Source organism: Amycolatopsis sp. WAC 01416 (assembly GCF_003947485.1).
Classification (GTDB): Bacteria; Actinomycetota; Actinomycetes; order Mycobacteriales; family Pseudonocardiaceae; genus Amycolatopsis.
On the sequence record NZ_QHHX01000003.1, the window covers coordinates 226,484 to 456,674 of the forward strand.

The following is a 230,191-nucleotide window of genomic DNA, read 5'->3' on the forward strand; positions in this document are numbered from 1 at the left end:
GTATCGCCGTGCGTGCCCAGCACGTCACCGGCGGCGGTCACCACGGCCGTGGCGGCGTTGTCCACCGGCCACTGTTCGATCTCGCGCACGCTGTCCATGCCCAACACCTTACAACGTCTTGGAATACGAATTTTCGCAGACTGATAGCTACGTCAACCGCGGCAGTGCCCGTCCTTAGAAGCGCTTTCCGTATTGGATGGATGGCTAATTCGCTGTGCGCTCGTGGCGAATGTGCGTCTACTGCGAAGCGTTTACCCGTTTGGTGGATACTTCACGGAGTCATGATCGATATGGTCTAGACCGCAGGGGAGGTTAAGCGGGGACTATTTCGGCACGGGGCTCGCGGTATTGTCGTCGAATATCCTTGGTCGATGTGGCATGGTGTCAATTCGAAATAATCATTCGAAACTCTCCGGTGCTCCGGAGCTGCTTCGATTCAGGTCATGACCGGTTGGCTCGGGCCTTGTCCTGCTTCTGGAAACCTGCACCATCATGGGTTGATGATTCTGGAAAGGTGCGCCGAATGTTGAATTCGCAGCATGTGAACTTCCTGGATGGTATCGAGGAAGAGCTGAGCTCGCCGAAGTTCGGCGGGTCCTCTGGTCGATCCTTGCGTGAGGCGAGTCGGCTGGGCGTTGTCGCGACCACTCTTCTCGCGGGTGCTTCTTTGCTGGCAATGTTGCCGGGAACGGCATCTGCTGAATCGAGGGAAGCGATCTCGCCGGTCACGGTGATGGCGTGTTCCACGCCGGATCCGATCCCGCAGTTCCAGTCGAAGTGGTGCAATTTTATGAACTATGTGTTCAATTATCTGTACAACTACTCGCCTAACGGAATCGTGCGTTGTTACGTCTTCGATGTGACCATTTATCACATTCCTTGTGGAGGAACGGCTCGTCCTGGAAATACGGAAGCATGTGCTTAGTCGTTATCGGCTGATCAGAATTTCACGGTCCTTGTAGAGTCGTCGGCGGTGTCGCCATGTGTGGCGCCGCCGGCGAAGCCGTTTGGAGTACGGGTGACAAGCAATACCTTGCCGGTGGTGGTCGTTGTGCTGGCCCGGGACGAACAGCGATGTATCGCGCGCTGCCTGAACAGTGTCGTCGGCCGAGGGTTCGATCGGGTCATCGTGGCGGACACCGGTTCCGTTGATCATACGCCTCGCATCGTGGAGGAATACAAGAGTTCCGGGGTGGAGCTCATGCGGGTGCCGTGGACTGATTCTTTCGCCGAAGCTAGAAATTCGGCCGTCGATGCGGCCGGAAGTGGATGGATTGTATTCCTTGATGCCGACGAGTGGCTGGTCCCGGACGCTCCGGATCGACTTCTCGGCATTTTGCGGACCCCGCCGGTCGTTGGCGACCTGTCTCGCACCGCGTTCGCGCCGATAATATATGATGTCGTCCGTGATTCCTGGGTAGATCAAGTTCCGAGGATCTTTCTGGCGGACGGTGGGATTCGCTTTCGCGGGGCTGTTCACGAGTATCTGGCGGTCGGCGACAGGCGCGACGAGTCGATCGAACTAGTCAGTACCAAGGTGGAATTCCGGCATGACGGCTACAGCCGGGAAGTGATTCACGCCAAGCGGAAGACGGAGAGAAATCTGTCGTTGCTCAGATCGGCGATCGCGGCCGAGCCACAGGATCCCAGGTGGGTGTACTTCACTGTTCGGGACGCTCTCCCGTTCCTGTCGCCGGACGAGCTCATGCGACACTGTGAGACCCTGCGCAGGATGGCGAGCCAGGAAGTACGCACTGGTGATCACGTCCTGCCCTCTGAGTACCTTCGCCGCGCACTTGCCTTCGCCTGCCAAAGCCTGACCGTCCGGGGGGAATGGCGAGTGGTCGAGCGGTACTGTGCGGAGATCGACGAGCTCGATAGTTGTTCCAGTCCGGACGCGCAATATTTTCGGGCAATGATCGAGGGGCTCGGCGAGGTTGTTACTGATCGAACCCTGAAAGAGACGATCTCGGTTCGCAAGAACGAAGCACTTCTCGGGAAGAGCACTCTTTGCCCGGCAGGCAGGCACCTGGATGCCGCGATCGCGGCACTGGTCGAACGTCGATTCGGCCTCGAAAGAGCCGAGGAATACCGAGCGATGTGCCTGACCTGGGACGACATGATCTTCGATCAATCCAAGCTGCGTGTGCAGCCGGCACTTTGAAATGCCGTCGTCGCGTCGAACGTGCAACAGCTCTCCTCTGTTGAACGGCAAGAGGAAAGCTGTTGCACGTTTCGAGCGCCAGGAGATCAGGCGTCGAGGTCGGTCGCCACCAGCTCGGCGATGGCGTCGACGGCCGCCTCGGCCCCCTCACCCTCGGCACTGATGATGACCTCGTCGCCGAAACCGGCGGCGAGGGTCATCAGGTTCAGCACGCTGCCGGCCGCGACCGGGTCGCCACCCGCCTTGGCGATGGACACCGCGACGGGCTGCGCCGCGGCCGCCTTGGCGACCGTCGCCGCGGGCCTGGCGTGCAGGCCCACCTTGCTGGCCACGGTGACGCGTTTCTCCGGCATGTTCTTTCCCTTTCGTGCCTTTGGTCCTACTGAGCTGAAACTACTTTGCGGGCTTCGCCGCGGTGGCCTCGAGGTCGGCCTCGATCGAGTCGTCCTCGCGGCCCGGGGTCCGCAGGTTCCACTTCTTGATCACGAAGCGGAAGATCACGTAGTAGATGACCGCGTAGGCGAGACCGATCGGGATGAGCAGCCAGACGTTGCTGCTCGCCGCCGGTGCCGTGCTGTTGAGCGCGAAGTCGATCGCCCCAGCGGAGAACGAGAACCCGAGGTGGATGTCGAGCGCGTTCACCAATGCCAGCGACGTACCGGTCAGGACCGCGTGGATCAGGTACAGCGGCCATGCGACGAACATGAACGAGAACTCGATCGGCTCGGTGACACCGGTCAGGAATGAGGTCAGCGCACCGGCGATCATCACACCGCCGACGATCTTCTTCTGGCTGGGCTTCGCGGTCTGCCAGATCGCCAGCGCCGCGGCGGGGATGGCGAACATGAAGATCGGGAAGAACCCGGTCATGAAGGCGCCCGCGTTGGGGTCCTGGACCTTGAAGAAGTTGGGGATGTCGCCACCGTCGAAGATGAACCACACCGGCACGTTCAGCAACTGGTGCAGACCGACCGGGATCAGAAGACGGTTGAGCACACCGTAGATCCCGCCACCGACCACGGGTGCCGCGGTGACCGCCTCACCTGCCGCCTGGATGGCATCGTTGACCCAGTGGAAGACCAGGCCCAGCGGCACCGCCAGGATCATCAGCACGACGGCGGTGATGATCGGAACGAACCGGCGGCCGCCGAAGAAGGCCAGGTACGGCGGCAGCTTCACACGATAGAACTTTTGCCACAGCAGCGCGGTGACCAGACCGACGATCACGCCGGCGAGCACGCTGTAGGGCCACTTGAGCGGGTTGAGCATCAAGCCTGCAGGCGCCTCGGGATCCCAACCGGGAAGCTCCTTGAAAGGGGCGAAGACCTGGAGGACGCTTGTGAACACGAAGAAGCCGACCACGGCGGCCAGCCCGGTCGCGCCGTCGCTCTTGCGAGCGAAGCCGACGGCGATACCCACCGCGAACAGCAGCGGCAACCAGTTGAACAGGGAACCGCCCGCCGCGCCGAGTACGGCCGCGACCTTGTCCCAACCGAGACCGTCCTTGCCGAGCAGGTCGTCCTGGCCGAGCCGCAGGAGCAGACCGGCGGCGGGCAGAGCGGCGATGGGGAGCATGAGGCTGCGGCCGAAGCGTTGAAGCCCGGCCAGTCCCTTGCCCTTGCCCTTCGCCCCCTCCGCGGTGGTGGAGCTCATCGGGTACCTCCGTAGTGAGGATGATGACCGGAATCCGGGGTGTTCCGGTCCAGCTGCATGGTGACCTGGTAGTGATCGCCCCGGTACCAGGAAGTCATGTCTTCGATCGGTTCCCCGTTGACACTGGAGACCCGGCGGAAGACAAGAAGCGGACTGCCGGCGCGCATGCCGAGCAGGCGTGCCGTTTCGCGGTCCGCGGATTCGGCCCAGACCGTCTGCCACGCGTGATCCGGGCGCAGGTCGTACGACTGGGCGAGTTGGACGTACAACGATCGGGTGAGATCGAGGTCGAGCAGGCCGGGCATCCGGCCCGCGTGATACCAGCCGCGTTCGACCGCCAGCGGCACCCCGTCGGCACGGCGGAGCCGGACGATGCGGTGTGCCGGAGTTCCGGCGGCCAGGCCGAGCGCGTGCGCCGAGGGGGCGGGCGGGACCTCGGTGGAGGTCTTGACGACCTCCGTGGTCGGGGTCATCCCGCGACGGCGCATGTCCTCGGTGAAGGACATCAGGTAGAGCTGCAGTTCCATCCGCCTCGCGGCGGTGAACGTCCCCTTGCCGCGCACCCGCGACAAGAGCCCTTCTTCGACCAGCTTGCCGATCGCCGAGCGGACCGTGAGCCTCGACACCTGGTAGGTCTCGGCGAGGTCACGTTCCGAGGGGATCGGTGAGCCGGGGGGTAGCTCACGCTCCACCGTGCGGCGCAGAATCTCCCGCAGCTGGGCGTGCTTGGGCGTCGGTCCGTTGATCACACGGTCGGACGGCGGCAGCTGCGCCGAAGCGCTCATGACGGTCACCGTCCTTTCGGGCCGGTCGGTCGGGGAACCTGTACTCGCATCTGGTCCGGAAGATTGGTACGTTCCGGTCTAGACCAATGATCCGATGGGGCAGGATGCTCCGTCGCACGAGCGGGTGTCAACCACCGTTACGCGTTCGTGGCCAGGGATCACGTGCGAGTCGGCGAACGGCGTAGTACAGCTGGTTCGCATGTGGGAAACCGACAGGGAACAGGGAGACCGCGATGGCGGATGACAGGGCGGAAAAGATCCTCGCGGGGCTCGGCGGTGCCGAGAACATCATCGAGGTCGAGGGGTGCATCACCCGGCTCCGCTGTGAGCTCGAAGACATGAGCCTGCTCGACGAAGCGGCGCTGAAGGCCGCTGGTGCGATGGGCGTCGTGCGCATGGGGGCCGGTGTCCAGGTGATCGTGGGCCCCGAGGCCGACAACATCGCCAGCGACATCGAGGATCTGCTGTGAGTCTCGAAATCCTCAGCCCGGTGAGCGGTAAGACGACCGCCATGACCGAAGTGCCCGATCCGGTCTTCGCGCAGGCGATGGTCGGCCCCGGCATCGCGGTCCTGCCCTCGGGCGGACGCCAGGATGCGGTTGCCCCGGTGGACGGCACTGTCGTGACCCTGCACCCGCACGCGTTCGTGGTGGCCACCGAAGACGGCCGCGGCGTGCTGGTCCACCTGGGGATCGACACGGTGAAGCAGAAGGGCGAGGGGTTCACCCTCCACGTCGTCAAGGGTGAGGCCGTCCGCGCCGGGCAGCCGGTGGTCGGGTGGGACCCCGACGCGGTCAAGGCCGCGGGCTACTCGCCGATCGTGCCGGTGGTGGCGCTGGACGCGAAGGCCGAAGTCCTTTCCGGACTGCTCACCGGCGGCGACGTCGAGGCGGGCGACCCGATTTTCACCTGGGACAGCTGAAGCATCGGATCAAAGGGTCCCTTTAGGACGGAATTTCCGTCCTAAAGGGACCCTTTTCGTGTTCGTCAGGCCGTGACGACCTGGCCGTTCATGACCTTGACCGCGATCGAGGGCAGCGGCTGGTCCGCCGGTCCCTTTTTGACCGCGCCGGTCGCGGCGTCGAAGATCGAGTTGTGGCAGGGACATTTGAGGTCGGCGCCCTCGGGGACGACCGCGCAGCCCTGATGCGTGCAGATCGCGCTGAACGCGGCCGCCGTGCCTTCGGCGGTCCTGGTGACGATGACGTCCTTGCCGTCGGCGGTCTTGGCGGCCTTCGCCTTGCCGACCTCGATGTCGGAGAGCGCGGTCAGGGTCTCGCCCGGTGCCGCGGCGGGCGGTGCGGCGGCCGAACCGGACGGCGGGGTTTCGCTTCCGCAGGCCGTGAGAGCCACGGCGCCGACGGCCGCGCCTGCGACGGCGGCCCCGGTGGTCAGGACGGTGCGGCGGGAGTGGAGTTCGGCAGTCATGCCCCTACACACGGTCCAAGCGGCCATCCGGTTCAATTTCGGTGCCCATCGGGTGCGGAATTGAACCGGGAGGCCCGATTTTCCGTGTTCACAGGCATAGGGGAACCGAACACGCGGAAAAGGGATACGGACATGATCCGGTGGTTGTTGCGGGCGGTCGTGGCGGCGGGCCTGCTCGGCTCGGCATGGGTGCATTACGTCGTATGGCAGGACTGGGCGTCGGAAACGGACGTGGTCGGCCCGCTCTTCCTGGTGAACGTCGTGGCGGGCGTGGTCATCGCGGTCGCCGTCCTGGTGTGGCACCACTGGTTGCCGGCGCTCGCGGCGATCGGCTTCGGCCTGGCCACGCTGGGTGCGTACGTACTCTCCCTGACCACAGGGTTCTTCGGCGTCTCGGAGCGCTTCACCACCCAGGCCGAGCTCTGGGGCCTGATCACCGAAGTGGTGTGCGTGGTCTTCGCCCTCCCGCTGCTCCTCAACCGCGAGAGCACGGATCGGTGAAGGAATTCGCGGAGGACCGGCTCATGCGGGCTCTGCACGACGAGCACGCGGCGGCGCTCTGGTCCTACGCACTGCACCTCACCAGCGGCGACCGGGTCCGCGCGGAGGACGTCGTCCAGGAGACGTTGCTGCGGGCCTGGCGCAACGCCAAGGTGCTCGACCAGACGGAGGGATCGGCGCGCGGCTGGCTGTTCACCGTCGCGAGGCGGATCGCCATCGACGACTGGCGTGCTTCCGAGGCGCATCCGGAGGTGGTGACCGGTCAACCGCCCGAAACGGCGGTCACGGACGGCACCGAACGGGCCGTCCAGGGCTGGCTGGTCGCCGAAGCCCTCGGCGAGCTCTCGCCGAGACACCGGGACGTCCTCGTCCTGTGTTATTTCCAGGGCTACTCCGTCGCCGACGCTGCGAAGCGGCTGGGTGTGGCCGAAGGGACCATCAAGTCGCGGACGCATTACGCGCTGCGGGCGCTGCGGCTGATATTGGAGGAAAGAGGGGTGACTCAATGACCGACCCCTTCGCCACCTACGACGCGGCCTACGTGCTCGGGGCGTTGTCCCCGGAAGACCGGTTCGCCTACGAGAAGCACCTTCGCGTCTGTGACCGGTGCGCCGCGTCCGTACGCGACCTGGCCGGAATCCCCGGCCTGCTCGCCCAGGCGGGCGCCCCCGCGCTGCTGGAAGACGAACCGGCACCCTCGCCGGAACTGCTGCCGACCGTGCTCAAACGGGTCCGCCGGGGAAGGCGGATCCAACGGGCCGTCACCACCACCGCGGCCGGGCTGGCCGTCGCCGCCAGTGCCGCGCTCGTGGTCGTCCTGACCGGGCCGGTCGCGACGGCGGGGAACCCGATGACCCCGCTCGGCGACTACCCGGTGACCGCCGAGGTCGCCATGTCCGCCACGGACACCGGCACGAAGGTCGACATGACGTGCAGCTACGGCGGCAACCGCACCGGCGACTACATCCTGGTCGCCGTCGGCGCCGACGGCGGCACCAGCGAACTCGCGTCCTGGCGCGCGATGCCCAAGGACACCGCGCACATCGTGGTCGGCACCGCGATGCGCACCCACGACATCAAGGCACTGGAGATCCGCACGCCCTCGGGTCTCCCGCTGCTGCGGATGAACCCCTGATCCCGGTGTCATGACAGGCCTTCGGTGCCGGAGGCGATGCGGATTGCGCTTCGCTCCGAAAACTTTCGGGACCTGTCGGCACCTCTGTCCCCAAGTACGTGAAGGCCCCCTTCATTGCGCCTAGGTACAGGAAGGGGTCCTTCATGTACCTAGGCGAACGGCCACACCGCGCCCCGCCTGCCGAAAGTGCGTGAAAGTCCCTGTCACGAAAAGAAATCCTTGCCTCACCGAGCGCTACGGGCGCACTCTTGATCTTGTGTTCACGCCGATCGCCTTCGCCGCGGCGGGCGCCGGATCGGCGCTCGTCACCCGCTCCTGCCTGCGCCGAGCCGGAGCACCGGTGACGGCTTGGGCGGCGGCCGTCGCGGCGGTGGCGCTCGCCGTCGCCGGGCTGCGGCATCAAGCGGGCGCCTGGCCGGCATGGTGGCTGGCGGTCCCGGCCGTGCTGACCGTCTTCGCGGTCCCGCTGGCGCTCGCCGACCTGAAGTACCGCCGCCTGCCCGACATCCTGACCCTGCCCGCGTACCCGGCGCTGGCCGCCGCGCTCGCGGTCGCCGCGCACGGGGGAGGGGCGGCCATCGCATGGCGGGCCGTGCTGGGCGCGCTGGTCTTCGGCGGGGCGCACGCGCTCGTCCACGCGCTGTCGCCGCGCTCGCTCGGCGCCGGTGACGTGAAGCTCGCCGGGAGTCTCGGCGCGGTCCTCGCCGCGACGGGCTGGCCGTCGGTCGTGCTCGGCGCCGTCGCCGCCGCGCTACTGAGCGTGGCGCTCGCGGTGGGCGGGCCCCGGCATCCCACGGTGCCGCACGGGCCCGGTCTCCTGGTCGCGGCGTGGGCGCTCGCCGTCTTCGCCGGACCCGGTCCGGGATAGCCCGGCCTGTACCGGGACGGAGAGGAGGTTGTGACAGGATCTGTCAGGTGTTGCGCTGGATAACCGCAGGGGAATCGCACGGACCCGCCCTCGCCGCCATCCTGGAAGGGATGCCCGCCGGGGTCGAGGTCACCACCGCCGAAGTGGGCGAGCAGCTCGCGCGACGGCGGCTCGGCTTCGGCCGCAGCCCCCGGATGGGCTTCGAGACCGACCACATCGAGTTCACCGGCGGCGTCCGGCACGGGCTTACCCAGGGTGGCCCCGTCGCGGTCCAGATCGAGAACGCCGAGTGGCCCAAGTGGGAGAAGGTCATGTCGGCCGATCCCGTGCCCGCCGAGGAACTGGAAGGCCTGGCGCGCAACGAGCCGCTGACCCGTCCCCGGCCCGGCCACGCGGATCTGCCCGGCATGCAGAAGTACGGCTTCCCCGAGGCCCGTCCGGTGCTGGAGCGCGCGAGCGCCCGCGAGACGGCGTCCCGCACGGCGCTCGGCACGGTGGCCCGCGCGTACCTCAAGCAGCTGCTGGGGGTCGAGATCCTCAGCCACGTCGTCTCCATCGGCGGCGCCTCGGCGCCCGAGGGCGCGCTGCCGGTGCCGTCGGACCTGCCGTCCATCGACGAGAGCCCGGTCCGGGCCTTCGGCAAGGAGGGGACCGACGCGATGGTCGCCGAGGTCGACGCCGTGCGGAAGGCGGGTGACACCGTCGGCGGCGTGATCGAGGTGATCGCCTACGGCCTGCCGCCGGGCCTCGGGTCGCACGTCCACTGGGACCGCAGGCTCGACGCCCGCCTCGCCGGCGCGCTCATGGGTGTCCAGGCGATGAAGGGCGTGGAGGTCGGCGACGGCTTCACCACGGCCAAGCGCTGGGGCAGCCAGGCCCACGACGAGATCGACCGCGGCACCGGTCCGGTCGGGGTGACCCGACGGTCCAACCGCGCGGGCGGGCTCGAAGGCGGCATCACCAACGGCGAGCCGCTGCGCGTGCGCGTCGCCATGAAGCCGATTTCGACCGTCCCCAAAGCACTGTCCACTGTGGATGTCACCACCGGCGAACCCGCGGTGGCCATCCACCAGCGTTCCGACGTCTGCGCGGTACCCCGCGCCGGGGTCGTGCTGGAGTCGGTGGTCGCGCTGGTGCTCGCGGACGCCGCGCTGGAGAAGTTCGGCGGAGACTCGCTGATCGAGGGCAAGCGCAACGCCGAGGCCTACCTGAAGGCGCTCGAGGAGCGCTGGTGACTCCTCGCGCGGTGATCATCGGGCCGCCGGGCTCTGGCAAGAGCACCGTCGGTCCGGCGCTCGCCGCCCGGCTCGGCCTCGCCTTCCGCGACACCGACGACGACATCGTCGCGAGCGCGGGCAAGCCCATCACCGACATCTTCACCGAGGAAGGCGAGCCCGCCTTCCGCGCGCTGGAGGAGGAGATGGTCGCGAAGGCGCTGGCCGAACACGACGGTGTCCTCTCCCTGGGCGGGGGAGCGCCGATCACCCCGGGCACGCGCGAGCGGCTCGCCAGGCACACGGTGGTCTTCCTCAACGTCGGGATGGCCGCCGGCGTCCAGCGCGCCGGGCTCTCGACCGCGCGTCCGCTGTTGGCCGGGGTGAACCCCCGCGCCACCTACAAGTCGCTCCTCGACGCGCGCCTGCCGGTGTACCGCGAGGTCGCCACGATCGAAATCGACACCGACCGTCTGACCGCCGACGAGGTCGTCGAGGCCGCCGTCATCGGGCTGCACGAGATCAGCAAGGAACGAGCATGAAGCGCACCACCACCACGACCGGCGTCCTCCTCGCCGTCGTGGCCCTGACCCTGACGGCGTGCGGCGAGGAGAAGCAGCCCGCCGGCGCGGACGTCGTCCAGACCGGCGCGGCCAGTACCGGGGCACCCGCGTCCGCCGCTCCGGCGGAGGACGTCGCCGCCGACGTCAAGGTCACCAAATGCGACAGCAACAGCTACACCCCGAAGATCACCATCGAGGTCACCAACAGCACGGGCGAGGACACGCGTTACGCCGTCACCATCGCGATCAAGGACGCCGACGGCAAGGCCTCCGGTGAAGCGTTGTTCGCGAAGAACCGGATGTCGCCCGGCCAGAAGGTGACCGAGGAGATCCCGGGGGACACCCCGGTCAAGGGAAAGATCACCTGCGAGGTCGCGAGGGCAAAGCGGCTTCCGCCGAAGTGAGGGGAACGATGACCGAGCCGGTCCGCATCACCGTCAACACCGTCAAGCCGTACGACGTCGTCATCGGCCGTGGCCTGCTCGGCGAGCTCACCGAGCAGCTCGCCGACGCCTCCAAGGTCGCGCTGATCCACCCGCCGACGCTGACGACGACCGCGGAGGCCATCCGCGACGAACTGGCCGAGGCCGGGATCGACGCGCACCGGGTCGAGATCCCCGACGCCGAGGACGGCAAGGCACTCACCGTCGCCAGCTTCTGCTGGGAGGTCCTCGGCCGTATGGGCTTCGACCGCCAGGGCGTGGTCGTCGGGCTCGGCGGCGGCGCCGTGACCGACTTGGCCGGGTTCGTCGCCGCGACCTGGATGCGCGGCGTCCGCCTGGTCAACGTGCCCACCACGCTGCTGGGCATGGTCGACGCCTCCCTCGGCGGCAAGACCGGCATCAACACGGAGGCCGGCAAGAACCTGGTCGGCGTCTTCCACGAGCCGAGCGCGGTCTTCGTCGACCTCGCGACGCTGGAAACGTTGCCTCCCAACGAACTCGTCGCAGGAATGGCCGAGGTGGTCAAGGCCGGGTTCATCGCCGACCCGCGCATCGTCGAACTCGTCGAACAGGATCCCGCCGCCGCGCTGGACACCACCGGCGAGGTCCTCGGTGAACTGGTCCGCCGCTCGATCCAGGTCAAGGCCGACGTCGTCGCCGCGGATCTGCGCGAGTCGAATCTGCGCGAGATCCTCAACTACGGCCACACCCTCGCCCACGCCATCGAACGCCGCGAGAGGTACCGGTGGCGCCACGGTGCGGCGGTCAGCGTCGGCCTCGTGTTCGCCGCCGAACTCGCGCGGCTCACGGGCCGTCTCGACGACGCCACCGCGGAGCGGCACACGTCGGTCCTCAAGATGCTGGGCCTGCCGACCACGTACGACCCGGACGCGCTTCCGCAGTTGCTGGAGACGATGAAGGGCGACAAGAAGACCCGCTCCGGCGTGCTCCGCTTCGTCGTCCTCGACGGCCTCGCCAAACCCGGCAGGCTGGAAGGCCCGGACCCGTCGCTGCTCGCCGCCGCGTACTCGGTGGTGGCGGGCGAAGCCCCCAAAGCGGGCGGGAGCGTGCTGCTGTGAAGGTGCTCGTCCTCAACGGCCCCAACCTCGGCAGGCTCGGCCTGCGCGAACCCGGTATCTACGGTTCGGCCACGCACGCGGATCTGGTCTCCACCTGCGTCGAAGCAGGCAAGGAGCTGGGGATCGACGTCGAGGTCCGGCAGACCGACCACGAGGGCGAGATGGTCGGCTGGCTGCACGAAGCCGCCGACGCCGGCTGGCCGGTGGTGCTCAACGCGGCCGCGTGGACGCATTACTCGATCGCGGTCCGCGACGCCGCGGCCCAGCTCAAGGCGCCGCTGATCGAGCTGCACATCTCCAACGTGCACAAACGCGAGCAGTTCCGGCACCACAGCGTGCTGTCGGACATCGCCACCGCGGTCATCGCCGGGCTCGGGGTCGACGGGTACCCGCTGGCCCTGCGCTGGATGGCCGCGAACGCGACGTGAACAACCCTCCCAGGATCGAGACCGCGCGGCTCCGGCTGCGCGCGTTGACGGAGGCGGACACCGAAGCGATCGTCGCGCTCTTCGCCGACCCGGCGATGAGCGCGCATTTCGCGGACCGGCTGACCGAGCCGGACCTGGTCCGCGAAATGGTCGGCAGGCGGCTGGCGTACCGCGGCCCGGCCGGGATGGGGCACTGGGCGATCGAACGCGACGGCGAGGTGATCGGCCTCGCGCATCTGCGGCCGTCGCAGGAGCTGCCCGGCGACGTACCGGAGGTCGGCTACTACCTGGCGCGTGCGCACGGCGGGCAGGGCCTGGCCACCGAAGCCGCGAAGGCCCTGCTGGACCACGGACTTGTCGGGCTCGGCCTGTCTTCGGTGTGGGCGCTGGTCGGTGAGTCCAATGTGGCCAGTCAGAATCTGGTGAAGCGCTTGGGTTTTCTCGACGTCGGCGGCGGCGACCACTACGGCAGTGGGCCGCATCGCGTCTTCGTCGCACTGCCCTCGGACCACGGCCGCGTGCACCACATCGAACTGTGGGTCCCCGATCTCGCCCGCGCCGAGGAGAGCTGGGGCTGGCTGCTCGGCGAACTCGGCTGGCGGGAATTCCAGCGCTGGCCCGCCGGGGTCAGCTGGAAACACGGCGCGACCTATCTCGTCGTCGAGCGCTCTCCGGCGCTCAGCGGCGAAAAGCACGAGCGCACCGCGCCGGGCTTGAACCATCTCGCCCTGCACGTCGAGTCCCGCGAACGGGTGAACGAACTGGCTTCGAAGGCGCTCGAACACGGCTGGTCGCCGATGTTCGCGGACAAGTTCCCGAATGCGGGCGGTGATCACCACTACGCCGCCTACCTCGAAAACGCCGATGGCTTCGAAGTGGAATTGGTCGCCCTACCGGGTACTGACGTCACCCGGCCGGGTTAAGCCTCGCTACACTCGGCCATCATGCGCCTTTTTCGTGGGGGTCGGCGACCCGCCCGTGCCGTGGTGGCTGTCCTCGCGGCAGGCGCGGTCCTCGTGGCGTGCAGTGCCGAGCTTGCCCAGCCGCAGGCCGACGGCAAGGGCGGCGGGATCGGCGGAGCCCAGCTGCCCGAGGAAAAGCCGCGGCCGATGGACGTCGAACTCGCGACGAGCGACCCCAGGGCCAGCGGCGGTGTGGTGGCCGCGGGCGATCAGGACGCGGTCTACAACTACGGCCCGACGGTGATGCGCGACGGCGGCAAGCTCCGGATGTGGTGGTGCAGCCAGTACGGCAGCGCGCAGCCGCCCGGTGACGACATCCTCTACGCGCAGTCGCCCTCGCTCGACGGTCCCTTCACCGGCCCGTCCGGTGGCGGCCCGGCGGCGGTGTTCTCCGGCGCGCCCGGAGGTTTCGACGGTATGCACACCTGCGATCCGTCGGTGATCAAGGTCGGCTCGGTCTACTACATGTACTACACCGGCGCGGCGGGCGATCACGCGCTCGGCAACTCGATCGGGCTCGCGACCAGCCCCGACGGCCTCAACTGGACCCGTGCCGCGGGCGGGCAGCCGATCATCGGGCCTTCGCACGACGTCCATCGCGCCAACGTCTACGGCGCCGGCCAGCCCTCGGCGGTGTACCTCGACGGCTGGTTCTACGTGCTGTTCACCGACACCACGGCGAAGGGCGCCGGGTGGAACGGCGCCGGGCAGTTCCTGCTCCGCGCCAAGGACGCGGCGTTCACCCGAGGCGTGGAGACGCTGGGGGAGCAGGGCTTCATCCCCAAACCGAGCACGATCTCGCCGCGCACCCGCTCACTGGTCGACGGGTTCAGCACGGATCTGATGTGGGTCGGCGCGCTAGACGCCTTCGTGATCGCGCACGAGACCGAAACCGGCACCACGCTCACCTTCTGGACCAGGGACTTCTCCGCGCAGCCGTATCGGACGGCGATCATTCCCGGCGCGTGGAAGGAAGGCCCCGGCCTGGTCCGGCGGCCCGACGGGCACGCGCCGCTCTCCTCGGGTGACGTCTGCGACCGGGTCCCGTTCGACGTCGTCCGGGCCACGATCGTCGGCGGCGCGGGGGCGCCGACCGACCTCAAACATTTCGGCCTGGACGTCCGCGGTTCGCGGGCCTGCGACGGCGACGCCCGCGTCCGGACCTCGTTCGAAGGCGTCGCGATGCCGTCACCGCAGCGGACCATCGATCTGGTGGCCGACGGCACCCTGGTGCGAGTCGACCGGCGTTCCGTGGCGGCGACCCTCGCGAGCGAGATCCTGGACCAGCGGCTCAAGGTCGTCGACAAGTTCCCGCAGGCGGCGCGGCTGAGCGCCGGGGCGAGGATGGTGCGCGCCCCCGGACGCGGGTTCGGCGTGGTGCTCGACGGCAAGCTGTTCGCGGTGCCGGACGCCGGGACGGCGGCGTTGAACGACTCGGCCGTCGAGCAGATCAGCGATCAGGCCTGGGACGGTTTCCCCGCCGGTTTCCCGCTCGCGGGCTGATCTTCGTCGTCTCCGGTCCTGGTGATGCGGCCGCCGACGAACAGGCCGGGCACGGCCGGGATGAGCACCAGCAGGGCCGAGAAGGCGGCGCCGCCGGTGAGCGCGCCGCCGAGCTCCGATACGCCGGTCTGATCGACGAACACCGCGCGGCCGATCACGTACAGCACCCCCGAGACCGGTCCGGCGATCAACGCCGCGATGAACCAGTTCCTGCCGCGTTCGGGTTTGCCCCGCCAGGCGTCCACGGCGCTCCAGCCCGCCGCCGCGCCGACCAGGACGGCGAGAGCGAGGGACGTGGCGAGGGTCTTGTCGGTGGGGTTGAAGACCTCGTACTTGGCCAGCACGGTGACGGCCGCGCCGTGCAGCAGCGCCATCACGAGTCCACGAGTCAGCCACGGTGCCATTGGGTGAGTTTAACTCGCCAGTAGCGATGGTCACGTCCGCGCGGTCCTGGATCCTCGGCGGAAGGTCCGTGAGGGCCTCCTTCTCTACTTTGAAGGTAGGGAAGGAGGCCCTCACGGACTTACGGCAGTGCCACACAGGACGCATCCGTCACTGGAGTCACATCCGTCCCGCCCGCCCCACCATATGCGCGTGAAGGACCCCTTGAGGGACCCAGAGTCCCTCAAGGAGGCCTTCACGGACCACCGGGCACCACAAGCGGCGCATGCGGGCGAAATGAGCGGTCGGCCCCCTAAACTCAAGGCGTGCGTGAATACTTCTCTCGCCGCCGCGCGGCGCTGCGTTCCCTGCTGGCCGATTCCGGGGTGGACGCGCTGCTGGTCACGGACCTGCTCAACATCAGGTACCTGACCGGCTTCACCGGGTCCAACGCCGCTCTCCTCGTCCACGGGGGCGGTGACGACAAGACGATCTTCTGCACCGACGGCCGCTACACGGTCCAGTCGGCGACGGAGGTGCCCGATCTCGAACGGGTGCTGGACCGTGCGAGCGCGGCGAAGCTGGCCGACCTCGCGGCAGGGAAGAAGCTCGGCAAGACCGGGTTCGAGAGCCAGCACGTCAGTGTCGAGCAGCACGAAGATCTCAAGGTCCGCTTCGACCGCGTCGAGCTGGTCCGGACGCCCGGGCTCGTCGAGCAGCTGCGGCTGGTCAAGGACGAGCAGGAGATCGAGGCGCTGCGCCAGGCGTGCGCCGCGGCCGACAGGGCGCTGGAGGAGCTGGTGTCCGCCGGCGGGCTCCGGCCGGGCCGGACCGAGCTGGACGTCGCCCGCGACCTCGAGAATCGCATGCTCGGTCACGGGTCGACGGGGCCGTCGTTCGACACGATCGTCGCGGCGGGCGCCAACTCCGCGATCCCGCATCACCGGCCGACCTCGGCCGTGCTCGCGAACGGTGGCTTCGTCAAGATCGACTTCGGTGCCACGGTCGACGGTTACCACTCCGACATGACCCGCACGTTCGTCCTCGGCAAGCCGGCGGCGTGGCAGGAGGAGATCTACGAGCTGGTCCAGCGCGCGCAGGCGGCGGGTTGCGACGCCGTCCTGCCCGGCGCCGAAGTGTCCGAAGTGGACAAAGCGGCGCGCGGAGTGATCGTCGACGCGGGGCGCGGCGACGAGTTCGGCCACGGTCTCGGCCACGGGGTCGGACTGCAGGTGCACGAGGCGCCCAGCCTGGCCGCCACCGGCGTCGGTACACTGTCCGCCGGTATGGCCGTCACCGTCGAACCTGGTGTGTATCTGCCCGGACGCGGAGGCGTGCGCATCGAGGACACGCTGGTCGTGCGGGAAGGTACGCCCGAACTCCTCACGCTGAGCACCAAGGAACTCGTGGTCGTCTGACGGCGGCCCGGAAGATCGACACAGGAGACTGCACACTCGTGGCCACCACCAACGACCTGAAGAACGGGCTCGTCCTCAACCTCGACGGCCAGCTCTGGACCGTCACCGCGTTCCAGCACGTCAAGCCGGGCAAGGGCGGTGCGTTCGTCCGCACGACACTCAAGCACGTGCTGACCGGCAAGGTCGTCGACAAGACCTTCAACGCGGGGACGAAGGTCGATACAGCCACCGTCGACCGTCGCAACATGACGTACCTGTACAAGGACGGCACGGACTTCGTGTTCATGGACGCGGAGACCTACGACCAGATCACCGTGCTGGCCGAGACCGTCGGCGACAACGCGAACTACCTGCTCGAGAACTTCGAGGTCCAGGTCGCGGTGCACGAGGGTGTCCCGCTGTACATCGAGCTGCCGACCTCGGTCGAGCTGATCGTCCAGCACACCGACCCCGGCCTGCAGGGCGACCGCTCCACCGGTGGCACCAAGCCGGCCACCCTGGAGACCGGCGCCGAGATCCAGGTGCCGCTGTTCCTCACCACCGGCGAGAAGATCAAGGTCGACACCCGTGACGGCCGCTACCTGGGCCGCGTCTCCAACTGATGGCCGGTTCAGACAAATCCGGCAAGTCGCCGAACCGTGGTGGGCCGATCAGCCGCCGCCAGGCACGCAAGCGTGCCGTCGAAGTGCTGTACGAAGCCGCCCAGCGCGGCGCCGACGCGGTGACGTTGCTGGCGGACAGGGTCGGTTCGGTCGAGGTCGATCCGATCGGGGACTACACGATCTCGCTGGTCGAGGGCGTGACCGGACGCAAGACGCAGATCGACGAGCTGCTTTCGGAGCACGCTCAGGGCTGGACGCTGGACCGGATGCCGCCGGTGGATCTCGCGGTGCTGCGGGTCGGCGTCTACGAGCTGCTGTGGGCGACGGACGTGCCGGACCCGGTCGCCATCGACGAGGCCGTCGGGCTGGCGAAGGAGCTGTCGACCGACGACTCGCCGCGTTTCGTGAACGGCGTGCTCGGCCGCATCGGCACCATCGCCGACCGCCTGCGCGCGGTTCTCTAGAAGACGTACTGCGACGGGCCGTGTCCTCTTCCGAGGGCACGGCCCGTTCTCGTGCTCGGTGGTGCCGGTTGGCGTTTCCGGTCCCCCCGGACCGAAAACGTCGCCATCTCTAGTCCTCTTTGGACGGTCGAGCCTCTGGCGGCAGCACACCCCAGTCGATCAGCTGCTCGGTGAGCTCGCCCGGCGTCATGTCGTAGATGATCGCCAGCGAACGCAGGTCTTCGGTGCGGATGGAGAGCACCTTGCCGTTGTAGTCGCCGCGCTGGCTCTGGATGGTGGCGGCGTAGCGGGCGAGCGGCCCGACCTTCTCCGCCGGGAGCTGCTGGAGACGCTCCAGGTTGATGACGATCTTCGTGGCGGGTTCGGCGCCCGACGGCACCCGGCCCTCCGGCAGCAGCTCGACCACCGGCACGCCGTAGAAATCGGCCAGTTCGGCGAGCTTCTGCACGGTGACGGCGCGGTCTCCGCGCTCGTACGAACCGACGACGACGGCCTTCCAGCGGCCTCCGGACTTCTGCTCGACCCCGTGCAGGGACAGGCCCTGCTGCTGGCGGATCCCGCGGAGCTTGGCCCCGAGCGCCTTGGCGTAATCGCCCATCTGGTGGTTCTCCGTTTCCTCACCCCCAACCGGTCGAGGGTGACCGATCCAGGGGACTCCTAGAGTCGAATACTCAGAGTAATGGTTACGCATAGTTGTCACCAGGTCAAGCGGGTGCTTTCGAGAGGCCTTCGTCACCTGGGGCGCGCCACCCGTAAGACTGAGGGCTCCTTCCTGCTAGTGTCGGTTCGATTTCCTCGCCAAGCAGGAAGTCGACGTCCTTTAAGGACCCGTCCAGAGAGGCGGGGAAGGAGGTCCGCCTTGTCGTCACGTCCGCGTGGCGCGGCGGAACCGGCGGGAGAGCGTGAGCTGCTCTCGTCCGGCGATGTCGCGCGCACGATCGCCCGAATGGCCCACCAGGTCATCGAGAAGACCGCTCTCGGTGCCGGTGGCTCGACTCCGCCCGTGTTGCTGGGCATCCCCACCCGGGGTACTCCGCTCGCCCTGCGGCTCGCGGACAAGATCGCCGAGTTCTCCGGCATCCGTCCGCCGACCGGCGCGCTGGACATCACGCTCTACCGTGATGATCTCCGCCGCCGCCCGCCCCGCGCGCTCGAACATTCGCAGCTGCCGCCGACCGGTATCGACGACGCGGTGGTGATCCTGGTCGACGACGTGCTGTTCTCCGGCCGCACCATCCGCGCCGCCCTCGACGCCCTGCGCGACCACGGCCGCCCGCGCGCGGTCCAGCTGGCCGTGCTGGTCGACCGCGGCCACCGCGAACTGCCGATCCGCGCCGACTACGTGGGCAAGAACGTGCCCACCTCGCGCGCCGAGGGGATCGAGGTCCTGCTGTCCGAAGTGGACGGACGGGACACGGTTCTGCTCCGGTCGTTGAATGAGAGCGCTTCACCAGAAGGAGATCGATCGTGAAGCACCTGCTCGCCACCGACGGGCTCGACCCGGCGCTCGCGACAGCCGTGCTGGACACCGCCGAAGAGCTCAAGCACACCCTGCTGGGCCGCGAGGTCCGCAAACTGCCGACGTTGCGCGGCCGCACCGTGATCACGTTGTTCTACGAGAACTCGACCCGCACCCGCGTCTCGTTCGAGATCGCGGGGAAGTGGATGAGCGCCGACGTGATCAACGTCTCCGCGTCCAGTTCCTCGGTCAACAAGGGCGAATCGCTGCGGGACACCGCGCTGACGCTGGCCGCGGCCGGCGCCGACTGCGTGATCATCCGGCACCCCGCCTCCGGGGCGGCTCAGCGGCTTTCGGGCTGGCTCGCCGAAGCCGGGACGGCGGTCGTCAACGCGGGCGACGGGACGCACGAGCATCCGACGCAGGCCCTGCTCGACGCGGCGACGCTGCGAGAGCGGCTCGGCTCACTCGAAGGCCGCCGGATCGCGATCGTCGGTGACGTCCTGCACAGCCGGGTCGCGCGGTCGAACATCCACCTTCTGTCGGCGCTGGGCGCGGAAGTGGTCCTCGTCGCGCCGCCGACCCTGCTGCCGGCCGGGGTGGAAAGCCTGCCGGTCACCGTGTCGCACGAACTCGACGCCGAACTGCCCGCGGTCGACGCGGTCATGATGCTGCGAGTCCAGGCGGAACGCATGCACGGGGGCTTTTTCCCTTCGGCGCGCGAGTACTCGATCGCCTACGGCCTCAACGAACGACGGATGAAGCTGCTGCCAGAGCACGCCGTCGTCCTGCACCCGGGCCCGATGCTGCGCGGGATGGAGATCGCCTCGGCGGTCGCCGACTCCCCGGCCTCGGCCATCACCGAACAGGTCCGCAACGGCGTCCACGTGCGCATGGCGGTCCTCTACCACCTGCTCGCCAGCGAAGGAGCCACCGCGTGACCATCGTCCTGATCAAGGGCGCCCGACCCTACGGCGAGGGCGACCCGGTCGACGTGCTCGTCGAGGACGGGGTCATCACCGACATCGGTTCGATCGACACCCCGGACAACGCCGAAGTCATCGAGGCGGGCGGCCAGGTGCTGCTCCCCGGTTTCGTCGATCTGCACACCCACCTGCGCGAACCCGGCCGCGAGGACACCGAGACCATCGCGACCGGTTCGGCCGCGGCCGCGCTCGGCGGCTATACCGCCGTGTTCGCAATGGCCAACACCGATCCGGTGGCCGACAACGCGGTGATCGTCGACCACGTGTGGCGGCGCGGCCAAGAGGCCGGGCTGGTCGACGTGCACCCGGTCGGCGCGGTCACCGTGGGCCTCAAGGGCGAGAAACTCGCCGAACTGGGCACGATGGCGAAGTCCGAAGCCCAGGTGAAGGTCTTCTCCGACGACGGTCTCTGCGTCGCGGACCCGCTGCTCATGCGCCGCGCGCTGGAGTATTCGACGGCGCTCGGCGTGGTCATCGCCCAGCACGCCGAGGAGCCGCGGCTGACCGTCGGCGCCCAGGCGCACGAAGGCGAGCAGGCCGCGCGCCTGGGTTACACGGGCTGGCCCGCTTCGGCGGAGGAGTCGATCGTGGCCCGCGACTGCCTGCTGGCGGAGCACGCGAACGCGCGGCTGCACGTCTGCCACGTGTCCACCTCGGGCACGGCCGACATCCTGAAGTGGGCCAAGGAGCGCGGTACCAAGGTCTCGGCCGAGGTCACCCCGCACCACCTGCTGCTGACCGACGAGCGGCTCGCGACCTACGACCCGGTCAACAAGGTCAACCCGCCGCTGCGCACCGAATCCGACGCCGTGAAGCTGCGCGCCGCGCTGGCCGAGGGCGTCATCGACTGCGTCGCCACCGACCACGCGCCGCACGCCGTCCAGGACAAGGACTGCGAGTGGAACTCGGCCCGGCCCGGCATGCTCGGCCTCCAGACCGCGTTGTCGATCGTGGTCGAGACCATGGTCCGCACCGGCCTGCTGGACTGGCGGGGCGTCGCGCGGGTGATGAGCGAGCGGCCCGCCGAGATCGGCAACCTGACCGACCACGGCCGTCCGATCGAGGTCGGCGAACCGGCCAACCTGACGCTGGTGGACCCGGAAACCGAATGGACCGTACGGGGCGTCGAGTTCGCGAGCATCGCGGCGAACACCCCGTACGAAGGAATGCGGCTCCCCGGCGTGGTGACGGCGACGTTGCTGCGCGGGCGGATCACCGCGCGGGAAGGGAAGATCGCGCAATGAGCGACCGGATTCTGCTGACCCTGGCGGTCTTCGCCTTCTTCCTGTTCTGCGTCTTCCTGATGTGGCGCGGCTGGCGGCGCAAGTCCCGCGCGCAGAGCGTCCAGGTGCCGCCGTTCGCCGAGATCCCCGCCGAGCCCGGTGAGGCCTCGCTCGAGTCGACCGGCGTCTACATCAGCACCACGACGGCGGGGCACTGGCAGGAGCGCGTGGTCACCCGCGGCGCCGGCCTGCGCACCGGCGCGGTCTGGCGGCTGCACGAAGACGGCATCGCCATCGAACGCGGCGGCGCCCCGGACTTCTGGATCCCGCGCGCGTCCGTCACCGGCGTCCGCAAGGACAAGGGAATGGCCGGGAAGGTGATGGGCATCGACGGGCTGCTCGTCATCACCTGGCTGGCAGGCGACGTCGAACTGGACACCGGATTCCGCGGCGACGACGTCGACGACTATCCACAGTGGATCGAAGCTTTGCAAGACACTCGCAACGACATCAAGGGAGGTGCCTGATGAGCACCACGAACGGCATTAGGACCCCCGCGGCACTGGTCCTCGAAGACGGCCGCGTGTTCCGCGGCTCCGCGTACGGAGCACGCGGACGCAGCTTGGGCGAGGCGGTGTTCTGCACCGGCATGACCGGCTACCAGGAGACGCTGACCGACCCGTCCTACCACCGGCAGATCGTGGTCCAGACCGCGCCGCAGATCGGCAACACCGGCTGGAACGACGAGGACGACGAGTCCGCCCGCATCTGGGTTTCGGGCTACGTCGTCCGCGACCCGGCGCGCACCCCGTCCAACTGGCGCTCCAAGCGCACGCTGGACGAAGAACTGGAGCGCCAGGGCGTCGTCGGGATCTCCGAAGTGGACACCCGCACGCTGACCCGGCACCTGCGCGAGCAGGGCGCCATGCGGTCCGGCGTGTTCTCCGGTGACGCGCTGGGCACCGACGAGGAAATGCTCGCCGAGGTGAAGGCCGGCCCGCAGATGAAGGGCGCCGACCTCGCCGGCGAGGTCTCCACGAAGCAGCCGTACGTGGTCAAGGCGCAGGGGGAGACCCGGTTCCGCGTCGCCGCGCTGGACCTGGGCATCAAGTCCAACACCCCGCGCATGATGGCCGCGCGCGGTATCGAGGTGCACGTGCTGCCCTCGTCGTCCACTGTGGACGAACTGCTCGCCGTCGAGGCGGACGGCGTGTTCCTGTCCAACGGACCGGGTGACCCGGCGACCACCGCGCACGCGACCGAGCTGACGAAGTCCGTGCTACAGCGGGAAATCCCGCTGTTCGGCATCTGCTTCGGCAACCAGATCCTCGGCCGCGCGCTGGGGCTGGGCACCTACAAGATGCGCTACGGCCACCGCGGGATCAACATCCCGGTGATCGACGTGGCCACCAAACGGGTCGCGATCACCGCGCAGAACCACGGTTTCGCCCTCGAAGGCGAGCCGGGGCAGCGCTTCGAGACGCCGTTCGGCGCCGCCCAGATCTCGCACTACTGCCCGAACGACGACACCGTCGAAGGTGTCCGCGCGTTCGACGTCCCCGCGTTCTCGGTGCAGTACCACCCCGAGGCCGCCGCCGGCCCGCACGACGCGGCCCCCTTGTTCGATGAGTTCGTGAGCTTGATGGAGAAGAGCGCGGGGCGGGGAAATGGCTGACCAGGTGACCGGCCACGACGGCGCGCACCGGCCGAAGGCCTCGCGAACGTGGAGGCGGGCCGCCTTCGGCGCGGACTGCAACGGAATTCAAGAACTCACGGCCCGGCTACGCGTTCGTCGACCGCGCGCCATGATCAACACGGAGAAGGCCAAGTAATGCCGAAGAGGACAGACATCCAGCACGTGCTGGTGATCGGCTCCGGGCCGATCGTGATCGGCCAGGCGGCGGAGTTCGACTACTCCGGCACCCAGGCCTGCCGCGTTCTCCGCGAAGAGGGACTGCGCGTCTCGCTGGTGAACTCGAACCCGGCGACCATCATGACCGACCCCGAGTTCGCCGACGCCACCTACATCGAGCCGGTCACCCCGGAGTTCGTCGAGAAGGTCATCGCCGTGGAGCGCCCCGACGCGATCCTCGCGACCCTCGGCGGGCAGACCGCGCTCAACTGCGCTGTCGCCCTGCACGAGCGCGGCGTCCTGGAGAAGTACGGCGTCGAGCTGATCGGCGCCGACATCGACGCCATCCAGCGCGGCGAGGACCGGCAGAAGTTCAAGGACATCGTCCGCACGATCGGCGCCGACGTGCCGCGTTCGCGGGTCTGCCACGACATGGACGAGGTCCGCGCGACCGTCGCCGAAGTCGGCCTCCCGGTGGTCATCCGGCCGTCGTTCACCATGGGCGGGCTCGGCTCGGGCATGGCGCACACCGACGCGGAGCTGGAACGCCTCGCCACCACCGGCCTCTCCGAGTCGCCGGTCACCGAGGTGCTGATCGAGGAGAGCGTCCTCGGCTGGAAGGAGTTCGAACTCGAGCTCATGCGCGACCGGCACGACAACGTGGTGGTCGTCTGCTCGATCGAGAACATCGACGCGATGGGCGTGCACACCGGCGACTCGGTCACCGTCGCGCCCGCGATGACCCTGACCGACCGCGAGTACCAGCACATGCGCGACGTCGGCATCGCCGTACTGCGCGAGGTCGGCGTCGACACCGGCGGCTGCAACATCCAGTTCGCGATCAACCCGGCCGACGGCCGCATGGTCGTCATCGAGATGAACCCGCGGGTGTCGCGGTCGAGCGCGCTGGCGTCGAAGGCGACCGGCTTCCCGATCGCCAAGATCGCCGCGAAGCTCGCCATCGGCTACACCCTCGACGAGATCCGCAACGACATCACCGGCGAGACCCCGGCGGCCTTCGAGCCGACGCTGGACTACGTCGTGGTGAAGGTGCCGCGGTTCGCCTTCGAGAAGTTCCCCGGCGCGGACCCCACGCTGACCACGACGATGAAGAGCGTCGGCGAAGCGATGTCGTTCGGCCGCAGCTTCCCCGAGGCGCTCGGCAAGGCACTGCGGTCCATCGACACCAAGGCCACCGGCTTCTGGACCCGCCCCGACCCCGAAGGCGCGACCAAGGAGTCCATCCTGGACGCCCTGCGTACGCCGCACGACGGGCGGATCTACGAGGTCGAGCGGGCGCTGCGCTTCGGTGCCACGGTCGAGGAGATCCACGAGGCCTCGGGTATCGACCCGTGGTTCATCGACCAGATCGCCCTCATCGGCGAGGTCGGCTCGGAGGTCCGCGACGCCCTGGTGCTGGACGAGCCGCTGCTGCGGCGCGCCAAGCGCACCGGTCTTTCGGACCGTCAGATCGCCGCGCTGCGGCCGGAACTGGCCGGTGAGGACGGCGTCCGCGCGCTGCGCCGCCGTCTCGGCGTGCGTCCGGTGTACAAGACCGTCGACACCTGCGCGGCCGAATTCGCGGCCAAGACGCCGTACCACTACTCGGCCTACGAGACCGATCCCGCGGCGCAGTCGGAGATCACCGCGCAGACCGGCAAGCCGAAGGTGCTGATCCTCGGCTCCGGGCCGAACCGCATCGGGCAGGGCATCGAGTTCGACTACTCGTGCGTGCACGCCGCGATCGCCTTGCGCGAGGCCGGTTTCGAGGCTGTCATGGTCAACTGCAATCCCGAGACCGTCTCCACCGACTACGACACCTCGGACCGGCTGTACTTCGAGCCGCTGTCGTTCGAGGACGTCCTCGAAGTGGTCAACGCCGAGCAGGAGTCGGGCACCGTCGCCGGTGTCATCGTGCAGCTGGGCGGCCAGACCCCGCTCTCGCTGGCGAAGCGCCTCGCCGACGCCGGTGTCCCGGTGATCGGCACCTCCCCGGACGCGATCCACCTCGCCGAGGACCGCGGCGCGTTCGGCGAGGTCCTCACCGACGCCGGGCTCCCCGCGCCGAAGTACGGCACGGCGACCTCGTTCGAGGGCGCGAAGCGGATCGCCGACAAGATCGGCTACCCGGTCCTGGTCCGGCCGTCCTACGTGCTCGGCGGACGCGGTATGGAGATCGTGTACGACGAGGAATCCCTCGCCGGTTACATCCACCGCGCCACCGAGGTCACCCCCGAGCACCCGGTGCTGGTGGACCGTTTCCTCGACGACGCCATCGAGATCGACGTCGACGCGCTCTTCGACGGCGACGAGCTGTTCCTCGGCGGCGTCATGGAGCACATCGAAGAGGCCGGGATCCACTCCGGCGACTCGTCGTGCGCGCTCCCGCCGATCACGCTGGGCCGGACCGACATCGAGACGGTGCGCCGCTCGACCGAGGCCATCGCGCGCGGCGTCGGCGTCCGCGGGCTGCTGAACGTCCAGTACGCGCTCAAGGACGACGTCCTGTACGTCCTGGAGGCCAACCCGCGCGCCTCGCGGACGGTGCCGTTCGTGTCGAAGGCGACCGCGGTGCCGCTCGCGAAGGCCGCGGCGCTGATCATGACCGGCTCGTCGATCAAGGAGCTGCGCGAGTCCGGTGTCCTCCCCACCGAGGGTGACGGCGGCCACATGCCCGCCGATTCGCCGGTCGCGGTCAAGGAGGCGGTCCTGCCGTTCCACCGCTTCCGCACCCCCGAAGGCCACGGCGTCGACTCGCTTCTCGGCCCGGAGATGAAGTCCACCGGCGAGGTCATGGGCGTCGACGTCTCCTTCGGCAAGGCGTTCGCCAAGTCGCAGGCCGGCGCCTACGGTTCGCTGCCGACGTCGGGCAAGGTCTTCGTCTCGGTCGCCAACCGCGACAAGCGTTCGCTGGTGTTCCCGGTGAAGCGGCTTGCGGACCTCGGCTTCGAGATCCTCGCCACGTCGGGAACCGCGGAAGTGTTGCGGCGCAACGGAATCGCCTGCACCGTCGTGCGCAAGCACTACGAGGGTTCGGCCGAAGGGGAGCAGAACGTCGTGGACGTCATCCTCAGCGGCGAGGTGCAGATGGTGATCAACACCCCGTACGGCAACAGCGGTCCCCGCATCGACGGCTACGAGATCCGCACCGCCGCGGTGTCGCGGGACATCCCCTGCATCACCACGGTGCAGGGCGCCGCGGCGGCCGTGCACGGGATAGAGGCCGTCATCAAGGGCGACATCGGCGTCCGGTCGCTGCAGAGCCTCCAGGCGGCGCTGAAGGCCAAGGCATGAGCGAACGGTTCGGGGCGAGGCTGGCGCGGGCGGTCGCCGAGAAGGGACCGCTCTGCGCCGGGATCGACCCCCATCCCGGGTTGCTCCAGGCGTGGGGTCTCCCGGCGGACGCGGGCGGTCTGGAGAAGTTCGCCCTCACGGCCGCTGAGACGATCGCGCCCGAGGTCGCGGTGATCAAGCCCCAGTCGGCCTTTTTCGAGGCCTACGGGCCTCCTGGGGTCGCCGTTCTGGCCAAGACGATGAAGGTGTGCCGGGAGGCGGGCGCGCTCGTCCTGCTGGACGTCAAACGCGGCGACATCGGTTCGACGATGGCGGCGTACACGGCGGCGTTCCTACCCGCCGGCGCGGATCTCGAGGCGGACGCCATCACCGTGTCGCCGTACCTCGGTTTCGGTTCGCTGGCCCCCGCGCTCGACGTTGCGCGGACGCAAGGCAAGGGGCTGTTCGTTCTCGCGCGCACCTCCAACCCGGAGGCGCAGGGATTGCAGAACGCCTTGCTGCCCAACGGAAAGACCGTCGCGCAGGACATCGTCGACACGGCGGCCGCGTACAACGCGGGCGTCGGGCCCTTGGGTGACATCGGTGTCGTCGTCGGCGCCACCATCACGCCGGGAGAGCTCGATCTGAGCAAGCTGAACGGTCCGGTCCTGGCGCCCGGTTTCGGGGCGCAGGGGGCCACTCCGGCCGATTTGCGGGCCCTTTTCGGGCCGGGACTGCCGGGTGTGCTCCCCGCGTCGTCCCGTGACGTCCTCAGGCACGGACCCGGCCCCGAAGCGTTGCGTGCGGCCGTTCGGCGGACCCGGGATTCCCTCGGTCCCCTGGAAAAAGGCCAATAGCAGGCCCGGGAATCCGTCATGACCAGCCACCCCCGCATTGTGGGCCGAGGTAACGGGTGGGTACCGTCGCCACACCCACCCAGATTTGAGAACTACCGGAGGAAAACGTGGCACTTCCCCAGCTGACAGAGGAACAGCGCGCTGCGGCGCTGGAGAAGGCCGCCGCCGCCCGCCGCATCCGTGCTGAGCTGAAGGAGCGGCTGAAGCGGGGCGGTACCACTCTGGTCGACGTGTTGAAGCAGGCCGAGGAGAACGAAGTCCTCGGCAAGATGAAGGTCTCGGCTCTGCTCGAGGCTCTTCCGGGCGTCGGCAAGGTCCGTGCCCAGCAGACCATGGAACGACTGGAGATCGCACCCAGCCGTCGTCTTCGCGGCCTCGGCGACCGGCAGCGCAAGGCGCTGCTGGCCGAATTCAGCGGCGAGTGAGCGGCACCGGTCAGGACCACCCGGTGACCCCGGGCGCTGACCGCGGCGGTGAGCCGGTGGCGGGAGTTTCTTCCCGGCACCGGCTCACGGTCGTCTCAGGGCCTTCGGGGGTCGGGAAGTCGAGCGTGGCGAAGGAGCTGCGCAAGCTGGATCCGGAGATCTATTTCAGCGTCTCGGTGACCACCAGGAAGCCGAGGCCGGGTGAGGTCGACGGCGAGCACTACCACTTCATCGACCGGCCCGAATTCGACCGCATGGTCGCCGTCGGCGAACTGCTCGAACACGCCGAGTTCGCGGGCAATTGCTACGGCACCCCGCGCGGGCCCGTCGAGCGGGTCCTGGCCGAAGGCCGCAACGCGATCCTGGAGATCGAACTCCAGGGCGCGCGGCAGGTCCGCAAGGCGATGCCGGAAGCCCGGCTGGTGATGCTGATGCCGCCGTCGTGGGACGAACTGGTCGGCAGGCTGACCGGCCGCGGCACCGAGAACGAGGCCGCGGTGAAGGCCAGGCTTGCCGAGGCGGAACGCGAACTCGCCGCCGCCGGGGAGTTCGACGAGCGCGTCGTCAACGCCGACGTGCGAGACGCCGCCGAGCAGTTGCTAAACTTGATAACCGGCGACAAGTAACCCGAAGATTCGGAGCACCACGAGTGACGACTCAGGCCACGCTGCACGAAGAGCTCGAAGGCATCACCAACCCGCCCATCGACGACCTTCTCGAGAAGGTCAGCTCGAAGTACGCGCTGGTGATCTACTCGGCCAAGCGCGCTCGCCAGATCAACGACTACTACGCCCAGCTGGGCGAGGGCCTGCTGGAGTACGTCGGACCGCTGGTCGAGCCGGGCCCGCGCGAGAAGCCGCTCTCCATCGCCCTGCGCGAGATCCACGGCGGCTTGCTCGAGCACACCGAGGGTGAATAAGCCCCGCGTCGTACTGGGCGTGGGCGGCGGAATCGCCGCCTACAAGGCCTGTGAGGTCCTGCGCGGACTGACCGAATCCGGTCACGACGTCCGCGTGGTCCCCACCGAAGCCGCGCTGAACTTCGTCGGCGCGGCCACTTTCGAGGCACTCTCCGGGAACCCGGTCCACACCGGCGTGTTCACCGAAGTGCCCGAGGTCCAGCACGTCCGCGTCGGCAAGGAAGCCGACCTGGTGATCGTCGTGCCCGCCACGGCGAACCTGCTCGCCAAGGCCGCGCACGGCATCGCGGACGATCTGCTGACGAACACCCTGCTCACCGCCCGGTGCCCGGTCGCCTTCTTCCCGGCAATGCACACCGAGATGTGGGAGCACCCGGCCACCCGCGACAACGTGGCGCTGCTGCGCTCACGCGGCCTGGTCGTCGCCGAACCCGCCGCCGGCAGGCTCACCGGCAAGGACACCGGCGAGGGGCGGCTCGCCGACCCGGCCGAGATCGTCGACCTCGCCCGGCTCCTGCTCGCCGTGCCGAACGCCCTCCCGCGCGACCTCGAAGGCGTGCGCGTGGCGATTTCGGCCGGTGGCACCCGCGAGCCGCTGGACCCGGTCCGGTACCTGGGCAACCGCTCGTCGGGCAAACAGGGTTACGCGCTGGCCCGCGTCGCCGCCCAGCGCGGCGCCGAGGTCACGCTGGTCGCCGCGCACACCGTCGCGCTCCCGGAGCCCGCGGGCGCGAAGGTCGTCCACGTGTCGACCGCCGAGGAGATGCGCCAGGCCATGCACGCCGAGGCCGCCTCCGCCGACGTCCTCGTGATGGCCGCCGCCGTCGCCGACTTCCGGCCGTCGAACCGGGCCGATCACAAGATCAAGAAGTCCGACGACGCACCGGATCCCGTCGTCGAGCTCGCACGCAACGCGGACATCCTGGCCGAGCTCGTGCGCAATCGGACCCCAGGGCAGGTGGTCGTCGGCTTCGCCGCCGAAACCGGGGACGACAAGGGCGGCGTCCTCGACCACGCCAGGGTCAAACTGAAGCGCAAGGGCGCGGACCTGCTGGTGGTGAACGCCGTCGGTGAGGGGAAGGCCTTCGGGACCGAGGACAACTCGGGCTGGCTGCTCGGGGCCGACGGCACCGAAATCCCGATCCCCCTCGGAGCCAAGGCTGAACTGGCGTCCACATTGTGGGATGCTGTTGTGACCTTGATGAAGCGTTGAGAGCCCCCAAAGCGATAGTCAGTAGGCTTGAGTTCAAGCTGAGGGGTGCCTAACTTTCTAGGCATCAGACGTCTAGGTGAGGGAGTGACGGGCACCGTGACCGCGTCCACGAGCAGACTGTTCACATCGGAATCGGTGACTGAAGGTCATCCCGACAAAATTTGCGATGCCATCAGCGACTCGATCCTGGACGGCCTGCTGGCCAAGGACCCGCGCAGCCGCGTGGCGGTCGAAACCCTCATCACCACGGGCCAGGTGCACGTCGCCGGCGAGGTGACCACCGAGGCCTACGCCGACATCCCGACCATCGTCCGCGACGTGATCCTGAAGATCGGCTACGACTCCTCGGCCAAGGGCTTCGACGGCAACTCCTGCGGCGTCAACGTCGCGATCGGCTCCCAGTCGCCGGACATCGCGCAGGGTGTCGACACCGCGTACGAGTCCCGCGTCGAGTCCGACGAGGACGAGATCAACCGCCAGGGCGCCGGAGACCAGGGCCTGATGTTCGGCTACGCCTGCTCGGACACCCCCGAGCTGATGCCGCTGCCGATCGCGCTGGCGCACCGGCTCTCGCAGCGGCTGACCCGGGTCCGCAAGGACGGCGTGCTGCCGTACCTGCGCCCGGACGGCAAGACCCAGGTCACCATCGAATACGCCGGTGACCAGCCGGTGCGGCTCGACACGGTGGTCGTGTCCACCCAGCACGCGGACGGCATCGACCTGGAGCAGATGCTCGGCGTCGACGTCCGCGAGCACGTGGTCGCCCCGGAGATCGCCGAGCTCGGCCTCGACACCTCCAACGTGCGCCTGCTGGTCAACCCGACCGGCCGCTTCGTCATCGGCGGCCCGATGGGCGACGCGGGCCTGACCGGTCGCAAGATCATCGTCGACACCTACGGCGGCATGGCCCGGCACGGTGGCGGCGCGTTCTCCGGCAAGGACCCCTCCAAGGTGGACCGCTCGGCCGCGTACGCGATGCGCTGGGTGGCGAAGAACGTCATCGCCGCCGGGCTTGCTTCGCGCGCCGAGGTCCAGGTCGCCTACGCGATCGGCAAAGCGGCCCCGGTGGGCCTCTTCGTCGAGACCTTCGGCACCGAGACCGTCGACCCGTCGAAGATCCAGGCCGCCATCACGGAGGTCTTCGACCTGCGTCCGGCCGCGATCATCCGCGATCTCGACCTGCTTCGCCCGATCTACGCGCCGACAGCCGCGTACGGCCACTTCGGCCGTCCCGAGCTGGACCTCCCGTGGGAGAGCACGGCGCGGGCCGCGGACCTGAAGTCGGCCGCCGGCGCCTGATCCGTTCCGTGAAGGCCTCCCTGCCTACCTTGAGGGTAGGGAAGGAGGCCTTCACTACGTCCAGGCCTGATGTGTGCGGTACCGGAGGTACATGAAGGGGTCCTTCACGGCACTCCGCAACGAAACGCGCCCCATCGCCCCGGACCAAAGGTGTAAAGACTGAGATGAAGGGGCCTTTCATTGCAAAATTTGCCATGAAAGGCCCCTTCATCTCATGCGGTGACGGGCAGTGGCGACAGAGTCTGGTAGAGATCACCGGGTGAGCAGCAGTCCCGAACCGACCCCGCTGTGGGACCTTCCGGCGCCTCCGAAAGCCGAGCCGGCGCGGAAGGCCAAACCGTCCCGCGCGAAATCCGCCAGCCGCCGCGGCGCGCAGAATCCCGCGCCCGAGAACCCGGTGGCGCGGATCGTCGTGGACATCCCGCTCACGCACCTCGACCGCACCTTCGACTACCGGATCCCCGAGAAGCTGCACGAAGCCGCCGTGCCCGGCTGCCGGGTGCGCGTCCGGTTCGCGGGCCAGCTCGTCGACGGGTACCTCGTCGAGCGCGCCGACACCACGGAGTTCACCGGGAAGCTCGCGTACATCGACAGGGTGACCTCCAGCGAACCGGTGCTGCCTCCGGCTCTGCACACGCTCTGCCGATCCGTCGCGGACCGGTACGGCGGCACGCTCAGCGACGTCCTGCGGCTCGCGATCCCGTCCCGGCACGCGAAAGTCGAGGCCGAGCCGCCCGCCGAGCCCGCGTCGACGCCGGAACCGCCCGAAACCACGGCTTGGGAGCGGTACCAAAACGGCCCCGCTTTCCTGGAGGCCGTCGCGGAACGGCGGCCGGCCAACGCCGTCTGGCAGGCCTTGCCGGGTGAGGATTGGCCGCGCCGCCTCGCCGAAGCGGCCACCGTCGCGGCTGCCGCCGGACGCGGGGTCGTCATGGTCGTTCCCGACCACCGCGACCTCACTCGTCTGCACGACGCGTGCGCCGAACTGATGGGCGCCGATTCCGTGGTCGCGTTGATCGCCGGGCTGGGGCCGGCCGAGCGGTATCGCCGCTGGCTCGCGGTGCTGCGCGGCGCGGTGCGGGTCGTCGTCGGCACGCGCGCGGCGATGTTCGCGCCGGTCGCCGATCCTGGCCTGTTCGTGGTGTGGGACGACGGCGACGACGTCCACCTCGATCAGCACGCGCCGTACCCGCACGTCCGCGACGTGCTGATGGACCGCGCGCACGCCGCGAAGGGATCCATGCTCGTCGCCGGCTTCGCGCGCACCGCGGAGGCGCAGTTCCTGGTGGAATCGGGCTGGGCGCAGCCTCTCGTGGCGGCACGCCCCGAACTGCGGGCCGCGGCGCCGCGGGTCACCCCGGTCGGGGAGGACTTCGACGTCGCCCGGGACGAAGCGGCGAAGGCCGCGCGCCTCCCGTCGGTCGCTTTCGAGGCGGCCCGGCAGTCATTGGCGGGCGGATTCCCTGTCCTCGTGCAGGTTCCGCGTCGCGGATACGTCCCGGGCCTCGCCTGCGGCAACTGCCGGACGTCGGCGCACTGCCGCCGGTGCGCCGGTCCGCTTTCCTTGCCCGGCGGGCTGATCGACGGCGCGCCGAGGCCGCCCGCCTGCCGCTGGTGCGGTGTCCCCGAGACGAACTTCCATTGCGCCGCTTGCGGTTCCGTGCGATTGCGGGCGGTCGTCGTCGGCTCCAAGCGCACCGCGGAGGAACTGGGCCGCGCGTTCACCGGATTCCCCGTGCGGACCTCGGGCGCGTCGGAGGTTTTGGCTTCAGTGCCGGGGAAACCGGCGCTCGTGGTGTGCACGCCGGGAGCCGAGCCGGTCGCGGAAGGCGGCTACGGCGCGGCGTTGCTGCTGGACGGCTGGGCGCTGCTCGGACGGGAGGACCTGCGCGCGGGGGAGGAGACCTTGCGCCGATGGATGGCGGCCGCGGCACTGGTGCGGCCGGGGACCGAAGGCGGCCGGGTGTTCGTCGGCGCGGAAGCGGGTCTCGCGGTCGTGCAGGCGCTGGTGCGGTGGGACCCGGGCTGGCACGCGAGCCAGGAACTGGCAGAACGGCGCGAACTCGGCTTCCCGCCCGCGATGCGGATGGCGAGTGTCGAGGGCACCCCGGACGCGGTCGCCGGACTGCTCGACGATCTCGCCCTGCCGGAGACCGGCGAAGTGCTGGGCCCAGTGCCGCTCGGCGAGGTCGATGAGGACGGCAAGGCCGAACGTGAGCGTGCTCTGGTGCGCGTCGCACGTCCGGACGGAAAGGCGCTCGCCGCCGCGATCCACGCGGCAGCCGCCCGCCGGGACGCGCGCAAGGCCGCCGAGCCCATCCGGATCCAGCTGGACCCCTTGGAGCTCATCTAGCCCCGCAATTCGGCACCTGGTTGCGATCCTTGCGCGTGCAACGATCGCAACCAGGTGCCGAATTGCGGGGGGTCAGAGGGTCGTGCCGGGGGTGGCGAGGACGTCGGCGCGCGCCGAAGCGCCCGGAGCGGGCGTAGCCGCCTTCGCGGCGGAGCCGCCGAGAGCGGCGGTGAGCAGGGTGACGATCTGCGAGGAGATCGCCGCCCGCCGTGCCTCGAAGTCGGCGTCGGTCAGCGCCGAAGGATCGGCGGGCGTGCCTAGGACGGGCGTGTGCAGGTGCCCGCCCGCGATCCCGTCCAGGCCGAGTCCCGTCCGCAGCCGGTTGCTCCGGTACATCGATTCATTCGACAGGTAGTTGCCGCCGCCACCGGAAGCGGCGATCTCGCCGGGCTTCGGCGAGTCCGTCCGGCAGACCGCCGTTCCCGCCCCCGGGTTGCCGCTGTCCGGCCAGACGCAGAACGCCTGGTTGTACAGCACCTGGTACGCCCCGGCGGGCGCGGCGAGCATCTTTTCGTACGGCAGCGTGGTTTCGATGAACTGGACGTCCGGCTGCGGCCAGCCGGCGGCGGGCGGGACCGCGCCGCGGACGGGCTCGTCGAGGTTGTCCGGCGAGCCACCGCGCCAGGCGCCGGCCCAGCGTTCGATGTCGAAGCGGCCGGGGCGGCCCTGGCTGATCGTTATGATCAGCTCCGGGCGGCGGAAGCGGTCCTTGAACGCCTGGCCGTAGGCCGCCTCGACGATGCCGGCGTCGAAGTAGCTCCAGACCACCGGGAACGACACGGCCTGCACCAGGGCGGGCCCGGTCGGCGTCTGGATGACCTTGCCGTCCAGGTGCAGCGCGGCCGCACCCGACGGGTTCGCGATGCGGACGCCCGCGCCGTTGAGGGTGAACGGGTCGAACCCGCTCACCAGCACCCGGCGCAGTTTGGGGCCGGCAGGGAAGCGTGAGTCGTCGAGGCCGCGGGCGCCGACATCGAACGTCTTCAGCAGGTCCGCGCGGGCGGGCGCGGACAGCGGGAAGCGCGGCGTCCACTGGCGCAGCGCCTTGCTCATTTGCAGGCGTGCCCAATAGAGCGGCCGGTCGTCGGCCTTGTCGATGCCGACGAGATCGGGACGGCGGCCCTGCGCGCGGTCGACGGCGGTCCGCCAGAGCCCGTCACCGGCGGTCTCCGCGAGCTTCTCGGCGCGCAAAGCGGTCTTGGTCGTGCAGAGGCGCGTCGTGAAGTCGGAGACGAGCTTGTCGAATCCGGCGAGCCGGACGAGTTCAGGGCCGACCGCCGGGCCACCGGACGGCATGGTCGCGGTGAGCCGCTTCTCCTCGACGGTGATCGCGGCGGAGTCGTCGAAGCAGGCACGCGCGTCTTCGGCTTGGGCGACGCCGAGGACCGCGAGGACGGGGAGGGCGATGAGCAGCGGAAGGAGCACGCCCCATCGCCTGCCGGGAGTCTTCATGGACCGCATTCTTCTCATCGAGGCCGGGCCGCACTACCGACGTTCGCAGGTCTGGCCGGGTCTTGTCCGGGGTGGACAGGCGGGGCAGACTCGCGCCATGGCCGCGCACAGAAGCACTCCGGTACGCATCACCGCAGTCACCGCGATCGCCGCCCTGGTCGGCGCCGCCGCGCCGGGTATCGCGGCGGCCGCCCCACCGACACCCAAGTCTCCGAGCGCCGTCGGCTATCTGGGCGCGGTGTCGAGTATCGACGCGGACGCGACCGCGATCGGCACGAAGATCCTGCGCGAGGGCGGCAACGCCGTCGACGCGGCCGTCGCGACAGCCGCCGCGCTCGGCGTCACCGACCCGTTTTCCGCCGGGTTCGGCGGTGGCGGCTTCTTCGTCTACTACGACGCGCGCACCGGCAAGGTGCACACCCTCGACGGCCGTGAGACCGCGCCGTCGACGGCGAACGAGAACCTCTTCGTCGAGAACGGCAAGGCGATCCCGTTCCCCGAAGCCGTCACCAGCGGTTTGGGGGTCGGCGTGCCCGGCACTCCCGCCACCTGGGACGAAGCCCTGCGCAAGTGGGGGACCAGGTCGCTGGCGAAGGCGGTCAAGCCCGCCGAAGACCTCGCCCGCAAGGGTTTCACCGTCGATCAGACCTTCAACACCCAGATCGCGAACAACGCCGCCCGCTTCTCGGCGTTCCCGTCGACCCGGTCGCTGTACCTGCCAGGCGGGACCCCGCCCGCGGTCGGCACGACGTTCAAGAACCCGGACCTCGCCGGCACGTACGCGCAGCTCGCCGCGAAGGGCACCGACGTGCTCTACCGCGGCCCGATCGGCGCCGACGTCGTCGACACCGTGCGGAAGCCGCCGGTCGACCCCGCGTCGACGCTGAACGTGCGCCCCGGCGACATGACGGCGGCCGACCTCGCCAAGTACCGCGTCGTCGAGCGGAAACCGACCAAGACCCGGTACCGCGGACTCGACGTCTACGGCATGCCCGCGCCGTCTTCTGGCGGGCTGACCGTCGGCGAGGCGCTGAACATCCTCGAGAACACGAAGCTCTCGAAGCTGGAGAAGGCCGACTACCTGCACTACTTCCTGGAGTCGACCCGGTACGCCTTCGCCGACCGTAACCGGTGGATCGGCGACCCCGCCTTCGTCGACGTCCCGGCGAAGGAACTGATCAGCCAGAAGTTCGCCGACAGCCGTGCGTGCCTGATCGACCCCGCGAAGGCCGGGACGAGCCCGGTCGCGCCCGCCGACCCGCGTAAGCCGACGCCGTGTGTCGCGGGGACGAACGCCGCGCCGACGCCGTACGAGGGCGAGAACACCACGCACCTCACGGTCGCCGACAGGTGGGGCAACGTCGTCGCCTACACGCTGACCATCGAGCAGGAGGGCGGGAGCGGCATCGTCGTGCCGGGCCGCGGGTTCCTGCTCAACAACGAACTGACCGACTTCTCCTTCACCCCGGTGACGCCGGGCGTACCCGACCCGAACCTCCCGGGCCCGGCGAAGCGGCCGCGTTCGTCGATGGCGCCGACCATCGTGCTCGACCACGGCAAGCCGTTCCTCGCCGTCGGCTCGCCCGGTGGCGCGTCGATCATCACCACGGTGCTGCAGATTCTCACCGGCCGTATCGACCGCGGTCTGAAGCTCGTCGACGCGATCGCCGAACCGCGCGCTTCGCAGCGGAACTCGGCGGCCGCGCAGGTCGAGCAGGCGTTCCTCGACCAGACCGAGGTGCTCGCGGCGCTGAAGGCCAAGGGGCAGGGCTTCTCGACGGCGCCCGCGGAGATCGGGGCCGCGACCGGTGTCGAGCGGCTGCGGGACGGCCGGTGGCTCGCCGCCGCCGAACCGACCCGGCGGGGTGGCGGCTCGGCGGCCGTCGTGCTGCCCTGGCCACCCAGGTAGGTCGTCGCTCACGTGCGATGAAGGGGCCTTTCATAGCAAAATTTGCTATGAAAGGCCCCTTCATCGCAGCCCTCGGAGCGCACGGGGACAGCGAGCGCGCCCCGGCGGCGGGGCCCTTCTAGACTGAGCGGCGATGTTCGCCCAGTCAGAGGTACCCGTCCCCCCGGCGGAGGTGCGTTGATGCGCCTCGTCTTCGCCGGCACCCCAGAACCAGCCGTCCCGTCGCTGCGGGCGCTTCTCGCGTCCGAACAGCACGAGGTCGTCGCCGTGGTGACCCGTCCGGACGCGCAGGCGGGCCGCGGCCGCCGGGTCGTCCGGTCCCCGATCGGCGCGCTGGCCGACGAGCACGGGATCGAGGTGCTGACCCCGCCGAAGGCGAGCGACCCCGCGTTCCTCGCCCGGCTCGCGGAGATCGCCCCCGACGCGTGCCCGGTGGTCGCGTACGGGGCGCTGCTGCCCCAAGCCGCGCTGGACATCCCGGCGCACGGCTGGGTCAACCTGCACTTCTCGCTGCTGCCAGCGTGGCGCGGCGCCGCGCCGGTCCAGGCCGCGATCCGCGCCGGGGACGAGATCACCGGCGCCTCGACCTTCCGCATCGTCAAGGAGCTCGACGCGGGACCGGTCTACGGCGTGATCACCGAGCAGATCACCGACGGCGACACCGCCGGGGAACTGCTCGCCAGGCTGGCGGAGTCCGGGGCGAAGCTGCTCGTGTCCACGATGGACGGAATCGCCGACGGCACACTGCGCGCGGTCGAGCAGACCGGTGACGGCGTGAGCTACGCGCCCAAGGTGACCGTCGAGGACGCGCGCGTGTCGTTCGCCGACCCGGCCACCGCGGTCGACAGGCAGATCCGCGCGGTCACGCCGGAACCCGGCGCGTGGGCGGAGTTCCGGGGCGAGCGGCTGAAGCTCGGCCCGGTGACGGTCGTCGACGAGCCGGGGCCCCCGCCGGGTGAGCTGGTCGTGGAACGCAAGCGGGTCCTGGTCGGCACGGCGTCGAAGCCGGTGCGGCTGGGCGAAGTGCAGGCGCAGGGGAAGAAGCGGATGGCGGCCACCGATTGGGCGCGCGGTACGAGGATCGAACAAGGAGAGCGCCTGCAGTGAACGAGCGTAGGGAACGCCGGCCGTCGAGGCCGGAGCGAGGCCGCCCGGGCCCGCGTAAAGAGGGGCCCAGCCGCCCGCCGCAGATCGACCCGGCCCGGCAGGTCGCCTTCGACGTCCTGCGCGCGGTCCGTGAAGACGACGCGTACGCGAACCTGGTGCTGCCGCAGCTGCTGCGCAACCGCCGGATCTCCGGTCGTGACGCGGCGCTGGCCACCGAACTGACCTACGGCACCTGCCGCGCGGTCGGCATGCTGGACGCCGTCATCGAGGCCTGCCTCGACCGGCCACTGGCCAAAGTGGACGCCATCGTGCTGGACGGGCTGCGGCTCGGCGCGTACCAGCTGCTGCGCACCCGAATCCCCCAGCACGCCGCCGTCGGGTCCACTGTGGACCTCGTTCGCGCCGAAGTCGGTTCCTGGATCGCGGGTTTCGTGAACGCCGTGCTGCGCTCGGTGTCCGAAAAGGACGAAGAGACCTGGCTGAACGAGCTGGCGCCGGACGAGGCCGTCGACCCGATCGGCGCCTACGCGCTGAGGACGGCACACCCGCGCTGGGTCGCGCGTTCGTTCGCGGAAGCCTTGGGGGACAAGGGTCCTGAGCTGAAGGCCGCCCTCGAGGCCGACGACGACCGTCCCGACGTCCACCTGGTCGCCCGGCCCGGCGAGATCAGCGCCGACGAACTGGCCGCCATCACCGGCGGTGACGTGGCGCCCTACTCGCCCTACGGTGTCCGGTTGCCCGCGGGCTCCGGCGACCCCGGCGACATCGAGCCGATCCGGGAAAAACTGGCCGCGGTGCAGGACGAGGGCAGCCAGCTGTGCGCCGTCGCCGTCACGAAGGTCCCGCTCACCGGCTCGGACGAGCGTTGGCTGGACCTGTGCGCGGGCCCGGGTGGCAAGGCCGCGCTGCTGGGCGCGCTGGCGTCGATCAGCGGCGCGACCGTCGACGCGGTCGAGAAGGCGCCGCACCGCGCGAAGCTGATCGAGAACGCCATCCAGGGCCTGCCGGTGACCATCCACGTCGCCGACGGCCGCGAGTCCGGTCTCGAACCGGGCTATGACCGCGTTCTGGTCGACGCGCCGTGCAGCGGGCTCGGCTCGCTGCGGCGTCGCCCGGAGGCACGCTGGCGCCGTCAGCCCGGTGACATCTCGGACCTGACGAAACTCCAGGGCCAGCTGATCACCGCGGCGCTGGACCTGGTCCGGCCCGGCGGTGTCGTCACCTACGTCGTCTGTTCGCCGCATCTGGCCGAGACCGAAGGCGTCGTGGGGGAGACCGCGCGCCGCGCCGGTGCCCAGATCGTCGACGCGCGGGAGTTCTTCCCGGGTGTCCCGCAGCTCGGCGACGGCCCGTACGTCCAGCTGTGGCCGCATCGCCACGGCACGGACGCGATGTTCTGCGCCGTCCTGCGGAAGCCGGACTCCGCCGGGTGAGCAGGGTCCTCGGCCTGGTCGCGAGCTCGTGCGGCGGACTGGACACCCGGTTCGCCTCGCAGCTCGCGAAACCGGCCGCGGACCGCGGCTGGGAGCTCGTGATCACGCTGACCCCCACCGCGGCCCGCTGGCTGGAAGAGACCGGCGGGCTCGGCGACCTGGAGAACTGCACCGAGCTGCCGGTCCGCAGCACCTCCCGGCTGCCGGGCGAACCCCGGCCGCACCCGGATCCCGCGGTGTTCCTGTTCGCGCCGGCGTCGGCCAACTCCGTGGCGAAACTGGCGCTGGGCATCGCCGACAACCAGGCGCTGACGCTGCTCGGCGACGTCCTCGGCACGCCGGGGATCACGATCGTGCTGGGCTACCAGATCCAGGACACACGGGTGCACCATCCGGCGTGGCGGCGCCATCTCGACACGCTCGCCTCCGCCGGGGTCACTACCGCGAGGCTCAGCCCGGAGGCCTCGTGGACCTCCGTGCTGGACCTGCTGCCGTCGGTTTAGCGGGCGCAGAACCCGGTGTCCAGCGCCTTGGTGAGGTCGTCCTCGACCTTGGGCGGCGCGGGATTCAGGTTCACCACGACGTTCACCCGCCTGCCGTGCGGGACGGCGCCCGACAGGTTCGCGTAGCCGACGATGTTCCCGCCGTGCCCCCAGAACGTGCCGCCGCACGACAGCGGGACGGACGCGATGCCGAGACCGTACCGCGCGCCCGGGAGCCCGACGGGCGCCGGAACGGTGCGCTGCATCTCCGCCAGCTCCGCGCGCTGCAGGACGCGGCCGTCGACGAGCGCGCCGTAGAACCGGTTCAGGTCCGCACCGGTCGAAATGAGCCCGCCGGAGGCCCCGGCGGCCGACGGATCGAATTCGGTGTAGTCGGTGTGACCGCCGGGACCCGGCGCGTAACCCCTGGCGTGCGGGTGCGGCAGGCCTTCGTCGCCTCGTGACGGCAGGGAGGTGTCGCGCAGGCCGAGCGGCTTGGTGATCCTGCTCCGGATTTCGGTGGCGACGGAACGACCGGTGAGCTTCTCGATCAGCATCCCGGCGATGATGTAGTTCGTGTTGGAGTACGACCAGTTCGTACCGGGCGCGAACAGCGGCGGATGCGCGAGGCCGATCGCCACCAGCTCCTCGGGCTCGGCACCACGGTGGCGCCACTCTTCGAGGTCGAGGTCGCGGAGGTAGTTGTAGATCCCGCTGGTGTGCTGGAGCAGCTGCCGCACGGTGATCTTCGTGCCGTCGTTGCCGTTCCCCTTGACGAGCCCGGGCAGATACCGGTCGATCGGCGTGTCCAGCCGGACCTTCCCTTCGGCGACCAGTTGCAGCACCACGACGGCGACGAAGGTCTTCGTGATACTGGCCGCCCGGAACTTCGAACCGTGCGGGAACGGCGTCCCGGTCTCGACGTTCCCGACGCCTTCGCGCTCCGACCACGTGCGCCCGGACGGGCTCGTCACGGTCGCCTGCGCGCCGGGAACGCCGTCCCGCACCAGCGTTTTCAGCGCTCGGTCGACGTCGTGATGGGCTCCGGACACGGCGAGCGCCGGGGTGGCCGTCGTCGCGGCGAGCAGCGCGACCAGGGAACCGGTGGCGATGATCTTCTTGCCTGGCAAGGATTTTCGCATGGACGCCAAGTTAGGGAGGCTTGGGTGCGGTGGCCATGGGGCGTGCCCCCACGTCATACTGAGGTTTGCCCTACTTTCGGGGTACGGGCGACCGCTTTCGGTGCTCCCGATGTGGCATTGGGGTCGCCGAGCGTCCCCAATGCCACATCGGGAGCACCGCGGCCGGACCACGAACCTCACCCGAGCGCCCGACCGCGGCGCGTGTTGCGAAAGCCACTTTCGCAACCTTCAACGTTGCGAAAGTGGCTTTCGCAACACGGCCGGGCGTGGCGCTCGCACACCGAGAGGTCAGCGCAAGCTGTGCCCCGGCGCGACGACGCCGGTCTCGTAGGCGAACACCACCGCCTGGCTGCGGTTCGCCGCGCCCAGTTTCCCGAAGATGTTGCCCACATGGGTCTTGACGGTTTCGAGGCTGATCACCAGCTCGGCCGCTATGTCCACATTGGACATCCCAGTGGCGATGAGCCGCAGCACCTCGGTCTCCCGTTTTGTCAGCGAGGACGGCCGTGGAGCGAGGCCGGACGGCGCCGGGCGCGCGGTGACCATCCGCCGGATCGCGTCGGGGAACAGCAGTGTCTCCCCGGCGGCGACCGTGCGGATGGCGTGCGCGAATTCCTCCTTGCGCGCCCGCTTCAGCAGGAACCCGCTCGCCCCGGCGAGCAGCGCGTCGTAGACGTAATCGTCGTTGTCGAACGTCGTGATCACGAGGACCTTCGGCGGTTCGGCCGTCCCGGCCAGCACCCGCCGGGTCGCCTCGATCCCGTCCACTCCCGGCATGCGCACGTCCATCAGGACCACGTCGGGACGCGTCCGCCGGACCAGGCCGACCACCTCGCCGCCGTCGCCCGCCTCGCCGACCACCGTCAGATCCGGCTGGTTGTCCAGCAGCGAGCGCAATCCGGCGCGCAGCAGCGGTTCGTCGTCGACGATCAGGACGCGCAGTGTCATGAGTGCGACCGTAGCGGGATCGTGGTCACCAGCCGCCACAGCGGTTCCCCGTCGACGGCGGGCCCCGCGACGAGCTCGCCACGCAGCGCTTCGACACGTTCGGTGAGCCCCGGCAGCCCGTTGCCGCCGCGGCTGGAAACGGCCGCGTGCGCCACGAGCGGGTTCACGATCTCGATCCGCAGCGCGTCGGCGAGGACCGCGACCCGCACGGAAACCGGGCCGGGATGGGCGTGCCGCAACGCGTTCGTCAGTCCTTCTTGGACGATCCGGTACGCCTCCCGTGAAAGGGTCGCCGGCAGTTCCGCGGCGGGGCCGGTCAGCTCGTAGTCGATCAGCGCGCCGCCGGATCGGGCGCGTTCGGCCAGCGTCGCGGCCTCGATGAGCCGCCGTTCGGGTTCGCGGGACGACCGGTCCTCCCGCAGCAGGCCGAGTACGTGGTCGAGGTCTTCGAGCGCCGCCCGTGAAGACTCCTCGATGGTGCCCAGTGCCTTCCGCACCAGCTGCGGTTCGGAGTCGACCAGTTCGGCGGCCGCGGCGGCCTGGATGGTCGACGTCGTCAGCGTGTGGCCGATGGAGTCGTGCAGTTCGCGCGCCAGCCTGTTGCGCTGCTCGAAGTGATTCGCCCGGACCTCGGCCGCGGCGACGCGTTCGGCGGCCGAGGGGCCCAGCAGCGCGACCGCGCCGTACTGGAAAAGCCTGGTGAAACCGATCAGGACGTACGCGATGAGGACGAGTGTGACCAGCGCGAGCGGCAGCGTCCACAGCCCGCCGGTGCCGGGTTCGACCGTCACCCGTTCCCCGAAGACCTCGATCGGGCTGCCACCGCCTCCCGTCCACACCGCGGCGAACACGAAGCCGAGCATCAGGAAGGAGCCGAGGCCGAACAGCACCCAGCCGAGCGCGGTGTGCACGAGCAGCCATGCCGCCGAGCGCCAGCGCTCCGGCCAGGCGATCTTCGTATTCGGCAGTGGCTGCGCGATCCGGGTGCCCAGCATCTGGTTCGCGAACCAGATGCCGACGCGCCGCATCGGTCCCGGCAGCCCGGCCAGCGCGACCAGGACACCCATCGAGAGCATCCCGTAGACGAATTTCAGCCGTACGTCGCCGGGGATCAGCACGGCGGGGATGAGCGCGATCGGGAACGGCACCGCCGTCATCACCATGCCGAGCAACCCGAACGGCACGCTCCGATAGCTACCGATCCGCACCAGCGGTTTGAGGGGGTTGACCATGACCGGAACGCTATTCGCCCCGGCCGTGCGCGCACCTCCCACCGGGGTGCCATTTCCCGTCATCCTCAAGACCGGCGGGGCGGTCACAGCCGGTTAGCGGGCGTTAGCGGTGCCCTCCTACACTCGGGCGCGTGGCTCACCGACCTTTGATCGCACCCAGCATCCTCTCCGCGGACTTCGCCGGGCTCGGCGACGAGATCCGCGCCGTCGCGGGGGAGGGGGAAACCCGCGCGGACTGGGTCCACGTCGACGTCATGGACGCGCACTTCGTGCCGAACCTGACCCTGGGACTGCCCGTGGTGAAGTCTCTGCTCAAGGCCACCGACGTGCCGATCGACTGCCACCTGATGATCGAGAATCCCGACAAGTGGGCCATCGGGTACGCCGAGGCGGGCGCGTACAACGTCACCGTGCACGTCGAGGCCGCGCACGACCCGATCGCGCTCGCGAAGAACCTGCGCGCCGCGGGGGCGAAGGCCGGCCTGTCGATCAAGCCGAACACGCCGATCGAGGACCACCTCGACACCCTCAAGCACTACGACACGCTCCTGGTGATGTCGGTCGAGCCCGGTTTCGGCGGCCAGTCGTTCATCGAGGGTGTCCTCGACAAGGTGCGCACGGCGCGGCGCCTGGTCGACACCGGTCACCTCAAGCTCGTCGTCGAGATCGACGGCGGGATCAACGCCGACACCATCGAGCAGGCCGCCGAGGCCGGTGTGGACTGCTTCGTCGCCGGTTCCGCCGTCTACGGCGCCGAAGACCCAGGTAAGGCGGTCGCGGCACTGCGCGAGCAGGCGGCCCGCGCCCGCGGCTGATCCCGCCTCTTGATCCGCCGTCGGGTCAGGAGAAGGAATCGGTCCCGATGGGTGTTGGATGAGGGGAGCACCGTTTCCAGCGACGGTGCGAGCCAGGAGGAGGGCAGCAGGAGTGTTCACCGGCATTGTCGAGGAACTCGGCGAGGTCACCGCGGTCGAGCAGGTCCCGGACGCCGCGCGGTTGACCGTGCGGGGTCCGCTGGTGACCAGCGACGCCGGGCACGGTGACTCCATCGCGGTGAGTGGCGTGTGCCTCACCGTGGTCGCGGTGGCGGGCGGTGAGTTTACCGTCGATGTCGTGCACGAGACCCTGCAGCGCTCCAGCCTCGCGAAGGTACACGTCGGTGACGTGGTCAACCTCGAACGCGCGACGCCGGCGGGCGGCAGGCTCGGCGGGCACATCATGCAGGGCCATGTCGACGGCACCGGCGTCTTCCTCAAACGGGACGAGCAGGGGCTCACCACGTTCGCGCTGCCGAAGAGGCTGTCGCGGTACGTGGTCGAGAAGGGGTCGATCGCGGTCGACGGCGTCTCCCTCACGGTCGCTTCGGTGACCGACGAGGAGTTCTCCGTCGCCCTGATCCCGACCACTCTCGAACTCACCACCCTCGGCCGGAACACCCCGGGCGACCTGGTGAACCTCGAGGTCGACGTGGTCGCCAAGTACGTCGAGAAGCTGGCCATGCCGCATCTGCGCGCGCAGGGGGACAATGGCGGTACGGAGGAGCGGGCGTGAGTGAGACGAGTGCGATTCCGGGGTCGGCGGATCTGACCCCCTGTGGAGGCGGGGTGGCCGTGAACGCCGATGCCATCGAGGCGGCGATCGCCGACATCAAGGCGGGCCGTCCGGTCGTCGTGGTGGACGACGAGGACCGCGAGAACGAAGGCGACCTGATCTTCGCGGCGGAGAAGGCCACGCCGGAACTGATGGCCTTCATGGTGCGCTACACCTCGGGTTACGTCTGCGTGGCGCTGACCGAGGCCGAGGCGGACCGGCTCGACCTGCCGCCGATGTACCACACGAACCAGGACCAGCGCGGCACCGCGTACAGCGTCACGGTCGACGCCGCCGAGGGCATCACCACCGGCATCTCCGCGGCCGACCGGTCGCATACCGTCCGGCTGCTCGCCGACCCGGCGTCCAAGGCGTCGGACTTCCGGCGGCCGGGCCACGTGGTCCCGCTGCGCGCCAAGCAGGGCGGCGTCCTGCGGCGCCCGGGACACACCGAAGCGTCCGTCGACCTGGCCCGTCTCGCCGGGCTCTCGCCGTCCGGCGTGCTCTGCGAGATCGTGTCGCAGAAGGACGAGGGCGACATGGCCCGCCGCGACGAACTCGAGGTCTTCGCCGCGGACCACGACCTCAAGATGATCACCATCGCCGACCTGATCGCGTACCGGCGGCGCACCGAGAAGCAGGTCGAGCGGGTCGCCGAGGCGCGTATCCCGCTGACGGCGGGCACGTTCCGCGCGGTCGGCTACGACAGCCTGCTCGACGGCATCGAGCACATCGCGTTCGTCTACGGCGAGATCGCCGACGGCGAGGACATCCTGGTCCGCGTGCACTCCGAATGCCTCACCGGAGACGTCTTCGGCTCGCTGCGCTGTGACTGCGGCCCGCAGCTGGAGGCGGCGCTGGAAGCTGTGGCCAAGGAAGGCCGCGGCGTCGTGCTCTACATCCGCGGCCACGAGGGCCGTGGCATCGGGCTGCTGCACAAACTGCAGGCCTACCAGCTGCAGGACGCCGGCGCGGACACCGTCGACGCGAATCTGCAGCTCGGCGTCCCCGCCGACGCGCGGGACTACGGCACCGGCGCGCAGATCCTGTGCGACCTCGGCGTCCGCTCGATGCGGCTGCTGACGAACAACCCCGCCAAACGCGTCGGGCTGGAGGGCTACGGCCTGCGGGTCACCGGGCGGGTGTCGCTGCCGATCTCGCCGAACCCGGAGAACCTGCGCTACCTCAGGACCAAACGCGACCGGATGGGCCACGACCTGTCCCAGCTGGAGCATTTCGACCAGGTCGGCGCCGAGGTCGACCAGGGCAACGGAGGTGGCAAGCGGTGAGCGGCGAAGGCCGTCCGGACGTCGAACTCGACCTGTCCGACTGTAAGAACATCAGGCTCGGCATCGTGGCCACGCGCTGGCACACGGAGATCACGAGCGCGCTGCTGGACCGCGCCCTCGCGGCGGCCAAGGCGGCCGACCTGGAGGAAGCGCCGACGGTCGTGCGCGTCGCGGGCGCCGTCGAACTGCCCGTCGCCTCGCAGGCGCTGGCCCGCACGCACGACGCGGTCGTCGCGCTGGGTGTGGTCATCCGGGGCGGGACACCGCACTTCGAGTACGTCTGCGACGCGGTCACCGCGGGCCTGACCAGGGTGGCGCTCGACGAGAGCACCCCGGTCGGCAACGGCGTGCTCACCTGCGACACCGAGCAGCAGGCCCTCGACCGGTCCGGGCTGCCCGGCTCCGTCGAGGACAAAGGCTACGAAGCGACGGTCGCCGCACTGGACGCCGCGCACGCGCTGCGGAACCTGCGCCAGCCGTGGACCGAGCGGGGCTTCGTGTGAGCGTCGAGGCGGATGTGATGACGAAGTCCGAGGTCGTGGTGTTGCGGCCCCGCCGTGCCCTGGTGATGTGCTCGGTGCTGGCGGTGCTCCTGCTGGCGACGTTCGTGGTCGTCGCGGTGCTGCTGCGCGGCTCGGACACCGGTGTGATCTTCCAGCCGTCCGACCAGGCGGCGATGATCGGCATCGGCGTCCTGCTCGCCGCGGGCACGATGCTCTTCGCGACCGCGCGCGTGAAGGCCGACGCCGACGGCATCGAGGTCCGGAACGTGCTGATCACCAAGAAGTTCGCATGGAACGAGGTGCTCTCGGTGAGCTTCCCCGACGGTGCCTCGTGGGCGCGGCTGGAGCTGCCGGACGACGAGTACTACTCGGTCATGGCCGTGCAGGCGGTGGACCGGGAACGCGCGGTGGAAGCGGTGCGGGCGCTGCGGCGGCTGCACAAGGCGGCCTGGGAAGGCTGACGCGCTCTCCCCGAACGCAATGAAGGGGCCTTTCATCGCAAATTTTGCGATGAAAGGCCCCTTCCTTGCGTTCGGGTGGGGCTGTCACATACCGCGGGCGGCCAGGGACGCCGGAAACGTGGTGGGTCGGGGTGGTCGTGAGTGGCGATTCGGGTTCTAACCCGAATCGCCACTCACGACCACCCCGAGCTCCAGGTCACCAAATCCGTGAAGGCCTCCTACCCTCAAGGTAGGTAAGGAGGCCTTCACGGACCGCACGATCAAAGCGAAAGATCCACCACGATCGGCGCGTGGTCCGAGGGCCCCTTCCCCTTCCGCGCGTCACGGTCCACATAGGAATCCGTCACCGCGCCCGCCACGACGGCGTCGGCGTACACGAGGTCGATCCGCATTCCCTTGTTGTTCGGGAAGTTCCCCGCGCGGTAATCCCAGTACGTGAACGGGTGGTCGTACTTCAGCGGCCGCGGGAACACGTCCGACAGCCCGAGATCGCGCAGCGCGGCGAGCGCTTTTCGCTCCGGCTCGGTCACGTGCGTCGATTCGGCGAACACGCCGATGTCCCATACGTCCGCGTCGGTCGGCGCGATGTTGAAGTCGCCGAGCACCGCGAACGGCAGCCCGCGCGCCTGCTCCTCCCGCACGGTCGCCTCCAGCGCCGAGAGCCAGGCCAGTTTGTAGCCGTAGTGCGGGTTCTCCAGGTCACGCCCGTTCGGCACGTACACGGACCAGAGCCGCAGCCCGCCGCAGGTGGCACCGATCGCCCGGGCGTCGGCCTTGTCCTCGAAGGTGGGCTCGCCGGTCAGGCCACGTGTCACGTCTTCCAGCCCGACGCGGGACACGATCGCGACGCCGTTCCAGCGCCCGATGCCGTACGCGGCCGTCTCATAGCCCAGTTCCTTCACGGCGTCGACAGGGAAGGCGTCGGTGCCGCTCTTGAGTTCCTGCAGGCACAGCACGTCCGGTTGCACCGAGCCGAGCCAGTCCAGGACCCTCGGCAGCCGGGGCCCGATCGAGTTCACGTTCCAGGTCGCGATCCGCATGCCCGCGAGCGTCCCACACCCCACCGACACGACCACGCGAAAGGGCCCCTGTCGCGACGGGTCACGTCGCGACAGGGGCCCGACCGGGGTGGAGGTCAGACCCCGGTGGTCGAGCGGATCCAGGAGCGGGCCGAAGCGACGCTGCCGTAGTTGTTGGTGCCGCGGATGTTCGAGCCGCTCTGGTTCTGCACGGTCGAAGCGACACCGACCTGGACGCCGTTGTAGACCTGGGGGCCGCCCGAGTCGCCCTTCCACGCCGAGCCGTTGATGCCGACGCTCTGGATGGCCGGGCCGCCGTAGGCGTCGCGCGAGCTGCCGGTGACGCGGACGTCGGCCACCTTCAGCGCCGAGGCGGGCGGGCCGGTCGGGGTCTCACGGCCCCAGCCGTAGAGCTGGTTGGTGCTGCCGACCGGCGGGTTCGAGCCGGTCAGGGTGATCGGCGTGACACCGGCGTCGGAGGCCAGGTGCAGCAGCGAGACGTCGGCGCCGTTCGGCGAGGACACCTTGCGGTCGACGGCGATCTCACGGCCGCCCTGCAGCGCGTTGCTGCCGACGCGGACCCGCATGCCGCTGCCGTCGGAGTCGAGGCAGTGCTTGGCGGTCAGGACCCAGCGCTGGGCGATGACGCTGCCGGAGCAGTTGAACCCGTCCCACTGACGGCCCGGGGTGTTGACGTAGATCTGGGCGCCCCAGCTCACGGTGGGGGCGGTGCCGCCGCCCACGATGTTCGGCTGGACACCGGTGGGGGTGCCCGCGGAGGCGACCGCGCCGGCGGTCATGGTGAGGGCTGCGGCGGCGAGGGTGGCGGCGCCCAGCGTACGAAGACGGCTCACGGTGCAGGAGTCCTTTCGAGCGTCATCTGACGAAGAACCGAATGAAGTGGAACTGGGACGGAAAGTAATCACCCGGTTCACCCGCTAGGAACCAACGAACGTCTGATCCGGCCGAAGACCCGACTTAGGTCGGTATACGTAATGAAATACGGACCGCATCGTGGTAGTCGCCACCCGAATGAGGGTTAGAGCATGGGGGCTCGCAAGACTGTCGGTGGTGCCCCATAGGCTGGACGACGTGGCTGACCCGACCACCTACCGTCCCTCGCCGGGGAGCATCCCGGACGCCCCTGGCGTGTACAAATTTCGCGATGCCACGAAGAGGGTCGTCTACGTCGGCAAGGCGAAAAGCCTCCGCAGCAGGCTGAACTCGTACTTCGCCGACATCACGGGCCTGCACCCGCGCACCCGCCAGATGGTGACCACGGCGGCGAGCGTCGAGTGGACCGTGGTGAGCACCGAGGTCGAGGCGCTCCAGCTGGAGTACAACTGGATCAAGGAGTTCGACCCGCGGTTCAACGTCCGCTACCGCGACGACAAGAGCTATCCGGTCCTCGCGGTCACGATGAACGAGGAGTTCCCGCGCCTGCACGTCTATCGCGGCGCGCGCAAGAAAGGCGTGCGGTATTTCGGTCCGTACGCGCACGCCTGGGCCATCCGCGAAACGCTCGACCTGCTGCTCCGGGTCTTCCCGGCGCGCACCTGCTCGGCGGGCGTCTTCAAACGGCACGGCCAGATCGGCAGGCCCTGTCTCCTCGGCTACATCGGCAAGTGTTCCGCGCCCTGCGTCGGCAAGGTCTCCGCCGACGAACACCGCGCGATCGTCGAGGACTTCTGCGACTTCCTCGCCGGCCGCACCGACGCGCTGATCCGCCGCCTGGAACAGGAAATGGCGGCCGCGTCGGAGGAGCTGGAGTTCGAGCGCGCGGCCCGGCTGCGCGACGACCTCGGCGCGTTGCGGCGCGCGATGGAGAAGCAGGCGGTCGTGCTCGGCGACGGTACCGATGCGGACGTCGTCGCCTTCGCCCACGACGAATTGGAAGCCGCCGTCCAGGTCTTCCACGTGCGGGGCGGCCGGGTCCGCGGCCAGCGCGGCTGGGTGATCGACAAGGCCGAAGAGATGGACGTCAAAGACCTCGTCGACCATTTCCTCACGCAGTTCTACGGTGAGGAAGCCGAACGCGCGGACGACCCCGACCTCGGGTCGCCGGTGCCGCGCGAGGTCCTCGTCCCCGAGCTGCCCGCCGACGCGGAAGCGCTCGGCGAATGGCTTTCCGGGCTGCGCGGTTCGAGGGTGAGCCTGCGGGTGCCGCAGCGCGGGGACAAGCGCGCGCTCGCGGAGACGGTGACGCGCAACGCCGGTGAGGCGTTCACGCAGCACAAACTGCGCCGCGCGGGCGATCTCACGGCGCGCTCGGCCGCGCTGGCGGAACTGCAGGACTACCTGGCGCTGGAAACCGCGCCGCTGCGCATCGAATGCGTCGACATCAGCCATATCCAGGGCAGTGACGTGGTCGCCTCGCTCGTGGTCTTCGAGGACGGGATCCCGCGTAAGTCGGAGTACCGGCGTTTCGCCCTGCGCGAGGCCGCGGAGGAAGGTGACGTCGCGTCGATCGCCGAGGTCGTCCGCCGCCGGTTTTACCGCTACCTCAAGGAAAACGCCGAGGGTGTCGCGGTCGATCCGGATCGGCCGGGCATCGACCCGGAGACCGGTAAACCGCGCAAGTTCGCGTACGCGCCGAACCTGCTCGTCGTCGACGGCGCGGGCCCGCAGGCCACCGCCGCCGCGGACGTCCTCTCCGAACTGGGCGTCACCGACGTCGCCGTGGTCGGTCTGGCGAAGCGGCTGGAGGAGGTGTGGCTGCCGGGCGATCCCGATCCGGTGATCCTGCCGCGCACCTCCGACGCGCTGTATCTGTTGCAGCGGCTGCGTGACGAGGCGCACCGGTTCGCCATCCGGTACCACCGGGAGAAGCGGTCCAAGCGGATGCAGGTGTCCGCATTGGACGGTGTGCCCGGGCTGGGGCAGGCTCGGCGCACCGCGCTGATCAAGCACTTCGGCTCGGTGAAGAAACTCCGCGAAGCGCGGATAGAGGAGATCGAGGCGGTGCCCGGCTTCGGCAGGCGCACCGCGGAAGCGGTCGTCGCGGCACTCGCAGGGGAGAAAGCCGCGGCGGCGGGGGAGTCCGGTACGTGATCGGTGAAGGGACCATCGTGAGTGCGCAAGAAGAAGGCCGCGGTTCGGGGATGGAGGTCGCGGTCGTTTCCGGGCTGTCCGGAGCGGGTCGCAGCACCGCCGCGAAATGCCTGGAGGACCTGGGCTGGTTCGTGGTGGACAACCTGCCGCCCGAACTGATCGCCACCATGGTCGAGCTCGGCGCGCAGGCGCGGGGCGCGATCACCAAGGTCGCCGTGGTGATGGACGTGCGCTCGCGCGCGTTCACCGACGATCTGGCCTCGGTCATCAAGGATCTCGACGCCCGCGGATACAAGCCGCGTGTCCTGTTCCTGGAGGCCACGGACGCGGTGCTGGTGCGCCGGTTCGAGGCCGTCCGCCGCGGCCACCCGATGCAGGGCGACGGCAGGCTCGCCGATGGCATCACCGCCGAGCGCACGCTGCTGGAGCCGCTGCGCGAAGAGGCGGACCTGGTGCTCGACACGTCGTCGCTTTCGGTGCACGACCTGCGTGCCAAGATCGAGGACGCCTTCGGTTCCGAGGCGAGCACGCAGACCCGTGTCACCGTGCTGTCGTTCGGCTACAAGTACGGCCTGCCGATGGACGCCGACCTGGTGATGGACGTCCGGTTCCTGCCGAACCCGTTCTGGATCCCGGAACTGCGCGACCACACCGGCCTCGAGGGCGAGGTCCGCAACTACGTGCTCAGCCAGGAGGGCGCGGACGAGTTCCTCGACCGCTACCACCAGCTGCTGCGCCTGATCGGCGCGGGCTACAAGCGCGAGGGCAAGCGGTACCTGACGCTGGCCGTCGGCTGCACGGGCGGAAAGCACCGCAGTGTCGCCATTTCCGAGGAGCTCGCTCAGCGTCTGTCCAATGAGGACGGTATGGCCGTGAAGGTGGTGCACCGCGACCTTGGCCGCGAGTGATCTGCGCGCGGTCGCTCTGGGGGGCGGGCACGGCCTGCACGCCACCCTCACCGCGTTGCGACGGGTGACCTCGCAGGTCACCGCCGTGGTCACCGTCGCGGACGACGGGGGCTCGTCCGGCAGGCTGCGCCGGGAACTCGGGCTGCTGCCGCCGGGCGACCTGCGGCAGGCCTTCGCCGCGTTCGCCGCCGAAGACGGCGGGACCCTGTGGGCGGAGGTGTTCCAGCACCGCTTCGGCGGCGACGGGGCTCTTGCCGGGCACGCGGTCGGGAACCTCTTGCTGGCCGGATTGTTCGAAGTGCTCGGGGATCCGGTCGCCGCGCTCGACGAGGCGAGCAGGCTCATGGGCATTTCCGGCCGGGTGCTGCCGATGTCACCCGAACCGCTGGAAATCCAGGGCGAGGTTTCCGGGCTGGACGCCGAGAATCCCGAGGCGCTCCGGCGGATTCGCGGTCAGGTGGCGGTGGCGACGACGCCGGGCCAGGTGCACCGGATCAGCCTGCACCCGACAGGACAGGCCGACCGGCCACCGCGTGGGTGTCCCGAGGCCATCGAGGCCGTGCTCGCCGCGGACGTGGTGTTCCTCGGTCCCGGGTCGTGGTTCACCAGCGTGCTGCCCCATCTGCTGGTGCCGGATCTGCACGACGCGTTGCTCCGAACGGACGCCACGAAGGTCGTCATCCTCAACTTGATCCCCCAACCGGGGGAGACGGCGGGATTCTCTCCGGAGAAGCATTTGGACGTACTGTTCGAACACGCCCCGGAATTGCGGGTGGACGCGGTCATCGCGGACCGTGACTCGGTGCCCTCACCTGCCCGGTTGCGGGACGCCGCCGGGAGACTGGGCGCGAGGGCGTTGCTGGGGGCGGTGGCTGACCCGGTCGTGACGGGGCGGCATGATCCTGATGCGCTCGCGGGCTGTATGCGAGACGCTCTCGGTCTCACCGGGGGAGGAGCTGAAGGTATGGAGGGGCAGCGATGGCGATGACCGCCGCCGTGAAGGACGAGCTGAGCCGGCTGGAGATCACCAAGATCGGCCCGCGCCGCGCGGAGGTCGCGTCGATGCTGCGATTCGCGGGCGGGCTGCACATCGTGGCCGGCCGCGTCGTGGTGGAGGCCGAACTCGACACCGGTTCGGTGGCGAGGCGGCTGCGCAAGGAGATCCACGAACTGTACGGACACCAGTCCGACGTCCACGTCATTTCCTCCAGCGGATTGCGCAAGGGCACGCGGTACGTCGTCCGGGTGGTCAAGGACGGCGAGGGGCTCGCCCGGCAGACCGGCCTGATCGACCAGCGCGGCCGTCCGGTGCGCGGACTGCCCGCCGCCGTGGTGTCCGGCGGCGTCGCCGACGCGGAAGCCGCCTGGCGCGGCGCGTTCCTGGCGCACGGTTCGCTCACCGAACCGGGCCGTTCGTCATCACTCGAGGTGACCTGCCCCGGTCCCGAGGCCGCGCTGGCGCTCGTCGGCGCCGCCCGGCGGATGGGCATCCAGGCCAAGTCGCGCGAGGTTCGCGGCGCGGACCGGGTCGTGGTGCGCGACGGTGACGCCATCGGTGCCCTGCTGACCCGCCTCGGCGCGCACACGAGCGTGCTCGCCTGGGAAGAGCGGCGGATGCGCCGCGAGGTGCGCGCCACCGCGAACCGGCTCGCGAACTTCGACGACGCCAACCTGCGGCGCTCGGCCCGCGCGGCCGTCGCGGCGGCGGCCAGGGTGGAACGCGCGCTCGACATTCTCGGCGAATCCGCCCCGGACCACCTGCTCGCCGCGGGCAAACTGCGCCTGTCGAACCGGCAGGCCTCGCTCGAAGAGCTGGGCCAGCTGTCCGATCCGCAGATGACCAAGGACGCCGTCGCCGGCCGGATCCGCCGCCTGCTGGCGATGGCCGACAAGAAGGCGAAGGAACAAGGCATTCCGGACACCGAATCCGCGGTCACGCCGGACATGCTGGAGGAAGACGAAGCCTGAGCACCCCGCAATTAGTCACCTACTTGCGCTGGTCGCGTAGGGGACCGCAAGTAGGTGACTGATTGCGGGGTTTACCGCAAGTAGGGACTTATTGCGGGCGGGACTCGCCGAAGACTTCGCACGTGGCTGGGTCGCCATCGAGCGCGGCGGTTGCCAGCAGGACCGCGCCCGAGGTCCACGTCGTACGCTCGTCCGGCCAGAACTCGTCGTTCGCGTACTGAAATCCGGTCCAGTACGAGCCGTCGCCGAGCCGAAGCCGGGCCACGCAAGCGAGGAGTTCGCCCGCGCGGGCCCGCTCGCCGCGGGTGGCGAGGGTCAGTGCCAGTTCGGCGGTTTCCCCGCCGGTGACCCACGGTTCATGGTGCACGCAGCGCACTCCCAGGCCGGGTTCGACGAACCGGTCCCAGCCCGCCGCGAGCCGCGCCGCGGTGCCGGCGCCGGTCACGACGGACCCCAGGATCGGGTAGTACCAATCCATCGCATGCGGTTTCGTGGCGAACAGGTGTGGCTCGCCGAGCAGAGCCGCGCGGAGCCGGCGCGCCGCGTCCCGCCACTGTGGACGGTCCAGCCCCATCGTGGACGCGAGCGCCAGCGCCTGTGCCAGCGCGTGGTGGATGCTGCCGCATCCTGCGACCAACCGGACTTCGGGGTCGTCGCGCCAGGAGATGGCGCCCGACGGCTGCTGTCGCCGCAGGACGGCGTCGACGGCCCTGTCCACGACCGGCCACATCCGGTCCAGCCAGGTACGGTCCCCGGTCCGCAGGAAATGGTGCCGCGTCCCGACCGCGACGTAGGCGGTGAAGTTCGTGTCCATAGTGGACAAGTCGATCCCGCCGTCGCGATACCTGGCCGCCCAGGATCCGTCGGGACGCTGGTTCCGGAGCAGCCAGTCGTACGCGGCTTCGGCCTCGGCCTCCAGCCCGGCGACGTCCAGTCCCATGGCGGCTTCGAGGTGATTCCACGGATCGAGGTGTCCGCCGGTCTCCCAGGGGATCCCGCCGTCCGGCCGTTGCACGGCCGCGATCCCGGCAGCGGTGGCCTTCACGGTTTGCGGGCGTAGACGACGAGGCTCTTACCGAGCACCGGGTTCAGTGCCCGCTCGGCGAACCGCACCGGCGGGGGATTCCGCATGATGTCCCAGACCAGGAACCGGTGGTACAGCGCGCAGAGCCGGTGCTCCTCGTCCGGGCCGACAGCGCATTTCAGCCACCAGTACGGCGAGTGCAGCGCGTGCGCGTGATGGCTTCCGGTCGGCAGCAGTCCGGCTTCCGTGAGTCTGCCGAGCAGTTCGCGGCGCCGGTAGATCCGGATGTGCCCGCCCTCGACCTCGTGGTACGCGTCCGAGAGCAGCCAGCAGATCCGCTCCGGCCACCAGCGCGGCACGGTCGCCACCAGCCGTCCACCGGGTGCCAGCACGCGGCTCGCCTCCGCGAGCACTGTCCGGTCGGCGTGGATGTGTTCCAGTGTCTCGGCCACGATCACCCGGGTGAAGGAGCCTGTCGGGAACGGGAGCCGGAGGGCGTCCGTGCGGACCGCCATCGCCGAGGCCGTGGCGGGAGCCTCGCCTGCTTTCGCGAGGTTGGCGAACATGTCCCGCACGTACTTCAGCGCGGTGTCGTCGAGGTCGGCGGCGACCACGTCCGCGCCGCGTTTGTACGCTTCATAGGCGTGCCGTCCGTCCCCGCAGCCGAGGTCGAGCACCCGGTCCCCGGGGCCGACGGGGAACCGGTCGAAGTCGACGGTCAGCACCCCGCACGCTCCCGGCCGAGGACCCGCCGGTAGTGCGCGGCGGTCTCCTCGGCGGTGCGCCGCCAGCTCAGCGCCCCCGCCGTTTCCCGGCCTCGGGCCGCGAGGTCGGCGCGCAGGTGTTCGTCGCCGAGGACCTTGGTGAGCGCCTCCGCGAGCGCCGGTACGTCACCCGGCGGCACCAGGATCCCCGCGTCACCCACGACCTCGGGAAGTGCGCCGCCCGTGGTCGCGACGACCGGCGTTCCGCAGGCCATCGCCTCGGCGGCCGGCAGCGAGAACCCTTCGAACAGTGAAGGCACGCAAGCGATTTCGGCCGAACAAAGCAGCCGTGCGAGTTCGTCGTCGGTCAGCCCGGTGACGAATCGGACGCCCGCGCCGGGGCCGAGCCGGGCGAGCGCCCGCGCCGCCGGGCCGTCCGGTTTCGGTTTGCCGACGATCACCAATTCGCCTTCGATCCGTTCCCACGCCGCCAGGAGGTGTTCGAGTCCCTTCAGCGGCTCGTCCGCGCTGGCGGTGGCCACGACCCGGCCCGGGATCCGGCGGATTCCGGGCCGTGGCCGGAAGATCCTGGTGTCGGCGGCGAGCGGGACGACATGGATCCGGTCCTCCGGGACACCCATTTCCCGGCCGATGGCCGTGCGGGAAGCCCGGGACACCGTCAGCGTGGGCAGCCGCCGTGCGACACGGTGCTGCATGCCGACGAACCCGTACCATCGCTTGACCCGCGCCGCGTCGCGTCCGGTGACGGTGGCGAGCTTCAAAGCCCGGTCCACGGCGATGGGATGGTGGATCGTGGCGACCGTCGGCAGTCCACAGTGGAGCATCCCGTAGCCGAGCCCTTGGTTGTCGTGGACGATGTCGAATTCGTCCCTGCGCTTCGCGAGATGGCGGGCGGCACGCAGGGAGAAAGCGAGGGGTTCGGGGAAGCCGCCGCGGCGCATGCCGAGGAACTCCACCCACGACGGCAGATCACGCAACTCCCGCGGCCGCGGTGTCCGGAAGGGATTCGGCTCCGCGAACAGGTCGAGCCCCGGGATCTTCGTCAACCGCACGCCGTCATCGACCTCCGGATAGGGCGGCCCGGACAGCACCTCGACGCGATGCCCCAGCGCGGCGAGTTCGCGGCTCAGATGCCGGACGTACACCCCTTGACCGCCGCTGCGCGGATTCCCGCGGTAGGTCAGGAGCGCGATCCGCAAGGCGCTCACCGCTCACTCCCGCGCGCTCCAGTACGCGAGCTGCTCGCGGATCTTCCGGGTTTCCTCGTGCCGTTCGCCGCGGACTTCGACGGAATCATCGAGCAGGAAGGTCCACGTCGACAGCGCCTCGGTGACCTGTCCGGCCTTGGCGAGGGTGAGCGCGAGACCGTACCGGAGGTCGAGGACGTCGGGATGCCGGTCATTCAGCCGTCCCGTCGCTTCGTCGAGGAGCCGTCGGTACTCCGAAACGACGGGGGGGGGGTGCTCGATTTCGGCGCTCCAGAACGCGATGTTGTGCCGGACGTGGCTGACGATCTCGTCGTCGCCCAGCACCTGTTTCGCTTGCGGCAGCAGTTCCCGGGCGAGGCGGAGGGCTTCCTCCCCGTTCCCGGTCTTGCCGGTCGCGACCGCGAGGAAGTGCCGCGCGTGCAGTGTCTCGCGATGGTCGGCTCCGAGCGCGTGGGTGGCGTCGCGGACGAGGGCTTCGAACTCGGTTCGGGACTCCTCGAAGCGGTCGAGTTCGGCGAGCAGATGCCCGATGTTGTTGCGGATGCTCAAAACGTCTTCGTCGGCGCCGGACAGCGCGGCGGTGGCGGTCGGCAGGAGTTCTTCGAACCGGGCGAGTGCGCCGGCCGCGTCACCCGCCTTGCCGGTCCACGTCGCGTGCCGTGCTTTGCAGCGCAACGTGATCCGGTCGGTCTCGCCGAGCTCCCCGGCCGCGCGGTTCGCCCAGATCGCCCAGCGTTCCCGGTTCTCGACCGGAATGTGGGACGCCCGGCGTTCCAGCGAGACGAGGGCGTCTTCGCGGAGCCCGGCGAGCCAGAGGTGCTCGGCCTCGTTGGCCTCGGCATAACCCTGTTCGAGCGTCGGCTCGTCGTCTCCGGTCACCAGTGCCACCTCCGAGGTCGCCGCCGCCAGCCGGGCGTGCAGACGGGTCGCCACATCAGGGATGAGCTCGGGCGGCGCACCGGTCCACAGGACGGTTTCGTCGGCGAGGCCCGCGCGCGTCCGGCTGACCGCATCACCGAGCCCGGCCAGGAAATCGCGGACGTGCACCCGCCGGTCCGGCCCGCCCGCGGCCGCGCTCGCCGCGGTGAGGATCGAGATCGGGATCGGCCCGCGTCCGGCGGCCAGCCCCAGCAGCTCCAGCAGGACCGCGTGACCCGGCCGCGGCGAGGCCACCGCGCCGGTGCTGTGTTCCTCGTCTTCCTGCGTGACGCTGATGAAGGTGACCTTCGAATCGCCGAGCCGGAGCACGTCCCGGTGCGCCAACTCGGCGTTCAGCACCCGGTTCCCGTTGACGAAGGTGCCGTTGGCGGAGTCCCGGTCGGTCAGCCACGCCGTCGTGCCGTCCCAGCGGATCTCGCAGTGGAGCCGGGAAACCCGCGAATCGCCGAGCCGGAGCGCGGCGTTCCTGCTGCGGCCGAGCGTCGTGAGCCCGAAGGACAGCTCGTGCCGCGCGGGCGGGAGGCCGGGGACGTCGATGATCAGGGTGGCGGGAGTGATCCGCGGCGAAGTGGGCGAGCCGGTGTCGTGTCCCGGAACGGGGTCGCCCGCGTAGGCTTCCTCCGGTTCGAGGATCAGTCCGGGGACGTCGTCCCGCTCACCGAGCCGGATCACGAACGCCGACCCCAGGACGTCCGGTTTCCGGGTCGCCACCACCGTTTTGACCCACGCCAGCGCCGGGTCCAGTGACAGGTCGAGAAGAACCCCGCGCAGCCGCCACCGGAGCCCGGGATCGAGGTCGTCGAACCCGTCGATCGCGATCCGCACCGGACCGCCGGTCCATTGTGGAGCGAGACGGCGCAGCGGGCCGAGCAGTGCCAGCTCGAACGCGCTGGCGCCGGCGCGGTCGACGTCGTCGAGACCGGCACGATGGGCGTCTTCGGCGTCGGCGAATCCGGGGACGGTGCGTCGCAACTGCCTGGCCAGTTCACGGGTGACCTGTTCCGCGGTCTCACCGCGGCCGGTGAACAGCACGGCGTGCAGGAAGTCCGGCGGCACGTACGAACCGGCCACCGACGGCCGGGCCAGTGCGGCGAGCATGGCCGACTTCCCCGTGCCTGCCTCGCCCGCGAGCACGACCAGGCGGGTTCCGGTGAGCAGGTGCCCGACGGCCTCGCCGAGCTTCGGATCCGGCCGGTAGTAGGCGGTCAGCCGCTCTATCCGCGGCGCGGCCGGGTTGCCGGCCAAGGGCGAACGCCGCCAGGCGGGCGAGGAGTTCAGCGCGAGCCACAGTCCCTGGTCGGCTTCGGCCACCTCACGGGTGCCGTCGAAACCCAGATGGATGGCGGTCTGCGCCGGGCACAGGGCGGTGATCACCCGTTTGAGGTCCGCGCATCGGACGCGCTCGCCGAACTCCGCGTGCCCCGACCGGAGTACCGAGACCAGCGACCGGCTGAAACACCCGTTCGCCGCGACACGGTCGTCCGAGGCGGTGAGCAGGTCGAACCGTCTACCCGCCTCGCCGACGATCCGCAACCAGCGTTGGCCCGCCTGCCTCGCCCCGATCCCCGCGTGGCAGGTGTCGAGCAGGATCACCAGACCGTCCAGCATCGAATAGCGGCCGAGGAGCTCTTTGATGCGCTGGGCGAACAGGAACGATTTCCGGCTGTCCACCGGCAGGCCGGTGTCCTTGGTGAGGAAGTAGAAGTCGTCGTCGGCGTACTCGCCGTGCCCGACGAGCGAAAGGAACAGCGTCGCCTCGTCTTCCGAAGCACGCTCGAAGGCTTCCACCAGTGCGTCGTCCAGCTCGACCATCGTCGGGTCGACGAGCAGGCCGCGGCCGTCCTCGAGCGCGGGGACGCAGCCGCCGATCTCGGGGTCGAGCAGGGCCGTCGAAACCTGACGGCCCGCGTCGGGGAGGAACGAGAGAAGGTTCAGCGAGTCGCACTGCGACGCGACGACCAACGACCTCCGCTCTCCCACGGAGATCACTTTGTCTCATCGGACGGTCACCGGCAAGGGCGGTCGCGATACTGTGCGCCATGGCTCGGATCGTTCTGGTGCACGGCATCGCCCAGGAACAGAAGTCCGCGGACACCCTCGAGGCGGAATGGCTGCCGAGTCTGGCGGGTGGTGTCCGGCTTGCCGGTGACGCCGGACTGGCCGACGCCCTGTGGCGCGACGCCCGGCCCGGTGACGCGCGGATGGCCTTCTACGGTGACCTTTTCCTCAAGGACGGCCAGCAAGGCGGCGCCGACGAACTCACCGCCGACGAGTGGGAACTCGCCGAGGCGCTGGCGGGGGAGTGGCTCCGGAACGCGGCCGTTTCGGCGTCCCGCGAGACGGATCGCGAGCGGGCGAGTGCCGAACTGGCCCGGCTCGGCGGTCCGGACGGGGAAACCCAGGGCGTGCGCGCGGCCGCCCGCCCGGTGTTGAACGCGCTGGTGCGGCTGAAGCCGTTCGCGAGGCTCGGAGTGGCGTTCGCCGAACGCGTGGTGGTCAAGGCACTCAAACAGGTGACGCTGTACCTCACCGACGAGACGATCCGGAAACGCGTGCAGGACCGCGTCGCCGAACACATCGGCCCGGAGACCGAGGCGATCATCGGGCATTCGCTCGGTTCCGTCGTCGCCTACGAAGCCGCCCATCTGCACGGCCGTTCGCTACCGCTCCTGCTCACCCTCGGATCGCCGCTGGGCCTGCGCACGGTGGTCTACGAACGGACCCGCCCGCAGCCCCCGTCCGTCCCGCCCGGCGTCGCGAGCTGGGTGAACCTGGCCGACCGCGACGACCTCGTCGCCGCCCGGCCGGACCTCGGCAGGCTGTTCCCCGGCGCCGACGGCGTCCTGGACAGCGGCTACACCGTCGACAACGGGGCGAAACCGCACGAGGCGGCGTTCTACCTCGCCAAGCGCCGCACCGGTGAGGCCCTCTCCGCCGCACTGTCCGGCCGTTAACCTGCGGCGGGCAGGCGTAACGCGGCGGTTTCCGCGGTGACGACGGATGGAAACAGCTCCCCTCGAAGCTTCCCGGTGAGGTGATCTTCGAGGAAGGGGCAGCCATGCGGGTATCGGCGGAAGTCGGCACGTGGCTCGCCCGGCGCAGCAGCCGGGCGGGTGACTGGTGGGCGGGCGACCTCGTCGCCGCCAAACGCGGGACGCGGGTTTCGGTGGTGATCCCGGCCCGCGACGAAGCGGAGACCGTCGGCGCGATCGTCGGCACCATCCGGAGTGAACTCGTCGAACGCTTCCCCCTGGTGGACGAAATCCTGGTGGTGGACAGCCATTCCACCGACGCCACCGCCGAGGTCGCCCGCGCGGCAGGCGCCGAGGTCGTCGCGCAGGACGCGGTGTTCCCGGCTCTGGAAAGCCTGCCGGGCAAGGGAGAAGCGCTCTGGAAGGGCGTCGCCGAAACCACCGGTGATCTTGTCGTCTTCGTCGACGGCGATCTGCGCGACTTCACCGCCGGCTACGTGACCGGCCTGCTGGGACCACTGCTGACCGACCCGGGGATCGCCTACGTCAAAGGGTTCTACCACCGGCCGCTCGCCGGGGCGGCGGGTGTCGAACCCGACGGCGGCGGCCGGGTCACCGAACTCGTCGCCCGCCCACTGCTCAACATGTACTGGCCGGAACTGGCCGGTTTCGTCCAGCCGCTCGCCGGCGAGTACGCGGGGCGGCGCGAAGTGCTCGAAGGCATTCCGTTCGTCACGCATTACGGCGTCGAGGTCGGCCACCTGATCGACCTGCTCGAACTGCACGGGCTCGACGCGCTCGCGCAGGTCGACCTCGGCCACCGGACCCATCGCCACCAGGGCACCCAGGCGCTCGGCCGGATGGCCGCGCAGATCATGCTGACCCTGATGGACCGGCTGGAGCGGGGCGGCCGGGTGATCTCCGCGGCGCCGCCGTCGACGTCGCTCGCCCAATTCCGGCGCGGCGCGGGGGAGGACGTCGAACGGGAACTCGTGCTCACCGACGTGGCCCTCACCCAGCGGCCGCCGCTGGAGAGCCTCCCGCCGGAGATCCGGCCCCAGAACTCACCCGCGTTGCGCAGGACCGCTTAGACCGTGTCCGGCAAGGACGCAAAGGCGCTGGAGTGACCCGGAGGCGATAGCAAAGGTCCCTTGCTCTCTTTCCGAAGGTCAGCGGCTCGGGTGAGACATCTCGGGAGGTTGCGAAAGCCACTTTCGCAACGTTGAAGGTTGCGAAAGTGGCTTTCGCAACACGCGGCGGCCCAAGTGATAGCAAAGGTCCCTTGCTCCCCCAGCGGCCGCAGCACCCCGCTGCGACGTCGCCGTCTGTCGACAAGGCAACTGTCCGCCCGACGTCAGGCGGGATCAACAGGCCCACTTCGCGAGAGGGGAGGATTTGGGACACTCAACGTCCCAAATCTTCCCGGCTCGTCCGGCTGTAGAAGTCAGGCGCTCCCTTTCCGCAGGTCAGAACCCCAGGCGATCCTTACAGGACACGGCCTGGGCTCAGCGCCTCCTTGGGCTGCCAGCCCGGCGGGCCGAACACGTACCCGAGTTTGTCCCGCCAAGACCCGGCGGCGCGGACGTCTCGCAGGATCGAGCCGTATTCATGGAAGCCGACCTTGAGCAGGTTGCTGGACTCGACGTTCTTGGTCAGTCCGTAGGTCGGCCGCTTGCCTTCGGGCACGAAACTGCCGAACATCCGGTCCCAGATGATCAGGATGCCGCCGTAGTTCGCGTCGAGGTACTCCTGGTCGCTGCCGTGGTGCACACGATGGTGTGAAGGCGTGTTGAACACGTACTCGAACCAGCGCGGCAGCTTCCGGATCTTCTCGGTGTGCACGAAGAACTGGTAGACGAGGTCGATCGACAGTCCGGTGAGGATCATCCACGGCGGGATTCCGGCGAGGGCGAGGATCGACCAGAACGGCAGCTGGAAGTACGGGGTCCACTTCTGCCGCAACGCCGTCGAGAAGTTGTAGTGCTCGCTCGAATGGTGCACTTGGTGGCCGGCCCACATGATCCGGACGCGGTGACTCGCCCGGTGGTAGGCGTAGAAGACGATCTCCTGGCCCAGCAGCATCAGTACCCAGGTCCACCAGTCGTGCGGGCTGAACTTCACCGGCGCCAGTTCGTAGAGCGCGGCGAACACGAACAGCATGGCGATGCGGAAGACACCGTTGATCACCACCGCCACCGCGCCCATGGACATGCTGGTGCGGGTGTCCTTGACGCTGTAGCCGATGACGTTGTCGTCGTGGCCGAGCACATGCAGCGCGAGGATCTCGATCGCGACGAACAGCAGGAACACCGGCGTCGCCAGCAGCACCGGGTCACTCAAGTGGGCAAGAAACTCCGCCATCGCACCTCTCCCTGTCTCGCCCCCGGTTAACTGACCATCAGGTAACTTACCCTAGGGTCATTTACCTCAGGGTAAGATAATCGCCGTGACAGAAGCAAGGGCCGTCGGCACGAAGGGGGTGCCCCGTGAGGAACGGGAGACCCAGATCGTGCGCGCCGGGACGGAGGAGTTCGGCAAGAACGGGTACGCCGGGGCGTCGATGGTGGAGATCGCCCGCCGGGTCGGCGTCACGAAACCCTTGCTGTACCAGTACTTCGGCTCGAAAGACGGGCTGTACCTCGCCTGCCTGCACCGGGCGGGGGACAGGCTGACCGAAGGGGTCGCCGAGACGATGGCGGAGAAGGGCGAGCCGCCGGAACGCATGCCGCTCGCGGTGCTCTCGGCCATTTTCGACACGTTCGACAACGACCGGTACGCGTGGAAGCTGCTCCGCGACCCGACGGTGCCGTCGACCGGCGAGATCGCCGGCGTCGCGGTCGACTATCGCCATCGGCTCGACGGATTCGCGCTGATCGGCGCCGCGCAGCTGATGCACTCGCGCGGGCTGGACGACGATCGCGACATCGAGGCGATCGCCCAGGTGTGGACCGGAGTGGTCGATTCCCTGATCAGCTGGTGGATCGACCAGCCGGATCAGGATGCCGCGGCGATGACCGAACGCTGCTCGCGGATCATGCGGAACCTGTTCGGCTGGTGAGCGCCGCCAAGTCGGCGAAGGCGAAATCGATCGTCATCAGCCCGGTGTCGCCGTAGGCAGACGGGTACGTTCCGGCGTTCGCAGACCTTCAGTAGCCGACACGTCAGATTTGCCTTACCCCTCAATAAGGCCAGTGGTATGGCTGCGTTTCGACACGTTCGTCAGTTTCGTGCTGACTCGAGCAGGCAGGTACTTGCGGACACGGTCAAACTAGGAGCAAGCAGACATTTCGCCTGAGCCGCGTCCTATGTGGACGGTTGGCGAGCCTGGCGAGTTCGCACTCCACGTTCCTGGCATTGGCCCTCAGGGTAGGCAAGAAAGCTTTCACTACCAGATGCCCGGTTCCGAAGCCCGCGAGCAAGACTTACAGGACAGCGGCTAGCCGTTTCCGTGGAAACGGCCGGGGTGCCCGGCGCCGCTCCGGACACCCCGACCGCGACTCAGGACGCGGCGCTGGATTTGCCGCGCAGTTTGACGTTGGCCGTCGAGGCGTTCTTGATCGCCGTCTCGATCTGGGCCATCGTCGAGGATGAGGACAAGCCCGGCACCGTCGCCGATTTCAGGGCGTAGAGCGTGAACGTGTAGGGATGGCTGGAGCCGCCGGGGCAGGGGCCGAAGTACTTCTGCGAGTTCGCCCCGCTGCCCATGGCCTTCTGCTTGGCGCCGTTCTGGTTCGGGACCGTGTAGCCCGCTCCGAGGCCTTCGGGCAGCGACACCGTGGACCCCGAGGAGGCCGGGATGTCCCAGATCGCCCAGTGCAGTTTGTTGCCGTTGTTGGCCACGTCGGCGAAGACGACCGCGTATCCCTTGGCGCCGGTGGTCCCGGCACTCCACGCCAGCGGCGGGGAGGTGTCCTGGCCGGCGGTGCCGTCACCGGCGCAGGTGAACTTGTCCGGGATCGAGGCGTTGTCGGCGAACGCGGAACTGGTCAGTTTGAACGCTCCCGGCTGCCCTTCACCGGGAAACTTCAACCGTGCCACCACGTTGTCGATCCCGCTCGGCGTGCCGCCGTTCTTGTCCGCGTTGGTCGAGGTGACCCACAGGCCGCCGTCCGGTGTCTTGGTGACCGAGCGGAGCCTGCCCCAGCGGCCGGAGAACAGCGACTGCACCGAACCGACGCCGTTGCCCGCCGCGTTGATCTGGGTGGCGAAGAGCTGCTGGCTGGTGACCGCCGCGACGTAGATCCAGTCGTTGACGATCTCGATCCCGCTCGGCCCGCCGGAGCTCGTCGACCAGGTCTTCTTCGGTGCGACAGTGCCACCGCAGGAGCCCTCGGTGCCTTCGCACTGGGGCCAGCCGAAGTTGCCGCCCTTCTGGATCAGGTTGAGCTCGTCCAGCTTGCCGTCGCCGAACTCCGAAGCCCACAGCTGGCCACGGGAATCCCACGCCAGGCCTTGCGGGTTACGGTGCCCGAAGCTCCACACGTAGCGGGCGCTGCCGCCGGTGGAGAAGAACGGGTTGTCGCTCGGCGCCGAGCCGTCGGGGTTGACCCGCAGGATCTTGCCGTTGAGCGATCCCTTGTTCTGCGCGGTGTCCTTGTTCTGTCCGTCGCCGGCGGTGGCGTAGAGCTTGCCGTCCGGGCCGAAACGCAGCCTTCCGCCGTTGTGGTAGCGGTTCTTGGCGATCCCGGTGAGCACCGGCGTCGACGTCGAGGACAGCTTTCCGTTGTCGTAGGTCATCTTCACGATCCGGTTGTCCCCGGATGCCGTGTGGTACAGGTAGATCGCGTGATCCGTGGCGTAGTTCGGCGAGATCGCGATGCCGAGCAGGCCGCCCTCGCCGTTGGTGCCGACCGCGCCGGGCACCTTGCCGACCGTGGTCTTCTCGCCCGACGGCGTGATCCGCAGGATCTCGAACCGGTCCCGTTCGGTCGCCAGCGCCGTGCCGTCCGGCAGGAAGTCGACCGACCAGGCGAGGTCCACCTTGGTGATTTCCTTGTCGTACTCGGGGATCCCGCCACCCGCGTTCCCGCTCGTCTTCGCGGTCAGCGCGGCGCTCGCGGCCGAGGCGTTGCCGTCGAGGTCACGCGCCTTCACCGTGAAGGTGTACGACGTGTTCGCCGTCAGCCCGGTGATCGTGGCTTCGAGCGACGGTGTCGTCGCGACCTTCGTGGTGCCCTGGTAGACGTCGTAGCCGGCGATGGTGCCGCTGTCGTCCGTGGAAGCGTTCCACGCCAGCGAGACACTGTTCGCGGTCACCGACGTCGAGCGCAGGTTCCCCGGCACCGTCGGCGGTGTGGTGTCCCCGCTGGGCGGTGTGGTGAACTGGACGACATTGCTTTGCTGCGAAGGGTTTCCGGCCGCGTCGAAGGCGCCGACCGAGATGTCGTAGGCCGTGTTCGGCTGCAGGTTGTCGACGGTCGCGGTGAGCGTGTTCCCGTCGACGGTCTTGAGGACGTTGCCGCCGCGCATGAGGTCGTAGCGGACCACGCCGACGTTGTCCGTCGAGGCTTCCCAGGTGAAGGTGGCGCTGCGGGCCTTGATGTCCTTGGCGGCCAGGTTCTTCGGCGGGGTCGGCGCCTCCGCGTCGGCCACTCCGCTCACGGTGAGTTTGTCCGCGTTGGGACCGCCGTTCGCGGTCGTCGCGGTGGTGCGGATCTTGTTCGCCCCGGCGGCCAAGGCGACGTCCTTGGTGACGGTCTTCCAGGTGGTCCACGCGCCGGTCCCGGGGAAGGACAGCGTGCCGGTGGCGGTCCCGTTGACACTCAGGGAAACCGGCCGGTCGATCGTGGTTCCGTTGGCGTAGCGGAAAGTCAGCGTCTGGGTTCCGGCCTGCGCGGCGTTCACCGTGTACTCGACATAGCTGCCGGTGACGTTGTCGAAGTTCACGAACCCGGTGCCGGAATAGCCCGCGTGGTTCTTTTCGACGGCGCCTTGGGAGATCGTCGCCGCTTCGGATTCATGGTCGGTCGGTGCCGCGCCGGCGGGGAGAGCAGGCAGGACGGCGAGGGTCATCGCCGTCGCGGCGGCACACGTGAGCAACGCGCGCCACGGGGGTCGGGGTGCCACTGGAGCCTCCATGCGTGAAGTTCGGGGTCGGGAGGTGCAACGGCGGACCGGGCGCGAGCCCGGCAGGGGAGGGAGTTTTAGTTAGGAAACTTTCCTATCTATGGTTCAGATCACACACCAGCGGGTGCTTCGTGTCAATACTTGACCAACATCAACACGGAGGGTCATGCCCGAGTGTCGCGACCAGTGGGACACGGCTTCCAACGTCGCCCCAGTCGGACCCGGCAGCACCCCCGTGCCGACACCAGGAACGCGCCCGGAGCGCGTGAAGGCCCCCTTCCCTCGGCTGAGCCGAGGGAAGGGGGCCTTCACGCGCTATCGCGCCGGAACCGGAGAGCGGGTCAGCCGGCGATGTCGGCCCGCGCGATCACCTTCGTGATCCGTGCACGCACCAACGACTCCTCGGGCACCGCGTTCCGCTTGCCGTAGGCCTCGGCCTGGTCGGCGCCCATGTACCGGCCACCGAGTTTGGTCGCCCATTCGAGCATCTCGTCGAGGTCGTTGTGCAACACGGCTTCGGCGGTGAACTGCACATACGAGTAAGGCGGCTTCTGGTCGTCGACGGCCAGCGAGAACCGCGGGTCGCGGCGCAGCGCCTTCCCCTTGAGAGTCTCCGTGCCGGTGGTGAAGATCAGTTCGTCACCGTCCGGCCCCTCGTTCAGCAGGAACCACACCGGCGTCACGATCGCCGCCCCGTTGGCGCGGACCAGGCCGAGCATGCCCGTCCGGGTGCCCTCGCTCGCGAACTTCCACCATTCGTCCCGGCTCATTTCACGCATGGACCAGACGCTACCGGGACCCGCGATGGCGAGCAGTCCTGGTCACTCGTGGGGGTGCTGCCCGTACCCCCGGCGACCGGGCAGCACCCCGCCCGGGTCACCGGCAGGCGAGCCGGGTGATCTTCACGACCTCGTCGTCGTGAACGCGGTCCTGCAGCATCGAGGGGGCACCGAGCCCTCGATCCTGATCCATTCCTGCATCCACACCTGAGCTCACCCCGGTCACCCGTGCGGGTCACCGGGGGTGGCGACTAGCCTGGCCTGCTGTGCGAGACGACGAGCTGACCGGGATGGGGCTGGCCGACGAGGGGCTGACCCGCCGCCTCAAGGCGCTGGCCTGCACAGCGCCCTTGCACGACCTCGACGCCCGCAAGGCGAAGCTGGACTGGGCGGACGCCACGATCTACCAGATGGCCGAGATCGCGCTGCACACGATCGACCAGGTCACCGTGTCGATGGACTTCGACACCGGCGCCGATCACGAACAGGTGATCGCGCGGTTGCTGCCGTTCGTCGCGCTCCAGGCGCCCGGCCGGACGCCGGACGAGCACGCCAAGGTCGCCCGGTGGGTCCTCGACAACCTGATCAACGTCGGCACCACCGATCGCGGGTTCCGCCGCGTCTACGGTTCCATCGGCCCCGGCGGGGGTTACCAGCGCCGCCAGTTCGACTTCAAACTGCTCGTCGAGCTGGCCGCGCCCGACGGCGAGGTCTACCTGCGTGCCACCGACGAGGCGATCAACGTCCTCGTCGGCGCGCTGGACACCGACGTCGAGTCCGCCCAGATCGCGGCCGAGGTCAAACTGGAGAACCTGATCAACCGCGGCCGCCTCGCGGACGCGAAGCTCGCCGCCGAGCAGGCCCGCTACCGGACCGTCCAGTACGGCGAGACACTGCGCGCCAAGCTGGACGCCACCCGGCGCGACGTCCGCGCGGTCGACTGGGAGCGCGAGGTCCCGGACCTGCTGGATCAGGCGCTGTCCCATATCGAGTCCCGGTTCCGTGCCGAGAACGCGATCCTCAAGAACATCACCGCGTCGCGGGACGAGACCGAGGATCTCGACCGCAAACGCCGCGCGGCCGAACTCGTCGACATCGTCAGCGACTGCATCCGTCGCCACACCCGGCTCCAGTCGAGGCTGGCCGACGCCGGTGCGGTGTTCCGCGCCGAACAGGACCGCCAGCAGTTCTCCGGGCCGCCGCAGCGGGCGACGATCGACCTGTTCGGCCAGCTCCTGATGCCGACGCTGGGCCTGCCGATCGCGGAGGCCGTCGCGCCCGCCGAGTCGTTCTTCCACGCCGGTGCCGGCATCTCCCCGCCGACCGTGCCGTCGCTGTCTTCGCTGGTGTCGCTGCTGCTGCGGCCGGCACCGGAACGCGACCAGCTCGTCGGCGAGATCCCCGAGCCCGAGCTCATGCCCGCCGATGTCACCGACAGGTTCGGCGACGAGCAGTGGCGCCTCGCCGACGACCTGCTCGACCTGCCGGAGGTGCCGCGACGGCTGTCCGGACTGCTCGAAGAGGCCCGCCGGATCGATCCCGGGCTGCCGGCCCTGGTCGCCCTGCGGGCGGTGCACGCCTACAGTCCCGAGGTCGGTGCGGCGCTGCGGCTGGGGCAGCGTCAAGTGCTGCTGGCCGTCGACGACGGCACGCTGCTCGAAGATCCCGAGTTCGGCGGCGCGGATCTGCTGCTTTCGTCGGCCACGGTCGATCGCCAAGAAGAAGAGGAGGAGGTCGCGTGACGACAACCGGGGACGTCGAATCCGCGGCCAGGCTGGTTTCCTTCGGCATGCGCCCGAAGCAGTTGCCGTCGCGAGACGTCGTGTACGGCGACCTCGTCCGGCGCTACGGCGAGGACAGGGCGTTCAAACAGCTCACGCACGCGGTCGCGGCCGGGCTCGGGCTGATGGTGCTGGAGGTCAACCTCCAGGCCGGGGCTGTGCTGGCGGCGACCGACGAGTCCGTCTTCGAGATCAAAATGGACAGCTACGCGCGGCAGAGCAAGATCCGCGAACGCCGGGAGACCGAGAAGGTCCTGCACGGGCTCGTCCACCTGGCCACCGCCGCGCTCGGTTACCCGCGCCCGGACGACCTCGCCAACGACACCTACATCGGCCGCGTCAGCGTCGAGCAGGTGGACGCGATGGTGCGTGAGGCCTGCCGGATCCTCGACGAGCGCGCGGCGGCGGCCGAGGCGAACAACGACCCGCTTGCCGACGCGCCCGAGCTCGAACAGGCTTGGCGCGCCTACGCCCGGCGTCCCGCGGCGGCGGCGACCAAGGACGGCAGGCTGGCTTCGGACACCACGCGCGGCATGGTCGCGCGGGCCCTGCGCTTTCTCGCCGATCAAGGCTTTCTCGTCCAGGTCAGCGGGGAACAGGGCGGGACCTACCGGACGACGCCGCGCTATCAGGTGCAGGTGCGGGAACTCGCCGCCGACGCGGCCTTCGACGATCTGCTCGAGCTGAACGTGGTCTCGGTCGCCAACGGCGGCGGGACACTGCGCGCTGCCGCGTCGGACACGCTCTAAAAGGGGACGAAAGAGATGTACGAGCTTTCGCGGGTTCGCCTGCACTCGGTGGGCCCGGCGGGCGCGCGGTACCAGGACGTCGTGCTGGACTTCAGCGGCGTCGGCGCCGCCATCACCGCGCCCAAACAGGACGCGCTGTTCAGCGCCGGGATCCACCTGGCGGGGGAGGGGCCGCCGCGGCGCCCGTCGCCGGCGAGCGTGCTGTTCCTGGAGAACGGTGGTGGCAAGTCCGTCCTGATCAAGCTGATCTTCTCGGTCATGCTGCCCGGCCGCCGCCAGGTCGTCGGCACCACGAACACCAAGGTGCTGGAGAAGTTCGTCACCGCCAAGGACGTCTCGCACGTCGTGCTGGAGTGGCTGCAGGTCGAGACCGGCCACCGGGTGATCACCGGCAAGGTGTCGGAATGGCGCGGGCACGTGGTGTCGGCCGATTCGGAGAACCTCGTCGATTCCTGGTACTGCTTCCGTCCCACCCCCTCGCTCGATCTGGACTCGCTGCCGCTGACGTCGGACGGCAGGCTCCTGACGATGTCCGGTTTCCACGACCAGCTCGACAAGGTGCACGGCGGCGAACCGGAACTGGAGCTGTTCTGGACCCGGCGTCACCACGAATGGACGTCCCGGCTCGACGGCCTCGGCCTCGACACCGAACTTTTCCGGTACCAGCGCGCGATGAACGCCGGTGAGGGCGAGGCGGCGGACGCCTTCGCGTTCAGTACCGACGAGGCGTTCGTCGAGTTCCTGTTGCGCGCGGTCCTTTCGGAGGAGGAGCCGAAGGACCTCGCCGAGGTCGTCGCGACCTACGCGCACAACCTCGCCCAGCGGGGGGATCTGCTGTCGGAGCGGGACTTCGTCGCGGGTGCCCTCGATCTGCTCACGCCAATGGCGGATGAGGAAGGCGTCGCGGCCGCGTCACGGAAGCTCGCCGACGCGGCCCGCGCCGAGATGCGGACGCTGGCCGGTCAGGTCGCCGCGCGGGACAAGCTGGAGAACGAGCGGCTGAGCGGGCTCGAACAGCACGTCGACGAGGTGAAGTCCGCGGAGAAACTGGCCGAGGGCGACCACCGTCGGCTCACCGCCGGGGTCACCGAACTCCGCCGCCTGGTCGGGAAACTGCGGCTCGACGAGGCGCAGGAGAGCAAGAAGCGGATCGACGGCGAACTGGCCGAGGCCAAGACCTCCGCCGAGGCATGGCGGGAATGCGCCACCGTGCTCAACCACCTCAACGCCGCCCGCAAGGCCCGCGATTTCCGGGAACTGGTGGGAAATCGCGAGCAGAAGGCGCAGCCCGCGCTGCAGGCGCGCAACACCGCCGCGGCCGCGCTCGCGCGTGGCCTGCTGGCGCTGGCCAAGAACGCGACCGAACAGGCGTCGAAGGCCGAGGCGCAGGTCGGCGCTCTCCGTGCCGAGGCGGAAAAGGCACAGGCGGAACGGGACGAGTCGGCGAACCTCGCGGCTTCGCGCCGGGCGGAGGCCCGCGGGCTGGGAGCGCGGATCGCGGAGGTCCGTGAGGAGATCGCGGAAGCCGTCCGGTCCGGCGCGCTCAAGGCAGGCGCCGATGTCGCCGAGGCGGCCCGCGAGGCCAGGACCGGGACCGAGACGACCGCCGCGGAACTGGTCCGCCGTGACCAGGAACTCGAACGCGTCGCCGAGGATCTGCGCTCCGCGCAGGCCACGGTCAACGACGCGCACCGTCTCGCCGGGTCCACAAAGGACAGGCTGGAGCGCGCGGCCGACGAGCTCGATCGGGCCAATCGGCGCACCGACGCGCTCGCCGTCGAACCCCGGCTGAGCGAGCTCCTCGGCGCGGACGACGTCGCGCTGGAGACGGATCTCCCGGTGCTGCTGGAGCGGCTCCGCGAGGCGGGTTCGGCCGCGGAGAAGGAACAGACCGCGTTGCGGATGGAGGAATCCGTCGACGAGCGCGCGCTGAACGCACTCGGTTCTGGCGGTCTCCTGCCCGCCACCGAAGAGGTCCAGGCCGCGTTGGACGCGCTGGAAGCCGCCGGGATGAACGCGTGGTCCGGCTGGCGTTATCTGTCTACTTTGGACAAGAAGCGGCGGGCGGCGGTGCTGGCCCGTGCGCCCCAGCTCGTCTCGGGGATCCTGCTCAACGAGCCGGACCAGGTCCGGCTCGCCGAGAAGGTCCTGGCGGAGCGGCGTCTGCTGCCCACCACGATCATCCCGGTCGCCACGACCGAGGCCACCACGACCGACCGCCTGCCGGGAGAGGCGGGTATCGAGTTCCTCGTGCCGCCCAACCCGGCCATGTACGACGAAGAGGCCGCCGACGCCGAGCGCGAGGCCATCGCGCTCCGGCACGCGGAACGTCAGCGCCGTCTGGAAGCGCTGGCGACTTCGCTGGCCGACGACAGCGCGTTGTCGTGGAAACTCAAGACATGGCGCGAGGACTACCCGCCGGGCAGCATCGCGACGCTGGCCGAACAGCTGCAGAACGCGCGCACCGCGCACGAAACCGCGCAGACCGCGTTGGAACAGGCGGAAAAGGAGTTCCAACGCCTCGGCGAGAAGGCGACCGGGCTGCGGGAGCGAGTCCCCGAACTGCGGGCGGCTTCGGCCGAGGCGGGGGAGCGTGCCCGCGGCCTCGAGGCGCTCGCCACGCGCGCCGCGAAGATTCCCGAGTGGACGGACGACGTCGAACGCGCGACAGAGACCGCCGAGCGGGCCGAGTCGACGGCGTCCGAAGCGGCGGTGAAGGCTTCCCGGCTGCGCGAGCAGGCAGGCGAGGAACAGCGCACCGCCGACGGGCACCGGCGCACGGCGACGACCGCGAAGTCCGAACTGGCCGAAGTTCCGGGGTCGAGCGACGTCACCGAGGACGATCCGGTGCCCGCCGAGCCGGTGGACGCGTTGCGGCGTACCTTCTCGTCGGCTTCCGAGGCGTACGCGAAGGTCGAGGTCGGCAGCGATCTGCGTGCCGAACTCGAACAGGCCGAAAGTGTCGAGACGTCCGCGCGGGCGGCCGTCGAGGCATTGGACGACGCCGTCCGCGAGCGGGCCTCGTCGTTGCTGGAGACGCCGGACGGTTCCGACGCTTCCGCGCGGGCGGCGGCGCAGGCGCGGGCGAACCGGGCGGTCGCCGTGCTGGAGGAGGAACGCACCGAGATCGTCGGGCTCGTCGCGACCCGCAAGGCGGAACTGGCCCAGCTCCCGGAGCTAGCGAGCCCTCAGCTCGCCCTCGACGCCAGGCCGAAGGACATCGAACACGGCCTGGAACTGATCGACGAAGCGAGCCTCGAAGTGTCCGCCGCCGCGCGGAAATGGGAGGAACTACAGGAGCGCCGCGCCGCGGCCGAAGCGACACTGGAGTCCGCGAAGGCGTCCGCGTCCGGCTTCGGCCTGCTGGCCGAATCCATGGCGCATCTGTTGTCCAAAGAGGACGATGTGGCTGCTTTCGACGGCGACGTCGAATCCGCGCGTGCCAAACACGCCCGGCTCAACACGGCGCTCACGGAGGCGCAGGACGCCGTCGAGGCGGGCGACCGCCGGGTGCGGGCCGCGGCCGACCAGCTGGCGCAGTACGCGACGGACAAGCGCTTCGAGAAGCTCAGCACGCCGGTACGGCAGCAGGTGATCTCGGTCCGCCGCGATCAGTTGCCCGCCCACGCCGCGGAATGGGCGGAGGCGCTGCGTCCGCGGTTGCGTACGCTCACCGACGATCTCGCGCAGATCGACCGGCACCGCGGCGGCATCATCACCCGCCTGCAGGGCATGGTCGACGGCGCGCTGCGCACTCTTCGCGCGGCACAACGGGTTTCGCGGCTGCCGGACGGTCTCGGCGACTGGTCGGGCCAGGAGTTCCTGCGGATCCGCTTCACCGAACTCGAAGAGAACGTGCTCGCCGAGAAGCTGGGCGAGGTCGTCGACGAGGCCGCGGTGGGGAAGACCTCCGACGGCCGGGATGTCAAGCGAGACGGGCTTTCCCTCGTGCTGCGCGGCGTGCAGGCCGCCGCCCCCAAGGGATTCCGGGTCGACATGCTGAAGCCGGACTCCGTACTGCGGACCGAACGCCAGCGTGTCTCCGAGATCCGGGACGTGTTCTCCGGCGGGCAGCAGCTGACCGCGGCGATCATCCTGTACTGCACCCTGGCGGCGCTGCGGGCGAACAACCGCGGCAAGGCGCGTAACCGGCACTCCGGCGTGCTCTTTCTCGACAACCCGATCGGCCGGGCTTCGGCGGGTTACCTGCTGGAACTTCAGCGCGCGGTGGCGGAGGCGCTGGGCGTCCAGCTGATCTACACCACCGGCCTGTTCGACGCCGGCGCGCTGAGCGAGTTCCCGCTGATCGTGCGGCTGCGCAACGACGCGGACCTGCGGGCGGGACGCAAGTACCTGTCCGTAGACGCGACGATCCGGAACGCGACCGACGAACTGGGGGAGCCGGACGGAGTCGCCCGCCTTTCGGCGACGCGGCTGTTCACGCGGCCGGCGGAGGAGCCGCAGCCGGAGGAGGAGACCGCCTAGGTGGCACACGGTGGCACCCTGGGGCACATGAGCGCTATAGTGCGCTCATGAGCGTTCAACACGAGATCTCTCAGCGTGATCTCCGGAACCGTTCCGGCGAGATCATGGACGCGGTCGAGCACGGTGAAACCTTCACCGTGACCCGTAGCGGTTCGCCCATCGCCCAGCTGGTCCCGCTGTGTCGACGGCACGCCGTTTCCCGTGACCAGTTCGCCACCGGTTCGGCGAACGCTCCGCTCGTCGACCCGGACAGGTTCCGCGCGGACCTCGACGACGCTTTCGAAGGGGAGGCGGGCGATCCCTATGGCCGCTGAGGTCCACGGCCTGCTCGACACGAACATCCTCATCCTGCGCCGGACGATCGATCACGCCCAGCTGCCGGATCTGATGTCGATCAGCACGATCACGCTCGCCGAACTGTCGGCAGGACCGCACTACGCCACGGACCCGGCCGAGCGGGCCCGGCGCACGGATCTGCTGCAACGGGTGGAGTCCGAATTCGATCCGCTGCCCTTCGGCACCGAGGCGGCCCGGATCTTCGGGAGGGTGTCGGCTTCCGTGCTCGCGATGGGCAGGACGCCCCGGCGCCGCGTGGCCGACCTGATGATCGCCAGTGTGGCCGTCGCGAACCGAATGCCCCTGTACACCACCAACCCGCAGGATTTCGAAGGCCTGAAGGAACTCCTCGACGTCGTTCCGGTCACCCGGCCGGGAGCCTGACCGGCTTTCGCGTGGCGAAGTGGCGGTAAGACGTGGGTCGGGTTGGTCGTGAGTGGCGATTCGGGTTCTAACCCGAATCGCCACTCACGACCACCGGTACCGAGCTGGTGGCCGGCGATCACCCCGATACTGGTCACCCGGCCGGCTTGAGGCCTTCCCGGGTCGAGGTCCGGTACTGCCCCGGCGCCTGACCGCGAGCCCGCCGGAAGGCCCGGCTGAACGCGTACACCGACGTGTAGCCGACAGAGCGGGCGATGGTGTCCACCGTGTCGTCGGTGTCGCGGAGCCGGACCGCGGCCAGGTCCATCCGCCACTGGGTCAGGTAGTCGCCGGGAGTCCGGCCGGTCGTTTCGCGGAAGCGGCGGGTCAACGTGCTACGCGAGGTCGCCAGTTCCGCCGCGAGCAGGTCGGTGGTCCACGGTTTCGCCGGCGCCTCGTGGATCTTGGCCAAGGCCACACTGATCAGCGGATCGCCGAGGACGCCGAGCCAGGTTCCCCGCGTCTCGGCCGGTTTCTCCGTCCGCCACGCGCGGAGCAACTGGACCAGCAGGATGTCGACGAGCCGGTTGAGGACGAACTCGGTGGCGATCTGCGGAGAGGCCAGCTCCCGCGACAACAGCCGGACGGTGTCGTCCAGCCCGCCGCCGACGTGGTTCGCGCGGATGTGCACCAGCTCCGGCAGGGTGGCCATCACCTGGGTGGACACCGCCGGGTCGTAGTCGTAGGACGCGCCGAGGACATGGGTCTCGACCTCCCCTGAACCGAGGCGCAGTACTCCGCCGCACTCCCGCGCCTTCTCCGCCGCGGTGCACAGGTTGGGAATGATCGCGACGTCCGGGGCGCTGCGCAGGGTGTGCTCCGGGCCGTTCGGCAGCAGGACGACGTCGCCGGGCATGAGCCGCCGCGGCGGATGGCCCGCCACGTCCAGCCAGGCCGTCCCGCAGGTGACGGCGTAGAAGGCCGCACCGGCGATGCCGTGCCAGAGGATCCCCCACGGCCCGGACGCCTCGATCCGGGCGCCGGCGGTGCCGCGGACGCCGCCCACGGCGAGGGTTTCGGCCAAGAGGTCCATACTGCCGAGCATAGTGCGACAAATGGATATGCTCGTGGCGTTTTCAGCCATCGATACGGTCACACGGTGCGCCATATGATCGAGGTCATGGCAGACACGATCGACTTCGACTTCGACGAGATCAACCGCGGCGTGATCGCCGAATTCCGCGAGACCGGCGGCAAGGCGGGTGGCATGTTCGAGGGCTTCCCGCTCGTCCTCGTCCACCACACCGGCGCGAAGTCCGGCACCGAGCGGATCGCACCGCTCGTTCCGCTCCTCGAGGGCGACCGGATCTACATCTTCGGCAGCAAGGGCGGCTCCGACGAGAACCCGGCGTGGTTCCACAACCTGGTGGCCAACCCGGACACGAAGGTCGAACTCGGCACCGAGACCTTCGCGGTCCGCGCCCGGTTGCTCACCGGCGCCGAGCGCGACGAGGTCTACGCCAGGCAGTCCGCCGTCATGCCGCAGTTCGCCGAGTACCAGCGCAAGACCAGCCGGGTCATCCCGGTGTTCGAACTGGAGCGGGTCTAGTCCCTCGTAAGTGGCCCCTGCGTCGAGCTCTTGTGTCGTGAAGGGACCCGTTGAGACCTTCATCGTCTCAACGGGTCCCTTCACGACATCCCCACGACCGCGCCTGACTGGAGTCCTTCACTGACTCGCGATACCGGCTCCCCCCCCGTAGATACCGAAGACACCCTTGGCTCCAACCGCCCTCACCACTCACGAGGGCTTCACGTCCTCGGCAAGGTGTGAAGGTCGAGTTTGCTCGGCTGAGCCGAGGGAAGGGGGCCTTCACGCGCAGGCGTTGTGACTGCTGGTGCCTGTGGGGCGAACGTGGCGATGATCGAGTCCGTGAAGGCCTCCTTGAGGGCCCCAGAGTCCCTCAAGGAGTCCTTCACGGACTCGCGATACCGGCTCACCCGCCGTAGGTACCTAAGACACCCTTGGCCCCTAACCGTCCTTACCGCTCACGACCCCACACCTCACCGCGGGGTTTTGTCGGGCCCCGGTGATAGAACCGATCCGTGACCCTCAAGATCGGCATCCGGCAGCGCCGCGCCCGCCTCGCGACACGTCATCGCCTGACCACGCCCGCCGGCTCGGTGCACGCCGCCGCGGACGCGGTCGTCGCGTTGCATGCCACGGATCCGGCGTCGGTGCACCTGTCGGCGTGGGCGCGGGTGAAGGGCGACGGTGTTACGGAGCTGGAGAACGCGCTTTACGAGGAGCGCACGCTGATCCGGATGCTCGGCATGCGCCGCACCGTCTTCGTCGTCGGGCACGAGAACGCGGCGCTCATCCAGGCCGCCTGTTCCGCCGACATCGCCAAGAAGCAGCGCCGCCTGCTCGAACAGCACCTCGCCACGCAGGGACACCCGGAGAACTTGCCCGATCCGGAACGCTGGCTGGCCGAGGTCGAGGAGGCGACCGAGCGTGCGCTGAAGGCCCGCGGTTCCGCGACCGCGCAACAGCTGAGCGAGGACGAGCCGCGGCTCAGGCAGCAGCTGTTGATGGCGAAGGGAAAGCCGTACGAGGCGATCGCCAACGTCACCAGCCGCGTCCTGTTCCAGCTCGCGGTCGACGGCCGCATCGTGCGCGGCCGCCCGCGCGGCAGCTGGATCAGCAGCCAGTACTACTGGGCCCCGATGGCGGACTGGCTGTCGCAGGGCCTCGTCGCATGGGACGCCGACGCCGCCAGGGTCGAGCTCGCCCGAAAGTGGCTCTACGCCTATGGTCCCGCTCCGATCGCGGACCTCCGCTGGTGGACGGGCTGGACGGCAGGCCAGACGAAGAAGGCGCTCGCGGAAATTCAGCCGGTCGAGGTGGATCTCGACGGCGTCCCCGGCGTCGTGCTCGCCGACGACGTGGAGCCGGTCGCGGAGCCCGGCCCCTGGGTCGCGCTGCTCCCGTCCCTCGACCCGACGTCGATGGGATGGCTCGAGCGCGACTGGTATCTGGGCCCGCACAAGGCGCCGCTGTTCGACGGTACCGGGAACATCGGGCCCACCGTCTGGGCCGACGGCCGGATCGTCGGCGGCTGGACGCAACGTCCGGACGGCGAGGTCGTCCACCACTTCCTGGAGGACGTCGGCGCGGACGTCGAACGGGCCGTCGAAGCGGAGGCGAACCACCTGGCCGAGTGGTTCGGAGAGGTGCGAGTCACGCCACGGATGCGCACGCCGCTGGAGCGACGGCTAGCACAGCGAAGCTGAGAGTTTCCCCAAGACCTCCTGGTGGCGATGCACTTGATCGATTCTTGACCTGACCCACCGAGTGGTGGAAGTCTCGTCAGGGCAAAGAGGGCCGCCCGAGCACGCACGCTAGGGTTGCGCCCGAGTAAAGGACGTCTTTCCGGGGCGATCCCGGACGAGTCTCAAGGGAGTGGCAGCAGTGACGGTTCGCGTAGGTGTCAACGGCTTCGGCCGCATCGGCCGCAACTTCTTCCGGGCCGTGCAGGCCGCCGGTCACGACATCGAGGTGGTCGCGTTCAACGACCTCGGCGACGTCGCCACCATGGCCCACCTGCTGAAGTACGACTCCATCCTCGGCCGTTTCCCGGGCGAGGTCAGCGTCAGCGACGAGGGCATCGTCGTCGACGGCAAGACGATCAAGGCCCTCGCCGAGCGCGACCCGGCCAACCTGCCCTGGGGCGACCTCGGCGTGGACGTCGTCGTCGAGTCGACCGGCTTCTTCACCAACGCCGACGCCGCGAAGGCGCACCTCGCCGGCGGCGCGAAGAAGGTCATCATCTCCGCGCCCGCCAAGGGCGAGGACCTGACCGTGGTGCTGGGCGTCAACGACGACAAGTACGACGGCTCGCAGAACATCATCTCGAACGCCTCCTGCACCACGAACTGCCTCGGCCCGCTGGCCAAGGTCCTGCAGGACTCGTTCGGCATCGAGCAGGGCCTGATGACCACCATCCACGCGTACACGCAGGACCAGAACCTGCAGGACGCGCCGCACAAGGACCTGCGCCGCGCCCGCGCCGCCGCGCTGAACATCGTCCCGACCTCGACCGGTGCCGCCAAGGCCATCGGCCTGGTCCTGCCGGAGCTGCAGGGCAAGCTGGACGGCTACGCGCTGCGCGTGCCGATCCCGACCGGTTCGGCCACCGACCTCACCGTCACGCTGACCAAGAGCGCGACCCTCGAGGAGATCAACGCCGCGTACAAGGCCGCCGCCGAGGGCCCCCTGGCCGGCATCCTGCGCTACAGCGACGACCCGATCGTTTCGGCCGACATCGTCACCGACCCGGCGTCCTGCATCTACGACGCGCCGCTGACCAAGGTCATCGGCAACCAGGTCAAGGTCATCGGCTGGTACGACAACGAGTGGGGCTACTCCAACCGCCTCGCCGACCTCGTCAAGCTCGTCGGCAACAAGCTCTCCTGAGCCATGGCGCTGAAGAACCTCGAAGACCTGCTGGGCGAGGACGTCTCAGGCCGGTTCGTACTCGTACGATCCGACCTGAACGTCCCGCTCGACGGGGACAAGATCACCGACGACGGCCGCGTCCGCGCGGCCCTGCCGACCCTCAAGCGGCTCGCCGAGGCGGGCGCGAAGGTGGTCGTCACGGCGCACCTCGGCCGTCCCAAGGGTGAGCCGGACCCGAAGTTCTCGCTCGCTCCCGTCGCCTCGAAGCTCACCGAGCTGCTCGGCGTGGACGTCCCGCTGGCCGGTGACCTGGTCGGCGAATCCGCCAAGGCCACCGTCGCGGGCCTGACCGACGGCCAGGTGGCCCTGCTGGAGAACGTGCGTTTCGACGCGCGCGAGACCAGCAAGGTCGAGGCCGAGCGGCAGGAGCTGGCCGCGGAGCTGGCCGCGCTCGTCCCGGGCGGCGCGTTCGTCTCCGACGGTTTCGGTGTCGTGCACCGCAAGCAGGCCTCGGTCTACGAGATCGCGCGGGCGCTTCCGGCGTATGCCGGTGGGCTGGTGCTGGCCGAGGTCGACGTCCTCAAGAAGCTCACCGAGGACTTGGCTCGGCCGTACGTCGTCGTCCTCGGCGGCGCGAAGGTTTCGGACAAGCTGGGCGTCATCGCCAATCTGCTGACCAAGGTCGACAGGCTGCTCATCGGTGGTGGCATGGCGTACACCTTCCTCAAGGCCCAGGGCCACGAGGTCGGGAACTCGCTGCTGCAGGAGGACCAGCTGGAGCAGGTCCGCGGTTTCCTCGCCGAGGCGGAGAAACGCGGCGTCGAGCTGATCCTGCCGGTGGACGTCCTCGCCGCGACGGGTTTCGCGGCCGACGCGGAGTTCGACGTCGTCGACGCGAAGGCCATCCCGGCCGACCGCATGGGTCTCGACATCGGCCCGAAGTCGCGTGAGTTGTTCGCGGGCAAGCTGGCCGACGCGGCGACCGTGTTCTGGAACGGCCCGATGGGCGTGTTCGAGTTCGAGTCCTTCGCCGGCGGCACCCGTGCCGTGGCCGAAGCGCTGGTCAAGAGCGACGCCTTCACCGTGGTCGGCGGTGGCGACTCCGCCGCTGCCGTGCGGCAGCTCGGCCTTCCCGAGGACGGCTTCTCGCACATCTCGACCGGCGGCGGCGCGTCGCTGGAGTACCTGGAGGGCAAGGAACTGCCCGGAGTCGCTGTGCTGGGAGAGAACGACTAGTGGCGCGCAAACCGCTCATCGCCGGCAACTGGAAGATGAACCAGAACCACCTCGAAGCCATCGCGCTGGTTCAGAAGATCGCCTTCGCCCTGCCGGAGAAGTACTACGCGAAGGTCGACGTCGCGGTCCTGCCGCCGTTCACCGACATCCGCAGCGTCCAGACGCTGACCGACGGCGACAAGCTGTCGCTCACCTATGGCGCCCAGGATCTGTCGCCGCACGACTCCGGTGCCTACACCGGCGACGTGTCGGGTCCGATGCTGGCGAAGCTGGGTTGCAGCTTCGTCACCGTCGGGCACTCGGAGCGGCGTGAGTACCACGGCGAGTCCGACGAACTGGTGAACAAGAAGGTCAAGGCGGCGCTCAAGCACGGCATCAAGCCGATCCTGTGCGTGGGGGAGAAGCTCGAGGTCCGCGAGGCGGGCGAGCACATCGCCCACACCACGACCCAGCTGGTGGAGGGCCTCAAGGGGCTCAAGGCCGAACAGGTCAAGGACGTCGTCGTCGCCTACGAGCCGGTCTGGGCCATCGGGACCGGCAAGGTCGCGACCCCGCAGGACGCCGAAGAGGTGTGCGGAGCCATCCGCGCCACCCTCGCCGAGAAGTACGGCGCCGAGGTCGCGTCCTCGGTCCGCGTGCTCTACGGGGGCTCGGCCAAGGCCAACAACATCAGTGACCTCGTCGCCTGCGAGAACATCGATGGTGCGCTCGTTGGTGGTGCCAGCCTGGATGGTGACGAATTCACCAAACTCTGCGCACTCGCCGCGGGCGGGCCCCTGCCCTGATCGGGGCACCTACCGGGTAACCTGGGTATCCGGTCCGTCACACAGCAGTGGACGAGTCCAGGAGTACGGTGTGTTCTGGCGGTCGACAGCCGTCGGTGGCACACCGTTTTCCTGCATTCTCCAAGAGCGCAGAGGATGACATGAAGCTGTTCCTGCAAATCCTGTTGATCGCCTCCAGCTTTTTCCTGGTGGTCGCCGTGTTGCTGCACCGCGGTCGTGGTGGCGGTCTGTCTTCGCTGTTCGGTGGCGGTATGCAGTCGAGCCTGTCCGGTTCCAGCGTGGCCGAGAAGAACCTCGACCGGATCACGGTGCTGCTGGGTTCGGTATGGCTGATCAGCATCATCGGCCTTGGGCTCCTGCTCAAGGTCTGATCGATCCAGGTGTTTCGGCGTGCCTATGGGGGGCGCGCCGCCGATCCCTATAGGTGTGAGGATTCATGGTTGGCGGTAACGCGATTCGGGGCACCCGTGTGGGTGCCGGACCTTCGGGCGAATCGGAACGGGGTGAGTCGGCGCCACGGCGCCGCATTTCCTACTGGTGCGCCAACGGGCACGAGGCACAGCCCTCGTTCTCGATGGACGCCGAGATTCCCGACGAGTGGGATTGCCCGCGCTGCGGGCTGCCCGGTGGGCAGGACGAGAAGAATCCTCCTGCCGCGCCGCGGACCGAGCCTTACAAGACTCACCTCGCGTACGTGAAGGAACGGCGTTCCGACGCCGACGGCGAGGCCATTCTCGCCGAGGCGCTGGAGCGGTTGCGCCAGCGCCGGGAGATCTGAGACTCCCCGAGGCCTATCGGTCGAGCGGGTACCGGGCACGCACCCGGAACCCGCCGTCCTCGGTGTCGGCGGTTTCGAAGCTCCCACCCAGCAGTCGAGCGCGTTCGGCCAGTCCGGTCAGCCCGTGCCCTCCCGAGGGCAGGGCCGCACCGGCTGTCCGGGCGCGCTCATTGCGTATTTCGACCTTGAGGGAACCGTGCTCACCCTGGATCCGGATGGTCGCGGTGGCGCCGGGCGCGTGCTTGTGCACGTTGGTCAGGCATTCCTGCACGGTCCGGTAGGCCGCCGCCGAAACCTGGCTTGGCAGGAGGTCGGGGATCCGCTCGACGGTGAGGTGCACCGGGACGTCCGAGCCGCGGATCAGCCGGTCGAGTTCGTTGATCCCCGGCCGCGGTCCGTCGTCTTCGGAGCCCGAGCGCAGCACACTCACGAGTGAGCGCAGTTCCTCGAGCGTTTTGGTGCTCAGTTTCCGGATGACCTGTGCGGTCTCGAGCGAACGGGCGTCGGTGGTCTGCGCCTGGAGCGCGCCGGCCTGCATCGCGATCAGCGTGATCTGGTGCGAGACGACGTCATGCATCTCCCGTGCGAGCCGGGCGCGTTCCTCCGCGCGGACGGCGTCGGCGTGGAAGCGGCGCTCGCGGTCACGGCTGGCGGCGAGTTCGGAGAGCTTCTGCGAGATCTCGGTCCGCGCTCCGATGAGCAGGCCGATGGCCACCGGCATCCCGGCGACGATGACGCCGTAGATCCCGTCCAGAACGTGCTCGCGCCAGCTGAGCTCGACGAAGTCGGCCAGCGGCCATTGGACGAACCGGCAGGTGAAGACGAGCGCGAACCCGGTCCAGGTCTGCCAGTGCATCTGCTTGCGGGTGGCGAGGAAGCCGAGCGCGATCATCGCGGCCAGCTGGGACCAGCCCGCCAGGAATCCGGGGACGGTGACGATCACCGCGAGGAACGGCAGCTTGCGGCGGAACGCGAGACCGAGGCACGCGGCCCCGGAGAGGTAGATGGAGTACGGCTGGGCCTTCTCGGGGATCACCAGCCAGACATCGAGCGCGGCCAGGAAGATCGCGAGCGTATCGACGCCCAGCGCGACCAGCGCCGGACGTTTGATCCTGGCGAACGACATGACCCCGGCGGCACGGCGCATCCGGTCGGCGGCGTCCGCTCCGGAGCCGCCCACCGAGATACCTGGCATCGAGAGACCCTCTGTGCTCATCGCTGGCGACCTCACTCGTCTTGTGGACTTGAATGGTGAGACGTGTTCTTCGCCCGATCGGGACGCGCAGGAACGAACAAATGTGCGGATGCTAACGGGTGGATGTGCAAGGGCGGTAAGTTTCCCCCAGTCGGGCTAGCGACTGTCCGGTCACTGTCCGTTCTGCGGACAAGTGCATGAACGTTCGGTCGGTCAAGGCGCGGACCGGACCACCCGGGCTCGGTGGTCCGTTGATCGTTCCGACGCGCGAACGGACCGTCTCTGATGCGAAAGCCGGCAGGAGTTGATCTTTGTCACTTTCCGCCCCCAGACGGTTACAGAAGGCGTGATGCCGTGAACGCCTCCTTCACTACCTTCAGGGTAGGGAAGGAGATCGTCGCGGACTTCCGCCATGGGGGTGTCACGAGTCCCGGATACGCGTGAAGGCCCCCTTCCCTCGGCTCAGCCGAGGGAAGGGGGCCTTCACGCGCAAAGCGTCAGCCCGTAGGTGGCTGATAGACCTTCGTGAGTTTCGAGGCGGAACCCCGGTCCAGCAGCCAGAGCGTGCGACGGCTGCCGCGGGCTCCCGCCACCGGGATCTGGACCTCGCCCGCACCGGCCAGCGCCTGCGCGACGGCGTCCGCCTTGGCGTCGCCGCCGGTGACCAGCCAGATGTCCTGCGCGCGACGGATCGCGGGCAGGGTCAGCGAGATCCGGGTCGGCGGCGGCTTCGGGCAGTCCCGCACCGCGACGACCGAACGCTCCTTCTCGTGCACCGCCGGGCTGTCGGGGAAGATCGAGGCGGTGTGCCCCTCACCGCCGAGGCCCAGCAGCATGATGTCGAACGCCGCGTCGTTGGCAGCCAGGACCTCCGCATAGGCCGCGGCCGCCGCGTCGACGTCATCGCCGAACTCGCCGTCCGAGGGTGCCATGGCGTGCACCCGCTTCGGGTCGAGCGGGACGTGGTCGAGCAGCGCTTCGCGGGCCTGCTTCTCGTTGCGGTCGTCCGAGTCCGCCGGGACGAAGCGCTCGTCGCCCCAGTAGAGGTCCAGACGCGACCAGTCGATGGCGTCACGGGCACTGGAGTCGCGCAGTTCGCGCAGGATCGCGATGCCGGTGCCGCCGCCGGTGAGCACCACCGAAGCGGAGCCCTTGGCAGCCTGGACGTCGACGATCCGGGTGACCAGCCTGGCCGCCGCGGCGGCGGCCAGGAGGTCCGGGTTCTCGTAGACGACGACCTCGGTCTTGCTCATGAGGTGCCCTTCTTCGACGAAACGGCGGCCTTCTTCGCCGCCGGAGCTGCCTTCTTCGCCGGAACGGCCTTGGCCGCCGTGCCCGACGAGATCTTGGAGAGCCCGTGGAGCGAAGCCTCGTAGACCTCGTCCGGGTCGAGCCGCCGCAACTCCTCGATCAGGCAGTCCTTGTTGTCCCGCCGCTGCAGGGCGATCCGGCGCGTCGGCTGGCCGGGCTGGGTCAGCATGCCGACCCGTCCGTCCGGCCGTCGCAGTTCCACGGGGCCGGACCGCCGGTCCAGCGTCACCGAGATGATGCCCGCGGCACCGGTGCTCTTGACCCGCTTCACCGGCACCTTGAGGTACTCGGCCAGCCAGCCGGCGAGCAGTTCGGTCGACGGCGAGTCCGCCTCACCGGTCACCGTCGCGCCGGTGACCTTCTCATGCGGCGGAAGGTCCAAAGCGGACACCAGCTGCGCGCGCCAGCTGGTCAGCCGGGTCCACGCCAGGTCGGTGTCACCCTCCACATAGGACTTCGCCCGCGTGGTGAGTGCCCTTATGGGCGCCTTTTCCGCCGCCGAGTCGGTGATCCGGCGTTGCGCCAGCTCACCGAGCGGGTCCTTGGCCGGGGCCTTCGGACCGGTGCCCGGCCACCAGGTGACGATCGGTGCGTCGGGCAGGAGCAGCGGAACGACCGCGCTCTGGCCCTGCGAGGCCAGCGGACCGTAGAGCCGCAGGACGATGACCTCGCTCGCGGCGGCGTCGCCGCCGACCCGGATCTGGCCGTCGATCCGCGGCGCGGCGGTCCGCGCGCCCTTGGCCACCACGATCACCCGCGAGGGGTGTTCCCGGCTGGCCTCGTTGGCGGCTTCGATCGCCTCTTCGAGCTTGTCGTCGTCATCCGCCACGATGACCAGCGTCAGCACGCGGCCGAGCGCCACCTGCCCGCCCTGTTCGCGGATCTCGACGAGCTTCTTGTTCAGCTGCGACGTCGTGGTCGACGGCAGGTCGATGATCACGGACGCCTCCAGTTCCGGCCGGTACGTTCCAGCATTTCGTCCGCGGACGGCGGTCCCCACGAGCCGGGCGGGTACGCCTCGGGCGCGCCCTTCTTGGCCCAGTGGTCGAGGATCGGGTCCAGGATCTCCCAGGACAGTTCGACCTCTTCGTTCACCGGGAACAGCGACGGTTCGCCGAGCAGTACGTCCAGGATGAGCCGTTCGTAGGCCTCCGGGGACGACTCGGTGAACGCGTGCCCGTAGCCGAAGTCCATGGTGACGTCGCGGACCTCCATCGTGGTCCCCGGCACCTTCGACCCGAACCGCAGCGTGATGCCCTCGTCGGGCTGCACCCGGATCACCAGCGCGTTCTGGCCCAGTTCCTCGGTCGAGGTGGAGTCGAACGGCAGATGCGGTGCCCGCTTGAACACCACGGCGATCTCGGTGACCCGGCGGCCAAGCCGCTTGCCGGTGCGCAGGTAGAACGGCACCCCCGCCCAGCGGCGGTTCTGCACCTCCAGCGTCACCGCGGCGTAGGTCTCGGTGGTCGAGTCCTTCGCGAAACCGCCTTCCTGCAGCAGGCCCGGCACCTTCATGCCGCCCTGCCAGCCGCCCGCGTACTGTCCGCGCGCGGTGGTCTCGTCGAACGGTGCCAGCGGCTTGGTCGCCGAGAGCACCTTGACCTTCTCCGCGCGGAGAGCGCGGGGAGCGAACGAGACCGGCTCCTCCATCGCGGTCAGCGCGAGGAGCTGCAACAGGTGGTTCTGGATGACGTCGCGTGCGGCGCCGATGCCGTCGTAATACCCGGCGCGGCCGCCGAGGCCGATGTCCTCGGCCATGGTGATCTGCACGTGGTCGACGTAGTTGGCGTTCCAGATCGGCTCGAACAGCTGGTTCGCGAAGCGCAGCGCCAGCAGGTTCTGCACCGTCTCCTTGCCGAGGTAGTGGTCGATGCGGAACACCGACTCCTCGGGGAAGACGTCGTTCACGATCCCGTTGAGCTCCTTGGCACTCTTGAGGTCGCGGCCGAAGGGCTTCTCGATGACGACGCGGCGCCAGGTGTCCTCACTCGCCTCGGCGAGGCCGGAACGGGCGAGCTGCTTGGTCACCACCGGGAACGCGCTCGGCGGGATCGACAGGTAGAACGCGGTGTTGCCACCGGTGCCACGTTCGGCGTCGAGATCCTTGACCGTCTGCGCGAGCCGGTCGAAGGCGTCGTCGTCGTCGAAGGTGCCCTGGACGAACCGGATGCCTTCGGCGAGCCGGTTCCACACCGACTCCTTGAACGGCGTCCGCGCGTGCTCCTTGACCGAGTCGTGCACGAGCTCGCCGAAGTCCTGGTGCTCCCAGTCCCGGCGGGCGAAACCGACCAGCGAGAACCCGGCGGGCAGCAGCCCGCGGTGGGCGAGGTCGTAGATCGCCGGCATCAGCTTCTTGCGGGCGAGGTCACCGGTGACGCCGAAGATCACCAGGCTGGACGGCCCGGCGATCCGCGGCAGCCGCTTGTCGCGCGGGTCGCGCAGCGGATTGTTCCAGGCACGTGTCACTCGCCGGCCTCCTGTACCGCGCGGACCAGTTCGGCCAGGCCGGCGGCCCGGTCGGTGAGGTGCAGGCGCAGCACCGGACGACCGTGCTCGGCGAGCACCTGGCCGTCACCCAGCGCCTGCGCGTGCTGCAGGACGCCGAGCGTGTACGGCCGGTCCGGAACGTCGAGATCGTCTTCGACGGCGCCGGTGATCTGCAGGAAGACACCGTTCTGGTGCCCGCCCTTGTGGTACTGCCCGGTCGAGTGCAGGAATCGCGGGCCCCACCCGAAGGTGGTCTGGCGGCCGGTGCGCTTGGCGATCTCACCGCGCAGGACCGCCGTCGACGCGTCATCGAGCCGGTCGAGGTACGCCTGCACCGCGATGTAGCCGGTTTCCGGAGCGGAATCGAAGAAAGCCCGCAGGATGTCCGCGAGCTTCCCTTCCGTGGCAACACCTTCCGAGCCGAACACCTCGACCGCGCCGTCCACAGTGGACGGCTTCTCGCCGCCCTTGAGCGCGTCCGGGTTGTCGAGCAGGGAACGGGCGGCCTTCTTCGCGGCCTCGACGTCGGGCTGGTCGAACGGGTTGATCCCGAGCAGCCGCCCGGCGAGCGCGGTGGCGAACTCCCACAGCAGGAACTGCGCGCCGAGCGAGCCGGTCACGGAGATCTTCGCGGCGCCTTCCGCCGGTCCGACCGCCACCGGGGTGGCATCGGCCTTGGCGTCGGCGAATCCGGCGGCGCTCGGCCCCTCGACGGCGACCGGCAGGAGACCGGTGCCCTGCTTGCCGGTGGACTCGGCGATCAGCTGCTCCGCCCAGTCGGCGAAGCCCTTGATACCGGAACCCGTGTCGCCGATGACGACCTTCTCGGCGCCCTTCTCGTGCGCCGCAGCCCAAGCCGCCGCGAGTGTGACCGCGGGGTTGTCCACGGAGTCCGTGGCCAGCTCCTCGGCCACCGAAGCGGCCTGGTCGAGCAGGCGGGCGACGTCCGCGCCGGCGAGACCGGCCGGGACGAGCCCGAACGCGGTCAGCGCCGAGTAGCGGCCGCCGACGTTCGGGTCGGCGAGGAAGACCTTGCGGTAACCCTCCTTTTCGGACAGTTCCGCGAACGGCGAGCCGGGGTCGGTGACGACCACGATCCGCCGGGCCGCGTCGATGCCCGCGTCGGCGAAGGCCTTGGCGAAGATCCGCCGGTGGCTGTCGGTCTCGACGGTGCCGCCGGACTTCGACGACACGACGATGACCGTGCGCTCCAGGTCACCGGCGAGAGCGTCGGCGACCTGGCCTGGGTCGGTGGTGTCGAGGACGGTCAGCGCGACGCCGTCCGTCGCGGTGATGACCTCGGGGGCCAGCGACGAACCGCCCATGCCCGCGAGGACGACGCGGTCGACGCCCTCGGAACGCAGGTCGGTCCGCAGTGCCTCGATCTCGCCGATCAACGGCCGCGAGGACTTGTGCAGCGTCGTCCACGAGAGACGGATCGACGCTTCGGACTCGGCTTCGGGACCCCACAGTGTGGCGTCCTGGGACGCCAGTTTCGATGCGACCTGGTCGGCGACGAGCCGCTCCGCGAACGGAGCGGCTTCGCCGGCCAGGGCGGCGTCGATGATGTCGACGCCTGTCGTTTCCCCTGCCATGGTCCAGATCAGTCCTTTGCCTTTTCCAGCTGCCCGGAGACGGTCTCGAGAAGCTCCACCCAGGACTTCTCGAACTTCTCGACGCCCTCGTCCTCGAGGACCTTGAAGACGTCGTCGATGTCGATGCCGACCACACGCAGCTTGTCGAAGACGATCTGCGCGTCGGGGCCCTTACCGGTCACCGTGTCACCGGTGACGTCGGCGTGGTCCGCGGCCGAGTCGAGGGTCTTCTCCGGCATCGTGTTGACCGTGTCCTTGACGACGAGCTGGTCCACGTAGCGGGTGTCGGAGTACTGCGGGTCCTTCACACCGGTGGAGGCCCACAGCGGACGCTGCGCGTTCGCGCCGGCCTCCGCGAGCGCCTTCCAGCGGTCCGAGGCGAAGAGCTCTTCGAACGCCGCGTACGCGAGGCGCGCGTTGGCGATGGCGGCCTCGCCGCGCAGCGCGACGGCGGCCTCGGTGCCGATGGCGTCGAGCCGCTTGTCGATCTCGGTGTCCACACGGGACACGAAGAACGACGCGACCGAGTGGATGCCCTTGAGATCGTGGCCGTTGGCCTTCGCCTGCTCCAGCCCGGCGAAGTAGGCCTCGATGACCGCCTTGTACCGCTCGACCGAGAAGATCAGCGTGACGTTGACGCTGATGCCCTCGGCCAGGGTCTTGGTGATCGCCGGGAGACCCTCTTCGGTGGCCGGGATCTTGATCAGCACGTTCGGCCGGTCCACGGTCTTCCACAGGTCCTGCGCCTCGGCGACCGTCTTGTCGGTCTCCTTGGCCAGCCGCGGGTCCACCTCGATGGACACCCGGCCGTCGACCCCGTTCGTGGCGGTGTAGACGTCGCGGAACAGATCCGCGGCGTTGCGCACGTCGGTGGTGGTCAGCTCGCGGATGGTGGCCTCGACGTCGGCGCCGCGGGCGGCGAGCTCCTTGGTCTGCTCGTCGTACGCCTCGCCCTTCGACATCGCGTTGGCGAAGATCGTCGGGTTCGTGGTGACGCCCACGACGTGCTTGTCGCGGATCAGGTCGGCGAGGTTGCCGGTGTTCAGGCGCTCACGGGACAGGTCGTCGAGCCAGATCGACACCCCGGCCTCGGACAGCTGCGCGAGCTTGTCGTTGCTCATGGCAGGTTCCCCTTCAGTTCAGTTCTTGGTGTTGGCGATCGAGCGACGGGCGGCCTCGACGACTGCCTCCGCGGTGAAACCGAACTCACGGAACAGTGTGGCGGCGTCGGCCGACGCACCGAAGTGCTCGATCGAAACGTTCACCCCGGCGTCACCGGTGAAGCGGTGCCACGACTGGGCGATACCGGCTTCGACGGAGACGCGTGCCTTGACCGACGGCGGGATGACCGAGTCCTTGTAGGACTGGTCCTGCGCGTCGAACCACTCGACACACGGCATCGAGACGACGCTCGCCGGGATGCCGTCGGCTTCGAGGGTCTTGCGGGCCTCGACGGCCAGCTGGACCTCGGAGCCGGTCGCGATCAGCACGACCTCGGGGCTGCCGTTGGACGCTTCGGCGAGGACGTAACCGCCCCGCTTGACGCCTTCGGCGCTGGTGCCCTCCAGCACCGGCACGTTCTGCCGGGTCAGCGCGAGGCCCGACGGGTGGTGGACGTCCTCGAGGACGGCCTTCCACGCGTACGCGGTCTCGTTGGCGTCCGCCGGGCGGACGACGTTGAGGCCGGGGATGGCGCGCAGGGCGGAGAGCTGCTCGATCGGCTGGTGGGTGGGGCCGTCTTCGCCCAGGCCGATCGAGTCGTGCGTCCACACGTAGGTGACCGGCGCCTTCATCAGCGCGGCCAGCCGCACGGGCGGGCGCATGTAGTCGGAGAAGATCAGGAACGTGGCGCCGTAGGGGCGGGTGCCGCCGTGCAGCGCGATGCCGTTGAGGATCGAGCCCATCGCGTGCTCGCGGATGCCGAAGTGCAGCGTCCGGCCGTACGGGCTGGTCTTCCACATTTCGGTGGAAGCCTTCTCCGGGCCGAACGAGTCGGCCCCCTTCATGGTGGTGTTGTTGCTCTCCGCGAGGTCCGCGGAACCGCCCCACAGCTCGGGAAGCGGCTCGGCGAGCGCGTTGAGCACCTCACCGGAGGCCTTGCGGGTCGCGATGCCCTTGGCGTCCGGCTCCCACGTCGGCAGGTTGTCCGCGAAGCCCTCGGGCAGCGTGCGGGTCGACATCCGGTCCGCGATCTTCTTGCGCTCCGGGTTGGCGGCGCCCCACGCCTCGAACTTCTCCTGCCATTCGGCGCGGGCGGTCTTGCCGCGGTCGACGGCCTGGCGGGTGTGCGTGATCACCTCGTCGTCGACCTGGAAGTTCTGCGCGGGGTCGAAGCCCAGGATCTCCTTGACCGCGGCGACCTCTTCGGCGCCGAGCGCGGCGCCGTGCGCCTTGCCGGTGCCCATCTTCTTCGGCGCCGGGTACCCGATGACGGTCTTCAGCGCGATGAACGACGGGCGCTCGGTCTCGGCCTTCGCGGCCTTGATGGCCTCTTCGATCGCGACGACGTCCTCGCCACCCTCGACGACCTGGGTGTGCCACCCGTACGCCTCGTAGCGCTTCACGACGTCCTCGGACAGCGCGATCTTGGTGTCGTCCTCGATCGAGATCTCGTTGTCGTCCCAGAAGACGATGAGGTTGCCCAGCTCCTGGCGGCCGGCGATCGAGGAGGCCTCGGCGGTGACGCCCTCTTCGATGTCACCGTCGGAAGCGACGACGTAGACGTAGTGGTCGAAGATGCTCTCGCCCTGCGGGGCGTCCGGGTCCAGCAGGCCACGCTCGCGGCGCGCCGCCATCGCCATGCCGACCGCGTTGGCCAGACCCTGGCCGAGCGGGCCGGTGGTGGTCTCGACGCCCTTGGTGTGGCGGTACTCCGGGTGACCCGGGGTCTTCGAGTCCCACTTGCGCAGCTGCTTCAGGTCTTCCAGCTCCAGGCCGAATCCGGCGAGGTACAGCTGGATGTAGAGGGTGAGGCTCGAGTGACCGGCGGAGAGGACGAAGCGGTCACGCGCGGGCCACTCGGGGTCCGCCGGGTCATGACGCAGCGTCCGCTGGAAAAGCGTGTACGCGAGCGGCGCCAGGCTCATCGCCGTGCCGGGGTGACCACTGCCGCAGTTCTCGACCGCGTCCGCGGCGAGCACCCGAACGGTGTCGACGGCCCGCGTGTCGAGGTCGGTCCAGTCGGCGGGCACGTTGCGCCGGAGGAGTGGGTTCTTCTCGCTGGTAGAGGCGGTTTCGGACACTGAACTCGAACTCCCCGTCATCAGGTTGTGGCTTCTCTTCCCTCGTGGGTAACCCACGTGTACCGCTACTAATCTCAATCGATCCGGAAGGGACGATATTCCTGGTCCGGGCCGTTCGCAGGGGCACGCCGCGAGCTACCGCGGCCAGCCTAATGGTTCGGCCGGTCGAGGACCCGCGATCACCCTCTGGAAACAGCACGTCTAACATCGGGGAAGGGTTCAGAACACGGGGATCCGGGGCCGCCACATCACCCGGAAGCCTGGTGGACCCGGCCCGAAAACTGACGCAGGGAGTGAAATGTCGTTGGTGAACGCTGCGCACGGACGCAGTGACAGCACCAGCGCCGTACATCCGACCGGTGAACGACCGCACGGTGGCCGGCGAACAATCCGCCAGGTCGTCGGCGCGTACGCCGCCCTCGCGAAGCCCAGGGTGATCGAGCTCCTTCTCGTCACCACGATTCCCGCGATGTTCCTTGCGGGACGGGAAATCCCGTCGCCGTGGCTGGTACTCGCGACGCTTGTGGGCGGCACCATGGCCGCCGGTAGCGCCAACGCCTTGAACTGCGTCATCGACGCGGACATCGACAAGGTGATGAACCGCACGAAGCGCCGCCCGCTGGTGAAGGAGTCGGTGCCCCGGCGCGGCGCGCTGATCTTCGGTCTCGTGCTCGGTGTCCTGTCCGCCGTGGTGCTCTATTTCACGGTGAACCTGCTCTCGGCGATTCTCGCGATCGCGACGATCTTGTTCTACATCTTCGTCTACACGCTCGTGCTGAAGCGGCGTACGTCACAGAACGTGGTCTGGGGCGGTGCGGCGGGCTGCATGCCGGTGATCATCGGCTGGGCAGCCGTCACCGGCACCGTCGAGTGGCCCGCGTTCGTGATGTTCGGCGTCATCTTCTTCTGGACCCCGCCGCACACCTGGGCGCTGGGCATGAAGTACCGGGACGACTACGAGCGTGCCGGTGTGCCGATGCTGCCGGTGGTCGCCACCCCGCAGCACGTGGCACGGCAGATCGTCATCTACTCGTGGGTGATGGTCGCCTGGACGCTGCTGCTGGTCCCGGTGACGAGCTGGATCTACACCACGTTCGCGATCCTGGCGGGCGGCTGGTTCCTCTTCTACGCGCACAGCCTGAACGCGGCGGTGCGGCGTGGCGAGGAGACCAAGCCGATGTCGCTGTTCCACCGGTCGAACACGTACCTGATGATCGTGTTCGTCGCGCTGGCCGTCGACTCGGCCATCGGCCTGCCCGTCATCGGCCTGCCTTTCTGATCTTGTTGCGCGTGAAGGCCCCCCTTCCCTCGGCTCAGCCGAGGGAAGGGGGCCTTCACGCGCAACGCGCTCGGGTCGCGACATTGGAACGCGCGGATCCGCTTGGTCGCGCACGCTCCAGCGCTCTCAACAGGAAGGTTGCCCCCAATGTGGCATTGGGGACGCTCAACGTCCCCAATGCCACATTGGGGGCAACCGGAGGATGATCGGACCCGGCTTCTCAAGGGGTGGCGCGCGTTGCCCAGCCCGGTTACCCGTCAGTACCGTCCGGCGGAGTGACGAGTACAACCGAGCGCCCGGCCGCGGTCCGAGTCGAGCGCAGGACCATGGCGGTCGCCTGCCTGGTCGTCTTCACCGCGCAGATGGCGACGACGATCTACCTCCCCTCCCTCCCGATGATCGAGCGCGACTTCGCGGTGTCGCGCGGCTTCGCGGCGCTCTCGGTCTCACTGTTCGTCGTCGGCGCGGCGGCGCCGGTGGTGCTCTGGGGCCGCGCGGCCGACCGGCTCGGTAGGCGTGCCGCGCTGCTCAGCGCGCTGGGCCTGTTCGTCGTCTCCAGCGCGGTCCTCATCGCGAACACCTCGCCGGCGTGGCTACTCGTTCTCCGTTCCCTGCAAGGGATCGGCGCAGGGGGTGCGGCCATCATCGCCCGTATCGCCGTCCGTGACCTCGGCGACGGCGACGCGCTCGCCAAACGGCTTTCGGTGCTGTCCATCGCGTTCGTCACCGCGCTCGGCGACGGGCAGTTCGTCGGCGGGCTGATCGGAGAGTGGCGGGGCGGGTTCGTCGTGCTGGCGGCGGCGGGTGTGCTCTGCGTCATCGGCACGCTCACGATTCCGCTCGGCCGGGGCCGCGAGGAGAAGACGGGCATGCTCCGGATCTACTTCCGGATCCTCAGCGTCCCGGCCTTCCTGCGGCCGACGATCGCGGCGGGGCTCGGCTTCGCGACGATCGTGCTCCTGCAGGAGGTCGCGCCGTTCGTCTTCCAGCAGCGCTTCGGACTGAGCGTGGACCAGTACGGCAGCCTCGGCCTCCTGTTCGGCCTGGCCTACTTCGGCGGCGCGTTGCTGGTCAACCGGCTGGCGGGCCGCAAGGGTTCGCCGTGGGTGATGCGGGCGGGCGCGCTGGTCATGACCGGCGCCGGTGCGCTGACGATCGCCTTGTGGCTCGTGCCCGCGATCCCGCTCACGGCCGCACTCGTGACGTTCATCGCGTTGTACTGCGGGATCACCTTCGGCCAGGCCGCGCTCTTCCCGAGCAGCATGGCCGTCGCGGTGAGCGAGGTACCCGGACAGGGCGCCTACGCCGTCGCGCTGTGCGGGTTCGTCGCGCAGTCCATCGCGGGCGTCGCGGCCACCTTCGCCGCGCTGCTCCACGAAAACGTCGTGTGGGCGAGCGTCGCCACAGGTCTGTCCCTCGGGGCCTTCCTCCTGGTCCGGGTGACCGCGAGGGAATGAGATGATGGCGGGCGCCGTTGTAAACCTTTCGGCCCCTGTCCCACCTCTCGAAAGCAGGCTGCTTTGTCCGTGTCCCCGGACCGGGAACTCGACGCGATCGAGCAGGACGTCGCGCTCGAGCAGGAGTACGTCACCACCCTTTACCGCAAGCTCGACGTCGAACGCGCCGAGGCACAGCGCAGGCTCGACCAGACACTGCGCCAGACCGGCGGCACCCCACAGGCGCGCACCGAACGCGACGTCGCCACGACGCTGTACACCGACAGGCTGGCCCAGCTGGGCTCCGTCGAGCAGGGCCTGTGCTTCGGCCGCCTCGACTTCCTCCCCGAGCACGCGGAGGAGACCACCTACATCGGGCGGCTCGGGCTCTTCGACGAGGACGACGACTACCGCCCGCTGCTCGTCGACTGGCGCGCGCCGGTCGCGCGGCCGTTCTATCTGGCGACCGCCGCTTCACCCGAAGGTGTCCGCCGGAGGCGGCACATCCGGTCGCTGAGCCGGAAGGTCGTCGGCGTCGACGACGAAATCCTCGACCTCTCCGCCGCGGACCAGGGGCAGGACCTCGGTCTCGCGGGAGAGGCGGCGCTGCTGGCCGCGCTCGAACGCCGTCGCACCGGTGAAATGAGCGACATCGTCGCCACCATCCAGGCCGAGCAGGACCGCATCATCCGCGCGACGCCCAACGGCGTGCTCGTGGTCCAGGGCGGCCCCGGCACCGGCAAGACCGCGGTCGCGCTGCACCGCGCCGCGTATCTGCTCTACACGCACCGGCAGCAGCTCACCACGCGCGGCGTGCTCGTGGTCGGGCCGAACAGCACGTTCCTCCGTTACATCGGGCAGGTCCTGCCGTCGCTCGGCGAGACCGGCGTGCTGCTGGCGACGATCGGGCAGCTGTACCCGGGTCTGGACGCCACCGGCCCGGTCACGCGTGAGGCCGCCGAGGTCAAGGGCCGGGCGGTGATGGCCGACGTGCTGGCCGACGCGCTCCGCGACCGTCAGCGGGTGCCGCAACCGGTGCTGGAGATCGAGTTCGAGCGCGAGATCCTGATGCTCGACCGCAAGACCTGCACCGAGGCGCGGACGCGGGCCCGCCGCTCGCGCCGTCCGCACAACCTCGCCAGGCGGATCTTCGTCTCGGACCTCCTCGACGCGCTGACCCGTCAGGCCGCCCGGAAACTGGGGGAGGACCTGCTCGACGCGCGGGACGTCCAGGACATCCGGGCCGAGGTCGCCGCCGACAAGAACGTGGCCGCCGCGATCGACGGGCTGTGGCCGACGCTCACCCCCGAGATCGTGCTCGACGAGCTGTTCGCCGACCGCGAACGGCTGCGCGTCGCGGCCGGGAAAGCCTTGTCCGAAACCGATCGGGAGCGTCTCTACAGCCCGACGGACACGCCGTGGAGTCCGGCCGACGTCCCGCTGCTCGACGAACTCGCCGAGCTGCTCGGTGAGGACGACACCGATGCCCGCGCCGAGCGCGCCCGCCGCGAACGGGAAGACCGCGCCTACGCGGAAGGCGTGCTCGACATCCTCGAACAGGACGAGGAGATCGTCGACGAGGAGCTGCTGCGGGTGGGCGACGTGCTCGACGCCGAACTGTTCGCCGAACGTCAGCAGCGCCGCAGCGAGATGACCGCGGCGCAACGGGCCGCGCAGGACCGGACCTGGACCTTCGGGCACGTGATCGTCGACGAGGCGCAGGAACTGACCGCGATGGACTGGCGGCTGCTGATGCGCCGTTCGCCGAACCGGTCGATGACGCTGGTCGGTGACGTCGCGCAGACCGGCGCTTCCGGCGGCGCGCGATCCTGGGGTGAGGTGCTCTCGCCCTACGTCGCCGACCGCTGGCGACTCGAAGAGCTGACGGTGAACTACCGGACCCCGGCCGAGATCATGGTCGTCGCGTCCCGCGTGCTCGCCGACGTCAACCCGGAGCTCGAAGCGCCGGTTTCGGTGCGGGAGACGGGATTCGAGCCTTGGCTGCGTTCCGTGGAGCCGTCGGAGCTCGGCACCGACCTGCCGGGGATCGTCGACGCCGAACTGTCCGCTGTGGACGGTGGGACGGTCGCCGTGCTGTGCCCGGCCTCCCGGGTCGCTCCCGTCTCCGAGACGCTCGGCGAGGCGGGGGACCGGGTGTCGGTGATGGCGGTGGACCGGGCGAAGGGCCTCGAGTTCGACTCCGTGGTGCTGATCGCGCCGGACGAGGTCGTCGCCGAGTCGCCGCGCGGCCTCAACGATCTTTATGTGGCCCTGACCAGGGCGACCCGTCGGATGGGCGTAGTGCAGACCGGTGACCTTGTTCCGGCGCTGGAGGGTCTTGGCTAAGGTCGGCCGCATGCGCACATTCGGCAAGATCGTGGTCATCGGCGCGGGCGTCCTCGCCCTGGCGGCCTGTGGCGAGAAATCGAACACCGCAGGTTCCGCCCAGTCGTCCTCCGGTGCGGCCCCCGCGTCGGCGTCGTCGTCCTCTTCGGCCGCGGCCGCCCCGAAGGGCAAGGAATGCACGGCGGACGACGTCAAGACCACCGGGAAGTTCGGGGAGGCGCCGACCATCACCATCCCGGACGACTGCGACCCGCCGAAGAAGCTCATCACCAAGGACCTCGAGCCCGGCACCGGCGAGGGCGCCAAGGCGGGCGCGAACCTGAAGATGAACTATTCGCTGGTCACCTGGTCCAACAAGCAGAAGCTGGACAGCTCGTTCGACCGGGGCGAGCCGTTCGACCTGACGCTCGGCGCCGGCGACGTCATCAAGGGCTGGGACCAGGGCCTCGATGGGATCAAGCAGGGAGCGCGGCGCCTGCTGATCATCCCGCCGGACCTCGGCTACGGCCAGGGCGGCAACGGCATCGCGCCGAACGAGACCCTGGTGTTCGTCACCGACGCGGTGAGTGTCCCGACAGCCAAGGGCTGATGGGCACTTCGGACGGCCGAGTCTACCGTGGACGGGTCCGTGAAGGCCTCCTTGAGGGACTCTGGGTCCCTCAAGGAGGCCTTCACGGAACTGGGCGCGCCAGCCGAGGCGTCAGCCGGCGTACTCCCAGGTGAGCAGGGTGACCTCGACGCCCTTCTCGATCTCGACCTTGGGCGGCAGGTCGGCGGGGACGTAACCCGCGCGGCGGGCGACGGCCTCGCTCGCCGCGTTCTGAGAGTCGATCCGCAGCCGAAGCGGGCTGAGCCCGAGCTGCAGCGCGTACGCGGTGAGCACCCGGAGAGACCGTGCCGCGAGATCTTGGCCGCGGTGGGCGCGCCCGACCATGTAGCCGAGTTCGACCGGGTCCGACGGCTCTCCCGGCAGCATCAGCACCACCTCGCCGAGCGGCTCGCTCCCGTCGGTCGTGATGGCGAACCGGAGTCCTTTGCCTTCCGCACGACGGTTGACGCACTTCGCGTAGTGGGCCTTCGCGGCCACCTCGTCGAACGGTGAGGCCAAGGGGGTGAACCGCGCGACGGCGGGGTCGTCGAACAGCTCGGGCATCCCCGCGACGTCGTCTTCGGTCCACTCCCGCAGGACGAGCCCCTCGCCTTCGAGCCGGACCTCCTCCGGCCAGAGCACCGTCACGGGATCAGCAGGAGCTTGCCGGTGGTACGGCGCCCCTGGAGGTCTTCGTGTGCCTGACGGGCGTCTCCCAACGGGTACCGGCCGCCGATCCGGATGTTCAGCGAGCCGTCCTGAACGGCGGTGAACAGTTCGTTCACCCGCCACTCCAGTTCCTCGCGGGTGAGCACGTAATGCGCGGAGGTCGGGCGGGTGAGGTACACCGAGCCGCTGCGGTTGAGCAGTTGCGGGTCGATCGGCGGCACCGGGCCGCTGGCCGCGCCGTAGAGGGCGAGCAGGCCGCGGATCTTCAGGCTCGCCAGGCTGCCGTCCACAGTGGACTTGCCGACGCCGTCGTAGACCACCTCGACGCCCTTGCCGCCGGTGAGGTCTCGGGTGGCCTTCGCGAAGTCGACCTGGTCGTAGCGGATGACGTCGTCGGCGCCCGCCTGCTTGGCGAGTCCGGCCTTCTCGTCGGTGGAGACGGTGCCGATCACGCGGGCGCCGCGCGCCTTGGCCAGCTGGACGAGCAGCAGGCCCATCCCGCCCGCGGCGGCGTGGATCAGCACGTCGTCACCGGCCTTGACCTCGTAGGTCGAGGCGATCAGCGCGTGCGCGGTGATGCCCTGGAGCATCGTGGCGGCGGCGGTCTCCTCGGTCACGCCGTCGGGGATCTTCACCGCGATCGTGGCGGGGAGCAGACGGCGCTGCGCGTAGCTGCCGAGCGAACCCTGCCAGGCGACCCGGTCGCCGACGGCGAAACCGGTGACGTCCGCGCCGACCGCGGCTACCGTGCCCGCGCCCTCCATGCCAAGGACGAACGGCGTGTCGATCGGGTAGATGCCCTCGCGGTGATAGGTGTCGATGTAGTTGACGCCCGCCGCCGCGACGTCCACGAGCAGTTCCCCGGCTCCGGGATCGCCGACCTCGACTTGCGCCAGCTCAAGGACTTCGGGACCGCCGGTTCGCCGGATCTGCACTGCCGTGGGCATACATCCTCCTCGTTCAAGGTCGTTCCGACCGGGACAACTATGGCCGACGCCACGGTTATTCCGCGTCGCGGGCCTTTCGCGGTTAAGCTCTGGCCGTGGCTGAGACCGAAGAGAAGACCGAGACCGCCGCCCCCACGTCGCGCCAGGTCGCGGCCGCCCGTGACTTCGTGAAGCGGCACGGGAAGCCGTCGCGCGCGGTGGTGGAGAACATCGGCCGGATCGCCGCCAGGGTCGTGCTCGTCGGCGCCGACGGCGCGCTCGGCGACGTCGTCGTCGCCTCCGTGGAGGCAGGCGAGGCGCTGGTCGAGGCCGTCGAAGACCTCGAACCCGCCGAATGGGACAGCGAGACCGTGAAGGCCACCAAGATCGGCCCCGAGCACCGCCGCCGGATGGCGGGGAAGTGAGCGGGTCCGCGATCTTCGTCGCCTGCTCCGCCCTGCCGGAGGGCGACGGCGACGAGCACGCCGTTCCCGAGGCGCTGGCCGACCTCGGTTTCAAGACCCGCTGGGCCGCCTGGGACGACACGACCGTCGACTTCGGCGCGGCGGACATCGTCGTGCTGCGCGCCACCTGGGATTACGCCGAGCGCCGCGACGAGTTCCTGTCCTGGACCGAATCCGTGCCCACGCTGGCCAATGCGGCCGAAGTCGTGCGGTGGAACACCGACAAGTCCTATCTGGCCGAACTGGGTGACGCCGGGGTCGCGGTCGTGCCGACGACCTTGATCGCGCCCGACGACCCGGCCCCGCGCTGGCCCAAGGGCGAGTTCGTGCTGAAGCCCGCCGTCGGTGCCGGCTCGCGAGGAGCCGGCCGGTTCACGGCGGGCGACGCGGCCGCCGCTCATCTCGCCGGGCTGCAAGCGGACGGGAACACCGTGCTTCTTCAGCCATATCAGTCCAGTGTGGACAGTGACGGTGAGATCGCGCTGGTGTACTTCGGTGGCGTGTATTCGCACGCGTTCTCGAAGGCCGCGATGCTGGGCCGGGAGCTCGACGAGTCCGGCCTGTACGTGACGGAAAAGCTCGCGCCCGTGCAGCCTGCCCCAGGCTTCCGCGCGCTGGCCGAAGACGCTTTGGACGCGACAGCGGCGCTGCTGGGCATCCTGCGCGCGGAACTGCTCTATGCCCGCGTCGACCTTGTCGCCGGGCCGGACGGCAGGCCGTTGCTGCTGGAACTGGAGCTCGTCGAGCCTTCGCTCGGGTTCCGGCAGACCGAGGCCGCCGCGGCTTGGCGCTTCGCGTCGGCTGTGCGGCAGCAACTCGCCTGACCCGCCTCACCACGTGAGATGAAGGGGCCTTTCATTGCAAAATTTGCAATGAAAGGCCCCTTCATTGCAGCCGTCGCCCAGGGCAACTACCGCATTCAGGTGACCAACTGCGAAGAGGGTGTCAGGCCGGTTTGACGCGTTTCGCCGCGAGGCGCTCCGGCTTCGGCCACCGCACATCGCGCGCCCAGCCGAACTTCTCGAACAGCCAGATCACCCGCGCCGACACGTCGACCTGCCCGCGCAGGACACCGTGCCGCGCGCAGGTCGGGTCGGCGTGATGAGAGTTGTGCCACGACTCGCCCATGGACAGGATCGCCAGCGGCCAGAAGTTCGCCGCCTTGTCGCGGCTGGCGAACGGGCGCTCGCCGACCATGTGGCAGATCGAGTTCACCGACCAGGTGACGTGGTGCAGGAACGCGATCCGGACCAGCCCGGCCCAGAAGAACCCGGTCACCACACCCCACCACGACCAGCTGAGCAGCCCGCCGAGCACCGCGGGCAACAGCAGGCTCAGCGTGATCCACAGCCAGAAGTAGCGGTTGACCACGCGAAGGTCCTTGTCGGCCACCAGGTCCGGCGCGAAGCGGTCGTAGTTCGTCACCTCACGGCTGAACATCCAGCCCATGTGAGCGTGCCAGAAGCCGCGCAGCAGGGCCGACGGCGACGTCCCGAACAGCCAGGGGGAGTGCGGGTCGCCTTCGCGGTCGGCGAAGGCGTGGTGGCGACGGTGGCTGGCCACCCAGAAGATGACCGACCCCTGCACCGCGAAACTCCCGGCGATGGCGAGCGCGATCCGGAGCGGCCGTCCGGCCTTGAAGGCGCCGTGGGTGAAGTAGCGGTGGTATCCGACGGTCACCCCGAGCGTCCCGACGGTGTAGAACACGGCCGCCAGCACGAGATCGACCCAGGTCATGCCCCAGCCCCACACGATCGGCACCGCGGCGAGCAACGCGACGAACGGGACCAGCAGGAAGGTCTTGAGGATCAGCATCTCCCCGGAGCCTCGCCGGTGGGAGATCAGGGGTTTGGACGGACTGGCCGGTGCGTCCGGCTCGGTGCTGGCGGTCATACGACACCTCGTGCCTCGACTCGGTGGTGAACCCCCGTGCGGGGCACCGAAACGCAGCGTAAGGGCAGCGTCTGGCGAGCACGCCGCCCGGGGGTTACGTCCGGTTTGCCAGGGGGTCAGTTCGAAGTGGCGAGTTCCCGCTCAGAGGCGTGGGAAACCGGCGCCGGACCACGATCACGTGAGCCGCACCACAGTGCCGCGGTCGAGATGATCACCAGTGCGGAGCCGAGGACGTGGAAGGACACCAGCGCTTCCGGCACGCCGAGTGCGTACTGCACCGAGCCCACGACGCCTTGGAGGACCGCGACGATCCACACGATGGTGTAGCGCCGCCACAACTGCTTCGGCGTCTCGCCCCGCATCAGCTGGAGCCCGAAGACGGCCAGCACGATCAGGTAGACCACCAGCAGTCCGCCGTGCACCTGGGTGAGCGTCTCGATCGGGGCCTGGAGCCGGTGGGTGCCGGGGTCGCCGCCGTGCGGGCCCGCGCCGGTCACGGTGGTGCCCGCCACCAGGACGGCCCACATCGACGCGGCGAGCGCGATCAGCGTCTTGCGGCCCGCGTCCGGGATCAGCCAGCGGGCGGGCTCGTCACCCTCCTTGAACGCCCGCAGCAGCAGCACCGCGAGCCAGACCAGGGGAGTGGAGGCCAGGAAGTGGAGCGCGACGGTCCACCATTCGAGTTTGGCGAGCACGGTGATCCCGCCGACGACGGCCTGCAGCATCACGCCGGCGGGCATCGTCCAGGCCAGCTTCACCAGACGACGACGGCTCGGGTGCTCGATCTGCACCCGCCACGCGGTGATCACGCACAGCGCGGCGACGGCGATGACGACGCCGGTGAGCATCCGGTTGCTGAACTCGATCCACTGGGTGAGCGCGTCGAATTCGGGGTGCGCGACCGGCACGATGCTGCCTTCGACGCACTGCGGCCAGGTCGGGCAGCCGAGGCCCGAACCCGTGACCCGGACGACCGAGCCGGTGACGCCGATTCCGGCCTGGGCGATCACCGCCGCTATCGCGACCGCCCGCTGGACCGCGAACGAGGGATACGGCAGACGCGCTACAAGGCTCTGGAACGGCACCGTCCGATGCTAGAACGCCGTTCCTGAGAGCGTTCCACCGGCCACACGCGGTGTGTCGGCCACCTCAGGTCAGCTTCGTGGTCTTGCTCGCCAGCGCACCCGCGACGACGCCCCAGCCGGCGAGCACCGCGAACGGGCCCCACCCGAACGAACCGTCCAGCAGCACCGACCGCAGGCCTTCGGCGAGCGCGCCCGAGGGCAGCAGTTCGACGATCCACGCGACGCCGGACGGCATCGTCGACGGCGCCAGCAGGATGCCGCCCGCGCCCAGCAGCACGAACCAGACGATGTTCGCCAGCGCCAGCACGGCCTCCGCGCGCAGCGCCCCGCCGAGCAGCAGGCCCAGCGCGCCGAACGCGAGGGTGCCGACGAGCAGGAACGGGATCGCGCCGAGGAGTCCGCCCAGCGACGGCGACCAGCCCAGCAGTGCGGCCACGGCACCGAGGATCACCGCCTGCAGCGCGACCACGACCAGCGCGGCGGCCACCCGACCGGCGATGAGCAGCCAGCGAGGCAACGCCGTGGCGGAAAGCCGTTTGAGGACGCCGTAGCGGCGGTCGAAGCCCAGTGCGATGGCCTGTCCGGTGAACGCGGACGACATCACCGCGAGCGCCAGGATCCTCGGCGTGATCCAGTCCACTTTGGACGTCGAACCGAGCTGGGCCGACGGCAGGATGTCCAGCAGCGACAGGCCGATCAGCAGCGCGAGCGGGATGAGCAGGGTCAGCAGGATCTGCTCGCCGTGGCGCAGGGTCAGGCTCGCCTCGACCTTCGCGTGCGTGCGCAGCATCTTGCCGAGCGAACCGCGGCCGGGGGCCGGGGTGAACGTGCCCGCGGCGAACCGCGGCGTCGGTGTGGTGGTCATGCGCGCAGTTCCCGTCCGGTCAGCTCCAGGAAGACCTCTTCCAGCGTGCGCCTGCCGACCTGCAGTTCCTCCGGCATGACGCCCTGCTGGGCGCACCACGCCGTCACCGTCGACACCACCTGCGGGTCGATCGCGCCTTCGACGAGGTACGTCCCCGGCGCGGACTCGTGCACGAGATGCCCCTCGGGCAGCGCCGCGGTCAGCAGCGCGGTGTCGAGCCGCGTTCGTGCCTTGAAACGCAACTGCGCCGTCTCACCGGCCTCGACGGTCAGCGACTGCGGAGTGCCTTCGACGACGACCTTGCCGTGGTCCACGATCACCACGGTGTCGGCCAGCGTTTCGGCCTCCTCCATCAGATGGGTGGTGAGCAGCACACTGACGCCGTCGGCGCGCAGTGCGCCGAGCAGATCCCAGACCAGGCGGCGGGCCTGCGGGTCCATGCCCGCCGTCGGCTCGTCGAGGAAGAGCAGTTCCGGGCGGCCGACGAGCGCGCAGGCGAGCGAGAGCCGTTGCTGCTGCCCGCCGGAGAGCCGTTTGAACGGCGTCTTCCTCGCTCCCGAAAGACCGAGGACATCCAGCAGCCAGGCGGGTTCGAGCGGGTTCGCCGCACACGCGGCGACCAGTCCGAGCATCTCGTCGGCGCGGACGCCGGGATACGCGCCGCCGCCCTGGGGCATCACGCCGATCCGCGGCCGCAGCGCGGATCCGTCGTGCGAAGGATTGAATCCCAGCACGCGGACTTCGCCTTCGTCAGGCCGCAGGAAACCTTCGCAGATCTCGACGGTGGTGGTCTTGCCGGCCCCGTTCGGGCCGAGCAACGCGAGCAGCGTGCCACGTTCCATCCGCAGGTCGAGTCCATCGACGGCGGTGGTGGATCCGTAGCGTTTCACCAGCCCGGTGATCTCGACGGCGGGGGTGTTCACGACAGGTCACGATACGGCCTCACGCCGGGACCGAATGCTCCGGGGACGGTCTGGACAGCAGCAGTGGTGAGAGGCGGTGGACGATGAACAGCCCCAGCAACGTGACGACCCCGGCGGCGGCCCACGCGAACGGCAGGACGAAGCCGCGGCCTTCGAAGGTGCTTCCCGTCGTCGGCAGCAGGAACGGCAGGACGGCGGTGACGATCGTCGCCGCGATGCGGAACCGCGAGGTCCCGGCCGCCGCGGCGAGCGGGATGATGGCCCACAGCAGGTACCAGGGCTGGAGCGCGACGTGCAGCACCATCACCGCGCCCAGCGAGACACCGAGGCCGATGATCGGCCGGTAGCGCCATTTGAAGCTGTCCCAAAGGAACTTGACCGTGACCGCGCCCGCGACGAGATAGCCGAGCGCGCCGAGGATCGGCACCATCGCGTTGGTGTGGTTGCCGAGGCCGAGGGCGATGCCAAGGACGCCGCCGAGCGCGGCGAGCTCCGACGTCGGCGAGATCCACGAGCGGACCAGCCCCGGCGTCCCGAGCGCGCCGACCCAGCCGAAACCGAGGCCGGTGCCGTAGCAGACCGCCACCAGGACCACCCCGAACAGCAGCGCCATCGGCACCGCGGCGGTGACCAGGTCCTTGATCCGGCCGTGCCAGCGTCTGGCCACCATCACGGTGAAGAACGGCAGCGCCAGGATCGCGTTGATCTTCACCGCGACGCCGAGGGTGATGAGCGCCACCCCGAGCCCGATGTAGAGCAGTTCACCCTTGGCCAGCGGGGGAGGCGCGTCGTGCTTGAACCGCACCGGCATCCGCTGGAGACCGACCTCCAGCCCGGCCACCATGAGCCCGATCGCCAGTGCGTCGTTGTGGGCGCCCGCGACGAAGTGGAAGATCAGCAGCGGGTTCGCCGCGCCGAGCCACAGCGCGGTCGCGGGCTGCACGCCGAACCGCCTGGCCAGCCGGGGCAGCGCCCAGATGATCAGGATGACGCCGATGAGCGCGAGCCCGCGCTGCAACAGCACCCCGGTGACGATGTTGCCGCTGCTCAGCGGGGCGAGCCAGCCGCCGAGGCGCAGCAGGAGCGGACCGTAGGGCGCCGGGGTCTCGCGCCACATGTTGGAGACGCCCGAGGTCAGCGGGTCGGACACGCCGAGCGCTTCGGCCGGGCCGAGTGAGTACGGGTCCATCCCGCGGGCGACGATCTCGCTCTGCGCGAGATAGCTGTAGACGTCGCGGGAGAACAGCGGCGGGATGACCAGCAGCGGCGCGCACCAGAGCGCGATGGTGCGGGCGAGCTGGCCCTGGGTGGCGAGGCGGCGGCGCGCGGGCTGGGCGAACCGGCCGAGCAGCAGCCAGCTGAGCACGATGATCGCCATCCCCGCCAGGCCCATCGCGAGCGAGACCATCGGGATGCGGGTGAACAGCCGCAGGACCGGGATCTCCTGCACCGGGTTGATCACCGACGCGGCGCCCGCGCCGAGCGAGCCGAGCGCGAGGAACAGGGAACCGACCGCGCCGAACCGGCGGACCACGTTCAGGCCGCGCAGTTCCTTGTCGTCCAGCGGCTCCGGTTCGTGCGGGTGCCCGGGGGTGAGCGTCGCCACCGAACCCGTCGCCGGGTCTTCCGGCTCTGCCCCGTCCGTGTCCCGCTGCGCCGGGTGATCGCCCACTACCACGCAGGAAGGGTAGCGATGCCGGGAACAACGCGACTCGGCACCTGGTTGCGGTGGTTGCGCGTGCAAGGAGCGCAACCCGGCACCTACTCGCGTCAGAGCAGGCGTGAAGTGACCCACGCCACTCCGTGAGGCACCCCTCTTTGCCGTCTCCCCGGAAATACGTCACACTTGTGTTGTGAAAAAGACGGGGACACGGAACGAGGCCGGTGGCGACATGCTCCGCGCCGAGGTTCAGCCTGTCCCCGCGCAGATCGGCCCCGAGGGCCGGACCAGGCATGAAGTGGCCCGCTTGCTGCTGGAACAGGGTCCGATGACCGCCGTCGTGGTGGCCGAGCAGCTGGGCATCAGCGCCGCCGCCGTCCGCCGTCACCTCGACGCGCTGCTCGCCGACGGCGAGGCCGAAACCCGGGACGCACCCCGCCGTGGCCCCCGCGGACGCGGCCGTCCCGCCAAGAACTTCCTGCTGACGGAAGCCGGCCGGGCCCGGTTCGGGCACGCCTACGACGACCTCGCTTCCTCGGCCATCCGCTTCCTCGCCGATCACGCCGGGGAAGACGCCGTGAAGGCCTTCGCGGAGGCACGAGTCGCCTCGCTGGTCGGCCCGCATCAGGACGCGATCACCAAGCACGCGGACCCCGCCGCTCGCGCCGAGGCCCTCGCTGCGGCGTTGACCAGGGAGGGTTACGCTGCGTCGACCCGTCAGGTCGGTGTCGGTGAACAGCTCTGCCAGCACCATTGCCCGGTCGCCCACGTCGCCGCCGAGTTCCCTCAGTTGTGCGAAGCCGAGACAGAAGCCTTCGCGGAACTTCTGGGCACCCACGTCCAGCGACTGGCGACCATCGCACGCGGTGACAACGCGTGCACCACACACGTACCCGCCGCTTCGGCGGGTCACCCGGCCACACCTGGGCCGGGAAGCACGGCGCCCTCCTCTGGGCGCACAGCACGGATCCCGAATGGAGGGAAACCCGCATGACTGCCGCTGCCGAGCAGCGCACTCCCACCACCGCGCCCATGAGCCAGGAAGAGACCATCGAGTCCCTTGGCAAGTACGCGTTCGGCTGGGCGGACTCCGACGAGGCGGGCTCAACGGCCCGTCGAGGACTGAACGAGGACGTCGTCACCGACATCTCCTCGAAGAAGTCCGAGCCGGAGTGGATGCGCGAAGCGCGACTGAAGGCGCTCAAGCTCTTCGACTTGAAGCCGATGCCCAACTGGGGAGCGGACCTCTCCGGGATCGACTTCGACAACATCAAGTACTTCGTGCGGTCCAGTGAGAAGCAGGCCACCTCCTGGGAAGACCTGCCCGAGGACATCAAGAACACGTACGACCGGCTCGGCATCCCCGAGGCGGAGAAGCAGCGCCTCGTCGCCGGTGTCGCCGCGCAGTACGAGTCCGAGGTCGTCTACCACTCGATCCGTGAGGATCTGGAGGCGCAGGGCGTCCTGTTCCTGGACACCGACACCGCGCTCAAGGAGCACCCGGAGATCTTCAAGGAGTACTTCGGCTCCGTGATCCCGGCCGGGGACAACAAGTTCTCCGCGCTGAACACCGCGGTGTGGTCAGGCGGCTCGTTCATCTACGTGCCCAAGGGCGTCAAGGTGGACATCCCGCTGCAGGCCTACTTCCGGATCAACACCGAGAACATGGGTCAGTTCGAGCGGACCCTGATCATCGTCGACGAAGACGCCTACGTGCACTACGTCGAGGGTTGCACCGCGCCGATCTACCAGTCCGACTCGCTGCACTCGGCGGTCGTGGAGATCATCGTGAAGAAGGGCGCCCGCTGCCGGTACACGACCATCCAGAACTGGTCGAACAACGTCTACAACCTGGTCACCAAGCGCGCCAAGTGCGAAGAGGGCGCGACCATGGAGTGGATCGACGGCAACATCGGTTCCAAGGTCACGATGAAGTACCCGTCCGTGTTCCTCATGGGCGAGCACGCCAAGGGCGAGGTCCTCTCGGTCGCGTTCGCGGGCGAAGGCCAGCACCAGGACGCCGGCGCGAAGATGGAGCACCTGGCGCCGCACACCTCCTCGACCATCGTGTCGAAGTCGGTGGCGCGCGGCGGTGGCCGCACCTCGTACCGCGGCCTGGTCAAGGTCGCGAAGCGGGCGCACCACTCGCGGTCCAGCGTGGTCTGTGACGCGCTGCTCGTCGACACGATCTCGCGGTCGGACACGTATCCGTACGTCGACATCCGCAACGACGAGGTCTCCATGGGCCACGAGGCGACCGTCTCGAAGGTCAGCGAAGACCAGATGTTCTACCTCATGTCGCGCGGTCTCGACGAGGCCGAGGCCATGGCGATGATCGTGCGCGGGTTCGTCGAGCCCATCGCGCGTGAGCTGCCGATGGAGTACGCGCTCGAGCTGAACCGCCTGATCGAGCTTCAGATGGAAGGGTCCGTCGGCTAGTCATGTCGGTTACCGAGAACAACGTTTCCGAAGCGATGCGCGAAGGGGTCGTCATTCCGGCGACCTCTCGCGCGGAGCGCTTCACCTCCTACGACGTCGAGGCCTTCGAGGTCCCCGGCGGTCGTGAGGAGAACTGGCGTTTCACTCCGATGAAGCGGCTGCGCGGCCTGCACGACGGGTCCGCCGCCGCTTCGGGTTCGGCCACTGTGGACGCCGACGCCGCGCCCGAACTGAAGATCGAGCAGGTCGGCCGGGACGACGAGCGCCTCGGCGCCGCGGGTGTCCCGAGCGACCGGATCGCCGCGCAGGCGTACTCCTCGTTCACCGAGGCCACCGTCATCACGGTGCCCAAGGAGACGAAGACGTCGAAGCCGTCGACGGTGAAGATCACCGGCCCCGGCGAGGGCAAGGTCGCCTACGGGCACGTGCAGGTGCGCGCCGAACAGTTCTCCGAGGCCGTCATCGTCCTCGACCACGTCGGCTCCGGCACGTACGCGGACAACGTCGAGTTCGTCATCGGCGATTCGGCGAACGTGACCGTGGTCAGCGTCCAGGACTGGGCCGACGACGCGGTGCACGTCTCCGAGCAGCACCTCAAGCTCGGCCGCGACGCCACGCTGAAGCACATCGTCATCACCCTGGGCGGTGACCTCGTCCGCGTCTCGCCGACGGCGACCTTCGCCGACAAGGGCGGCGACGTCGAGATGCTCGGCCTGTACTTCGCGGACGAAGGACAGCACCAGGAGCACCGTCTCTTCGTCGATCACGCGGTGCCGAACTGCAAGTCGCGCGTGATGTACAAGGGTGCGCTGCAGGGCGACGGCGCGCACACCGTGTGGGTCGGCGACGTGCTGATCCGGGCGGCCGCCGAGGCCACCGACACCTACGAGCTCAACCGCAACCTGGTGCTGACGCCGGGCGCGCGGGCGGACTCGATCCCGAACCTGGAGATCGAGACCGGCGAGATCGAAGGCGCCGGCCACGCGAGCGCCACGGGAAGGTTCGACGACGAGCAGTTGTTCTACCTCCAGTCGCGCGGAATCGGCGAAGACGCCGCGCGCCGCCTGGTCGTACGCGGGTTCTTCCACGAGATCCTGGTCAAGATCGGCGTTCCCGAGGTGCGCGAGCGCCTCGAGGCCGCGATCGAAGCCGAGCTCGAAGCCGTGGGCGTTTAAGTGGCCACGTCCGGAAGTCTGTCGGGGGTCTCGACGGCCCAGCGAAAACCTGGATCCGCCGAATACCCCCAACGAACTTCCGGACACGACCACTAAGCCCTCGTCCGTCCACATCAGACTTTTAGGAAAGAAATGCCTACGCTGGAAATCAAGGATCTGCACGCCTCGGTCACGACCGAGGAGGGCCCCAAGGAGATCCTCAAGGGCGTCAACCTGACCATCAAGTCGGGCGAGACCCACGCGATCATGGGCCCCAACGGTTCGGGCAAGTCCACGCTGTCCTACGCCATCGCCGGTCACCCCAAGTACGAAGTCACCTCCGGGCAGGTCCTGCTCGACGGTGAGGACGTGCTGGAGATGAGCGTCGACGAGCGCGCCCGCGCGGGCCTGTTCCTCGCCATGCAGTACCCGGTCGAGGTGCCGGGCGTGTCCATGTCCAACTTCCTCCGCACCGCGGCCACCGCGGTCCGTGGCGAGGCCCCCAAGCTGCGCCACTGGGTCAAGGAGGTCAAGGAGGAGATGGGCAAGCTGGAGATCTCGTCCGAGTTCGCCGAGCGTTCGGTGAACGAGGGCTTCTCCGGCGGCGAGAAGAAGCGCCACGAGATCCTGCAGCTGGCGCTGCTCAAGCCGAAGATCGCCATCCTCGACGAGACCGACTCCGGCCTCGACGTCGACGCGCTGCGCGTCGTGTCCGAGGGCGTCAACGAGTTCAAGGCCAACAACGACGCCGGCGTCATGCTGATCACGCACTACACGCGGATCCTGCGGCACATCACGCCCGACTTCGTGCATGTCTTCGCGGGCGGCAAGATCGTCGCGTCCGGCGGCCGTGAGCTCGCGGACGAGCTGGAGGAGAACGGCTACGTCAAGTACGCCGGCTCCACCGAGCCCGCCGCCGTCTGATCACTGAACTTCACGACTACACCGAGAGGAGTTGGCCCGATGACCACCACCACGGCTAACTCTGCTGTACCGCTGGACGTAGCGGCCATCAGGGCCGACTTCCCCATCCTGACCCGCACGGTGCGGGACGGGAAACCCTTGGTGTATCTGGATTCCGGTGCGACGTCCCAGAAACCGGCGCAGGTGCTGGAAGCCGAGCGCCGGTTCCTGGAGACCTCGAACGCCGCGGTGCACCGCGGCGCGCACCAGCTCGCCGAGGAAGCGACCGACGCCTACGAGTCCGCCCGCGTGCGGATCGCGGAGTTCGTCGGCGCCTCCCCGCACGAGCTGGTGTTCACCAAGAACGCCACCGAGGGCATCAACCTCGTCGCCTACGCGATGAGCAACGCCGCCACGGCCGGTCCCGGAGCCGAGCGGTTCAAGATCGGTCCCGGCGACGAGATCGTCATCACCGAGATGGAGCACCACGCGAACCTGGTGCCGTGGCAGCAGCTCTGCCAGCGCACCGGCGCGACGTTGAAATGGTTCTCCGTCACCGCCGACGGCCGCCTCGATCTGTCCAATGTGGACGAGCTGATCACCGAGCGGACCAAGGTGCTGGCGTTCACGCACCAGTCCAACGTGCTCGGCACGATCAACCCCGTCGAGTTCCTGGTGAAGAAAGCCCGCAAGGTCGGCGCGCTGGTCGTGCTGGACGCTTGCCAGTCGGTTCCCCACTTTCCCGTGGACTTCCACGCGCTGGACGTCGACTTCGCCGCCTTCGCCGGGCACAAGATGGTCGGCCCGTACGGCATCGGTGTCCTTTATGGACGCCGTGAACTGCTCGAAGCGATGCCGCCGTTCCTGACCGGCGGCTCGATGATCGAGCTGGTCCGCATGGAGCAGACCACCTTCGCCGCGCCGCCGCAGCGGTTCGAGGCGGGCACCCCGATGACGTCGCAGGCCGTCGGCCTCGGCGCGGCCGCGGACTACCTGTCGGCGATCGGCATGGAGCGGGTCGCCGCGCACGAACATCTCCTCACCGAGGCGGCGCTGGCCGGGCTCGGCGAGATCCCGGGCGTGCGGATCATCGGCCCCACCGACATGACCGACCGCGGCGGACTGGTGTCGTTCGTCATCGACGGCGTCCACCCGCACGACTCGGGCCAGGTGCTGGACAGCCTCGGCATCGCCGTCCGCGTCGGGCACCACTGCGCGTGGCCGCTGCACCGGGCCTGCTCGGTGCCCGCGACCGTGCGCGCGTCGTTCTACGTCTACAACACACTGTCCGAAGTAGACGCGCTGGTGAACGGTGTGCGTGAGGCGCAGAAGTTCTTCGGGGTGGCGTGACATGAACCTCGAGAGCATGTACCAGGAGATCATCCTGGACCACTACAAGAACCCGCACGGCCGCGGTCTGCGCGAGCCGTTCGACGCCGAATCGTTCCAGGTCAACCCGACCTGTGGCGACGAGGTGACGCTGCGGGTGAAGGTCGACGACGGGAAGGTCGCCGACGTCTCCTACGAGGGACAGGGCTGTTCGATCAGCCAGGCTTCCACTTCGGTCTTGACGGATCTCGTCGTCGGGCACACCGTGGAGGAGGCGTTCACCACCATGGACGCCTTCGTCGAGCTGATGCAGGGCAAAGGGCAGATCGAACCGGACGAGGAAGTGCTGGAGGACGGCATCGCCTTCGCCGGCGTCGCCAAGTACCCGGCCCGCGTGAAATGCGCCCTGCTCGGGTGGATGGCGTTCAAGGACGCCGTCACCCGCACGACCAACGGAGTTGAGACGGCATGACCGAACAGCAGACCGAAACCCGCGAGGGGCGCACGGCCGCCGACCTCGACGCCGAGACCACCGCCGCCCCGGACAGTGCCGACGTGGCGAAGGTCGAGGACGTCGAAGAGGCGATGCGCGACGTCGTCGACCCCGAACTCGGCATCAACGTCGTCGACCTCGGGCTGGTCTACGGCATCCATGTCGAGGCGGACAACACCGCCACCATCGACATGACCCTGACCTCGGCGGCCTGCCCGCTGACCGACGTCATCGAGGACCAGACCGGAGCCGCCCTCGTCGGCGGCGGAACCGGGCTGGTCAAGGACTTCCGGATCAACTGGGTCTGGATGCCGCCGTGGGGCCCGGAGAAGATCACCGACGACGGCCGCGAACAGCTGCGTGCCCTGGGCTTCACCGTCTGATCCTCTTTCGCGCGCTATGAAAGGTCCTTTCCTTGCAAATTTTGCAAGGAAAGGACCTTTCATTGCATTGGGGGAGGGGTCGAAGTACCTGAAGGTCCCCTTCATTGCGCCCCAAGTACATGAAGGGGGCCTTCATGTACTTGGGGTGCGACTGGGGCGTATAACGGCCTATACCGCGGCCCACGTGCGAGCAGCGATGCGTCCGGTGCGCCCAATGTGGCATTGGGGACGTTGGGTGTCCCCAATGCCACATTGGGCGCATCCCGGGCCCAGCCGAGCCGCGCGCCGCAATAGGGTGCCGGGATGATCGTCCGGTCCATCGCGCTTTTCGCGCTCGCCGCCCTGCTGGAGATCGGCGGCGCCTGGCTGATCTGGCAAGGGGTGCGGGAGCACCGCGGCTACCTCTGGATCGGTGCGGGCATCGTCGCGCTCGGCCTCTACGGTTTCGTCGCGACCTTGCAGCCCGACGCGAACTTCGGCCGCATCCTCGCCGCGTACGGCGGAGTGTTCGTCGCGGGTTCGCTGGCGTGGGGGATGGTCGCCGACGGCTACCGGCCGGATCGCTACGACGTCATCGGTGCCTTGCTCTGCCTGGCCGGGGTCGGCGTCATCATGTACGCGCCCCGGGGCTGAGCGGAAACCGCCGGCGCTAGTCTGCGCTGTGACCGAAACGGACTTCCCCGCTCCGCCCGCGGACGGACCCGGGCCGAAGCGAAGATTCTCCCCGCTCCTGCTCGTGATGATCCTGGTGGCGATCGCCGGCGTGGGCACCGGGGGATATGGCTTCTGGACCCTGATGGCGTACCGGATGACGAGCCTCTCCAGTGGCGTGATGGCTCCGACGATCCCGCGCGGTTCGGCCGTGCTCTATCGCTGGGCCGACGTGCCGGAGATCCCGCGTGGCGCGGTGGTCCTGATGGACCTGAGCGCCTATCCGGGCACGTCGGTCAAAGAGGGTTTGGCCGTTCAGCGGGTGATCGGTGCCGGCGGGGATCGGGTCGTCTGCTGCACGAACGACAACCTGATCTCCGTGAACGGAAAGCCGGTCAAGGAGCCGTACACCGATGACGACAACGGTTACGGGCGCAAGTAGTACCGGCCGTTCAGCGTCCAGGTGCCGCCGGGATCGGTGTACCTCGCCGGCGATGTGCGGAACAACTCCGTGGACTCGCGGCTCTTCGCGGGTATGCCCGGCGACGGTGCCGTCCCTCTGTCCAAGGTTCGCGGCGTCGTCGTCGGAATGGGGAGTCTTCTCGGTGCGGAGCCGTTTCCGCAGACCACCGCGTTCGTCGATGCGGGCCTTCCCGGAGATCCCTTGTCCGACACCGGGTTCCGTACCTCGCGGAACCTCGTGTTCGCCGGTGCCGGGCTCGTCGTCCTCGGTGTCATCGGGACGATCGTGAGCGTTGCCCGGTCCGCCGGAAAACGACGAAGAGCAGCCGCAATCCCACCAGCGCGCTGACCACCAGCAGGTTGTAGCCGAACATCTGGTGCAGTGTGACCCCTGGCAGCATCTGCGGGCCGGTCGCGCTGCCCAGCAGCAGTACGGCCATCAGCCCGGTGGCCGCGCCGACGAACGCCAGCAGGACTTCGTGCACCAGTCCGGTGACCACGTCCCGGTCACGTTCGTCGGAGAACAGCCGGACGTTGACCGAAAGCCTGCCCTGTTCCAGTGCGTTGCCGATCCGGTCGACGCGGCGGGGCAGCCGTCGCAGCACCGGCAAGAGCGCCATCAGTTCGTTGGTGGCCGTGGAGCGCAACGACTCGGGCCGCAGTCCGGCGCCGACCTGCTCGGCGGCGTAGGCGCGGGATTCGACGACGATGTTGAATCCCGGCGCCAGCGCGGCCAGCGTTCCCTCCAAAGTGGCCAGTGCGCGGAACACCGCCGCGATCGGCGGGGGCACGCTGAGCCGGAAGTCGGCGATCACCCGGAACAGGTCGGTGAACATGTCCAGATCCGGGGCCTGTCCGTGGTTGAAATGCTTGGCCACCAACGCTCCCAGTGCCCGCTCCAGTCGTCGCTCCTCGATCTCGTCCGGCCGGTCGACGATCTCCAGCAGACCGTCGCGCAACGCGGCGGGGTCGCCTCGGTCGAGCGCGAGGATGAGGTTCTGCAATCCGGCGCGCAGTCCCGAGTCGAGCCGTCCGACGGAACCGAAGTCGAGCAGGCCCAGCCTGCCGTCGGTGAGCAGCAGGACGTTGCCGGGATGCGGGTCGGCGTGGAAGACGCCGCTGCCCATCACCTGGCCGAGTACGCAGCGCAGCATCGACCGCGCGAGTTTCGCCCGCTCCGCGATCGGGACCTGTTCCCTGGCGGCGGCGAGCGGTTTGCCGTCGAGGCGCCGCATCACCAGGACACGTTCGGTGGACAGTTCTTTGTGGACGGTCGGGATAGCGACTTCGGCGCCGGGGTAGGCCGCGGCGACCGCTTCGATGTTCCTTGCCTCCGTGCGGAAATCGAGTTCTTCGAGCAGCGCGTCGGCGAACCCTTCGGCGAGGTCGACGACGCCGAGCGAACGCGCCCAGTCCGCGCGCAGGTCCAGCGCGGCCGCCACCCGGCGGACGATGTCGAGGTCCCGGTCGACCAGTGCCTGCACGCCGGGCCGCTGCACCTTGACCACCACGTCCTGCCCGCCGCGCAGTTTCGCGCGGTAGACCTGCGCGATCGACGCGGCCGCGATCGGTTCCGGGTCGAATTCGGCGAAGATCTCGTCCGGGTCGCCGCCCAGTTCCTCCCGTAGCACCATCGCGACCTCGTCGGCGTCCGCGAAGGCGACCTGGTCCTGGAGCTTGCTGAGTTCGTCGATGAACACCGGCGGAAGCAGATCGGAGCGCGTCGAGAGCAGCTGGCCGAGTTTCACGAACGTCACGCCGCCCTCTTCCAGCGCCCGCCGCAGCGATCGCGCCAGTTTGGCGTGCCGGACCTGGGCGAGGCCGGGTTCACGGCGGCCGGTGAGGTAGCGGCCGAGGCCGTGTTTGATCGCGATCCGGGTGATCTGCGAATAGCGCCGCGTCCGGGCCGCGCGGCGGCGCATCGACCGGATCCGGCCGATCAGCCCGAGCCCCGAACCCGATGGCAGGACGAACTCCGCGACGAACAGGAAGATCAGCGTCGCCAGGAACGCGCCGCCCGCCACCGGGATGACGAGCCCGGCGAAGGCCCCGCCCGCGTACATCGGCGTGGGGAACGCGCTGAGGATGCCGCCCGCGACGAGCCAGCCGAAGCCTGCGGCGCAGAACGCGCGGACCACGCCGATCCGCACACCCAGTACGCGGCGGGCGGCGACCACGAGCGGCCACAGCATCAGCGCGTAGACGGGCAGGGTGAGCAGGCCGAGCAGCAGGTTCATGCCGAAGAGCACATCACGCGCGGTCCGCGCTGGATTCCCGCTCCGGCGGGACGGTACTCACCCTTGAGAGGGAGCGGAGCCTGAGGTTGGAGGTCAAGAGCGACTGAATGCGGAACCCGCCTCGGCCGGAGGCCCCGCTATCGCGGTGGTAGGGCGCCTCGGCCGGAATCGTGAGTTGGATGATCAGGTTGCGTCCTGCCGACGTCGATCGCGGATGCGGGTTCGCAGATGGACACTGAGAGGGAGCGGACCCCGAAGTTGTACGTCGTGGTCGCCTCCCGGGGTGCGAACAGGACGCCGAGAACGGCGATCGCCGCGGCCGCGAGGAAGCCGGCACGGAGGTCGATGAGATCGCCGAGGAGGCCGATGAGCGGTGCTCCGGCCGCCTGGCCGAGCGCCAGCATCAGGAAGGCCACGCCGACACCGAACGCGGGCGCCGTCGGATAAGCCCTCGTACCCCACAGGATCAGGACACCGGTCAGTCCGATGTAGACGGCCCCGAACAGTGCCGCGGCGATGATGAGCGCCGGGAGGGACCGGGTGGCGAGCGCGAAGAGCGCCGTGGCGACGGCGAACAGGACCATTCCCACAGACCAGGCGCGCCGCAGTCCCGCCCGCGACGTCAGCTCGGCGGTGAACGCGCCTGCCAGGCCGACCGCGCCGAGGACGATCCACACCACCGTCGAGGCGGTCTCGTCGAGCCCGCCGACGCTGACGGCGATGTCGCGGCCGAAGGTCCAGATCGCCGCGCTGGCCAGGCCGAGCGTCGCGGCGGCGGGCAGCAGCCGTCCGGTGGCGGGCGGGAACAGCGGCGACGGCAGCCCGCGTGCGCGGTCGTCCTTGACCGGCGGCACCACCCGGGCGGTCCACAAGGTCACCAGCGCCGAGGCCGCGGCGAAGGCCCACCAGGCCATTCGCCAGTCGCCGATGGCCAGCAAGGAGACCGGGCCGGAGATCAGCACGCCGAGTCCGGTCCCGGCGTTCACCACGGACTGGGCGCGGTCGCGGCGGGTCACCCGGACGACGCGTGAGACCGCGTCGGCGAGCGAAGGGGAGGCCAGGCCGGTGCTGGCCCCGGCGAGGACGACGCCGAGCGCGAGGACGGCGGCGTTCGGCGCGGACGCGATCAAGGCGGTCCCCGCGGTGGCGGTCGTCCCGGCGGCGAGCGCGCCCGCCCGCGCACCCCAACGGGTGGTGACCGCGGTCGAGGCGACGACGGCGAGGCAGTACGCGACATAGCTCCCCGCCGCGATGGCGCCGAGTGTGCCGCCGTCGAGGCCGAATTCCGTCCGGAGGGTCGGCGCGAAGAGGCCGTACGCGTACCTCGCGAGTCCGTAGGAGACCGCGATCAGCGACAACCCGGCCGCGGTCAGGGTCAGCTCGCGTTTGTACGAAGACACCATCAGATCTCCTCCTGAGGTATACCGGTCGGTATACCTCAGGAGTGTTCCTGCATTTCGCGCTCAGGTCAACCGATCGGTATAGTCGAGGCGTGCTGACTCCAGCAGGTGAACGCGTCCTGAGCGCCGCGACCGAGCTCTTCTACCGGGAGGGCCTGAACGCGGTGGGTGTCGCGGCCGTGGCCGAGGCCGCCGGCGTCACGAAGAAGACGCTGTACGCGTGCTTCGGGTCGAAGACGGAGCTCACGGTCGCGTACCTGCGGCGTCGTCACGACGTCTGGTGGGCGTACCTCGAAGAGCGGCTGGCCGCCGCCGACCGGCCTCGGGCGCTGACGGTTTTCGACGCCTACGTCGATCACCCGAAGCTCGGCAGCGACAGAGGTTGCGCGTTCCTCAACGCGGCGGCCGAACTGCCTGCCGGCCATCCCGGGCTCGACGTGATCCGGCGGCACAAGGCGGCCGTGCGGGCGAAGTTCGCCGAGCTCATCCGTGAGGACGCCCCGGACGCGGACGATCCGGAGAAGCTCGCGGAGCAGCTCTTCCTCCTGGTCGAGGGCGCTGTCGCGCACACCGGTATCGACGGGGACGCGCATCGGGTCACCCTCGCGAGGGAGATCGCGGAGATACTGATGCGGGATCCGCGTATGGCGGGCACACGCTAGAAAGAGCGCATGCGACTTTTCGGCCCGCTCGTGGACCGGGCGACCTACCGCAGGTGGGTCTACTTCATCCTCGGTGGCGCACTGAGCGTGCCGTATGTGCTCTTCGCCGCCATCGTGGTGCCGTCGCTGCTGCCCCTCGTCGCGACGGTGGAGCGCGGGCTCCTCATCGCGGCGATCACCCTCGTCCTGGTGATCATCGCGTCGTCGTTCATCCCCGCCGTCCGGGTGCTGGAGGGCGCGGCCGTCCGGGAACTGCTGGACGATCCCGTGCCGGGTGTGACGTTCGGGCCCGCGGGCGGCTGGCCCGTCCGGCTGCGGTCGACGGCGATGTACCTGCTGCACGTGGGCACCGGTTGCGTCCTCAGCCTGGCGAGCCTGCTCGTCCCGGTCGGCTTCGGGTTCACCGTCGCGGCCCCGTTCACCGGCCGGATCGCCTTGTCCACAGAGGATCCGATCGTGGTGCCGCATGGCTGGGCGAGCGCGTGGATCCCAGTGGTGTTCCTGCTCGGCGTCGTGGCGCTGGCCTACGTCGTGTGGGGAGCGGGCGCGGTGCTGACCCGCTGCGCCAAGAGCCTGCTGGGGATCTCGGCCGCGGAACGGATCGCCCAGCTGGAGAAGCGCACCGAACAGCTCGCCGAACGCAACCGGCTGGCGCGGGAACTGCACGACTCGGTCGGACACGCGCTGAGCGTCGTGACCATCCAGGCCGGGGCGGCGCGCCGGACACTGAGGACCGATCCCGGCTTCACCGAGCAGGCGCTCACCGCGATCGAGGAGTCGGCGCGGGCCGCGCTGGACGATCTCGACCACGTGCTCGGACTGCTGCGCGACGAGGCGTCCTCACGAGCACCGCAATCAGGGCTGGCGGAGCTGCCCGCGCTGGTGGAGGCCACGCGGCTGGCGGGCGCCGAGGTGACGGCGGAGGTGCGGGGTGAACCGTCCTCGGTGCCGCCGGTCGTCTCCCGCGAGGCGTACCGGATCTTGCAGGAATGCCTGACGAACGCGCTGCGGCACGCCGGTAAGGTTCCGGTGACGGTCCTCGTCGACGCCGGAACGGAGCTGTTGCGGTTGCGGGTGTCCAACCCGCTCGGCACCGCGGCACCGTCGCGGGACGGGGGCGGCCGGGGGCTGCGGGGAATGACGGAACGGGTGGAAGTGCTCGGCGGCACGATCACCGCGGGCCGCGCGGACGGATGCTGGAAGGTCGAGGTGGCGGTGCCATGGGGGAAGCGGCGATGAGCATCGGGGTGCTGCTGGTCGACGACGAACAGTTGATCCGGGCGGGGCTGCGGGCGATCATCGCCTCGGAGCCGGACCTGGAGGTCGTGGGCGAAGCGGCCGACGGAGCCGAAGTGCCGGGGCTGGTCTCGCGGTTCCGGCCGGACGTCGTGCTGATGGACGTCCGGATGCCGTCGGTCGACGGAATCCGCGCGACCACGCATCTGATGTCCACAATGGACAACCCGCCGAAGGTGATCGTGGTGACCACCTTCGAGAACGACGACTACGTCTACGACGCCCTGCTCGCCGGTGCGAGCGGGTTCCTGCTCAAGCGGGCCCGGCCCGAGGAGATCGTCGGGGCGATCAGGACGGTGGCGGCGGGGGAGTCGCTGCTGTTCCCGGCCGCGATCCGGCGGCCGGCCGCGCAGCGGGCGAACCGGGCGCCGCAGGACGGCCTCGACGGCGCCGGGCTCACCGAACGCGAACGCGAGGTGTTGCGGCTGATGGCGGGCGGACTGTCCAATGTGGAGATCGCGGGCGAGCTTTACCTCGGCGTGCAGACGGTGAAGACACACGTCGGGAACGTGCTCGCGAAACTCGGCGCGAGGGATCGGACGCAGGCCGTGATCAAGGCCTACGACACCGGATTCGTCACGCCCGCCGGCTGAACGCGGTAGGGTTCGCGAGTGGATACCAACGTCAATCGTCGTCGCCTGCTGGGGCTGGGCACGGTCGCCGCCGCGGGTGCGGTGCTCGGCACGGCGCAGATCGCTCACGCCGCCGAAGAGTCCGAATCGGACACCGCCGCCGCCGACGCTTCGGCCGCCGCACGCCGGATTTCCCAGGTCTACGCCAGGGAAACCGCGAAGGCGGGCGGCACGTGGTCGTCCTACATCAGCGTCGCGGATTCCGCCGGGAACCTGGTTCCCGCCGTCGCCGAGCGGGCGGACGAGGTGGTCGAGGCGTACAGCGTCAACAAGATCGCCGTCGCCACCGCGGTGCTCGACAAGATCGACCGCGGACTGCTCACCTTGGACCAGCGCGTCGACGTCACGGCCGACATCGTCATCAAGGACACCGACGGCATCTTCGCCCTCGACGGGGCGTACCCGAGTTCGGTGACCCTCGGGCACGCGATGGCCGCGCTGCTGACGCTGTCCGACAACACCGCCGTCCGCCTGTGCGGGCTGGTCTGCCCCGCCGCGGAACTCAACGAGATCCTGCGCGGCAAGGGATTCGTGCACACCCAGGTCGTTCCCGTGGCGAATCCGAACCGGTTCTTCCTCGGCAAGACCACCCCGGCCGAGACGCATGAGCTGCTGCGGAAACTGGTCGGCGGGACCCTGCTTTCGGCGAAGTCCACCGACTACCTGCTGAACATCCTGCGTTCGCTGAGCGCGTTCACCGACGGCATACGACTCGGCCTGACCTCGGCCGAGCGGCTGCGGGTCGCCACGAAGGCGGGCTGGTTCAACGACGGCCGCAACGAGGCCGGCGTGATGTTCAGCGCCGACGGCAAGCCGATCCTGACCTATTCGCTGTTCGCCTCCGGTGAGTTCGCGGGCGATCCTGCGGTCACCAAGGACGACTACGCCGCGACGCATCCGGCGTTGAAGGCGCGGGCGAAGCTCGGGAAGACGATGTTCCGGTCGGTCGAGAAGCTGACGGCCACCACCGCGCGCACCTACGTGGCCGCGCCGTATCGGGCATCCAACGGCGGCTGAGGATTGCTGGGCCCGGTGCTCATGTCGCGAAAGCCACTTTCGGGAAACGTTCTGTCACGCCGATGAGCGTGCTCCGGCCAGGCGGCGCGGTAGCATCTGGTGTGTCCCCGGTATTCGATGTCTATGTGTGGGTGGAGCCCGGCGACCGGGACGGCTCGTTGTCGCGCTTCATCGATCGCTACGTCGACGTCGAGCGGCCGGGTGACCCGAGATTCCCGGCGTTCGTTCGGACTTTTGTCTCGTATGACCCCGCTCATGGTGACGCTGACGCGCTGGCGGAGCTACGTCGGGATGACGCAGCCGAACGTGCCTTCTCTCTGTACCTACGAGCAATCGGGTATTACGGTGCCATCGTCACCGTTACGGAGGAAGGGGCCTTCGTACTCGGGCTCAGTCTTGGTGGTCCCTTGAACGCGTCCGAGACGACGCGGGAGGCAGCTGATCTGATGGCCGCCCTCATGGCGGAGTTCGCTGCGACCGGCGGGATAGCCGGAGTCGAACTCGCGCCACCACAATCCGCAGCCGAGTGGAGAGACGCATACGTCCTCCTGCGTACGGTGCGGGCTGGGACAAGGTGACAGTCAACGTCCACTTCTGCCGCAGTGCGGACTGCTGACGAACGCGCTCAAGGATCCGATAGCCCGGAGCCGGGAGGCACGGGGTCCAGCTCTGTCTCGGGCCATGACTGTGGCGCGGGGCCGAACGCGCGTCGGGCGGCTCGGACTGCCAGGGCGGCGACGGTGGCGTTGGCGCCACCGCCGATCACCGCGCCGATGCCGAACGGAGCCACCCGGCCGAGCACGATGATGCCCTGCTTGGTGCCGTACTTGGTGATGAAGTTCTTGCCCAGGACGCTGTTGATCTGGCGCAGCGTCGCGGTGGGTACCTTGCTGACGAGCTGGCGGGCCCAGTGCTGACCGGTGCGCTCGGCGACCTTGCCGACAATGGTCGTGGAACCTGACTGGCCGAGCAGGATCCCCATGACCAGCGTCCGCCGACGTTCGATCTCGTCCAGCTGAACGCCGTGGACCTCGGCGACCGAGAGCACGAACAGGGTGCTCAGTTCGAGCGAAGAGAAGGCCTCACCCGCAGACAATGCCAGTGCGACCCCGGTGCCGACGGCGGGCGCGGCCGCGGTGGCCCCGACCGCGGCCCCTGTGCCCGCCAGGGCACTGACGTACATCCGCTCCAGGGTGCGTACGACCTCCGCCGGTGTCGCATCCGGGTTGCGCTGACGGGCCCGCGCGATGTTTTTGCGCACCAGCGGTGTCTGCAAGCCGATGGCCTTGTCCAGCAGCTCGAGAACCCGCTGTCCCGGCCCGCTCGACGCCGGCATCGGTCGTTCAAGGGCATCAGAGGCCACAGCGAGCTCCTTCGCGTCGTCAAGGCGTCGCCCAGTCTCTCACCCGCGCGGCCAGAGCCCATCGATCACCCACGTCCGCCGCATCACGCTGCTCGGCCAGATCTTCGCTGGAACCTGGGCGTATGCAATGGCGTCCGGGGCGTATACGGAAATCACTGACCGCGTCACCGCACTCACACGGGTCGAACACCAGCCCATAGCGATGCGGCAACACGCGCTCATGTCCCGATGTGACTTAGCCGGGCATACCGGATGAGGTCAGGCTCGGTTCTCTGTGGCTAGGCCGTGTCCTGTGAGTCTGTTCGATGGGCTTCGTGATCCAGGTGGTTCCTGGCGGTGCGGGCGGATCGGCCTCGTACCGGGTCGTACTCGGCCGCGTCCGCCCGTGCCGTCAGGGACCACCTGGGCGCGAAGACCGCGAACATGACTTACAGGACACGGCCTAGGTCGTCGATGATCCATCGCAAGGCGCTTCTGCGTTCGAGTACCGCCGGTACCTCGGGTTCTGGCTTGACTTGGGCTCGCAGTGCTCCCGCAGTCGCCTGAGTTCGTCGATCATCTCGTGTAGCCGGTCCGCTTCTGTCATGCCGGCAAGCCTGGAGGGTCGGCGGGGACACGCACAACACCATCTCCCGACTGGTTCGGTGTTCGGCGCGTCCGTGCTCGGCCTGAGTGGTCATGGAGCTTTCAGAACTCAATGGCACGGTGTTCCGAATAGCGGCCCTTGCTCACCTCGGTCCCTGCACCGGTGTCTCTCGGGCACATTCGGAGTCAGATCTGCGAATTCTTCGCCTGGTGTCAGGAGCGCGAACTCGTGCCGCTGGCCGAGGGGCGAGCACGGATTGAACTGTGCGCCCTGGCGAATCGCCGACGCTCGGCTTGTCGCATCTCCAGTTTGAGGCGTTGTCGACCGCCGCGCGGGAATCAGCCAATCAGTTTCAAGGACTTTCGAAGTCTGTGCCGCGGATACCAGTGACGTCGGTGAGGAAGCACGGGCACCGGATTCTGCGTGTGGCCGGCAGGCCGTGCGGTGCCGTCCTGCCGAAGTGTGGACTTTCCTCTGCCGGCCTTGGTGCTTTCGAGCGAACCGGGACCGCCCCATGCTGAAGGACACAATTCGCGGACGCCGCGCCACTAGAATTCGGCGTCATGGATACGAGGCGACGTCGGTGAACGACCTCCCACCCGTGGCCGGCAGCGGCTCACCTGCCCCCGAGACACACAACGAGTTGACCGTGTCGGCGAAGACGAACATGGTGGTGCAGGCGAACACCATTTCTGGGGGTGTCCACCAGTATCTCGGTACCCGGCGGCGCGCGCTGATGGCGGGCGCGGGCGCGGGCGGCATCGCGCTGGTGGTTACCCTCGTCCTGGTGTTCTGGCTGGCCACGGACGGCCAACGGACTGGGGTCGACATCAACCCGCTGGCGCCGCCCGTCACGGCACGCGAGCTCGGCACCCTGTCCGGACACACCGCCAACATCACCGGGATGGGGTTCAGCGGGGACGGCAAGGTCCTCGCCACGGCGAGTGCGGACAAGACCGTGCGGCTGTGGGATGTGCCGAACCACAAGGAGCTCGGCTCCTTCGACACCGGCTCGGCCCACGGCGTGGCGATGAGCCGGGACGGGCGCACGGTGGCCGTCGCGCCCTCGGGCCGGGGTGTGCAGTTCTGGGACACGGCCAGCCGTCAGCAGGTCGGTCAACCGCTCAGCGAGACCGAGGGCATGCGCGGGCTGCCGATCTTCAGCATGGTGGTGAAGTTCAGCCCGGACGATCGGCTGCTGGCCACCGGGGAGCTCAGCGGCAAGGTCCGGTTCTGGGACGTGGCCAGCCACAAGCAGGTGGGCGAACCCCTCCTCGGCCACACCTCCGGCGTCCTCGCCATGGCGTTCAGCGCGGACGGCCACTTGCTGGTCACCGCGGCGGTGGACAACACGGTGCGGCTGTGGGATGTCGACAGCCGGCAGCCGCTCGGCCGGCTTCCCATCGACGCCACTGGCCCGGTGCTGAGCCTGGCCCTGAGCCCGGACGGACGTACCCTTGCCATCGCGGTGTCCGGCCTGACCACCGAGTTCTGGGATGTGGCCGGCCGTCGTCGGCTCGGTCAGCCGGTCAACAACAGCGCCGTGAGCGTCTCGTTCAGCCCGGACAGCCAGCGCCTCGTCACCGCGAGCGCGGGCCAGGGGGTGCAACTGTGGGACGTCGCCAGCCGCGAATCACGCGGTGACCCCATCGGCACCGCCGCCGCCGCGATGTACGTGCTGTATAGCCCGGCTGAAGAGACGTTGGCCACCGTCATGATGGACCACACCGTGCGCCTCTGGGACATGAGCGGCCTGGGCTAGTGGATCACCCCTGCTTTGCTGCCGGGGGCTGCGCTCTCGGCACGGACTACAGCCCGGCCAGTGCGGTAGGCAGCCGTCCGCTGCGCTGCACGCATGAGCTTCATTGCGTCCGTCAGGAAAGTCGGTAGCGGTATCCGATGTCGGTCATCGGTGGGCGCGGGTTGCCTTTGCGCCGTGGGAAGCCTGTGGAGCGGCGTTCCCGGTGGAGTCGAGCGTTCCCGCGTGGTGCAGGGCGATCTCCGCTGCGTGTTGCATCGCGGCGCGGGTCCGTTCCGGGGGCTCGCCGCGTTGGAGGCTGGTGACGGCGGCGGCGCTGATGGCACCCATCAGCGCGCCGACGACGCCGGCTGCGGTGATCTCGGTGAGCTTGTCCGGGTACGCCTTGTGCAGCGCTGCGGCGATTCGGGTCTGTGCGGTGAACATCGTGTGCAGCACGCGGGCCTGAACGGCGGGCGTGGTGACCACCAGCCGGGCACGGAGCGCTGCCAGCCCGTTCGGCAGGTCACCGGCGGCGGTGTGGGCGATCATGTTCTTCGTTGCCTCTGTCAGTACCTCGCGCATCGGCGCGCCGGGCCGCCGTCCCTCGATGGCCCGCACAGCCAGGTCGGTCCTCGAACCGCCGTCAGCCAGTAGCACGTCCTCCTTGGTGGGGAAGTGCAGGAAGAACGTGCGCTTGCTGACGTCGGCGGCTTCCGCGATGTCGGCCACGCTCGTCTGGTCGTAGCCCTGTTCGGCGAACAGGCGGACGGCCGCGTTCACCAGCGCCTGCCGGGTGAGCAGCTTCTTGCGTTCACGACGTCCAACTTCGTCTGGCACAGCACGAGCATAGTGCACCACCTAACTCAATACACCTAGTGTATGAGTATACTGAGTGCATCAATAGTGGAGAGGTGTCGTGATGGGCGAGTTGACTGGACGGACGGTGCTGGTGACCGGTGCCGGGCGGGGTATCGGTCGGGCGGAGGCGCTGTACCTGGCGGCCCGCGGCGCGAACGTGGTCGTGAACGACCCCGGCGTGGAGATCGATGGGCATGGGGGCGATGAGGGGGTAGCCGCTGCGGTGGTCAACGAGATCCGCGCGCGGGGCGGGCGGGCGGTGGCCGACACCGGCAGCGTCACCGATTGGGTGGACGCCCGGCGCATGGTCGATTTGGCCGTCGCGGAGTTCGGCGACCTGCATGCGGTGGTCAACAACGCCACCATTGAGGTCAACAAGGGGCTCGAACGATTGACCGAAGCGGAGTTCGACGACGTTGTGGCGGTCAAACTGAAGGGGACCTTCGCGGTGAGTCGCTGGGCCACGGCGTACTGGCGTGGCCGCGTGGACGACGGAGTGCGCATCGACCGTGCCATCGTCAACACCGCTTCGGGCTCCGGACTGCTCAATCCACTGCCCACGCAGACGAACTACGCGGCGGCGAACGCCGGAGTCGCGGCCATGACCACGGTGCACGCGGTGGAACTGCGGCGGTTGGGGGTCAGGGTGAACTGCGTCAGCCCGTCGATGGTGCGCACTCGGCTGACGAACCCGGTGCCCGGCATGGACCAGACACCGCCTGAGGGGGAACTGGACCCGAAGGACCCTGCCGTGGTGGCCCCGCTCGTCGCCTACCTGGTCAGCGAGGGCTGTCCACTGACCGGCCAGGTCCTGTCGGTGCGCGGCGGCTCGATCGCGGTCAACCACGGCTGGACGCGCGGCGAGCAGATCAACAAGGACAGCGAACTCTGGACAGTGCCCGAACTCGCGGAAAACCTGACCGCGCTGCCGCTTGAGGACCCGTTCGACCGGTTGGCGATCGCGCTCGGTGGCGCCCTGGGCATCGACGGCCGCGACGAATTCGAGGCGATGGTCAACGCGGAACTCGACAAGAGCTGAACGGTGCGGCCCGCGACAGAAGAGCAGCCTCCCGCTTCGGCAGCGCCAGGTGATGCGGAAAGGGCTTAGGACTACTCCAGGGCGGCGAGGATCAGCGCGGCCATCGCGGTGGGATCCCCGTTTTCCGGGCGCAGCACCAGATCCGCGTTCTCCGGCCGCTCGTAGGGAGCGTCCACCCCGGTGAACCCGCTGATCTCGCCGGCCCTCGCCTTCGCGTACATCCCCTTGGGATCGCGGTCTTCGCAGACCTCGAGCGGGGTGTCGACGAAGACTTCCAGGAACGGCAGCCCGGCCGCCTCGTGCGCGGCGCGGGCGAGTTCGCGGTCGGTCCGGTACGGGCTGATCAGGGAGACCACCGACACCACACCGGCGTCGGCGAACAGCTTCGCGACCTCGGCGACGCGGCGGACGTTCTCGGCGCGATCGGCGGGGCTGAAGCCGAGGTTCCCGTTCAGCCCGTGCCGGAGATTGTCGCCGTCCAGCAGGTACGCGGGCCTCCCGGACGCGACCAGCCGCCGCTCCAGTTCCACGGCCACACTCGACTTCCCGGACGCGGAAAGCCCGGTGAGCCAGACGGTGAGCCCGCGCGTCGCGCGTTCCGCCCTGGTGACCGCGGCGGTGTGCCAGACGACGTTCGACACCGTCACGCTCGGCCCGGTGATCATGCCCGCGGCGACCGTCGCCCCGGAATGCTCGTCGACGAGGAGGAAACCTCCGGTGGAGCGGTTGCGGCGGTAGGAATCGAACAGCAGCGGTTGCCGCGTGCGGAGCCGGATCCGGCCGATCTCGTTGAGGGACAACGAGTTCGCGGCCTCATCACGGTGCAGGGTGGTCACGTCGAGCCGGTAGTCGAGGTCGCGGATCTCGGCCTTGGTCTCCCGCGTGGTGTGCCGCACGAGGTAGTTCGAGCCGGGCGTCAGCGAGCCTTGTTCGGAGAACCAGCACACCATCGCGTCGACGTCCCGGCCGGTGTGCGGACGGTTGCCGGGGCGGCAGATCAGGTCGCCGCGGCCGAGGTCGAGGTCGTCGGCGAGTTCGATCGTGACGGCCTGCGAGGCGAAGGCCTCGGTGACCGTGGTGCCGCCCGGCCCCCAGATCGCGCGCACCGTCGTGGTGAAGCCGGACGGCAGCACGGCGACCTCGTCACCGGGTTTGAACACCCCGCCCGCGACGGTGCCCGCGTAGCCGCGGAAGTCACGGCTGTGCTCCCGGATCACGTACTGCACCGGGAATCGCGCGTCGATGAGATTGCGATCCGAGGCCACATGCACCTGTTCGAGGTGGTGCAGCAGGGAAGTCCCTTCGTACCAAGGCATCCCGGCGCCGCGGTGCACGACGTTGTCGCCGTGCAGCGCCGACATCGGCACGAAGGTCAGGTCGGGAACCTGGAGTTTCATGGCGAAGCGGCGGAAGTCCTCACGGATCTCCTCGAAGCGCTCCTGTGACCAGTCGACCAAGTCCATCTTGTTGACGCACACCACCAGATGCGGGATGCCCAGCAGAGTCGCCAGGAAGGCGTGCCGCCGCGACTGTTCGAGCACACCTTTGCGGGCGTCGATCAGGATCAGCGCGAGATCAGCCGTGGATGCCCCGGTGACCATGTTCCGGGTGTACTGCACGTGCCCCGGCGTGTCGGCGATGATGAACTTCCGTTCGGGGGTGGCGAAATACCGGTGGGCGACGTCGATGGTGATGCCTTGTTCGCGTTCGGCGCGCAGGCCGTCGGTCAGCAGAGCGAGGTTCGGATACGCCTCGCCGCGGTCGCGGCTGGTGCGTTCGATGGCTTCGAGCTGGTCGGTGAACACCGTCTTCGAATCGAACAGCAGGCGGCCGATGAGCGTCGACTTCCCGTCGTCGACGCTGCCCGCGGTCGCGAGGCGGACCAATGAAGCACCCATCAGAAGTAGCCTTCCTTCTTCCGGTCTTCCATGCCCGCCTCGGAGATCCGGTCGTCGGCGCGGGTGGCGCCGCGTTCGGTGAGCCTGCTGACGGCGACCTCGGCGACCACTTCGCCCGGTGACGTCGCCGTCGACTCGACGCAGCCGGTGCAGGTCGCGTCTCCGACTGTCCGGAAGCGAACCGTTGCCTCGTAAGGGGTTTCGCCTTCGCCCAAGGTGAGGAAGCGGGTGTGTGCGAGCAGCATGCCGTCCCGCTGGACGACCGGGCGCCGGTGCGAATAGTAGATCGACGGCAGGTCGACGCCCTCGGCCTCGATGTACTGCCAGATGTCGAGTTCGGTCCAGTTCGACAGCGGGAAGACGCGGATGTGCTCGCCCTTGCGGTGCCTGCCGTTGTAGAGATTCCAGAGTTCCGGCCGCTGATTGCGCGGATCCCATTGGCCGAACTCGTCGCGGAAGCTGAACACCCGTTCCTTCGCGCGGGCTTTCTCTTCGTCACGCCGCGCTCCGCCGAACACGGCGTCGAAGGAACGCTCGCGGATTCCCCGCAGCAAGGCCGCGGTCTGGAGGCGGTTGCGGCCCGCCTTCGGATCTTCGACGACCCTGCCCGCGTCGATGTCGTCCTGGACACTGGTGACGACGAGCCGGAGCCCGTAGGTGTCGACCGTGCGGTCCCGGAATGCGATGACCTCGTCGAAGTTGTGCCCGGTGTCGACGTGCATCACCGGGAACGGCGGTGGTGACGGCCAGAACGCCTTGGCCGCCACGTGGAGCATCACCATCGAGTCCTTGCCGCCGGAGAACAGCAGCACCGGCCGTTCGAAGGTCGCCGCGACCTCGCGGAAGATGTGCACGGCTTCGGCTTCCAATGCTTCGAGATGGGTGAGCTCGTATGCCGGGGACCCCATCGTGACCTCCGTGGTTCGAGATCAGGAAAGTAGAACAAGTTCTTGTGCTTGGTCAAGGGGAGGAGGACGCTGTCGGCATGGACCTGGTCGCACTCGAAGAGATCCGACGCCTCAAAGCCCGTTACCTCCGGTGCCTCGACCTCAAGCTGTGGGACGAGATGGCCGAGACCCTGACCGTCGACGCGCACGCGCGGTACGGCACGCCGTCCTACGGCAAACCGCTGACCTTCGAAGGACGCGACGCGGTCATCGAGTTCTTCCGGAACGCCGTCGGGCCCGGTATCACCACGGTGCACTTCGCCGGGCAGCCGGAGATCGACGTCGACGGGGACACCGCGACGGGCACCTGGCTGATGCGGGACAAGGTGATCGTGCCCGAGCACCGGGTGGTGATCGAGGGCGCGGCGTACTACGAGGACACCTACCGGCGGGTGGACGGCGCGTGGCTGACCGCTTCGACCCAGTACGACCGGCTGTACGAGACGATGATGTCGATGGACGACGTGCCAAGTCTCAAACTGACCGCGAACCGCTGGTCCGACCCCCGCGATTAGTCACCTACTTGCGGGCGTCGACCCCCGCAAGTAGGTGACTAGTTGCGGGGCAGGCCGCCCGATTCGGTGGTGACGGCGTCGGCGGCGGCGACCAGCGCCGCGCCCCGGCGCGCGATCTCGGCACCGGTGATCGGCTCGCCGACCGACATCGTGAGCACCAGCTCCTGCCGTCCCGAAGCGTCGAATGTCGGCGCGGCGAGCAGGCTCACCGCGTGTTTGCGGCGTGGCTCCAGATCGGCGCCGAGGTAGACGCGCTCGCCGAGGCTCGACACGAGTTCTCCCACCAGGTCCCGCACTTCCGGCGGCAGCTCCTCCGCGCCGACGCCGGCCATCAGCGCGTAGAGCCGACGGCCCGCGGTGGTCAGGCTCTCCACCAGGTAACCGTGCTCGCGGCATTCGGCGACGACGCGGCGAAGATGTGCTTCGTCCAGCCGTACCGGCATCGCCGGGGGTTTGGCGAGCCACGCGTCGAACGCCGCGTCGGAGTCCCACAGCACGTACATCAGGCCGACCGGCGGCGCGAACGGATAGGTCTCGCCCAGTTTCACCCGGCCGGGCCCGGTGCTCTGCAGCATGAGGATCCGGTCGCCGACCACGGCCGACGCCGTGCACGTGGCGCCGTATCGCCTGCTCAGCTCCTCGAGATGACGGCGCGCGACCTCGCTCGCGCCGAAGCCCTCGCTCGCGACGCGGCCCGCGGCGACCATGGCGGACCCCAGCCGGTACGTGACCGGCTGAGGGTCCCGGACCAGGTAGCCGCCTGCCGTCAGCTCGGTCACGATGCCGAGGCAGGTCGGTTTGGCGAGGTCCAGCTCGCGCGCGAGTTCCGAAAGGCCGAAGCGGCGGCCGGGGTGCGCGGCGAAGAAGTCGAGCAGCCGAACGACCCGCTCGGTGGGCGGTGAGCGTCGGGCCATTGACCCATCCTTAGAACGCGTTCTAGTCTGATGTCGCGAAGAACGTACCAAGTCGGTACGTATTTGTACCAGTATGAGGAGTCGCCGGTGCTCACTCAACCGTTCGCGGACGCGATCGTCGAAGCCGAGAAGGTCATCGCGGAGGCGCCGCACATCCGGACCGAACAGGATCTGGTCGAGGGGTACGACTACCTCGCCGGCAGCATCCGCGCGTCCTTGCAGATGGCGTGGGCCTACGAACGGGACTATCCGTTCTTCACCCAGTCCACCGGGCCGTACACGAAGATGGGCCTCGACAATCCGGACACGCTGTACTTCAACGCGAACATCCGCGAGGACCGCGAGTACGTCGTCACCGGGACGCGGGGGAGCACGGCCGACGTCAGTTTCCAGGTCCTCAACGGCGACTACTCGCCCGTCGAGGTGCCCGACAGCCTCGCCGCCTTCGACGACCGAGAGATCGAGATCGCCGAGGACGGCTCGTTCGAACTCCGCTTCGGACCGGCGAAACCCGACCCGGGACCCAACTACTTCGTCCTCGGCGCTGGTTCGTCGATGCTCGTGGTGCGCGAGGTCTACAGCGACTGGGCCACCGAACGCCGCGGCACGATCCAGATCCAGTGCGCGGACACCGCGGGCGGCGCACCCCCGCCGCTCACCCGCGACGGGCTGGCCAAACGCTACGGCGTCACCGGCAAGATCCTGCTGAGCAGGCTGCGCACCTTCCTCGCCTTCCCGAAGTGGTTCTACCTGAACCTCCCGGTGAACACGATGACCGAGCCGCGGCCCACGCCGGGCGGCCTGACCACCCAGTACTCCTCGGCCGGGCACTACGAACTCGGCGACGAAGAGGTCATGATCGTCACGGTGCCGCGGTCCGACGCGCCTTATCAGGGCATCCAGCTCGGCAGCGTCTGGTATCTCTCGCTGGACTACATAAACCATCAGACGAGCCTCACCGCCGACCAGGCGCGGGTCGATCCGGACGGCAAGATCCGCTTCGTGATCAGCGAACGGGACCCCGGACTGGCGAACTGGCTCGAACGCACCGGGCACGACCGCGGATACGTCCAGATCCGCTGGCAGCGCCTGTCCCGCGCGCTGGACAAAGCCGACGGTCCCGAGGTCGAGGTCGTGAAGTTCGGCGAACTCGCCGACCGGCTGCCGTTCCACGACGAGGCGCGCGTGACGCCGCGGGAATGGGCGGATCGGATCTCGGCCCGTCAGAAGGCTGTCGCGGCGAGGATGCTGGGATGACGGATCTCTTGCAGGACAAGGTGATCGTGGTCTCCGGGGTCGGCCCGGGGCTCGGCAGGTCGGTCGCCGTGCGCTGTGCCGCGGCGGGCGCTGACGTCGTCCTCGCCGCCCGCACCGAATCCCGGCTCGCCGAGGTCGCCAAGGAGGTCGACGCGCTCGGCCGCCGCGCGGTCACCGTGCCCACCGACATCACCGACGACGCTTCGGCGACGAACCTCTGCGAGGCCGCGCTGAAGGCGTTCGGCCGAGTGGACGCCTTGGTGAACAACGCTTTCGCCATCCCGCCGATCATGGATCTCGCCGACGTCGACCTCGCCGACGTACGGGCGGGCTTCGAGACCAACGTGCTCGCCGCGCTTCGGCTCACACGGCTGTTCACGCCGTCGCTCGCGGAGAGCGGCGGTTCGGTGGTGATGATCAATTCGGCCGTGCTGCGGCATTCCCGGCGGACGTTCGGCGCGTACAAGATGGCGAAAGCGAGCCTCCTCGCGCTCGCGCAGAGCCTCGCCTCGGAACTCGGGCCGCGCGGGATCCGGGTCAATTCCGTGGCACCCGGATACATCTGGGCGGATTCACTGAAGTGGTATTTCGCCTACCTGGCCAAGGAACGCGGGGTTCCGCCGGAGCAGGTGTACGCCGAAACGGCGGAGACGATCGACCTGCGCCGCCTCCCGGAGCCGGACGAGATCGCCGACACCGTCGTGTTCCTTGCCTCGTCGCTCGCCCGGTGCGTCACCGGTCAGTGCCTCGACGTCAACGCCGGCGAATACCATCACTGAAGGGGAGAACATGCTGCCAGGGCGGGAAAACGTCGGCACCGTGGACGATCTGCACGCGTCGGCGGCAAAACTCACCGGGCTCTGCGACTTCGGCGGCGAAGACCACCTCGAAGGTCTCCGCGTGCTGCTGGATTCGTACGCGGGCGAGGCAGGTCTGACCCGGTACGGCAACAAGGTCCATCGCGCGTTCCTGCGCGGGGCCCTGGTGGCGAGGTCGTTGAGCGAGGCTTCCTGGAAGCAGAATCAGGAGTACGCCGACGTTCCCGTCGAGCGGCCCATCTTCGTCACCGGTCTGCCGCGGACCGGGACCACGGCGCTGCACCGGCTGCTCACCGAGGATCCCGCGCACCAAGGGCTGGAGGTCTGGCTGACCGAGGTGCCGCAACCGCGGCCGCCGCGCGAGACGTGGGCGGAGAACCCGGTCTACCAAGGGATCCAGGCGGGATACGAGAAACACCACGTCGAACATCCCGAGTTCATGGGCCTGCACCACATGTCCGCCGGTCAGGTCGAGGAATGTTGGCAGCTCCTGCGGCAGTCCCTGAAATCGGTGTCCTACGAATGTCTCGCGCACGTGCCGTCGTACTCGCGGTGGCTGGACGGGCAGAGCTGGACCGACGCCTATCTCAGGCATCGGCGCAACCTGCAGCTGATCGGTCTGCCGGACGCCGGGCGCCGCTGGGTGCTCAAGAACCCGAGCCACCTCTTCGCGCTCGACGCGCTACTGGAGGTGTACCCGGACGCGCTGATCGTGCAGACCCATCGCGCGCCGAGCACGATCGTCGCGTCGGTGTGCAGTTTGAACGAGCAGGCGTCGGCGGGCTGGTCCGACGTCTTCCGCGGTGACGTGATCGGCCGCAGCCAGCTGGATCTGTGGGCGCGCGGTGCGGAGAAGTCACTGGAGGCAAGGAAACGGCACGATCCGGCGCAGTTCTGCGATGTCCGGTACGAGGATTTCGTCGCCGACCCGATCGGTACGGTCGAGGGCGTCTACCGGCATTTCGGGCTCCCGCTGAGCGAGGCCGCCCGGGACGCGATGACCGTGGTGCACGCCGAAAGCCGTTCCGGGGAAAGGAAACCCGTGCACCGGTATGACCTCGCGGACTTCGGGCTCACCGCCGGCGAGGTCGACGAACGCTTCTCGGCCTACCGCGCCGCTTACGACCTCTGACCCCGGCGCAATGGCGTGCGGGGTGAGTCGCGTGTCGTCTGAGGCCCCCAATGTGGCATTGGAGACGCTCAGTGTCCCCAATGCCACATTGGGGACATCGGCCGTCTCGCCGGGCAACCGAAAGTTACGCTCACGGCTCCGAGGCCTAAGCTCGTCAGGCGCCGCACCGCCCGAAACTCCCGCAATTCGTCATCTACTTGCGCTAGTCCCCGCGCGGGGACCATCGCAAGTAGATGACGAATTGCGCCGGGGTCAGAAGCCGGCGGCGCGTTGAGCGGGGAGGCCGCGTGTCGTGATCCCGCGCAGCACCTCGACGCGGTCCGAACCCGGCCGCCCGAGCACCCAGCTCGACCCGGGGACCTCCTTGGCCTGCTTCTTCAGCGGCGCCAGTAGCCGGGAAGCGTCCTTGTAGGACCCGATCGCGCCGTTCCCGCACACCAGGGTCGCCAGGGAAACCGTCACCGGCAGCCCGTCGGCCGACCACGGCGTGTCCAGCAGCGCCGCGGCCACCGTGCCGATCTCGTCGACGTCGCAGGCGATCAGGAAATCGTCCCCGCCGACGTGGCTGACGCGCATCCGGCGCAGCCGGGCCTCGAGGTCTGTGAGTGTCCGGCCGAGTGTGCGGATCAGGTCGTCGCCCGCGGCGAACCCGGCCGTGTCGTTGACCGTCTTGAACGAGTCGACGTCCAGCCAAGCCGCGACGAACGGCTCCCGCGCGTTGATCCGGCGGTCGACGTCCCTGGCGACGGCGTCGCTGCCGGGCAGCCGGGTCAGCGGGCTCAACGAGACCGCCTCCTCGACCTTCGCCTCCGCGACCCCGCGGACGACCTCGTTCACCAGCACCACGCCGACACACCGGCCGCGGTCGTCGACCACCACGACGTCGTCGCCGGTCCGGCCCCAGTCCGCGTCGGTGACCAGTTCGAGGAACTCGAGCGCGCTCGCGTCGGCGTGGATCGTGTGCGGCCGGTCGGCGAGCCGCGACGCCGGCCGTTTGGCGTGCAGGGCGTGGCCGTACAACCCGGTGACCGCGACCAGGAACCGCGTCCGGTCGATCGACCACTGTGGACGGTGCCGGTCGTCGATGCCGACGATGCCGCTCGGCCCGTCGGCGGCGGCCAGTACCTCGCGCACGTCGTCGCAGGTCGCGTTTTCCGGCAGCGTGGTCGCGGGCCGGAGGAAGTCGCCGACGCGGCGGGCGCGGGCGGTGCCGGGGACGAACGGGCCGGGCGCGTCCGGCGCGGGCAGCGGTGCGTGGTCGCCGTCCGGCGGGGCGAGCAGGTTGCCCTGCGCGATGCGCACGCCGAGCCGCCGGGCGGACTCCAGCTGCTCGGTGGTCTCGAGCCCGGTCGCGACCAGGCGGTTGTCGGTGCGTGACGCGAAATGCAGCACCGCTTCGACCACCGCGACGGCGGCCGGGTCGTGCGGCAGGCCGCGCAGCACACTGCGGTCCAGTTTCACCAGGTCGACGGGCGCCGAAGCGAGCAGCGTGAGCGGGAGGTCGACGCGGCCGAGGCCGTCGAGCGCGAGCCGGAACCCGAGGTCGGTGAGCCGTCGCATACCGGTGAGCAGCAGGTCGGCGGGGATCTGCGTGAACGGCGGCCCGATCTCCAGCACGACGTCCCTGGTCCGGCGGCCCGCCAGGCCGAGCGCCTCGGTCAGCGGGTCGAAGTGGGCGGGCGGTGCCGCCACCGTGCGTGCGGACAGGTTCAGGTGCAGGGGGAGGGCGGCCTGCGGCTCGCGCAGCTGCCGGACGGCCTCGGCGGCCAGCCCGACGTCGACCTCGGCCAGCCTGCCGCTGCGCCGGGCGTCGGCGAGCAGTTCGCGGGCGGTGCCGCGGCCCGGCCGTGCCAAGGCCTCGAACGCGACGACGCCACCGGTGTGCAGGCTGTACAACGGCTGGTAAGCGAAGCGGACAGCGATCTGCAACGTCACAAACGCATATTCGCGGGTGGCGGCAGGAAACTGAATACGTGTCAACTGATGTTCATCGTGAAGGCACCTGGGTTACCTAGAACGGCGTAACGCACGCCACCCGATCAGGTGTTTTCTTACTTGCCATGGTGACAATCGGAAAAGCGCCGACATCGCTTCGACGGTACCCGGAACGTCTTCGCGGCCGCTGGTGAAAGCCCGTTGGAGCGGGGTGGGCAGCGTGAAGAACAGATCGAAGAACACCGGGACCGTTCCGGGCGGCATCCCGCACAGCGCGCGCAGCCCGTGTCGCCGAAGCCCGTGCACGGTGCGCGCCGAGGACGGCCACAGCGCCCGGTGAGCGGCCGACGCGGCCGCGGCCGGCCCTCGGTCCCAGGCCAGGGCGACGGCGTCGGCCACCGGTTCCGCGAGCCGGATCGACGTCGCGACGCTGTACCCGGTCGCCGGATGCACCAGCCCGGCGACGGCGCCGAACGGCACCGTCCGGCCACGCCGGGGCACCGGCACGTCGAGCACGATCCGCACGCGTTCCTCGCGCCCGCGTGACGTCAGCCCGACGGCCCTGAGCCGCGCGCGCAGCCGCGCCGCCAGGACTTCCAGCGGCAGACCGGGTTTGCGGGCCAGCGAGGTCTCCTCGATCAGGACGGTGCCGTCGCCGAGCGGCAGCACATACAGGAACCCGGACTCGGTCTTCCGCCAGTCCATGAACACGGCGGTGTCCGGGCCGTCGACCAGCCGCAGCGCGTCCTCGGCGGGGAGGACGGCGCCGAACGCAGTCTGTTCGTACCGGTCGCCACGCGGCCGGGCACCGGAGGCGTCGACATAGAGACCCGTCGCGAGGGCGCGTCCGTCCTCAAGACGCACCGACGAACCCTGCCCGCCGTGGTCCACGCCGGACACCGTCCCGGTGACGACGTCGTAGCCGCCGTCCAGCCACGTGCGCAGGCCGGCGTTGTCCAGCACCAGGTACTGCCGATCGAGCACGTGCGGCCCGGTTCCGAAGGCCAGTGTGGTCGAAGGCGCGCAGGCGACGGCGCTCTCGGGCAGGGCGGGCAGCTCGTCGGCCCACAGCCCGTAGGTCGCCCGCCAGCGCCTGCCCGGCGCCGGGTCGATCAGGGTCGTCTCCAGGCCACGCCGGGCACAGGCACGCGCGAGCGCCCGCCCGGCCGGGCCGCCGCCCGCGATCACCACGTCCGCCACCTGGGCAGTGTCCCAAAGCCGCGACGGATACGGTGTGACGCATGGAACAGACGGACCCGAGGGCATGGCGGCGCGATCCGGAGAGCGCGAACGCCGGGTTCAGCGATCTCGCCACGAGCCCGTTCCGGATCGACCGGGACCGGATCGCCGCTTCGCCGTTCTTCGCCCGGCTCGGCGGCGTGACACAGGTCGTCAGCGCCGGGGGCGCCGGGTTGCTGCACAACCGGCTCACGCACAGTCTCAAGGTCGCGCAGGTCGCGCGCGCCATCGCCGAGCGGATCAACGCGAGCAGCGATTCCGCCGAACTCGCCGCGAAACTGGGCGGCTGCGATCCGGACGTCGCCGAGGCCGCCTCGCTCGCGCACGATCTGGGGCATCCGCCGTTCGGGCACCTCGGCGAGCAGACCCTGGACCGGATCGCGCGGCACCGGTTCGGCCTCGCCGACGGTTTCGAAGGCAACGCGCAGTCGTTCCGGATCATCACCACCACCGACGTGCGCGGCCCGTCGGCCTCCGGGCTCGACCTCACCACGGCGGTGCGTGCCGCGGTGCTGAAGTACCCGTGGGCGCGGTTGCACGTGCCCGATCCGCATCCGACCTCGATGGCCGTCCAGCCGCGCGGCGCGGCGGAACCGGCCGACGCCCCCGGCACCGGCGCGAGCAAGTTCTCCGCCTACAGCACCGAACTCGACGACTTCACCCAGGCGCGAGCCCCGTTCGACGGCCGGATCGAACCCTGGCAGCAGACCGTCGAAGCGTCCGTGATGGACACCGCGGACGACATCGCCTACGCCATCCACGACCTCCAGGACTTCCACCGGATCGGCGTGCTGCAGCACGCACCGGTCGCGGCCGAGTTCACCGGCTGGGTCGACCACGCACTGGAACTGGCCGGGCTGGACGACGCGACCTTGACCGCCGAACGGCGGCTGCCCGGCCGTTCACTGGAACGGCTGCGCCGCCGGATGCACGCCAAGGACGGCTGGATCGTCGACGACGACGCCTTCACCAGCGCGGTCGCCCGCGTCCGCGCCGAACTCGTCGACGGCCTGCTCGCCACCGGGTTCGACGGTTCCATCGAGGCCGAGCAGGCCACCGCGGCCTTCTCCTCGAAGTGGACCGCGCGGCTTGTGGACGGTGTGCAGGTGGTGGCGTCGCCTTCGACCCGGACAGGGCATCTCACCCTGCGGCCCGCGCAGTGGCACGAGGTGCAGGTGCTGAAGTTCGTGCACCGGCGATTCGTGTTGCTGCGCCCGGAACTGGCGCTGCACCAGCGCGGGCAGGCGAGCCTGGTGACCACATTGGTCGACGCCCTCGACGCGTGGCTGCTCGACCGTGACGAGTTCTATCGGCTTCCGCGACGGTTGCACGACTTGGTGGAGCTGGCGCGGTCCGAGTTCTCCGCGCTGGCGCGGACGTCGCCGGAACTGCTCGTCGGAGCGACCGGGGAACCGGTCACCGGTGCCGACGCCGTGCGCGGTCTGGCACGAGGACGGGCGGTGGTCGACTTCGTGGCGTCGCTGACGGACAAGCAGGCGGTGACCCTTTTGGACGGCTTGTCGGGCCGCGCTTCCCAGCCTTGGTCGGATTCCTTCGTCCTGTAACGACTCGATTACCCTGAACGGCCCACGGCCTGCGGCCGAATCCGGAAAATCCCCATCCGACGTCACCCGAACGGCTCCTGCCGCCGGTGCACGCTCGGTACTTAGCTTGATCGTGCCGGTGATCGCCGGCGTCGGTCAGCGTGAGTCGGGGCACGCGCCTAGGTATCGGAGGCGCACGTGCGTCCAACCCGTTCCAGTAGGAGAAGAAGAACGATCCTGACCGCGGGCACCGCTGCCCTCGTCACCGCGCTGGGCCTGGTGAGCCCGCCCGTCGCGGCGGCGGAAAGCGGATCGTCCCCGGACGTGTTCTCGGAGAACACCGTCCGGCAGATCGAAGCCCTTCAGTCGATCAAGAAGAGCCAGAACGCCGGTGAGTCCAAAGTGGACAGCCGACTGCTCGTCGAACAGAAACTCCGCGATCGGCGGATGTCGGCTTCCGCGGTTCCCGCACTGGGGTCTGGGGCGAATGTCTCCGCGGCCGGCACCGTACTCGTGGACATCCGAGGCCAGGTCTCGGAAGAACTCCTCAAGGGACTGCGGGAATCCGGTGCGGGGATTCGCGCGGTGTCGCAGCGTTACGGCAGTGTGCGCGCCGAGGTTCCGCTGAACGCGGTCCCGGTGATCGCGGGCCGCGCCGACGTCAAGAAGGTCGAGACCGCCAACGAGGCGTTCACCGCCCGCCAGCTCGCCGAGCCCGCCATCGCGGGCAAGCGGGAGAGCAAGGAAGAGAAGGCCGCCCGGATCGCCGTCGAGCTGAAGAAAGCCGTCGACGCCAAGGGACAGCCCGGCATCGCGGCGGGACCGGTCAACAGCGAAGGCGACCGCGCGCACAACGCCGACACCGCGCGTCAGCAGTTCGGCGTCACCGGCGTTGGCACCAAGATCTGCGCGCTGTCCGACGGCATCGACTCGCTCGCGACCTCGCAGGCGCGCGGCGAACTCCCGGCGGGCGTCGACGTGATCCCCGGTCAGGAAGGCGACGGTGACGAGGGCACCGCGATGCTCGAGATCATCCACGATCTCGCGCCGAACGCGTCGCTCGGTTTCGCCAGCGCGTTCAACTCCGACGCCAGTTTCGCCGACAACATCCGCAAACTGCGGTTCGACGCGGGCTGCGACGTCATCGTCGACGATGTCCTGTACTTCAAGGAATCGCCGTTCCAGGACTGGATCATCGCCCAGGCCGTGAACGACGTGACCGCCGACGGCGCGCTGTACTTCTCCTCGGCCGGTAACGAGGGCAACGTCACCGACGGCACCTCGGGCCACTGGGAAGGCGACTTCGTCGACTCCGGCAAGGGCGTCGGCAAGTTCGCCGGTACCGCGCACAACTTCGCCGGCGCGGCGGGCAACCAGATCTTCGAGCCGCTCTCGGACGCGTCGGGCCGGGTGCCGGTCACGTTGTTCTGGTCCGACCCGCTGGGCCGCTCGAACAACGACTACGACCTGTACCTGCTGAACGCGGCCGGCAACGTCGTCGACTTCAGCCAGGACGTCCAGAGCGGCACTCAGGACGCCTACGAACGGGTGGACACCACCGGCGTCGCCGGACTGCGCCTGGCCATCGTCAAGTTCTCCGGTGAAGGCCGCTATCTGTCGCTTTCCGCGCTGCGCGGCCGTTTCTCCGACTCGGCCGACGGTCTCAAGGCCTACACCAGCCCCGGTGTGACTGTGGGCCACTCGGCCGCGCGGGACGCGTTCAGCGTCGCGGCGGCCCCGGCGGCCAAGGCGTTCCCGCGTGCCCTCGAACCGGGCGACCCGGCCAACCCGGCGGGCCCGTTCCCCGGTGCCTTCGGCGTGACCACGAAGGTCGAACGGTTCACTTCGGACGGTCCGCGGCGGGTCTTCTTCCAGGCCGACGGCACGCCGATCACCCCTGGCAACGTGTCCGCGACCGGCGGTGAGGTCCGCGCCAAGCCGGACATCACCGCGGCCGACGGCGTCTCCACCAGCGTCACCGGCTTCACCACGTTCTACGGCACGTCGGCCGCCGCGGCGAGCACCGCCGCGATCGCGGGCCTCGTGCTTTCGGGTAACCCGGGCCTGCCCCCGGCCGACGTGCGCGAAGCACTGATCAACACCGCGGTCGACATCCTGGCCCCGGGTCGCGACAACTCCAGCGGCGCGGGCGTCATCCTCGCCGACAAGGTGCTCGCCTACACCGGAGCCAGCCCGCAGCCGCTCGCGTCCGCGGGACAGCCGACGGTCACTCCGGCCGACGGCGGCTCCGCGCTCGACCCGGGTGACACCGCCAAGGTGACCGTTCCGGTGACCAACCGCGGCGACGGCACCGCGACGTCCACCAGCGTCGTGCTCTCCAGCTCGACCCCAGGTGTCACGGTGGCGCCGCGGTCGAAGTCGTACGGCACGATCAGCCCCGGGCAGACCGGCGTGAACGACTTCACCATCACCGTTCCCGCCACGCAGGAACTCGGTGTGCCGGTGGTGCTGAACGCGCGCGTGACCTTCGCGGGTTCGTTCTCGCCGACCACGTCCACGTTCTCGCTGCCGGTCGGCACCCCGTCGCCGGTGACGCAGGACTTCGCCTACGCCGGGGCCGCGGTGGCGATCCCGGACAGCGACCCCACCGGCGTGACCGTGCCGATCACGGTGAGCGGGGTCGGGCGCGCGTCGAAGCTGACGTTCTCGGTGGACGGGGCGACCTGCAACGCCGACCAGACCTCGACGACGGTGGGCATCAACCACTCGTACGTCGGTGACCTGGTCGGCACGCTGACCTCGCCCTCCGGTGCGAAGGCGACCGTGTTCCAGCGCAGCGGCAGCTCGGGCAACAACCTGTGCCAGGTCGTCTTCGCCGACAACGCGGCCACCGCGTTCAGTTCGGTGAGCTCGGCGAACGCGCCGTTCACCGGCACCTACAAGCCGGTGCAGGCGCTCGGCGGCCTGGCCGCCGGTACCGCCGACGGCACCTGGACGTTCACCGCGGCGGACGTCGTCGGTGGCGACACCGGGTCGATCCGCTCGGTCTCCTTGCACGTCAACGGTTTCGTACAGCCCGCCGTGGCTGAGCGGCCCGCGGGCGTCGGGAAGTCGGTCGGGCGCGGGCCGGTGAAGCCGGTGTAGTCCTTTCGGTGTGCGCGTGAAGGCCCCTTCCCTCGGCTCAGCCGAGGGAAGGGGGCCTTCACGCGTGATCAGAGACCGCACTCGCGTGATTGGAGACGACACTCGCGAGTTACGTCTCCAATCACGCGAGTTACGTCTCTGATCACGCGAGTGCGGAGTTGGGCATCGCCTGCCGATCCGCGCCGGGCCCCGTACGTTGGACCCATGGCGAAGGAGCGGCAGGTGGCGGGCGGGGGACGGGCTGTCGAGGTCGCCCCGGATCGCCTCGAAGGCTGGTACGCCCGCTTCGCCGTCCGCAACGACGGTGTCCGCTCGACGGAACTCGCGGCGGACACCGTCACGGTCACCGCGGACAACGGCGTCGTCGCCGTCGCGACCGTCCCTTTCGGACCGCTGAACGCCGAAGGAACCTTGCCGGGTCTCGCCGTCGGCCCGCTCATCGAACACGCGCTGATCTCGCGAAGGATCGCGCTCCTGCTGGTGCGTCGCGGCGGGCACAGTGTCGGGATCGCACGCGGGGGAGTGGTCGTCCAGTCCAGGACGGACCGGCATCTGGTCCAAGGCAGGTCCGCGGCGGGTGGCTGGTCGCAGCAGCGGTTCGCGCGGCGCAGGGAAGGGCAAGCACGCACAGCGCTTCGGTCCGCCGCGGACGACGCGTTCGAGGTACTTGTCCCGCAACTGTCCGAAGTGGACGCTGTCGTGCTCGGCGGCGACCGCCGGGCGCTGGAAACACTGCGTGAGGACAGGCGGCTGGCGCCATTGTTCAAGCGTGCCGAACGTCGTGTGCTCGACATCGCCGAACCGCGCCGCACGGTGCTCGAGGACGCGGCCGAACGGGCGGTCGCGGTCGAGATCACCCTCTCCGGGCCGTGACGTCGGGCACGGTCCGATAAAATCGTTCGACAGCTGCCCGTACACTGATCGTGTGGACATCCTCTTGGAGTGAGCTCCTCGCCTGCTCGACGGCAGGCGAGTCGAAGCTGTCCGCTCATCCACCCCCTTTTACCGGGAGTTCCCGTGATCACGGCCTCTGGCCTGCAGCTGCGTGCCGGTTCGCGCATTCTGCTCGACGAAACCAACGTCCGCATCCAGCAGGGCGACCGCATCGGCCTGGTCGGCCGCAACGGCGCCGGCAAGACCACCTCGCTCAAGGTGCTGGCGGGGGAGGGTGAGCCGCATGCCGGCGAGGTCCGCCGCAGCAGCGAGCTCGGCTACCTGCCGCAGGATCCGCGTGAGGGCGACCTGTCCGTCACCGCGAAAGACCGCGTGCTCTCCGCCCGCGGCCTCGACTCGTTGATGCGCAACATGGAAAAGGCGCAGACCGCGATGTCGGAGCTGGTGGACGACAAGGAACGCGACAAGGCGATCAGCCGCTACAGCCGTCTCGAAGAGCGCTTCGCCTCCCTCGGTGGGTATGCCGCCGAGAGCGAAGCGGCGCGGATCTGTTCCAACCTCGGCCTCGCCGATCGCGTGCTCGACCAGACCCTGCAAACGCTCTCGGGTGGTCAGCGCCGTCGCGTGGAGCTGGCCCGGATCCTGTTCGCCGCCGCCGAAGCGGGCGCGGGCGGCAAATCCGAGACGATCCTGCTGCTCGACGAGCCCACCAACCACCTCGACGCCGACTCCGTCACCTGGCTGCGCGGATTCCTCAAGCAGCATGACGGCGGTCTCGTCGTGATCAGCCACGACGTCGACCTGCTCGCGGACGTGGTCAACAAGGTGTGGTTCCTCGACGCGACCCGAAGCGAGCTGGACCTGTACAACATGGGCTGGCAGCGCTACCTCGACGCGCGCGCCACCGACGAGAAGCGCCGCCGCCGCGAGCGGGCGAACGCCGAGAAGAAGGCGGCCACGCTGCAGCAGCAGGCCGCGAAACTCGGTGCCAAGGCGACGAAGGCGGTGGCCGCCAAGAACATGGCCCGCCGCGCCGAGCAGATGCTGTCCGCGCTCGACGAGACCCGTCAGGCCGACAAGGTCGCCCGGATCAAGTTCCCCGAGCCCGCGCCCTGCGGCCGGACGCCGATGACCGCGGAGGGGCTCTCGAAGTCCTACGGTTCGCTCGAGATCTTCACCGGAGTGGACCTCGCGATCGATCGCGGTTCGAAGGTCGTCGTACTCGGATTGAACGGTGCCGGAAAGACGACTTTGCTCCGCTTGCTCGGCGGAATGGAAACTCCGGATACCGGCGGGGTCATTCCGGGTCACGGATTGCGTTTGGGCTATTACGCACAGGAACATGAAACGCTCGACCACGATGCGTCCGTGTGGGAAAATATCCGTCACCTCGCTCCGGACACGGGAGCGCAAGAGTTGCGGAACCTTCTCGGGTCGTTCCTCTTCACCGGCGAGCAACTCGATCAGCCCGCCGGCACGCTCTCCGGTGGTGAGAAGACGAGGCTCGCGCTCGCCGGTCTGGTGTCCAGCGCTGCCAACGTTTTGCTGCTCGACGAGCCGACGAACAACCTGGACCCGGCCAGCCGTGCCCAGGTGCTGGACGCTTTGCGCAGCTTCGCCGGAGCCGTCGTCCTGGTGACGCACGACCCGGGCGCCGTCGAGGCGCTGGAGCCGGAACGCGTGATCCTGCTGCCGGACGGAACCGAGGACCATTGGTCGGCGGATTATCTGGAACTTGTCCAGCTTGCGTGACGCCTGCGTCCGTTCGGGTGCTTGATCGATGCCATCCGGCCACTGAAATGGCCCAATGTGATCGCGGTTTCGGCAGTTTTGCGCTCGTCGTCTGGCATTCCGGCGCTCAGTGTTCGATCATTGCGGCGACAGGGGCCGTTATGTGGCCCAGAACACTCTCGGCGGGAAGGCGATCGACGTGGCTGATCTCAAGAAAGGCGCGCGGATCACCGGCAACACGCGTGACAAGCTGGCCGCTGACCTGAAGAAGAAATACGAGAAGGGCTCGAGCATCCGCGCCCTCGCGGAGTCCACGGGTCGCTCGTACGGGTTCGTGCACCGGGTCCTCTCGGAGTCCGGAGTCCAGCTGCGCGGCCGTGGCGGTGCCACCAGGGTCAAGAAGAAGTAGTCACGAGGAAGTAGCGGACTGCTGCGCGGGGGGCGCAGTTCCCTTTCCAGGGACCGCTGTTTCACGGGTTTCCGCGGCCAGGAAGGCCAGCCTGGCACCGAGGAGGACCAGCGGATACACCAGGTACCCGTACCTGGTCGCCGGAGTGAGCATGATCAGCGCTACGAGCCCGACGGCCATGCGCAGCAGCGCGTCCGAACCGGTCGCGGGAGGACGGCGCAGCAGCCAGACCAGGATCGCGACGGCCGCGATCCCGAGCAGGGTGAAGGAAATCGCCGTGCCCACCGGGCCGAGCGAGGCGATGAGGTGGCCGGGCAACGGGCTCGCCGCCGGTGACTTGATCACGCCGATTCCCAGTGGGAACCGGAAGACGTGTTCGACGAAAGCCTTGGGGTCGACCAGGTAGACGGGTACGTGCAGGACGAGGGTCGTCACCACGAGTGCCGCGGCGAATCCGCCCAGTGCGCGAGGACCACGCCGCGTGATCAACAGGACACCCAGCACCACGATCGCGGGCGCGACGATGAGTTTCGCGCTGACCACCAGCGCCAGCACCAGACCGGACAGCATCGCGCGGCCGGTCGTGGCCAGCGCGAAGGACAACACCAGCAGGCCGGCGATGGCCAGATCCGGGCCGGCGACCGCCCAGGTCAGCGCGGTCAACGGGCAGGCGAGTGCGAGTTGCGCCGCGCTGACCGGGATCTTCGGCCACTTCAGCAGCCGCAGCGTCAGCAGCACACACGCGACGGCCGCCAGCGCGAACATCCAGCGCGCGTCGGTGAGGGCGTTCGCAACCGGTCCGCCACCCGACAAGGCACGTGGCAGACCGAACACGGTCATCACCGGACCGTATGGCGTGTAATCGTTTACTTCCACCGCGCGACCGAGCGCGGTGACGTCGACGTACGGGGTTCCGTTCTCCAGAAGGAGTTTCGCCGACCGTTCGATCACCCAGACCTCGGGCTGGGCGGCCCACGAGTTCGGCGTGACGAGCCAGTCCACTCCGGTCAGACGGCGAATGACGAGCATTCCCAACGGAAGGATCATCGCGAACAGGCCGATCGCCCCGATACCGATCCACCGCGAACCGAGCAGGCCGGACGGGCGTTCGCCGCGCCGGGCGGCGACCAGCAGCCAGCCGGAGTGGGCCACGGCGAGGCCGTAACCCGCTACAGCGAAGTTCGCCCACACGCGATAACCGTAGAATTCCGCGACGGCCGTGTTCACGACGGCGAAGACGAGACAGCCCGTGTAGAAGACCAGGTCTGTGGTCAGTCGTCGCCGGTCGGGGTCCATGGTCACCGGCTCAGGCTACCGACGTGGCCGCGTCCGCCGGAAAGAGGACGTGGAAACCGGGAAGCATCCGGTGCGCTCCGGTGTTGGTGATGCGTATATCCGGGAAAACCCTCGACTAATATCGAGGTTCTGGGGGTAAGAGAGGGTTCTCATGGACAACACTTGGTCGCTGATGAATTCGGCGATGAAGTCCGCCGACGTTCCGAAGGGTCTGCACAAGGGCACGCTCCGCCGCGTCGCGCGGTTCGCCAGGCCGCATTGGCGGAGGCTGCTGATATTCCTGGTGCTCACTGTCGTGTCGGCGGTGCTGGCGGTGAGCACGCCGGTGCTGGCCGGGAAGGTGGTCGACGCGATCATCGGCGGGCACGACGTCGCGCTGGTGGTGTGGCTGGCCGTGGTGATCGCGGTACTGGCGCTGATCGACGCCGGACTCGGGCTGGCGGAACGGGCGCAGTCGTCGAGGATCGGCGAGGGGATCATCCTCGACCTGCGGCTCGCGGTGTACCGGCACGTGCAGCGGATGCCGGTCGCGTTCTTCACCCGCACTCGCACCGGCGCGCTGGTGAGCAGGCTCAACAACGACGTCATCGGCGCGCAGCGCACGTTCACCGCGACACTGTCCGGATTGGTCACCAACGTGATCCAGCTCGTGCTGTCGCTGGTGGTGATGATGACGCTGTCCTGGCAGGTCACGCTGCTGGCGCTGGTGCTGCTGCCGGTGTTCATCCTGCCGACGCGGCGCCTCGGACGGCGGATGGCCGAGCTGCAGCGGGAGGCCGGCGGGCTCAACGCGTCGATGACCACGCAGATGACCGAACGGTTCTCCGCGCCGGGCGCGACACTGGTGAAGCTGTTCGGCGACCCGGCGCGCGAGGTGGGCGACTTCGGCTCGCGGGCCGGTCGGGTGCGCGACATCGGGGTGCGGACGGCGATGCTGACGCGCTGGTTCCTGACCAGCCTGACCACGGTCTCCGCGCTCGCGCAGGCCCTGGTCTACGGGCTGGGCGGCTACCTTGCGCTGACCGGTGCGCTCGCGCCGGGCACCGTCGTGGCGTTGGCGTTGCTGCTGACCAGGCTGTACTCGCCGCTCACCGCGCTGGCGAACGTCCGGGTGGACGTGATGACCGCGCTGGTGTCGTTCGAGCGGGTCTTCGAGGTGCTCGACCTCAAGCCGATGATCGAAGAGAAGCCGGAGCCGCGCCGCGTTCCCGAAGGCCCGGTTTCGGTGGAGTTCTCGGACGTCCGGTTCGGCTACCCCGCCGCGGACCGGTACTCGCTGGCGTCACTGGAGGATGTGTCCACTTTGGATCACCGAGGTGGCGAAGAGGTATTGCACGGCATCAGCTTCCGCGCCGAACCCGGGCAGATGGTGGCGTTGGTCGGTTCGTCCGGGGCGGGCAAGTCGACGATCGCCTCGCTGCTGCCGCGCCTCTACGACGTCGACGCCGGATCGGTCCGCTTGTCCGATGTGGACGTTCGCGACCTGAGCTTCGCCGCGCTGCGGGAAACCGTCGGCGTGGTGACCCAGGACGGGCACCTCTTCCACGACACGATCCGGGCGAACCTCGAATACGCGCGGCCCGGCGTCACCGATGCCGAGATCTGGTCGGCGCTGGAGAAGGCGCGGCTGGCCGAGCTGATCCGGGACCTGCCGGACGGGCTGGAGACGCTGGTGGGGGAGCGGGGCTACCGGCTCTCCGGCGGGGAACGGCAGCGGCTGACCATCGCCCGGCTCCTGCTGGCGCAGCCGAGGGTCGTCGTCCTCGACGAGGCGACCGCGCATCTGGACTCGCAGTCCGAGGCAGCCGTCGGCGAGGCGCTGACCGACGCGCTCGACGGGCGGACCGCGCTGGTCATCGCGCACCGGTTGTCGACGGTGCGGGCGGCCGACCAGATCCTGGTGATCGAGCACGGGGAGATCGTCGAGCGGGGAACGCACGAAGAGCTCCTCGCGCGGGAAGGGCGCTACGCGGCGCTGTACCTGACGCAGTTCTCGGAGGAGCCTGCTGCTGTCGCGTGACCTCAAGAGCGCTATGAAGGACGCTTTCATTGCAAAATTTGCAATGAAAGCGTCCTTCATAGCGCGCGCGGGAGGGGCAATCAGGTGAGGGCGGGGGAGGCGAAGGTCGCGTTCACCAGCGCCATCTTCCGCGGATCGTCCCGCATCAGCGGCCCCATCCGGTTCATCGTGTAGCCGAAGGCGATCCCGCTCTCGGGATCCGCGCCGCCGGACGAGCCGCCGAGCCCGTCGTGCCCGAACGCGCGCGGGTTCGGGCCGAAGCCGCGTTCCTCGCTGCCGAGGTAGAACCCCAGCGCCCATTCGTTACCCAGTCCGCCGACGACGTCGGCCTCGCGGCCCTGCCCTTCGCGGGCGGTCGCGAGCGCTCCGGCCGAGAGCAGACGGCCGGAGGCGAGCGCGCCGTAGATGGTCGCGATGGCCCTGGCGGTTCCGTGTCCGTTCAGGGCGGGCAGGATCGCGCGCCGCCAGGCCGGATCGTTGGCGTCACGGCCTTGGACGCGTGGGTTCGCCAGCGCCGCGAGGGCGGGCGGTCCGGCGTTGGCGAACGCCTGCGCCAGTGCGCTTTTCATCTCGTCGCCGAGCACGGGCTCGACGAGGGTGGAGCAGCGCGCCAGATCGTCGTCGGAGTCCAGGCCGATCCGGAAGTCCGCGGCCAGCGGGCCGGCGATGTGCCCGGCGAAGTACGCGCGGACGTCCTGTCCGCTCACCCGGCGGATCACCTCGCCGACGAGGAAACCGAACGACAGCGCGTGGTAGCCGCTGACCGTGCCGGGTTCGAAGAGCGGCGCCTGCGCGGCGAGCAGTCCGGTGATGTGCTCCCAGTCGTACAGTTCCTCGACCGTCACCGGCCGATCGAGGCCGATGCCGGTCACGCCGGAGCGGTGCGAGAGCAGCCAGCGCACCGGGATGTCCCGTTTGCCCGCCGCCGCGAACTCCGGCCAGTACTTCGCGACCGGCGCGTCGAGGTCGAGGAGGCCGGCGTCGGCGAGGTGGTGCGCGCAGAGCGCGGTCATGCCCTTGGTGGTCGACCAGACGTTGGTGAGCGTGTCCGCCCGCCACGGGATCGTCCGGTCCGGATCGGCCCAGCCCGCCCAGAGGTCGACCACGGTCTCGCCGTGCCGGGTCACGGAGAAGGCGGCGCCGATCTCGCCGCGTCCGGCGAAGTTCTCCTCGAAGGCGGCAAGGACGGGTTCGAACCCCGCCGCGCAATCACCGTGGATCTCGGGCATGGGCACGGACCTCCTGCGGACACCGACCGGTCGGTATGTGACCGTAGAAGGGTCGCGCGGACGAGTCAAGGAACTCGTCCGCGCGGACGCGGAGCTAGCGGAGAGCGGGGACCCGCTCGCCGTACTTGGCCAGCAACGCGGCGTTGGCCTCGTCGCCACCGTCCACGTTGGAACTGCGCCACAGCGGGATGTCGACGCCTTGCGCCGCACCGAGGTCCACGACCTCGGCGAGGACGAGGTTCCACAGGAACGCGTTGATCACAGTGGACAGTGGCGCGGTCCGCGGCGCGTCCGGCGGGTAGCTCGAGTCGCCGGGGCGGACGTGGGAGTCGAGCACGATGCTCGCTTCTTCGATCAGTGTCGTCGCCGCGCGTTTGGGTGCCGCGGCCACGGACGCGGCCGAACTCACCGCGATGACCGACGCCCCGCGCTTCCGCGCCCCGGCGGCCAGTTCGACCGGGTACGGGTTGACGCCCGAGGTCGAGAACACCACCAGCAGGTCGTCCGGACCCGGCGCGCGCTCGGCCAGCACCTCTTCGGCGAGCCCGGAGCGGCGCTCGGTCTTGGTGCTGTGCTGCGCGCCGTGCAACGGCAGCAGTTCGGGGTGGTAGACCGGGTACACGCAGGCGAGGCCGCCCGCACGGTAGAAGGTCTCGGCGACCGCGGCCAGCGAATGCCCGGCCCCGGCGGTGAACACCAGGGCGTCCGCCCGGATGACGTCCAGGATCAGCTCGGCCGATTTCCGGATCTGCGCCGCGTTACCCCGTTCGGCTTCCGCGAGCCGTTCGGCGACGTCTGCATAACGTTCGGTGGTGCTCACCACATCCGCCCTTCCGTCTGGAGGTCAGCGACGAATGTATCGCGTGGACCAATGGCCGAAGTGGAATACATCGGGTCATGATCGAGGTTGACCCGATCACTGCGGCCGGGGTTTCGGAGACTGGAGGGTCCAGGGTGAACGAGGCTGATCCCGCGGTGCGGACTTGGCGAGCACGCGGCCAGGCGAAAGCCGTGGTGCTGGTACTGCACGGCGGCGCGGAGCACAGTCATGCCCGCGTGGCGCCGTGGCGGCTGGCGTACCAGCGGATGGTTCCGCTGGCGAAGGACGTCCACCGGGCGTGCCGGGAGCACGGGGTCGAGGTGCGGCTGCTGCGCAACCGGATCTACGGCTGGAACGACCACGGTACCGACGCGCTCGCCGACGCGCGCTGGGCCTTGGAGCGCGTTCACGAGGAGCATCCGGATGTGCCGGTGATCCTCGTCGGCCATTCGATGGGTGGGCGGGTCGCCCTGCGCGTCGCCGACGATCCGGCCGTGGCCGGCGTCTGCGCGCTGGCGCCGTGGACACCACCGGGTGAATCCATCGACGCCGTCGGCGGTCGTGCCGTGCTCATCGCGCACGGCACCAAGGACCGGATGACCGATCCGGTGGCCTCACACGCTTTCGCCGAACGTGCCGAAAAGGTGACGTCGCGGTCCGCGCGGTTCGAGATCGGCGGCGAAGGGCATGCGATGTTACGCAGATCTCGCGTCTGGAACCGCCTCGTACGGGCCTTCATCCTCGAGCTGATCGAAGCCGGGGGAATCGACGAAACACTGAGCGGGGCCTGGGGACGGCCGAGCTCGGAACGGCTGCGGATCCCGGTCTGAACCGGGTGGGAGGGAGTACTCATGTCCACGTTCAGCGTCGATCGGCCGGCCGGTTCGGCCGGCCTGCCCGTCCCAAACGAAACACGGTGGCCGGGGCTGGCCACCCCGCCGCATTCCCCGTTCCGGGCGCGGATCGCCGAGCAGTTGTTCCGGCACGCGGTGCGCCCGTTGAACGTCCGCGTGCGCATGCCCGACGGCTCGCAGCTGGGCGCGGGCGGCCCGGACGCGCCCGAGATGCGGCTCAACCGCCCCGCCGCCTTCTTCCACCGCCTCGGCGTGGACGCGAAGATCGGCTTCGGCGAGGCCTACCTGGTCGGCGATTGGACGAGCGACGCGCTCGCCGAGGTGCTGACCCCGTTCGCGGAACGGATGGCGACGCTCGTCCCGCCGCTGCTGCAACGGTTCCGCCGGTTCGTCGACCGCGGCCACCCCGCGACCGAGGAGAACACCGTGGAGGGGGCGCGGGCGAACATCCATCGCCATTACGACCTGTCCAACGAGCTGTTCGGCACATTCCTGGACCCGTCGATGATGTACTCGTCGGCGTTGTTCGGCCCGGACGACGACCTCACCACCGCGCAGCACCGGAAGATCGACAGCGTCCTGGACTACGCGGGCGTCCGGGAAGGCAGCACGGTGCTCGAGATCGGCACCGGCTGGGGTGAACTCTCGATCCGGGCCGCCGCACGCGGGGCCAAGGTCACGTCATTGACCATTTCCGAGGAGCAGGCGAAGCTGGCGACCGAGCGCATCGCGGCGGCGGGCTTCGCCGACCGCGTCGACGTCCGGCTGTGCGACTACCGCGACTCGACCGGCGAGTACGACGCCGTGGTCAGCGTCGAGATGATCGAGGCCGTCGGCGAGCCGTACTGGCCTGCGTTCTTCGAGACCATCGGGAAACGGCTGAAGCCGGGCGGCAGGTTCGGCCTCCAGGCCATCACCATGGACCACGAACGCATGCTCGCCGCGGCCCGTTCGTACACCTGGATGCACAAGTACATCTTCCCCGGCGGGCTGATCCCGTCGACCACCTCGATCGAACAGGGCATGCTGGCCAGCACCCGGCTGAAACTGCAAGGGGTGCGCGAGTTCGGCCAGGACTACGCGCACACGTTGCGGCTGTGGCGGGAGAGGTTCACCCAGCGGTGGGACGACATCACCGAACTGGGCTTCGACGACGTCTTCAAGCGGATGTGGGAGTTCTACCTGGCGTACTCCGAAGCGGGGTTCCGCTCGGGGTATCTCAAGGTCCACCAGTTCGGATTCGCCGAAAACGGACGGTGAACGCCACCCAACCGATGCGGGGTGCCGGACGTCCTTCACCTAGGGTCTGCGGTTGACTGGGCCCTACACGCGAAATCGGGACGGGTGATTCGGCATGACGTATGGAGGCGACGACCGAGGGCGACGGATGCCGCCACAGCGGCCGCCGTCCGGCCGCCCTCGGCGGCACCAGCCGGCGCAGATGATGCCGCTGCCCGGCCGGGGGAGCAGCCCGTACGACGAGCGGACCGCGCCCATGGGGCACGGGGGCCAGGAACGCCCCGCCGGTCCGCCACCGCGCCGTCCAGGGCCCCCGCCCGGCCGTCCGGCCGACGGCGCGAGGCCGCCGGCGCGACGCAAGCGCTGGGGTTTCGGCAAGGTGCTGGTCACCCTGCTGACCGTGTTCGTGGTGTTCCTCGCCGGCGTGTGGGTGTACCTGGAGTTCTCCATCAACCGCGTCGACGCGCTGGCCGAGTACTCCGGCCGCCCCGTCGCGGCCGAGGGCACCAACTGGCTGATCGTGGGCTCCGACAGCCGGGACGGGCTGACGGCCGAGGAGCAGGAGAAGCTGGTCACCGGCGACTCCAAGGCCGCCGGCGGCGGCAAGCGGACCGACACCATCATGATCGCGCACGTCCCGTCCAACAGCACCAAGCCGACGCTGCTGAGCCTCCCGCGCGACTCGCAGGTGACCATCCCGGGACACGGCAAGAACAAGATCAACGCCGCGTTCTCGATCGGCGGCCCGGCACTGCTCGCGCAGACCGTCGAAGGCGCCACCGGCCTGCGCATCGACCACTACGCCGAGATCGGCTTCGGCGGGTTCGCCAAGATCGTCGACGCGATCGGCGGGGTCCACATGTGCGTCGAGAAGCCGATGGAAGACACCCTCACCAAGATCAAGATCCCCGCGGGCTGCCAGGACCTCCAGGGTCCGCAGGCTCTCGGGTTCGTCCGCATGCGGCACAGCGACGCGACGCCGCGTTCGGACCTCGACCGCGTCGCCAACCAGCGCAAGTTCATCGGCGCGCTGGTCAGCGAGATCGGCAGCCCCGGCACCCTGCTGAACCCGTTCTCGCTGTTCCCGCTGCTGTCGACGGGACCCGACGCGCTGACGATGGACACCGGCGACCACGTGCACAACCTGGTGGGGCTGGCACTGGCGATGCGCGGGATCTCCTCGGGCGGCGTCGTCACCACGACGGTGCCGGTGACCAACGGCTCGGCGGAGAACTGGGACAAGACGAAGTCGAAGCTGCTTTTCGACGCGTTGAAGAACGACACGGAGATCCCGGACAGCGCGATCCTGACCTGATCATCGGTCCTTTCGGCGCCATGAACGGTCCTTTCCTTGCGAAATTCGCCAGGAAAGGACCGTTCCTAGCGTCTGCGGGGCCTCGCGTGCCTCGGACGCTGCTCGCGGCCCGAAAACCGGAGGCGCCCGGAGCGAAGGCGAGTCACCATGGGCGGATGGAAGCGCCCGCCGAGACCCTCGCCGACGAAGTCGTCACGCTGCGCCGCTGGCAGCCGCGGCAACTCGAAACCCTCGCCACCGTCGCGGGGGATTCCGCCGCGCATCTCGGCGCGTGGATGATCTGGGCCACCAACGGTTACGGCCGTCGCGAAGCCGCCGGCTTCCTGGAGCACACCGCAAGGAACTGGGCCGAAGGCAAGACCTACGATTTCGCGATCCTCGCCGAGGACGAAATCGTCGGCGGCACGGGCATGATCATCCATCCGGACCGGATCGAGATCGGCTACTGGCTCAGCCGACACCACACCGGTCGCGGCTTCGTGTCCAGGGCCGCGAAGCTCCTGGTCGACGAGGCCTTCCGGCTCGGCGCGCCGGAGGTCGAGATCCGGCACGACGAGAACAACGTCGCGAGCGGCGCCGTGCCCGCACGGCTGGGGTTCACGATGATCGGTGACGAGGCCACCGAACCGCCGCTCGCCCCCGCCTGCGCGGGCGTCACCAGGATCTGGCGGCTCAAGCGTCCTTAGTCTTGCGCTCGCGCAAGGCGGCGAGTGCCTTGTCGGCGTGCACGGTGAACTTCAGTTCGCTCTTGATCACTTCGAGCACCTTGCGGTCGGTGTCGATGACGAAGGTGTGCCGCTTGGCGTGCAGCGGGCTGAACTTGCGCCACACGCCGAACCGTTTCGCCACCACACCGTCCACATCGGACAGCAGGGGATAGTCGAAGCCGTGTTTGGCCGAGAACTCCTGCTGTTTGGCGACGGCGTCCGGGCTGATCCCGACGCGATGCGCGCCCACCTCGGCGAATTCGGCGGCCAGATCGCGGAAGTGACAGCTTTCCGCGGTGCAGCCGCTGGTCATCGCGGCGGGGTAGAAGAAGAGCACGACCGGGCCGGACGAGAGGAAGTCCGACAGCGTGCGCTGCTCGCCCTTGTCGTCGGGAAGGGTGAAGTCCGGGGCGATGTCACCTTGGTCCATGGACGGATCCTGTCATGTCGGTGTGGCGTTCGATGAGCTCGTCGACCTCGTCCCCGGTCGCGGAATCCGCGACGAACGAACCGCGCGCCGCGAGCACACCGTATCGCCGGAGCCGCTCGGCCTGTTCGTGATTGTGGACGCCTTCCGCGCCGATGCGGAGTTTCAGTTCCTTGGCCCTGGCGACCAGCTGGCACAGGTGGCGGACGTCGGCTTCGTCCTCGCCGTCGGCCAGCGCGTCGACCACGGCGCCGGACAGGATCACGTGACGGACGGGCAGCCGGTGCCGCGGGATCAGCTCGAGATCGTCGGAGCCGGAGATCGTCAGCACGAGCTGGGCGCCCAGATCGGCCAGTACCGCGAAGGAGTCGAGCACCTCGCCGTTCGGGTCGAGCACGGATTCGCGGTCCGTGCACAGCCTCAGCGCCTGGGCGGGCAGGCTGTGCCGGTCGAGCTGTTCCTTGACCAGCAGCACCAGATCGGGCTCGATGGCCAGCCGGTTCGGCAGCCGCACGCAGACGTCGGGCGCGGCTTCGCCGAACCTGTTCCGCCACCTCGCGGTGGCGGCGAGCGATTCGGCCAGCAGCCACCGGCCGAGCGGGATGGTCATCCCGGTGACCTGCGCGAGCGGGTAGAACTCGTCCGAGTCCAGTTCGCCCTTCTCCGGGTGGCTCCAGCGCAATCCGGCGTTGACCGCGGCCAGCTGGTCGGGGTTCGCGAGTTTCACCGTCGGCTGGTAGATCAGCGAGAACTCGCCGTTCTCCAGCGCGCCCGCGATGACCGCGCCCAGCTGGTAGCGGCCCCGGTCGCGCGCGTCGAGTTCCGGATCGAACAGCATCCATTGCGCCTTACCCGCCTCCTTGGCGCGGTGCAGGGCGATTTCCGCGGCGCGAAGCAGGTCTTCGGGTCCGCCGTCGGCGACCGCGCGGACGACGATGCCCGCGCTCGCGCTGACCCCGATACCGTGCCCGCCGAGGTAGATCGGCTCGACCAGTTCCTCCAAGGCCTGCTCGACCAGCGCGATCACCTCGGGCGGGGTGAAGTCGCCGCGCAGCAGGACGGCGAACCCGTCGCCGGACAGCCGGGCGACCGAACCGTCGTGTCTGCCGGTGAAGACGGACGTGAGCTTCTTCGCGACCCCGCGCAGCACCTGATCGCCGACGCCGGCGCCCAGACCGTCGTTGATCACCTTGAAGCCGTCGACGTCGAGGTAGACGAGCGCGATCTGTTCGTCGCCGGACCCGGCCAGTGCGGCTTCGAGTGCGTTGCCGAAGGCGGTGGCGTTCGGCAGGCCGGTCAGCGGGTCGTGCACGTTCTGGTGCAGCAGTTGTTCCTGCAGCAGGTGGATCTCGTTGGCGTCGGCGACCATCAGCACCGGATAGGTCGAACCGGGCCGGTCACCGGGCAGATCGGTCAGGGTCACGTCGACCCAGAGCGGGCCTTCCTCGCTGTGGGTCAGCAGCAGGCGTTCCTGCTGGGTCGGCCTGCCTGCGGTCATGAGTTGCGAGAGCGCGTTCCGCAGCCGGGCGACGTCGTGGTCGGCGGAGCCGAGATCGGGGATCTCCCGTCCGCGCAGGGCGGCGGGACGGCAGCCGAGGAGTTTGCCGAGGGCGATGTTCGCCTCGACGATCGTGCCGTTGGGATCGGCGAGCGCGATGCCGATGGGCGAGGCGGAATAGAGCTTGGAGAAGCGCCGCACAGCGGGCTGGTGATCGGGCTCGGTCCGGACGGCGTCCTTGACGACGCCGAGCAGCAGCTGTTCGAGTTGCTCCTTGGGAAGCGATACTCCTTTAGTGTCAGCGAGCGTCTCGGCCCATCTCCGAGCTACGTCCACCAACCCTGGCGCGGAACCAGGCTCGGGCACACTTCACCTCTTCATGCGCGGTTTATGGCCAGCTCAGACCGGGTGTCCGAACTCATGGGCCCACACTAGGTATGAGCCGACCGGGTGTAGTGCCACGGCATCATGCGCGATCCGGGGTGTCTACCGGCTGAAAGGGTGATCGCTACTACACGAGTGGTGACCGGATGTCACCAAGAGTACTCGATCGTGAATGTCCGTTTGGTCGGAGTTCAGCGCGCTGCCAGCCGGATCGGCAGGCCGTCCGCGGGAACGGGCAGCGAGACGTAGTCCCAGCGCGCCGTGTAGTGCTCCGGAACCGACCACCGATACGCCCGCAGCATCTCGTGCAGCAGTGCCTTCACTTCGAACGTCCCGAAATGCAGGCCGATGCACTTGTGCGCGCCGCCGCCGAACGGCATCCACGCGTAGCGGTGCGACTTGTCCTCGCGGCGTTCCTCGCCGAAGCGTTCCGGGTCGAACCGCATCGGGTCGGTCCAGTACTCCGGGGCGAAATGATTGACGGTGGGGGAAACCCCGACGAGTGTCCCTTCGGGAATGAAGTGGCCGAGAACCTCGGTGTCCTTCACGGTCTTCCTTGCCAGCGAAGGAACCGGCGCCACCAGCCGCAGGGCTTCCTTGATCACCAGGTCCAGCGTCGTCAGGGTCTCCAGTGCCTCGATGTCCGGCACGTCGTCGCCGAGCGCGAGGGACTCCTGGCGCGCGCGTTCCTGCCATTCGGGGTTCTTCGCGAGGTGGTAGACGGCCGCCGCGCTGGTGATGGTCGACGTGTCGTGCGCGGCCATCATCAGGAAGATCATGTGGTTGACGACGTCGGAGTCGGTGAAACGGTCACCGTCTTCGGTGGTGGCGTGGCACAAGGCGGTGAAGAGGTCATCGCCGTCGCTCGCCCGTTTCGCGGGCAGATTCGCCGAGAAGTAGCGTTCGAGGACCTTGCGGCCGTGCAAGCCCGCCGCCCAGCGGCCGCCGGGAACGGGAAAGCGCACGATGGCCGTGCCCGCGCGCACGGAATTCACGAACGCGCGGTTGATCGCGGCCGCGTCGTCGCCGGACCGCATGCCCATGAACACCCGCGTCGCGACGTCGAGCGTGAGTTGCTTGAGGGACCAGTAGATCCGCGGGTTCGGCCGGTCCGCCCACGCGGCGATGCCCTCGCGCAGGGCCGGGCCCATCTGGTCGACGTAGCCGGTGAGCCGTTGCCGGGTGAACGCCGCCTGCATGATGCGGCGGTGGAGGTGATGCTCCCCGAAGTCGAGCAGCATCAGGCCGCGGTCGAAGAACTGCTCGATGAAGAACTTCCAGCCCTCCTGGGAGAAGGCCTTGTCCTTGTTCACCAACGCGATCTGCGTGGCCTCCGGGCCGGAGAGCGCGACGATGCGGCGGCCGAACGCGCCCATCCACGACACCGGGCCGTAGGTCTCGTAGCGTTTGAGGCCGAACTCGATGCCGAAGCGCATGAAGTCCAGCGCGTGCCCGATGACCGGCGGACCTTCGTCGCCGAGGACGGGTTTGAGGCCCGGCGGGGCGGGCGCGAGTTCGCGGACCGGCCAGGTCGCGCCGAGCCAGCGCTGGTCGACCGAACGCGGCAAGGGGATCGACGTGAGCGGCGGGACCCGCTCGCGCAGTGCCCCGGTGACCTTTTCGACGGCGTTCGCCATGGTGACCATCTCCCCGCTGAGATCGGCTGCCGCCCCACCATCGCACCCTTATTGACGTCCTGACAATACCTCGGCGGAAGGCCGTGTGGGGTGAGTGTGGAGGATTCGGGACGTTCACCGTCCCGAATCCTCCACGCTTGGTGAGCTCATCGATCATGCTTGACCCCCGGCCCTCGACCACGCGCCAGGCCAGGCGATTGCCGAGTCCGTGAAGGCCTCCTTGAGGAACCCAGAGTCCCTCAAGGAGGCCTTCACGGAACGTCAGGAGAGCTCGGCGCGGACCGTGTGGGCCGCGGTGACGAGGTTCCGCAGGGCGGGCTCGACCTCGGCGTACCCGCGCGTCTTCAGGCCGCAGTCCGGATTGACCCAGATCCGCTCGGCGGGCACGGCACCGACGGCGGTCCGCAACAGCCCGCTGACCTCGTCGACACCGGGGACGCGCGGCGAGTGGATGTCGTACACGCCCGGCCCGACGCCGCGGCCGAAGCCCGCCGCGCCGAGGTCGGTGACGACCTCCATCTTGGACCGCGCGGCCTCGATGCTGGTGACGTCGGCGTCGAGCGCGTCGATCGCCTTCACCACGTCGCCGAACTCCGAGTAGCACATATGCGTGTGGATCTGTGTCGCGTCGTCGATCCCGGACGTCGCGAGCCGGAACGACGAAACCGCCCACGCGAAGTACGCCTCATGCGCCGCCGCGCGCAGCGGGAGCAGTTCGCGCAGCGCCGGCTCATCCACCTGGATGACGCGGATGCCCGCCTTCCGCAGGTCGTGCACCTCGTCGCGGATGGCCAGCGCCACCTGACGGGCGGTCTCGCCCAGCGGTTGATCGTCGCGGACGAACGACCACGCCAGGATCGTCACCGGACCGGTCAGCATCCCCTTGACGGGCTTGCCGGTCAGGCTCTGCGCGTAGCGTGCCCACTCGACGGTCATCGGCTCCGGACGTGAGACGTCGCCGTACAGGATCGGCGGCCGGACACATCGTGAACCGTAGGACTGCACCCAGCCGAAGTCGGTGGCCGCGAACCCGGCCAGCCGCTCGGCGAAGTACTGCACCATGTCGTTGCGCTCGGGTTCGCCGTGCACCAGCACGTCCAGCCCGATCTCCTCCTGCAGCCGGATGACACGCTCGATCTCGGCCTTCATCGCGACCTCGTAGCCCGCGTCGTCCAGCGAGCCCGCCTTGTGCGCGGCCCGCGCCTTGCGGACGTCGGTGGTCTGCGGGAACGAGCCGATCGTGGTGCTCGGCAAGGGCGGCAGCTCCAGTGCGGCCTGCTGCGCCGCCGCGCGCCGGGCGTAGGGGGAGCGGACGGTGTCTTCCGGCCGCAGCGCCTCCAGCCGGGCACGCACCCCGGCGTCGGCCAGGTCGGCCGCCGTCGCGCGATCCGCGGCCGCGGCACGAGCGGCGGAGAGGTCGACGCCGTCTTCCTTCAACGCTCGCCCGAGCAGGACGACCTCGTCGACCTTCTGCTTCGCGAACGCCAGCCAGCCCTTCAGCCGCGGATGGAGCCCGTCCTCACGCTCGACGTCGTAGGGCACGTGCAGCAGCGAGCAGGACGTCGACACGCTGACCGACCTGGCGGTGCCGAGCAACGTCGCCGCCCGGCCGAGCGCGCGGGCGGGGTCGGTGCGCCAGACGTTGCGCCCGTCGACGACACCGGCCAGAACCTCCTTGTCCCGCAAGGCGGGTTCGGCCGCGACCGCGTCCACAAAGGACTCATCGGTGACGAGGTCGACGGCGATCGCGTCGATCGGGGAGCGTGCGAGCACGCCGAGGCCGCGGCCGAGACCGCCGAAGTACCCGGCGACCAGGATCTTCGGCCGCGCGGTCACCTTCGCCAGCCGGTGGTAGGCGCGGATGAGCGCGTTGAGCTCCCGCTCGTCGCGGTCCGCGGCGAAGGCGGGCTCGTCGAACTGGACCCACTCGACGCCTTCGTCATGCAGGCGCCTTAGCAGCTCGACGTAGCCGTCGAGGAGGTCGTCGAGCAGATCCAGCGGACGGAAGCCCTCCGGGGCGGTCTCGCTCGCCTTCGCGAGCAGCAGGAACGTCACCGGGCCCACCAGCACCGGCCGCGTCTCGACACCGATCGCGCGTGCCTCGCGGTACTCGTCGAGCGGTTTGGTGCCGGAGAGCGAGAACGACGTCTCCGGGCCGAGTTCGGGGACGATGTAGTGGTAGTTCGTGTCGAACCACTTCGTCATCTCCAGCGCCGGCGCGTCCTGCACCCCGCGCGCGGCGGCGAAGTAGGTATCGAGCGGCGAAAGACCGAGCGTCGTGAAGCGCTCCGGCAGCGCTCCGAACAGCTCGGCGGTGTCGAGCACCTGGTCGTAGTGGGAGAACGTGTTGGAGGGGACGGAATCCAGCCCCGCGTCCTTGAGCTCCCGCCAGGCCCGGGTGCGCAGTGCGCGGCCGGTGCCCAGCAGTTCGGCCTCGTCGATCTTGCCCGCCCAATAGCGTTCGAGTGAACGCTTGAGTTCCCTGTCCGGTCCGATCCGGGGGTAGCCCAGCACAGTCGTGCCGATTTCGGTCACAGCTCTCTCCTCGCGAGCTTGTCGTGAGAGCCCGGAGCGCGCAGGAGTGACCGCCGTTCGGTCGTGCCCATCCCACGAGGCCCGGACTCACGCACGCCGTCGGCGCGCGTACCACAGGCAGGTCTTCGGACTCGTGGGCGACTCGCTCGCTCCTACCGGCCGTCGCTTCCCGGGGCGCCATGTCCCAGTGCTTTACCGTGTCTCGCACGGTGACGGCTTTCGTTCCCACATACCGCTGCGGGGCAGTCCCGGATTCACACCGGGTTCCCTGTTACCTCGACCGGCCTGGGAAGCCGGGCGAACCAGTAGCACCTTGGAGAGTACCCAGGTGCGCTATGGCTGTGGGCGGCGCAGCCCGTCCAGCACGAGGGTGATGACATCGTCGGCCTCGGTCCGCCACTCGGGGCGGTCATGGGCCGCGCCGATGCCGTGCAGTGCCATCATCACGGCGCCGGCGCCCACGTCGTCGCGAACGGCGCCGTCCCGCACGGCGGCGGCGACCAGTGCGGTGACGGCCTGCTCCAGCGCTTGGCCGCCTTCGGCGAGGGCACCCGAACGATCGGCCATGAGGGTGGCCAGCGTCCGTGCCAGGCCCGCATGGGCACCGATGTGGCCGACCATGTCGCGGAGGAAGGTCGCCAACGCCTCAGCCGCGGGCAGCGTGGCCTGTAGCCGTCGGGCACGGTCGCACAGCGCGGCGACTTCCCCGTGGTAGACCGCCTCGGCCAGCGCCTCCCTGGTGGGGAAGTGGCGGTAAAGCGTGCCGGTGCCGACGCCGGCCAGGCTGGCGAAGTCATCGAAACGCAGGTCGAAGAACTCTCCGGCGTCGAAGACCTCCCGGGCCTTGGCGAGCAGGGCCTCGCGCTTGCGCCGGGCGTCGGCCCGCAGCGGCTTGTCGGCGGTCATGCGCTCCCTCGCGTTGACAAGTGGAGATCATCTCCATATTTTTGAAAGTGGAGATAACCTCCACTTCGATCTTACCCCCCGAGGTGCCGCTTGAAGATCCTCATGTTCGGCCGAGGCGTGATCGCCACCGTCTACGGCCGGGTCCTGCAGAAGGCGGGACACGAAGTCGAGTTCTACGTCCGGCCGGGCCGCGCGGCGACGTACGGGGCCACGGTGGACCTCGACCTGCTCGATACGCGGCGCCGGGTGTGGGGGCAGCGCGTCGTCGAGAAGTGGCCGGTGCACCTCCGCGAGACTCTGGAGCCGGACCACGACTTCGACCTGATCGTGCTCAGCGTGGCGCACCACCGCCTCCCGGAGGCGACGGCCTTCCTGTCCCCGCGCGTCGGCCAGGCCACGGTGCTGGTCTTCGGCAACATCTGGACCGAGCCGACGGCCGCGATCGGCCCACTTCCCCTCGACCGGATCGCCTGGGGCTTCCCCCAGGCCGGTGGCGGGTTCGACGCGAACGGCGTGCTTCGCGGGATGCTGCTGCCGTCGGTCGTCTTCGGCACTCTCGGCCGGCCCCCGACCGAGCGGGAGCGGGCCGTGCGCCAGGCGTTTCGCGAGGCCGGGCTCCGGATCAAGGAGCGACCCGACTTCCGCGGCTGGCTGTGGGTCCATTTCGTGTCCGACGCCGGGCTGCTCTCGCAGGGCCTGCGGCTGGGGTCGCTGTCCGAGCTGGCCGGGTCGACGGGCGCCCTGCGCGAGGGGCTGCTGACCGGCCGCGAACTGCTGCCGCTTCTCGAGGCGCGCGGCCTCGACCTGCGTCGTCACCGGGTCGGTGTGCTGCTGTTCCGGGCGCCCACCTGGCTGACGGCCCCCGTTCTCGCCTGGCTGACCGCTCATTTCGCACCGGCGCGCGTGAGCGTCACGGCGCACTCCGACCTCGACGCCGAGGAGCCGCGTGAGGTCTGCCGGGACACCCTGGCCGAAGCGCGGCGGCTGGGCGTCCCGGTGCCGCGCTTGGAAGCGGTGGAACCGTACTTCGCCCGCGCCTGAACGACGAAAGGCCCACCCGACGCGAGTGCGCCGAGCAGGCCTTTTCGTCAGTTCAGGCGATCAGTCCCAGTCGAGGGCGCCACCGGACTGGTACTCGATGACGCGGGTCTCGAAGAAGTTCTTCTCCTTCTTGAGATCCATCGCCTCCGACATCCACGGGAACGGGTTCTCCGTCTCGCCGAAGATGGGCGCGAGGCCGATCTGCTGCGCGCGACGGTCGGTGATGAAGTGCATGTACTGCTCGATCAGTTCCGCCGAGAGCCCGAGCATGCCGCGCGGCATGGTGTCGCGGGCGTAGGCGACCTCGAGTTCGCACGCCTCGGTCAGCATGCCGCGGATCTCGGCCTGGAACTCCTCGGTCCACAGGTGCGGGTTCTCGATCTTGATCTGGTTGATGCAGTCGATGCCGAAGTTCAGGTGGATCGACTCGTCGCGCAGGATGTACTGGTACTGCTCGGCGATGCCGATCATCTTGTTCCGGCGGCCGAGCGAGAGGATCTGCGCGAAGCCGGTGTAGAACCACATGCCCTCGAAGATCACGTAGAACGCGACCAGGTCACGAAGGAAGTTCTGGTCGGCCTCGGGGGTGCCGGTCTCGAAGTCCGGGTTCTCGAGGTTCTGCGTGTACTTCAGCGCCCACGCGTCCTTCTCCGAGATGGACGGGACCTCGCGGTACATGTTGAACAGCTCGCCCTCGACCAGGCCGAGGCTCTCGCAGATGTACTGGAAGGTGTGCGTGTGCACGGCCTCCTCGAACGCCTGGCGCAGCAGGTACTGGCGGCATTCGGGGTTGGTGATCTGCCGGTACACCGCGAGCACGATGTTGTTGGCCACCAGCGATTCCGCGGTGGCGAAGAACCCGAGGTTGCGCTTGAGCATGGTGCGCTCGTCCTCGGTGAGGCCGTCGGGCGACTTCCACAGCGCGATGTCGGCCTGCATGGCGACCTCGGTCGGCATCCAGTGGTTGTTGCAGCCGGCGAGGTACTTCTCCCACGCCCAGGTGTACTTCATCGGCAGCAGCTGGTTGACGTCGGCGCGGGCGTTGATCATCCGCTTGTCGTCGACGTTGATCCGGGCGGCGCCGACTTCGATCTCACCGAGCCCGGTGGCGTCGGTGGCGGGGTCAAAGGTGGTCATGGAGGCTCACTTTGAGAGTTGGGGGGTCGTGAGTGGCGATTCGGGTCAGAACACGAATCGCCACTCACGACCGGGCGGTCACTGGCAGGCTTCGCAGTCGGGGTCGTCGATCCGGCAGGCGGCACCGTCGGTGGCGACGAAGTCGACGTCCGAGACCTGCGGCAGCTCCTTCGGCTCCGGCTTGGCGGCCGGGGCAGGGGCGGTCACCGGGACGGCCGGGACCGCGGCGGCGGGCGACGGCGAGACCGCGGCGGAAGCCGACGGGGCGGACGAAGCGGCGGGAGCCGGGGCAGCGGGCTTGGGTGCCGATGGTGTGGCCGGGGCCGGGGTGGCCGAGACCGCGTTCAGCTTGCCGTCGGTGCCGCGCAGGGTGCTCTTCTCCACGTGCGTCGCGGACCGCGCCCGCAGGTAGTACGTGGTCTTGAGGCCCTTGTGCCAGGCGTAGCGGTACAGCTCGTCGAGCTTGCGGCCGCTGGGCGCCGCGATGTACAGGTTCAGCGACTGCGCCTGGTCGATCCACTTCTGACGACGCGAACCGGCGTCCACCAGCCACTTGGACTCGATCTCGAACGCGGTGGCGTACAACGCCTTCAGGTCGTCCGGCACGCGGTCGATCTGGCCGAGGCTGCCGTCGAAGTACTTCAGGTCCGAGACCATGACCTCGTCCCACAGCCCGCGCTCCTTGAGCGAGCGGACCAGGTGCGGGTTCACCACGGTGAAGTCACCGGACATGTTCGACTTGACGAACAGGTTCTGGAACAGCGGTTCGATCGACTGGCCGACCCCGCAGATGTTGGAGATCGTCGCGGTCGGCGCGATCGCCATCACGTTGGAGTTGCGCATACCGACGGTCTTGACCCGCTCGCGCAGCGGCGCCCAGTCCAAAGTGGACGAGGTGTCGACGTCGAGCGCGTCGCCCTGCCGCGCGTCGATCAGCAGCTGCATCGAGTCGATCGGCAGGATTCCCTTGCTCCACAAGGAACCCTCGAACGTCTGGTACTGGCCGCGCTCCTCGGCGAGGTCGGTCGACGCCGAGATCGCGTAGTAGCTGATGTGCTCCATGCTGGTGTCCGCGAACTGCACGGCCTCGTCCGAGGACAGCGGCACACCGATCTCGAACAGCGCGTCCTGGAAGCCCATCAGGCCGAGGCCGATCGGGCGGTGGCGCAGGTTGGAGCGGCGCGCCTCCGGGATCGTGTAGAAGTTGATGTCGATCACGTTGTCGAGCATGCGGACCGCGGTGCGCACGGTCTTCTCGAGCCGCGCGGTGTCCAAGCCCTCGGGCGTGACGTGCTTGAGCAGGTTCACCGAGCCGAGGTTGCAGACCGCGACCTCGTCGGTGGTGGTGTTCAGGGTGATCTCGGTGCACAGGTTGGACGAGTGCACGACACCCACGTGCTGCTGCGGCGAACGCAGGTTGCACGGGTCCTTGAAGGTGATCCACGGGTGGCCGGTCTCGAACAGCATGGTCAGCATGCGGCGCCACAGGTCGACCGCGCGGATCTTGCGGAACACCTTCAGCTCACCGCGTTCGGCGGCGGCCTCGTACTCGCGGTAGCGCTCGGCGAACGCGGTGCCGTAGAGGTCGTGCAGGTCCGGGGTCTCGTTCGGCGAGAACAGCGTCCACTGCGCGTCGGCCTCGACGCGGCGCAGGAACTCGTCGGGCACCCAGTTCGCGGTGTTCATGTCGTGCGTACGACGACGGTCGTCACCGGTGTTCTTGCGCAGGTCGAGGAATTCCTCGATGTCCACGTGCCAGGTCTCGAGGTACGCGCAGGCCGCGCCCTTGCGCTTGCCGCCCTGGTTCACCGCGACCGCGGTGTCGTTGGCGATCTTGAGGAACGGCACGACACCCTGCGACTGGCCGTTGGTGCCCTTGATGTGCGCGCCGAGGCCGCGGACCGGGGTCCAGTCGTTGCCGAGACCGCCCGAGTACTTCGCCAGCAGCGCGTTGTTCTTGTACGCCTGGAAGATCGAGTCCAGGTCATCGTCCACAGTGGTCAGGAAGCAGGACGACAGCTGCGGGCGAGTGGTGCCCGAGTTGAACAGCGTCGGGGTGGACGCCATGAAGTGGAACGTCGAGAGCAGCTCGTAAAACTCGATCGCGCGGGCTTCCCGGTTGTCCTCGCGGATCGCCAGGCCCATCGCGACCCGCATGAAGAACGCCTGCGGCAGTTCGAAGCGGATGCCGTTGTGGTGCTGGAAGTATCGGTCGTACAGGGTCTGCAGGCCGAGGAAGCCGAAGTCGAGGTCGCGCTCGGCGTGGATGGCCGCGGTGATCTTGTCCAGGTCGAAGGTCTGGAGCTCGGGGTTGACCAGCTCCAGCTCGATGGCGCGCTTGAGGTAGTCCCGGAAGTACTGCGGGTACCGCGCGGTCATCTCGTTCTGGCTGGCCTGCTGCGGCGTGCCCGCGAGGTAGGTGAGCGCCTCGCCGCGGAGCTTGTCCGCCAGCAGCCGGGCGCTGACGTAGGAGTAGTTCGGCTCCTGCTCGACGAGCACGCGCGCGGCCATGATCTGGGCGAGGGCGAGTTCGTCGGCGCTGATGCCGTCGTAGAGGTTGCGCTTGGCCTCGGCGAGCACCGGCTCGGCCGAGACGTCGTCCAGGCCGGCGACGGCCTCGCCGACGACGTGCGAGACGCGGGCCCAGTCGAGCGGACGGAGCGAGCCGTCGGCCGTCTTGACGCTGATGGCGACATCGGACGAAGCGGGCTTCTCGGCATCACGGGCCTTCGCGCGCTCATCGCGGTACAGGACGTACGCGCGGGCGACCTTGTGGTGCTCGCCGCGCATCAGTGCGAGCTCGACGATGTCCTGGATCTGCTCGATGTGCAGAGCGGTCTCGGGACCGGCGTGGCGGAGCAGGGTGGCTTCGATCTGTTCGGTCAGTTCGTTGACCAGGTGGTGGATCCGCGACGAGGCGGCCGCGTCACCGCCCTCGACGGCGAGGAAGGCCTTGGTCACGGCGACCGAGATCTTGTTCGCGTCGAAGGGGGACACGCTGCCGTCCCGCCGGATGACTCGCACGGTCGCGGGCGTCGTGTCCGAGGACGAGGGCGGCCGCTGACCGGTATCGACTGACATGCGTCACTCCAAAAGGGCGCGTTGAAGCACCACAAGGCCTCACAAGGCCGTGCGCTGCACGTTCACAAAGCTGTCCGACCACCGCTCCCGAGCGGTCTCCCCGTCGCTGGGCGGTGCCGGTTCCCAGAGACTACATGTAGGGGTCGGAGGCTGCACGTGCCCCAATGGGTGGCGTGTCGTCGTCTCACCCTGGCGGGTTAGACGATCACGCTCAGCGGCCGGTCAGGCGCCGAAAACGATCTTGAAGTCGCGCAGGCAGGCGCTCAGCACGGGCCGCTGACCGGCGAGGAAGCCGAACGGGCCGGACTCGTTGATCCGCCAATCCGCGGTCGCGGGGCGCGGGTTCGCCGTCGCCCGGACGGGGCTTCTTTTGAGACGACCGTCCAGCATTTGGACGACGTCGAAGGCCGCGGGCATCCGCACCGGGAGACTCGGGCGGGCGGTGAAGGCCGCCGTCGCGATCCAGTCCTCGTGGGTGGCCGCCGAGGCGGTGAAGGTCCGCCCGTGGGCGAAGTCGAGCGCGGCGAGGTCCTTGGGAATACCCCACAACGCGCGTCCACCGGCGAGGGAGACTTCGCTGTCGACCCAGATGTCGGTGATCGAGCTGGAGAGCCGCTTGCCGCGGACCGCGACGGTCGCCAGCAGCTCGTGATACTGAAGCTGTCCGGGCTCCTGGTAGTCGATCCAGGCGGTGAACACCTGCGCGCGGCCGCCCAGTACGACGGGTTCGGCGCCGTCGGGCAGCGCGGGCAGTTCGCTCACCGGGACGCGCCAGACCGACAGGTACGCCTGACCCGCCAGATTCCAGGGCTCCGGGGGATAGGCGGTCACGCGTTCCGCCACGGCAGGTAGGCGGGCTGGTCGGTGTCGACGCGCATGGAGAACTCCGGTGCTCGTTTCTGCAGGAAGGACACGACGCCTTCGACGGCGTCCGGGCTGGAGCCAAGGCCGCCGATCAGCCGGGAGTCCAGTTCGTGCACGGGGAACGGCGACTCCGCGCTGGCCATCCGGTACAACAGCTGCCGGGTCACCGCGACCGAGACGGGTGAGGTGGTCCTGGCGATCTCAAGGGCCAGTTCGCGTGCCTTGCCGAGCACTTCCTCGGGCTCGTGAACACTGTGGACCAGCCCGGCGGTTTTCGCTTCCTCGGCGTCGAACACGCGGCCGCTGATCATCCAGTCGAGTGCCGTGCCCATCCCGACGAGCCGCGGGAGGAACCACGCGGACGCGCCTTCGGGGTAGATCCCGCGGCGGACGAACACGAAACCGAACCGGGAGTCCGTGGACGCCAGCCGGTAATCGCACGACAGCGTGATCGTGATGCCGCCGCCGACGGCCGCGCCCCGCAGGGCCGCGATCACCGGCTTGTTCATCGTGAAGATCCGCTTCGAGCAACGTCCCGCCGGCTCCTGCCATGCCGCGTCCGGGCCGGTCTCCGGGTCGAAGTCGAAGCCGCCCTGGGAGAGATCGGCGCCCACCGAGAAGTCCTTGCCGTTGCCGGTCAGGATCACCACCCGGACGTCTTCGTCGCGGTCGGCCCGGTCCATCGCGTCGCCGAGTTCGTCGGCCATGCGGATGGTGTAGCCGTTGCGGGCCTCGGGCCGGTTGAGCGTGACCGTCGCGATGCGGTCGGCGACCTCGTAGGTGATTTCGGCGTACGCGCTCATGACGTGAAAGTAAGGCTATGTTGACAAGGTGTCAATAAGGCTCATTCGACGTCGTCCAGATGGTCCGAGTAGTACTCGACCGCGCGCCGGTACCGCTGCACGCCGTCGTCCGCGCTCGTCGCCGCGAGCACCTTCAGTAGCGTTCCCGCCGCTTCGCGCGCTTCGCCGACGTTGTAGAGCGCCATCGCGAGGAAGGTCCTCAGCGCCGCGTCGTCCGGGAACTCGCCGAGGCCGCGGCGCAACGTCTTGAGCGACTCGTCGTACCGGCCGAGGACGCGATACGTGCTGCCGAGCCCGACGAACACGCCGTGCCTGTCCTCTGTGGACAGACCTTCGCCCGCGAGCGCCCGCTCGTAGAACGGGGCCGCTGCCGCCTCCAGTCCTGCCGAATCGTGTGCCCACGCGGTTTGGTAGGCGATCACGGCGTCCCGAGGATTCCGCGCGGCCAGCTCGATCAGCCGCAGGCGGGCCTCGTCGGTGCCCTGCTCCCGCAGCCGGACCGCTTCCTGTGTCTCGTTCACGCGGCGGCGCCGTCGAAGGGCGGATAGGTCTCGCCGCCGACGCGCTCGGCCACGACGATGTACTCGGCGAGCGCGTCACGCGAACGTGCCAGCTTGGCCAGCTGCTCGTCCAGGCGCCCGAGCCGCTCGCGCATCGCGGCCAGCAGTTCGGGGCAGCCGATCAGCTCGGGCTCCTCGCCGATCGCGCAGGGCAGCAGATACGCGATGTCCTCGGACGACAGTCCGGCGGCGAGCAGATGCCGGATCTGCTTCACCCGCAGCAAGGCCGTCTCGTCGTACTCGCGGTAGCCGTTCGTGCCGCGGCTCGCCTCCAGGAGGCCTTGGGCTTCGTAGTAGCGCAACTGATGCGTGTTGACGCCCGTCCGGTGACTCAGTTCACCGATTCTCATCGCTTTCCCCACTTGACCTTCATACCGGTATCAATGTCGACGATGGTGCCATGACTGACAACGCGAACACCCCGGTATCGGTCGTCGGCCTCGGTCTCATGGGCACCGCGCTCGCCCGCGCGTTCCTGAAGGCCGGGCATCCCACGACCGTGTGGAACCGGACGGCCGCCAAAGCCGACTCCCTGGTCGCCGAAGGGGCGCGGCTCGCGCCCTCGATCGGCGAAGCGCTCGATGCGGGCGGCGTGACGATCCTGTGCCTCACCGACTACTCCGCTGTGCATGACCTGCTCGGCGACGCCGGACTGGAGGGCACGAACCTGGTCAACCTGTCCTCGGGCAGCTCCGCCCAAGCACGGGAAACCGCCGCCTGGGCCGAAAAACGAGGCGCCCGCTACACCGACGGCGCGATCATGGCGATCCCCTCGGCGATCGGGACCGCCGAGGCGGTGATCCTGCTCAGCGGACCGCGGCCGGACTTCGACCTCGGCGCGCTCGGCACGATCAGCCATCTCGGCGAGGATCCCGGGCTGGCGTCCCTGTACGACGTCGCCGGGTTGACCATGATGTGGAGCGTCCTGAACGCGTGGCTTCAGGGCACGGCGATGCTCAAGACCGCCGGTGTCGACGCCGCGACGTACGCGCCGTTCGCGCGGCAGATCGCCGCCGGGGTGGCCGATTGGCTGCCCGGATACGCCGAACAGGTCGACAAGGGGGCCTTCCCGGCCGAGGTCTCCGCCTTGGAGACCGACGCGCGGGCAATGGCGCACCTGGTCGAGGAATGCGAAGCGCTGGGGGTGAACGCCGAACTGCCGAAGCTGCTCAAGGCGATGGCCGACCGTGCGATCGCCGCCGGGCACGGGGGAGAGCAGTACCCGGTGCTGATCCGGGAATTCGAGCGGGCGGGTAAGTAAGGCGCACTCGGCAAGGGGTCGCTCACCGGTCCGTGAGGGCCTCCTTGCCTACCTTGAAGGTAGGGAAGGGGCCCTTCACAACCCACCGATGGGGTCCCTGGTGATGTTGGGACAACTGTGACGCCGGCGCTCGACCTGGCAAGCACCACGTTCGCCCCAGTAGCACCGCCTTCACAACGGCCGCCGAAGTTTATGAAGGCCCCCGTCCTTGCGCCTGGAGCAGAGTCCCGGCAAAGGCGCTTAGCCGTTGGTCGATGTCCCTTTGATGCTTATATGTACGGTTTTGCGGAGGGGTCGTGAGTGGCGATTCGGGTCAGAGCCGAGGGTGTCCTTAGGTACCTACGTGGTTCCGGCTGCGGTTGATGCCAGACCCGAGTCCGTGAAGGCCTCCTTCCCCAGTACATGAAGGACCCCTTCACTGCGCCAGGCGCAAGGAAGGGGTCCTTCATGTACCTCGAGCGGGACAAGAAAGGTACCTACGTGGGTTCCGGCTGCGGTTGGTGCCAGGCCCTGGTCCGTGGGGATGTCGTGAAGGGTCCCTTTGAGACGTTGAAGGTCTCAAAGGGGCCCTTCACGACATGCGAGTTCGACGCCGGGCCGTCGGGGAGCGCTGAAGCAGCTACGGCGGGCGGCGGGCCGGGATCGCAGGTCCGTGAAGGCCTCCTTCCTTACCCTCAGGGTAGGGAAGGAGCCCTTCACTACATGTCGGGCTGAGCTCAAGCCCTGCGTGAGGCAGACCTGCTGCCGCGGACGGGCAGGAACGCCATCGTGAGCCTCGGCGCTACAGCGACATGCACTTCACAACCAGGCATCACGCGCACGAAGCGCCACAGGTCACGCAGTGGGTACCTGAACCACCCTTGGTCAGAACCCGAATCGCCACTCACGACCCCACCGCAAAACGCTCGAATCGGGCACCGCCGCCCCGGAACTGTCCGCTGCGGACAGTCGAGGAGGTGCCAGGCTGCCGCGACAAGCCCGCCACCCATTTGACCAGTGGTTATGCGACTTTGCCGGGCCCTGTACCTAGGTGCAAGGAAGGGTCCTCATGTGCTTCGAGCGCCGACAAAACAATCAGGCGTGCTTGATTTTTCCGGCGGCGGGTGCCAGCCTGAAGAAGACGCGAGGAGGCGGGCATGGCTGACCTGGGCGTGATCCTTGGGGATCTCGCGGCGGAATCGCAGGCCATCGACGACGTGGTGGCGGATCTGCCCGCGTCGGACTGGGCGAGGCGGACCCCGGCCGAAGGCTGGACGATCGCCCATCAGATCGCTCATCTGGCCTGGACGGACAAGAAGGCGCTGATCGCGGCGCGCGGCTCCGAGGCCGAGTGGCAGGCCGAGATCGAAGGGCTGCTCGCGACGGGCGAGTCCTACGTCGACGACGGTGCCGCCGAGGGCGCGAAGACGCCGCCTCGTGAGCTGCTGGCCGAGTGGCGCGCCGGCCGCGCGGAACTCGCCGAAGCGCTCGCCGCGGTGCCCGACGGGCAGAAGATCCCCTGGTACGGCCCGCCGATGAGTGCCGCGTCCATGGTGACCGCGCGGCTCATGGAGACCTGGGCACACGGCCAGGACATCTTCGACGCGCTCGGCCTGGAACGGGAGAACACGGCCAGGATCTGGCATATCGCCCGGTTCGGGACCCGCACTCGCGACTTCGCCTACAAACTCAACTCGCTCTCCCCGCCCGCCGTGGAATTCCGCGTCGAACTGACCGCGCCCGACGGCACCACCTGGGCGTTCGGGCCCGAGGACGCCGAGCAGCGGCTCACCGGAAGCGCGGTCGACTTCTGCCTCGTCATCACCCAGCGGCGTCATCCCGCCGACACCGGCCTGGTCGCCGCGGGCAAGGACGTCGAGGAATGGCTCGGGATCGCGCAGGCCTTTGCCGGGCCTCCCGGCGCCGGACGGAAACCGGGGCAGTTCGCATGACCCCGATCAGGATCGGCAACGCGTCCGGATTCTACGGCGACAGGTTCTCCGCCGTCCACGAGATGCTCACCGGCGGCCCGCTCGACGTGCTGACCGGCGACTACCTGGCCGAGTTGACCATGCTCATCCTCGGCCGGGACCGGATGAAGGACCCGAACCGCGGATACGCCAAGACCTTCCTGCGCCAGATGGAACAGAATCTCGCGCTGGCCAAGGAAAAGGGCGTCAAGATCGTGGCGAACGCCGGTGGGCTCAACCCCGCCGGCCTCGCGGACGCGCTTCGCGAACTGGCCGCGAAACTCGGCGTCGACGTCGCCATCGCGCACGTCGAGGGCGACGACCTCGTCCAGCGGGCGGAAGAACTCGGCTTCGGCAAGACCCTGACCGCCAACGCGTACCTCGGCGCCTGGGGGATCGCGGAATGCCTGAACGCGGGCGCCGACATCGTGGTGACCGGCCGGGTCACCGACGCGTCGGTGATCGTCGGCCCGGCAGCCGCGCACTTCGGCTGGGCGCGCGGCGACTACGACGCGCTGGCGGGCGCGGTCGCGGCCGGGCATGTGATCGAATGCGGTACGCAGGCCACCGGCGGCAACTACGCCTTCTTCACCGAGCACGAGATCAGCGTCCCGGGTTTCCCGATCGCCGAGATCTCCGCCGACGGCTCCAGCGTGATCACCAAACATCCCGGCACCGGCGGCGTGGTGAACGCCGGAACCGTTACCGCGCAACTGCTCTACGAGATCACCGGCGCCCGCTACGCCGGGCCGGACGTCACGGCGCGGTTCGACACGCTGACGCTCGCCGAGGACGGCCCGGACCGCGTCCGGATCAGCGGCGTCACCGGGGAGCCGCCGCCTCCGACCCTGAAGGTCTGCCTGAACGGGCTCGGCGGCTTCCGCAACGAGACGACGTTCGTCCTCACCGGACTCGACATCGAGGCGAAAGCCGCGCTGGCCAAAGAACAACTCGAAGGCGCGCTCAAGGCCAGGCCGCCGGCGGACGTCCAGTGGACCCTCGCTCGCACCGATCGCCCCGACGCCGAAACCGAGCAGCAGGCGAGCGCTCTGCTGCACGTCGCGGTGAAGGACGCCGATCCGGAGGTCGCCGGGCGCGCGTTCAGCGGTGCGGCGATCGAACTCGCGCTGGCGAGCTACCCCGGCTTCCACGTCACCGCACCGCCCGCGGCCGCCTCGCCCTACGGCGTGTACCGGCCCGCGTTCGTCGACGCGCACGAGGTGCCGCACGTCGCCGTCCTGCCGGACGGAACGCGCCGCGACATCGCGCCCGCCGCCGAAACCCTGCCTCTGTCCGAAGTGGACGACGACCGGCTGCCCGCACCGTTCACCCAGGCCCAGGTCCGCCGGGCACCGCTGGGCAGGGTGGTCGGCGCCCGCAGCGGCGACAAGGGCGGCAACGCGAACGTCGGTGTCTGGGCGCGCTCCGACGAGGCGTGGCGCTGGCTCGCGCACCGGCTCACCGTCACCGAGTTCAAACTGCTGCTCCCGGAGACCACGGACCTCGAGGTCCGGCGGCATCTGTTCCCGAACCTGCGGGCGATCAACTTCGTCGTCGAAGGCATCCTCGGCGAGGGCGTCGCGTCGCAGGCGCGGTTCGACCCGCAGGCGAAGGCGCTCGGGGAATGGCTGCGCTCCCGCGAGATCGACATCCCGGAGGCCCTCCTGTGACCGACCCCTTCTCCACGCCGGAACGCGCCGAACTGCGCAAGACCGTGCGGCGGTTCGCCGAAACCGAGATCCTGCCCCACCTCGAAGGCTGGGAGCGCGAGGGCGAACTGCCCCGCGATCTGCACCGCAAGGCCGGGGAACTCGGGCTGCTCGGCGTCGGCTTCCCCGAAGAGGCCGGCGGTGGTGGCGGTGACTACCTCGACGCGGTGGTCATCGCCGAGGAACTGCACTACGCGGGCGGTTCCGGCGGCCTGTTCGCCTCGCTGTTCACCTGCGGCATCGCCGTCCCGCATATCGCGGCGGCCGGGGATCCGGTGCAGATCGAACGCTGGGTCCGGCCGGCACTGGAGGGCCACAAGATCGGCTCGCTCGCGGTCACCGAACCCGACGGCGGCTCCGACGTCGCCGGGATCCGCACCACCGCGGTACGCGAGGGCGACGAGTACGTCATCAACGGGGCCAAGACCTTCATCACCTCGGGCTGCCGCGCCGACTTCGTGACCACCGTGGTCCGCACCGGTGAGGCAGGCGCCCACGGGATCTCGCTCATCGTGGTCGAGCGCGGCACGCCGGGGTTCACCGTCTCCCGCAAGCTGGAGAAGATGGGCTGGCTCTGTTCGGACACCGCCGAGTTGTCCTATGTGGATGTCCGCGTGCCCGCGGAGAACCTGATCGGCGCCGAGAACAGCGGTTTCGCGCAGGTCGCCACCCAGTTCGTCACCGAACGGGTCTCGCTGGCGGTGCAGGGTTACGCGCACGCGCAGCGAGCGCTCGACCTGACGCTGGACTGGTGCCGCCTGCGCGAGACCTTCGGCCGTCCGCTGATCTCCCGTCAGCTGGTGCAGCACAAGCTCACCGAGATGGCGCGCAAGATCGACGTCGCCCGGACCTACACCCGGCAGGTCGCCCAGCGGCACGTCGCGGGCGAAGAGGTCATCGCCGAAGCCTGTTTCGCGAAGAACACCGCCGTCGAAACCGCCGAATGGGTGGTCAACGAGGCCGTGCAGCTGCACGGCGGACTCGGCTACATGCGGGAGTCCGAAGTGGAGCGTCACTACCGTGACGTGCGCATCCTCGGTATCGGCGGCGGGACCAACGAGATCCTCACCGGCTTGGCCGCGAAGCGATTGGGATACACCGCATGAGCACGATCAGGTCCAGTGTGGACACACGAGGCGAGGAGTTCGCCACCAACCGCGAGTCCATGCTCGGCAAACTGGCCGAGATCGACGGCGAGCAGGCCAAGGCGATCGCGGGCGGCGGCGAGAAGTACGTCGCCCGCCACCGCAAACGCGGTAAACTGCTGGCCCGCGAACGGATCGAACTCCTCCTGGACGAGGACTCACCGTTCCTCGAGCTGTCGCCGCTGGCGGCCTGGGGTTCGGACTACCAGGTCGGCGCCAGCGTGATCACCGGGATCGGCGTCGTCGAAGGCGTCGAGTGCATGATCTCGGCGAGCGACCCGACGGTCAAAGGCGGGGCGAGCAACCCGTGGACGGCCAAGAAGAGCTACCGTGCCGCGGACATCGCCGCGCAGAACCGTCTGCCGGTGATCAACCTCGTCGAGTCCGGCGGCGCGGATCTGCCGACGCAGAAAGAGATCTTCATCCCCGGAGGCCGGATCTTCCGCGACATCACGCGTTCGTCTGCGGCGAAGGTGCCCACGATCGCCCTGGTGTTCGGCAACTCGACCGCCGGCGGCGCGTACCTGCCCGGCATGTCGGACTACGTCGTGATGGTCAAGGAACGGGCGAAGGTGTTCCTCGGCGGGCCGCCGCTGGTCAAGATGGCCACCGGTGAGGAGTCCGACGACGAATCGCTCGGCGGCGCCGAGATGCACGCCCGCACCTCCGGTCTGGCCGACTACCTCGCGGCGGACGAAGAGGACGCGATCCGGCTCGGCCGCAGTATCGTCAAACGGCTCAACTGGACCAAACAGGGGCCGACACCGAAACCGGACTACGCCGAGCCGTTGTACTCCGCGGAAGACCTGCTCGGCATCGTGCCCACCGACCTCAAGGTGCCGTTCGACCCGCGCGAGGTGATCGCCAGGGTCGCCGACGGTTCGGACTTCGACGAGTTCAAACCCTTGTACGGCAGCAGCCTCGCCACCGGCTGGGCGAGCATCCACGGCTACCCGGTCGGTGTCCTCGCCAACGCCCAAGGCGTGCTCTTCGGCGAAGAGTCGCAGAAGGCCGCGCAGTTCATCCAGCTGGCCAACCAGATCGACACGCCGCTGGTGTTCCTGCACAACACCACCGGCTACATGGTCGGCAAGGAATACGAGCAGAGCGGCATCATCAAACACGGCGCGATGATGATCAACGCCGTGTCGAACTCCAAGGTGCCGCATCTGTCGGTGCTCATGGGAGCCTCGTACGGCGCCGGGCATTACGGCATGTGCGGCCGGGCCTACGATCCCCGGTTCCTTTTCGCCTGGCCCAGTGCGAAATCCGCGGTCATGGGGCCGCAGCAGCTGGCGGGGGTGCTGTCCATCGTTGCCCGCGCCGCCGCCGCGTCGCGAGGCCAGGACTACAACGAGGAACACGACGCCGCCATGCGCGCCATGGTGGAGGGGCAGATCGAAGCGGAGTCGATGCCGATGTTCCTCTCCGGGATGCTCTACGACGACGGGATCATCGATCCCCGCGACACCCGCACGGTGCTCGGGCTCAGCCTGTCCGTGATCCACAATGGACCAGTGAAGGGCGCCGAAGGCTTCGGCGTCTTCAGGATGTGAGCGGCATGATCGAGAAATTGCTGGTCGCCAACCGTGGTGAGATCGCCCGCCGCGTGTTCCGCACCTGTCGCGACGCCGGAATCGGCACGGTCGCGGTGTTCTCCGACGCGGACGCGGACGCGCCGCACACCGCCGAAGCGGACGTCGCCGTCCGGCTGCCGGGCAACGCGCCCTCCGACACCTACCTGCGGGCCGAACTCCTGATCAAGGCGGCCGTCGAGACCGGCGCCGACGCGATCCACCCCGGCTACGGCTTCCTGTCCGAGAACGCCGCGTTCGCCCGCGCCGTGATCGACGCGGGGCTCACCTGGGTGGGGCCGCCACCGGAAGCCATCGAGAGCATGGGCTCCAAGGTCGAGTCCAAGCGGATGATGGCCGACGCCGGTGTCCCGATCCTGTCCGAATTGGACCCGGCCGAGGTCACCGAGGCCGATCTTCCGTTGCTGGTCAAGGCTTCCGCCGGGGGTGGCGGACGCGGGATGCGCGTCGTGCGCTCGCTCGGCGAACTCGCCGAGGCCGTCGAAGGGGCGAGTGCGGAGGCCGCTTCGGCCTTCGGCGACGCGACCGTGTTCTGTGAGCGGTATCTGGAGACCGGTCGTCACATCGAGGTGCAGGTGCTCGCCGACACGCACGGCACGGTGTGGGCGGTGGGGGAGCGGGAGTGCTCGATCCAGCGCCGCCACCAGAAGGTCGTCGAAGAGGCGCCGTCGCCGTTCGTCGACGAAACCATGCGAGAGGCGCTGTTCGACGCCGCCCGCAAGGCTGCTCAGGCGATCGACTACGTCGGCGCCGGGACGGTCGAGTTCCTCGCCGGACCGGACGGGCGGTTCTACTTCCTGGAGATGAACACCCGGCTCCAGGTGGAGCATCCGGTCACCGAGGCCACGACCGGACTCGACCTCGTTTCGCTGCAACTGCGGATCGCCGAGGGCGAGCACCTCCCGATCGAGGAGCCGGAGACGCGGGGCCACGCGATCGAGGTCCGGCTTTACGCCGAAGATCCGGCTGCGGGCTGGCAGCCGCAGAGCGGCACGTTGCACCGCTTCGCACTGCCCGCCGCGCAACGGGAATTCGAAGTCGGTCCGGGTGTCCGGCTGGATTCCGGTTTCGTCAGCGGGCAGACCGTCGGCGTGCACTACGACCCGATGCTCGCCAAGGTCATCGCCTACGCCCCGGATCGCCGGAGCGCGGCGCGGGCACTGGCCGGCGCCTTGGCCGGAGCGGAGATCCACGGCGTGGTGACCAACCGCGACCTGCTGGTGAACGTCCTGCGTCACGAGGCCTTCCTCGCCGGCGAGACCGACACGGCGTTCTTCGACCGGCACGGACTCGAAACCCTGGCCCGTCCACTGGCCACTGTGGACACAGTACGGATTTCGGCGCTGGCCGCGGCTTTGGCGGGGGCGGCGGCGAACCGCTCGGACGCGCGGGTGCAGGGGCGGCTGCCGAGCGGCTGGCGCAACGTCCGTTCCCAAGGGCAGCGCAAACGTTTCCGTCAAGGCGACGACGAGATCGAGGTCGCCTACACCCTCGGCCGTGACGGTCTGCGCGCCGACGGTTTCGAAGGCGTCGACCTGGTTTCCGCCGAGAGCGACGGCGTGGTCCTGGAGGTCTCCGGGGTGCGGCGGAAGTTCGCCGTCGCCCGGTACGGCGGCACGGTGTACGTCGATTCGCCGGAAGGTGCGGTCGAGCTGGGTGTGGTGCCGAGGTACACCGATCCCGACGCGGCGCTCGCCGCCGGATCGCTGGTGGCGCCGATGCCGGGTACGGTCGTCCGGCTCGCGGTCGAAGCGGGCGACCCCGTCAAGACCGGCGATCCCTTGCTGTGGCTCGAAGCGATGAAGATGGAACACCGGATCGCGGCGCCCGCCGACGGCGTCGTGACGGAACTCCCGGTGGTGGTCGGACAACAGGTCGAAGTGGGCACGATCCTCGCGGTGGTAGGAGACAACGAATGAACGCGATGAACTTCACCGAGCCCGAGGAGCGCGTCGCGCTGCGGGCCGCCGTCGCCGAACTCGGCAAGAAGTACGGGCACGAGTACTACGCGAAACAGGCCCGTGCCGGGCTCAAGACCGACGAGCTGTGGGCCGAGGCCGGACGGCTCGGCTACCTCGGCGTGAACCTGCCCGAGGAGTACGGCGGCGGGGGAGCGGGCATCGCGGATCTCGCCGCGGTGCTCGAAGAACTCGCCGCGGCGGGCTGCCCGCTGCTGCTGATGGTCGTCTCGCCGGCGATCTGCGGCACGGTCATCTCGCGGTTCGGCACCGAGGAGCAGAAGAAGCGCTGGCTGCCCGGGATCGCCGACGGCAGCGGGCGGATGGTCTTCGCGATCACCGAACCGGACGCCGGGTCGAACTCGCACAAGATCACCACCACCGCGAAACGCGACGGCGACGGCTGGGTCCTCAGTGGACGGAAGGTCTTCATCTCCGGTGTCGACGAGGCGGACGCCGTCCTGGTCGTCGGCCGCACAGAGGACGCGAAGACCGGCAAGCTCAAGCCCGCACTGTTCACCGTCCCGACCGACGCGCCCGGCTTCGAGTACCAGCAGATCGAGATGGACATCGTCTCGCCGGAGAAGCAGTTCGGCCTGTTCCTCGACGACGTCCATCTGCCGGCCGACGCGCTGGTCGGCGAGGAGGACGCGGCGATCGCGCAGCTGTTCGCCGGGCTCAACCCCGAACGCATCATGGGCGCGTCGTTCTCGCTCGGCATCGCCCGCTACGCGCTGGGCAAGGCCGTCTCCTACGCCAACGAGCGCAAGGTTTGGGGCGCGCCGATCGGCACCCACCAGGGTCTCGCGCATCCGCTGGCCGAGATCAAGATCGAACTGGAACTGGCGAAGCTCATGACGCAGAAGGCGGCGTCGCTCTACGACTCCGGTGACGACTTCGGCGCGGGCGAATCGGCGAACATGGCCAAGTACGCCGCCGCCGAGGTGGCCATTCGCGCGGTCGACCAGGCCGTGCAGACCCATGGCGGCAACGGTCTCGCCAGCGAATACGGGCTGGGCACGCTGGTCACAGCCGTCCGGCTGGGCCGGATCGCGCCGGTGAGCCGCGAGATGGTGCTCAACTTCGTCGGCCAGCACAGCCTCGGCCTGCCCCGGTCCTACTGAGAGGCGACCTCCGTGAGCACCCTCCACGGCAAGACGATCATCATCTCCGGTGGCAGCCGCGGGATCGGCGAGGCCATCGCGGTCCGCGCCGCCCGCGACGGGGCGAACATCGCCTTGCTGGCCAAAACCGCCGAGCCCCATCCGAAACTGCCGGGAACCCTTTACACCGCTGCCAAGGCGATCGAGGACGCCGGCGGGCAGGCGCTGCCGATCGTCGGCGACGTCCGGGACGACACGTCGGTCGAGGCCGCGATCGCGCGGACCGCGGAGCAGTTCGGCGGGATCGACATCGTGCTCAACAACGCCAGCGCGATCGACCTGACCCCGACCGAAGCGGTCAGCATGAAGCGTTACGACCTGATGCAGGACGTCAACGCGCGCGGTTCGTTCCTGCTGTCGAAACTCGCCATCCCGTACCTGAAACTGTCGGAGAACGCGCATATCCTGACGCTGTCGCCGCCGATCAGCCTCGACGAGAAGTGGTTCCAGGCCGGGCATCTCGCGTACAGCATCGCGAAGTACTCGATGAGCCTGGTGACCGTCGGGCTCGCCGCGGAACTGCGGCAGTTCGGGATCGCGGCGAACTCGCTGTGGCCGCGGACCACCATCGACACCGCGGCGATCCGCAACGTCGTCGGCGCCGAACTCGCGGCGAAGTCGCGGACGCCGGAGATCATGGCGGACGCGGCGCACGCGATCCTCACCAAACCGAGCCGCGAGGCGTCCGGGCACTTCTACATCGACGACGAGGTGCTCGCCGCCGAAGGGGTCACGGACTTCTCGAAGTACCGCATCGGCGAGCGGGAGGAAGACCTGCAGCTCGATTTCTGGGTCGAGAGCCGTATCCCGTGATTCGCGAACCACAGCAGGAGCGCAGCCGCACGACCCGGCGGCGGCTGGTCGAGGCCGCCGTCGAGACGATCGGGGAGCTCGGCTGGAACGGGACCACCGTCGCGCTGATCGCCGAACGCGCCGGGGTCTCGCGCGGTGCCGCCCAGCACCACTTCCCGACCAGGGAGGACCTGGTCGCGGCCGCGGTCGAGCACGTCGGCGAGATCCAGATCGTGGAACTGCGCGCCCGCGCGGCGGAACTGCCGTCGGGGCGTTCGCGGATCGAGCGGGCCGTCGACATGGTGCTCAACCTCTACGGCGGGCCGATGTTCCGCGCCGCGCTTCATCTGTGGGTCGCGGCGTCGACCGACGAGTCGCTGCGCGCGACCCTGGTGCCGCTGGAGGCCCGGGTCGGCAGGGAAGCGCACCGGGTGACCGTCGAACTGCTCGGCGTCGACGAGTCCCACCAGGGCGTCCGTGAGCTGGTCCAGGCCACTCTCGATCTTGCCCGCGGCCTGGGTCTGGCGAGCCTGCTGACCGATGACACGAAGCGGCGCAAGCAGATCGTGGCGCAGTGGGCGCGGGTACTGGAGCCCACCCTGGCGTCCGCGAAGATCTCACGGAACCGAGAAGCCAACGACAACGTCTGAGATCTTGTTAACACTGATGGAGCAGCGACCGATAACACCGTGTAAGTGCTGCTGATTCAGGTGGCTGATCGAGAGAGGTCAAATCCGGTGTCCGGTTCAGAGGTCGAACTGTCCCATCGAGCCATGGCGATGCTGCGAGCGGTCGCGGCGCGCCGTGCCCAGATGTCGTGCAGCTGCGAGCCGGATCTTTTCATCGACGGGTTCGCCTGTTGCGATCAGATGACCGCGCACGCGCTGGCTCACGGTGGCTACATCCGCCCCGCCGAGTCCACCGGCCTCTCCGCGGTCACCGGCCGCGTGCCCGCCGAGCAGACCGAGGCGGGCGAGGCCGCGATCACGGTCACCGCGGCTGCCTGACCTTTCACCGCATCGTCCGTCCGCAGTGGACGACGATCGTTTACAACCGCCTCCCGCGTTCCTAGGATCCACCCCGGGATGAGGCCGTCGCGCGATCGACGGACCGGGTTGGGAGGTGCCGATGGCACGCACGGCTCGCCGCGATGCCGGTGGGGACGCCCTGGGCCCGCCACGGCCGAAGGCCCCGCTATCGCGGTGGCAGGGCACCATTACCGCCCTTCGCGAGCTGAAAGACCAGGTCGCGCCCTGCCGACGTCGATCGCGGACGCGGGTTCACCAGCAGACACTGAGCGAGTTGATGCGGAAAGCCGGTGCGGCGCCCCGTCGCCGGGGACCGCGCGGGCCCAAACACCGCGCTCCGGACACCGCCGCTCCCGGTAACGGGAAGATCCGGCGGATTTCGGCGCTTTCGGCGGGCGGAGTCGTCGTCGGCGGTGTGCTCGTCGTCCTGCTCACTCCGGCCGATCCGGTCGAGGTCGTCCCGGGGACGCCGCTCCCGCCGCCGTCGCTGATCATCGCCCCGCAGGCTGTCGATGCCCCGGACGAAGCGGCTTCTTCGACCACCCCGTCGGGCCCATCGGGCGGCAGTGTCGCGCCCCCACCGCCGATGACGGCGTCGATGCACGGCTCGGAGACGCCGTCACCGACGCCCACCCCGGTCCGTGCGGAACGGCCGGATCCGCGCGCCGGTCACCACGAGTGGTATTACGACTGGCACCACGGCGGATATCCGAGTGGCGGTCGTTGGCCGCAGTGGGGCGGATAGCGCCGTTCGGGTGATCGGCGGCGTCGCTCACCGTCGAACAAGAATCACGATTCGCTCCGGGTCTCATCCTTTCGTGTCTGGTGTCTTTTTTCCCGTGTGCGGGCTTCGGCCCGGTACCTACGATGGTTCGCACTCTCCATTCCGTCCGGAGCAGAGCGAGGGGCTGAACAGGAATAATGAGTGTGGGGCGACATTCTCCCGCGGTGCAGCTCGCCCGGAGAATGCTGATCAACCGTGAGGTCGGGAATCCGTCACGTCAGCAGCCGGTGACGCTGCTGCTCGGGCCGGTCGGTTCGGGTAAGACCACGGCACTGGAAGCGATCCGTCAGGACCTGGGCTGGGGTGTCGTGCACGCCGGATTCGATTTCGGGCACGGCGGCAGAGCGGGCACGATCGACGTGCTCACGAAACTGGCCTACTCGTTGTCGAGTAAATGGCGGAATCGACCGAAACCGCAGTTCGTTCGTTTCACCATCGCGCTGATCGCGGTTCAAGCGGAGCTTTCCGGGCGAAATCGTGACGAAGATCTGGTGCAGCTGAAATCGTTGATCAACAGTTTCCACGGAATCATCTGGACACCGGCGCTCGACAAAGCGCTCGACACGCTGACCGAGACGGCGAAGGCGACCGGTCTCGTCGAACCACCGTATGCGGATCTGTTCCGCCAGACGTTCCCGCATCTGGTCCGGAACATCCGGCCACGGCTCGGCAAGGCACTGCGGTCGCTGGCCGACTTCCCCAACGCCGAAGGGAGATCCCCGTTCGACGCGCTGCTCGAACTCAACCGCCTCGCGCACGGCAGCGCCCGCGACGCCAAGGCGGTCACCGAATGGCTGATGGCGGCGTTCCTCGGCGACGTCCGGGAGAACCATCCGCGGATGGCAAGACCGGAGGAGAAGAGCCCGTGCGCCTGCGACATCACGCAGCAGCGCAGGCACTGGCACAACTGGGTGGTGGTTCTCGACGACGTCGACCATGCCGGCGGGACCGAGTTCCTCGCCGACCTGATCACCGCGCGGGAACGGCACGCCGTCCAGCACCCGAACGACCGCGAGGTCCACGACGCGCTGCTGGTCATCGCCACCAGCGGGCGGTGGCACGACGATTGGGGCACCGCCTGGCTGGCGCCGTGGAAACCCGCCTCCGGCGCGCCGTCCGCCGTCCGGCCGATGGCGGACTGCGAGGAGGCCTCCTACGACGACTGGGCGAACCCAGCCCACGGCGCGCTCGATTCGGCGTACTACCCGGTCCGGATCTCTCCTCAGCCGATCGGGCGGATCGCGCGCGTCCTCGATTCCGGCGCGCTGACCCCGAAGGTCACGCTCGCACACCGGGCGACCGGCGGGCTGCCGTCGGCGGTCGAGCAGCTCGCGACGCGGTTGCGGGCGAGCGACGTGCGCGAAGGCGACCGCGATCTGCTCACCACCGACGCCCGTGGCGAGCAGGATCCTTGCTACCGCAGGCTGACCGAACTCGGCCTGACCGAGCACCTCGACGACGTCGAGCTCGACGACTTCGTGACCGCGGCCCCGTTCGCGACCGCACCCTGGCTGATCCCGGACGCCGCGCAGAGCCGGATCGACCAACCGCACGTCGGGCGGATCCTGACCGAGCTGCGCACCTCCTTGTGGGTGACGGCGAGGAACTCGCCCGGTACGACGGACGACCAAGCGGCGCTGCATCCGTGGATCGCCGCGAACCTGGTGTCCGCGCTGGCCCGGCGTGGGGACGGGGACGGGCCGACCTACACGGATCAGTTCAAGGCCCTGCGCGACGATCCGGACACCGCACAGGATCCGGTGCGCCTGGCCTACTGCAACCTCGCGCTGGGCGACATCGGCGAGGTGGTCACCTTCTTCGAGCGGGAGTTCAACCGGATCCCGCACGCGGAATGGGTCGCGAAGCTCGAGCTGGTCCTCAACGCGCCCGACGATCTGCCACCCGAGCGGGATCACGCGGAGCTGTACGAAGAACTCGTCAACCTGGACAACGCGCGATGCCCGGACGACCGGTCCGAGATCCGGAACAACGTCGCCCGGCTCATCGCGGCGGGCTGGCTGACCGCCAACCCGTTCGCGGTCCGCGGGCAGGGCCAGCACCAGGTGATCGCGAACGCCTTCGCCGCGCTGGCCACCACCTCGCACCAGCCGGACGTCGGCGCGCTCGTGTCGGCCAAGGAAGCCGCCCGGCGCGGCGAATTCCCCTGAACCTGAACGGAACTCTGTGATGTCCTGGCTCGATTCGTTGAGAACACGTATGTCCGAGGCCCGTGAACGCGCGGTGACAGGGCCGCCGGTGCGGCCACGGGGCTGGGGGCGCCGCCATCGGGTGCTGCTGGTCGCGGTCGTGGCCCTGCTGGTGGGTGCCGTGCTGGCGTGGATCAGACCCTGGGAGTCCTGCGGCCCGGGGCTGCGGTCGGTGGACGCGGACGAGGAGTCGGTCGGCACGTCGTACGTCTGCGTCGGGTTGAATCTCGACTCCGGCCCGGTGCGGGACGACGACCCGCTCGACCCGCTCGAAAAGCTCATCAAGAGCCGCAACGAGGCGGCGGGCGACAACTTCAAGACCATCGTGATGCTGGAGAACCTCACGCCCGATCCGAAGGTCGACAGCCAGCCGTTCCCGTTCGTCCAGCGGGAGGTCCAGGGCGCGATCACCGCCGCCTGGCCGAAGAACGGGCCCCCGGGGATCAAGCTCCTGCTGGCCAACTACGGGAGCAACGCCGCCCACTGGCGTGTCGCCGCAGAAGAGATCGTCGCCGCGGCGGCGGCCCAGCGCATCGTGGCGGTCACCGCTGTCGGCAACAGTTCGGAGAACAGCCGGGCGCTGGTGGCCGAGCTGTCCCGGCACGGCATCGCCACGATCGGCGCGACCCCCACCGCGGACAACATGAACACCGATCCGAAGGGTGCGCGGATCGACAACTTCTTCCGGGTGGGCCCCACGAACACCGACGAGGCCCGCGCAGCGGCCGGATACATCGCCGCACACGGTTTCCGGCGCGTGATGATGATCCAGGGAGTCAGCAAGGAGGACACCTACGCGACCACACTCGCCGAGGCGTTCCAGAACTCGTCGAAGATCCCGGTCATCTTCACGAAGACCTACGACGTCAAGCCGTTCACCGACATTTCGCGCGAGCGCTATCTGCGAGGTCTGTTCAGCAAGTGGCACAACGACATCTGCGGCGCGAGGCCCGATCTGATCTACTTCGCCGGCCGCGGGCTCGATGTCGGCGCCCTCGTGGCGGCGCTGGCGGGCGACGGCGCCTGCGAAGGGCTCGACACGGTGACCGTGATGACCGGGGACGACGCGAGCACGCTCGCCGGGAACCCCTTGCCGTTGAACGGGGACATCAGTGTCCGCCTTCGCTACACGGCACTCGCCTATCCCGACCAGTGGGATATGTTCACCGCAGACCCGGCGCATCCGGCGTACAAGAAGAACTACGACAACTTCGTCGCCGAATTCACCGGGACCCACGGATTTCCCAAGGCGGAACTGTGGGACGGCGCCGCGATGATCGAACACGATGCCGTCGCCGCGGCGGTCGAAGCGGCGGTGCAGAACGTGTCGGCCGATCCGGTTTCGGTGGCGGATGTGTTGCGCAGCATCGACTGCAATTCACCGGTGCCCGGCGCCACCGGATTCGTCGCGTTCGACCAGGCGACCGGGAACCAGCTCGACAAGGCGTTGCCGATCCTGTCCATCGACCCGGACGGATCGGTGCATCCGGTCGACCTCGTGTGGTCGCGCGGGCGGCCGTTGAACACAAAGCCGGATTGCGGTCGCTGAAGGGCGGAGGTCGTGAAAGCCTCCTTCCCTGCCTTGCGAGTAGGGAAGGAGGCCTTCACGGACTGACACCGGTGGGGAACGGAAGTCAGCCGGTGTAACCCGCCACGATCTTGGTGTAGTCGTACTTGCCCTGCGCGATTCCGGCGCAGTTGTTGCAGTCCCGGTTCACCGCCCAGAACGACAGCCGGGCGAGATGTTTGCTCGCCGCGTAGTCACGGATGGCCCGGAAGTCGGCGACGCTGACGGTTTCACCAGCCACGTCGGTCTTCCCGTTCATCGACGAAAGCCCGCTGCGCCGGTAGGCCGCGTCGTCGCTCAGGCCGAAGGTGGACTTCACGACGTTCTTCAATCCGTCCACGGCACTGCGGGTCTTGCCTGCCATGTCACCGCCGCTGGAGAAGTCGAACGGCATGACCGACCACGCGTCGACTCCCGCGCCGAGCGCCTTCGACTGGTTGATCAGCCGCTTGCCGTGCGCGTTGGGGCCGCCGACCTCGGTCGGGATGGTGATGACCACGCGCAGGCCGGGGTTCTTCTGCTTCGTGATCTTGACGGCGTTCAGGATCCGGTCCTGGACCGTGTAGTTCTCGAATTCGTCGGTGTTTTCGACGTCGAGGTCGATCGCCTTGAGTTTGTAGGCGTCGATGACCTTCTGGTAGGCGCCGGCGAGTGCCGCGGGGGTGCCGCATTTCGGCCCGAGTTTCGTGCCGGACCAGCCGCCGAACGACGGGATGACGTCGCCGCCCTTCGCCCGGATGTTGTTGATCATCGTGGCGTCGGCGCCGGTGAGTGAACGGCTGCCGTCCCATTTCGGGTTGCAGCCGCCGTCGGAGAGGATGAACGCGAGGGTGAACGCCTTGACCCCGGTGGCGTTCATCGCGGCGATCGGGTCCGTCTGTCCCGACCATTGGTACAGATAAGGCGAAGCGAGTACCGCGTCCGGGGCCGCCGAGGCGACGGGGGCGAGGCCGACGGCCGTGGCGAGAGTGGCGCCGACGGTGGTGGCCAAGGTCGCCCAGCGTCGTAGGGATTTCATCGGTCCTCCAACTGGTACGCGCGCGGCGAGGGCGCGCAGGTGTGGAGCACCTCCGTCTTGACGCGGCGTATCAACCGGGAGGTAACTGTGTGCTCACTCACAGTGGACTGGACCAATGAGGACTGTCAAGAATTCACCGGGATTCCCGGTGGAAACGACCGACCTTAGTAGGGGGGTCTTGACCCGGAAAGCGGATCGACACCACCGCGATTACCGGCTAGTTTGCCGAAATGGTGGGGGACTCCCTGATGGCGACCGGAAGCCGCGGCCGGAGAGATCGGCTCGCCGCACCGCGGAAGATACTGGGGTCCTGGAGCCTATGGGAAGTACCCAGGCGTGGCCTGATCGGGTACCTGCTCCTCGTCGACGCCGCCGCTTTCGCCGCCACCGCGTACCTCTTCGTGTTACGGCCGCCCGCGCCTTCGTCCTTGCTCCCGTTTTCCTGTCTGCTGGCGGGAATGATCCTCAGTTCGGAGCTTTCGCGCCCCGTCGAGCGGTCCCGCGCCGACACCCGGCTCGGTGCCGGACTGGACGCGGCCTGGATCTTCGCGGGCGCGTTGCTGCTGCCGCCGGCGCCGGCCGCGGTACTCGTCGTCGCCTCGGCGGCATACCGCTGGTGCCGGATTCGGCGCGGTATCCCGCATCGCCAGGTGTTCGCGGCCTCCGCCACCATGCTTTCGGCGCTCGGCGCGTCGATCATCCCTGTCTTGCTGGGTGCGCCGCCATTCCTCGACGCGGCAAGGGATTTCGAAAGTTTCGCACTGGTTTTCGCGACCGGCCTGGTGTTCCTGTCCGTCGACGCCGCCTTGGCCGCGCCGGCGGCCGAATTCGGGGCGGAACCTTCGGGATTCGCCTTCGACGCGGCGATGGTCGCGTTCGGCTTGCTGCTCGCGTGGTCGGCGGCGGACTGGCCGTTCGTCACCGTGGTACTCGCGGGCGCTCTCGTGGTACTTCACCGGGCGGGGACGATGCGTGCCCTGCGCGGCCATGCGGGGACGGACTCCGGCACCGGACTGCTCACCGCGTCGTCCTGGTTGGACGGTGCCCGCACCCAGTTCGAGCTGCTTCGCGGCCGTGGCGCCGATCTCTCGCTGCTGATGCTCGATCTCGACCATTTCGCCCGGCTCAACGACCAGCACGGCAGACACGTCGGGGACGACGTTCTCCGTGCCGTGGCGGACACTTTGCGCGCGGAGGTACGGGCGGCGGACCTCGTCGGCCGGTTCGGCGGCGAGGAGTTCGTCGTCCTCCTGCCCGGGACGAGCCGGTTCGACGCGCACGCGATCGCCGAACGCATCCGGCTGCGGATCTCCTCGACGTTCGTCTCACTGGGTGGGACGTTCGCCGGGGCGACCGTCTCGATCGGGGTGTCGTCACAACCGGCCGCCGGCGAGACGCTCGACCGGCTCGTCGGCGCGGCGGATCAGGCGCTGCGCGCCGCGAAGGGGGCAGGACGCAACCGGACCGTCGTCTTCGAGGCCGAAACCTAGCCTTCGGCCGGGACGCCGATGTCCTCGAACCACAGCTCCGGATGGTCCCGGATGAACTCGGTCATCAGCGCGGTGCACGCCGGGTCGTCGAGCAGGGTGATCTCGACGCCGTTCTCCTCGAGCCAGCCGTGCCCGCCCTCGAACGTGGCCGCCTCGCCGATGATCACGCGGCCGATGCCGAACTGGCGCACCAGCCCGCTGCAGTACCAGCAGGGGGAGAGGGTGGTGACCATGATCGTGTCGCGGTAGTGCGGCCGCCTGCCCGCGTTACGGAACGCGGAGGTCTCGGCGTGCATCGACGGGTCGCCGTCCTGGACCCGGCGGTTGTGGCCGCGGCCGAGCAGGACACCGGCGGTGTCGAAGAGCGCGGCGCCGATCGGGACCCCGCCCTCGGCCTTGCCGAGTTCGGCCTCTTCACGGGCGACGGACAGCAGGTGCGCGGGATCGATCACCTGGGTCACCTTACGGCTCGTGAGTGGCGTTTCGGGTTCTAACCCGAAACGCCACTCACGACCCCAATGCGGACCGGAACTGTCCTCGATGTCTGCCACACTCCTCCCATGAAGCGAGCGAACCGATGACCACGGGCACGTCGGCACGGCTGCTGAGGCTGCTCTCCCTGCTGCAGGCCCGGCGCGACTGGCCGGGCGCCGACCTGGCCGACCGCCTGCAGGTGGACGTCCGCACGGTCCGGCGCGACGTCGAGCGGCTGCGGGAACTGGGCTACCCGGTGCACGCCACCCCCGGTGTCGCGGGCGGCTACCGGCTCGGCGCGGGGGCCGCGCTGCCGCCGCTGCTGCTGGACGACGACGAGGCCGTCGCGGTCGCCGTCGGGCTCCGCACGGCCGCGAACGGGACGGTTTCGGGCATCGAGGAGACGTCGGTGCGCGCGCTCGCGAAACTGGAGCAGGTGCTGCCCGCCCGGCTCCGGCACCGGGTGACCGCGCTGAACACCGCGATGATCCCGCTCGGCGGCGTCGTCCCGGTCATCGACGCGGCGGCGCTGACGGTGATCGCGTCCGCGTGCCGCGACCATCAGCAGCTCCGATTCGGTTACCGCAGCCACAACGGCGACGTCAGCGAGCGCCGCATCGAGCCCCTGCGCCTGGTGCACACCGGGCGCCGGTGGTACCTGGTCGCGTTCGACCTCGACCGTGACGACTGGCGGACCTTCCGCGTCGACCGCATCGACGGCGTCCCGGACACCAGTTTCCGGTTCACGCCGAGGGAACCGCCCGCCGAGGACCTCGCGGCCTACGTCTCCCGTGGGATCTCGTCGTCGCCGTATCCGCATCAGATGGTGCTGAGGGTGAACGCCCCGGCGGACGCGCTCGCCGAATACGTGGCACCGACCGTCGGCGCGATCGAGGCCATCGACGAGCACACCTGCCGGGTCCGCGTCGGCTCCAACGACCTTTCCGTGATGCCGTACTACCTCGCCCATTGGGACGTCGACTTCGTCGTGGAAGAGGCGCCCGACGAGGTCAAGGAGCAGCTAAGGCTGGTCGCCGACCGTTTCGCGCGCGCGGTCGTGTGAGTCCGAAGTGGACTGTTCGGCTCGCTTGGCGCGTTTGGCCAGCAGGCCGATCGAGCCGAGCGAGATCAGCGCCAGCACGATGATGTAGAGCGAAACCGACATCGACGTCCCGGTGGATTCGAGCAGCAGCACCATGATGAACGGCGCGAGCCCGCCACCGACGACCGCGCTGATCTGGTAGCCGAGCGAGGCGCCGGTGTAGCGCATCTCCGCGGTGAACAGTTCGGCGAACAACGCCGCCTGCGGGCCGTACATGATGCCGAGGAACAGCGACCCGACGAACGAGGCGACCACGAACAGCGGCAGCGAGGCCGTGTCGATCAGCAGGAACATCGGGATCGCCCAGAGCGCGACCCCCGCCGCGCCGAAGGTGTAGATCTTGAGCCTGCCGATCCGGTCGGACAGTTTCGCCGAAAGCGGGATGATCGCCAGCTGCAGCGTGCTGATCAGCAGCGTCGCGACGAGCACGGTGGTCCGCGACATCCCCAGATGACGGGTGGCGTAGTCGAGGACGCCGTTGAGCAGGATGTAGAAGGTGGCGGTGTTGACCATGAACGAACCGCCTGCCAGCAGCACCGTGCCCTTGTGGTCGCGCAGGACGTCCCGCAGCGGCGACTTGGCGCGGCCGCGTTCCTCGGCGGCGAGTTTCGCTTCCGCACGGCGGTATTCCGGCGTTTCGTCGATCTTGACGTGCATGTACCAGGCCAGCCCGAGCACGAGGATGCCGACCAGGAACGGGATCCGCCACGCCCAGGTGAGGAAGGCGTGCGGCGGGGCGACCTGCGCGGCGATCAGGAACACCGTGTTCGCCAGCACCACCCCGATCGGGACGCCGAGCTGGACGAGACTGCCGTAGAGGCCGCGTTTGCCGGGCGGCGCGTACTCGGTGGCGAGCAGCATCGCGCCACCCCACTGGGCGCCGACGGCGACCCCCTGCACGAGCCGCAGCAGCACCAGGAGGATCGGCGCGGCGATGCCGATCGTGTCGTAGGTCGGCAGCAGGCCGATCAGCGTGGTCGCCGCGCCCATCAACGCGATCGCCAGTACCAGTACGGGTTTCCGGCCGCGTTTGTCGCCGAGGCTGCCCGCGATGATCCCGCCGAGCGGCCGGGCGAGGAAGCCGACCGCGAACGTCGCGAACGAGGCGAGGACGCCGGCCGCCGGGTTGGTGGTGGGGAAGAAGGTCTTCCCGAAGACCAGGGCGGCGGCGATCCCGAAGACGAAATAGTCGTACCACTCGACTGACGAAGCGAGGGCCGCGGCGGTGGCGGCCCTCCGGCGCTGGGACACGGTGATCGTCGGTTCGGGGGCGGTTTCAGGGGCGTTCTGTGCGCTGTCGGCCATCTGGGTTGCCCTTCGCTCGGCGCTGCTGCGGCGATGCAGTCCGGGCAAGTTAACAACCGCTTAGTATGTGGTCAACGTCTCAACGGGTAATTCTAGATACCGACCAGTTGGTATGTCACTCTGGTGGCGGTATCGCCGACGAAGGTCGATCAGTACTGGTCAGGAGAGTTTCGTGCCGAGCATGCGCAGCACCAGCTCGCTGTACTCCTGGCCCAGCTTCTTGGGGGTCTGGCGGGCACGTTCGCTGTACCAGCGTGAGACGTCGACGCCGAGCGAGAGCACGGCCCTGGCGGCGGTGTGCGGGTCGCCGACGGTGAACACGCCCGTCCGCGCGCCTTCGGTGATGACCTCGCGCACGACCTGCTCGATGCGGCGGCGCAGTTTCGCGACGATCTCGAACTCCTCGTCCGGCAGCGCGTGCAGTTCGTACTGCACCACGCGGGCAACGGTGTGCCTGCGTGCGTGCCAGGCCACGAAGTCCTCGACCAGCAGCCGGATCCGCTCGACCGGGTCGGTCTCCCGCGCCACGACGCTCTCGACCAGCGAGAGTGTCTGCTCGTGGCCGTACTTCGAGATCGCGAACAGCAGCGCGGCCTTGGACGGGAAGTGCACGTACAGCGCCGCGGGGCTCATCCCGGCCGCCGAGGCGATATCCCTGGTGGTCGTCGCGTGATAGCCACGCCGCGCGAAGGATTCGACCCCGGCCAGCATCAGCCGCCGTGCCGTCTCCGGCTGGACGTCGGGCCACAGTTCGGCCGACAGCGACATGGTCATCCGCAGATCCTCCCAGACGCTCGTTCCGGATGGCGGGCTTGACACCGTCTCCGGACCTTCCCATTGTAAGTGAGCGCTCGCTTAGTGATTGCGTCGCCAGTGAACACAGAGGAGATCGAAGAGTGAACTCGTTCAAGGATCGCGTCGCGATCGTCACCGGCGCCAGCCGGGGTATCGGCCTCGGGATCGCCAAGGACCTGGTCGAGCGCGGCGCGAAGGTGTGCATCACCGCGCGCAAGCCGGAGCCGCTGGCCGAGGCGGTGGCCGAACTGGGCGGTGAGGCGGTCGCCATCGCCGTTCCCGGCAAGGCCGACGACACCGCGCACCAGGACGAGGCCGTCGCCAAGACCATCGAAACCTTCGGACGGCTGGACATGCTGGTGAACAACACCGGCATCAACCCCGTGTTCGGCCCCACGCTGGACATCGACCCCGAGGCCGCTGCGAAGATCTTCGCGGTCAACGTGCTCGCGCCGCTTTCGTGGACCCGCCGGGCGCGGGACGCCTGGATGGGGGAGCACGGCGGCGCGGTGGTGAACGTCGCGTCCGTCGCCGGGCTCGGCGCGTCGCCCGGGATCGGCATGTACGGCGTCAGCAAGGCCGCGCTGATCCGGCTCACCAAGGAACTCGGCTTCGAACTCGGTCCGAAGATCCGCGTGAACGCCGTCGCGCCCGCCGTGGTCAAGACCAAGTTCGCGACAGCGCTGTACGAAGGCCGCGAAGAGGAGGTCGCGGAGTCGTACCCGATGAAGCGTCTCGGCGTGCCGGCGGACATCGCTAGCGCCGTGTCGTTCCTGCTTTCGGAGGAGGCGGGCTGGATCACCGGGCAGACGGTGGTCCTCGACGGCGGCGTCACACTGGCGGGTGGCCTGTGACCGCCTCCTTCACCGGATCCGGTGTCGTCGTCACCGGTGGGGGCGGCGGCATCGGAGCGGTCCTCGCCCGCCGGTTCGCGGCCGAGGGGGCCAGAGTCGTCGTCGGCGACCTGAACGGCGACGCCGCGGCTGAAGTCGCGAAGGAGATCGGCGGAACCGCCGTCGCCGGTGACGCCGCGAGCGAAGCGGGTGTCGCGTCGCTGATCGAGACCGCGCGCGAAACCCTGGGCGAGATCGATGTCTTCTGCGCCAACGCCGGGATCGCGCCGATGGGTGGCGTGGACGCGCCCGAGGAGGACTGGGCGCGGATCTGGGATGTCAACGTCATGGCCCACGTGCGTGCGGCGCGGCTACTGCTGCCGCCGTGGCTCGAGCGCGGCCGCGGGCACTTCATCGCGACGGTGTCGGCCGCGGGATTGCTGACCAGCCTCGGTTCGGCGTCCTACTCCGTGACCAAACACGGCGCGCTCGCCTTCGCCGAATGGCTGTCCGCGACCTACCGGCACCGCGGGCTCACCGTGCAGGCCATCTGCCCGCAGGGCGTGCGGACGGCGATGCTGGAGAACACCGGCCCCGCGGGCGAACTGCTGATGGGCGCCTCGGCGATCCAGCCCGAGCAGGTCGCGGACGCGTTGTTCGAGGCCATCACCGCCGACCGGTTCCTGGTGCTGCCGCACCCCGAGGTCGCGGACTACTACGCCGCGCGGGCCACGCAGACCGACCGCTGGCTCGGCGGGATGAACAAGCTGCAGCGCAAGGTGGAGCAGGTCACCGGCGAATGACCGGCGGCGCCCTTTGCTCGCTTGGAGTACATGAAGGCCCCCTTCCTTGCGCCTAGGTACAGGAAGGGGGCCTTCATGTACTGGGGAAGGTCTCGACGCGCGGGGCGGTTGATCTTCGCCGGGTGATCGGCCACTGTGGGTGGGGGTCTTGCTCGCGGTAAGGAAACTCAATGAGTAAACGCTTCGCGGTCCGTGGGTTCGTGCTCGCCGCAGCCGTGGCGGGGTCGTTGCTCACCGCGGGAACGGCGATGGCGAGAACCGCGGAACCCTGCGCGGCCGGGGCGTCGGGTGATGTCGCGGCGGCTTCCTGCACGCCGTATCGCAAGGTGAGTGAGGGCTGGAGCAGCAAAACCGCCTGCAACCGCGCCGGCAACGAGGGCGCGCAGGCGGGTCGCTGGACCGGCTGGAACTGCAATCAGGCACTGCGCGGCTGGGAACTGTGGGTGCGCACCTGCACCGCGCTGGCCGCCGAGAAGGACGCGGTGATGTAGGGTCTCAAATCTGACTTCATTTTCTCATCGGTGATTTCATCTCGGTTTCATTTATGAAGTCTGTTTGAGACTAGGCTGTCTGGATGGTGTCGCCGACACGCCGACGTTGCCTCGCGTCAGTGCCTCTGACTGATGGGACTGTGCCTCGCCTACAGCTACTCGGTCTATGGGAACGGTGATGGCGGGTACGACAGATCCGGAAGCATTTCGGGTTTCGGGAGTGTTCGGTCGCGAATGCGGAGAAGCTGACCGAGTGGCTGGCAATAGGCTCAGCAGACCCGACATCGGTTAGGAGGCTCGGATATTGCGGCGTACGGCGTCGAGGTAGTCGGTGATGGCTTGGTGGTTCTCGGTGAGGCATTCGATTTTTTCGGCCATGCGATCGCGTTCGCGTTCGAGCGTTGCGACCATGTCTGGCGTGACGTAGGGCATGTGGATCGTGCGGGGGGTGTTCAGGCAGGGCAGGATCTGCTTGATGATCCGTGTGGGCAGCCCTACATCGAGCAGGCCTCGTACCTGGAGAACCCGGTCAACGACGTACTCCTCATAGTCCCGGTATCCGTTGGGCAGTCGATTTGACTCGATCAGTTCCTGCTCCTCGTAGTAGCGCAGCAACCTCATCGGAGTCCGCGTGCGCGTCGACAGCTCACCGATCCGCATATCCCTCTCCTCGCCCTCTGTGGCTGGCGTTCTATGACTCGGCACACACCGAATTGACCTTCACACTAATGTCACCCATCGATGATAAGGCTATGACACGACCAGATACTCTGCCACCTCGCTCGATAACGAACGCCCGGCTCCCGCTGGCGGGTCTTCTGGCCTTGGCCACCACCGGGTTCATCACGCTCCTGACCGAGACGATGCCCGCCGGGGTGCTTCCCGAGATGAGCCGAGACCTGGGTGTGAGCGAGACTGCTGCCGGGCAGAGCGTCACCGTCTTCGCGATCGGGGCGATCCTCGCCGCGATCCCGCTCACCAAGGCGACGATCGGCTGGCCGCGCCGACACCTGCTGCTGGTGGCGATCGCAGGATTCGCGATCGCCAACACCGTCACCGCGCTCTCCGAGAGCTTCGCACTTACGCTGGCCGCCCGGTTCCTCGGCGGCATCGTCGGCGGGTTGCTCTGGGCGCTGTTGGCCGGGTACGCGGTACGGATGGTTTCCCCACATCAGCGTGGCAAGGCAATGGCGATCGCGATGTCGGGCGCAATCGTTGCCCTGTCCGTCGGAGTTCCTGCTGCGGCGCTTCTGGCCAAGCTCGTCGAGTGGCGATACGCGTTCGGGATCATGACCGTCCTCACGCTCGCGTTGATCGTGTGGGTCATCGCGGCGGTGCCGAACTTCCCCGGACAGCCCAAGGGCTCACGGCTCCCGCTCGCCCGCACCTTCCGCATTCCCGGCGTAGCGCCCGTGCTCCTCGTGACCCTCACGTTCGTGCTCGCCCACAGCATCCTCTACACCTACATCGCCCCGTTCCTCACGCCGCTCGGCATGGCAGGTCAAGTCGACGCCGTGCTGCTCACCTTCGGCCTGGTGTCGCTGGTGAGCATCTGGATCGCCGGAGCGCTCGTCCATCGGCACCTGCGCCTCCTCATGATCCTCGCGTGTGTGCTCTTCGCGACATGCACGCTGCTGCTCGGCATCTTCTCCGGCGTGCCTACGCTCGTCTACGCCAGCGCAGCGCTCTGGGGGCTCGCGTTCGGCGGCACCTCCACCCTGCTGCAGACCGCAGTCGCCGAAGCAGCAGGCGACGCCGGCGATGTCGCCCAAGCACTCCTCACCACCGGATGGAACGTCGGAATCGCCGGTAGTGGCATCATCGGAGGCCTCGTCCTCAGCGGATTGGATGCATCCTGGCTGAGTTGGGTCGCGCTCGCACTGCTCGTCCCTGCACTCGCCACTGTGCTCACGGCACGCAAACACGGGTTCACCAAGGGAGAACTCGGCAGCCGCTAAACCACCGCTGCCCGCGACCCAAGAAATGCCACGACTTTGAGACTGTCCTTCAGGACCCTGCGGTGAGACAACGAGCAAAACCGCAGGTCACTAAAGATCAACATGTCATCGATCCTGAGACCCTACAGGTGACCACGCGCGAAACCGTCTGATTCGGTTCGGGCCGCCCCGGCCGTGAGGCTGGGGCGGCCTAAACCCCTCTGTACGGCGGAAAGTCGGGGGCGCGGCGTTCGTTCCAGCTGGCAAGGCCCTCGGGAAGTTCCGGATGGCCGAAGGATTCCAGCATCAGGGCGGTGGCCTCGCGGGCGGAGTCTTCCAACGAGAGATCGGCTTCCCGCAGGACCTGCCGCTTCATGAGTGCCATGGAGCGCGGCGCGCTGTGGGTCGCGAGTTCGGTCGCGTATGCCTTCGCCCGCGCCGCGAGTTCTTCCGCGGGCACGATCTCCTGCACCAGGCCGTATTCGTGCGCCTGTTCGGCGGTGAAGGTCCGGCCGGAGAGCAGCAGGTCGAGTGCCCGGCCGCGGCCGACGAGTTCGGGCAGCAGTTTCGCCACCCCGTATTCGGCGATGAGGCCGCGCCGGGCGAAGGCGGTGGTGAACTTCGCGCCCGCGGCGGCGAACCGGACGTCGGTGGCGCAGGCGATCACGAAGCCCAGCCCCGCGCAACCGCCGTTGATGGCCGCGACCACCGGGACGTCGGCATACGCCGCGGCCAGGACGTTGCGGAAGCCTTCGTGCTCCGGCGCGGTCGCGCCGCCTGCCGAGATGCCCTCCAGCAGCCCCAAATCCGCGCCGGGACAGAAGGAGCGCCCGGCGCCGGTGACGACGACGGCGCGGATTCCGCGATCGGCCGACGCCTTGCCCAGCAGGTCGCCGTAGCGGACCTGCATCGCCTGATCCATCGCGTTGCCGCGCTCCGGTTTGTCGAAGGTGATCGTGGCGACGGCGTCGTCCACGGCGTACCGGACGGAATCCGAACTGTCCACTTCGGACGGTGAGAGCTGATCGGTCACGTCGACCTCCTTGCGTCATCGCCATACTAAGCGGATGCTTAGAGGCTCGTCGAGACTTGTCAGGGAGGAACCTGCGTGAGCTCATACGAAGCGAAGCCGTGGCTGGCCGCCTACGAGCCCCGGATGAGGGACGTGGAACCGACGGAACCGACCACGGTTCCCGCGTCCTTCCGGCGGACGGTCGAGCGCTTCCCGGACGTCACCGCGATCGCCTACTTCGACGGCAGGATGAGCTACCGCGAGGTCGACGAGCTTTCCGACGGCATCGCGCGTCACCTGATCGCGTCCGGTTTCGCCCCGGGCGACCGGCTCGCCCTGATCCTGCAGAACGTCCCACAGTTCGTGGTGGCGCTGCTCGGTGCCTGGAAGGCGGGCGGAATCGTCGTCCCCGTCAACCCGATGTACCGGGAACGGGAGCTCCGGCACGTCTTCGAAGACGCCGGAGTGCGCGCGGTCGTCTGTTCGCAGAGCGGGTGGAACAGCCGTATAGGTCCGCTCGTTCCCGGCAGCGGCGTGACCATCGCGCTGACCACCAGCGAACTCGACCTGCAAGGCCGCGACGATCCGCGGGTGTTCGGCAAGAGCGTGCGGGAGCCGACTCCCGGCGCCGCCGACCTGCTGAAGGTGGCGCGGGCCGCGGCGGGGGATCCGCCCCCGGACGCCGGCCTCGGCCCGGACGACGTCGCACTGATCAGCTACACGTCGGGCACCAGTGGGACACCGAAGGGGGCGATGAACACCCACGGCAACCTCGGCGCGAACGCGGCCGTGCTCAGCGCGTTCAGCGGCCTCGACGAAGGTGCCACCCTGTTCGGCCTGGCGCCGCTGTTCCACATCACCGGCATGGTCTGCGAGATCGCCTCCGCGATCGACATCGGCGGCACACTCGCGCTCGCGTACCGGTTCGAGCCCGGTGTCGTACTGGACGCCTTCCTGGAGCACCGGCCGGTGTACACGGTCGGCCCGTCCACCGCGTACATGGCGCTGATGGCACAGCCCGACGTCCGCCCGGAGCACTTCGAATCGTTCCGTTTGCTGTACTCCGGCGGAGCCGCGCTGCCGCCCGCCGTGGTCGGCATGTTCCGTGAGCGGTTCGGCCACTACATCCACAACGGCTACGGGCTCACCGAGACGACCGCGGGCTGCATCGTCGTCCCGAGCAGCCTCGAAGCGCCCATCGACGAAGCGTCCGGCACGATCTCCATCGGCCTGCCCGTGCCGGGGACCATCGTGCGCATCCTCGGCGAAGACGGCGAAGAACTGCCGTTCGGGACGGCGGGTGAGATCGCCGTCGAAGGTCCGATGGTGGTCCCCGGCTACTGGAACCGGTCCGAAGCGACCGAAGCCGCACTGCCCGGCGGCAGGCTCCTGACCGGCGATATCGGCTTCATGGAGCCGAGCGGCTGGGTGTACGTCGTCGACCGCAAGAAGGACATGATCAACGCCTCCGGCTTCAAGGTCTGGCCGCGTGAGGTCGAGGACGTCCTGTACACGCATCCGGCCGTGCGCGAAGCGGCCGTCGTCGGCATCCCGGACGAATACCGCGGCGAGACCGTGAAGGCCTACGTCAGCGCGGCCCCGGGAAGCACGCCCGACCCGCAGGACCTCGTCGCGTACTGCAAGGAACGCCTCGCCGCGTACAAGTATCCGCGCGTGGTCGAAGTGCTCGACGAACTGCCGAAGACGGCGAGCGGCAAGATCCTCCGCCGCGAACTCCGGGCCAAGGGATGAGCGGCATGGCACAGGTCGAAACGGCCCGCGGTCCCGTCGACGCCGGCGAACTGGGCAAGGTGCTCATGCACGAGCACCTGTTCGTCCTCAGTCCCGAATTCATGGCCAACCACCCCGGGCACGACGGTTTCCGCGAAGACGAACACGTCGCAGACGCCATCCGGCGGCTGGACGAACTGAAGGCCGCCGGGATCGACACCATCGTCGACCCGACCGTCATCGGGCTCGGCCGCTACATTCCGCGTGTGCGCAGGGTCGCGGCCGAAACCGAACTCCGGATCATCGTCGCGACCGGGCTGTACACCTACAACGACGTCCCGCACTACCTCCACCATCGCGGACCCGGTCTGCTCTTCGACGACGGCGTGGATCCGCTGGTCGGCCTCTTCACCGGTGACATCGTCGACGGGATCGCCGACACCGGGGTGAAGGCGGCGCTGCTCAAATGCGCGACCGACGAACCGGGGGTCACCCCCGGCGTCGAACGTGTGCTGCGCGCGGTCGCGAAGGCGCACCGGGAGACCGGCGCGCCGATCATGACCCACACTCACGCGCCGACCCGGCGCGGCCTCGAACAGCAGGCCGTCTTCGAGACCGAAGGTGTCGACTTGAGCCGGGTCCTCATCGGGCACAGCGGAGACAGCACCGACCTCGATTACCTCACCGGGCTCGCCGACAAGGGATCGCTGCTGGGAATGGACCGCTTCGGGCTCGACCCGTTGCTGCCGTTCGAAGACCGTGTCGCCACGGTCGCGGCGATGTGCGAACGCGGTTACGCCGGGAGCATGGTGCTCTCCCACGATGCCTCCTGCTTCATCGATTGGTTCGAGCAGGACAAGATCGCCGCGATGGCGCCCAACTGGCATTTCCTCCACATCACCCGTGACGTGCTGCCCGCCTTGCGGGAGCGGGGAGTCTCCGAAAGGGACATAACGACGATGCTGGTCGACAATCCGCGGCGGTTCTTCGAGCACGGCGGCGCGTACTGAGGCCTTCGTCGTGGTGTCCGGGTCGGTCGTGAGTGGCGATCCGGGTTCTATTGAGGGGTAAGGCAAAGGTGGCGTCGGTGGGGGGTGTGTGGAAATAGCGACGTTGAGTGCCCCTATTTCCACACACCCCTCCTGAACCGGTCGTGACAGGGACGGTCCGGCACCGCGCCCGAACACGACACCTTTGACTCACCTGTCAATAGCCCGAAGTGCCACTCGCGGCCATCCTGACCCAGCACTTTCCGGCGCCCTCGCCCGCTGAAGTACATGAAGGACACCTTCCTTGCGCCAGGCGCAAGGAAGGGGTCCTTCATGTACTGGGGAAGGGGTGAAGGTCGAGTTTCGTCGGCTGATCGGAGGGCTGGAGGCTTCACACGCCGTTGTCGAGGCCGGTGGTGCTGCCGGGGCTCAAGTGGTGCGCCTGCCCGGCCGCCGGGAAAGGTTCGAGGGACTCGGGGTCCCCGTTCCCAGTGCCTCGACAAACCGACCGGTATGCTTGGTGTCCGCACGAGAAGGAGCCGGCCATGACACGAGCGACCACCCGGAAGGCCGAGGCGGGCGGCGAAGACCAGGCCGCCGTGCCGCGCCGACTGCTGTCGCACGCCACGAAGCTCTTCGCCAAGAAGGGGTTCGACCGGACCTCCGTGCAGGAGATCGTCGAGGCGGCCGGGGTCACCAAGGGCGCGATGTACCACTACTTCGGCTCCAAGGACGACCTCCTTTACGAGATCTACGCCCGGGTGCTGCGCGCGCAGACCGAGCAACTGGAAAAGGTGGCCTCGAGTGAGGCGCCGCTGCGGGAGCGGTTGCGTTCCGCGGGCTCCGACGTCGTCGTCAGCACGATCGACAACCTCGACGACAACACGATCTTCATGCAGTCCATGCACCAGCTCAGCGTGGAGAAGCAGAAGGCGGTCCGCGCGGAACGCCGCAAGTACCACGAACGGTTCCGCACGCTGGTCGAGGAGGGCCAGGAGTCCGGCGAATTCCGCGCGGACAAACCGGCCGACGTGATCGTCGACTTCTTCTTCGGCTCGGTGCACCACCTCGGTTCGTGGTACCGGCGTGGCGGCGCGCTCTCGGCCCGCCAGATCGGTGACCATTTCGCCGATCTCCTGCTGGCCGCGCTGCGACCGGAGTAGCGCTCAGCCCGGCGGCGCGGGCACGAGCCGTTCGGCGAACCATTCGCAGCGGCGTTCGAGCACCGTTCCCACCTCCCATCCGGAGGTGAAGGCGAGTAACCCCGTCGCCACGTCGTCGGCGGCTTCGGGTGGCCAGCCCTGTGCGGCCAGGCTCGACCGTATCGCTTCGGCGTAGTCGGAATAGGTGAAGCCGGGCAGCTCCGCGACGAGTGCCGTCGTCGTCCCGAGATGCGAGTTCAGCCCGTCGAAGGACCGTCCGCAGCCGCATTCGGAATCCGCCGAGTCTTCGCCGTCGTCGCAGCACGGGGCGATCCAGACCAGCTCGCCCTCGACGCAGTGGTCGAAGTCGTTCTCTCGCGCGCCCTGGGTCTTCGAGGTGGCCACGAGCAGTTTCATGATGACTCCCTGTTCGCTCTGATGTTCGAACAGGGTTTTACCGGCGGGGTCCGACACTTTCCGGGCGGACCCCGCCGGGGGAGATCAGGCGGGCAGGTCGATCAGCGGCGCGAGGGCCGCGCGATGCCGCCCAGGAGTGCCCAAAGCGATCTCGTCGCTCTTCGCGCGCTTCAGGTACAGGTGCGCGGGGTGCTCCCAGGTCATGCCGATCCCGCCGTGCAGCTGGATCGCCTCTTCGGTGGCGTGCACGGCGATGGGGGAGTTGCGGGCCTGCGCCACCGCGACGGCGATCGCGATGTCCTCACCGGAAGCCAGGCAGTCGGCGGCGTACCGCGCGGTCGCCCTGGCGTTGACCAGATCCGTGTACAGATTCGCCAGCCGGTGCTTCAGCGACTGGAACGAACCGACCTGACGGCCGAACTGGTAACGCTCCTTGAGATAGCGCACCGTTTCGGTCAACGCCCATTCGGCGATCCCGAGTTGTTCCGAGGCGAGCAGCCCCGCCGCCGTCACGAGTGCGGTGTCCAAAGCGGACACCGCGGCCGAAGAGGCGGCGACGCGCTTCGCGGTCACGTTCTCGAAGGTGACGTCGGCGATGCGCCGGGTGAGGTCCAGGGAAATGGCCTCGGTGACCGTCACTCCCGCCGACGCCACGTCGACCGTGTACAGGCCGGGACCGTCGGGCCCCACAGCCGGGACGACGATCAGCTCGGCCACCGAAGCGTCGGCGACGCTCCGGACCTGACCGCTGAGCGTGCCGTCGGCGGCCGCGGTGACCGTCGAGGGGAACTCGGCGCCGGGCGCCGTCGACAGCGGAACGGCCAGCGCGCCGATGAGCGTGCCCGCGGCCAGTTTCCCGAGCCGTTCCGCCACTTCCGCCTGCGACGTGTCGGTCGCCAGCAGGGCCGACGTCGCCAGGACGGCACTGCCGAGATAGGGGACGGGGGCGACGCTGCGCCCGAGTTCCTCCATCACGACGGCGACTTCCCGCGCCGAAGCGCCGTGCCCGCCCAGTGCCTCCGGGACGGCGAGGCCCGCCGCGCCGAGGTCGGCGGCGAGCGTGCGCCACAACTTCAGGTCGTACGGTTCCGCCGACTCGGTCCTGGCGATCAGGGCCGCCGGTTCCGCGCGGTCGGAGAACAAATCCCGGACGCTGGCGCGAAGGTCCTCTTCGACCTCGGAATACAACAGGTCGCTCATCGGGGCAGGTCCTTCCAGGCGACGTCCTTGTCGATCCGCGGCTCGGACGGCAGTCCCAGCACGCGTTCGGCGATGATGTTGCGCAGGACCTCCGAGGTGCCGCCCTCGATCGAGTTCCCCTTCGCGCGCAGATAGCGGTAACCGGCTTCGCGGCCGAGGAAGTTCACGCCGTCGGGACGCCGCATCGTCCAGTCGTCGTAGCGCAGGCCTTCGTCGCCGAGCAGTTCGATCTCCAGCCCGGACGCGGCCTGGTTCAGCTCGGAGAACGCGACCTTGACCGCAGAACCCTCCGGGCCGGGCGCTCCGACGGCGAGTTGCTGCCGCAGCCGCGAACTCACCAGGCGCAGACTCTCGCCCTCCACCCACAGCTTCAGCAGCCTGTCGTGCAGTTCGGAGGTGCGCAGTTCCGGGCGTTCCCGCCAGATTTCCGTGACGACGCCGACCATGCCGCCGTCACGCGGGAACTCGGTCCCGCCGATCGCGACCCGTTCGTTCATCAGCGTGGTCTGCGCGACCTTCCAGCCCTCGCCCACCGCGCCGAGGCGGTGCGCGTCGGGGATGCGGACCTCGCTGAGGAAGACCTCGTTGAACTCGGCCTCGCCGGTGATCTGGCGCAGCGGCCGGACCTCCACGCCCGGCGCGGTCATGTCGCAGACGAAGTACGTCATGCCGCGGTGCTTCGGTACGTCGGGATCGGTACGGGTGACCAGGATGGCCCACTGCGACTTGTGCGCGCCCGACGTCCACACCTTCTGCCCGGTGACCACCCAGTCGTCGCCGTCGCGCACCGCGCGGGTGCCCAGCGCGGCGAGGTCGGATCCGGCGCCCGGCTCGCTGAACAGCTGGCACCACACCTCGCGTTCGGTCCACAGTGGACGCAGGAAGCGCTGATGCTGTTCCGGGGTGCCGAAGGCGAGAATGGTCGGCGCGGCCATGCCGAGACCGATCCCGATCCGCCGTTTGTCGTTGTCCGGGGCACCCGCCGCGGCGAGTTCCTTGTCCACAAGGGACTGTAGGGAACGGGGCGCGTTCAGGCCGCCGAGGCCTTCGGGGAAATGGATCCACGCCAGTCCGGCGTCGAACCGCGCGTCGAGGAAGTCCTGACGCGGCGTGCTTTCCGGCGGATACGCGGCCAGCAGGTCGGCCACGCGCTGCTTGAGATCCTGTGGTGTAGTCACTTCTTGGCCTCCGTGCGGTACTTCTTCAGTTCACGGTGCGCCAGCGAGCGCTTGTGCACCTCGTCCGGGCCGTCGGCGAGCCGCAGCGTCCGCACCTGCGCCCACATCTCGGCGACCGGGAAGTCCTGGCTGACCCCGCCCGCGCCGAACAACTGCACGGCCTTGTCGAGGATCCACTCGACGGTGATCGGCGTGGAGATCTTGATCGCCTGGATCTCGGTGTGCGCGCCCTGGTTGCCGACCGTGTCCATCAGCCACGCGGTCTTGAGCACCAGCAGCCGCTGCTGCTCGATCTTGACCCGCGCCTCGGCGATCCAGTCCTGCACCACGCCCTGTTCGGCGATCGGCTTGCCGAAGGCCTCGCGCGAAAGCGCCCGGCGGCACATCAGTTCCAGCGCGCGTTCGGCCATGCCGATGGCGCGCATGCAGTGGTGGATCCGCCCCGGGCCGAGGCGGGCCTGCGCGACGGCGAACCCGTCACCCTCGCCGGCGATGAGGTTCTCCGCGGGAACGCGGACGTCCTCGAAGACCACTTCGGCGTGCCCGCCGTGATCGCCGTCGGTGTAGCCGAAGACGTGCATACCGCGTTTCACGGTCATGCCGGGGGTGTCGCGGGGGACCAGGATCATGCTCTGCTGCTTGTGTGCGGGTGCGTCCGGATCGGTCTTGCCCATCACGATGAAGATCCTGCAGTTCGGGTTCATCGCGCCGGAGATGTACCACTTGCGGCCGTTGATGACGTACTCGTCGCCGTCGCGCCGGATGCCGGTGGCGATGTTGCGCGCGTCGGAGGACGCGACGTCTGGCTCGGTCATCGCGAACGCGGACCGGATCTCGCCGTCCAGCAACGGCTGGAGCCACTGCTTCTTCTGCTGCTCGGTGCCGAACATGGTGAGGACTTCCATGTTCCCGGTGTCCGGCGCCGCGCAGTTCAGCGCGGTCGGCGCGAGCCGGATGCTGCGGCCGGTGATCTCGGCCAGCGGCGCGTACTGGAGGTTGGTCAGCCCCGCGCCGTGGTCACCGGGGAGGAAGAAGTTCCACAATCCGCGCTTGCGCGCCTCTGCCTTGAGTTCTTCGACGATCGGCGGCTGCGACCATTCGTTGTCGCGCTCGGCCAGCTGAGTCTCGAAGACGGCCTCGGCCGGGTAGATGTGCGAATCCATGAACTCGAGGAGCTTTCCCCGCAGTTCCTCGGTTTTCGCGTCGAAGGCGAAGTCCATCTCTATCCCTCTTCCTTGAGAGTCTCATTGCCGTGCGCGATCAACGGGACGACGCCCGCGCCGATGCCGTCGAATCCGGCACCGACGGTCTGGCCCTTGCTGTAACGGAGGTGGATGCCTTCCAGGATCACGGCGAGTTTGAAGAACGCGAAGCCCACGTACCAGTTGAGCCGCGAGACGTCGCGGCCCGAACGTTCGGCGTAGCGCGCGATGACCTCGTCGTTGCTCGGGTAGCCCGGCGCGGAACTGGCGTTCGACACGAACTGCAAGGACACCTTGTCGCGTTCGGCGTAGGCCACCAGTAGCGCGAGGTCGGTCAGTGGGTCACCGAGGGTGGACATCTCCCAGTCCAGCACCGCGGTGATCCGGTCGTCGTCGTTCACCAGCACGTTGTCCAGCCGGTAATCCCCGTGGACGATCGACGGCTTGCCGGAAACCGGCACCGAATCCGCCAGCCGATCGTGCAGTTCGTCGACGCCGGGGAGATCGCGGCTGCGGTTGCCGTCGAGCTGTTTCTTCCAGCGTCGCAACTGGCGTTCGAGGAAACCTTCCGGGCGGCCGAAATCGCCGAGCCCCACCGCCTCCGGATCGACGGCGTGCAACTCGACGAGGGTGTCGACCAGTTCGTCCGCGATCGCCTTCGTCCTGGCGGGGCCCAGCGCGGCCAGTTCGGTGTCGGAGCGGAAAGGCGTGCCCTCCACGAACTCCATCACGTAGAACCGCGCGCCGATGACGTCGGTGTCCTCGCACAGCAGCACGGTTTCCGGGACCGGGACGGCCGTGCCGTGCAGGCCCGAGATCACCCGGAACTCGCGGCCCATGTCGTGCGCGGTCGGCAGGACGTGCCCCAGCGGCGGGCGGCGGACCACCCAGCGGGACCGGCCGTCGCCCACGATGTAGGTGAGGTTGGACCGGCCCCCCGCCACGACCTGGCCGCTCAGGTCGCCACGGACGAGCCCGGGCCGGTGCTCGTCCAGGTGCGCCTTGAGCATGGCCAGGTCGAGGCCCGGCAGGTCGGACTGGTTCATGGTGCCTCCAGCATCTCGCTTTCCGGTGACAGTACCGACCAGTCGGTATGTCTGGTAGGGGTGGTCCGGCGAGGTGCCGGAGGTCACCTTCTCAGGCGATCAGCCGGACGACCATCTCCGCGACGCACGCCGGTTTGGGCTCGCCGTCGATCTCGATCGTCCACCGGACGACGGCCTGCTTGCCACCGGAGACGTCGGTGACCTCGACCAGTTCGGCGCCCGCCCGGATCTTCGCGCCCACCTTGACCGGCTGGGGGAACCGGACCTTGTTCAGTCCGTAGTTGATGCCCATCTTGAGCCCGTTGACCCGGTAGAGCTTCCCGACGAAACCCGAAATGAGCGAAAGCGTCAGGAAACCGTGGGCGATCGGGCCGCCGAACGGTCCTTCGGCCGCCTTCTCGACGTCGACATGGATCCACTGGTGGTCGTCGGTGGCGTCGGCGAACAGGTTCACCCGGTCCTGGGTGAGTGTCAGCCAGTCGCTGTAACCGAAGTGCTCGCCGACGGCGTTTTCGAACTCCTGCAGTGAGGCGAATTCGCGCATGGCTCAGTCCTTCGGTCCGCCGGCGACGTAGATGACCTGGCCGGAGATGAATCCCGCGCCGTCGCTCACCAGGAACGACGCGAGGTTGGCGATGTCGTCGGGGGTGCCGACGCGCTGCACCGGGATCTGCGACGCGGCCGCCGCCTTGAAGTCCTCGAAGGACATGCCGATCCGCTCGGCGGTCGCCGCGGTCATGTCGGTGGCGATGAAACCGGGGGCGATGGCGTTCGCGGTGACGTTGAACTTGCCCAGTTCGATCGCGAGGGTCTTCGTGAAGCCCTGCATGCCCGCCTTGGCGGCGGAGTAGTTGACCTGGCCGCGGTTGCCCAGCGCCGAGGTGCTGGACAGGTTGACGATGCGGCCCCACTTCTCCTGCGTTTGGTACTTCTGCACCTCGCGGGTCATCAGGAACGAGCCCTTCAGATGCACGCCCAGCACCGAGTCCCAGTCCTGTTCGGTCATCTTGAAGAGCAGGTTGTCGCGGGTGATGCCGGCGTTGTTGATCAGCACGGTCGGGGCGCCGAGCTCCTCGGCCACCCGGGTCACCGCGGCTTCGACCTGTGCGGCGTCGTTGACGTCCAGCGCGACACCGACGGCCTTGCCGCCCTCGGCGACGATCGCTTCGGCCCCCTGCTTGACACCCGCCTCGTCGAGGTCCAGCAGGCCGACGGCGAACCCGTCGGAAGCGAGCCGCTTGGCCACGGCAGCGCCGATGCCGCGGCCTGCGCCGGTGACGATCGCTACACGGGAGGGGTGTTCGGTCACGGGTGACTCCTCGTCGTCGAGTGGAAGTGACGTCGAGTCTGCCGTACTGAGCGGTCGGTTTGTAGAGATGCACGGCCAGGAGTTTCGCTGTGATCGTAATCACGGCGGGTGACCTCGGGGCCCGAACGGATACTCCCGGCCGCCTGATCGCCCCGACGTCCAGTGCGTCGACCTGCACTTCCGCTCGCGGCGGACGATGGGCGAGACGCCGCTCCCGCTGATGACTCCGCGGCAGGCTTAGTTGTGGCGCCGTCGTTCGGTCCCCACAGCAGGGGGTCCGGAACGTGTGGGTCGGGTTGGTCGTGAGTGGCGATTCGGGTTAGAACCCGAATCGCCACTCACGACCAACTGGAGGTCAGCTCGCCCGCCTGCCGAGAACCTCGGTGATCAGCTTCGGCAGTTCGCCACCGTGCCACGAACTGGGCGAGAACCGCTCCTGCGCGATTCCGTCCCAACGTTCGCCGTCGTCCAGCGAAATGCCTTTCTCGCGGGGAACGAGGGTCCCGATCTCCTGCGCCGTGACGCCTTCCCCGGCAAGGGTCTTCTTGGCGAGCGCGACATCCTGTGGCCGCACGGCGACCACGAGCGTCCAGTCGCCCCAGGCCTGCGCGAGTTCGAACCGGCCGAGTCCCGACTGCTCGCAGACGTCGGCGGGCGCGTCGTCCAGCTGGACGTCCGTCGTGATGCGCGCGCCGAGACCGTTGGCGCCGCAAAGGGTCCGCACGGTCGGGAAGAGGCCGTCGGAGACGTCCATCGCGGCGCGTGCCAGTCCGGCCGTGGCGAGCGCCCTGCCGGCGGCCACCTGTGCCGTCGGGCGGCAGGCGCGTTCGCGGATGTCCGCGACGAGAGACTCGGGAAGACGTGCCTGCTTTTCGGCGAGCAACGCGTACGCCCACAGATAGCCGGGTGAACCGACCAGCAGGAGGCGGTCACCGGCTTCGGCGCCCGCGCGCCCGAGCCGTCCGCCGGGGACGCACCGGCCGATCGCCGTCGCGGTGAGCTGCCGGACCGGACCGTCCCGGAGATCGCCGCCGACGACCTTGGTCCCGTGTGCCTCGGTGCAGTCGTCGACGCCGTCGAGAAGCCGCCGGAACTCGCCCGCGGTGGTCGTCTTCGGCAGGGTGTAGTTGACGACCAGGCCGAGGGGGGTGGCGCCCGCCGCCGCCAGATCGGACAGGTTGATCGTCGCCAGCAGCCAGCCGGCGTGATACGGATCCGTTTCCCCGAGGATGGTGACCAGCGGAGTGGGGCAACTGTCGGTGGTGGCGACCAGTTCGCCGCGAAGCCCTTCCGGGGCGTCGAGAACGGCGCAGTCGTCACCGAATCCGCGGACACCGCCGTAGCGCGGCCGCAGGATGTGCTCGAGGATCGCGTGCTCGCCGAGGTCCCCGAGGCGGACGTCGTCGCCGACCGGCGAGATTTCAGTTACGCCCGACATGATCCGCCAATCGGGACGGGGCCACGTTGTGGTCGCTGGAATAGTTGTTCGGCATCGTGCCGTAGGGCTGCTCGCTGCCGGTGGAGGCGAACAACATCAGGTTGCAGATCCGTGTTCCGGGGTGCAGGAGCACCGGATGCCGCAGGTGATTCACGATCTCGAGAGTCAACACGGCCCCTGTCTCACTGCCGAAACCGGGGCTGACCTGACCGCACAGGACGACGCTGATGCCGAGCCGCGCGTAGTCGCTCGTGCCGTCGACGAGACCGGCGAGTTTCTCCGAAAGCCCGATCTTTTCCAGTGTCGGCGCGAGAACGACTTCGCCGGGCTCGACGGACAGCCTGCCTTCGGCGTCGAGTTCCTTCGGGCGGAGGTCCGGATACGTGCTCCGGTCGGCGATGTCGACGGTGCCGGTCGATTCCAGCGCGAACGCCTTACGTCCGAGCCGCAGGCTGATCGCGGCGGGGCGGACGAGACCGGGCTCGAACGGGGTGATCGTCAGTTCCCCGTTCCGGTGCGCGCGTTTGATGGCCCGGTCGGTCAGGATCCCGCGGCGCGGGGCGGGCCAGGTCAACGGCACGACGCCACCGCTTTCGCGACGGCGCCGACCAGGACCCGGAAATCGGCCTCGGTCAGTTCGCCGTTGGGCTGGTCGTCGGTCTGGCCGGGCTCGCAGTACACGACGGTGGTGCCGGTGCGATGCGGGCCCTGGATCACCACGGTGGCGGTCAATCCCGCCGCGATCGGGCGGACGGTGTGCACGATGGCGGTGTCGCACGAGTAGACGTCGCCACGCCGGACCCGCGGGGTCTTCTCCACTTCGAGCCGGGCTCCGCCGTCCGCGCGCAAGGCGGCCGGATTCGCCGGATCGGCGCCGTAGCGGTAGCGGTCGTACGCCATCCCGCCTTCGGTCGTTTCGCGGAATTCGACCATGTGCAGACCTTCGCCCGCGACGATCGTCGAGGCGAATTCCCACCGGTGGCTGTGTGGATTGGACTCGCCGCGGGACGGTTCCGCGGATTCCGGCCAGACGTGGAGCCGGATCCGGAAATCGGCGGAGGCGTGGAGCACCATTTTGGCGAATCCGTTGGGATGCCAGTAGGAACGCTTCGCCGCGGTGCGGACGGTTTCTTCGTCACCGAGGATTTCTTCGAGCCACGAAAGGAAGCTTTCGGGAGCGTCCTGGACCCGGTGCGCGACCGTGCGCAGCCAGGCCAGGTCCGCGTCGCCGTGGCGGGGTCGCGTGCCGGTGACCTCATCGAGGAACGCGTGCGCGTCTGCCCGGACGGCGGTGAGGGTCGATGGCGGGGTGTCGATCATGTAGTCGTTCCTGGAGGGCTGAGCGGGGGCGCCGCGGCGGCGAATGCGGCCGCGCGGAGCGCGGTGACTGCGTCCAAGGTCTGCCAGATGGGTAGGTCGCCGCTTCCCCAAGCCCAGAGCCCTTGATCGGCGTCGTAGCGCTCCCAAAGGGTTCCGAGCGCCCGGTTGAGCCGGGGGAGTGGCAGGAAGGGGGCGGTGGCGAGCGCTTGGACGACCCAGGCTGCGGTGAAGTGCCGGATGATGATCCGGGTGGTTCCTTCCCCGTCGGGGCGAGGCCTTTCGAGATCCTCGGCCACGCCATCGTCCGAATGAGAGCGGTCGATGAGCCATTGTGTGGCTTCGTCGGCGGCCTCACGGACGTCGTTGCGATCTTCACGGCTGCACAGGACGTCCCGTAGAGCGACGACCGACCGCGCGGTGTGCACCACCGACGCCTCCGGGGCGACGAGCCCGGCCTCGTTCTTCTCGGGCCACAGGCGTGCGCCGTCGAAGTCGAGCCGGGCCGCCAGGAGGGCGTCGATCAGCCGGTCGGTCAGCGGGGCGTCCGGCCGCAGCCGGACCGCCGTGTGCAGCACGGCGGACAACAGGTACGGGCGGGTCCGGCTGTACGGGTCGAGCGACCCCTCGAGCTGGTCCAGCCCTTCGTCGGCGGACATCGTGCTCGTGCGGAACAGCGCGTCCACCACCGACGCGGTGGTCTCCGGCCGCTTGCCGCCCGCGCGGCCACGCCAGCCTTGCTCCGATTGCAGCCGGTAGAGATCTTCGGCGAGCGTATGTAGGTCGATGTAGGGATCGCCTACCACCAGCATCGTGTTGATCCCGTACGCGGTGCTGAGGGCCTTCGGCCCGGTGTTCTTCTGCAGGTTGTGCCGCCAGCCGAGCGGCTTGCCGTCGTCGTCGCGGATCAGGTGCTCGGCGAGCTTCGCGCCGACGGTGTGGAAGACCTGCAGCAGGGAACGCGAGGTGTCGACGACGCCGGCGTCGCCGAGGACGGGTGGGGTGTGTTCGTGGGGTGAACGGGCCGTCTCCACCAGCGTGAACAGTGTGTTCGCGGCGCGGAAGTGGTCGTCGAGCTGGCGGGCGTTGTGCGCCGACGGCAGGTATTTGCCGGTCTCCCACTGGGTCAGGTTCGCCCTGGTGACGCCGATGATCCTGGCGGTCTCCGCCTGCGTTTCCCCCGCGGCTTTGCGCAGCCGCCGCAGCTCGCGTCCGACACCCGACGCGGTAACGGTTTCCGCATCAGGGCTTACCGGCTCGCCTCCGGCCGATGTAGGCTTCATGTAGGCACTAGACACGGACTTACCTACCTTCGGTAGGCATGTAGGGGCGGTGACTGAACGTGCACACAACGGCGAGAGTACAGCAAGCTGATCGGACCGTGCTGGCGCGTCGGTCAACGTCTTGTCACAAGATGCGGAAACCGTGAAGGGGCCTGTTCTGCCTGGTCTTGGGGTACGTGATCGCACCTGACGGCCAGGGCCGGTACCACCCGGGCGCGACCGGAGAGCGGATGCTGACAGCCATCTGAATGTGACGCTGCGCATCCGAACCCGTTCGTGTCGCCTGTGGGCCACACGAATGCCGGAGTAGGCGTCGTGTGGGCCGACCCGAGTTCGCGCTTGGCTGCATCGGGGGTGAACCTCATGTCCCACCACGAGAACCACACGGCAGCGCCCCGATCCTGGTTCGACCGACTTCTCGAACGTTTCCACGAATGGCTCTTCGCGACCGACGAAGACACTCGCGCGGCCGCTCGCGGCTGGCAGGTGTCCCGGGTGCCGGACAGCAGGCGCCGCGTCTACCGCGACCCCCGCTGGGACACCGTCCACGCGTGCGAACCCTGCGGGGGCACGGGGTGGTGGCCCTACGAGGACGCCGTTTGCCCGGACTGCGCCGGTGCCGGTGTCGTCCGCTCCATTCCCGCGGCGGCCGTGGCCGCCGAGCAAACCGCCGGACGGACAGGAGGAAGGTCATGAGCCGTTGGCAGGAACCCCAGGCGATCGCCGAGCTGGCCAGGGAGATCACGGTGGTCAGGAGGCCGAACCCGCTCACCGCGCTCTATCACTGGCGTTACGAGATCGGCGTGCTCCTCGTCCTCCCGTACGCGTTGTTCGCCCTTTTCCAGGCGGTCGGCCCGATCTGGGGCGCGGTCGTGCTGTTCGGCGTCGCGAACTGGCTGTTCTACTGGCGCTCGGCGCGGCGATTCCTCCGTGACCGGCTCCGCTCGGTCGTCGTGCAGCACCGGCTGCGGACCGGCTTCGCCCGTGCCCGGGTGTGCACCCTCGACGGCAAGCTGCCGGTGATCCTGTGGACGAAACCGCGCGGTGACGAAGTCGAGGTCACGGTGTTCTGCCCGGCAGGAGTCGGCTACGAGCGCATCGAGCAGCGACGGGCTTTGCTCGCGGCGGCGTGCTTCGCCTCCGACGTCCACGTGTACCGCCATCACAAACGCGCCAATGTGGTGCACCTTTCGGTCTGCACCGCACGCTTGCGCAAGGACACCGAAGACGCGGACGAGGTCAGGCCTGGCCTGCCGCCCGCGCGACGATATGCCGGGCAGTCGGACGGTGCGGCCATTCCCCTGCCGGGGACCTTCGCAGGAATTCCTCGCGCAGTTCGGCGATGAACTCTTCACCGCGCACGCTCGCCAGCGGCCGCATCGGCCCGGAGCGGGTGTGCGCGGTGAAGAACGCGTCCGCGTCGGGATGGACCATCGGGAACGCCAACGGCTCATCCAGGTCGAGCACGGCGCCCTTCAAAGCGGGCAGGAGCCGTTCTTCCCAGGAGCGGTCGCCTGCCGGGACGCGTTCCCGGAGGACGTCCGACAGTACGGTGAACGGCCCTCCCGGTTCGGTGCTGTGCGGCCAGTAGACGACCGAAAGCACTCCGCCGGGGCGAAGCGCGCCGGTCCAGGATCGGAGCGCGGCGTCGGGTTCGGGCAGTTGCTGGAGTCCGAAGACCGAGACGACCGCGGCGGCGGAGGCCGGTTCGAGTTCCGAGGCATCGCCCTCGGCAACGCGTACGAGTGAGTTGCCCGCGGCCCGCGTCCGCGCTCGGGCGGCCATGCCCGGGGACAGATCGATGCCGACGATCTCGCGGCCGGGCAGATGTCCGGTGAGCACGTCGAGTTCCGGGAATGTCCCGCAGCAGGGGACGAGAACGGGGCCGCCGGGCAGTTCCGCGGGAAGGGCCCGCACCGCGGCGGCGACCCACGGCGCGAACCGGGGGACGTAGTAGGCCTCGTATCCGTCGGCGGCCTCGTCCCAGCCGCGGGCGACACGGGCGAGGTGTTCGGCGGTCATCGTGCTGTCTCCGTCGGGTATTCGAGCGCGGCCAGGCTTCGCCGCAGGTGCTCGCGTTCGGGTTCTGTCGGGGCGAGCCCGATCGCTTCGCGGTAGGCCGTGGCCGCCGCGTCGTTGCGGCCCAGCCGCTGCAGCAGGTCGGCCCGGGCGATGGCGAAGGGAGGGTAGCCGCGGAGCAGCGGTTCGCCGGTCAGTTCGTCGAGCAGCGCGAGTCCCGCGGCCGGGCCGTCGCGAAGGGCGACGGCCACGGCGCGGTTGAGCGCGACGACAGGGGACGGTGCCAAGGTCATCAGGACGTCGTAGAGCGCCACGATCTGCGGCCAGTCGGTGGTTTCGACATCGGCCGCCTCGTCGTGCAGGGCCGCGATCGCGGCCTGCACCCCGTACGGTCCTGGCGGGCCACCGGTCAGTGAGGCGACCACCAGGTCACCGCCCTCTTCGATCAGGTCCCGGTTCCACCGGTTCCGGTCCTGGTCCGCCAGGAGGACCGGTTCGCCGTCCGGCCCGGTCCGGGCGTCCCGCCGGGCGTGGACGAGCAGCATCAGCGCGAGCAGCCCCGCCACCTCCTGATCGGCGGGCATCAGCCCGCGCAGGATGCGGCCGAGCCGGATCGCCTCCTCGGCGAGGTCGGCCCGTTGGAGACTCGCTCCCGAACTGGCCGCGTACCCCTCGGTGAAGATCGAGTACACCGCCTGCAGCACACCCGGCAGCCGCTCCGGTAGTTCGTCCGCGCCGGGAACGCGGAACGGGATGCGGGCCTCGTGGATCTTCTTCTTCGCCCGCACGATCCTTTTCGCCATCGTCGGCACCGGGACGAGGAAGGCCCGCGCCACCTCCGGCGTGGTCAGCCCGGCGAGAAAGCGCAGGGTCAGCGCACCCCGGTCCTCGACGGGCAGGGCGGGATGGGCGCAGGTGAAGAACAGTCTCAGCCGCTCGTCCGGCAGGCTGTCGCCGTCGTCCGCCGCGGGAGCGGGACCGGCCCGCTCCGCCTCCACCTGCAGGACCGCGAGTTTGGCGGCGTAGGCCTGATCCCGGCGCAGCCGGTCGACCGCCTTGCGTCGCGCGGTGGTCATCAGCCACGCACCCGGCCGTGGCGGGACACCGTCCACCGGCCAGCGCTCCAGCGCCGCTTCGATCGCCTCGGAAGTGACCTCTTCGGCCAGGTCCAGATCGCCGAAGCGGCGCACGAGCGCGGCCAGTAGCCTTCCCCGTTCTTCGCGGAACACCGCCTCCACCGACGCCATCCCGGGCCCCCGCTCGTCCATGGTCAGACGCTGAAGTCGGCGACCGGGCGGATCACGACGGATCCGTCCCGCGCGCCGGGGCACCGGGTCGCCCAGTCAAGCGCGGTGTCGAGGTCCGGCACGTCGATGACGTAGAAGCCGCCGAGTACCTCGCGGGTCTCGGCGTACGGCCCGTCGGTCACCGTCCGCTTCCCGTCGCGATCGACCTGCACCGTCGTCGCGGTGACGAGGTCGGCGAGCGACTCCCCGGCGGACCAGATCCCGGCGTCCTTGACCTGCTTGTCGTAGGCCATCCAGTCCTCGACGGTGCACTGGGGCTCGACGTCGCCGGCCGCGGCCTGGATCAGCAGCATGTACTTCACGGTGGTACTCCCGTTCTGTTTTCCGCGCGGCCTGCTTGCCGCACGACACCACTACGAGCGGGAGACCGTCAAATGGACATGACGGCGGGAGGAATTTTCAGGACGCCGTCTCCAGCGCTTCGGCCTGCTCCGTCACCGGTGCGGTGACCACGCGGGCGGGGATGAGCAGCGACGCCAGCGCGATCAGCCCGGTCAGTGCCATCGCGCGTTCGACCAGCCCCAGCGGGATCGCCCGCCACCACGGCTCGCCGCCGTTCATCGAGACCACGATCGCCCCGAGGATCACCCCGAACCAGGCCAGCGCGGCCACCGCGAGCACCCGCGTCACCGCACGCCGCGCGGGCGAAGAGGCGAAGACGGCTTTCGCGGCGAACCACACGGCCAGCGGAAGGGCGACGAAGGCCACCACGCTCGCGATCCGGTGCACCGTCCCGCCGGTGCTCGGCCCGATCGCCCAGTTGTTCTTGGGGAACGCCACGATCACGACCAGGCTCACCGTCCAGAGCGCGCAGAACACCGAGGCCGCGGACAGGGCGGGAAGGTGCTTGCGGCGGATCAGCGCGCCGAAGCCGATCGCCGAGCCGAGCGCGACCAGCAGCACCGCGATGTCGAAGATCCACTTGTGCTCGCTCAGCGCGTATTCGCTGATGGTGCGGCGGATCGGGCTGATGTCGCTGGTGGCGGGGAGGACCTGCAGCAGCAGGATCAGCAGCGCTCCGCCGGCGACCGAGACCACGGCGGCCAGCAGTGCCAGCGGTGACCGGGCGGTGACCTGGGGCGTCGTCATGGTTGAACGGTAACCACCCAACCTGAAGGTTTTCTTAGGCTTTCCTGTCGGAATCGACAGGAGTCCCGGTGATCGTTCCGGCACGGTCGGTGAGATCGTTGGGCCGAAAGGGGTGCAGACGACTTGTGGCGGGTCCCTCGGACGGGGTCCCGGGTCTAGGGTCTCGCTACCGGTGACCTCACCCGGTCACCGGACTGTCCAAGGAGGTCAGTCTGTGGGGTATTCACCAAACCGGCGAAGAGCGGGATGGACGGCGGCGACCCTGGTGCTCGCCGGCACCTTCGTGGCACTTCCGTCGGCCACGACGGCAGGGGCCGCGGACAACGTGGTGCGGGCCAACCAGGCCGTGCCGCGTTCCTGTTTCGCCGCGCTGCAGAAGCCGGGTGCCTCCGGCACCGATCGTCGCGAGTTCACGTCCACAGTAGACGGTCTGCTGCAGGCGCGGATCGCGCCTCGTGGCGGCGGTGAGGGCGACTGGGACCTCGCGGTCTTCGACAAGGCGACCGGCGCCGTGGTCGCCGCGTCGGCCGCGTTGCGCAGCCACGAGCTCGCCGAAGGTTTCGTGAAGAAGGACCAGAAGCTGGTCGTGCAGACCTGCCGGTACGCCGGGCAGACCCGCGACGCGCTGCTGGGCGTCGACTTCCTCGCCCTCACGCCGACCGGGGCCGCGCCCGCGCCGCAGCGCGCCGAACTGGTCCGGGTCGAGACGCCTGCCAAGCAGGACAAGGACAAGCTCCTCCGGCTCGGGCTGGACGTCACCGAGAAGGCCGACGCCACCGGCGTCGAGGTCGTCCTCGCCAACGACACCGACCGCAAGACGCTGGCCGACAACGGCTTCAGGTCGAAGGTGATCGAGCCGGATCTTTCGGGCAAGTCGATCCGGAACGCCAAGGCCGACAGCGAGTACGACGCCAAGACGCAGGCCTCGGCCTTGCCGTCCGGGCGCACGAGCTACCGGCACCTCTACGACTACCAGTTCGAGGTCAAGGAACTGGCCCGCAAGAACCCCAAGCTCGTCACGGCGTTCACGCTGCCGCAGCCGACCTGGGAAGGCCGCGACGTCGTCGCCCTCGAGATCGCGACCGACGTCAAGAACATCGCCGACGGCAAACCCGTCAACTTCACCATGGGCGTGCACCACGCCCGGGAGTGGCCTGCCGGCGAACACGCCATGGAATGGGCCCACGAACTGGTCAAGGGCTACACCGGCACCAACGCCGAACTCCGCGGCCTGGTCGGCCGGACCCGCAACATCATCGTGCCGATCGTCAACCCCGACGGCTTCGAAATCTCCCGTGAGGCCGAGCCCAAGGGCGACTTCTCGCGTTTCGACTACGAGATGAAGCGCAAGAACTGCAACGTCAACGACTCGCCCAAGGAGTTCGCGACCGGCGTCTGCAAGGCCAACCCCGCCGGCCGTGAACGCGGTACCGACCCGAACCGCAACTACGCGGGCTTCTGGGGCGGCGCCGGCGCGTCGACCCTGTGGCGCAGCGACACCTTCCGCGGCGCGGGCCCGTTCTCCGAGCCCGAGACGCAGAACGTCCGCTCGATCGTGTCCAACCGCCAGGTGACCAACCTGATCACGCTGCACACCTACTCCAACCTGGTGCTGCGTGTCCCGGGTGTCGCCGCCGTCCGCCCGCCGCTCGACGAGCCGGCGTACAAGGCGCTCGGTGACAAGATGGCCTCGCGCAACGGATACACCAGCCAGCCGTCGTGGGCGCTCTACGACACGACCGGTTCGACCGAGGACTGGTCGTACTGGGCCACCGGTGGCTGGGGCTTCACCTTCGAGGTCGGCCCGAACGAGTTCCACCCGCCGTTCGCCGACGGTGTCGTCGCCGAATACACCGGTGTCGCCCCCGCGGCCGGCGCGGGCAAGGGCGGCAACCGGCAGGCCTTCGTGGACATGCTGGCCAACACCGCGGACCCGGCGGCGCATTCGACGCTGATCGGTACCGCGCCGAAGGGCTACCAGCTGAAGCTGCACAAGACCTTCCAGACGCCGACCTCGCCGGTGGTGCAGCCGGACGGCTCGACGAAACCGCCGATCTACGTGACCGACAACCTGAACTCGTCGCTGGCCTCGACCGGTGGCCGGTTCGCGTGGTCGGTCAACCCGTCGACCCGGCCCTACGTCGCGGGCCGCTACGGCCGCGAACCGCAGGGTCCGGCGCAGCCCGCGATCCAGGTCGCCAACCCGGCCGGGGTCCCGGCGATCAACACGAACTACCCGGCCGACCCGGCTTCGGAGAGCTTCACGTTCCACGTGGACGGGCTCCCCAAGGTCGACAACGGGAAGTTCAGCGTCGACGTCAAGTGGGCCAGCCAGGACTCCGACTGGGACCTGTACGTCTTCGACGCCGCGGGCAACATGGTGTCGTCGTCGGCGAACGGTTCGACCACGGAAGAACACGCGATCCTGTACGACCCGCCCGCCGGGGACTACACGGCCGTGCTGGTCAACTACGCGCAGGCGAATCCGTCCACTGTGGACGACTGGACCGGCGGCGTGTCGTTCCAGTCGCCGATCCCGCCGACCTATGGCCCCAAGGAGGCGTACCAGCTGACCTGTACGTCGCCGAAGGGCAAGCTCGTCGGATTGGCGGACGTCTACATCGACCGCGGTCAGACGGTCGACGTCGGTGAGGTCTGCACCCGTTCCGCGCGGGCCAAGAAGGAGCGCGGCTAGCCGGTAGTCCATAGCGCGTGAAGGCCCCCTTCCCTCGGCTGAGCCGAGGGAAGGGGGCCTTCACGCGCTATCTCTAAACGGTGCCCACGACCCGGTCCCGCACCAGGCGCATCGTCGCCGTGTCCACAGTGGACGGCTCCGCCGCCAGCCAGCCGCCGATCTCGTGCAGGAACTGCTCGGGTGTCATCGGCGGCGCGGGGGAGGGGTCCTCGTGATCGGTGGTGACCTCGCCGGTCCGGCTCGGGTACACGATCATCGCGCCGCGCAACGCGACGCCCGGCAGGATCCGCCGATATTCGGCGAGGCTTTCCGTCAGTCTGCTCCCGCCGCCGCGGAAGGCGCGGCCGTTGCGCAGCAAGCGGTCGTCGTCATCGGTTTCGTAGTGTCCCGGCAGCCACAGTTTCGATTCGACGAGCACGAGCCGTTTTCCGCACAGCACCGCGTGGTCGACGTCGGCGAACACCGAATCCGGCCACGAGAGGCCGTGGAAGATCCGTGCGCCGGGCAGCCGGGTCAGGTAGCGCTCCAGCAGATCGGCGGTGAGCCGCTCGGCGAGCTCGTCGGTCTCGGTGCCGGGGGTGCCGAAGACGTGCTTTCCGCCGAATTCGGCGGCGAACCGGTTCTTGGCGCGGGAAGCGGCGAGATAGCCGCGCGCGAGCCGTTGCACCAGCAGGGCGGTCCCGGCGGTCAGGATCAGCCAGACGATCAGCGTGGGGGCCGTGAATCCGACGCCGGTCAGTACCGGGAGCAGCACCAGCACCATCCCGCCGACCGCCGCGACGACCGGGGTGTGCCCGGGGCCGCGCCGCCGTCCGTGGCGCACGCGGCCGTCCTGTGCGGCGAATTCCCACCATTCGAGGTCTTCCGGATCGATCACGACCGGCTCGGGCTCGTAGCCCGGTTCTTCGCCGAAGCGACGCCGCGGTCGCGGCCGGATCGGGACGCGCACGGAGCGCCCGCCCGCGTCGTAGCCCGCACGCCGCATCGGATCGCTGAGCGTGTCGTAGGCCTCGCGGACCAGCTGGAACGTGAGCGCGGAACCGCCGGTGTCCGGGTGATGTGACTTCGCCAGCCGCCGGTACGCGGTCTTGATCTCGTTGACCGAGGCGGCCTTGCCCACGCCGAGCACCTCGTAGTAGTCGACATCGGGCACGGGCGGGTCACCTCCAATGGGCCGGGTCGCAACAATATTCGGCCGCCGCCGGTCACCCGCAACCACCTCCGCGGCGCGTCGGGGTGACGTCGCGGGCATACTGTTTCGCTTGTGGCGGAACGAGGTCCGCTTCCCGCGCGTCCTGGATATCGTGGAGATCGACAGCACGCGAGGAAGGACAGCGGTGGGAGAACCGGTCACGGGCACGGCCGCGGGAGTACCGTTCACAATCTTGCCGCCATCGACCGAGGTCAGCGGCCCCGCGCCGGTGGTCGTCGCTTGGCACATGATCGACGCGCCCCGTTCCGACGCCGCGTTCGCGGCCGCGTTGCCGCTGGCGGGGGTGCCGGCGTGGCGGGTGTATCTCGGAATGCCGTTGTGCGGCGCGAGAATGGTCGACGGCTCGATGGACGCCTTGCTCGAGCGGGCCCGGCGTGACGCGATGCTCGCCTACGTCGACCCGGTCGTCGCGCAGGCGGCGCTGGAGTTCCCCGCCGCGCTGGCCGAACTGCGCGAACGCTTCGGCTTCGACTCGTCCCGGATGGCCGTCGTCGGTGGTTCGCTCGGCGGTGCGGTGGCGCTGACGATCCTGGCCACCCGGGAGATCCCGGTCCGCGCGGCGGTCCTGATCAACCCCGCCGTGCGGGCGCGTTCGGTGATCGGCCTGGTCGAAGACATGCTGGAACAGGCGTATCCGTGGAGCGACAAAGCGGAACGAGCGGCGGATCAGCTCGACTTCGTCGCACGATCGGGTGAAATCTCGGCGCGGGACGAGCAGGTTCCGCTCCTGCTCGTCAGCGGCGAGGGCGACTATCCGTCCCTGCGCACCGATGCCGACGACCTGGTCGCGGCGCTGCGTGAGCGGTACGCACGTCCGGACGACGTCCGCCTGGCCAGGCTGCCCGGTCTCGCGCATCCGCTGGCCGAAGAGCCGGGCATCGAACCCGTGCCGCAGCTGCCGATCGCGAAACTGGTCGACGACACGATCACCGAGTGGCTGGAGCGCCGTCTGGCTTGACGCGCGTCAGCAGGCGGGCGGCGGGACCGATCGGGGCGGGCCGAATTCGAGGCGCAGCTTGTCGGTCTTCGGGATCACGAACGCGACGCCGGTCGAGGCCCGCCAGTTCCCCGGGAGGAAGACGTACTGGCCGCCGGACTGGAGCAGCAGCTTCAGCCCGGTGTACCGGTACTTGTACGCCGATTCGGCGTCGGCGCATTTCACCTGTGTGACACCGTTCGCGGTGAGGTTGAGGCTTTCCGCGCTGTACAAGGTCGCGGCCGGTCTCGTCGTGATCACCCCGGAGGCCTCGAAGGCGCGGCTGGTGCCGACGGCTCCCGAGTAGTCGCCGACGGACCAGAAGAGGCCGATGCTCACCAGGACGTAGCCGGTCACCAATTCGGCGACGTTCGAACGGCCGCTCGCCGTGCTGCGCGAGGTCCAGCGCCGCCAGGCGAAGAGCACCATCAGGACACCGATTGCGAAGCCGAGCCCGGGAACGCCGGGATGGTCGCGAAAGGGTTCCGGGTCGAGGGCGATCGCCGTCGACGAGACGAGGAGCGCGAGGCCGAGCACACCGGCGACCGGGGTGCAGATCCGCAGCAGCCGGTTCCACGGGCCTTCGCCGAGCCGCATCTTCAGGAACCGGGTCAGGATCAGGAAGAGCAGCACCGCGCCCGCCGCGCCCGTCAGCGGCAGGAGCATGCCGTCGACCCCTCGCCCGAAGATCTCGTCCGGTGTCTGGCCGAGAAGCGTGTAGTGCACGCGGAAGTAGATGAAGTACGTCTGCGTGTAGACGAGCCCGAAGTAGTAGAGCAACGCGGTGAGCAGGGTGGTGTTGGCCAGTGCGGTGCCGATCAGCCTGAGTGCGCGCGACGGGTCCGCCGCCGGCTCGCCGACGGCGGGCTCGGGTCTGCGGAGGCCTCGGCGGAGTGAGCGCCGGACGCTCATCCGCCCGTGGTTTCGCTCGGTTCCGTGCTTTCCGGCTTCGGGGGAGCGGAGCTTTCCTCCGTCGTCTCGGTTGTGCACGACCTGGCCCGGATCGTGATCGTCTTGCCGGGGTGGACCGGATTCGGCCCGATACTGCGGATGCAGTCACCCGCGCTCGCGTCCGCGATCACCACCGAGACGCCGCACCGACGGGGACTCTTGCAGAGGTCCGCGAGGTTCTGCTCGATCGCGTTCTTGGCGGTGGTGGGATCGGTGCCGAGCAGGTCGCTGTTGTACCTGATGGGGCTCCCGGGAACGACGGGCGGACGGGGTTCCTCGGTGCGCCGGGGGCCTGGTGCGGTCGGGGCCGCCTCGGAAGACGCCGTCGGGGCGGTCTCCGTCGTCACCTCGCTGCCGGTGGTCAGATCCGCCGGAGCGGTGTCGCGGGGAGCCGAGGCTCCGCCGCAGGCCGCCGTGAACCCGAGAGCGGCGATCGCGATAGCCGTGCCGAACAGCCGTTTCATGGACCTCACCGTCCCTGGGAAGACGTCCTTCTGAGTAAGGACGCAGAACGACGGCCCCCTGATACGTCCCGGCTTGGGCCGTTCGGGCGTATTTCGCTGATTTCGCCCTTTCGGGCAGACCGGGGTGGACCGGCACGCGACAACTTCGCCGCCTGGCCTTCCGACACGCCGTGATTTATGTTAAGAAACTTTACTAACTAACAGGGAGGCACGTTTTGAGTTCATCCCCGCTGCCGGGGCTCGAGCGGAAGATCGGGCCGCTCCAGGCGACCGCCATCAACATGACCCAGATGTGCGGGATCGGCCCGTTCGTCACCATCCCCGCGATGGTGGTGACCCTCGGCGGCCCGCAGGCCATGTTCGGCTGGCTCATCGGCGCGGTCATCGCGCTGGCCGACGGCCTGATCTGGGCCGAACTCGGCGCCGCCCTCCCCGGCGCCGGCGGCACCTACGTGTACCTGCGCGAGGCGTTCGGCTCCCGGACCGGCAGGCTCATGCCGTTCCTGTTCGCGTGGAGCGCGGTGCTGTTCATCCCGCTGATCATGTCAACCGGCATCATCGGGCTCGTCCAATACCTCGGGTACCTGATCCCGGGGGTGGCCGACGACGGCGGGACCACCGGGCTCGGCAAGATCATCGGCCTCGGCGTCATCGCCGCGATCGTGCTGGCGCTGTTCCGCAAGATCGGCGAGATCGGGAAGCTGACCACCGTCCTGTTCGCGATCATGCTGTTCGCCGCGCTCTCGGTGATCGTCGCGGCCTTCACGCATTTCGACGGCGCGCAAGCGTTCGCGTTCACGCCGGGCGCGTTCTCGTTCGACGGCGGGGCGTTCTGGGCCGGGCTCGGCGCGGGCCTGATCATCGCCATTTACGACTACCTCGGCTACAACACCAGCGCCTACCTCGGCGGCGAGGTGCGTGACCCCGGCCGGACGCTGCCGCGATCGATCATCCTCTCGATCCTCGGCATCATGAGCCTGTACTTCCTGCTGCAGCTCGGCGTGCTCGGCTCGGTCCCGCTGGAGGAATTGAAGAACGCCACTTCGGTCGCCTCCACCGTGCTGGAACAGGCTTGGGGCACGGGCGCGGCGAAGGTCATCACCGTGTTCATCGTGATCGCCGCGATCGGCTCGGTGTTCGCCGGTCTGCTCGGCGGCTCACGGGTCCCGTTCGAGGCCGCGCGCGACAAGGTGTTCCTGCCGGTGTTCGCCCGGCTGCACCCGAAACTGAACCTGCCGACGGCCGGTGTGCTCACGATGGGCGTCATCACCGCGATCGGCTCGCTGTTCACGCTGACCGCGGTGATCAACGCGGCGGTGACGGTGCTGGTGCTCATCCAGTCGCTCGCGCAGGTGGCGGCGATCGTCGTGCTGCGGCGACGGCGGCCGGAACTGGAGCGGCCGTACCGCCAATGGCTCTACCCGATCCCGACGGTCATCGCGCTGCTCGGCTGGGTCTACATCTACTTCTCCGCCACCTGGCTTTCGATCGGGCTTTCGGTGGGATGGATCGCGCTCGGCGTGGCGGCGTTCCTTGCCTACGCGAAGGCGGAGCGAGTGTGGCCGTTCGGGCCCAAGGGAATCCAGGAATCGTTCGCGGGGGCGGCAGCAGAGGGGAACGTGAAGTGACGGGGGACGAACTGATCCTGGGGATCGACTTCGGCGGGACGAAGGTCGCGATCGGACTGGCCGACAGAGCGGGGAGCCTGCTGGTCACCCGGCGGCTCGACACCGACGCGCAGGCGGGCGCCGCGCAGGTGGTCAGCCGTGCGCTCGCCGCGGCACGGAAACTGCTCGCCGACGAAGGCGCCGCCGACGCCCTTGTCGCGATCGGCGTCGTCAGCCCCGGCATCGTGCTGGAGGACCGCATCCTGCTGGCCCCCAACGTGCCGGGCTGGGAGCAACTGCGGCTGCGCGAACTCGTCGCCGCGGAGTTCGATGGTGTGCCGATCGAGGTGGGCACCGACGCCAAGGCGGCGGCACTCGCGGAATGGCGGTGGGGGGCGCTGGCGGACACCGATCCGGCGGTCTTCCTCTCACTGGGGACCGGGATCGCCGCGGCGGTACTGGTCGGCGGCCGGCTGCTGGCGGGCGCCAACGGAGCTGCGGGCGAGATCGGGTACAACCTCCGCTCGCCACAGGACACCGACGGGTTCTCCGGCGGAGCGGCGCCGCTGGAAGAGGCCGTCGGTGGGCGTGGGCTGGGCGGCCGGGCGAGTGTGCTGCTCGGCCGCCCGGTAACCGCGGGCGAACTGTTCGGCCTCGCCAGGGAGAACGCACAGGCCAAGGAACTGGTCGGAGCGGCGCTCGACGAACTGTCGATGCACGTCGCGAACCTCGCCATCGCGCTCGACCCGCGGCGCATCGCCGTCGGTGGGGGACTGGTGCGCTCGGCCGACGTTCTGCTGCCCGCGTTGCGAGAGCGGCTGGCGCAGGCCGTGCCGTTCCCGCCGGAGCTGGTGGCGGCGAAGTTCGACCAGGACGCGTCGCTGCTGGGCGCGATCGCGATCGCGCTGGCCGCGTAACCCGCAATTCGGCACCTGGTTGCGATAGTTGCGCCAGGTAAGCATCGCGTTCAGGTGCCGAATGGCGATCACCGACCGAAGCCGCCGGGCCTTCGCTAGATCCGATCTAGCGAAGGCCCGGCGGCTTTCTCGCGCCTAGGGGGTGAGGCGAGAGGAGGTCGGTCATGGGCGACAGTCCGCTGCGGGTCGCGGTGATCATCGGCAGCGTCCGCGAAGGGCGGGTGGGGGACGCCGTCGGCAAGTGGTTCGCCGGCCACGCGGAACACCGGGACGACCTCGTCACCGAAGTGCTCGACCTCGTCGAATTCGACCTGCCCGCCGGGCTGCCGGAACCGCCGGCCGCCGACATGAAGCGATTCGCGAGGCTGGTCGACGAGGCCGAGGCGTTCGTCGTCGTCACCCCCGAGTACAACCGCAGCTTCCCCGCCTCGCTCAAGCAGGCGATCGACTGCGCCTACGACGAGTGGCGCGCGAAGCCGGTCGGGTTCGTCTCCTACGGCTACCGCTCGCAGGGGCTCTACGCCGTCGAGCAGCTGCGCACGATCTTCACCGAACTGCACACGGTGACCATGCGCGACAGCGTGGCCTTCAACCTCCTCGACGGCACCTTCGCCCGCGACGGCACCCCCTTCGACACCGACGGGCAAGGCCAGGCAGTGACCACCTTGCTCGACGAACTCGTCTGGTGGGGCCTCGCCCTGCGCGAAGCACGCGCCACCCGTCCCTACGTCTGCTGAAAGCTTCTGAAAGGAAAACGAAAATGAGTGAACTGGCCATCGAAGCCTCGGGGCTGGTCAAGGTGTTCGGGGAGAACCGGGCGGTCGACGGGATCGACCTGAAGGTCCCCGCGGGCACCGTGTACGGCGTCCTGGGACCGAACGGCGCCGGCAAGACCACCGCGGTGAAGATGCTCGCGACCCTGCTCCGCCCCAACGGCGGCGAAGCGCGCATCTTCGGCAAGGACGTCGTCCGCGATGCCGACGCGGTCCGGTCCATGGTGAGCTTGACCGGGCAGTACGCCTCGGTCGACGAGGACCTGACCGGGACCGAGAACCTGGTGCTGATCGGCAGGCTGACCGGGCACCGCAAACCGGCCGCCCGCGCGCGGGCGGCCGAACTGCTGACGGCGTTCGGATTGTCCGAGGCCGCGGGGCGGCAGGTGAAGAACTACTCCGGCGGGATGCGGCGGCGGATCGACATCGCCGCGAGCATCCTCAACACCCCCGACGTGCTCTTCCTCGACGAACCGACCACCGGGCTCGATCCCCGCAGCCGCAACCAGGTCTGGGACATCGTTCGCGCGATCGTGCAGCACGGCACCACCGTCCTGCTGACCACGCAGTACCTCGACGAGGCCGATCAGCTGGCTTCCCGGATCGCGGTCATCGACCACGGCAAGGTGATCGCCGAAGGCACCAAGGGGCAGCTGAAGGCTTCGGTCGGCGCGGGCGCCGTCCACGTCCGGCTACGGGAGGCCGACCAGCGTTCCGAAGCCGAGGCACTGCTCGTCCGCACCTTGCAGGCGCAGGTGGTGCTCGAACCGGACCCGGTCGCGCTGACCGCGCGGCTTTCGGGCGAGAGCACCGAACAGGGTGCCGCCGAACACGCCTCGCACGCGCTGGGCGAACTGGCCCGCGCGGGAATCATCGTCGACACCTTCTCCCTCGGCCAGCCGAGCCTCGACGAGGTCTTCCTGGCCCTGACCGACCGCACCGCCACGCCTGAGGAGAGTGCAGCTTGAGCACCACGGCAGTCAAAGAAAACGAACCCGTTCTCGCGGCACCGAAGCCCGAAGAACTGGCCGCAGTCCTGATCGCGAAGAACCGTCCTCAGCGCCCGAGCGCGCTGTCGACCTCGGTCACCTTCGGGTGGCGCGCGATGCTGAAGATCAAGCACGTGCCCGAGCAGCTGTTCGACGTCACCGCGTTCCCGATCATGATGACGCTGATGTTCACCTACCTGTTCGGCGGCGCGCTGTCCGGTTCGCCGACGGAGTACCTGCAGTTCGTGCTGCCGGGCATCATGGCCAGCAGCATCCTGATGATCACCATGTACACCGGGATTTCGGTGAACACCGACATCGAGAAGGGCGTGTTCGACCGGTTCCGCACGCTGCCGATCTGGCGGCCGTCGGCGATGGTCGGCTATCTGCTCGGCGACATGCTGCGCTACCTCATCGCGTCGGTGGTGATCCTCGGCGTCGGGCTGATCATGGGCTTCCGTCCCGGCGGCGGCGTCGGTGGCGTGGCCGCCGCGATCCTCCTGCTGCTGGCGTTCTCGTTCGCGTTCTCGTGGATCTGGACGATGTTCGGCCTGCTGCTGCGCAGCGAGAAGTCGGTGATGGGCGTCAGCATGATGGTGCTGTTCCCGCTGACCTTCCTCAGCAACATCTACGTCGACCCGAAGACGATGCCGGGCTGGTTGCAGGCCTTCGTCGACGTCAACCCGGTGACCCACGTGGTCGCGGCGGTCCGCTCGATGATGGACGGCAACTGGGACGGCGGCGAGATCACCTGGGTGCTGATCGCCGGCGGAGTCATCCTCGCGATCTTCGGCACGTTGACGATGCGGCTCTACAACCGGAAATGAGCACACTCCGGTTGGCGATCTCGCGTGACTGATGGGACGGCACGGGTGATCCGGCGGACGACACACGTGTCTGGATGGACGACACACGTGTCGGGCGGATTTCGCCATCGACCTGAAATGAGCTGGGGGTGACAAGGTCCCCTGGCGGCTCACAGCCGCCAGGGGACCTTGTCTTCTGGTGCGTAGCGGCACGAAGAACCGGTGGTGACCGACGCGCGCAGGTGCGCGGCCAGCGCCGGATGCTGCTCGTCGAGTTTGCGCAGGGTGTCGCGGATGCGGGCGGTCACCGTCTTGCGGGCGCGTTCGGCCTCGTCGCCGAGCCGCCTGGTGCGGCCGCCGAACCCGGCCGCGGACCGCAGTTCGGCGAGCAGCGCGTCCCGTTCACGGTCCAGAGCCGCGGCGCGCGCGTCTTGGCCGAGCCCGGTCGCGGTGTCGATCAGTTCGTCGAGTTCGTCCAGCCGCGCGCGATACCGGGCTTTCGCCTCGTCGTCGAGGACGGCGTCACCGCCTAGGCTCTTCGCGGCGACGACCTCCTCGCCTCCCGCGGGATCGAGCAGCCGGACGGCCGCCACCTCCGAACCCGGCCTGCCGAGCAGGAAATGCAGGTCTCGCAATCCTTTCGAGTCCGGAAGGCGGGCGGTGACGCCGTCGAAGTGCAACGTCCATACGGCTTCGTCGCGACGGAACTCGGCGGCGGGGGCGGGCGGCGCCTGCGCGCTGTTCCGCGTCCGCGCCACTCTCGCCACGACCTGCCGCATGCCGAACGCGGTGGCTTCTTCGTCCACTTCGGACAGCAGGGTCGCCGAGGCCGCCGCGTCGCCCTCGAGGTTCCGGCCGAGCAAAGCCACCGCCAGCCAGGATTTGGCCTCGGTCGCCCAGACCGTGGCCCTCAGCCGGTCCGCGGAGAGCGCGGCGCCGCGAAGCCGGTCCACCGCGTCGTTCCAGCGTTCCTGCGCCAGATCGAGCCTGCCGAGCCAGAGGTCGACCGGGCCGGAGATCTCGCAGCCGTACAGGGAAACCAGCCATTCCCCGCTGTAGGGCGCGAGCAGCGCGCGGGCGGCTTCACAGCGTTCGGGATCGCGCGAGACCGCCGCCGTCTGCGCCTGACAGCGCAGCCACAACGCTTCCAGATCGCGAGGGTACGGTTTCGCGTCGGCCGCGAGATCGGTGAGCCGCACGGCCTCCCCGACGTCCTCACGGTGGGCCGCGGTGACCGCCTCCAGCACGCGGCTGTACGAGTACCCGCCGCGGGCGATCTCGCGGTGCAACCCGGCGAGATCGTCGAACCGCCCCTCCAAGCACCACCGGACCCACCGCTGCAACTGGTTCAGGTCACCGAAATGGGGATGCTCATCCCCCTCGTGGCACGAGATCACCTGCTGGATGTACGCCTCGGCTTCGGTGAACCGGCCCTGGAGCGTGGCGATGATGCTCTGATCGATCCGGGCGGCCAGCTGCGAACTCGGCGCGCGGCCGGTGCTCGCCAGGGCGAGGAATTCCTGATATTGCTCGAAATACCGGGGATCGCCCTGTTCGAGCAGCGCCACCCACTTGAACGACGCCGCGTAGTGCTCCAACTCCGGGTTCGCCGTGCGACGGCCGACCACGACCAGTTCGTCGGTGAGCCGTTCCCGTTCCGCGGCGCTGCCCGGCCCCCAGATCGCGTCGTGCCGGGCCCACAGACCGAACAGCAGAGCGGAATCGTCCTCGTGGTCGCGGGCGGTCATCATGATGCGCGCGGACAGTTCCTGCGTCATCTCCTCGACG

The 230,191-nt window shown here is 69.0% G+C and carries 208 protein-coding genes, 2 pseudogenes and 1 riboswitch (2 of these 211 cut by a window edge); of the genes and pseudogenes, 127 read left to right on the forward strand and 83 right to left on the reverse strand.

What is annotated here, in order from left to right; all coding sequences use genetic code 11:
* On the reverse strand, positions 1 to 98 hold the 5' end (the start) of the coding sequence (locus DL990_RS10945; RefSeq protein WP_125798606.1) for a serine hydrolase. Its footprint begins 721 nt before the window's first position; only the first 98 of its 819 coding nucleotides appear in the window; its start codon is at positions 96 to 98; its stop codon lies off the left edge, out of view.
* A 425-nt stretch (positions 99 to 523) separates the two neighbouring features.
* Between DL990_RS10945 and DL990_RS10950 the strand changes: the two genes are divergently transcribed.
* Positions 524 to 925, forward strand: coding sequence for a hypothetical protein (locus DL990_RS10950; protein ID WP_125798607.1), 402 nt, complete (start codon positions 524 to 526; stop codon positions 923 to 925).
* A 93-nt stretch (positions 926 to 1,018) separates the two neighbouring features.
* Positions 1,019 to 2,164, forward strand: a complete 1,146-nt coding sequence (locus DL990_RS10955) for a glycosyltransferase (protein ID WP_158632602.1) — start codon at positions 1,019 to 1,021, stop codon at positions 2,162 to 2,164.
* 86 nt (positions 2,165 to 2,250) lie between these two features.
* On the opposite strand, the gene DL990_RS10960 is transcribed toward DL990_RS10955, so the two are convergent.
* The 3 genes from DL990_RS10960 to DL990_RS10970 are packed head-to-tail and all read right to left on the reverse strand — an operon-like array spanning position 2,251 to position 4,602.
* Positions 2,251 to 2,517 (reverse strand): HPr family phosphocarrier protein, encoded by a 267-nt coding sequence (locus DL990_RS10960; protein WP_125787973.1) that lies wholly within the window; start codon positions 2,515 to 2,517, stop codon positions 2,251 to 2,253.
* A gap of 40 nt (positions 2,518 to 2,557) precedes the next feature.
* The gene (locus DL990_RS10965; RefSeq protein ID WP_125787972.1) at positions 2,558 to 3,817 is read right to left on the reverse strand and encodes a PTS transporter subunit EIIC; all 1,260 of its coding nucleotides are present in this window, start codon (positions 3,815 to 3,817) and stop codon (positions 2,558 to 2,560) included.
* Positions 3,814 to 4,602: a GntR family transcriptional regulator gene (locus tag DL990_RS10970; protein WP_034318372.1), complete on the reverse strand. Its 789-nt coding sequence runs from the start codon at positions 4,600 to 4,602 to the stop codon at positions 3,814 to 3,816. Before DL990_RS10970 ends, DL990_RS10965 begins: the two co-directional genes overlap by 4 nt.
* 224 nt (positions 4,603 to 4,826) lie before the next feature.
* Here DL990_RS10970 and DL990_RS10975 point away from each other — a divergent pair.
* Together DL990_RS10975 and DL990_RS10980 are read left to right on the forward strand one after the other, a co-directional pair.
* Positions 4,827 to 5,072 (forward strand): annotated as a pseudogene (locus tag DL990_RS10975) (glucose PTS transporter subunit EIIB); the annotation flags it as partial.
* On the forward strand, positions 5,069 to 5,524 hold the full coding sequence (locus tag DL990_RS10980) for a PTS glucose transporter subunit IIA (RefSeq protein ID WP_016333082.1): 456 nt from the start codon (positions 5,069 to 5,071) through the stop codon (positions 5,522 to 5,524). The pseudogene DL990_RS10975 and the gene DL990_RS10980, both read left to right, overlap by 4 nt.
* Before the next feature lie 65 nt (positions 5,525 to 5,589).
* Here the strand turns inward: DL990_RS10980 and DL990_RS10985 are convergent, their stop codons facing one another.
* Entirely contained in the window at positions 5,590 to 6,030 is a 441-nt protein-coding gene (locus tag DL990_RS10985) for a ubiquinol-cytochrome c reductase iron-sulfur subunit (protein ID WP_125798609.1), read from the reverse strand.
* A gap of 132 nt (positions 6,031 to 6,162) precedes the next feature.
* Between DL990_RS10985 and DL990_RS10990 the strand changes: the two genes are divergently transcribed.
* The 11 genes from DL990_RS10990 (at position 6,163) to DL990_RS11040 (ending at position 14,726) form a co-directional block, all read left to right on the forward strand.
* The gene (locus tag DL990_RS10990; RefSeq protein WP_125787969.1) at positions 6,163 to 6,531 is read left to right on the forward strand and encodes a hypothetical protein; all 369 of its coding nucleotides are present in this window, start codon (positions 6,163 to 6,165) and stop codon (positions 6,529 to 6,531) included.
* Positions 6,528 to 7,040 (forward strand): sigma-70 family RNA polymerase sigma factor, encoded by a 513-nt coding sequence (locus DL990_RS10995; protein WP_016333085.1) that lies wholly within the window; start codon positions 6,528 to 6,530, stop codon positions 7,038 to 7,040. The genes DL990_RS10990 and DL990_RS10995 overlap by 4 nt, the downstream gene beginning before the upstream one ends.
* Positions 7,037 to 7,666 (forward strand): anti-sigma factor, encoded by a 630-nt coding sequence (locus DL990_RS11000; protein ID WP_125798610.1) that lies wholly within the window; start codon positions 7,037 to 7,039, stop codon positions 7,664 to 7,666. Before DL990_RS10995 ends, DL990_RS11000 begins: the two co-directional genes overlap by 4 nt.
* A gap of 256 nt (positions 7,667 to 7,922) precedes the next feature.
* The gene (locus DL990_RS11005; protein ID WP_125798611.1) at positions 7,923 to 8,534 is read left to right on the forward strand and encodes a prepilin peptidase; all 612 of its coding nucleotides are present in this window, start codon (positions 7,923 to 7,925) and stop codon (positions 8,532 to 8,534) included.
* A gap of 47 nt (positions 8,535 to 8,581) precedes the next feature.
* Complete coding sequence (aroC, locus tag DL990_RS11010) at positions 8,582 to 9,769, forward strand: chorismate synthase (protein WP_125783613.1); 1,188 nt, start codon at positions 8,582 to 8,584, stop codon at positions 9,767 to 9,769.
* The gene (locus DL990_RS11015; RefSeq protein ID WP_125783615.1) at positions 9,766 to 10,290 is read left to right on the forward strand and encodes a shikimate kinase; all 525 of its coding nucleotides are present in this window, start codon (positions 9,766 to 9,768) and stop codon (positions 10,288 to 10,290) included. Before aroC ends, DL990_RS11015 begins: the two co-directional genes overlap by 4 nt.
* Entirely contained in the window at positions 10,287 to 10,715 is a 429-nt protein-coding gene (locus DL990_RS11020) for a hypothetical protein (protein ID WP_125798612.1), read from the forward strand. Before DL990_RS11015 ends, DL990_RS11020 begins: the two co-directional genes overlap by 4 nt.
* An 8-nt stretch (positions 10,716 to 10,723) precedes the next feature.
* Positions 10,724 to 11,833: a 3-dehydroquinate synthase gene (gene aroB, locus DL990_RS11025; protein ID WP_125783618.1), complete on the forward strand. Its 1,110-nt coding sequence runs from the start codon at positions 10,724 to 10,726 to the stop codon at positions 11,831 to 11,833.
* Complete coding sequence (gene aroQ, locus DL990_RS11030) at positions 11,830 to 12,261, forward strand: type II 3-dehydroquinate dehydratase (RefSeq protein WP_125783620.1); 432 nt, start codon at positions 11,830 to 11,832, stop codon at positions 12,259 to 12,261. Before aroB ends, aroQ begins: the two co-directional genes overlap by 4 nt.
* Positions 12,258 to 13,184 (forward strand): GNAT family N-acetyltransferase, encoded by a 927-nt coding sequence (locus DL990_RS11035; protein ID WP_125798613.1) that lies wholly within the window; start codon positions 12,258 to 12,260, stop codon positions 13,182 to 13,184. Before aroQ ends, DL990_RS11035 begins: the two co-directional genes overlap by 4 nt.
* Positions 13,185 to 13,244: 60 nt before the next feature.
* Positions 13,245 to 14,726 (forward strand): beta-xylosidase, encoded by a 1,482-nt coding sequence (locus DL990_RS11040; RefSeq protein WP_125798892.1) that lies wholly within the window; start codon positions 13,245 to 13,247, stop codon positions 14,724 to 14,726.
* On the opposite strand, the gene DL990_RS11045 is transcribed toward DL990_RS11040, so the two are convergent.
* Positions 14,681 to 15,100, reverse strand: coding sequence for a hypothetical protein (locus DL990_RS11045; protein ID WP_233620462.1), 420 nt, complete (start codon positions 15,098 to 15,100; stop codon positions 14,681 to 14,683). The genes DL990_RS11040 and DL990_RS11045 overlap by 46 nt on opposite strands.
* Positions 15,101 to 15,433: 333 nt before the next feature.
* Here DL990_RS11045 and DL990_RS11050 point away from each other — a divergent pair, with 333 nt between their 5' ends.
* From DL990_RS11050 to nusB, 3 genes are read left to right on the forward strand one after another with little or no spacing between them, the layout of a single operon-like run.
* Positions 15,434 to 16,525: a Xaa-Pro peptidase family protein gene (locus DL990_RS11050; protein WP_125798614.1), complete on the forward strand. Its 1,092-nt coding sequence runs from the start codon at positions 15,434 to 15,436 to the stop codon at positions 16,523 to 16,525.
* A gap of 38 nt (positions 16,526 to 16,563) precedes the next feature.
* The gene (gene efp, locus DL990_RS11055; protein WP_125783626.1) at positions 16,564 to 17,127 is read left to right on the forward strand and encodes an elongation factor P; all 564 of its coding nucleotides are present in this window, start codon (positions 16,564 to 16,566) and stop codon (positions 17,125 to 17,127) included.
* The gene (nusB, locus tag DL990_RS11060) at positions 17,127 to 17,591 is read left to right on the forward strand and encodes a transcription antitermination factor NusB (protein WP_125783628.1); all 465 of its coding nucleotides are present in this window, start codon (positions 17,127 to 17,129) and stop codon (positions 17,589 to 17,591) included. Before efp ends, nusB begins: the two co-directional genes overlap by 1 nt.
* Before the next feature lie 109 nt (positions 17,592 to 17,700).
* Here the strand turns inward: nusB and DL990_RS11065 are convergent, their stop codons facing one another.
* Positions 17,701 to 18,189, reverse strand: coding sequence for a transcriptional regulator (locus DL990_RS11065; protein WP_003096372.1), 489 nt, complete (start codon positions 18,187 to 18,189; stop codon positions 17,701 to 17,703).
* A gap of 261 nt (positions 18,190 to 18,450) precedes the next feature.
* Here DL990_RS11065 and pyrR point away from each other — a divergent pair, with 261 nt between their 5' ends.
* The 13 genes from pyrR (at position 18,451) to DL990_RS11130 (ending at position 33,450) form a co-directional block, all read left to right on the forward strand.
* Positions 18,451 to 19,062 carry a bifunctional pyr operon transcriptional regulator/uracil phosphoribosyltransferase PyrR gene (pyrR, locus tag DL990_RS11070; protein WP_037320844.1) on the forward strand — a complete coding sequence of 204 codons (612 nt, stop codon included), beginning with the start codon at positions 18,451 to 18,453 and terminating at the stop codon, positions 19,060 to 19,062.
* Complete coding sequence (locus DL990_RS11075; protein ID WP_076163695.1) at positions 19,059 to 19,991, forward strand: aspartate carbamoyltransferase catalytic subunit; 933 nt, start codon at positions 19,059 to 19,061, stop codon at positions 19,989 to 19,991. The genes pyrR and DL990_RS11075 overlap by 4 nt, the downstream gene beginning before the upstream one ends.
* Positions 19,988 to 21,280: a dihydroorotase gene (locus DL990_RS11080; protein WP_125783630.1), complete on the forward strand. Its 1,293-nt coding sequence runs from the start codon at positions 19,988 to 19,990 to the stop codon at positions 21,278 to 21,280. Before DL990_RS11075 ends, DL990_RS11080 begins: the two co-directional genes overlap by 4 nt.
* Positions 21,277 to 21,786 (forward strand): transporter, encoded by a 510-nt coding sequence (locus DL990_RS11085; protein WP_125798615.1) that lies wholly within the window; start codon positions 21,277 to 21,279, stop codon positions 21,784 to 21,786. The genes DL990_RS11080 and DL990_RS11085 overlap by 4 nt, the downstream gene beginning before the upstream one ends.
* Positions 21,786 to 22,934: a glutamine-hydrolyzing carbamoyl-phosphate synthase small subunit gene (carA, locus tag DL990_RS11090; RefSeq protein ID WP_125798616.1), complete on the forward strand. Its 1,149-nt coding sequence runs from the start codon at positions 21,786 to 21,788 to the stop codon at positions 22,932 to 22,934. Before DL990_RS11085 ends, carA begins: the two co-directional genes overlap by 1 nt.
* A gap of 156 nt (positions 22,935 to 23,090) precedes the next feature.
* Entirely contained in the window at positions 23,091 to 26,405 is a 3,315-nt protein-coding gene (carB, locus tag DL990_RS11095; protein ID WP_125798617.1) for a carbamoyl-phosphate synthase large subunit, read from the forward strand.
* On the forward strand, positions 26,402 to 27,241 hold the full coding sequence (pyrF, locus tag DL990_RS11100) for an orotidine-5'-phosphate decarboxylase (protein ID WP_125783638.1): 840 nt from the start codon (positions 26,402 to 26,404) through the stop codon (positions 27,239 to 27,241). Before carB ends, pyrF begins: the two co-directional genes overlap by 4 nt.
* 107 nt (positions 27,242 to 27,348) lie before the next feature.
* Positions 27,349 to 27,666, forward strand: a complete 318-nt coding sequence (mihF, locus tag DL990_RS11105) for an integration host factor, actinobacterial type (protein ID WP_003096398.1) — start codon at positions 27,349 to 27,351, stop codon at positions 27,664 to 27,666.
* Positions 27,663 to 28,292: a guanylate kinase gene (gene gmk / locus DL990_RS11110; RefSeq protein ID WP_125783640.1), complete on the forward strand. Its 630-nt coding sequence runs from the start codon at positions 27,663 to 27,665 to the stop codon at positions 28,290 to 28,292. The genes mihF and gmk overlap by 4 nt, the downstream gene beginning before the upstream one ends.
* A 23-nt stretch (positions 28,293 to 28,315) precedes the next feature.
* Positions 28,316 to 28,585, forward strand: a complete 270-nt coding sequence (rpoZ, locus tag DL990_RS11115; RefSeq protein WP_005152353.1) for a DNA-directed RNA polymerase subunit omega — start codon at positions 28,316 to 28,318, stop codon at positions 28,583 to 28,585.
* Entirely contained in the window at positions 28,578 to 29,798 is a 1,221-nt protein-coding gene (gene coaBC, locus DL990_RS11120; RefSeq protein ID WP_125798618.1) for a bifunctional phosphopantothenoylcysteine decarboxylase/phosphopantothenate--cysteine ligase CoaBC, read from the forward strand. Before rpoZ ends, coaBC begins: the two co-directional genes overlap by 8 nt.
* Positions 29,799 to 29,882: 84 nt before the next feature.
* Entirely contained in the window at positions 29,883 to 31,097 is a 1,215-nt protein-coding gene (gene metK, locus DL990_RS11125) for a methionine adenosyltransferase (protein WP_370306052.1), read from the forward strand.
* A 259-nt stretch (positions 31,098 to 31,356) separates the two neighbouring features.
* Positions 31,357 to 33,450 (forward strand): primosomal protein N', encoded by a 2,094-nt coding sequence (locus tag DL990_RS11130; RefSeq protein ID WP_125798619.1) that lies wholly within the window; start codon positions 31,357 to 31,359, stop codon positions 33,448 to 33,450.
* Between the two features lie 72 nt (positions 33,451 to 33,522).
* Here DL990_RS11130 and DL990_RS11135 read toward each other — a convergent pair whose 3' ends face one another.
* Positions 33,523 to 34,902: a hypothetical protein gene (locus DL990_RS11135; RefSeq protein WP_125798620.1), complete on the reverse strand. Its 1,380-nt coding sequence runs from the start codon at positions 34,900 to 34,902 to the stop codon at positions 33,523 to 33,525.
* A 97-nt stretch (positions 34,903 to 34,999) separates the two neighbouring features.
* On the opposite strand from DL990_RS11135, the gene ggt reads away from it, so the two are divergent.
* From ggt to DL990_RS11155, 4 genes are all read left to right on the forward strand, one after another.
* Entirely contained in the window at positions 35,000 to 36,811 is a 1,812-nt protein-coding gene (gene ggt / locus DL990_RS11140) for a gamma-glutamyltransferase (RefSeq protein ID WP_125798893.1), read from the forward strand.
* Between the two features lie 180 nt (positions 36,812 to 36,991).
* Positions 36,992 to 37,918 (forward strand): methionyl-tRNA formyltransferase, encoded by a 927-nt coding sequence (gene fmt, locus DL990_RS11145; RefSeq protein WP_125783648.1) that lies wholly within the window; start codon positions 36,992 to 36,994, stop codon positions 37,916 to 37,918.
* Complete coding sequence (locus DL990_RS11150) at positions 37,915 to 39,351, forward strand: RsmB/NOP family class I SAM-dependent RNA methyltransferase (protein WP_125798621.1); 1,437 nt, start codon at positions 37,915 to 37,917, stop codon at positions 39,349 to 39,351. The genes fmt and DL990_RS11150 overlap by 4 nt, the downstream gene beginning before the upstream one ends.
* The gene (locus DL990_RS11155; protein ID WP_125798622.1) at positions 39,348 to 39,854 is read left to right on the forward strand and encodes a flavoprotein; all 507 of its coding nucleotides are present in this window, start codon (positions 39,348 to 39,350) and stop codon (positions 39,852 to 39,854) included. Before DL990_RS11150 ends, DL990_RS11155 begins: the two co-directional genes overlap by 4 nt.
* Here the strand turns inward: DL990_RS11155 and DL990_RS11160 are convergent.
* The 3 genes from DL990_RS11160 to DL990_RS11175 all read right to left on the reverse strand — a co-directional run bounded on the left by DL990_RS11160 (position 39,851) and on the right by DL990_RS11175 (position 43,155).
* Entirely contained in the window at positions 39,851 to 40,975 is a 1,125-nt protein-coding gene (locus DL990_RS11160; RefSeq protein ID WP_125798623.1) for a serine hydrolase, read from the reverse strand. The genes DL990_RS11155 and DL990_RS11160 overlap by 4 nt on opposite strands.
* 288 nt (positions 40,976 to 41,263) lie before the next feature.
* On the reverse strand, positions 41,264 to 41,923 hold the full coding sequence (locus DL990_RS11170) for a response regulator transcription factor (RefSeq protein WP_125793786.1): 660 nt from the start codon (positions 41,921 to 41,923) through the stop codon (positions 41,264 to 41,266).
* Positions 41,920 to 43,155, reverse strand: coding sequence for a sensor histidine kinase (locus DL990_RS11175; RefSeq protein ID WP_125798625.1), 1,236 nt, complete (start codon positions 43,153 to 43,155; stop codon positions 41,920 to 41,922). The genes DL990_RS11170 and DL990_RS11175 overlap by 4 nt, the downstream gene beginning before the upstream one ends.
* A gap of 146 nt (positions 43,156 to 43,301) precedes the next feature.
* On the opposite strand from DL990_RS11175, the gene rpe reads away from it, so the two are divergent.
* The 5 genes from rpe to DL990_RS11200 all read left to right on the forward strand — a co-directional run bounded on the left by rpe (position 43,302) and on the right by DL990_RS11200 (position 46,998).
* Positions 43,302 to 43,970, forward strand: coding sequence for a ribulose-phosphate 3-epimerase (gene rpe, locus DL990_RS11180; RefSeq protein ID WP_125798894.1), 669 nt, complete (start codon positions 43,302 to 43,304; stop codon positions 43,968 to 43,970).
* A gap of 112 nt (positions 43,971 to 44,082) precedes the next feature.
* Positions 44,083 to 44,706: a riboflavin synthase gene (locus DL990_RS11185; RefSeq protein ID WP_125783662.1), complete on the forward strand. Its 624-nt coding sequence runs from the start codon at positions 44,083 to 44,085 to the stop codon at positions 44,704 to 44,706.
* A gap of 53 nt (positions 44,707 to 44,759) precedes the next feature.
* Positions 44,760 to 46,034 carry a bifunctional 3,4-dihydroxy-2-butanone-4-phosphate synthase/GTP cyclohydrolase II gene (locus tag DL990_RS11190; RefSeq protein WP_199746354.1) on the forward strand — a complete coding sequence of 425 codons (1,275 nt, stop codon included), beginning with the start codon at positions 44,760 to 44,762 and terminating at the stop codon, positions 46,032 to 46,034.
* A complete protein-coding gene (ribH, locus tag DL990_RS11195) occupies positions 46,031 to 46,537 on the forward strand; it encodes a 6,7-dimethyl-8-ribityllumazine synthase (protein ID WP_125783666.1) in 507 nt (168 codons plus the stop codon). Before DL990_RS11190 ends, ribH begins: the two co-directional genes overlap by 4 nt.
* 17 nt (positions 46,538 to 46,554) lie before the next feature.
* The gene (locus tag DL990_RS11200; RefSeq protein WP_125783668.1) at positions 46,555 to 46,998 is read left to right on the forward strand and encodes a PH domain-containing protein; all 444 of its coding nucleotides are present in this window, start codon (positions 46,555 to 46,557) and stop codon (positions 46,996 to 46,998) included.
* A gap of 260 nt (positions 46,999 to 47,258) precedes the next feature.
* On the opposite strand, the gene DL990_RS11205 is transcribed toward DL990_RS11200, so the two are convergent.
* Complete coding sequence (locus DL990_RS11205; protein WP_125783669.1) at positions 47,259 to 48,038, reverse strand: exodeoxyribonuclease III; 780 nt, start codon at positions 48,036 to 48,038, stop codon at positions 47,259 to 47,261.
* A 95-nt stretch (positions 48,039 to 48,133) separates the two neighbouring features.
* Positions 48,134 to 48,871 (reverse strand): trypsin-like serine protease, encoded by a 738-nt coding sequence (locus DL990_RS11210; RefSeq protein WP_125783671.1) that lies wholly within the window; start codon positions 48,869 to 48,871, stop codon positions 48,134 to 48,136.
* Between the two features lie 238 nt (positions 48,872 to 49,109).
* On the opposite strand from DL990_RS11210, the gene uvrC reads away from it, so the two are divergent.
* Genes uvrC through whiA form a run of 4 tightly spaced genes read left to right on the forward strand, consistent with a single transcriptional unit; the run spans position 49,110 to position 53,944 of the window.
* Positions 49,110 to 51,068, forward strand: a complete 1,959-nt coding sequence (uvrC, locus tag DL990_RS11215; RefSeq protein ID WP_125783673.1) for an excinuclease ABC subunit UvrC — start codon at positions 49,110 to 49,112, stop codon at positions 51,066 to 51,068.
* Positions 51,069 to 51,118: 50 nt separating this feature from the next.
* Positions 51,119 to 51,976: an RNase adapter RapZ gene (gene rapZ / locus DL990_RS11220; protein ID WP_034311885.1), complete on the forward strand. Its 858-nt coding sequence runs from the start codon at positions 51,119 to 51,121 to the stop codon at positions 51,974 to 51,976.
* A gap of 1 nt (position 51,977) precedes the next feature.
* On the forward strand, positions 51,978 to 52,964 hold the full coding sequence (gene yvcK / locus DL990_RS11225) for a uridine diphosphate-N-acetylglucosamine-binding protein YvcK (protein ID WP_125784004.1): 987 nt from the start codon (positions 51,978 to 51,980) through the stop codon (positions 52,962 to 52,964).
* Positions 52,955 to 53,944 carry a DNA-binding protein WhiA gene (gene whiA / locus DL990_RS11230; RefSeq protein WP_061980674.1) on the forward strand — a complete coding sequence of 330 codons (990 nt, stop codon included), beginning with the start codon at positions 52,955 to 52,957 and terminating at the stop codon, positions 53,942 to 53,944. The genes yvcK and whiA overlap by 10 nt, the downstream gene beginning before the upstream one ends.
* 88 nt (positions 53,945 to 54,032) lie before the next feature.
* Here the strand turns inward: whiA and DL990_RS11235 are convergent, their stop codons facing one another.
* Genes DL990_RS11235 through DL990_RS11250 form a run of 4 tightly spaced genes read right to left on the reverse strand, consistent with a single transcriptional unit; the run spans position 54,033 to position 59,820 of the window.
* Positions 54,033 to 54,989 (reverse strand): prenyltransferase/squalene oxidase repeat-containing protein, encoded by a 957-nt coding sequence (locus DL990_RS11235; protein WP_125798626.1) that lies wholly within the window; start codon positions 54,987 to 54,989, stop codon positions 54,033 to 54,035.
* On the reverse strand, positions 54,986 to 55,693 hold the full coding sequence (locus DL990_RS11240) for a class I SAM-dependent methyltransferase (RefSeq protein ID WP_125798627.1): 708 nt from the start codon (positions 55,691 to 55,693) through the stop codon (positions 54,986 to 54,988). Before DL990_RS11240 ends, DL990_RS11235 begins: the two co-directional genes overlap by 4 nt.
* Positions 55,687 to 56,901 (reverse strand): glycosyltransferase family 1 protein, encoded by a 1,215-nt coding sequence (locus DL990_RS11245; protein WP_125783679.1) that lies wholly within the window; start codon positions 56,899 to 56,901, stop codon positions 55,687 to 55,689. The genes DL990_RS11240 and DL990_RS11245 overlap by 7 nt, the downstream gene beginning before the upstream one ends.
* Positions 56,902 to 56,904: 3 nt before the next feature.
* Positions 56,905 to 59,820 carry an FHA domain-containing protein gene (locus tag DL990_RS11250; RefSeq protein WP_233620437.1) on the reverse strand — a complete coding sequence of 972 codons (2,916 nt, stop codon included), beginning with the start codon at positions 59,818 to 59,820 and terminating at the stop codon, positions 56,905 to 56,907.
* Between the two features lie 59 nt (positions 59,821 to 59,879).
* Between DL990_RS11250 and DL990_RS11255 the strand changes: the two genes are divergently transcribed.
* The gene (locus DL990_RS11255; protein ID WP_125798628.1) at positions 59,880 to 60,794 is read left to right on the forward strand and encodes a hypothetical protein; all 915 of its coding nucleotides are present in this window, start codon (positions 59,880 to 59,882) and stop codon (positions 60,792 to 60,794) included.
* Between the two features lie 104 nt (positions 60,795 to 60,898).
* Positions 60,899 to 61,903 (forward strand): glucosyl-3-phosphoglycerate synthase, encoded by a 1,005-nt coding sequence (locus DL990_RS11260; RefSeq protein ID WP_125798629.1) that lies wholly within the window; start codon positions 60,899 to 60,901, stop codon positions 61,901 to 61,903.
* A 394-nt stretch (positions 61,904 to 62,297) separates the two neighbouring features.
* Here DL990_RS11260 and DL990_RS11265 read toward each other — a convergent pair whose 3' ends face one another.
* Positions 62,298 to 63,173 (reverse strand): sterol desaturase family protein, encoded by an 876-nt coding sequence (locus tag DL990_RS11265; protein ID WP_125798630.1) that lies wholly within the window; start codon positions 63,171 to 63,173, stop codon positions 62,298 to 62,300.
* 85 nt (positions 63,174 to 63,258) lie between these two features.
* Between DL990_RS11265 and DL990_RS11270 the strand changes: the two genes are divergently transcribed.
* Positions 63,259 to 63,870, forward strand: coding sequence for a TetR/AcrR family transcriptional regulator (locus tag DL990_RS11270; protein ID WP_233620438.1), 612 nt, complete (start codon positions 63,259 to 63,261; stop codon positions 63,868 to 63,870).
* A gap of 440 nt (positions 63,871 to 64,310) precedes the next feature.
* Here DL990_RS11270 and DL990_RS11275 read toward each other — a convergent pair whose 3' ends face one another.
* Positions 64,311 to 66,824, reverse strand: coding sequence for a PQQ-dependent sugar dehydrogenase (locus tag DL990_RS11275; protein ID WP_125798897.1), 2,514 nt, complete (start codon positions 66,822 to 66,824; stop codon positions 64,311 to 64,313).
* 395 nt (positions 66,825 to 67,219) lie between these two features.
* On the reverse strand, positions 67,220 to 67,657 hold the full coding sequence (locus DL990_RS11280; protein WP_125783687.1) for a PPOX class F420-dependent oxidoreductase: 438 nt from the start codon (positions 67,655 to 67,657) through the stop codon (positions 67,220 to 67,222).
* 290 nt (positions 67,658 to 67,947) lie between these two features.
* Here DL990_RS11280 and DL990_RS11285 point away from each other — a divergent pair, with 290 nt between their 5' ends.
* Genes DL990_RS11285 through DL990_RS11305 form a run of 5 tightly spaced genes read left to right on the forward strand, consistent with a single transcriptional unit; the run spans position 67,948 to position 75,392 of the window.
* A complete protein-coding gene (locus DL990_RS11285) occupies positions 67,948 to 69,399 on the forward strand; it encodes a hypothetical protein (RefSeq protein WP_125784012.1) in 1,452 nt (483 codons plus the stop codon).
* Between the two features lie 47 nt (positions 69,400 to 69,446).
* A complete protein-coding gene (locus DL990_RS11290; protein ID WP_125794026.1) occupies positions 69,447 to 70,187 on the forward strand; it encodes a hypothetical protein in 741 nt (246 codons plus the stop codon).
* A gap of 15 nt (positions 70,188 to 70,202) precedes the next feature.
* Entirely contained in the window at positions 70,203 to 74,672 is a 4,470-nt protein-coding gene (locus DL990_RS11295) for a hypothetical protein (protein WP_125798631.1), read from the forward strand.
* A 47-nt stretch (positions 74,673 to 74,719) separates the two neighbouring features.
* The gene (locus DL990_RS11300; RefSeq protein WP_125798632.1) at positions 74,720 to 74,986 is read left to right on the forward strand and encodes a type II toxin-antitoxin system Phd/YefM family antitoxin; all 267 of its coding nucleotides are present in this window, start codon (positions 74,720 to 74,722) and stop codon (positions 74,984 to 74,986) included.
* Complete coding sequence (locus tag DL990_RS11305) at positions 74,976 to 75,392, forward strand: type II toxin-antitoxin system VapC family toxin (protein ID WP_125783693.1); 417 nt, start codon at positions 74,976 to 74,978, stop codon at positions 75,390 to 75,392. The genes DL990_RS11300 and DL990_RS11305 overlap by 11 nt, the downstream gene beginning before the upstream one ends.
* A gap of 133 nt (positions 75,393 to 75,525) precedes the next feature.
* On the opposite strand, the gene DL990_RS11310 is transcribed toward DL990_RS11305, so the two are convergent.
* Positions 75,526 to 76,464 (reverse strand): AraC family transcriptional regulator, encoded by a 939-nt coding sequence (locus DL990_RS11310; RefSeq protein ID WP_125798633.1) that lies wholly within the window; start codon positions 76,462 to 76,464, stop codon positions 75,526 to 75,528.
* A gap of 87 nt (positions 76,465 to 76,551) precedes the next feature.
* On the opposite strand from DL990_RS11310, the gene DL990_RS11315 reads away from it, so the two are divergent.
* From DL990_RS11315 to DL990_RS11345, 7 genes are all read left to right on the forward strand, one after another.
* Positions 76,552 to 76,980 (forward strand): nitroreductase family deazaflavin-dependent oxidoreductase, encoded by a 429-nt coding sequence (locus DL990_RS11315; protein WP_125783697.1) that lies wholly within the window; start codon positions 76,552 to 76,554, stop codon positions 76,978 to 76,980.
* Positions 76,981 to 77,474: 494 nt separating this feature from the next.
* Complete coding sequence (locus DL990_RS11320; protein WP_125798634.1) at positions 77,475 to 78,662, forward strand: winged helix DNA-binding domain-containing protein; 1,188 nt, start codon at positions 77,475 to 77,477, stop codon at positions 78,660 to 78,662.
* A 178-nt stretch (positions 78,663 to 78,840) separates the two neighbouring features.
* Entirely contained in the window at positions 78,841 to 79,845 is a 1,005-nt protein-coding gene (gene gap / locus DL990_RS11325) for a type I glyceraldehyde-3-phosphate dehydrogenase (RefSeq protein ID WP_093934256.1), read from the forward strand.
* A 9-nt stretch (positions 79,846 to 79,854) separates the two neighbouring features.
* On the forward strand, positions 79,855 to 81,063 hold the full coding sequence (pgk, locus tag DL990_RS11330) for a phosphoglycerate kinase (RefSeq protein ID WP_305015713.1): 1,209 nt from the start codon (positions 79,855 to 79,857) through the stop codon (positions 81,061 to 81,063).
* The gene (gene tpiA / locus DL990_RS11335; RefSeq protein ID WP_125783703.1) at positions 81,063 to 81,848 is read left to right on the forward strand and encodes a triose-phosphate isomerase; all 786 of its coding nucleotides are present in this window, start codon (positions 81,063 to 81,065) and stop codon (positions 81,846 to 81,848) included. Before pgk ends, tpiA begins: the two co-directional genes overlap by 1 nt.
* A gap of 140 nt (positions 81,849 to 81,988) precedes the next feature.
* Positions 81,989 to 82,219, forward strand: coding sequence for a preprotein translocase subunit SecG (secG, locus tag DL990_RS11340; RefSeq protein ID WP_125783705.1), 231 nt, complete (start codon positions 81,989 to 81,991; stop codon positions 82,217 to 82,219).
* Positions 82,220 to 82,284: 65 nt separating this feature from the next.
* A complete protein-coding gene (locus tag DL990_RS11345) occupies positions 82,285 to 82,626 on the forward strand; it encodes an RNA polymerase-binding protein RbpA (protein ID WP_034311760.1) in 342 nt (113 codons plus the stop codon).
* Positions 82,627 to 82,639: 13 nt separating this feature from the next.
* On the opposite strand, the gene DL990_RS11350 is transcribed toward DL990_RS11345, so the two are convergent.
* The 7 genes from DL990_RS11350 to tkt all read right to left on the reverse strand — a co-directional run bounded on the left by DL990_RS11350 (position 82,640) and on the right by tkt (position 92,456).
* Positions 82,640 to 83,842 carry a sensor histidine kinase gene (locus tag DL990_RS11350; RefSeq protein ID WP_199746306.1) on the reverse strand — a complete coding sequence of 401 codons (1,203 nt, stop codon included), beginning with the start codon at positions 83,840 to 83,842 and terminating at the stop codon, positions 82,640 to 82,642.
* A gap of 476 nt (positions 83,843 to 84,318) precedes the next feature.
* Positions 84,319 to 85,074, reverse strand: coding sequence for a 6-phosphogluconolactonase (gene pgl / locus DL990_RS11355; RefSeq protein ID WP_125783707.1), 756 nt, complete (start codon positions 85,072 to 85,074; stop codon positions 84,319 to 84,321).
* Complete coding sequence (gene opcA / locus DL990_RS11360; RefSeq protein ID WP_125798635.1) at positions 85,071 to 86,072, reverse strand: glucose-6-phosphate dehydrogenase assembly protein OpcA; 1,002 nt, start codon at positions 86,070 to 86,072, stop codon at positions 85,071 to 85,073. The genes pgl and opcA overlap by 4 nt, the downstream gene beginning before the upstream one ends.
* A complete protein-coding gene (gene zwf, locus DL990_RS11365; protein WP_125674953.1) occupies positions 86,069 to 87,598 on the reverse strand; it encodes a glucose-6-phosphate dehydrogenase in 1,530 nt (509 codons plus the stop codon). Before zwf ends, opcA begins: the two co-directional genes overlap by 4 nt.
* On the reverse strand, positions 87,595 to 89,214 hold the full coding sequence (locus DL990_RS11370) for a glucose-6-phosphate isomerase (RefSeq protein ID WP_125798636.1): 1,620 nt from the start codon (positions 89,212 to 89,214) through the stop codon (positions 87,595 to 87,597). Before DL990_RS11370 ends, zwf begins: the two co-directional genes overlap by 4 nt.
* Positions 89,215 to 89,222: 8 nt before the next feature.
* Positions 89,223 to 90,335, reverse strand: a complete 1,113-nt coding sequence (gene tal / locus DL990_RS11375; protein WP_125783713.1) for a transaldolase — start codon at positions 90,333 to 90,335, stop codon at positions 89,223 to 89,225.
* Between the two features lie 18 nt (positions 90,336 to 90,353).
* On the reverse strand, positions 90,354 to 92,456 hold the full coding sequence (tkt, locus tag DL990_RS11380; RefSeq protein WP_125798637.1) for a transketolase: 2,103 nt from the start codon (positions 92,454 to 92,456) through the stop codon (positions 90,354 to 90,356).
* A 298-nt stretch (positions 92,457 to 92,754) separates the two neighbouring features.
* On the opposite strand from tkt, the gene DL990_RS11385 reads away from it, so the two are divergent.
* From DL990_RS11385 to DL990_RS11400, 4 genes are all read left to right on the forward strand, one after another.
* Complete coding sequence (locus DL990_RS11385) at positions 92,755 to 93,735, forward strand: heme o synthase (RefSeq protein ID WP_125783717.1); 981 nt, start codon at positions 92,755 to 92,757, stop codon at positions 93,733 to 93,735.
* A 275-nt stretch (positions 93,736 to 94,010) separates the two neighbouring features.
* On the forward strand, positions 94,011 to 95,192 hold the full coding sequence (locus DL990_RS11390; RefSeq protein WP_233620439.1) for an MFS transporter: 1,182 nt from the start codon (positions 94,011 to 94,013) through the stop codon (positions 95,190 to 95,192).
* Between the two features lie 69 nt (positions 95,193 to 95,261).
* Entirely contained in the window at positions 95,262 to 97,517 is a 2,256-nt protein-coding gene (locus tag DL990_RS11395) for a UvrD-helicase domain-containing protein (RefSeq protein ID WP_125798899.1), read from the forward strand.
* Between the two features lie 10 nt (positions 97,518 to 97,527).
* Positions 97,528 to 98,106 carry an FKBP-type peptidyl-prolyl cis-trans isomerase gene (locus tag DL990_RS11400; RefSeq protein ID WP_125783718.1) on the forward strand — a complete coding sequence of 193 codons (579 nt, stop codon included), beginning with the start codon at positions 97,528 to 97,530 and terminating at the stop codon, positions 98,104 to 98,106.
* Positions 98,107 to 98,217: 111 nt separating this feature from the next.
* On the opposite strand, the gene DL990_RS11405 is transcribed toward DL990_RS11400, so the two are convergent.
* The gene (locus DL990_RS11405) at positions 98,218 to 98,754 is read right to left on the reverse strand and encodes a GNAT family N-acetyltransferase (RefSeq protein ID WP_125783720.1); all 537 of its coding nucleotides are present in this window, start codon (positions 98,752 to 98,754) and stop codon (positions 98,218 to 98,220) included.
* Entirely contained in the window at positions 98,751 to 99,722 is a 972-nt protein-coding gene (locus DL990_RS11410; protein ID WP_125783722.1) for a quinone oxidoreductase, read from the reverse strand. Before DL990_RS11410 ends, DL990_RS11405 begins: the two co-directional genes overlap by 4 nt.
* Before the next feature lie 95 nt (positions 99,723 to 99,817).
* Here DL990_RS11410 and DL990_RS11415 point away from each other — a divergent pair, with 95 nt between their 5' ends.
* On the forward strand, positions 99,818 to 100,126 hold the full coding sequence (locus DL990_RS11415; protein ID WP_125798638.1) for a hypothetical protein: 309 nt from the start codon (positions 99,818 to 99,820) through the stop codon (positions 100,124 to 100,126).
* Positions 100,123 to 100,989, forward strand: a complete 867-nt coding sequence (locus DL990_RS11420; protein ID WP_125783726.1) for a RimK family alpha-L-glutamate ligase — start codon at positions 100,123 to 100,125, stop codon at positions 100,987 to 100,989. The genes DL990_RS11415 and DL990_RS11420 overlap by 4 nt, the downstream gene beginning before the upstream one ends.
* A 121-nt stretch (positions 100,990 to 101,110) precedes the next feature.
* On the opposite strand, the gene DL990_RS11425 is transcribed toward DL990_RS11420, so the two are convergent.
* The 5 genes from DL990_RS11425 to mptB form a co-directional block, all read right to left on the reverse strand.
* Positions 101,111 to 102,058, reverse strand: a complete 948-nt coding sequence (locus DL990_RS11425; protein ID WP_125783728.1) for an acyl-CoA desaturase — start codon at positions 102,056 to 102,058, stop codon at positions 101,111 to 101,113.
* Positions 102,059 to 102,174: 116 nt separating this feature from the next.
* Positions 102,175 to 103,143, reverse strand: a complete 969-nt coding sequence (locus DL990_RS11430) for a heme A synthase (protein WP_125783730.1) — start codon at positions 103,141 to 103,143, stop codon at positions 102,175 to 102,177.
* 64 nt (positions 103,144 to 103,207) lie between these two features.
* Positions 103,208 to 104,008 (reverse strand): ABC transporter permease, encoded by an 801-nt coding sequence (locus tag DL990_RS11435; RefSeq protein ID WP_125798639.1) that lies wholly within the window; start codon positions 104,006 to 104,008, stop codon positions 103,208 to 103,210.
* The gene (locus DL990_RS11440) at positions 104,005 to 104,931 is read right to left on the reverse strand and encodes an ABC transporter ATP-binding protein (RefSeq protein WP_125783734.1); all 927 of its coding nucleotides are present in this window, start codon (positions 104,929 to 104,931) and stop codon (positions 104,005 to 104,007) included. The genes DL990_RS11435 and DL990_RS11440 overlap by 4 nt, the downstream gene beginning before the upstream one ends.
* A gap of 19 nt (positions 104,932 to 104,950) precedes the next feature.
* Positions 104,951 to 106,537: a polyprenol phosphomannose-dependent alpha 1,6 mannosyltransferase MptB gene (mptB, locus tag DL990_RS11445; protein WP_125798900.1), complete on the reverse strand. Its 1,587-nt coding sequence runs from the start codon at positions 106,535 to 106,537 to the stop codon at positions 104,951 to 104,953.
* A 286-nt stretch (positions 106,538 to 106,823) separates the two neighbouring features.
* On the opposite strand from mptB, the gene DL990_RS11450 reads away from it, so the two are divergent.
* The 9 genes and pseudogenes from DL990_RS11450 to lepB all read left to right on the forward strand — a co-directional run bounded on the left by DL990_RS11450 (position 106,824) and on the right by lepB (position 114,754).
* Complete coding sequence (locus tag DL990_RS11450; RefSeq protein ID WP_199746356.1) at positions 106,824 to 107,585, forward strand: metalloregulator ArsR/SmtB family transcription factor; 762 nt, start codon at positions 106,824 to 106,826, stop codon at positions 107,583 to 107,585.
* On the forward strand, positions 107,582 to 109,030 hold the full coding sequence (sufB, locus tag DL990_RS11455; protein ID WP_125783736.1) for a Fe-S cluster assembly protein SufB: 1,449 nt from the start codon (positions 107,582 to 107,584) through the stop codon (positions 109,028 to 109,030). Before DL990_RS11450 ends, sufB begins: the two co-directional genes overlap by 4 nt.
* A 2-nt stretch (positions 109,031 to 109,032) precedes the next feature.
* Positions 109,033 to 110,205 (forward strand): Fe-S cluster assembly protein SufD, encoded by a 1,173-nt coding sequence (gene sufD, locus DL990_RS11460; protein ID WP_125783739.1) that lies wholly within the window; start codon positions 109,033 to 109,035, stop codon positions 110,203 to 110,205.
* A gap of 132 nt (positions 110,206 to 110,337) precedes the next feature.
* Entirely contained in the window at positions 110,338 to 111,108 is a 771-nt protein-coding gene (gene sufC, locus DL990_RS11465; protein ID WP_125783741.1) for a Fe-S cluster assembly ATPase SufC, read from the forward strand.
* Between the two features lie 39 nt (positions 111,109 to 111,147).
* A complete protein-coding gene (locus DL990_RS11470; protein WP_125783743.1) occupies positions 111,148 to 112,437 on the forward strand; it encodes a cysteine desulfurase in 1,290 nt (429 codons plus the stop codon).
* A 1-nt stretch (position 112,438) separates the two neighbouring features.
* Positions 112,439 to 112,888: a Fe-S cluster assembly sulfur transfer protein SufU gene (gene sufU / locus DL990_RS11475; protein WP_125783745.1), complete on the forward strand. Its 450-nt coding sequence runs from the start codon at positions 112,439 to 112,441 to the stop codon at positions 112,886 to 112,888.
* Positions 112,885 to 113,292: a metal-sulfur cluster assembly factor gene (locus DL990_RS11480; RefSeq protein ID WP_125783747.1), complete on the forward strand. Its 408-nt coding sequence runs from the start codon at positions 112,885 to 112,887 to the stop codon at positions 113,290 to 113,292. Before sufU ends, DL990_RS11480 begins: the two co-directional genes overlap by 4 nt.
* Before the next feature lie 303 nt (positions 113,293 to 113,595).
* A complete protein-coding gene (locus DL990_RS11485; RefSeq protein WP_125798640.1) occupies positions 113,596 to 113,925 on the forward strand; it encodes a YnfA family protein in 330 nt (109 codons plus the stop codon).
* Between the two features lie 106 nt (positions 113,926 to 114,031).
* A pseudogene (gene lepB, locus DL990_RS41740) lies at positions 114,032 to 114,754 on the forward strand (signal peptidase I).
* Here the strand turns inward: lepB and DL990_RS11495 are convergent.
* Positions 114,678 to 116,642, reverse strand: coding sequence for an AarF/ABC1/UbiB kinase family protein (locus tag DL990_RS11495; protein WP_125783752.1), 1,965 nt, complete (start codon positions 116,640 to 116,642; stop codon positions 114,678 to 114,680). The pseudogene lepB and the gene DL990_RS11495 sit on opposite strands and share 77 nt — an antisense overlap.
* A gap of 137 nt (positions 116,643 to 116,779) precedes the next feature.
* Positions 116,780 to 118,045, reverse strand: a complete 1,266-nt coding sequence (locus DL990_RS11500; protein ID WP_233620440.1) for an MFS transporter — start codon at positions 118,043 to 118,045, stop codon at positions 116,780 to 116,782.
* Positions 118,046 to 118,134: 89 nt separating this feature from the next.
* Here DL990_RS11500 and DL990_RS11505 point away from each other — a divergent pair, with 89 nt between their 5' ends.
* The 5 genes from DL990_RS11505 to DL990_RS11525 all read left to right on the forward strand — a co-directional run bounded on the left by DL990_RS11505 (position 118,135) and on the right by DL990_RS11525 (position 122,227).
* Complete coding sequence (locus DL990_RS11505) at positions 118,135 to 118,704, forward strand: TetR/AcrR family transcriptional regulator (RefSeq protein WP_125783753.1); 570 nt, start codon at positions 118,135 to 118,137, stop codon at positions 118,702 to 118,704.
* 9 nt (positions 118,705 to 118,713) lie between these two features.
* Positions 118,714 to 119,943 (forward strand): sensor histidine kinase, encoded by a 1,230-nt coding sequence (locus DL990_RS11510; protein ID WP_125783755.1) that lies wholly within the window; start codon positions 118,714 to 118,716, stop codon positions 119,941 to 119,943.
* Positions 119,940 to 120,593 (forward strand): response regulator transcription factor, encoded by a 654-nt coding sequence (locus tag DL990_RS11515; protein WP_125798901.1) that lies wholly within the window; start codon positions 119,940 to 119,942, stop codon positions 120,591 to 120,593. The genes DL990_RS11510 and DL990_RS11515 overlap by 4 nt, the downstream gene beginning before the upstream one ends.
* A gap of 18 nt (positions 120,594 to 120,611) precedes the next feature.
* Positions 120,612 to 121,649, forward strand: coding sequence for a serine hydrolase (locus tag DL990_RS11520; RefSeq protein ID WP_125798641.1), 1,038 nt, complete (start codon positions 120,612 to 120,614; stop codon positions 121,647 to 121,649).
* 62 nt (positions 121,650 to 121,711) lie between these two features.
* Complete coding sequence (locus DL990_RS11525) at positions 121,712 to 122,227, forward strand: hypothetical protein (protein WP_125798642.1); 516 nt, start codon at positions 121,712 to 121,714, stop codon at positions 122,225 to 122,227.
* A gap of 47 nt (positions 122,228 to 122,274) precedes the next feature.
* Here DL990_RS11525 and DL990_RS11530 read toward each other — a convergent pair whose 3' ends face one another.
* Positions 122,275 to 123,012 carry a hypothetical protein gene (locus DL990_RS11530; RefSeq protein ID WP_125783761.1) on the reverse strand — a complete coding sequence of 246 codons (738 nt, stop codon included), beginning with the start codon at positions 123,010 to 123,012 and terminating at the stop codon, positions 122,275 to 122,277.
* A 1,169-nt stretch (positions 123,013 to 124,181) separates the two neighbouring features.
* Here DL990_RS11530 and DL990_RS11535 point away from each other — a divergent pair.
* Positions 124,182 to 125,360 (forward strand): WD40 repeat domain-containing protein, encoded by a 1,179-nt coding sequence (locus DL990_RS11535; RefSeq protein ID WP_158632603.1) that lies wholly within the window; start codon positions 124,182 to 124,184, stop codon positions 125,358 to 125,360.
* Positions 125,361 to 125,504: 144 nt separating this feature from the next.
* Here DL990_RS11535 and DL990_RS11540 read toward each other — a convergent pair whose 3' ends face one another.
* Positions 125,505 to 126,176, reverse strand: coding sequence for a TetR/AcrR family transcriptional regulator (locus DL990_RS11540; protein WP_125783765.1), 672 nt, complete (start codon positions 126,174 to 126,176; stop codon positions 125,505 to 125,507).
* A gap of 82 nt (positions 126,177 to 126,258) precedes the next feature.
* Here DL990_RS11540 and DL990_RS11545 point away from each other — a divergent pair, with 82 nt between their 5' ends.
* Positions 126,259 to 127,236, forward strand: coding sequence for an SDR family NAD(P)-dependent oxidoreductase (locus tag DL990_RS11545; protein WP_199746307.1), 978 nt, complete (start codon positions 126,259 to 126,261; stop codon positions 127,234 to 127,236).
* 71 nt (positions 127,237 to 127,307) lie between these two features.
* On the opposite strand, the gene cysC is transcribed toward DL990_RS11545, so the two are convergent.
* Complete coding sequence (gene cysC, locus DL990_RS11550) at positions 127,308 to 129,134, reverse strand: adenylyl-sulfate kinase (protein WP_125798644.1); 1,827 nt, start codon at positions 129,132 to 129,134, stop codon at positions 127,308 to 127,310.
* Entirely contained in the window at positions 129,134 to 130,042 is a 909-nt protein-coding gene (gene cysD, locus DL990_RS11555; RefSeq protein ID WP_125798645.1) for a sulfate adenylyltransferase subunit CysD, read from the reverse strand. The genes cysC and cysD overlap by 1 nt, the downstream gene beginning before the upstream one ends.
* A 77-nt stretch (positions 130,043 to 130,119) precedes the next feature.
* On the opposite strand from cysD, the gene DL990_RS11560 reads away from it, so the two are divergent.
* Positions 130,120 to 130,596: a nuclear transport factor 2 family protein gene (locus DL990_RS11560; protein ID WP_125783773.1), complete on the forward strand. Its 477-nt coding sequence runs from the start codon at positions 130,120 to 130,122 to the stop codon at positions 130,594 to 130,596.
* Positions 130,597 to 130,634: 38 nt separating this feature from the next.
* On the opposite strand, the gene DL990_RS11565 is transcribed toward DL990_RS11560, so the two are convergent.
* Complete coding sequence (locus DL990_RS11565) at positions 130,635 to 131,510, reverse strand: helix-turn-helix domain-containing protein (RefSeq protein ID WP_125798646.1); 876 nt, start codon at positions 131,508 to 131,510, stop codon at positions 130,635 to 130,637.
* An 87-nt stretch (positions 131,511 to 131,597) separates the two neighbouring features.
* On the opposite strand from DL990_RS11565, the gene DL990_RS11570 reads away from it, so the two are divergent.
* The 3 genes from DL990_RS11570 to DL990_RS11580 are packed head-to-tail and all read left to right on the forward strand — an operon-like array spanning position 131,598 to position 134,717.
* Complete coding sequence (locus tag DL990_RS11570) at positions 131,598 to 132,767, forward strand: DUF1214 domain-containing protein (protein WP_199746308.1); 1,170 nt, start codon at positions 131,598 to 131,600, stop codon at positions 132,765 to 132,767.
* Positions 132,764 to 133,546, forward strand: a complete 783-nt coding sequence (locus DL990_RS11575) for an SDR family oxidoreductase (RefSeq protein ID WP_125798648.1) — start codon at positions 132,764 to 132,766, stop codon at positions 133,544 to 133,546. Before DL990_RS11570 ends, DL990_RS11575 begins: the two co-directional genes overlap by 4 nt.
* Before the next feature lie 10 nt (positions 133,547 to 133,556).
* On the forward strand, positions 133,557 to 134,717 hold the full coding sequence (locus tag DL990_RS11580) for a sulfotransferase (protein ID WP_125798649.1): 1,161 nt from the start codon (positions 133,557 to 133,559) through the stop codon (positions 134,715 to 134,717).
* A gap of 252 nt (positions 134,718 to 134,969) precedes the next feature.
* Here the strand turns inward: DL990_RS11580 and DL990_RS11585 are convergent, their stop codons facing one another.
* Both DL990_RS11585 and DL990_RS11590 read right to left on the reverse strand, forming a co-directional pair.
* A complete protein-coding gene (locus DL990_RS11585; RefSeq protein WP_125798650.1) occupies positions 134,970 to 136,652 on the reverse strand; it encodes a GGDEF domain-containing protein in 1,683 nt (560 codons plus the stop codon).
* A gap of 72 nt (positions 136,653 to 136,724) precedes the next feature.
* Complete coding sequence (locus DL990_RS11590) at positions 136,725 to 137,852, reverse strand: lycopene cyclase family protein (protein ID WP_125798651.1); 1,128 nt, start codon at positions 137,850 to 137,852, stop codon at positions 136,725 to 136,727.
* 41 nt (positions 137,853 to 137,893) lie between these two features.
* Between DL990_RS11590 and DL990_RS11595 the strand changes: the two genes are divergently transcribed.
* The 5 genes from DL990_RS11595 (at position 137,894) to DL990_RS11615 (ending at position 145,574) form a co-directional block, all read left to right on the forward strand.
* Complete coding sequence (locus tag DL990_RS11595) at positions 137,894 to 139,456, forward strand: deoxyguanosinetriphosphate triphosphohydrolase family protein (RefSeq protein ID WP_125783788.1); 1,563 nt, start codon at positions 137,894 to 137,896, stop codon at positions 139,454 to 139,456.
* Between the two features lie 213 nt (positions 139,457 to 139,669).
* On the forward strand, positions 139,670 to 142,540 hold the full coding sequence (locus DL990_RS11600) for a S8 family serine peptidase (protein ID WP_125798902.1): 2,871 nt from the start codon (positions 139,670 to 139,672) through the stop codon (positions 142,538 to 142,540).
* A 204-nt stretch (positions 142,541 to 142,744) separates the two neighbouring features.
* The gene (locus tag DL990_RS11605; protein ID WP_199746309.1) at positions 142,745 to 143,413 is read left to right on the forward strand and encodes an acVLRF1 family peptidyl-tRNA hydrolase; all 669 of its coding nucleotides are present in this window, start codon (positions 142,745 to 142,747) and stop codon (positions 143,411 to 143,413) included.
* A gap of 144 nt (positions 143,414 to 143,557) precedes the next feature.
* Complete coding sequence (locus DL990_RS11610; protein ID WP_125783790.1) at positions 143,558 to 145,186, forward strand: ABC-F family ATP-binding cassette domain-containing protein; 1,629 nt, start codon at positions 143,558 to 143,560, stop codon at positions 145,184 to 145,186.
* Between the two features lie 178 nt (positions 145,187 to 145,364).
* Positions 145,365 to 145,574 (forward strand): helix-turn-helix domain-containing protein, encoded by a 210-nt coding sequence (locus tag DL990_RS11615; RefSeq protein ID WP_003071237.1) that lies wholly within the window; start codon positions 145,365 to 145,367, stop codon positions 145,572 to 145,574.
* On the opposite strand, the gene DL990_RS11620 is transcribed toward DL990_RS11615, so the two are convergent.
* Positions 145,575 to 146,876 carry a glycosyltransferase 87 family protein gene (locus DL990_RS11620; protein ID WP_125798652.1) on the reverse strand — a complete coding sequence of 434 codons (1,302 nt, stop codon included), beginning with the start codon at positions 146,874 to 146,876 and terminating at the stop codon, positions 145,575 to 145,577.
* Positions 146,877 to 147,021: 145 nt separating this feature from the next.
* Between DL990_RS11620 and DL990_RS11625 the strand changes: the two genes are divergently transcribed.
* A complete protein-coding gene (locus tag DL990_RS11625; RefSeq protein ID WP_125798653.1) occupies positions 147,022 to 148,890 on the forward strand; it encodes an ABC transporter ATP-binding protein in 1,869 nt (622 codons plus the stop codon).
* 80 nt (positions 148,891 to 148,970) lie between these two features.
* Here DL990_RS11625 and DL990_RS11630 read toward each other — a convergent pair whose 3' ends face one another.
* Positions 148,971 to 150,119, reverse strand: coding sequence for a serine hydrolase domain-containing protein (locus tag DL990_RS11630; protein ID WP_125798654.1), 1,149 nt, complete (start codon positions 150,117 to 150,119; stop codon positions 148,971 to 148,973).
* Positions 150,120 to 150,213: 94 nt separating this feature from the next.
* Positions 150,214 to 150,942, reverse strand: a complete 729-nt coding sequence (locus tag DL990_RS11635; protein WP_125783797.1) for an SIS domain-containing protein — start codon at positions 150,940 to 150,942, stop codon at positions 150,214 to 150,216.
* Between the two features lie 131 nt (positions 150,943 to 151,073).
* On the opposite strand from DL990_RS11635, the gene DL990_RS11640 reads away from it, so the two are divergent.
* The 4 genes from DL990_RS11640 to DL990_RS11655 all read left to right on the forward strand — a co-directional run bounded on the left by DL990_RS11640 (position 151,074) and on the right by DL990_RS11655 (position 155,033).
* Entirely contained in the window at positions 151,074 to 151,769 is a 696-nt protein-coding gene (locus tag DL990_RS11640; protein WP_125798655.1) for an alpha/beta hydrolase, read from the forward strand.
* 21 nt (positions 151,770 to 151,790) lie between these two features.
* Entirely contained in the window at positions 151,791 to 153,053 is a 1,263-nt protein-coding gene (locus DL990_RS11645) for a cyclopropane-fatty-acyl-phospholipid synthase family protein (protein WP_125798656.1), read from the forward strand.
* A 127-nt stretch (positions 153,054 to 153,180) separates the two neighbouring features.
* A complete protein-coding gene (locus tag DL990_RS11650; protein WP_233620441.1) occupies positions 153,181 to 154,347 on the forward strand; it encodes an LCP family protein in 1,167 nt (388 codons plus the stop codon).
* A 155-nt stretch (positions 154,348 to 154,502) separates the two neighbouring features.
* Positions 154,503 to 155,033 carry a GNAT family N-acetyltransferase gene (locus DL990_RS11655; protein ID WP_125798657.1) on the forward strand — a complete coding sequence of 177 codons (531 nt, stop codon included), beginning with the start codon at positions 154,503 to 154,505 and terminating at the stop codon, positions 155,031 to 155,033.
* On the opposite strand, the gene DL990_RS11660 is transcribed toward DL990_RS11655, so the two are convergent.
* The 5 genes from DL990_RS11660 to DL990_RS11680 all read right to left on the reverse strand — a co-directional run bounded on the left by DL990_RS11660 (position 155,020) and on the right by DL990_RS11680 (position 162,441).
* Positions 155,020 to 155,484 (reverse strand): peroxiredoxin, encoded by a 465-nt coding sequence (locus DL990_RS11660; protein WP_125798658.1) that lies wholly within the window; start codon positions 155,482 to 155,484, stop codon positions 155,020 to 155,022. The genes DL990_RS11655 and DL990_RS11660 overlap by 14 nt on opposite strands.
* On the reverse strand, positions 155,471 to 157,315 hold the full coding sequence (locus tag DL990_RS11665; RefSeq protein ID WP_125798659.1) for a bifunctional diguanylate cyclase/phosphodiesterase: 1,845 nt from the start codon (positions 157,313 to 157,315) through the stop codon (positions 155,471 to 155,473). The genes DL990_RS11660 and DL990_RS11665 overlap by 14 nt, the downstream gene beginning before the upstream one ends.
* Positions 157,316 to 157,554: 239 nt before the next feature.
* A complete protein-coding gene (locus DL990_RS11670) occupies positions 157,555 to 159,000 on the reverse strand; it encodes a cytochrome P450 (protein ID WP_199746310.1) in 1,446 nt (481 codons plus the stop codon).
* A gap of 261 nt (positions 159,001 to 159,261) precedes the next feature.
* Positions 159,262 to 161,535, reverse strand: coding sequence for a 5-methyltetrahydropteroyltriglutamate--homocysteine S-methyltransferase (gene metE, locus DL990_RS11675; RefSeq protein WP_125798660.1), 2,274 nt, complete (start codon positions 161,533 to 161,535; stop codon positions 159,262 to 159,264).
* A gap of 98 nt (positions 161,536 to 161,633) precedes the next feature.
* A riboswitch (cobalamin riboswitch) is annotated at positions 161,634 to 161,857 on the reverse strand.
* Positions 161,858 to 161,868: 11 nt separating this feature from the next.
* A complete protein-coding gene (locus tag DL990_RS11680; protein ID WP_125798661.1) occupies positions 161,869 to 162,441 on the reverse strand; it encodes a TetR/AcrR family transcriptional regulator in 573 nt (190 codons plus the stop codon).
* 90 nt (positions 162,442 to 162,531) lie between these two features.
* Here DL990_RS11680 and DL990_RS11685 point away from each other — a divergent pair, with 90 nt between their 5' ends.
* Positions 162,532 to 163,482, forward strand: a complete 951-nt coding sequence (locus tag DL990_RS11685) for a ketopantoate reductase family protein (RefSeq protein WP_125798662.1) — start codon at positions 162,532 to 162,534, stop codon at positions 163,480 to 163,482.
* Positions 163,483 to 163,542: 60 nt separating this feature from the next.
* Here the strand turns inward: DL990_RS11685 and DL990_RS11690 are convergent, their stop codons facing one another.
* From DL990_RS11690 to DL990_RS11715, 6 genes are all read right to left on the reverse strand, one after another.
* Positions 163,543 to 164,619: a ribonucleotide-diphosphate reductase subunit beta gene (locus DL990_RS11690; protein ID WP_125783821.1), complete on the reverse strand. Its 1,077-nt coding sequence runs from the start codon at positions 164,617 to 164,619 to the stop codon at positions 163,543 to 163,545.
* 78 nt (positions 164,620 to 164,697) lie between these two features.
* Positions 164,698 to 167,700 (reverse strand): ribonucleoside-diphosphate reductase subunit alpha, encoded by a 3,003-nt coding sequence (locus DL990_RS11695; protein WP_125798663.1) that lies wholly within the window; start codon positions 167,698 to 167,700, stop codon positions 164,698 to 164,700.
* A 222-nt stretch (positions 167,701 to 167,922) separates the two neighbouring features.
* Complete coding sequence (locus tag DL990_RS11700; protein ID WP_125798664.1) at positions 167,923 to 168,531, reverse strand: acetoacetate decarboxylase family protein; 609 nt, start codon at positions 168,529 to 168,531, stop codon at positions 167,923 to 167,925.
* The gene (locus tag DL990_RS11705; protein ID WP_125783827.1) at positions 168,528 to 169,367 is read right to left on the reverse strand and encodes an enoyl-CoA hydratase-related protein; all 840 of its coding nucleotides are present in this window, start codon (positions 169,365 to 169,367) and stop codon (positions 168,528 to 168,530) included. Before DL990_RS11705 ends, DL990_RS11700 begins: the two co-directional genes overlap by 4 nt.
* 41 nt (positions 169,368 to 169,408) lie before the next feature.
* The gene (locus tag DL990_RS11710; RefSeq protein WP_233598794.1) at positions 169,409 to 169,888 is read right to left on the reverse strand and encodes a tetratricopeptide repeat protein; all 480 of its coding nucleotides are present in this window, start codon (positions 169,886 to 169,888) and stop codon (positions 169,409 to 169,411) included.
* Positions 169,885 to 170,277: a MerR family transcriptional regulator gene (locus DL990_RS11715; RefSeq protein ID WP_125783829.1), complete on the reverse strand. Its 393-nt coding sequence runs from the start codon at positions 170,275 to 170,277 to the stop codon at positions 169,885 to 169,887. The genes DL990_RS11710 and DL990_RS11715 overlap by 4 nt, the downstream gene beginning before the upstream one ends.
* Before the next feature lie 50 nt (positions 170,278 to 170,327).
* Between DL990_RS11715 and DL990_RS11720 the strand changes: the two genes are divergently transcribed.
* The 13 genes from DL990_RS11720 to DL990_RS11780 all read left to right on the forward strand — a co-directional run bounded on the left by DL990_RS11720 (position 170,328) and on the right by DL990_RS11780 (position 187,067).
* A complete protein-coding gene (locus DL990_RS11720) occupies positions 170,328 to 171,188 on the forward strand; it encodes an NAD(P)-dependent oxidoreductase (RefSeq protein WP_125798665.1) in 861 nt (286 codons plus the stop codon).
* 1,136 nt (positions 171,189 to 172,324) lie between these two features.
* A complete protein-coding gene (locus DL990_RS11725) occupies positions 172,325 to 173,119 on the forward strand; it encodes a TIGR03084 family metal-binding protein (protein WP_125798666.1) in 795 nt (264 codons plus the stop codon).
* On the forward strand, positions 173,116 to 174,807 hold the full coding sequence (locus DL990_RS11730) for an acyclic terpene utilization AtuA family protein (RefSeq protein WP_125798667.1): 1,692 nt from the start codon (positions 173,116 to 173,118) through the stop codon (positions 174,805 to 174,807). Before DL990_RS11725 ends, DL990_RS11730 begins: the two co-directional genes overlap by 4 nt.
* A complete protein-coding gene (locus DL990_RS11735) occupies positions 174,804 to 175,952 on the forward strand; it encodes an acyl-CoA dehydrogenase family protein (protein ID WP_125798668.1) in 1,149 nt (382 codons plus the stop codon). Before DL990_RS11730 ends, DL990_RS11735 begins: the two co-directional genes overlap by 4 nt.
* Positions 175,949 to 177,547: an acyl-CoA carboxylase subunit beta gene (locus DL990_RS11740; RefSeq protein ID WP_199746311.1), complete on the forward strand. Its 1,599-nt coding sequence runs from the start codon at positions 175,949 to 175,951 to the stop codon at positions 177,545 to 177,547. Before DL990_RS11735 ends, DL990_RS11740 begins: the two co-directional genes overlap by 4 nt.
* 5 nt (positions 177,548 to 177,552) lie before the next feature.
* Complete coding sequence (locus tag DL990_RS11745) at positions 177,553 to 179,505, forward strand: biotin carboxylase N-terminal domain-containing protein (protein ID WP_125798669.1); 1,953 nt, start codon at positions 177,553 to 177,555, stop codon at positions 179,503 to 179,505.
* Positions 179,502 to 180,668: an acyl-CoA dehydrogenase family protein gene (locus DL990_RS11750; protein WP_125798670.1), complete on the forward strand. Its 1,167-nt coding sequence runs from the start codon at positions 179,502 to 179,504 to the stop codon at positions 180,666 to 180,668. Before DL990_RS11745 ends, DL990_RS11750 begins: the two co-directional genes overlap by 4 nt.
* A gap of 12 nt (positions 180,669 to 180,680) precedes the next feature.
* Positions 180,681 to 181,520 (forward strand): NAD(P)-dependent oxidoreductase, encoded by an 840-nt coding sequence (locus DL990_RS11755; RefSeq protein ID WP_125798671.1) that lies wholly within the window; start codon positions 180,681 to 180,683, stop codon positions 181,518 to 181,520.
* Complete coding sequence (locus DL990_RS11760) at positions 181,517 to 182,149, forward strand: TetR/AcrR family transcriptional regulator (RefSeq protein WP_125783844.1); 633 nt, start codon at positions 181,517 to 181,519, stop codon at positions 182,147 to 182,149. Before DL990_RS11755 ends, DL990_RS11760 begins: the two co-directional genes overlap by 4 nt.
* 87 nt (positions 182,150 to 182,236) lie before the next feature.
* Positions 182,237 to 182,506 carry a hypothetical protein gene (locus DL990_RS11765; protein ID WP_125798672.1) on the forward strand — a complete coding sequence of 90 codons (270 nt, stop codon included), beginning with the start codon at positions 182,237 to 182,239 and terminating at the stop codon, positions 182,504 to 182,506.
* Positions 182,507 to 182,804: 298 nt separating this feature from the next.
* A complete protein-coding gene (locus DL990_RS11770; protein WP_125798673.1) occupies positions 182,805 to 183,272 on the forward strand; it encodes a hypothetical protein in 468 nt (155 codons plus the stop codon).
* Positions 183,273 to 183,475: 203 nt separating this feature from the next.
* Positions 183,476 to 185,479, forward strand: a complete 2,004-nt coding sequence (locus DL990_RS11775) for a CobW-like GTP-binding protein (protein ID WP_233620442.1) — start codon at positions 183,476 to 183,478, stop codon at positions 185,477 to 185,479.
* Positions 185,480 to 185,528: 49 nt separating this feature from the next.
* On the forward strand, positions 185,529 to 187,067 hold the full coding sequence (locus DL990_RS11780) for an ABC transporter substrate-binding protein (RefSeq protein WP_125783852.1): 1,539 nt from the start codon (positions 185,529 to 185,531) through the stop codon (positions 187,065 to 187,067).
* 85 nt (positions 187,068 to 187,152) lie between these two features.
* Here the strand turns inward: DL990_RS11780 and DL990_RS11785 are convergent, their stop codons facing one another.
* Positions 187,153 to 188,103, reverse strand: a complete 951-nt coding sequence (locus DL990_RS11785) for a chitinase (protein ID WP_125798675.1) — start codon at positions 188,101 to 188,103, stop codon at positions 187,153 to 187,155.
* A gap of 230 nt (positions 188,104 to 188,333) precedes the next feature.
* Here DL990_RS11785 and DL990_RS11790 point away from each other — a divergent pair, with 230 nt between their 5' ends.
* The gene (locus tag DL990_RS11790; protein WP_233598798.1) at positions 188,334 to 189,593 is read left to right on the forward strand and encodes a GGDEF domain-containing protein; all 1,260 of its coding nucleotides are present in this window, start codon (positions 188,334 to 188,336) and stop codon (positions 189,591 to 189,593) included.
* On the opposite strand, the gene DL990_RS11795 is transcribed toward DL990_RS11790, so the two are convergent.
* Positions 189,590 to 190,054: a nucleoside deaminase gene (locus DL990_RS11795; RefSeq protein WP_199746312.1), complete on the reverse strand. Its 465-nt coding sequence runs from the start codon at positions 190,052 to 190,054 to the stop codon at positions 189,590 to 189,592. The genes DL990_RS11790 and DL990_RS11795 overlap by 4 nt on opposite strands.
* Before the next feature lie 116 nt (positions 190,055 to 190,170).
* Between DL990_RS11795 and DL990_RS11800 the strand changes: the two genes are divergently transcribed.
* A complete protein-coding gene (locus tag DL990_RS11800) occupies positions 190,171 to 191,130 on the forward strand; it encodes a YafY family protein (protein ID WP_125783858.1) in 960 nt (319 codons plus the stop codon).
* Here DL990_RS11800 and DL990_RS11805 read toward each other — a convergent pair.
* Positions 191,089 to 192,474 carry an MFS transporter gene (locus DL990_RS11805; RefSeq protein WP_125798676.1) on the reverse strand — a complete coding sequence of 462 codons (1,386 nt, stop codon included), beginning with the start codon at positions 192,472 to 192,474 and terminating at the stop codon, positions 191,089 to 191,091. The genes DL990_RS11800 and DL990_RS11805 overlap by 42 nt on opposite strands.
* A gap of 159 nt (positions 192,475 to 192,633) precedes the next feature.
* Entirely contained in the window at positions 192,634 to 193,248 is a 615-nt protein-coding gene (locus DL990_RS11810) for a TetR/AcrR family transcriptional regulator (protein WP_125783862.1), read from the reverse strand.
* Positions 193,249 to 193,370: 122 nt separating this feature from the next.
* On the opposite strand from DL990_RS11810, the gene DL990_RS11815 reads away from it, so the two are divergent.
* The 3 genes from DL990_RS11815 (at position 193,371) to DL990_RS11825 (ending at position 195,396) form a co-directional block, all read left to right on the forward strand.
* Positions 193,371 to 194,123 carry an SDR family oxidoreductase gene (locus tag DL990_RS11815; protein ID WP_125793880.1) on the forward strand — a complete coding sequence of 251 codons (753 nt, stop codon included), beginning with the start codon at positions 193,371 to 193,373 and terminating at the stop codon, positions 194,121 to 194,123.
* The gene (locus DL990_RS11820) at positions 194,120 to 194,905 is read left to right on the forward strand and encodes an SDR family oxidoreductase (RefSeq protein ID WP_125783866.1); all 786 of its coding nucleotides are present in this window, start codon (positions 194,120 to 194,122) and stop codon (positions 194,903 to 194,905) included. Before DL990_RS11815 ends, DL990_RS11820 begins: the two co-directional genes overlap by 4 nt.
* Before the next feature lie 170 nt (positions 194,906 to 195,075).
* Positions 195,076 to 195,396: a hypothetical protein gene (locus DL990_RS11825; RefSeq protein WP_125798677.1), complete on the forward strand. Its 321-nt coding sequence runs from the start codon at positions 195,076 to 195,078 to the stop codon at positions 195,394 to 195,396.
* A gap of 288 nt (positions 195,397 to 195,684) precedes the next feature.
* Here the strand turns inward: DL990_RS11825 and DL990_RS11830 are convergent, their stop codons facing one another.
* On the reverse strand, positions 195,685 to 196,056 hold the full coding sequence (locus DL990_RS11830; protein WP_125783870.1) for a MerR family transcriptional regulator: 372 nt from the start codon (positions 196,054 to 196,056) through the stop codon (positions 195,685 to 195,687).
* A gap of 164 nt (positions 196,057 to 196,220) precedes the next feature.
* On the opposite strand from DL990_RS11830, the gene DL990_RS11835 reads away from it, so the two are divergent.
* Positions 196,221 to 197,354 (forward strand): MFS transporter, encoded by a 1,134-nt coding sequence (locus DL990_RS11835; protein ID WP_199746313.1) that lies wholly within the window; start codon positions 196,221 to 196,223, stop codon positions 197,352 to 197,354.
* 190 nt (positions 197,355 to 197,544) lie between these two features.
* Here DL990_RS11835 and DL990_RS11840 read toward each other — a convergent pair whose 3' ends face one another.
* A complete protein-coding gene (locus DL990_RS11840) occupies positions 197,545 to 198,366 on the reverse strand; it encodes an enoyl-CoA hydratase-related protein (RefSeq protein ID WP_233620443.1) in 822 nt (273 codons plus the stop codon).
* Between the two features lie 75 nt (positions 198,367 to 198,441).
* Here DL990_RS11840 and DL990_RS11845 point away from each other — a divergent pair, with 75 nt between their 5' ends.
* The 3 genes from DL990_RS11845 to DL990_RS11855 all read left to right on the forward strand — a co-directional run bounded on the left by DL990_RS11845 (position 198,442) and on the right by DL990_RS11855 (position 202,228).
* Positions 198,442 to 200,097 (forward strand): AMP-binding protein, encoded by a 1,656-nt coding sequence (locus DL990_RS11845; protein WP_125798678.1) that lies wholly within the window; start codon positions 198,442 to 198,444, stop codon positions 200,095 to 200,097.
* Positions 200,098 to 200,102: 5 nt separating this feature from the next.
* Positions 200,103 to 201,086 (forward strand): phosphotriesterase, encoded by a 984-nt coding sequence (locus DL990_RS11850; protein WP_125798679.1) that lies wholly within the window; start codon positions 200,103 to 200,105, stop codon positions 201,084 to 201,086.
* A gap of 524 nt (positions 201,087 to 201,610) precedes the next feature.
* Complete coding sequence (locus DL990_RS11855; protein WP_125783876.1) at positions 201,611 to 202,228, forward strand: TetR/AcrR family transcriptional regulator; 618 nt, start codon at positions 201,611 to 201,613, stop codon at positions 202,226 to 202,228.
* A gap of 3 nt (positions 202,229 to 202,231) precedes the next feature.
* Here the strand turns inward: DL990_RS11855 and DL990_RS11860 are convergent, their stop codons facing one another.
* From DL990_RS11860 to DL990_RS11910, 11 genes are all read right to left on the reverse strand, one after another.
* Positions 202,232 to 202,624, reverse strand: a complete 393-nt coding sequence (locus tag DL990_RS11860; protein WP_125798680.1) for a hypothetical protein — start codon at positions 202,622 to 202,624, stop codon at positions 202,232 to 202,234.
* Positions 202,625 to 202,708: 84 nt separating this feature from the next.
* Entirely contained in the window at positions 202,709 to 203,824 is a 1,116-nt protein-coding gene (locus DL990_RS11865; RefSeq protein WP_125798681.1) for an acyl-CoA dehydrogenase family protein, read from the reverse strand.
* Positions 203,821 to 205,002, reverse strand: coding sequence for an acyl-CoA dehydrogenase family protein (locus DL990_RS11870; RefSeq protein WP_125783882.1), 1,182 nt, complete (start codon positions 205,000 to 205,002; stop codon positions 203,821 to 203,823). Before DL990_RS11870 ends, DL990_RS11865 begins: the two co-directional genes overlap by 4 nt.
* Complete coding sequence (locus DL990_RS11875) at positions 204,999 to 206,222, reverse strand: acyl-CoA dehydrogenase family protein (RefSeq protein WP_125798682.1); 1,224 nt, start codon at positions 206,220 to 206,222, stop codon at positions 204,999 to 205,001. The genes DL990_RS11870 and DL990_RS11875 overlap by 4 nt, the downstream gene beginning before the upstream one ends.
* Positions 206,223 to 206,224: 2 nt before the next feature.
* Positions 206,225 to 207,250: a phosphotransferase family protein gene (locus DL990_RS11880; protein ID WP_125798683.1), complete on the reverse strand. Its 1,026-nt coding sequence runs from the start codon at positions 207,248 to 207,250 to the stop codon at positions 206,225 to 206,227.
* 91 nt (positions 207,251 to 207,341) lie between these two features.
* A complete protein-coding gene (locus tag DL990_RS11885) occupies positions 207,342 to 207,794 on the reverse strand; it encodes a MaoC family dehydratase (RefSeq protein WP_125783888.1) in 453 nt (150 codons plus the stop codon).
* Positions 207,795 to 207,797: 3 nt separating this feature from the next.
* Positions 207,798 to 208,559, reverse strand: a complete 762-nt coding sequence (gene fabG, locus DL990_RS11890; RefSeq protein WP_020637045.1) for a 3-oxoacyl-ACP reductase FabG — start codon at positions 208,557 to 208,559, stop codon at positions 207,798 to 207,800.
* Positions 208,560 to 208,914: 355 nt separating this feature from the next.
* Positions 208,915 to 209,997: a thiamine-monophosphate kinase gene (locus tag DL990_RS11895; RefSeq protein WP_125783889.1), complete on the reverse strand. Its 1,083-nt coding sequence runs from the start codon at positions 209,995 to 209,997 to the stop codon at positions 208,915 to 208,917.
* Complete coding sequence (gene dcd / locus DL990_RS11900) at positions 209,981 to 210,577, reverse strand: dCTP deaminase (protein WP_125783891.1); 597 nt, start codon at positions 210,575 to 210,577, stop codon at positions 209,981 to 209,983. The genes DL990_RS11895 and dcd overlap by 17 nt, the downstream gene beginning before the upstream one ends.
* Positions 210,568 to 211,317, reverse strand: a complete 750-nt coding sequence (locus DL990_RS11905) for a hypothetical protein (RefSeq protein WP_125798684.1) — start codon at positions 211,315 to 211,317, stop codon at positions 210,568 to 210,570. The genes dcd and DL990_RS11905 overlap by 10 nt, the downstream gene beginning before the upstream one ends.
* On the reverse strand, positions 211,314 to 212,597 hold the full coding sequence (locus tag DL990_RS11910; RefSeq protein ID WP_125783895.1) for a helix-turn-helix transcriptional regulator: 1,284 nt from the start codon (positions 212,595 to 212,597) through the stop codon (positions 211,314 to 211,316). The genes DL990_RS11905 and DL990_RS11910 overlap by 4 nt, the downstream gene beginning before the upstream one ends.
* 363 nt (positions 212,598 to 212,960) lie before the next feature.
* Between DL990_RS11910 and DL990_RS11915 the strand changes: the two genes are divergently transcribed.
* Positions 212,961 to 213,293, forward strand: coding sequence for a zinc finger-like domain-containing protein (locus tag DL990_RS11915; protein ID WP_125783897.1), 333 nt, complete (start codon positions 212,961 to 212,963; stop codon positions 213,291 to 213,293).
* Positions 213,290 to 213,943 carry a hypothetical protein gene (locus DL990_RS11920; protein WP_125783899.1) on the forward strand — a complete coding sequence of 218 codons (654 nt, stop codon included), beginning with the start codon at positions 213,290 to 213,292 and terminating at the stop codon, positions 213,941 to 213,943. The genes DL990_RS11915 and DL990_RS11920 overlap by 4 nt, the downstream gene beginning before the upstream one ends.
* On the opposite strand, the gene DL990_RS11925 is transcribed toward DL990_RS11920, so the two are convergent.
* From DL990_RS11925 to DL990_RS11940, 4 genes are all read right to left on the reverse strand, one after another.
* Positions 213,837 to 214,619, reverse strand: a complete 783-nt coding sequence (locus DL990_RS11925; protein WP_125798685.1) for a trans-aconitate 2-methyltransferase — start codon at positions 214,617 to 214,619, stop codon at positions 213,837 to 213,839. The two genes, DL990_RS11920 and DL990_RS11925, sit on opposite strands and share 107 nt — an antisense overlap.
* Positions 214,616 to 215,884, reverse strand: a complete 1,269-nt coding sequence (locus DL990_RS11930; protein WP_125798686.1) for an RNA polymerase sigma factor — start codon at positions 215,882 to 215,884, stop codon at positions 214,616 to 214,618. The genes DL990_RS11925 and DL990_RS11930 overlap by 4 nt, the downstream gene beginning before the upstream one ends.
* A gap of 2 nt (positions 215,885 to 215,886) precedes the next feature.
* Positions 215,887 to 216,225 (reverse strand): YciI family protein, encoded by a 339-nt coding sequence (locus DL990_RS11935; protein WP_125783906.1) that lies wholly within the window; start codon positions 216,223 to 216,225, stop codon positions 215,887 to 215,889.
* 97 nt (positions 216,226 to 216,322) lie between these two features.
* A complete protein-coding gene (locus DL990_RS11940; RefSeq protein WP_125783908.1) occupies positions 216,323 to 217,012 on the reverse strand; it encodes a DUF998 domain-containing protein in 690 nt (229 codons plus the stop codon).
* Positions 217,013 to 217,226: 214 nt separating this feature from the next.
* Here DL990_RS11940 and DL990_RS11945 point away from each other — a divergent pair, with 214 nt between their 5' ends.
* Entirely contained in the window at positions 217,227 to 219,707 is a 2,481-nt protein-coding gene (locus DL990_RS11945) for a M14 family zinc carboxypeptidase (protein ID WP_233620444.1), read from the forward strand.
* Positions 219,708 to 219,780: 73 nt separating this feature from the next.
* On the opposite strand, the gene DL990_RS11950 is transcribed toward DL990_RS11945, so the two are convergent.
* A complete protein-coding gene (locus DL990_RS11950) occupies positions 219,781 to 220,860 on the reverse strand; it encodes a DnaJ domain-containing protein (protein WP_125798687.1) in 1,080 nt (359 codons plus the stop codon).
* Between the two features lie 109 nt (positions 220,861 to 220,969).
* Here DL990_RS11950 and DL990_RS11955 point away from each other — a divergent pair, with 109 nt between their 5' ends.
* Entirely contained in the window at positions 220,970 to 221,878 is a 909-nt protein-coding gene (locus tag DL990_RS11955; RefSeq protein ID WP_125798688.1) for a S9 family peptidase, read from the forward strand.
* 6 nt (positions 221,879 to 221,884) lie between these two features.
* On the opposite strand, the gene DL990_RS11960 is transcribed toward DL990_RS11955, so the two are convergent.
* Both DL990_RS11960 and DL990_RS11965 read right to left on the reverse strand, forming a co-directional pair.
* Complete coding sequence (locus DL990_RS11960) at positions 221,885 to 222,808, reverse strand: hypothetical protein (protein ID WP_125783914.1); 924 nt, start codon at positions 222,806 to 222,808, stop codon at positions 221,885 to 221,887.
* The gene (locus tag DL990_RS11965; protein WP_125798689.1) at positions 222,805 to 223,311 is read right to left on the reverse strand and encodes a hypothetical protein; all 507 of its coding nucleotides are present in this window, start codon (positions 223,309 to 223,311) and stop codon (positions 222,805 to 222,807) included. Before DL990_RS11965 ends, DL990_RS11960 begins: the two co-directional genes overlap by 4 nt.
* Before the next feature lie 215 nt (positions 223,312 to 223,526).
* Here DL990_RS11965 and DL990_RS11970 point away from each other — a divergent pair, with 215 nt between their 5' ends.
* The 5 genes from DL990_RS11970 to DL990_RS11990 all read left to right on the forward strand — a co-directional run bounded on the left by DL990_RS11970 (position 223,527) and on the right by DL990_RS11990 (position 228,424).
* Positions 223,527 to 224,939, forward strand: a complete 1,413-nt coding sequence (locus DL990_RS11970) for an APC family permease (RefSeq protein WP_125798690.1) — start codon at positions 223,527 to 223,529, stop codon at positions 224,937 to 224,939.
* Positions 224,936 to 225,835 (forward strand): ROK family protein, encoded by a 900-nt coding sequence (locus DL990_RS11975; protein ID WP_125783920.1) that lies wholly within the window; start codon positions 224,936 to 224,938, stop codon positions 225,833 to 225,835. Before DL990_RS11970 ends, DL990_RS11975 begins: the two co-directional genes overlap by 4 nt.
* A 164-nt stretch (positions 225,836 to 225,999) precedes the next feature.
* Positions 226,000 to 226,572 carry an NADPH-dependent FMN reductase gene (locus tag DL990_RS11980; protein WP_125783922.1) on the forward strand — a complete coding sequence of 191 codons (573 nt, stop codon included), beginning with the start codon at positions 226,000 to 226,002 and terminating at the stop codon, positions 226,570 to 226,572.
* 23 nt (positions 226,573 to 226,595) lie between these two features.
* Positions 226,596 to 227,576: an ATP-binding cassette domain-containing protein gene (locus DL990_RS11985; RefSeq protein WP_125783924.1), complete on the forward strand. Its 981-nt coding sequence runs from the start codon at positions 226,596 to 226,598 to the stop codon at positions 227,574 to 227,576.
* Entirely contained in the window at positions 227,573 to 228,424 is an 852-nt protein-coding gene (locus DL990_RS11990) for an ABC transporter permease (protein WP_125783926.1), read from the forward strand. Before DL990_RS11985 ends, DL990_RS11990 begins: the two co-directional genes overlap by 4 nt.
* Before the next feature lie 149 nt (positions 228,425 to 228,573).
* Here the strand turns inward: DL990_RS11990 and DL990_RS11995 are convergent, their stop codons facing one another.
* Positions 228,574 to 230,191, reverse strand: the 3' portion of a protein-coding gene (locus tag DL990_RS11995) for an AAA family ATPase (RefSeq protein WP_125798691.1). Its footprint extends 1,508 nt past the window's final position; only the last 1,618 of its 3,126 coding nucleotides appear in the window; the start codon falls outside the window, past its right edge — the gene reads right to left on this strand; the stop codon is at positions 228,574 to 228,576.

Excerpts from the sequence above, each read along its gene's own strand:
- DL990_RS10950 (WP_125798607.1), top strand. The coding sequence starts at position 524 with ATGTTGAATTCGCAGCATGTGAACTTCCTGGATGGTATCGAGGAAGAG.
- DL990_RS10960 (WP_125787973.1), bottom strand. The coding sequence starts at position 2,517 with ATGCCGGAGAAACGCGTCACCGTGGCCAGCAAGGTGGGCCTGCACGCC.
- DL990_RS10965 (WP_125787972.1), bottom strand. The coding sequence starts at position 3,817 with ATGAGCTCCACCACCGCGGAGGGGGCGAAGGGCAAGGGCAAGGGACTG.
- DL990_RS10970 (WP_034318372.1), bottom strand. The coding sequence starts at position 4,602 with ATGAGCGCTTCGGCGCAGCTGCCGCCGTCCGACCGTGTGATCAACGGA.
- DL990_RS10985 (WP_125798609.1), bottom strand. The coding sequence starts at position 6,030 with ATGACTGCCGAACTCCACTCCCGCCGCACCGTCCTGACCACCGGGGCC.
- DL990_RS10990 (WP_125787969.1), top strand. The coding sequence starts at position 6,163 with ATGATCCGGTGGTTGTTGCGGGCGGTCGTGGCGGCGGGCCTGCTCGGC.
- DL990_RS11000 (WP_125798610.1), top strand. The coding sequence starts at position 7,037 with ATGACCGACCCCTTCGCCACCTACGACGCGGCCTACGTGCTCGGGGCG.
- DL990_RS11020 (WP_125798612.1), top strand. The coding sequence starts at position 10,287 with ATGAAGCGCACCACCACCACGACCGGCGTCCTCCTCGCCGTCGTGGCC.
- aroB (WP_125783618.1), top strand. The coding sequence starts at position 10,724 with ATGACCGAGCCGGTCCGCATCACCGTCAACACCGTCAAGCCGTACGAC.
- DL990_RS11045 (WP_233620462.1), bottom strand. The coding sequence starts at position 15,100 with ATGGCGCTGCTGCACGGCGCGGCCGTCACCGTGCTGGCCAAGTACGAG.
- nusB (WP_125783628.1), top strand. The coding sequence starts at position 17,127 with ATGGCCGGTTCAGACAAATCCGGCAAGTCGCCGAACCGTGGTGGGCCG.
- DL990_RS11065 (WP_003096372.1), bottom strand. The coding sequence starts at position 18,189 with ATGGGCGATTACGCCAAGGCGCTCGGGGCCAAGCTCCGCGGGATCCGC.
- DL990_RS11085 (WP_125798615.1), top strand. The coding sequence starts at position 21,277 with ATGAGCGACCGGATTCTGCTGACCCTGGCGGTCTTCGCCTTCTTCCTG.
- carA (WP_125798616.1), top strand. The coding sequence starts at position 21,786 with ATGAGCACCACGAACGGCATTAGGACCCCCGCGGCACTGGTCCTCGAA.
- carB (WP_125798617.1), top strand. The coding sequence starts at position 23,091 with ATGCCGAAGAGGACAGACATCCAGCACGTGCTGGTGATCGGCTCCGGG.
- pyrF (WP_125783638.1), top strand. The coding sequence starts at position 26,402 with ATGAGCGAACGGTTCGGGGCGAGGCTGGCGCGGGCGGTCGCCGAGAAG.
- DL990_RS11135 (WP_125798620.1), bottom strand. The coding sequence starts at position 34,902 with ATGAAGACTCCCGGCAGGCGATGGGGCGTGCTCCTTCCGCTGCTCATC.
- ggt (WP_125798893.1), top strand. The coding sequence starts at position 35,000 with ATGGCCGCGCACAGAAGCACTCCGGTACGCATCACCGCAGTCACCGCG.
- fmt (WP_125783648.1), top strand. The coding sequence starts at position 36,992 with ATGCGCCTCGTCTTCGCCGGCACCCCAGAACCAGCCGTCCCGTCGCTG.
- DL990_RS11160 (WP_125798623.1), bottom strand. The coding sequence starts at position 40,975 with ATGCGAAAATCCTTGCCAGGCAAGAAGATCATCGCCACCGGTTCCCTG.
- DL990_RS11170 (WP_125793786.1), bottom strand. The coding sequence starts at position 41,923 with ATGACACTGCGCGTCCTGATCGTCGACGACGAACCGCTGCTGCGCGCC.
- DL990_RS11175 (WP_125798625.1), bottom strand. The coding sequence starts at position 43,155 with ATGGTCAACCCCCTCAAACCGCTGGTGCGGATCGGTAGCTATCGGAGC.
- DL990_RS11200 (WP_125783668.1), top strand. The coding sequence starts at position 46,555 with ATGACGAAGTCCGAGGTCGTGGTGTTGCGGCCCCGCCGTGCCCTGGTG.
- DL990_RS11205 (WP_125783669.1), bottom strand. The coding sequence starts at position 48,038 with ATGCGGATCGCGACCTGGAACGTGAACTCGATCGGGCCCCGGCTGCCG.
- rapZ (WP_034311885.1), top strand. The coding sequence starts at position 51,119 with ATGGAGGTCGCGGTCGTTTCCGGGCTGTCCGGAGCGGGTCGCAGCACC.
- whiA (WP_061980674.1), top strand. The coding sequence starts at position 52,955 with ATGGCGATGACCGCCGCCGTGAAGGACGAGCTGAGCCGGCTGGAGATC.
- DL990_RS11255 (WP_125798628.1), top strand. The coding sequence starts at position 59,880 with ATGGCTCGGATCGTTCTGGTGCACGGCATCGCCCAGGAACAGAAGTCC.
- DL990_RS11260 (WP_125798629.1), top strand. The coding sequence starts at position 60,899 with ATGCGGGTATCGGCGGAAGTCGGCACGTGGCTCGCCCGGCGCAGCAGC.
- DL990_RS11265 (WP_125798630.1), bottom strand. The coding sequence starts at position 63,173 with ATGGCGGAGTTTCTTGCCCACTTGAGTGACCCGGTGCTGCTGGCGACG.
- DL990_RS11275 (WP_125798897.1), bottom strand. The coding sequence starts at position 66,824 with ATGACCCTCGCCGTCCTGCCTGCTCTCCCCGCCGGCGCGGCACCGACC.
- DL990_RS11280 (WP_125783687.1), bottom strand. The coding sequence starts at position 67,657 with ATGCGTGAAATGAGCCGGGACGAATGGTGGAAGTTCGCGAGCGAGGGC.
- DL990_RS11285 (WP_125784012.1), top strand. The coding sequence starts at position 67,948 with ATGGGGCTGGCCGACGAGGGGCTGACCCGCCGCCTCAAGGCGCTGGCC.
- DL990_RS11290 (WP_125794026.1), top strand. The coding sequence starts at position 69,447 with ATGCGCCCGAAGCAGTTGCCGTCGCGAGACGTCGTGTACGGCGACCTC.
- DL990_RS11295 (WP_125798631.1), top strand. The coding sequence starts at position 70,203 with ATGTACGAGCTTTCGCGGGTTCGCCTGCACTCGGTGGGCCCGGCGGGC.
- DL990_RS11300 (WP_125798632.1), top strand. The coding sequence starts at position 74,720 with ATGAGCGTTCAACACGAGATCTCTCAGCGTGATCTCCGGAACCGTTCC.
- DL990_RS11305 (WP_125783693.1), top strand. The coding sequence starts at position 74,976 with ATGGCCGCTGAGGTCCACGGCCTGCTCGACACGAACATCCTCATCCTG.
- DL990_RS11310 (WP_125798633.1), bottom strand. The coding sequence starts at position 76,464 with ATGGACCTCTTGGCCGAAACCCTCGCCGTGGGCGGCGTCCGCGGCACC.
- DL990_RS11315 (WP_125783697.1), top strand. The coding sequence starts at position 76,552 with ATGGCAGACACGATCGACTTCGACTTCGACGAGATCAACCGCGGCGTG.
- secG (WP_125783705.1), top strand. The coding sequence starts at position 81,989 with ATGAAGCTGTTCCTGCAAATCCTGTTGATCGCCTCCAGCTTTTTCCTG.
- DL990_RS11345 (WP_034311760.1), top strand. The coding sequence starts at position 82,285 with ATGGTTGGCGGTAACGCGATTCGGGGCACCCGTGTGGGTGCCGGACCT.
- DL990_RS11350 (WP_199746306.1), bottom strand. The coding sequence starts at position 83,842 with ATGAGCACAGAGGGTCTCTCGATGCCAGGTATCTCGGTGGGCGGCTCC.
- pgl (WP_125783707.1), bottom strand. The coding sequence starts at position 85,074 with ATGAGCAAGACCGAGGTCGTCGTCTACGAGAACCCGGACCTCCTGGCC.
- DL990_RS11370 (WP_125798636.1), bottom strand. The coding sequence starts at position 89,214 with ATGGCAGGGGAAACGACAGGCGTCGACATCATCGACGCCGCCCTGGCC.
- tal (WP_125783713.1), bottom strand. The coding sequence starts at position 90,335 with ATGAGCAACGACAAGCTCGCGCAGCTGTCCGAGGCCGGGGTGTCGATC.
- DL990_RS11385 (WP_125783717.1), top strand. The coding sequence starts at position 92,755 with ATGTCGTTGGTGAACGCTGCGCACGGACGCAGTGACAGCACCAGCGCC.
- DL990_RS11400 (WP_125783718.1), top strand. The coding sequence starts at position 97,528 with ATGCGCACATTCGGCAAGATCGTGGTCATCGGCGCGGGCGTCCTCGCC.
- DL990_RS11410 (WP_125783722.1), bottom strand. The coding sequence starts at position 99,722 with ATGCCCACGGCAGTGCAGATCCGGCGAACCGGCGGTCCCGAAGTCCTT.
- DL990_RS11425 (WP_125783728.1), bottom strand. The coding sequence starts at position 102,058 with ATGACCGCCAGCACCGAGCCGGACGCACCGGCCAGTCCGTCCAAACCC.
- DL990_RS11435 (WP_125798639.1), bottom strand. The coding sequence starts at position 104,008 with ATGACCACCACACCGACGCCGCGGTTCGCCGCGGGCACGTTCACCCCG.
- DL990_RS11450 (WP_199746356.1), top strand. The coding sequence starts at position 106,824 with ATGCTCCGCGCCGAGGTTCAGCCTGTCCCCGCGCAGATCGGCCCCGAG.
- sufB (WP_125783736.1), top strand. The coding sequence starts at position 107,582 with ATGACTGCCGCTGCCGAGCAGCGCACTCCCACCACCGCGCCCATGAGC.
- sufD (WP_125783739.1), top strand. The coding sequence starts at position 109,033 with ATGTCGGTTACCGAGAACAACGTTTCCGAAGCGATGCGCGAAGGGGTC.
- sufC (WP_125783741.1), top strand. The coding sequence starts at position 110,338 with ATGCCTACGCTGGAAATCAAGGATCTGCACGCCTCGGTCACGACCGAG.
- DL990_RS11470 (WP_125783743.1), top strand. The coding sequence starts at position 111,148 with ATGACCACCACCACGGCTAACTCTGCTGTACCGCTGGACGTAGCGGCC.
- sufU (WP_125783745.1), top strand. The coding sequence starts at position 112,439 with ATGAACCTCGAGAGCATGTACCAGGAGATCATCCTGGACCACTACAAG.
- DL990_RS11480 (WP_125783747.1), top strand. The coding sequence starts at position 112,885 with ATGACCGAACAGCAGACCGAAACCCGCGAGGGGCGCACGGCCGCCGAC.
- DL990_RS11485 (WP_125798640.1), top strand. The coding sequence starts at position 113,596 with ATGATCGTCCGGTCCATCGCGCTTTTCGCGCTCGCCGCCCTGCTGGAG.
- DL990_RS11495 (WP_125783752.1), bottom strand. The coding sequence starts at position 116,642 with ATGAACCTGCTGCTCGGCCTGCTCACCCTGCCCGTCTACGCGCTGATG.
- DL990_RS11500 (WP_233620440.1), bottom strand. The coding sequence starts at position 118,045 with ATGGTGTCTTCGTACAAACGCGAGCTGACCCTGACCGCGGCCGGGTTG.
- DL990_RS11510 (WP_125783755.1), top strand. The coding sequence starts at position 118,714 with ATGCGACTTTTCGGCCCGCTCGTGGACCGGGCGACCTACCGCAGGTGG.
- DL990_RS11515 (WP_125798901.1), top strand. The coding sequence starts at position 119,940 with ATGAGCATCGGGGTGCTGCTGGTCGACGACGAACAGTTGATCCGGGCG.
- DL990_RS11525 (WP_125798642.1), top strand. The coding sequence starts at position 121,712 with ATGAGCGTGCTCCGGCCAGGCGGCGCGGTAGCATCTGGTGTGTCCCCG.
- DL990_RS11545 (WP_199746307.1), top strand. The coding sequence starts at position 126,259 with ATGGGCGAGTTGACTGGACGGACGGTGCTGGTGACCGGTGCCGGGCGG.
- cysC (WP_125798644.1), bottom strand. The coding sequence starts at position 129,134 with ATGGGTGCTTCATTGGTCCGCCTCGCGACCGCGGGCAGCGTCGACGAC.
- cysD (WP_125798645.1), bottom strand. The coding sequence starts at position 130,042 with ATGGGGTCCCCGGCATACGAGCTCACCCATCTCGAAGCATTGGAAGCC.
- DL990_RS11560 (WP_125783773.1), top strand. The coding sequence starts at position 130,120 with ATGGACCTGGTCGCACTCGAAGAGATCCGACGCCTCAAAGCCCGTTAC.
- DL990_RS11565 (WP_125798646.1), bottom strand. The coding sequence starts at position 131,510 with ATGGCCCGACGCTCACCGCCCACCGAGCGGGTCGTTCGGCTGCTCGAC.
- DL990_RS11575 (WP_125798648.1), top strand. The coding sequence starts at position 132,764 with ATGACGGATCTCTTGCAGGACAAGGTGATCGTGGTCTCCGGGGTCGGC.
- DL990_RS11580 (WP_125798649.1), top strand. The coding sequence starts at position 133,557 with ATGCTGCCAGGGCGGGAAAACGTCGGCACCGTGGACGATCTGCACGCG.
- DL990_RS11595 (WP_125783788.1), top strand. The coding sequence starts at position 137,894 with ATGGAACAGACGGACCCGAGGGCATGGCGGCGCGATCCGGAGAGCGCG.
- DL990_RS11605 (WP_199746309.1), top strand. The coding sequence starts at position 142,745 with ATGGCGAAGGAGCGGCAGGTGGCGGGCGGGGGACGGGCTGTCGAGGTC.
- DL990_RS11625 (WP_125798653.1), top strand. The coding sequence starts at position 147,022 with ATGGACAACACTTGGTCGCTGATGAATTCGGCGATGAAGTCCGCCGAC.
- DL990_RS11630 (WP_125798654.1), bottom strand. The coding sequence starts at position 150,119 with ATGCCCGAGATCCACGGTGATTGCGCGGCGGGGTTCGAACCCGTCCTT.
- DL990_RS11645 (WP_125798656.1), top strand. The coding sequence starts at position 151,791 with ATGTCCACGTTCAGCGTCGATCGGCCGGCCGGTTCGGCCGGCCTGCCC.
- DL990_RS11650 (WP_233620441.1), top strand. The coding sequence starts at position 153,181 with ATGCCGCCACAGCGGCCGCCGTCCGGCCGCCCTCGGCGGCACCAGCCG.
- DL990_RS11655 (WP_125798657.1), top strand. The coding sequence starts at position 154,503 with ATGGAAGCGCCCGCCGAGACCCTCGCCGACGAAGTCGTCACGCTGCGC.
- DL990_RS11660 (WP_125798658.1), bottom strand. The coding sequence starts at position 155,484 with ATGGACCAAGGTGACATCGCCCCGGACTTCACCCTTCCCGACGACAAG.
- DL990_RS11670 (WP_199746310.1), bottom strand. The coding sequence starts at position 159,000 with ATGGCGAACGCCGTCGAAAAGGTCACCGGGGCACTGCGCGAGCGGGTC.
- DL990_RS11680 (WP_125798661.1), bottom strand. The coding sequence starts at position 162,441 with ATGACCGCCGACAAGCCGCTGCGGGCCGACGCCCGGCGCAAGCGCGAG.
- DL990_RS11690 (WP_125783821.1), bottom strand. The coding sequence starts at position 164,619 with ATGACCACCTTTGACCCCGCCACCGACGCCACCGGGCTCGGTGAGATC.
- DL990_RS11695 (WP_125798663.1), bottom strand. The coding sequence starts at position 167,700 with ATGTCAGTCGATACCGGTCAGCGGCCGCCCTCGTCCTCGGACACGACG.
- DL990_RS11705 (WP_125783827.1), bottom strand. The coding sequence starts at position 169,367 with ATGAGCGCGTACGCCGAAATCACCTACGAGGTCGCCGACCGCATCGCG.
- DL990_RS11715 (WP_125783829.1), bottom strand. The coding sequence starts at position 170,277 with ATGAGAATCGGTGAACTGAGTCACCGGACGGGCGTCAACACGCATCAG.
- DL990_RS11720 (WP_125798665.1), top strand. The coding sequence starts at position 170,328 with ATGACTGACAACGCGAACACCCCGGTATCGGTCGTCGGCCTCGGTCTC.
- DL990_RS11725 (WP_125798666.1), top strand. The coding sequence starts at position 172,325 with ATGGCTGACCTGGGCGTGATCCTTGGGGATCTCGCGGCGGAATCGCAG.
- DL990_RS11730 (WP_125798667.1), top strand. The coding sequence starts at position 173,116 with ATGACCCCGATCAGGATCGGCAACGCGTCCGGATTCTACGGCGACAGG.
- DL990_RS11740 (WP_199746311.1), top strand. The coding sequence starts at position 175,949 with ATGAGCACGATCAGGTCCAGTGTGGACACACGAGGCGAGGAGTTCGCC.
- DL990_RS11745 (WP_125798669.1), top strand. The coding sequence starts at position 177,553 with ATGATCGAGAAATTGCTGGTCGCCAACCGTGGTGAGATCGCCCGCCGC.
- DL990_RS11750 (WP_125798670.1), top strand. The coding sequence starts at position 179,502 with ATGAACGCGATGAACTTCACCGAGCCCGAGGAGCGCGTCGCGCTGCGG.
- DL990_RS11770 (WP_125798673.1), top strand. The coding sequence starts at position 182,805 with ATGCGGAAAGCCGGTGCGGCGCCCCGTCGCCGGGGACCGCGCGGGCCC.
- DL990_RS11780 (WP_125783852.1), top strand. The coding sequence starts at position 185,529 with ATGTCCGAGGCCCGTGAACGCGCGGTGACAGGGCCGCCGGTGCGGCCA.
- DL990_RS11785 (WP_125798675.1), bottom strand. The coding sequence starts at position 188,103 with ATGAAATCCCTACGACGCTGGGCGACCTTGGCCACCACCGTCGGCGCC.
- DL990_RS11790 (WP_233598798.1), top strand. The coding sequence starts at position 188,334 with ATGGTGGGGGACTCCCTGATGGCGACCGGAAGCCGCGGCCGGAGAGAT.
- DL990_RS11800 (WP_125783858.1), top strand. The coding sequence starts at position 190,171 with ATGACCACGGGCACGTCGGCACGGCTGCTGAGGCTGCTCTCCCTGCTG.
- DL990_RS11805 (WP_125798676.1), bottom strand. The coding sequence starts at position 192,474 with ATGGCCGACAGCGCACAGAACGCCCCTGAAACCGCCCCCGAACCGACG.
- DL990_RS11810 (WP_125783862.1), bottom strand. The coding sequence starts at position 193,248 with ATGACCATGTCGCTGTCGGCCGAACTGTGGCCCGACGTCCAGCCGGAG.
- DL990_RS11825 (WP_125798677.1), top strand. The coding sequence starts at position 195,076 with ATGAGTAAACGCTTCGCGGTCCGTGGGTTCGTGCTCGCCGCAGCCGTG.
- DL990_RS11830 (WP_125783870.1), bottom strand. The coding sequence starts at position 196,056 with ATGCGGATCGGTGAGCTGTCGACGCGCACGCGGACTCCGATGAGGTTG.
- DL990_RS11850 (WP_125798679.1), top strand. The coding sequence starts at position 200,103 with ATGGCACAGGTCGAAACGGCCCGCGGTCCCGTCGACGCCGGCGAACTG.
- DL990_RS11855 (WP_125783876.1), top strand. The coding sequence starts at position 201,611 with ATGACACGAGCGACCACCCGGAAGGCCGAGGCGGGCGGCGAAGACCAG.
- DL990_RS11860 (WP_125798680.1), bottom strand. The coding sequence starts at position 202,624 with ATGAAACTGCTCGTGGCCACCTCGAAGACCCAGGGCGCGCGAGAGAAC.
- DL990_RS11865 (WP_125798681.1), bottom strand. The coding sequence starts at position 203,824 with ATGAGCGACCTGTTGTATTCCGAGGTCGAAGAGGACCTTCGCGCCAGC.
- DL990_RS11875 (WP_125798682.1), bottom strand. The coding sequence starts at position 206,222 with ATGGACTTCGCCTTCGACGCGAAAACCGAGGAACTGCGGGGAAAGCTC.
- DL990_RS11880 (WP_125798683.1), bottom strand. The coding sequence starts at position 207,250 with ATGAACCAGTCCGACCTGCCGGGCCTCGACCTGGCCATGCTCAAGGCG.
- DL990_RS11885 (WP_125783888.1), bottom strand. The coding sequence starts at position 207,794 with ATGCGCGAATTCGCCTCACTGCAGGAGTTCGAAAACGCCGTCGGCGAG.
- DL990_RS11895 (WP_125783889.1), bottom strand. The coding sequence starts at position 209,997 with ATGTCGGGCGTAACTGAAATCTCGCCGGTCGGCGACGACGTCCGCCTC.
- DL990_RS11905 (WP_125798684.1), bottom strand. The coding sequence starts at position 211,317 with ATGATCGACACCCCGCCATCGACCCTCACCGCCGTCCGGGCAGACGCG.
- DL990_RS11910 (WP_125783895.1), bottom strand. The coding sequence starts at position 212,597 with ATGAAGCCTACATCGGCCGGAGGCGAGCCGGTAAGCCCTGATGCGGAA.
- DL990_RS11915 (WP_125783897.1), top strand. The coding sequence starts at position 212,961 with ATGTCCCACCACGAGAACCACACGGCAGCGCCCCGATCCTGGTTCGAC.
- DL990_RS11920 (WP_125783899.1), top strand. The coding sequence starts at position 213,290 with ATGAGCCGTTGGCAGGAACCCCAGGCGATCGCCGAGCTGGCCAGGGAG.
- DL990_RS11925 (WP_125798685.1), bottom strand. The coding sequence starts at position 214,619 with ATGACCGCCGAACACCTCGCCCGTGTCGCCCGCGGCTGGGACGAGGCC.
- DL990_RS11930 (WP_125798686.1), bottom strand. The coding sequence starts at position 215,884 with ATGGACGAGCGGGGGCCCGGGATGGCGTCGGTGGAGGCGGTGTTCCGC.
- DL990_RS11940 (WP_125783908.1), bottom strand. The coding sequence starts at position 217,012 with ATGACGACGCCCCAGGTCACCGCCCGGTCACCGCTGGCACTGCTGGCC.
- DL990_RS11960 (WP_125783914.1), bottom strand. The coding sequence starts at position 222,808 with ATGAGCGTCCGGCGCTCACTCCGCCGAGGCCTCCGCAGACCCGAGCCC.
- DL990_RS11965 (WP_125798689.1), bottom strand. The coding sequence starts at position 223,311 with ATGAAACGGCTGTTCGGCACGGCTATCGCGATCGCCGCTCTCGGGTTC.
- DL990_RS11980 (WP_125783922.1), top strand. The coding sequence starts at position 226,000 with ATGGGCGACAGTCCGCTGCGGGTCGCGGTGATCATCGGCAGCGTCCGC.
- DL990_RS11985 (WP_125783924.1), top strand. The coding sequence starts at position 226,596 with ATGAGTGAACTGGCCATCGAAGCCTCGGGGCTGGTCAAGGTGTTCGGG.